This is a genomic window from Aeromonas sp. Marseille-Q5825, assembly GCF_946892685.1.
GTDB classification, from domain to species: domain Bacteria; phylum Pseudomonadota; class Gammaproteobacteria; order Enterobacterales; family Aeromonadaceae; genus Aeromonas; species Aeromonas rivipollensis.
Window position 1 is genome coordinate 1 of record NZ_CAMPOU010000001.1, and the last position, 230,686, is coordinate 230,686.

Annotated in this window: 195 protein-coding genes, 14 tRNA genes, 4 pseudogenes and 1 riboswitch (1 of these 214 cut by a window edge); of the genes and pseudogenes, 119 read left to right on the forward strand and 94 right to left on the reverse strand. The window is 60.7% G+C overall.

Translation table 11 applies throughout. The features are described 5' to 3' along the window. Positions 1–5,017, forward strand: a 5,017-nt coding sequence (locus tag OC537_RS00005; protein ID WP_262108225.1) for a type I secretion C-terminal target domain-containing protein, incomplete at its 5' end; no start/stop codon positions are given. A 207-nt stretch (positions 5,018–5,224) separates the two neighbouring features. On the opposite strand, the gene mdtH is transcribed toward OC537_RS00005, so the two are convergent. After that, a complete protein-coding gene (gene mdtH / locus OC537_RS00010; protein WP_139746124.1) occupies positions 5,225–6,418 on the reverse strand; it encodes a multidrug efflux MFS transporter MdtH in 1,194 nt (397 codons plus the stop codon). A gap of 208 nt (positions 6,419–6,626) precedes the next feature. On the opposite strand from mdtH, the gene OC537_RS00015 reads away from it, so the two are divergent. After that, on the forward strand, positions 6,627–7,526 hold the full coding sequence (locus OC537_RS00015; protein ID WP_025325890.1) for a LysR family transcriptional regulator: 900 nt from the start codon (positions 6,627–6,629) through the stop codon (positions 7,524–7,526). A 49-nt stretch (positions 7,527–7,575) separates the two neighbouring features. Here OC537_RS00015 and OC537_RS00020 read toward each other — a convergent pair whose 3' ends face one another. Beyond that, positions 7,576–9,345 (reverse strand): M4 family metallopeptidase, encoded by a 1,770-nt coding sequence (locus OC537_RS00020; protein ID WP_262108234.1) that lies wholly within the window; start codon positions 9,343–9,345, stop codon positions 7,576–7,578. Between the two features lie 348 nt (positions 9,346–9,693). Here OC537_RS00020 and OC537_RS00025 point away from each other — a divergent pair, with 348 nt between their 5' ends. The 7 genes from OC537_RS00025 to OC537_RS00055 all read left to right on the forward strand — a co-directional run bounded on the left by OC537_RS00025 (position 9,694) and on the right by OC537_RS00055 (position 17,018). After that, positions 9,694–10,254 carry a GNAT family N-acetyltransferase gene (locus OC537_RS00025; RefSeq protein WP_025325892.1) on the forward strand — a complete coding sequence of 187 codons (561 nt, stop codon included), beginning with the start codon at positions 9,694–9,696 and terminating at the stop codon, positions 10,252–10,254. Positions 10,255–10,315: 61 nt separating this feature from the next. After that, on the forward strand, positions 10,316–10,867 hold the full coding sequence (rimJ, locus tag OC537_RS00030; protein WP_262110531.1) for a ribosomal protein S5-alanine N-acetyltransferase: 552 nt from the start codon (positions 10,316–10,318) through the stop codon (positions 10,865–10,867). 221 nt (positions 10,868–11,088) lie between these two features. Beyond that, entirely contained in the window at positions 11,089–12,195 is a 1,107-nt protein-coding gene (locus OC537_RS00035) for a 1-acyl-sn-glycerol-3-phosphate acyltransferase (protein ID WP_025325894.1), read from the forward strand. A gap of 300 nt (positions 12,196–12,495) precedes the next feature. Beyond that, entirely contained in the window at positions 12,496–12,966 is a 471-nt protein-coding gene (locus OC537_RS00040; RefSeq protein ID WP_262108239.1) for a YhcH/YjgK/YiaL family protein, read from the forward strand. A 372-nt stretch (positions 12,967–13,338) separates the two neighbouring features. Continuing rightward, the gene (locus tag OC537_RS00045; protein WP_262108241.1) at positions 13,339–14,538 is read left to right on the forward strand and encodes an acetate kinase; all 1,200 of its coding nucleotides are present in this window, start codon (positions 13,339–13,341) and stop codon (positions 14,536–14,538) included. A gap of 133 nt (positions 14,539–14,671) precedes the next feature. Next, positions 14,672–15,913, forward strand: a complete 1,242-nt coding sequence (locus tag OC537_RS00050; protein ID WP_025325897.1) for a mechanosensitive ion channel family protein — start codon at positions 14,672–14,674, stop codon at positions 15,911–15,913. Between the two features lie 178 nt (positions 15,914–16,091). Then, positions 16,092–17,018 carry a L,D-transpeptidase family protein gene (locus OC537_RS00055; RefSeq protein ID WP_005328224.1) on the forward strand — a complete coding sequence of 309 codons (927 nt, stop codon included), beginning with the start codon at positions 16,092–16,094 and terminating at the stop codon, positions 17,016–17,018. A gap of 51 nt (positions 17,019–17,069) precedes the next feature. Here OC537_RS00055 and OC537_RS00060 read toward each other — a convergent pair whose 3' ends face one another. Then, positions 17,070–18,032 carry an IS1595 family transposase gene (locus tag OC537_RS00060; protein WP_262108247.1) on the reverse strand — a complete coding sequence of 321 codons (963 nt, stop codon included), beginning with the start codon at positions 18,030–18,032 and terminating at the stop codon, positions 17,070–17,072. Between the two features lie 301 nt (positions 18,033–18,333). On the opposite strand from OC537_RS00060, the gene putP reads away from it, so the two are divergent. Beyond that, on the forward strand, positions 18,334–19,848 hold the full coding sequence (gene putP / locus OC537_RS00065) for a sodium/proline symporter PutP (RefSeq protein ID WP_139746129.1): 1,515 nt from the start codon (positions 18,334–18,336) through the stop codon (positions 19,846–19,848). Between the two features lie 60 nt (positions 19,849–19,908). Here the strand turns inward: putP and OC537_RS00070 are convergent, their stop codons facing one another. From OC537_RS00070 to OC537_RS00105, 8 genes are all read right to left on the reverse strand, one after another. Beyond that, entirely contained in the window at positions 19,909–20,499 is a 591-nt protein-coding gene (locus tag OC537_RS00070) for an MliC family protein (protein WP_262108250.1), read from the reverse strand. Between the two features lie 147 nt (positions 20,500–20,646). After that, positions 20,647–21,252 carry an NAD(P)H-dependent oxidoreductase gene (locus tag OC537_RS00075; RefSeq protein WP_262108252.1) on the reverse strand — a complete coding sequence of 202 codons (606 nt, stop codon included), beginning with the start codon at positions 21,250–21,252 and terminating at the stop codon, positions 20,647–20,649. A 54-nt stretch (positions 21,253–21,306) separates the two neighbouring features. Then, positions 21,307–21,738 carry a MerR family transcriptional regulator gene (locus OC537_RS00080; protein ID WP_262108254.1) on the reverse strand — a complete coding sequence of 144 codons (432 nt, stop codon included), beginning with the start codon at positions 21,736–21,738 and terminating at the stop codon, positions 21,307–21,309. A gap of 219 nt (positions 21,739–21,957) precedes the next feature. Then, the gene (locus OC537_RS00085; RefSeq protein WP_262108257.1) at positions 21,958–22,605 is read right to left on the reverse strand and encodes a glutathione S-transferase family protein; all 648 of its coding nucleotides are present in this window, start codon (positions 22,603–22,605) and stop codon (positions 21,958–21,960) included. Positions 22,606–22,970: 365 nt separating this feature from the next. Continuing rightward, positions 22,971–23,702 carry a hypothetical protein gene (locus OC537_RS00090; RefSeq protein ID WP_081966193.1) on the reverse strand — a complete coding sequence of 244 codons (732 nt, stop codon included), beginning with the start codon at positions 23,700–23,702 and terminating at the stop codon, positions 22,971–22,973. Between the two features lie 509 nt (positions 23,703–24,211). Next, on the reverse strand, positions 24,212–25,012 hold the full coding sequence (locus OC537_RS00095) for a hypothetical protein (protein ID WP_262108264.1): 801 nt from the start codon (positions 25,010–25,012) through the stop codon (positions 24,212–24,214). 306 nt (positions 25,013–25,318) lie between these two features. Further along, on the reverse strand, positions 25,319–25,747 hold the full coding sequence (locus tag OC537_RS00100) for a VOC family protein (protein WP_262108266.1): 429 nt from the start codon (positions 25,745–25,747) through the stop codon (positions 25,319–25,321). Between the two features lie 397 nt (positions 25,748–26,144). Further along, on the reverse strand, positions 26,145–26,507 hold the full coding sequence (locus OC537_RS00105) for a DUF2061 domain-containing protein (protein ID WP_262108268.1): 363 nt from the start codon (positions 26,505–26,507) through the stop codon (positions 26,145–26,147). Between the two features lie 180 nt (positions 26,508–26,687). On the opposite strand from OC537_RS00105, the gene OC537_RS00110 reads away from it, so the two are divergent. Further along, positions 26,688–26,894 (forward strand): hypothetical protein, encoded by a 207-nt coding sequence (locus OC537_RS00110; protein WP_262108270.1) that lies wholly within the window; start codon positions 26,688–26,690, stop codon positions 26,892–26,894. Positions 26,895–26,967: 73 nt separating this feature from the next. Here OC537_RS00110 and OC537_RS00115 read toward each other — a convergent pair whose 3' ends face one another. From OC537_RS00115 to OC537_RS00125, 3 genes are read right to left on the reverse strand one after another with little or no spacing between them, the layout of a single operon-like run. Beyond that, positions 26,968–27,822 carry a 23S rRNA (adenine(2030)-N(6))-methyltransferase RlmJ gene (locus OC537_RS00115; RefSeq protein WP_262108272.1) on the reverse strand — a complete coding sequence of 285 codons (855 nt, stop codon included), beginning with the start codon at positions 27,820–27,822 and terminating at the stop codon, positions 26,968–26,970. After that, complete coding sequence (locus tag OC537_RS00120) at positions 27,816–28,277, reverse strand: DUF2390 domain-containing protein (protein ID WP_262108274.1); 462 nt, start codon at positions 28,275–28,277, stop codon at positions 27,816–27,818. Before OC537_RS00120 ends, OC537_RS00115 begins: the two co-directional genes overlap by 7 nt. Continuing rightward, positions 28,270–30,180, reverse strand: a complete 1,911-nt coding sequence (locus OC537_RS00125) for an ABC transporter ATP-binding protein (protein ID WP_262108276.1) — start codon at positions 30,178–30,180, stop codon at positions 28,270–28,272. Before OC537_RS00125 ends, OC537_RS00120 begins: the two co-directional genes overlap by 8 nt. 152 nt (positions 30,181–30,332) lie before the next feature. On the opposite strand from OC537_RS00125, the gene OC537_RS00130 reads away from it, so the two are divergent. The 3 genes from OC537_RS00130 (at position 30,333) to OC537_RS00140 (ending at position 33,424) form a co-directional block, all read left to right on the forward strand. Continuing rightward, positions 30,333–30,743 carry a CBS domain-containing protein gene (locus OC537_RS00130; RefSeq protein ID WP_106887734.1) on the forward strand — a complete coding sequence of 137 codons (411 nt, stop codon included), beginning with the start codon at positions 30,333–30,335 and terminating at the stop codon, positions 30,741–30,743. 318 nt (positions 30,744–31,061) lie between these two features. After that, entirely contained in the window at positions 31,062–32,132 is a 1,071-nt protein-coding gene (locus tag OC537_RS00135) for a porin (RefSeq protein WP_139745456.1), read from the forward strand. A gap of 347 nt (positions 32,133–32,479) precedes the next feature. Beyond that, positions 32,480–33,424 carry a chemotaxis protein CheV gene (locus OC537_RS00140; RefSeq protein ID WP_163137216.1) on the forward strand — a complete coding sequence of 315 codons (945 nt, stop codon included), beginning with the start codon at positions 32,480–32,482 and terminating at the stop codon, positions 33,422–33,424. Between the two features lie 71 nt (positions 33,425–33,495). Here the strand turns inward: OC537_RS00140 and OC537_RS00145 are convergent, their stop codons facing one another. Next, positions 33,496–34,104 (reverse strand): arylesterase, encoded by a 609-nt coding sequence (locus tag OC537_RS00145; protein ID WP_262108287.1) that lies wholly within the window; start codon positions 34,102–34,104, stop codon positions 33,496–33,498. A 57-nt stretch (positions 34,105–34,161) separates the two neighbouring features. Here OC537_RS00145 and OC537_RS00150 point away from each other — a divergent pair, with 57 nt between their 5' ends. Both OC537_RS00150 and OC537_RS00155 read left to right on the forward strand, forming a co-directional pair. Continuing rightward, positions 34,162–34,887, forward strand: coding sequence for an ABC transporter ATP-binding protein (locus OC537_RS00150; RefSeq protein ID WP_262108290.1), 726 nt, complete (start codon positions 34,162–34,164; stop codon positions 34,885–34,887). A 171-nt stretch (positions 34,888–35,058) separates the two neighbouring features. Then, on the forward strand, positions 35,059–37,500 hold the full coding sequence (locus tag OC537_RS00155) for an ABC transporter permease (protein ID WP_262108292.1): 2,442 nt from the start codon (positions 35,059–35,061) through the stop codon (positions 37,498–37,500). 145 nt (positions 37,501–37,645) lie between these two features. Here OC537_RS00155 and OC537_RS00160 read toward each other — a convergent pair whose 3' ends face one another. Then, positions 37,646–38,551, reverse strand: a complete 906-nt coding sequence (locus OC537_RS00160; RefSeq protein ID WP_111911974.1) for a TIGR01777 family oxidoreductase — start codon at positions 38,549–38,551, stop codon at positions 37,646–37,648. Positions 38,552–38,832: 281 nt separating this feature from the next. Between OC537_RS00160 and OC537_RS00165 the strand changes: the two genes are divergently transcribed. Further along, the gene (locus tag OC537_RS00165) at positions 38,833–40,383 is read left to right on the forward strand and encodes an EAL domain-containing protein (protein ID WP_262108297.1); all 1,551 of its coding nucleotides are present in this window, start codon (positions 38,833–38,835) and stop codon (positions 40,381–40,383) included. 117 nt (positions 40,384–40,500) lie between these two features. On the opposite strand, the gene OC537_RS00170 is transcribed toward OC537_RS00165, so the two are convergent. Both OC537_RS00170 and OC537_RS00175 read right to left on the reverse strand, forming a co-directional pair. After that, positions 40,501–41,682, reverse strand: coding sequence for a PLP-dependent aminotransferase family protein (locus OC537_RS00170; protein WP_262108299.1), 1,182 nt, complete (start codon positions 41,680–41,682; stop codon positions 40,501–40,503). 245 nt (positions 41,683–41,927) lie between these two features. Next, positions 41,928–42,995 (reverse strand): M28 family metallopeptidase, encoded by a 1,068-nt coding sequence (locus OC537_RS00175; protein ID WP_111911980.1) that lies wholly within the window; start codon positions 42,993–42,995, stop codon positions 41,928–41,930. A gap of 277 nt (positions 42,996–43,272) precedes the next feature. Between OC537_RS00175 and trmB the strand changes: the two genes are divergently transcribed. The 7 genes from trmB (at position 43,273) to OC537_RS00210 (ending at position 48,430) form a co-directional block, all read left to right on the forward strand. After that, a complete protein-coding gene (gene trmB, locus OC537_RS00180) occupies positions 43,273–43,986 on the forward strand; it encodes a tRNA (guanosine(46)-N7)-methyltransferase TrmB (protein ID WP_163137212.1) in 714 nt (237 codons plus the stop codon). Positions 43,987–44,029: 43 nt separating this feature from the next. Further along, entirely contained in the window at positions 44,030–44,362 is a 333-nt protein-coding gene (locus OC537_RS00185; RefSeq protein ID WP_106887723.1) for a YggL family protein, read from the forward strand. Positions 44,363–44,459: 97 nt separating this feature from the next. Beyond that, entirely contained in the window at positions 44,460–45,380 is a 921-nt protein-coding gene (gene glsB, locus OC537_RS00190; protein ID WP_162627312.1) for a glutaminase B, read from the forward strand. Positions 45,381–45,418: 38 nt separating this feature from the next. Then, a complete protein-coding gene (locus OC537_RS00195) occupies positions 45,419–46,702 on the forward strand; it encodes a rhodanese-like domain-containing protein (protein ID WP_410050460.1) in 1,284 nt (427 codons plus the stop codon). 203 nt (positions 46,703–46,905) lie between these two features. Then, positions 46,906–47,115, forward strand: a complete 210-nt coding sequence (locus OC537_RS00200) for a YgdI/YgdR family lipoprotein (RefSeq protein ID WP_234676507.1) — start codon at positions 46,906–46,908, stop codon at positions 47,113–47,115. A gap of 297 nt (positions 47,116–47,412) precedes the next feature. Then, the gene (locus tag OC537_RS00205; RefSeq protein ID WP_262108311.1) at positions 47,413–47,793 is read left to right on the forward strand and encodes a hypothetical protein; all 381 of its coding nucleotides are present in this window, start codon (positions 47,413–47,415) and stop codon (positions 47,791–47,793) included. Between the two features lie 25 nt (positions 47,794–47,818). Then, on the forward strand, positions 47,819–48,430 hold the full coding sequence (locus tag OC537_RS00210; RefSeq protein ID WP_205597179.1) for a LysE family translocator: 612 nt from the start codon (positions 47,819–47,821) through the stop codon (positions 48,428–48,430). Here OC537_RS00210 and OC537_RS00215 read toward each other — a convergent pair. From OC537_RS00215 to OC537_RS00225, 3 genes are all read right to left on the reverse strand, one after another. Continuing rightward, positions 48,400–49,188, reverse strand: a complete 789-nt coding sequence (locus OC537_RS00215; RefSeq protein WP_262108314.1) for a helix-turn-helix domain-containing protein — start codon at positions 49,186–49,188, stop codon at positions 48,400–48,402. The two genes, OC537_RS00210 and OC537_RS00215, sit on opposite strands and share 31 nt — an antisense overlap. 155 nt (positions 49,189–49,343) lie before the next feature. After that, positions 49,344–52,907, reverse strand: coding sequence for an ATP-binding cassette domain-containing protein (locus OC537_RS00220; protein WP_262108316.1), 3,564 nt, complete (start codon positions 52,905–52,907; stop codon positions 49,344–49,346). Positions 52,908–53,007: 100 nt separating this feature from the next. Continuing rightward, positions 53,008–54,285 (reverse strand): alpha/beta hydrolase, encoded by a 1,278-nt coding sequence (locus tag OC537_RS00225; RefSeq protein WP_262108318.1) that lies wholly within the window; start codon positions 54,283–54,285, stop codon positions 53,008–53,010. Between the two features lie 522 nt (positions 54,286–54,807). On the opposite strand from OC537_RS00225, the gene OC537_RS00230 reads away from it, so the two are divergent. Then, on the forward strand, positions 54,808–55,029 hold the full coding sequence (locus OC537_RS00230) for a hypothetical protein (RefSeq protein WP_106887714.1): 222 nt from the start codon (positions 54,808–54,810) through the stop codon (positions 55,027–55,029). Positions 55,030–55,093: 64 nt separating this feature from the next. Here the strand turns inward: OC537_RS00230 and OC537_RS00235 are convergent. Continuing rightward, positions 55,094–55,169, reverse strand: a tRNA-Asn gene (locus tag OC537_RS00235). Positions 55,170–55,174: 5 nt separating this feature from the next. Further along, a tRNA-Phe gene (locus OC537_RS00240) sits at positions 55,175–55,250 on the reverse strand. Between the two features lie 721 nt (positions 55,251–55,971). Between OC537_RS00240 and OC537_RS00245 the strand changes: the two genes are divergently transcribed. Then, complete coding sequence (locus tag OC537_RS00245; protein ID WP_128273992.1) at positions 55,972–57,144, forward strand: tyrosine-type recombinase/integrase; 1,173 nt, start codon at positions 55,972–55,974, stop codon at positions 57,142–57,144. Between the two features lie 467 nt (positions 57,145–57,611). Then, on the forward strand, positions 57,612–59,507 hold the full coding sequence (locus tag OC537_RS00250) for a DUF927 domain-containing protein (protein WP_262108324.1): 1,896 nt from the start codon (positions 57,612–57,614) through the stop codon (positions 59,505–59,507). 500 nt (positions 59,508–60,007) lie between these two features. Here the strand turns inward: OC537_RS00250 and OC537_RS00255 are convergent. Then, positions 60,008–60,894: pseudogene (locus tag OC537_RS00255) on the reverse strand (IS4 family transposase); the annotation flags it as partial. Positions 60,895–61,012: 118 nt separating this feature from the next. Beyond that, entirely contained in the window at positions 61,013–61,942 is a 930-nt protein-coding gene (locus OC537_RS00260) for an alpha/beta hydrolase (protein WP_262108325.1), read from the reverse strand. Between the two features lie 120 nt (positions 61,943–62,062). On the opposite strand from OC537_RS00260, the gene OC537_RS00265 reads away from it, so the two are divergent. Further along, a complete protein-coding gene (locus OC537_RS00265) occupies positions 62,063–62,971 on the forward strand; it encodes a LysR family transcriptional regulator (protein WP_262108327.1) in 909 nt (302 codons plus the stop codon). A 142-nt stretch (positions 62,972–63,113) separates the two neighbouring features. Then, positions 63,114–63,730 (forward strand): annotated as a pseudogene (locus tag OC537_RS00270) (helix-turn-helix domain-containing protein); the annotation flags it as partial. A 614-nt stretch (positions 63,731–64,344) separates the two neighbouring features. Here the strand turns inward: OC537_RS00270 and OC537_RS00275 are convergent. From OC537_RS00275 to OC537_RS00325, 11 genes are all read right to left on the reverse strand, one after another. Then, a complete protein-coding gene (locus OC537_RS00275; protein WP_262108329.1) occupies positions 64,345–65,787 on the reverse strand; it encodes a hypothetical protein in 1,443 nt (480 codons plus the stop codon). 160 nt (positions 65,788–65,947) lie between these two features. Continuing rightward, complete coding sequence (locus OC537_RS00280; RefSeq protein WP_262108331.1) at positions 65,948–66,637, reverse strand: hypothetical protein; 690 nt, start codon at positions 66,635–66,637, stop codon at positions 65,948–65,950. Between the two features lie 12 nt (positions 66,638–66,649). Next, positions 66,650–67,318, reverse strand: a complete 669-nt coding sequence (locus tag OC537_RS00285; protein WP_262108333.1) for a TM2 domain-containing protein — start codon at positions 67,316–67,318, stop codon at positions 66,650–66,652. Positions 67,319–67,444: 126 nt separating this feature from the next. Next, positions 67,445–68,338, reverse strand: coding sequence for a helix-turn-helix transcriptional regulator (locus OC537_RS00290; protein WP_262108336.1), 894 nt, complete (start codon positions 68,336–68,338; stop codon positions 67,445–67,447). Positions 68,339–68,702: 364 nt separating this feature from the next. Continuing rightward, complete coding sequence (locus OC537_RS00295) at positions 68,703–69,131, reverse strand: hypothetical protein (RefSeq protein WP_203762939.1); 429 nt, start codon at positions 69,129–69,131, stop codon at positions 68,703–68,705. Position 69,132: 1 nt separating this feature from the next. Next, complete coding sequence (locus OC537_RS00300) at positions 69,133–69,516, reverse strand: hypothetical protein (RefSeq protein WP_203762937.1); 384 nt, start codon at positions 69,514–69,516, stop codon at positions 69,133–69,135. A gap of 584 nt (positions 69,517–70,100) precedes the next feature. Continuing rightward, positions 70,101–71,342 (reverse strand): tyrosine-type recombinase/integrase, encoded by a 1,242-nt coding sequence (locus OC537_RS00305; RefSeq protein WP_262108343.1) that lies wholly within the window; start codon positions 71,340–71,342, stop codon positions 70,101–70,103. 492 nt (positions 71,343–71,834) lie between these two features. Further along, positions 71,835–72,269 carry a DUF2787 domain-containing protein gene (locus OC537_RS00310; protein WP_262108345.1) on the reverse strand — a complete coding sequence of 145 codons (435 nt, stop codon included), beginning with the start codon at positions 72,267–72,269 and terminating at the stop codon, positions 71,835–71,837. Continuing rightward, entirely contained in the window at positions 72,266–72,892 is a 627-nt protein-coding gene (locus OC537_RS00315; RefSeq protein ID WP_262108347.1) for a hypothetical protein, read from the reverse strand. Before OC537_RS00315 ends, OC537_RS00310 begins: the two co-directional genes overlap by 4 nt. A 22-nt stretch (positions 72,893–72,914) precedes the next feature. After that, positions 72,915–73,217, reverse strand: a complete 303-nt coding sequence (locus OC537_RS00320) for a YkvA family protein (RefSeq protein WP_262108349.1) — start codon at positions 73,215–73,217, stop codon at positions 72,915–72,917. After that, the gene (locus OC537_RS00325; protein WP_262108351.1) at positions 73,214–73,762 is read right to left on the reverse strand and encodes a hypothetical protein; all 549 of its coding nucleotides are present in this window, start codon (positions 73,760–73,762) and stop codon (positions 73,214–73,216) included. The genes OC537_RS00320 and OC537_RS00325 overlap by 4 nt, the downstream gene beginning before the upstream one ends. Before the next feature lie 588 nt (positions 73,763–74,350). Between OC537_RS00325 and OC537_RS00330 the strand changes: the two genes are divergently transcribed. After that, the gene (locus OC537_RS00330) at positions 74,351–75,250 is read left to right on the forward strand and encodes an SMEK domain-containing protein (protein WP_262108353.1); all 900 of its coding nucleotides are present in this window, start codon (positions 74,351–74,353) and stop codon (positions 75,248–75,250) included. 74 nt (positions 75,251–75,324) lie between these two features. Beyond that, positions 75,325–75,759: a hypothetical protein gene (locus tag OC537_RS00335; protein WP_234691606.1), complete on the forward strand. Its 435-nt coding sequence runs from the start codon at positions 75,325–75,327 to the stop codon at positions 75,757–75,759. 48 nt (positions 75,760–75,807) lie between these two features. Here OC537_RS00335 and OC537_RS00340 read toward each other — a convergent pair whose 3' ends face one another. Beyond that, positions 75,808–76,998, reverse strand: a complete 1,191-nt coding sequence (locus OC537_RS00340; RefSeq protein WP_234691605.1) for a Fic family protein — start codon at positions 76,996–76,998, stop codon at positions 75,808–75,810. A 662-nt stretch (positions 76,999–77,660) separates the two neighbouring features. Here OC537_RS00340 and OC537_RS00345 point away from each other — a divergent pair. Genes OC537_RS00345 through OC537_RS00355 form a run of 3 tightly spaced genes read left to right on the forward strand, consistent with a single transcriptional unit; the run spans position 77,661 to position 81,888 of the window. Continuing rightward, positions 77,661–79,208 carry an OmpA family protein gene (locus OC537_RS00345; protein ID WP_234691604.1) on the forward strand — a complete coding sequence of 516 codons (1,548 nt, stop codon included), beginning with the start codon at positions 77,661–77,663 and terminating at the stop codon, positions 79,206–79,208. Between the two features lie 11 nt (positions 79,209–79,219). Continuing rightward, positions 79,220–81,055 (forward strand): hypothetical protein, encoded by a 1,836-nt coding sequence (locus tag OC537_RS00350; protein ID WP_234691603.1) that lies wholly within the window; start codon positions 79,220–79,222, stop codon positions 81,053–81,055. Next, the gene (locus tag OC537_RS00355) at positions 81,055–81,888 is read left to right on the forward strand and encodes a hypothetical protein (RefSeq protein WP_106553281.1); all 834 of its coding nucleotides are present in this window, start codon (positions 81,055–81,057) and stop codon (positions 81,886–81,888) included. Before OC537_RS00350 ends, OC537_RS00355 begins: the two co-directional genes overlap by 1 nt. A gap of 146 nt (positions 81,889–82,034) precedes the next feature. Here the strand turns inward: OC537_RS00355 and OC537_RS00360 are convergent. Further along, positions 82,035–83,185, reverse strand: a protein-coding gene (locus OC537_RS00360; RefSeq protein WP_262108363.1) for an IS3 family transposase whose coding sequence is annotated in 2 segments (ribosomal slippage) — positions 82,035–82,957 and positions 82,957–83,185 — 1,152 coding nt in all. Because the reading frame shifts where the segments join, the coding sequence is not laid out codon by codon here. Between the two features lie 310 nt (positions 83,186–83,495). Between OC537_RS00360 and OC537_RS00365 the strand changes: the two genes are divergently transcribed. Next, the gene (locus tag OC537_RS00365) at positions 83,496–83,969 is read left to right on the forward strand and encodes a hypothetical protein (RefSeq protein WP_042658469.1); all 474 of its coding nucleotides are present in this window, start codon (positions 83,496–83,498) and stop codon (positions 83,967–83,969) included. A 573-nt stretch (positions 83,970–84,542) separates the two neighbouring features. Continuing rightward, on the forward strand, positions 84,543–84,896 hold the full coding sequence (locus OC537_RS00375) for a hypothetical protein (protein WP_042658468.1): 354 nt from the start codon (positions 84,543–84,545) through the stop codon (positions 84,894–84,896). Positions 84,897–85,051: 155 nt separating this feature from the next. Here OC537_RS00375 and OC537_RS00380 read toward each other — a convergent pair whose 3' ends face one another. Both OC537_RS00380 and OC537_RS00385 read right to left on the reverse strand, forming a co-directional pair. Beyond that, positions 85,052–86,248: a DUF4852 domain-containing protein gene (locus tag OC537_RS00380; RefSeq protein ID WP_058393661.1), complete on the reverse strand. Its 1,197-nt coding sequence runs from the start codon at positions 86,246–86,248 to the stop codon at positions 85,052–85,054. Between the two features lie 330 nt (positions 86,249–86,578). Further along, positions 86,579–86,752, reverse strand: a complete 174-nt coding sequence (locus OC537_RS00385) for a hypothetical protein (protein ID WP_238156036.1) — start codon at positions 86,750–86,752, stop codon at positions 86,579–86,581. Between the two features lie 1,003 nt (positions 86,753–87,755). On the opposite strand from OC537_RS00385, the gene rraB reads away from it, so the two are divergent. Next, positions 87,756–88,091: a ribonuclease E inhibitor RraB gene (gene rraB, locus OC537_RS00390; RefSeq protein ID WP_262110532.1), complete on the forward strand. Its 336-nt coding sequence runs from the start codon at positions 87,756–87,758 to the stop codon at positions 88,089–88,091. Between the two features lie 190 nt (positions 88,092–88,281). Here rraB and OC537_RS00395 read toward each other — a convergent pair whose 3' ends face one another. Beyond that, positions 88,282–90,258, reverse strand: a complete 1,977-nt coding sequence (locus OC537_RS00395; protein WP_262108376.1) for a putative bifunctional diguanylate cyclase/phosphodiesterase — start codon at positions 90,256–90,258, stop codon at positions 88,282–88,284. Between the two features lie 166 nt (positions 90,259–90,424). On the opposite strand from OC537_RS00395, the gene OC537_RS00400 reads away from it, so the two are divergent. Continuing rightward, positions 90,425–90,919 carry a hypothetical protein gene (locus tag OC537_RS00400; RefSeq protein WP_106887711.1) on the forward strand — a complete coding sequence of 165 codons (495 nt, stop codon included), beginning with the start codon at positions 90,425–90,427 and terminating at the stop codon, positions 90,917–90,919. A 148-nt stretch (positions 90,920–91,067) separates the two neighbouring features. On the opposite strand, the gene OC537_RS00405 is transcribed toward OC537_RS00400, so the two are convergent. Genes OC537_RS00405 through rsgA form a run of 5 tightly spaced genes read right to left on the reverse strand, consistent with a single transcriptional unit; the run spans position 91,068 to position 93,940 of the window. After that, a complete protein-coding gene (locus OC537_RS00405) occupies positions 91,068–91,466 on the reverse strand; it encodes a hypothetical protein (protein ID WP_168234467.1) in 399 nt (132 codons plus the stop codon). Between the two features lie 2 nt (positions 91,467–91,468). Then, positions 91,469–91,732: a DUF2960 domain-containing protein gene (locus OC537_RS00410; RefSeq protein WP_025325938.1), complete on the reverse strand. Its 264-nt coding sequence runs from the start codon at positions 91,730–91,732 to the stop codon at positions 91,469–91,471. Beyond that, a complete protein-coding gene (locus OC537_RS00415) occupies positions 91,722–91,994 on the reverse strand; it encodes a VF530 family protein (RefSeq protein WP_262108387.1) in 273 nt (90 codons plus the stop codon). The genes OC537_RS00410 and OC537_RS00415 overlap by 11 nt, the downstream gene beginning before the upstream one ends. Continuing rightward, positions 91,991–92,863, reverse strand: coding sequence for an archaetidylserine decarboxylase (gene asd, locus OC537_RS00420; protein WP_262110533.1), 873 nt, complete (start codon positions 92,861–92,863; stop codon positions 91,991–91,993). The genes OC537_RS00415 and asd overlap by 4 nt, the downstream gene beginning before the upstream one ends. 42 nt (positions 92,864–92,905) lie before the next feature. Further along, the gene (rsgA, locus tag OC537_RS00425; RefSeq protein ID WP_262108389.1) at positions 92,906–93,940 is read right to left on the reverse strand and encodes a small ribosomal subunit biogenesis GTPase RsgA; all 1,035 of its coding nucleotides are present in this window, start codon (positions 93,938–93,940) and stop codon (positions 92,906–92,908) included. A 91-nt stretch (positions 93,941–94,031) separates the two neighbouring features. On the opposite strand from rsgA, the gene orn reads away from it, so the two are divergent. The 8 genes from orn (at position 94,032) to OC537_RS00465 (ending at position 95,478) form a co-directional block, all read left to right on the forward strand. Beyond that, on the forward strand, positions 94,032–94,577 hold the full coding sequence (gene orn, locus OC537_RS00430; RefSeq protein WP_111912002.1) for an oligoribonuclease: 546 nt from the start codon (positions 94,032–94,034) through the stop codon (positions 94,575–94,577). A gap of 177 nt (positions 94,578–94,754) precedes the next feature. Further along, positions 94,755–94,830 (forward strand) — tRNA-Gly (locus OC537_RS00435). Positions 94,831–94,866: 36 nt separating this feature from the next. Then, positions 94,867–94,942, forward strand: a tRNA-Gly gene (locus tag OC537_RS00440). A gap of 31 nt (positions 94,943–94,973) precedes the next feature. Next, positions 94,974–95,049, forward strand: a tRNA-Gly gene (locus OC537_RS00445). Between the two features lie 38 nt (positions 95,050–95,087). Beyond that, positions 95,088–95,163 (forward strand) — tRNA-Gly (locus OC537_RS00450). 25 nt (positions 95,164–95,188) lie between these two features. Continuing rightward, positions 95,189–95,264 (forward strand) — tRNA-Gly (locus tag OC537_RS00455). Positions 95,265–95,302: 38 nt separating this feature from the next. After that, a tRNA-Gly gene (locus OC537_RS00460) sits at positions 95,303–95,378 on the forward strand. 24 nt (positions 95,379–95,402) lie between these two features. Then, a tRNA-Gly gene (locus OC537_RS00465) sits at positions 95,403–95,478 on the forward strand. Positions 95,479–95,885: 407 nt separating this feature from the next. Here OC537_RS00465 and OC537_RS00470 read toward each other — a convergent pair. The 3 genes from OC537_RS00470 to OC537_RS00480 form a co-directional block, all read right to left on the reverse strand. Then, positions 95,886–96,095 carry a cold-shock protein gene (locus tag OC537_RS00470; RefSeq protein WP_005327092.1) on the reverse strand — a complete coding sequence of 70 codons (210 nt, stop codon included), beginning with the start codon at positions 96,093–96,095 and terminating at the stop codon, positions 95,886–95,888. Positions 96,096–96,366: 271 nt separating this feature from the next. Continuing rightward, positions 96,367–97,035, reverse strand: coding sequence for a LysM-like peptidoglycan-binding domain-containing protein (locus OC537_RS00475; RefSeq protein WP_262108393.1), 669 nt, complete (start codon positions 97,033–97,035; stop codon positions 96,367–96,369). 99 nt (positions 97,036–97,134) lie between these two features. Beyond that, positions 97,135–99,237, reverse strand: a complete 2,103-nt coding sequence (locus OC537_RS00480) for a methyl-accepting chemotaxis protein (RefSeq protein ID WP_262108395.1) — start codon at positions 99,235–99,237, stop codon at positions 97,135–97,137. Between the two features lie 251 nt (positions 99,238–99,488). On the opposite strand from OC537_RS00480, the gene gltX reads away from it, so the two are divergent. From gltX to OC537_RS00510, 6 genes are all read left to right on the forward strand, one after another. Next, positions 99,489–100,904: a glutamate--tRNA ligase gene (gene gltX, locus OC537_RS00485; protein WP_262108397.1), complete on the forward strand. Its 1,416-nt coding sequence runs from the start codon at positions 99,489–99,491 to the stop codon at positions 100,902–100,904. Between the two features lie 362 nt (positions 100,905–101,266). Next, positions 101,267–101,342: transfer RNA gene (locus OC537_RS00490), tRNA-Ala, on the forward strand. 28 nt (positions 101,343–101,370) lie between these two features. Next, positions 101,371–101,446: transfer RNA gene (locus tag OC537_RS00495), tRNA-Ala, on the forward strand. A 66-nt stretch (positions 101,447–101,512) separates the two neighbouring features. After that, a tRNA-Ala gene (locus OC537_RS00500) sits at positions 101,513–101,588 on the forward strand. A gap of 72 nt (positions 101,589–101,660) precedes the next feature. Next, a tRNA-Ala gene (locus tag OC537_RS00505) sits at positions 101,661–101,736 on the forward strand. Positions 101,737–101,792: 56 nt separating this feature from the next. Beyond that, positions 101,793–101,868 (forward strand) — tRNA-Ala (locus OC537_RS00510). A gap of 162 nt (positions 101,869–102,030) precedes the next feature. On the opposite strand, the gene OC537_RS00515 is transcribed toward OC537_RS00510, so the two are convergent. Next, on the reverse strand, positions 102,031–104,178 hold the full coding sequence (locus tag OC537_RS00515; protein ID WP_262108399.1) for an ExeM/NucH family extracellular endonuclease: 2,148 nt from the start codon (positions 104,176–104,178) through the stop codon (positions 102,031–102,033). Between the two features lie 296 nt (positions 104,179–104,474). Beyond that, a riboswitch (cyclic di-GMP riboswitch) is annotated at positions 104,475–104,558 on the forward strand. 114 nt (positions 104,559–104,672) lie between these two features. Here OC537_RS00515 and OC537_RS00520 point away from each other — a divergent pair. Next, positions 104,673–107,711, forward strand: a complete 3,039-nt coding sequence (locus tag OC537_RS00520) for a glycosyl hydrolase family 18 protein (RefSeq protein ID WP_410050450.1) — start codon at positions 104,673–104,675, stop codon at positions 107,709–107,711. Positions 107,712–107,940: 229 nt separating this feature from the next. Here OC537_RS00520 and OC537_RS00525 read toward each other — a convergent pair whose 3' ends face one another. The 7 genes from OC537_RS00525 to OC537_RS00555 form a co-directional block, all read right to left on the reverse strand. Continuing rightward, positions 107,941–109,176: a tetratricopeptide repeat protein gene (locus OC537_RS00525; RefSeq protein ID WP_234677162.1), complete on the reverse strand. Its 1,236-nt coding sequence runs from the start codon at positions 109,174–109,176 to the stop codon at positions 107,941–107,943. 11 nt (positions 109,177–109,187) lie between these two features. Next, positions 109,188–109,823, reverse strand: a complete 636-nt coding sequence (locus OC537_RS00530; RefSeq protein ID WP_106887700.1) for an energy transducer TonB — start codon at positions 109,821–109,823, stop codon at positions 109,188–109,190. Between the two features lie 16 nt (positions 109,824–109,839). After that, positions 109,840–110,247, reverse strand: a complete 408-nt coding sequence (locus tag OC537_RS00535; RefSeq protein ID WP_005327075.1) for an ExbD/TolR family protein — start codon at positions 110,245–110,247, stop codon at positions 109,840–109,842. A gap of 66 nt (positions 110,248–110,313) precedes the next feature. Continuing rightward, a complete protein-coding gene (locus OC537_RS00540) occupies positions 110,314–110,841 on the reverse strand; it encodes a MotA/TolQ/ExbB proton channel family protein (protein ID WP_106887699.1) in 528 nt (175 codons plus the stop codon). 10 nt (positions 110,842–110,851) lie between these two features. Then, on the reverse strand, positions 110,852–112,225 hold the full coding sequence (locus OC537_RS00545) for a MotA/TolQ/ExbB proton channel family protein (RefSeq protein ID WP_262108411.1): 1,374 nt from the start codon (positions 112,223–112,225) through the stop codon (positions 110,852–110,854). After that, on the reverse strand, positions 112,222–112,986 hold the full coding sequence (locus OC537_RS00550) for a DUF3450 domain-containing protein (protein WP_106887697.1): 765 nt from the start codon (positions 112,984–112,986) through the stop codon (positions 112,222–112,224). The genes OC537_RS00545 and OC537_RS00550 overlap by 4 nt, the downstream gene beginning before the upstream one ends. Positions 112,987–113,089: 103 nt before the next feature. Then, complete coding sequence (locus OC537_RS00555) at positions 113,090–115,696, reverse strand: TonB-dependent receptor plug domain-containing protein (protein ID WP_262108413.1); 2,607 nt, start codon at positions 115,694–115,696, stop codon at positions 113,090–113,092. A gap of 739 nt (positions 115,697–116,435) precedes the next feature. Between OC537_RS00555 and OC537_RS00560 the strand changes: the two genes are divergently transcribed. The 5 genes from OC537_RS00560 to OC537_RS00580 all read left to right on the forward strand — a co-directional run bounded on the left by OC537_RS00560 (position 116,436) and on the right by OC537_RS00580 (position 122,575). Beyond that, entirely contained in the window at positions 116,436–117,461 is a 1,026-nt protein-coding gene (locus OC537_RS00560) for an ABC transporter permease subunit (RefSeq protein WP_262108415.1), read from the forward strand. A 2-nt stretch (positions 117,462–117,463) separates the two neighbouring features. Then, on the forward strand, positions 117,464–118,507 hold the full coding sequence (locus OC537_RS00565; protein ID WP_162520032.1) for an ABC transporter permease: 1,044 nt from the start codon (positions 117,464–117,466) through the stop codon (positions 118,505–118,507). A gap of 82 nt (positions 118,508–118,589) precedes the next feature. After that, positions 118,590–120,407 carry an extracellular solute-binding protein gene (locus OC537_RS00570; RefSeq protein WP_262108419.1) on the forward strand — a complete coding sequence of 606 codons (1,818 nt, stop codon included), beginning with the start codon at positions 118,590–118,592 and terminating at the stop codon, positions 120,405–120,407. 13 nt (positions 120,408–120,420) lie between these two features. Then, positions 120,421–121,479, forward strand: coding sequence for an ABC transporter ATP-binding protein (locus OC537_RS00575; protein ID WP_262108421.1), 1,059 nt, complete (start codon positions 120,421–120,423; stop codon positions 121,477–121,479). A gap of 94 nt (positions 121,480–121,573) precedes the next feature. After that, positions 121,574–122,575, forward strand: coding sequence for an ABC transporter ATP-binding protein (locus OC537_RS00580; protein ID WP_262108423.1), 1,002 nt, complete (start codon positions 121,574–121,576; stop codon positions 122,573–122,575). Positions 122,576–123,190: 615 nt separating this feature from the next. On the opposite strand, the gene OC537_RS00585 is transcribed toward OC537_RS00580, so the two are convergent. Continuing rightward, the gene (locus OC537_RS00585; protein WP_171275569.1) at positions 123,191–124,642 is read right to left on the reverse strand and encodes an aminoacyl-histidine dipeptidase; all 1,452 of its coding nucleotides are present in this window, start codon (positions 124,640–124,642) and stop codon (positions 123,191–123,193) included. A gap of 937 nt (positions 124,643–125,579) precedes the next feature. Between OC537_RS00585 and gpt the strand changes: the two genes are divergently transcribed. The 6 genes from gpt to OC537_RS00615 all read left to right on the forward strand — a co-directional run bounded on the left by gpt (position 125,580) and on the right by OC537_RS00615 (position 131,338). Next, positions 125,580–126,047: a xanthine phosphoribosyltransferase gene (gene gpt / locus OC537_RS00590; RefSeq protein ID WP_025325960.1), complete on the forward strand. Its 468-nt coding sequence runs from the start codon at positions 125,580–125,582 to the stop codon at positions 126,045–126,047. 173 nt (positions 126,048–126,220) lie between these two features. Next, complete coding sequence (gene frsA, locus OC537_RS00595) at positions 126,221–127,489, forward strand: esterase FrsA (RefSeq protein WP_163137402.1); 1,269 nt, start codon at positions 126,221–126,223, stop codon at positions 127,487–127,489. A 62-nt stretch (positions 127,490–127,551) separates the two neighbouring features. Further along, complete coding sequence (crl, locus tag OC537_RS00600) at positions 127,552–127,944, forward strand: sigma factor-binding protein Crl (RefSeq protein WP_106887691.1); 393 nt, start codon at positions 127,552–127,554, stop codon at positions 127,942–127,944. A 132-nt stretch (positions 127,945–128,076) separates the two neighbouring features. Next, positions 128,077–129,180 carry a glutamate 5-kinase gene (gene proB, locus OC537_RS00605; protein WP_106887690.1) on the forward strand — a complete coding sequence of 368 codons (1,104 nt, stop codon included), beginning with the start codon at positions 128,077–128,079 and terminating at the stop codon, positions 129,178–129,180. Between the two features lie 118 nt (positions 129,181–129,298). After that, the gene (locus OC537_RS00610) at positions 129,299–130,552 is read left to right on the forward strand and encodes a glutamate-5-semialdehyde dehydrogenase (RefSeq protein ID WP_163147057.1); all 1,254 of its coding nucleotides are present in this window, start codon (positions 129,299–129,301) and stop codon (positions 130,550–130,552) included. 150 nt (positions 130,553–130,702) lie between these two features. Continuing rightward, positions 130,703–131,338: a murein L,D-transpeptidase catalytic domain family protein gene (locus OC537_RS00615; protein ID WP_025325965.1), complete on the forward strand. Its 636-nt coding sequence runs from the start codon at positions 130,703–130,705 to the stop codon at positions 131,336–131,338. 56 nt (positions 131,339–131,394) lie between these two features. Here the strand turns inward: OC537_RS00615 and OC537_RS00620 are convergent, their stop codons facing one another. Beyond that, positions 131,395–131,826, reverse strand: a complete 432-nt coding sequence (locus tag OC537_RS00620) for a universal stress protein (RefSeq protein WP_139744017.1) — start codon at positions 131,824–131,826, stop codon at positions 131,395–131,397. Positions 131,827–132,021: 195 nt separating this feature from the next. Here OC537_RS00620 and OC537_RS00625 point away from each other — a divergent pair, with 195 nt between their 5' ends. After that, positions 132,022–132,774, forward strand: a complete 753-nt coding sequence (locus OC537_RS00625; RefSeq protein WP_262108442.1) for a hypothetical protein — start codon at positions 132,022–132,024, stop codon at positions 132,772–132,774. A 32-nt stretch (positions 132,775–132,806) separates the two neighbouring features. Here OC537_RS00625 and OC537_RS00630 read toward each other — a convergent pair whose 3' ends face one another. Next, the gene (locus OC537_RS00630) at positions 132,807–133,310 is read right to left on the reverse strand and encodes an RNA methyltransferase (RefSeq protein WP_025325969.1); all 504 of its coding nucleotides are present in this window, start codon (positions 133,308–133,310) and stop codon (positions 132,807–132,809) included. 313 nt (positions 133,311–133,623) lie between these two features. Between OC537_RS00630 and OC537_RS00635 the strand changes: the two genes are divergently transcribed. The 10 genes from OC537_RS00635 to OC537_RS00680 all read left to right on the forward strand — a co-directional run bounded on the left by OC537_RS00635 (position 133,624) and on the right by OC537_RS00680 (position 146,655). Then, positions 133,624–136,248 (forward strand): nitrate reductase, encoded by a 2,625-nt coding sequence (locus OC537_RS00635; RefSeq protein ID WP_262108445.1) that lies wholly within the window; start codon positions 133,624–133,626, stop codon positions 136,246–136,248. Positions 136,249–136,277: 29 nt separating this feature from the next. Next, on the forward strand, positions 136,278–137,036 hold the full coding sequence (cobA, locus tag OC537_RS00640) for a uroporphyrinogen-III C-methyltransferase (RefSeq protein WP_262108447.1): 759 nt from the start codon (positions 136,278–136,280) through the stop codon (positions 137,034–137,036). Between the two features lie 125 nt (positions 137,037–137,161). Beyond that, on the forward strand, positions 137,162–137,743 hold the full coding sequence (locus tag OC537_RS00645) for an ANTAR domain-containing response regulator (RefSeq protein ID WP_262108449.1): 582 nt from the start codon (positions 137,162–137,164) through the stop codon (positions 137,741–137,743). 289 nt (positions 137,744–138,032) lie between these two features. Continuing rightward, a complete protein-coding gene (locus tag OC537_RS00650) occupies positions 138,033–139,388 on the forward strand; it encodes a CmpA/NrtA family ABC transporter substrate-binding protein (protein WP_262108451.1) in 1,356 nt (451 codons plus the stop codon). 14 nt (positions 139,389–139,402) lie between these two features. Beyond that, positions 139,403–140,362 carry an ABC transporter permease gene (locus OC537_RS00655; protein ID WP_262108452.1) on the forward strand — a complete coding sequence of 320 codons (960 nt, stop codon included), beginning with the start codon at positions 139,403–139,405 and terminating at the stop codon, positions 140,360–140,362. Between the two features lie 81 nt (positions 140,363–140,443). Further along, complete coding sequence (locus tag OC537_RS00660) at positions 140,444–141,265, forward strand: ABC transporter ATP-binding protein (protein ID WP_234568694.1); 822 nt, start codon at positions 140,444–140,446, stop codon at positions 141,263–141,265. A gap of 27 nt (positions 141,266–141,292) precedes the next feature. Further along, entirely contained in the window at positions 141,293–143,875 is a 2,583-nt protein-coding gene (nirB, locus tag OC537_RS00665; protein WP_262108455.1) for a nitrite reductase large subunit NirB, read from the forward strand. Then, a complete protein-coding gene (gene nirD, locus OC537_RS00670; protein ID WP_262108457.1) occupies positions 143,872–144,231 on the forward strand; it encodes a nitrite reductase small subunit NirD in 360 nt (119 codons plus the stop codon). Before nirB ends, nirD begins: the two co-directional genes overlap by 4 nt. 430 nt (positions 144,232–144,661) lie before the next feature. Then, positions 144,662–145,753: a PfkB family carbohydrate kinase gene (locus OC537_RS00675; protein WP_163147046.1), complete on the forward strand. Its 1,092-nt coding sequence runs from the start codon at positions 144,662–144,664 to the stop codon at positions 145,751–145,753. Beyond that, positions 145,747–146,655 carry a pseudouridine-5'-phosphate glycosidase gene (locus tag OC537_RS00680; RefSeq protein WP_106887678.1) on the forward strand — a complete coding sequence of 303 codons (909 nt, stop codon included), beginning with the start codon at positions 145,747–145,749 and terminating at the stop codon, positions 146,653–146,655. The genes OC537_RS00675 and OC537_RS00680 overlap by 7 nt, the downstream gene beginning before the upstream one ends. 70 nt (positions 146,656–146,725) lie before the next feature. On the opposite strand, the gene OC537_RS00685 is transcribed toward OC537_RS00680, so the two are convergent. Next, the gene (locus tag OC537_RS00685; protein WP_262108461.1) at positions 146,726–147,451 is read right to left on the reverse strand and encodes a carbonic anhydrase; all 726 of its coding nucleotides are present in this window, start codon (positions 147,449–147,451) and stop codon (positions 146,726–146,728) included. A 448-nt stretch (positions 147,452–147,899) separates the two neighbouring features. Between OC537_RS00685 and OC537_RS00690 the strand changes: the two genes are divergently transcribed. The 3 genes from OC537_RS00690 (at position 147,900) to OC537_RS00700 (ending at position 150,464) form a co-directional block, all read left to right on the forward strand. After that, a complete protein-coding gene (locus tag OC537_RS00690; protein ID WP_163137387.1) occupies positions 147,900–148,877 on the forward strand; it encodes a cytochrome-c peroxidase in 978 nt (325 codons plus the stop codon). Positions 148,878–149,120: 243 nt separating this feature from the next. Next, entirely contained in the window at positions 149,121–149,876 is a 756-nt protein-coding gene (locus OC537_RS00695; protein WP_262108464.1) for a DNA/RNA non-specific endonuclease, read from the forward strand. A gap of 240 nt (positions 149,877–150,116) precedes the next feature. Continuing rightward, positions 150,117–150,464: a DUF2541 family protein gene (locus OC537_RS00700; protein WP_262110535.1), complete on the forward strand. Its 348-nt coding sequence runs from the start codon at positions 150,117–150,119 to the stop codon at positions 150,462–150,464. A 37-nt stretch (positions 150,465–150,501) separates the two neighbouring features. On the opposite strand, the gene mog is transcribed toward OC537_RS00700, so the two are convergent. Beyond that, positions 150,502–151,032, reverse strand: a complete 531-nt coding sequence (gene mog / locus OC537_RS00705) for a molybdopterin adenylyltransferase (protein WP_025325984.1) — start codon at positions 151,030–151,032, stop codon at positions 150,502–150,504. Positions 151,033–151,435: 403 nt separating this feature from the next. On the opposite strand from mog, the gene OC537_RS00710 reads away from it, so the two are divergent. The 7 genes from OC537_RS00710 to proX all read left to right on the forward strand — a co-directional run bounded on the left by OC537_RS00710 (position 151,436) and on the right by proX (position 157,582). After that, the gene (locus OC537_RS00710) at positions 151,436–151,774 is read left to right on the forward strand and encodes a DUF3135 domain-containing protein (RefSeq protein ID WP_163147040.1); all 339 of its coding nucleotides are present in this window, start codon (positions 151,436–151,438) and stop codon (positions 151,772–151,774) included. Between the two features lie 221 nt (positions 151,775–151,995). Further along, positions 151,996–152,793 carry a threonine/serine exporter family protein gene (locus tag OC537_RS00715; protein WP_262108469.1) on the forward strand — a complete coding sequence of 266 codons (798 nt, stop codon included), beginning with the start codon at positions 151,996–151,998 and terminating at the stop codon, positions 152,791–152,793. Further along, positions 152,790–153,257: a threonine/serine exporter family protein gene (locus tag OC537_RS00720; protein ID WP_041205157.1), complete on the forward strand. Its 468-nt coding sequence runs from the start codon at positions 152,790–152,792 to the stop codon at positions 153,255–153,257. Before OC537_RS00715 ends, OC537_RS00720 begins: the two co-directional genes overlap by 4 nt. A 24-nt stretch (positions 153,258–153,281) precedes the next feature. After that, on the forward strand, positions 153,282–153,776 hold the full coding sequence (folA, locus tag OC537_RS00725) for a type 3 dihydrofolate reductase (protein WP_234690598.1): 495 nt from the start codon (positions 153,282–153,284) through the stop codon (positions 153,774–153,776). Positions 153,777–154,239: 463 nt separating this feature from the next. Further along, complete coding sequence (gene proV / locus OC537_RS00730; RefSeq protein WP_139746091.1) at positions 154,240–155,436, forward strand: glycine betaine/L-proline ABC transporter ATP-binding protein ProV; 1,197 nt, start codon at positions 154,240–154,242, stop codon at positions 155,434–155,436. Beyond that, positions 155,433–156,584, forward strand: coding sequence for a glycine betaine/L-proline ABC transporter permease ProW (gene proW / locus OC537_RS00735; RefSeq protein WP_262108479.1), 1,152 nt, complete (start codon positions 155,433–155,435; stop codon positions 156,582–156,584). The genes proV and proW overlap by 4 nt, the downstream gene beginning before the upstream one ends. Beyond that, complete coding sequence (gene proX, locus OC537_RS00740; RefSeq protein ID WP_262108481.1) at positions 156,581–157,582, forward strand: glycine betaine/L-proline ABC transporter substrate-binding protein ProX; 1,002 nt, start codon at positions 156,581–156,583, stop codon at positions 157,580–157,582. The genes proW and proX overlap by 4 nt, the downstream gene beginning before the upstream one ends. Before the next feature lie 106 nt (positions 157,583–157,688). Here the strand turns inward: proX and OC537_RS00745 are convergent, their stop codons facing one another. Genes OC537_RS00745 through OC537_RS00755 form a run of 3 tightly spaced genes read right to left on the reverse strand, consistent with a single transcriptional unit; the run spans position 157,689 to position 161,999 of the window. Then, positions 157,689–158,495, reverse strand: a complete 807-nt coding sequence (locus tag OC537_RS00745) for a phosphoadenylyl-sulfate reductase (RefSeq protein ID WP_262108483.1) — start codon at positions 158,493–158,495, stop codon at positions 157,689–157,691. Then, entirely contained in the window at positions 158,485–160,209 is a 1,725-nt protein-coding gene (gene cysI / locus OC537_RS00750) for an assimilatory sulfite reductase (NADPH) hemoprotein subunit (RefSeq protein WP_262108485.1), read from the reverse strand. The genes OC537_RS00745 and cysI overlap by 11 nt, the downstream gene beginning before the upstream one ends. Then, complete coding sequence (locus OC537_RS00755) at positions 160,209–161,999, reverse strand: assimilatory sulfite reductase (NADPH) flavoprotein subunit (protein ID WP_262110536.1); 1,791 nt, start codon at positions 161,997–161,999, stop codon at positions 160,209–160,211. Before OC537_RS00755 ends, cysI begins: the two co-directional genes overlap by 1 nt. A 185-nt stretch (positions 162,000–162,184) precedes the next feature. Here OC537_RS00755 and OC537_RS00760 point away from each other — a divergent pair, with 185 nt between their 5' ends. Beyond that, the gene (locus OC537_RS00760; RefSeq protein WP_410050451.1) at positions 162,185–162,985 is read left to right on the forward strand and encodes a PhzF family phenazine biosynthesis protein; all 801 of its coding nucleotides are present in this window, start codon (positions 162,185–162,187) and stop codon (positions 162,983–162,985) included. Positions 162,986–163,099: 114 nt separating this feature from the next. Here the strand turns inward: OC537_RS00760 and lysS are convergent, their stop codons facing one another. Together lysS and prfB are read right to left on the reverse strand one after the other, a co-directional pair. Next, positions 163,100–164,638 (reverse strand): lysine--tRNA ligase, encoded by a 1,539-nt coding sequence (gene lysS, locus OC537_RS00765; protein ID WP_262108487.1) that lies wholly within the window; start codon positions 164,636–164,638, stop codon positions 163,100–163,102. A gap of 20 nt (positions 164,639–164,658) precedes the next feature. After that, a protein-coding gene (gene prfB / locus OC537_RS00770; protein ID WP_106887661.1) for a peptide chain release factor 2 occupies positions 164,659–165,757 on the reverse strand; the annotation gives its coding sequence in 2 pieces (ribosomal slippage) (positions 164,659–165,681 and positions 165,683–165,757; 1,098 coding nt in all). Positions 165,758–166,012: 255 nt separating this feature from the next. Between prfB and OC537_RS00775 the strand changes: the two genes are divergently transcribed. Further along, on the forward strand, positions 166,013–167,884 hold the full coding sequence (locus tag OC537_RS00775) for a methyl-accepting chemotaxis protein (RefSeq protein WP_262108491.1): 1,872 nt from the start codon (positions 166,013–166,015) through the stop codon (positions 167,882–167,884). 232 nt (positions 167,885–168,116) lie between these two features. Here the strand turns inward: OC537_RS00775 and gltS are convergent, their stop codons facing one another. Further along, on the reverse strand, positions 168,117–169,316 hold the full coding sequence (gltS, locus tag OC537_RS00780; protein ID WP_025325999.1) for a sodium/glutamate symporter: 1,200 nt from the start codon (positions 169,314–169,316) through the stop codon (positions 168,117–168,119). Between the two features lie 432 nt (positions 169,317–169,748). On the opposite strand from gltS, the gene ansA reads away from it, so the two are divergent. Continuing rightward, positions 169,749–170,756: an asparaginase gene (gene ansA / locus OC537_RS00785; protein WP_234568677.1), complete on the forward strand. Its 1,008-nt coding sequence runs from the start codon at positions 169,749–169,751 to the stop codon at positions 170,754–170,756. Positions 170,757–170,846: 90 nt separating this feature from the next. Here ansA and OC537_RS00790 read toward each other — a convergent pair whose 3' ends face one another. Next, positions 170,847–171,125: a YeaC family protein gene (locus OC537_RS00790; protein ID WP_025326001.1), complete on the reverse strand. Its 279-nt coding sequence runs from the start codon at positions 171,123–171,125 to the stop codon at positions 170,847–170,849. 79 nt (positions 171,126–171,204) lie between these two features. Next, positions 171,205–172,638 carry a glyceraldehyde-3-phosphate dehydrogenase gene (locus tag OC537_RS00795; protein ID WP_262108499.1) on the reverse strand — a complete coding sequence of 478 codons (1,434 nt, stop codon included), beginning with the start codon at positions 172,636–172,638 and terminating at the stop codon, positions 171,205–171,207. Positions 172,639–172,848: 210 nt separating this feature from the next. Here OC537_RS00795 and OC537_RS00800 point away from each other — a divergent pair, with 210 nt between their 5' ends. Continuing rightward, complete coding sequence (locus OC537_RS00800) at positions 172,849–173,652, forward strand: DUF2989 domain-containing protein (RefSeq protein ID WP_262108501.1); 804 nt, start codon at positions 172,849–172,851, stop codon at positions 173,650–173,652. Next, a complete protein-coding gene (locus OC537_RS00805) occupies positions 173,649–174,206 on the forward strand; it encodes an NUDIX domain-containing protein (RefSeq protein ID WP_262108503.1) in 558 nt (185 codons plus the stop codon). The genes OC537_RS00800 and OC537_RS00805 overlap by 4 nt, the downstream gene beginning before the upstream one ends. A 69-nt stretch (positions 174,207–174,275) precedes the next feature. Here the strand turns inward: OC537_RS00805 and sppA are convergent, their stop codons facing one another. Beyond that, the gene (gene sppA / locus OC537_RS00810) at positions 174,276–176,120 is read right to left on the reverse strand and encodes a signal peptide peptidase SppA (protein ID WP_262108505.1); all 1,845 of its coding nucleotides are present in this window, start codon (positions 176,118–176,120) and stop codon (positions 174,276–174,278) included. 306 nt (positions 176,121–176,426) lie between these two features. Here sppA and OC537_RS00815 point away from each other — a divergent pair, with 306 nt between their 5' ends. Both OC537_RS00815 and OC537_RS00820 read left to right on the forward strand, forming a co-directional pair. Beyond that, positions 176,427–178,454: an NADPH-dependent 2,4-dienoyl-CoA reductase gene (locus OC537_RS00815; RefSeq protein WP_262108507.1), complete on the forward strand. Its 2,028-nt coding sequence runs from the start codon at positions 176,427–176,429 to the stop codon at positions 178,452–178,454. 143 nt (positions 178,455–178,597) lie between these two features. After that, a complete protein-coding gene (locus OC537_RS00820; protein WP_262108509.1) occupies positions 178,598–179,146 on the forward strand; it encodes an NAD(P)H nitroreductase in 549 nt (182 codons plus the stop codon). 390 nt (positions 179,147–179,536) lie between these two features. Here OC537_RS00820 and OC537_RS00825 read toward each other — a convergent pair whose 3' ends face one another. The 3 genes from OC537_RS00825 to OC537_RS00835 form a co-directional block, all read right to left on the reverse strand. Further along, on the reverse strand, positions 179,537–180,127 hold the full coding sequence (locus OC537_RS00825) for a sugar O-acetyltransferase (RefSeq protein ID WP_262108510.1): 591 nt from the start codon (positions 180,125–180,127) through the stop codon (positions 179,537–179,539). Positions 180,128–180,349: 222 nt separating this feature from the next. Then, on the reverse strand, positions 180,350–181,228 hold the full coding sequence (gene prmA / locus OC537_RS00830; RefSeq protein WP_234568670.1) for a 50S ribosomal protein L11 methyltransferase: 879 nt from the start codon (positions 181,226–181,228) through the stop codon (positions 180,350–180,352). Positions 181,229–181,747: 519 nt separating this feature from the next. Next, positions 181,748–182,764 (reverse strand): zinc-binding alcohol dehydrogenase family protein, encoded by a 1,017-nt coding sequence (locus OC537_RS00835; RefSeq protein WP_262108513.1) that lies wholly within the window; start codon positions 182,762–182,764, stop codon positions 181,748–181,750. Between the two features lie 100 nt (positions 182,765–182,864). On the opposite strand from OC537_RS00835, the gene OC537_RS00840 reads away from it, so the two are divergent. Beyond that, complete coding sequence (locus tag OC537_RS00840; RefSeq protein WP_262108515.1) at positions 182,865–183,737, forward strand: LysR family transcriptional regulator; 873 nt, start codon at positions 182,865–182,867, stop codon at positions 183,735–183,737. Here the strand turns inward: OC537_RS00840 and OC537_RS00845 are convergent, their stop codons facing one another. The 14 genes and pseudogenes from OC537_RS00845 to torC form a co-directional block, all read right to left on the reverse strand. Then, on the reverse strand, positions 183,738–185,162 hold the full coding sequence (locus OC537_RS00845) for a PTS transporter subunit EIIC (RefSeq protein WP_262108517.1): 1,425 nt from the start codon (positions 185,160–185,162) through the stop codon (positions 183,738–183,740). Positions 185,163–185,250: 88 nt separating this feature from the next. Further along, positions 185,251–186,708 carry a sodium/pantothenate symporter gene (gene panF, locus OC537_RS00850; RefSeq protein ID WP_139745186.1) on the reverse strand — a complete coding sequence of 486 codons (1,458 nt, stop codon included), beginning with the start codon at positions 186,706–186,708 and terminating at the stop codon, positions 185,251–185,253. 178 nt (positions 186,709–186,886) lie between these two features. Beyond that, on the reverse strand, positions 186,887–187,135 hold the full coding sequence (locus OC537_RS00855) for a YhdT family protein (protein ID WP_041204435.1): 249 nt from the start codon (positions 187,133–187,135) through the stop codon (positions 186,887–186,889). A 113-nt stretch (positions 187,136–187,248) separates the two neighbouring features. Beyond that, positions 187,249–188,589 carry an acetyl-CoA carboxylase biotin carboxylase subunit gene (gene accC / locus OC537_RS00860; protein WP_005326556.1) on the reverse strand — a complete coding sequence of 447 codons (1,341 nt, stop codon included), beginning with the start codon at positions 188,587–188,589 and terminating at the stop codon, positions 187,249–187,251. A 15-nt stretch (positions 188,590–188,604) separates the two neighbouring features. Then, positions 188,605–189,066: an acetyl-CoA carboxylase biotin carboxyl carrier protein gene (accB, locus tag OC537_RS00865; RefSeq protein ID WP_025326015.1), complete on the reverse strand. Its 462-nt coding sequence runs from the start codon at positions 189,064–189,066 to the stop codon at positions 188,605–188,607. Positions 189,067–189,102: 36 nt separating this feature from the next. Further along, the gene (gene aroQ / locus OC537_RS00870) at positions 189,103–189,552 is read right to left on the reverse strand and encodes a type II 3-dehydroquinate dehydratase (RefSeq protein ID WP_262108527.1); all 450 of its coding nucleotides are present in this window, start codon (positions 189,550–189,552) and stop codon (positions 189,103–189,105) included. A 286-nt stretch (positions 189,553–189,838) separates the two neighbouring features. After that, a complete protein-coding gene (locus OC537_RS00875) occupies positions 189,839–189,961 on the reverse strand; it encodes a hypothetical protein (RefSeq protein WP_262108529.1) in 123 nt (40 codons plus the stop codon). A 2-nt stretch (positions 189,962–189,963) separates the two neighbouring features. Then, positions 189,964–191,910: an acetate--CoA ligase gene (gene acs / locus OC537_RS00880; protein WP_262108531.1), complete on the reverse strand. Its 1,947-nt coding sequence runs from the start codon at positions 191,908–191,910 to the stop codon at positions 189,964–189,966. A 200-nt stretch (positions 191,911–192,110) separates the two neighbouring features. Further along, a pseudogene (locus OC537_RS00885) lies at positions 192,111–193,418 on the reverse strand (putative bifunctional diguanylate cyclase/phosphodiesterase); the annotation flags it as partial. 93 nt (positions 193,419–193,511) lie between these two features. Continuing rightward, a pseudogene (locus tag OC537_RS20645) lies at positions 193,512–193,904 on the reverse strand (PAS domain-containing protein); the annotation flags it as partial. A gap of 106 nt (positions 193,905–194,010) precedes the next feature. Continuing rightward, a complete protein-coding gene (locus tag OC537_RS00890; protein ID WP_106887645.1) occupies positions 194,011–194,379 on the reverse strand; it encodes a hypothetical protein in 369 nt (122 codons plus the stop codon). A gap of 7 nt (positions 194,380–194,386) precedes the next feature. Then, complete coding sequence (torD, locus tag OC537_RS00895; protein WP_106887644.1) at positions 194,387–195,055, reverse strand: molecular chaperone TorD; 669 nt, start codon at positions 195,053–195,055, stop codon at positions 194,387–194,389. A gap of 99 nt (positions 195,056–195,154) precedes the next feature. Then, positions 195,155–197,647 carry a trimethylamine-N-oxide reductase TorA gene (gene torA / locus OC537_RS00900; RefSeq protein WP_262108536.1) on the reverse strand — a complete coding sequence of 831 codons (2,493 nt, stop codon included), beginning with the start codon at positions 197,645–197,647 and terminating at the stop codon, positions 195,155–195,157. A gap of 27 nt (positions 197,648–197,674) precedes the next feature. Further along, a complete protein-coding gene (gene torC / locus OC537_RS00905) occupies positions 197,675–198,838 on the reverse strand; it encodes a pentaheme c-type cytochrome TorC (protein WP_262108538.1) in 1,164 nt (387 codons plus the stop codon). A 151-nt stretch (positions 198,839–198,989) separates the two neighbouring features. On the opposite strand from torC, the gene torR reads away from it, so the two are divergent. Continuing rightward, positions 198,990–199,703, forward strand: coding sequence for a two-component system response regulator TorR (gene torR / locus OC537_RS00910; RefSeq protein ID WP_139745181.1), 714 nt, complete (start codon positions 198,990–198,992; stop codon positions 199,701–199,703). A 14-nt stretch (positions 199,704–199,717) separates the two neighbouring features. Here torR and torT read toward each other — a convergent pair whose 3' ends face one another. Further along, on the reverse strand, positions 199,718–200,770 hold the full coding sequence (gene torT / locus OC537_RS00915) for a TMAO reductase system periplasmic protein TorT (protein WP_262108540.1): 1,053 nt from the start codon (positions 200,768–200,770) through the stop codon (positions 199,718–199,720). Between the two features lie 70 nt (positions 200,771–200,840). On the opposite strand from torT, the gene torS reads away from it, so the two are divergent. Next, positions 200,841–203,669 carry a TMAO reductase system sensor histidine kinase/response regulator TorS gene (gene torS, locus OC537_RS00920; RefSeq protein WP_262108542.1) on the forward strand — a complete coding sequence of 943 codons (2,829 nt, stop codon included), beginning with the start codon at positions 200,841–200,843 and terminating at the stop codon, positions 203,667–203,669. Positions 203,670–203,672: 3 nt separating this feature from the next. On the opposite strand, the gene OC537_RS00925 is transcribed toward torS, so the two are convergent. Beyond that, on the reverse strand, positions 203,673–203,999 hold the full coding sequence (locus tag OC537_RS00925; protein WP_262108544.1) for a hypothetical protein: 327 nt from the start codon (positions 203,997–203,999) through the stop codon (positions 203,673–203,675). 433 nt (positions 204,000–204,432) lie between these two features. On the opposite strand from OC537_RS00925, the gene glyA reads away from it, so the two are divergent. The 14 genes from glyA (at position 204,433) to OC537_RS00995 (ending at position 218,957) form a co-directional block, all read left to right on the forward strand. Continuing rightward, positions 204,433–205,686: a serine hydroxymethyltransferase gene (glyA, locus tag OC537_RS00930; protein ID WP_106887638.1), complete on the forward strand. Its 1,254-nt coding sequence runs from the start codon at positions 204,433–204,435 to the stop codon at positions 205,684–205,686. 122 nt (positions 205,687–205,808) lie between these two features. Further along, entirely contained in the window at positions 205,809–206,237 is a 429-nt protein-coding gene (locus OC537_RS00935) for a hypothetical protein (protein WP_262108547.1), read from the forward strand. A gap of 146 nt (positions 206,238–206,383) precedes the next feature. Next, complete coding sequence (nrdR, locus tag OC537_RS00940; RefSeq protein ID WP_025326027.1) at positions 206,384–206,833, forward strand: transcriptional regulator NrdR; 450 nt, start codon at positions 206,384–206,386, stop codon at positions 206,831–206,833. 188 nt (positions 206,834–207,021) lie between these two features. Further along, complete coding sequence (gene ribD / locus OC537_RS00945; protein WP_234689812.1) at positions 207,022–208,131, forward strand: bifunctional diaminohydroxyphosphoribosylaminopyrimidine deaminase/5-amino-6-(5-phosphoribosylamino)uracil reductase RibD; 1,110 nt, start codon at positions 207,022–207,024, stop codon at positions 208,129–208,131. Between the two features lie 54 nt (positions 208,132–208,185). Next, complete coding sequence (locus OC537_RS00950; protein ID WP_106887635.1) at positions 208,186–208,839, forward strand: riboflavin synthase; 654 nt, start codon at positions 208,186–208,188, stop codon at positions 208,837–208,839. Positions 208,840–208,981: 142 nt separating this feature from the next. Next, positions 208,982–210,091: a bifunctional 3,4-dihydroxy-2-butanone-4-phosphate synthase/GTP cyclohydrolase II gene (gene ribBA, locus OC537_RS00955; protein WP_139745526.1), complete on the forward strand. Its 1,110-nt coding sequence runs from the start codon at positions 208,982–208,984 to the stop codon at positions 210,089–210,091. Between the two features lie 213 nt (positions 210,092–210,304). Beyond that, positions 210,305–210,775 carry a 6,7-dimethyl-8-ribityllumazine synthase gene (gene ribE, locus OC537_RS00960; RefSeq protein ID WP_106887633.1) on the forward strand — a complete coding sequence of 157 codons (471 nt, stop codon included), beginning with the start codon at positions 210,305–210,307 and terminating at the stop codon, positions 210,773–210,775. 14 nt (positions 210,776–210,789) lie between these two features. Next, positions 210,790–211,203: a transcription antitermination factor NusB gene (gene nusB, locus OC537_RS00965; protein ID WP_025326032.1), complete on the forward strand. Its 414-nt coding sequence runs from the start codon at positions 210,790–210,792 to the stop codon at positions 211,201–211,203. A 201-nt stretch (positions 211,204–211,404) separates the two neighbouring features. Beyond that, positions 211,405–212,364: a thiamine-phosphate kinase gene (thiL, locus tag OC537_RS00970; RefSeq protein ID WP_163154268.1), complete on the forward strand. Its 960-nt coding sequence runs from the start codon at positions 211,405–211,407 to the stop codon at positions 212,362–212,364. Further along, on the forward strand, positions 212,361–212,849 hold the full coding sequence (locus OC537_RS00975; RefSeq protein ID WP_262108566.1) for a phosphatidylglycerophosphatase A: 489 nt from the start codon (positions 212,361–212,363) through the stop codon (positions 212,847–212,849). The genes thiL and OC537_RS00975 overlap by 4 nt, the downstream gene beginning before the upstream one ends. A gap of 753 nt (positions 212,850–213,602) precedes the next feature. Further along, the gene (locus tag OC537_RS00980; protein WP_106887630.1) at positions 213,603–215,327 is read left to right on the forward strand and encodes a dipeptide ABC transporter ATP-binding protein; all 1,725 of its coding nucleotides are present in this window, start codon (positions 213,603–213,605) and stop codon (positions 215,325–215,327) included. 58 nt (positions 215,328–215,385) lie between these two features. After that, on the forward strand, positions 215,386–216,942 hold the full coding sequence (locus OC537_RS00985) for an ABC transporter substrate-binding protein (protein ID WP_106887629.1): 1,557 nt from the start codon (positions 215,386–215,388) through the stop codon (positions 216,940–216,942). Between the two features lie 95 nt (positions 216,943–217,037). Continuing rightward, positions 217,038–218,012 (forward strand): ABC transporter permease, encoded by a 975-nt coding sequence (locus OC537_RS00990; RefSeq protein WP_106887628.1) that lies wholly within the window; start codon positions 217,038–217,040, stop codon positions 218,010–218,012. 3 nt (positions 218,013–218,015) lie between these two features. Further along, positions 218,016–218,957, forward strand: coding sequence for an ABC transporter permease (locus OC537_RS00995; RefSeq protein ID WP_025326038.1), 942 nt, complete (start codon positions 218,016–218,018; stop codon positions 218,955–218,957). 76 nt (positions 218,958–219,033) lie between these two features. Here the strand turns inward: OC537_RS00995 and dxs are convergent, their stop codons facing one another. The 3 genes from dxs to xseB are packed head-to-tail and all read right to left on the reverse strand — an operon-like array spanning position 219,034 to position 222,063. After that, a complete protein-coding gene (gene dxs, locus OC537_RS01000; RefSeq protein ID WP_262108571.1) occupies positions 219,034–220,899 on the reverse strand; it encodes a 1-deoxy-D-xylulose-5-phosphate synthase in 1,866 nt (621 codons plus the stop codon). Positions 220,900–220,920: 21 nt separating this feature from the next. After that, entirely contained in the window at positions 220,921–221,811 is an 891-nt protein-coding gene (gene ispA, locus OC537_RS01005) for a (2E,6E)-farnesyl diphosphate synthase (RefSeq protein WP_106887626.1), read from the reverse strand. Next, entirely contained in the window at positions 221,812–222,063 is a 252-nt protein-coding gene (gene xseB / locus OC537_RS01010) for an exodeoxyribonuclease VII small subunit (RefSeq protein ID WP_025326041.1), read from the reverse strand. Between the two features lie 234 nt (positions 222,064–222,297). Between xseB and pomA the strand changes: the two genes are divergently transcribed. The 10 genes from pomA (at position 222,298) to greA (ending at position 230,225) form a co-directional block, all read left to right on the forward strand. Continuing rightward, positions 222,298–223,056, forward strand: a complete 759-nt coding sequence (gene pomA, locus OC537_RS01015; protein WP_106887625.1) for a flagellar motor protein PomA — start codon at positions 222,298–222,300, stop codon at positions 223,054–223,056. Positions 223,057–223,064: 8 nt separating this feature from the next. Then, positions 223,065–223,958, forward strand: a complete 894-nt coding sequence (locus tag OC537_RS01020; RefSeq protein ID WP_025326043.1) for a flagellar motor protein MotB — start codon at positions 223,065–223,067, stop codon at positions 223,956–223,958. A gap of 387 nt (positions 223,959–224,345) precedes the next feature. Continuing rightward, a complete protein-coding gene (locus tag OC537_RS01025; protein ID WP_262108581.1) occupies positions 224,346–224,717 on the forward strand; it encodes a BON domain-containing protein in 372 nt (123 codons plus the stop codon). Between the two features lie 165 nt (positions 224,718–224,882). Next, positions 224,883–226,007 (forward strand): ABC transporter permease, encoded by a 1,125-nt coding sequence (locus OC537_RS01030; RefSeq protein ID WP_262108583.1) that lies wholly within the window; start codon positions 224,883–224,885, stop codon positions 226,005–226,007. A gap of 1 nt (position 226,008) precedes the next feature. Next, entirely contained in the window at positions 226,009–226,800 is a 792-nt protein-coding gene (locus OC537_RS01035; RefSeq protein WP_262108585.1) for an ABC transporter ATP-binding protein, read from the forward strand. Then, positions 226,797–227,750 carry an MlaD family protein gene (locus OC537_RS01040; protein ID WP_262108587.1) on the forward strand — a complete coding sequence of 318 codons (954 nt, stop codon included), beginning with the start codon at positions 226,797–226,799 and terminating at the stop codon, positions 227,748–227,750. Before OC537_RS01035 ends, OC537_RS01040 begins: the two co-directional genes overlap by 4 nt. Beyond that, entirely contained in the window at positions 227,747–228,415 is a 669-nt protein-coding gene (locus OC537_RS01045) for an ABC-type transport auxiliary lipoprotein family protein (RefSeq protein ID WP_262108589.1), read from the forward strand. The genes OC537_RS01040 and OC537_RS01045 overlap by 4 nt, the downstream gene beginning before the upstream one ends. A gap of 349 nt (positions 228,416–228,764) precedes the next feature. Next, entirely contained in the window at positions 228,765–228,917 is a 153-nt protein-coding gene (locus tag OC537_RS01050; RefSeq protein WP_163154255.1) for a hypothetical protein, read from the forward strand. A 78-nt stretch (positions 228,918–228,995) separates the two neighbouring features. Next, positions 228,996–229,364 carry a PRC-barrel domain-containing protein gene (locus tag OC537_RS01055; protein ID WP_106887621.1) on the forward strand — a complete coding sequence of 123 codons (369 nt, stop codon included), beginning with the start codon at positions 228,996–228,998 and terminating at the stop codon, positions 229,362–229,364. A 384-nt stretch (positions 229,365–229,748) separates the two neighbouring features. Continuing rightward, positions 229,749–230,225, forward strand: a complete 477-nt coding sequence (gene greA, locus OC537_RS01060) for a transcription elongation factor GreA (protein ID WP_041205192.1) — start codon at positions 229,749–229,751, stop codon at positions 230,223–230,225. Positions 230,226–230,273: 48 nt separating this feature from the next. On the opposite strand, the gene OC537_RS01065 is transcribed toward greA, so the two are convergent. Then, positions 230,274–230,686 carry the 3' portion of a PilZ domain-containing protein gene (locus OC537_RS01065; protein ID WP_163136389.1) on the reverse strand. The gene runs 181 nt beyond the window's last position, so only the last 413 of its 594 coding nucleotides appear in the window; the start codon falls outside the window, past its right edge; the stop codon is at positions 230,274–230,276.

The following is a 230,686-nucleotide window of genomic DNA, read 5'->3' on the forward strand; positions in this document are numbered from 1 at the left end:
CGGCACGTACGGCAGCTTCACGGTGGACGCCAGCAGCGGCGCCTGGCTCTACACCATGACCAACAGCCAGAGCCTGTCGGCCAATGACCGCTTTACCGAGACCTTCACGGTCACCGTGACGGACGATCAGGGGGCGACCACCACCCAGGACGTCACCATCACGGTCACCGGCACCAATGATGCACCGACACTGAGCATCGACAAGGGGGCCGTAGTATCTGAAGAGGGCCTTGCTGGCGGTATCGCCGATACGGCAGGCAACAGCGACACCACGGATAGCGTGGCTGCCAGCGGCAAGATCACGGTCGGCGACCTGGATAGCCAGGATAGCCTGACCATCAGCCTGAGTGGGCCGTCCGGTCTGACTTCCGGCGGTACTGCGGTGCAGTGGAGCTGGAATGCAACGACCAAGGTGTTGACCGGTTATACCGGCACGGCGGGCGCTGCAGACTACAAGGCGGTGGTCGAGGTCAAGCTGACCGCCCCCAATGTCAGTGGCAAGGGGGACTGGACCTATGAGGTGACCCTCAAGGGGCCGCTCGATCATGCTGATACCACCCAGGAAGACAAGTTGTCGTTCCAGCTGGATGTGGAGGTCTCCGATGGCAGCGGCAGCACCAAGGGCAAGCTGGATGTCAGCATCGAGGATGACTCCCCCATCGCTGGCAATGCCGACGCCGTGTCCGTCGTCAAGACCAATATCCCGAACACCTTGACCGGGTTCTTCGATCTGACCCAGTTCAGCGGCAACCATTCGACCCTGAACATGACGGGCTTCACCATCAGTGCCCTGGGCTTTACCTCGGACAAGAACTCGACGCTCAAGACCGCAGATGTGAACGGTTCCAGCGCCGGGCTCGGTGTGGCCAGCGACAAGGGGCCCTATCACAACATCGCCAACGAGATCGACTTCCGTCACTTTGCGGATGGCACCTCTGCCTCCGAGCAACTGGTCATCAAGCTGGATGCGGGCAAGGTCGCCTATGGCGCCAACATCAAGTTCAGCCAGATGTTCGGTGGCGAGCTGGAAAGCGGGGTGGTGGAGTTTTATCGCGGTGGTGAGCTGATCAATACCCTGGTATTCAACTCGACGGCAGCAGGCGGGGAGTTCAACCAGAACTTCCAGGTGCAACAAGGCGGCTTCGATACCATGGTGATCAAGGCGACCAACAACGGCAACACCAATACCCAGGACAACAGCGACCTGACGGTGAAGAGCATCGAGTTCCTCGGTGCAGATACGGCGCAGGCCATCGCCTATGGCTCCGGCACTGTGACGCCACAATGGGGGGCTGATGGCAAGGGCTCGATGGGACTGGTCCTGGATCCAAGCTCCTTCGAGAGCGGCCTGCGGACGGCCGCCGGTTCTCTGGTCACCATTAGCTCAAGTGGGGCCAACACCCTGCTCGGCAAGGATGCGGGCGACAACCTGGTCTTCAGGCTGGAGTTCACCCCGGCCACCGGCAAGTGGGAGTTCTTCCAGTATCAGAACATGTCCAAACCCCAGGAGGACAGCAACATCGACTTCCAGATCAAGGTGACGGATGGCGATGGGGATGTGAGTATCGGGTCGTTTGCCACCAAGCCGCTCTTTACGCCCATCGTTCAGGGGATCTCTGTCGACAGCGTGACCGAAGGCGGTAGCCTGGAACATACGGTGACCCTGTCCGACGCGACCCAGGAGGCGACGCAATATGACTTCGCCATCAGGGGCAGCGGCAGCAACCCCGCATCCAACTTGGATTGGGGGACTGCCCAGTTCAGCAACGGGGTGACCTACAACAGCACCACCGGCAAGATCACTGTGCCGGCCGGGGTATCCGGTTTCACCGTGACGATACCTACGGTGAACGATCGTCTGGTCGAGGCAAACGAGACCCTCTCTGTGACCATAGGTGGCCAGAGCGGCACAGGTACTATCGTCGACAACGATCGGGCGCCGACGGCGGCCGGTGGCCACAGTGCCGGGCAGGAAGACAAGCCCCAGGTGCTGACCTGGGCCCAGTTCGGTGCCAGCGACGATCAGGCAGCGAGCGATCTCGGGGTGCAGATCAACACCCTGCCCCTGAACGGTACCCTCGAATACCTCAATGCGGCGGGGCAGTGGGTTGCGGTGCAAACTGGATCTCTCATCTCCTACGTCGAGGTGAATGCGGGCCATCTGCGCTTCGTGCCCGGTCTGAATGAATCGAGCACCAGTACCGCCAACGGAAATGGCGCCCTGGCCGGCAATATGAAGGGCGACTATGCCAGCATCGGCTATCAGATAAGCGACGGTGCCAACCTCAGCAGCGGCGGCAAGCTGGTGATCGACGTGGCGGCGGTGGCCGACAAGCCGATCGTGGATGTGGTGCTGAGTGGTAATGGTACCCCCCTCTACCAGGGGTTCCCTAGCTCTGGCATCAGCACCGACAGTTTCCAGTCAGGCACTATCGACCGCACTGCACTGGGAGTCGGTGCTCCGCAGCGGGATGCCAGCAGCAGTAATGATCAGCTGAATGGATCCGATACCAAGAATGACTACCTGTTGAGCAGCAAGGGCGGCGGCGACATGCTCTACGGTAAAGGGGGAGATGACCTGCTGGTTGGCAGTGACTCGACACAGGGGGACTCTCTCTATGGTGAGGCTGGCAACGATATCCTGGTAGCCGGTCTTGGCAGTGATGGTCTCTATGGTGGTACGGGCGATGACATTGCCGTGCTGCGTGGCAACCGGGCCGATTATGTGGTTCAGAAAGGGAGCGGCCACTCAATCCATGATGCCTGGTTTGATTTCAGCGTGAGTGAAAGGGGCGTCGGAGTCATCAAGGCGCTCCATGACATAGAGCATGTGCAGTTCGATGACGGCATTTATGCCATCAATCAGACCACGGGCGAGCTGACCCTGGTACAGCCGACTCAGGTTGATTATCCGATCGATATTAAGGTTTCCCTCACGGACCGCGATGGCAGTGAAGTTCTCGACAGCCTGTTGCTGAGCGGTTTGCCGGCAGGGAGCAAGCTCTATCAGGGGAATGATCTGCTTGGCACGGTCGGGGCGGAGGGCAAACTCAGCCTGCCTGCGAGCAGCGGTCTGTGGAGCAGCAATGCTCTGGATGTCTCCTTGAGCGGCCTCACCCTGCGGGTACCAGGTGCCATGGCGGGTCAGGTGGATCTCAAGGTTGAGGCGACCACGCGGGAGCTGCATGTTGATCAGATCAACACGGCCAGCGACGAAGACAGCATCCGCCTGAGCTACTTCAACGCCACCGAAGGGGAGCCGGGCAATCAGAACCGGACCTACGGCAGCGAGCACAATATCGTGGTGGGGGATCTGGATGGCAGCGTGGTGTTGCCCGGCCAGAACTACAACATCGCCTTTATGGTGGACAGCTCCGGCAGTATCGGCAGCGACGCCATGGCGACCATCAAGCTCCAGCTATCCCAAGTGTTTACCAGCCTGAAGAGCTCAACTGGGATGGATAGTGCGGGGACAGTCAATGTCTTCCTCATCGATTTCGATACCACGACCCATGGTAGTGTCAGTGTCAATCTGACCGATAGCGGTGCATTGACCGCACTGTTCAATGTTCTTGAGAAAATGACCGCTGGCGGTGGGACCAACTATGAGGCGGTATTTGGCAAGACGGCTGATTGGTTTGCCAGTAGTACGGCGACGGCGAATCTTGGTGCCAAGAACCTGGCCTATTTCATTACCGACGGCAAACCGACCTTCTATGATCTCGGCACTACTAGCGTGCTGAGTAATATCAAGGTGATCGACTCGCGTAATGGAGATGATGACTATCTCAGCGACACCTCTTTGAACCTGAATAACTATGTGCTCGGCAATGCCGTGAGCTATCGCGGTGTCGAAGTAGTCAACAGCAAGGGGGAAGTGATTAAGTGGACTCAAGAGCGTGGGGGATCCTGGTCGGACACAATCCTCGGGGTCATTGTCAAAGGCAGCAACGGTAAGAATATGATCCAGTTGCTGGGGGGGGATGGTCAAAATAGCACCCAGGACGTTCGCACCGACTCCTTGCTGGGTTATCAGCTATTAACCTCAAAAGGGGTGACAGTAGAGGCCATCGGGTTGGGGGCGAACATATCCAAAGACGACCTCACGTCCTATGACTCGGATGGGCTCACCCATGCCAACGTTGATGCCTCCGATCTGGCCAATACCATCCTCGGAACTTCCGTCAACAACCTGCCGGGGGCCGATCGCTTCGATGGCGGGGCGGGCGACGACATACTGTTTGGCGACGCGGTGCGCTTTACCGGCATCAGCGGGGAAGGGTATGCGGCCATCAAGCAGTATGTGGCCGGCAAGCTGGGCGCCGGGTCGGTGACCGATGTCCAGGTGCACGCCTACATCAGGGATCATGCCAGCGAGTTCGATCAGTCGTCGGCCAATGACAAGGGTGACACCCTCTACGGTGGGGATGGCAATGACATCCTGTTCGGCCAAGGGGGCGATGACTTCCTGTATGGCGGTGCCGGCAACGACACCCTGTTCGGCGGCAGCGGCAACGATATCCTCTATGGTGAAAGCGGCAACGACAGTCTCTCTGGCGGCAGCGGCAACGACACCCTCTATGGCGGTACCGGCAATGACATACTGAGTGGCGGGCTGGGCAACGACATCCTCATCGGGGGGCTTGGCAACGACGTTCTCAAGGGGGATGAGGGGTCCGATACCTTCACCTGGCTGAAGGGGGACACGGTCGCAGGCTCCGTTGCCAAGGACTATGTGGTCGACTTCTCCAAGTCGGAAGGGGACAAGCTGGATCTGAGCGACCTGCTCGACAGCGATGGCAGCAAGAACCAAGGCTCCCTGAAGAGCCTGCTCTCTGTGTTCCAGGACAGTGAAGGGGTGCACCTGCAGGTGAAAGAGAGCAGCGCGGCACCTGTGACCCAGGAGATAGTGCTGGTGAACCACACCTTCGACACCCTGACCGGAGGCTCGGGGTCCACGGCCAACCAGGTCATCGACTATATGTTGAACAACAATCTGCTGGATATCGATAAGTAACCCAGCCAGATGGACACAAAGCGGCAGAGCAATCTGCCGCTTTTTTTATGTGCGTCATTCGGCTTGTGGGGTGATGGAAAGTGGGGTGAGGAAAGAGGGGGATACAGGTCAGGGGAGGGGGCCGTTGACCCTGTGTTGCCGCATAAAAGAAGGGCGCCACCTCGCACGAGGGGCGCCCCGGGGTCATCAGCATTGGGTGCTCAAGGATCAGGCATTGACCTGGGCCAGACGGGAATCGCGCTGAAAGCAGTTCACCAGCAGCAGCAGGGTGGTGACGCCGACGGTGCCGAGCACCAACCAGGGCAGCCAGGGTTGTCCCTGGGCCATGGCGTAGTCGTGCAGGGCGCCGCCCCCCACGTAACCCGTCATGCCACCCAGCGCCAGACCCAGGCGACTGAACCCCATGTAGCTGCCGCGCGCACCCGGCTGGGCCAGCTTGGTCATGAGCGTCTCCCGCGCTGGCTCGGCGATGACGATGCCGAGATAGAAGCAGGCAAGCAGCATGAAGACGGCGGGCAGGGTGGTGGCAAAGGCCACCAGCCCTATCCCCGCCGTCATCAGCAGCACCCCCGCCATCAGGCGGTTTTCCAGCTTGAAGTGGCGCTCGCCGTAACGGGCAAGGGGGTAGAGCAGGGCCAGGGAGATGGCGGTCTCCAGGGTATACATCCAGCCCACCGCCGTGGTGCTGCCCGCCATCTGCTTGACCAGGATGGGGAAGATCAGCATCACCTGCACCCAGAGTGCGTAGTAGCCGCTCAGGATGAGCACCAGCCGGCAGAAGGCCTTGTCCGCCAGCACCTGACCGAGGCCTGTCCGGATCGGCGTCGGGCGCAGGGAGAGCTTGTAGGGGGGCAGGATCAGCAGGTTGCACAGGGCCGCGCAGACGAACAGGCCAGCCCCCAGCAGGCAGACATATTCAAAATCGAAGTTGAGCAGCCAACTGCCGAGCAGGGCCCCCACCACGGCGCCGGCGCTCTCCAGCATCATCAGCAGGGAGATGTAGCGGCCGCGCTCCCGCGGGCGGGTGAACTTGATCACCAGGGCGGCGCGGGGGGGATCGAACAGGCAGCCGCCTAGCCCCGAGATGATGCAGGAGACGATGAGTTCAAGCCCGCTCTGGGCGTAGGCCAGACTGGCAAAGCCCAGCGCCCGCAGCAACATGCCGCAGACGATGAGGGGGCGAGCGCCGAACTTGTCGGCGAGGGAGCCGCCGAAGACCCCCAGCCCCTGCTGGGTCAGCTGACGCAGGCCCAGCGCCAGCCCGACCACACCGGCGGCCCAGCCAAGCTGATCCACGAATCGCAGGCTTATCATGGGCATCACCACGAAGAACCCCAGGATCACCAAGAGGGAATCCAATGCCAAGAACCACCGCCCCAACCGCCTCGCCCGCTCCACCATGACCCTTATACCCCTGCTTGCTTCGATGACATTATTTGTTGTGTACTCATTATCCGAATGGCGCCGTCACCAAACAGAGCCAAGGGCGACGATAAGTCCCTGACTCGCTGGCGTTCTGCCATTTCACGACGATTGATGCTGCTATTCTGGTGGGGCTCCAGATATAGTGGTAGCCGACAACTGGCTATATTTCATATTGGATTTGGTTATGGCTGTGACACTCGACGATTTGCAATTGCTGCTGGATGTGGCCAACCGTGGCAGCTTCAGCAAGGTGGCGGCCATTCGCGGCTGGTCACAACCCATGGTCAGCCAGCGGATCGCCGTGCTGGAGCAGGAGCTGGGCCAGTCCCTGTTCCGCCGTCACCGCCGTGGCGCCACCCCCACACCGGCCTGCGAGCAGTTCCTGCCGGCGGCCACCAGCGCTTTGAGTGCGCTGGAGGGGGGGCGGCTGGCGATGCAGGGGGCACCCGCCTTGCCGCGGATCCGGCTCTCCTGCCTTCCCTCCCTGACTACTGTGGTGTTTGGTCCCCTGCTGCTGGCCCTGGTGGACGAGGCGTTCGAGATCCGCTGCAGCACGGATCACTCCGGCGTCATCATGCAGGAGCTGCTGACCGGCGAGACCGACGTCGGCTTCATCCTCAAGTGTCCCGCCATCGCGGGCATCCAGCTCGAGCTGCTCTATCGCTCCCCCATCATAGCCGTGGCCTGCGCCACCCACCCGCTGGCCGGACGGCAGGGGCTGACCCTGCAAGACATCGCCAACGAGCGGTTGGCCCCCCAGCAGTGGGGCACAGGCTGTGACGAGCTGATCCTGCAACTGCGGCTGCTGCGCCAGGTAGCGAGCCCGCTGCACGCCATCCAGCCCGCCAGTGCGGCGCGGGAGCTGGCGCTGGAGCACGGTTTCATCACCCTGATGCCGGCGCTCGCCATCACCCGGGATCTGGAGTTTGGTCGCCTGGTGAAACTGGATGTGACGGATCTGCCGCCGGATCACTGGGATGTGATGATGGCCTGGCGCAGCGGCAAGCGGCCCAATCCCGCCAAGGAGCGGGTGCTGGAGGCGGCGCGCACCCTGGCCCGGCGCTGGTCGGGCAAGCCCGCATGAAAAAAAGCGCCGGACAAGTCCGGCGCTCTCCCTTCACTGACATTCGGGATCAGTAGCTGGCCTTGAGGCTCACCCCCGAGAAGGCACTGAAGCCGCTCAACTGCACGTGCCAGGTGCCCGCCTTGGGCGCGTTCAGGGTGCAGGTTTCGGCGTTGCCGCTCTTGTAGGGGCGGCAGTCATAGCTGTTGCTGGTCGGCTCGCTGCCAAATTTCACGTAGAGATCCGCATCCCCGCTGCCACCGCTGCTGGCGATCACCAACTGGCTCTTGCCGGTTGGCACCTCTATGGTGTAGTTCAGCTTGCCCCCCTTGGTAGCGGTGAGATTGGTCACGGCGACCCCGTTTTGCAGCACCTTGCCGGGTTGGGGCGTGGCGCCGCAACTGGCGTTGACCCCGACCGCGCTGAAGGCAGCCGCCACGTCGCTCAGGCTGTAGCCGAGATCGGTGGCCGCCCTGGTCACGCCGCAGGCGCCTTGGTCGAAGGTGGTGTTGGGGCCCCAGTAGAGGCGGTTGGCCAGCACGAACACTTCAAAGGCTTTGCGGGTGTGCCAGCCGTTGGTGCTGGCCAGCAGGTAGAAGGCGCGGTTGTAGACACCGGAGCTGTGGTGCACGTCGATGCCATCATAGTAATCGCTGGCATGGCCGATGGAGCTGCCGTCCCGGCTCGGGTCCTCGAAGTAGCGCAGGGAGCCGTTGCCCTTGAAGATCTGGGCCCCCACCAGCCAGTCGTTGCTGCCCTTCATGTAGTTCTCGGCCGCTTCCCCCGCCATGTCGGAGAAGGCCTCGTTGATGCCGCCCGACTGACCGGAGTAGACCAGTCCCGAGTTCTGCTCGGTGAAGCCGTGGCTTACCTCGTGGGCCGCCACGTCCAGGCTCACCAGGGGGTAGAAGGTGGTGGCGCCGTCGCCGAAGGTCATCTGGCTGCCGTCCCAGAAGGCATTCTCGTAGTTGCGGCTGTAGTGCACCCGCATCTTGAGCTTGAAACTCAGCGGCGCCGTGTTGTACCAGTTGCGGTACATGTCGAACACCACATTGCCGAAGAAGTGGGCGTCGTTGAGCGGCGAGTAGGCGCCGTTGATCTCCTTGACCCTGTTCTCCGGGCAGCTGAACTGGTGCACTGCGCCCCCACTGGTGGCGTGATTGAGGTTGATGGTGTCCACGTTGCTGCTGCTCATGCGGCAGCTGTCGTCCACCTTGAGGGGAGCAAAATCGGCGCCATAGAAGTACTTGCCGGTCTTGAGGTTGCCCCCCGGGCCTGTGGCGTCCTGGTGGTTGATCCCCTCCCAGCGCTTGAGCTCGCTGCCGCTCTGGGCATCGATCATCACGAAGGGACGGCTCGGCTGTTCGCTTGCAGCGAGCCAGGAGACCAGGTAGACCAGTCGAGCCTGGCCAGCCTCATCCTGCATCACGAACAGCTTGACCCTCTCGTTGCTGCCCTTGGCTCCGGCGCGGGCCTTGAGGGCGGCATCGGCAGGGGAGAGGGTGGCAGTCGGGCCCGTCAGGTCGGCATCTATCTTGCGCAGCATGGTGCCGGACACTTGGTTGACCTGGCCCCCCAGGGCCTGATCGGCCACCAGCACCTGACCCCAGACCGGGATGCCTTGCCAGGTCTGCTCATAACGCACCCGCTGCTGGCCATTGGGCAGCGTCACCGTCCGCACCTGGCGAAACTCGCCATCCCCTGTGGCGATGGCGCCTATCCTGGCGGCGCCGCTCACAGCGCCGGTCAGGTCGGAGACCTGGTTCACTTCCACCTGTTCTGCCGCCATGGCGGCGCTTCCCCAGCAGGCCAGTACCACGGCCAAATAGACTTTGTTCATCTCGTCTTTCCTTAGTCGATGAAGATTGCACGCCGGGTCCGTTGCCCGGCGCTCTTACACTAGTGCGCCGGTCTGAAATAACTGCCTGTCATATGTGACAGAGCAGCATAAAGGCGTAGCAGATCTGACTGTTGCCATTTGTGACTGCTGAAATTCGTCATGAATGTGGTGACTTGTGCCACGGGAAGGGCTGATTGCTGCAAGGTACAAAACAGTGCCCAAATGGGCACATCCATATGGGGATTGCCTGCCGGTTGAAGGCGCCGAAAGTCCTTGGCAAACAAGGGATTGATTGACTACATTGGCTCCCATAACGGCGGATGTCGGACCAAAGGCGGGGGAGGAGCAATGTTTTCATGGCAACTGGATGACGAGCTGGCGCTCCTGTTTCTGCAGCCCGACATGGCCAGCGAACTCTTTCGCCTCTGTCAGCGCAATCGCGACTATCTCTCCCAGTGGCTGCCCTGGGTGCCCCATATCCAGCAGCCCTCCGACAGCGCCACCTTCATTCGCCACGCCATCGAGAAATTTGCCCGAGGCGAGGGGCTGACCACCGCCATCGAGTATCAGGGGGAGGTGGTCGGTGTCATCGGTTACAACCAGATCGATCAGGGGCTGGCCAAGGTCAGCATCGGCTACTGGCTGGCGGAGCGCTGGCAGGGCAATGGCATCATCACCCGGGCCTGTCAGGCCCTGATCCATCACGCCTTCGAGGAGATGGGGATGGAGAAGGTGGAGATCAGCGCCGCGCTGGAGAACGAACCCAGCCGGGCTGTGTGCGAGCGGCTCGGCATGCAGCAGGAGGGGATCACCCGGCGGGCGGAGCGGCTGGCTGACAGGGTGGTGGATCATGTCCACTACGGTCTGCTGCGGGATGACTGGCTCAGGCTGCGGGAAAGGGATCACTGATGGGGTCCCGGCCCAGTCCGGTTACTGGCGCCCTGCATGGCCAGCATGGGGAGGCACAGTGCTGACCCTGCCCCATATCACCACGGCCCGCACCCGGCTGACCGTCCTGCCCCCGGAGCGGGCCGAGCTGATGCTGGATTTCTACCGGCGCAACCGCACCCACCTGCAGCCCTGGGAGCCGAGACGGGACGAGACCTTCTACACCCTGGGTCACTGGCAGGGGCGGCTGCGCGACGGTTACGGCCAGTTTTTCGACGGCAGCGCCGTACAACTGGTTGCGCTCGATCCCAAAGGGGAGCGGGTGCTCGCCACCTGCAATTTCACCCACATCATGATGGGCATGTTCAAGGCATGCCATCTGGGTTATGCCATCGATCAGGATCATCAGGGGCAGGGGCTGATGCAGGAGGTGGTGGCCGCCGGCATCGACTACCTGTTTCGGGAGCGCGACCTGCACCGCATCATGGCAAGCTACATGCCGGTGAACCGGCGCAGTGGCGCCCTGCTGGCGCGTCTCGGGTTCGAGCAGGAAGGCTATGCCCGGGACTACCTGATGATCAACGGCCGCTGGGAGGACCACGTCCTCACCGCGCTGCTCAATCCGGCCGGTTGAGGAGCATGTGGCTTTCTTAGTGCGGGACCAGTCCCTCGCCAAGCCATGGGCGCAGGCCGTCCTGGATCCTGGCTCCCCATGATTTGGCGGCTTTTTCACGGCAAGATCGCACTATCTGTATGCCTCTCATACCCCTGACCCCAAAAGCGTGTAAAATTGCGCCCTGAATTTTCCCGGCCAGCAGCAGCTGGTCGCGACTCCATACATGCAAGGCTGACATTGTGACAGAAGTAGATAGATTCGCGGACATTCGCCCCTATCGCGATGACGAAGTGCCGGCTGCCATCGAGCGGCTGATCCAGGATGACGAGTTTATCGGCGCCATCGCCAAATACCGTTTCGGTTCCCTGATGAGCTGGCTGGGCTGGGCCATTCGCCCGCTGATCCGCCAGTTCCTGCGCCACAAGTGGGCCAAGGTCAGCACCATCCACCAGGTGCAGATGGGGGTGACCCGCTACATGAGTCGCATGATAGCCACCTCCACCCAGGGGGTGAGCTTCTCCGGCCTTGAGCATCTGAAGAAGGAGCAGGGCTACCTGTTCGTCTCCAACCACAGGGACATCGCCATGGATCCGGCGTTCGTCAACTGGGGGCTGCACACCCATGGCTTCGATACGGTGCGCATCGCCATCGGTGACAACCTGCTGCGCAAGCCCTGTGCCACCGAGCTGATGAAGCTCAACAAGAGCTTCATCGTCAAGCGCTCCGCCAAGGGGCCGCGGGAGATGATGAAGGCCCTCGGCGAGCTGTCGGCCTACATAGGCCAGTCGGTCCACGAGGGGCACTCCATCTGGATCGCCCAGAAGGAAGGGCGCGCCAAGAACGGGGACGACAAGACGGATCCGGCCATCCTCAAGATGTTCTATGTGGATGGCAAGAAGCAGAAGATCGACTTCGTCGACTACATGCGCAGCCTCAACATAGTGCCGGTCAGCATCAGCTACGAGGTGGATCCCACCGACAAGGCCAAGGCGCGCGAGCTGTACGAGAAGTCGGTCAACGGCAGCTACGAGAAGGGCGAGTTCGAGGACATCGAGAGCATAGTCGCCGGCATCGTCGGTCAGAAGGGGCGGGTACATGTCTCCTTCGGCGCCCCCATCACAGAGGGCTTCAGCGATCCGGACGAACTGGCCGCGCTCATCGACAAGGCGATCTGGAGCAGCTACCGCCTCTTCCCCGGCAACTATCTGGCGGCGGATGTGCCCGGCAAGGCCAGCACCATAGAGCAGACCGCCTTCCTGACCCGTCAGTCGGAGGTGCCGGAAGAGCACAAGGCCATCTGGCGTGCCATGTATGCCAAGCCGGTGGAGAACGCCAGCAAGGTTTGAATGACGCCGATTCGGTGAAAAAAACGGGAGCAGATGCTCCCGTTTTTGCGTCTGGTCAAAGTCGGTGGCAATGGACTAGTGAATAATATTGTTTCAACTGGTACGATCATCGGGTGAATGAGCGGGTATCTCTTGGCAAGGAGCGGGCGACTGTGCAACAGTGACCCGGCGCCAACAAGATGAACCAGGCTCCTTTCGAGTCTGCACGGATGGCAGACGACGCTGAATAAGGACCTTTAGGGGTCCTTTTTCATTGATGGACAAAGATAGACGGCAGATATACCTAAGGATGCGAACCCCATGATCACCGGCAGTCTGGATACCTTGCAACGCACCCCCTTGCCCGCGCCGCTGGCCCGCATCATGGCCGAGGTGGTGAAGAGCCTTGCCCACTGGCGTGAGGCGCCCCTTGGCAAGCAGGACATAAACGGCCTCAAGCTGTTTTGCCTGGTGAGCGAGGATCTGACCGAGCCGGTCGCGGATCGCCGCGGCGAGTTTCATGAGCAGTATCTGGATATCCAGCTGCTGCTGCGGGGGGAGGAGTGGATAGGCGTAGGGCCCCATGCCTATGTGAGCGACGGCGCCGATCATCCCCACCCCGATCTCTGGTTCGTCGATGACGACCAGACCAGTTATCTGGCGTTGCAGCCCGGCGACTTTGCCATCTTCTGGCCGGGAGAACTGCATCGCCCTCTCTGTACCCTGACTACCCCAGGCTTGGTGAAGAAGCTGGTCGTCAAGGTCCACCAGTCGCTGCTGACCTCGGTCTGAGCCGCAGCGCCGGGTGCCCGGGCACCCGCCACGACAGGGCCGCGTCGAATGGGCGCTGGCCTGTCCCGCATTGACGAATCGATGTGCGCGCCAGCCTCCGGGTCTGCACCAGAGAGTTTGAGAAAGATGAGTGCGTCAGACCATGTGCTGGCGCCAGAGAGTTTGAAAGTATAAGCGCGCCAGACTATGGGTCGGCGCCAGACAGTTTGAAAGGATAAGCGCGCCTGGCCCAGAGTTGGCGGTCGGCGCCAGACAGTTTGAAAAATTGGGCGCACTTTCCTGCGACCATAACGCCCCCGGCAGGGGAATCCCATCCATGTTGGATGACACGACACTGTCGGCATAAAGCCGAAGCACAGGAAGATGTAGAACATGAGCAAGTTGGTATTGATCCTTAACTGCGGTAGCTCTTCCCTGAAATTTGCCGTAATGGACGCCGAAACAGGTGAGGACATGCTGTCCGGCCTGGCCGAATGCTTCAATCTGGATGACGCACGTATCAAATGGAAACTCCACGGAGTCAAGGGCGAAGCCATGCTGGGCGCCGGTGCCGCGCACCAGGAAGCCCTTGACCACATAGTGGGCCACATCCTGCCCCAGGATCCGACTCTCGCCGAGCAGCTGGTCGCCATCGGCCATCGCATCGTGCACGGTGGCGAGCAGTTCTCCCGCTCCGTTCGCATCGATGATGGCGTCATCGCCGGCATCGAGGCCGCCATTCCGTTCGCCCCCCTGCACAACCCGGCGCACCTCATCGGTATCCGTGCCGCCCTCAAGGTCTTCCCGGCCCTGGCCGAGAAAAACGTGGCCGTGTTCGACACCGCCTTCCACCAGACCTTGCCGCAGGAAGCCTACCTCTACGCGCTGCCCTACAAGCTCTATCAGGAGAACGGCATCCGTCGTTATGGCGCCCACGGCACCTCCCACCGCTTCATCGCCGAAGAGACCGCCAAGGCGCTGGGCAAGCCGCTGTCCGAGCTCAACATCATCAACTGCCACCTGGGCAACGGTGCATCCGTCTGTGCCATCAAGAACGGCGAGTCCGTCGACACCTCCATGGGGCTGACCCCGCTGGAAGGGCTGGCGATGGGCACCCGCTCTGGCGACATCGACCCCGCCGTGGTCTTCTTCATGCACGACCAGCTCGGCTACAGCGTGGACGAGATCAACCATGTGCTGACCCGCGAGTCCGGCCTGCTGGGCATGACGGAGGCGAGCAGCGACTGCCGCTATGTCACCACCAACTACGCCACCGACGCCGGTGCCAAGCGGGCGCTGGATGTGTTCACCTACAGAGTTGCCAAGTATGTCGGTGCCTATGCCGCCGCCATGGACGGTCGCCTGGACGCCCTGGTGTTCACCGGCGGGATCGGCGAGAACGCCGCCATGGTGCGCGAGATGGTGCTGGCGCGTCTGGCCCTGTTCGGCTTCAAGGTCGACAAGGAAGCCAACAACGCCGCCGTGCTGGGCGGTGAAGGCCCCATCACGGCCGAAGGCAGCCGCCTGGCCCTGGTGATGCCCACCAACGAAGAGCTGGTCATCGCTCGCGATGCCCTGAGCCTGGTCGGCTAAGGCCCCCTCGCACCGAAACAACGCCCGGCCTGTGCCGGGCGTTGTCGTTTCAGCGGCACATTGAGCAAGCTGTCATTTGACATGAGGGGCCAGATACGTACCCTGACGGCAGTTTCACGTCCCGGAGGTAGAGATGAAGGAGATATTTTTCAACTGGTTGTCAGGCCTGGGTGTCGATGTGACCCCTATGATGGCGCTGGTGATCGCCCTGGGCTTCATCGTGCTGACCGCGCTGGCACTGCACCTGGTGCTGCACCGCATCCTGCTGGTGCGCCTGGTGGGGCTGCTCGGCAAGACCAAGCAGGTGTGGCTGCCGCCCCAGCTGCAGCAGCGGCTCTTCTACCGGCTCGCCTTCGTACTGCAAGGGGCCGTGCTGCTCGGTCAGGCGGAGATCTGGCTGCCCAGGGAGTCCGACAGCCTGCAGCTTATCGAGATGCTGGCCCAGCTCTGGATCCTGCTGTTCCTGCTGCTTGCCCTGTTCGCCCTGCTCGACTGCCTGCTGTCGGTGAGCCGTTATACCCGGCTCGGACGGGACCTGCCCCTGCGCGGCATCTTCCAGGGGGTGAAACTGGTGGCCAGCATACTGGTCGGCATCCTGATGATAGCCCTGCTGCTCGGCAAGTCGCCGCTCTTCCTGTTCAGCGGCCTGGGGGCCATGACCGCGGTGCTGATGCTGGTGTTCAAGGACCCCATCCTCGGCCTGGTGGCCGGGATCCAGCTCTCCGCCAACCGCATGCTGAGCGTCGGTGACTGGCTGCAGATGGACAAGTACGGCGCCGATGGCGAGGTGACCGACATCGGCCTCACCACGGTCAAGGTGTCGAACTGGGACAAGACCATCACCACCATTCCCACCTATGCCCTCATCTCCGACTCCTTCAAGAACTGGCAGGGGATGACCGAATCCGGTGGCCGGCGCATCAAGCGCAGCGTCAACATCGACATGACCAGCGTACGCTTCCTGACGGCAGACGAGCAGCTGACACTCAAGCAGGCCAAATTGCTGGCCCCCTACCTCAGCCGCAAGGAGCAGGAGCTGAGCAGCTACAACCAGCAGCTCAGCGACGCCATCAGCTGCCCCATCAATGGCCGCCACCTCACCAACCTCGGCACCCTGCGCGCCTACCTGGATGCCTACCTGCGCGCCCACTCCGGCATTCGCAAGGACATGACCCTGATGGTGCGCCAGCTGGCACCGACTTCCGACGGCCTGCCGCTGGAGATCTACTGCTTCACGGCGACCACCGCCTGGGCCGATTACGAAGGGATCCAAGCCGATATATTCGACCATATATTCGCCATTATCGGGCAATTTCATCTGCGGTTGCATCAATCTCCAACCGGTTATGACATGCATGCCTGGAAGAACGGGTGATTTGATTATTGTTACAGGATGAGGCCAGGGGAAAACGCCATATTAATCATCGACCCGTCACCACGTGTCGGTTGAAATTTGCGGTGCAGAGGAGAAAAATGGCGGCCTTCTCTTCGCCCCGGGCGCGCACGCCCCGGCCTGGCCAGAGTCCTGAATCACCCAATATCACAGGAAAGTTATGAAGCTCCTCCACAACACGGCGGCTGCACTGTGCTGCAGCCTGCTCCTGACCGCCATGCCCGTGCTTGCCGTCGAATATGCCCTGCCTGCGGCCAACAGCCGCCTGGTGGGCGAGAACCTGGAATACGTGGTGCCGGCCGAAGAGGCGGGCCAGCCCCTGGAAGCGGTCGCGGCCAAGTTCCAGCTCGGTTTGACCAACATGCTGGAAGCCAACCCCAAGGCGGATCCCCTGCTGCTGCAGGCGGGCGAGAAGCTGGTCGTGCCGCACCAGCTGATCCTGCCGGATGCCCCCCGGGAGGGCATAGTGCTGAACGTCGCCGAGATGCGACTCTACTACTACCCGAAAGGCAAGAAGGTGGTGGAGGTGCTGCCCATCGGCATAGGCCAGCTCGGCACCGACACCCCGGAAGACTGGGTGACCAGTGTGCAGCGCAAGAAGGCGGGCCCGACCTGGACCCCTACCGCCAAGATGCATGCCGAGTATGCCGCCCGTGGCGAGACCCTGCCTGCGGTCTGGCCGGCCGGCCCGGACAACCCCATGGGGCTGTTTGCGCTCTACATCGGCAAGATGTACGCCATCCACGGCACCAATGCCCAGTTCGGCATAGGTCTGCGGGTGAGCCACGGCTGCGTGCGCTTGCGTAACGACGACATCGAGTATCTGTTCAAGCAGGTACCGGTCGGCACCCGCGTCCAGTTCGTGAACCAACCGATCAAGGCCTCGGTCGAGCCGGATGGCAGCCGCTATCTGGAAGTGCACCAGCCCCTCTCCCGCAGCCAGGAGGAGTTCAACTCCAGCCTGCCGGCGCCCTTGTCCATGTCGACCGAGGTGACCCGTTTCATCGCCCACGCCGACAGCGATTCCCAGCTGGTCAAGCAGGCCCTGGAGCAGCGCAGCGGCATGCCCATCGCCATCAACCGCTGATCCGCTTGCCCTCGATGTCGAGCCCCGGCCAAGGTCGGGGCTTTTTTATGGCTATGTCCCAATTACGTGTTGCATGGGGCGCCCCAGCGCCTCATACAAGCAACGTGGGATAGTCACTTCCCGTCCATAGCGTTCCAGCATCCTTCGCCAACCCAGATAATTCCTCAGATAGTGGGTCGCTACCCCATGGAACCGATCCATCCACTCTTTCAACCGACGGTGATATCCGTTTACATGCTGGATGTGGTACGCGCCAACCACGCGCTCACCTTGACGATTGCGCACGACCTGATGGGTCACTCCCTGCGCTTTGCTGAAACTGGCATACACCCCGGCGCCATCGCTACACAACACCGCATCTGACGAGACAAGGGGTGTCAAAAACGCTATCACCGTCTCGGCATTCATTTTCTCCAACTGAAAATCCGCATGGTGACCAGCCCGGTCCTGAACCACCATCACCGGGATGTAATCCGACCCTGTGCCTCGGGTACGGCCTTTGCCCCCACGATGACGGGCCGGGCGGGGCAAACCACGTTGCCCTTTAAACGACTCCAGGAAGAAGGTCTCATCGACTTCGACGATACCCCCTTCCCGTGCCGCCTGGTGGCTCGCCATGGCTTTCAGGAAGCGGTGACGCCACAAAAAGGCGGTGTTTTTACAGACCCCGCAGCGGGCGGCAGCCTGTCGCACGGTCAGCCCGTCGATGAGGGCCTGGGCATAGTCTTCCCAGCACTGTGCCTTGCGAAGTCGGGCCAGTGGCGTCTTGGTGAGAACGGAGCTGGTACGCAGACACTGCTTGCAGCGATAGCGACGCAGCCCTCGACTCCAGCCCCAGGGAGCCAACTGCGCGGCCTCGGCCTGGCAGTGAGGGCAACATTGGCAAGGGGGGAGTTGGGTGGCTAACGAGGTGATGGGGTGAGGAGCGGTGAGTTCATGTTGCGCGAGGCGACGCTGGCGCAAAGTGAGCTGTGGGAAAAGAGAGAGTAGATGTTGAAAGGCTTGGGTATCCATGATGGAGGCCCTCAAGGTGATGACCTACTTCAAGGTTAGCCTTTCAACACATAACTGGGACAGCGCCTTTTTTATGATGGGTAAAGGAGGGGACTGCTCGGGTAACTCCTTGCACCGTCGGGATAAAATCCGGCCTAACCCCTCTTGATTGGTTACTTGATTAGGTGTGAAACGTTTTCTCTGTGTTTTTTATTTGTTAAAAGTGGTTGTGATCAGGCGATCTGCTGATTAATCTAGGCCGGTTTTTTAAGGAAGAGCCCGTCGCGAGAACGGGTACAAGAGTCACATAACGGAGTTTTGAATGACAGCTAGCACCCCAATGCTCATCACCTTCCTGGTGTACATCCTGGGTATGGTCCTGATCGGCTTCATCGCCTATCGCGCCACCCGTAACTTTGACGACTACATTCTCGGCGGCCGCCGCATGGGGAGCTGGGTGACCGCCCTCTCCGCCGGTGCCTCCGACATGAGCGGCTGGCTCCTGATGGGCCTGCCTGGCGCCGTCTTCATCGGCGGCATCTCCGAGAGCTGGATCGCCATCGGCCTCACCATAGGTGCCTACTTCAACTGGCGCTGGGTGGCCGGTCGGCTGCGGGTTCACACCGAGAAGAACCGCAACGCCCTGACCCTGCCGGACTACTTCACCTACCGCTTCGAGGACAAGAGCCGGGTGCTGCGCATCCTCTCCGCCCTGGTGATCCTGCTGTTCTTCACCATCTACTGCGCCTCCGGCGTGGTGGCCGGTGCCCGCCTGTTCGAGAGCACCTTCGGCATGAGCTATGACACCGCCCTCTGGGTCGGTGCCGCAGCCACCATCACCTACACCTTCTTCGGCGGCTTCCTCGCGGTGAGCTGGACAGATACGGTGCAGGCCACCCTGATGATCTTCGCCCTGATCCTGACCCCGGTGTTTGTCATCATCGCCGTCGGCGGCATCGACACCGCCATGGTGCAGGTCGCGGCGCAGAATGCCAGCAACCTCGACATGTTCAAGAACCTGGACTTCATCGCCATCATCTCCCTGATGGCCTGGGGCCTGGGCTACTTCGGCCAGCCCCATATCCTGGCGCGCTTCATGGCGGCGGACTCCCACCACTCCATGGCTAGCGCCCGTCGCATCAGCATGACCTGGATGGTGTTCTGCCTGGGCGGCGCCGTGGCCATCGGCTTCTTCGGCCTCTCCTACTTCTCCACCTTCACCGAGCAGGCTGCCGGCGTCACCGCCAACCCGGAGCGCGTCTTCATCGAGCTCTCCAAGATACTGTTCAACCCCTGGATTGCCGGCGTGCTGCTCTCCGCCATACTGGCGGCCGTGATGAGTACGCTGAGCTGTCAGTTGCTGGTCTGCTCCAGCGCCATCACCGAAGATCTCTACAAGCCCTTCCTGCGCAAGAATGCGTCCCAGAAAGAGCTGGTGTGGGTCGGCCGCGCCATGGTGCTGGTGATTTCGCTTATCGCCATCGCCGTGGCCGTGAACCCGGAGAACCGGGTGCTGGGGCTGGTGAGCTACGCCTGGGCCGGCTTCGGTGCCGCCTTTGGTCCCGTGGTGCTGCTCTCCGTGCTCTGGTCGCGTATGACCCGCAATGGCGCCCTGGCCGGCATGCTGGCCGGTGCCCTGACCGTCATCGTCTGGAAGCAGTTCGGTTGGCTGGGTCTGTATGAAATCATCCCGGGCTTCGTCTTCGCCACCCTGGCCATAGTGGTGTTCAGCCTGCTGGACAAGGCCCCCTCCAAGGCCATGCTGGATCGCTTCGACGAGGCAGAGCGTGAGTTCCAGACTCCCCCTGTCTCGGCTGAGCCGGTCATGGTGAGATAAATCACGCACGCTGAATAAACAAAGCCCCGCATTGCGGGGCTTTTTCATGGTGGCGCGGGTTTATTGGCCGCTGACCCGGCACTGCCGGGTGGGTTGGTCATAGCGCTCCAGCCTGGCTTCGTTCCCCTTGGTCAGCAGCGTGAGATTCTGCCCCTCGTAACGGGCACCGCTGGCGCTGGGGGCTTCAAAGGCGAGCACCTGCGACTGCTGCGCCCCCTCGCTCAGGTTGATCACGGCGGCGGGCCGCTTGGCCTCGTTATAGAAGTAGGTCGAGAGCCGGATCTCGCCATCGCACTGGTAGTCGACCGGGCTTGGCACCATCAGCTGGCCCCCTTTTATCTGTAACTCTGTGATGCGCAGCTGGTAGCTCTCCTCCACGCATCGGCGCGAGTCGCTCTCTTTCCAGCACTCGTTACGCCCCTTGATCCAGCCGCGCTGCATCGCCTTCTCCGTCTTCTGCTGCTCGGCCGACAGCTTGGCCAGCGCCTTGGGGTAGAGGGCGGCGAGTTCGTTATCCAGCGCCGCCAGCCCGGCGTCCTGGCAGACAAGCTGCTCGGCCGCGCTGTGGGCCTTGGCGCAGTCAAAGGAAGGGGTAGCGGCACTGGTCAGCAGCGGCATCAAGGCGAGGGTACCAAGCAACATCTTGTTCATCGAAAAGGCTCCAGCAAGGGGGATTCCCACTTACTACAGCACAAGGGTGCCGGGCCGCCGAGGACTTTTTCACCCCAGGCTCCCTTGCCCGTCTCTTTGGGCCCCTCTGCCGACAACCCTGGTCACCAGGGTCGCCGCCGACCTGGCTCAGGTACGCCGCCGCGCCAGCCGCTGCACATCACTGCGAGCCGCAGCCTCGGCACGGCCCAGCCAGCGCTGTCGCTCCCGCTCGCTGGCGGTATGGACAGGCCCCAGATGCTGGCGGTGAGTCAGCCTGATGCCACAGAGCCCCAGCACGGGCTTGTCGAGGGTGCGCTCGACGGGGGAGCCCAGCCACCAGCGGTAGTACCAGAGCGGGCTGTCCATGGTGAGCAGCAGGCGCGCCGTCTTGCCGGCGAGCAGGCGCTCGGGAAGGGCCTTGCCCTTCTGATAGCGAAAGGCAAACCCCGAGAGCAGCGTTCTGTCCAGCAAGCCCTTGAGCCGGGCCGGCAGGTGGCCCCACCAGAGGGGGGCGACGATGACCAGATGGTGGGCCTGCTTCAGACTCTGCTGCAATGCCAGCAGATCGGGCTCGAGGGGCTGCGCCTCGTCATAGCCATGGTGCAGATCCGGCTCGAAGGCGAGCTCCCCCACGTGATGCAGGGTGACTTCTGCGCCGCCCTCCTCGGCGCTGCGGGCATACTCCCTGGCCAGGGCATGGCAGAGGCTGTCGGGTTTGGGGTTGCCGTTGATGATAAGCAGCTTGGGTGTCATGGCGTGGCTCCTTGAAGTGAGCCTCCATTACACCCCTTGTCCCATGGGACAGAGTCAAGCCACCTTGTGCGCCCGTCCTACAAGCCCTTGCTCAGCCTGCGGGAGCGGCTCGCTCTGGCCAGGGGCGCCATAGCGGCAGGGGTGCTGCGCTAGCAGCGCGGCGCACTGGGTCAGGGACTGGTGCTGGCGTTGCAACCTGGTCACCTCCGCCTCTATCTGTGCCAGCTTGCCCGCGATAAGCTGCTCCACCTTCTGCCAGGGAAACTGGTCGAGACTGGTGAGGCCCGCCAGTAAGGGAACCAGCTCCCCAAGCTTGCAGCCGAGCTGCTGGGCCTGGCGAATAAAGCCGACCCACTCCAGATCCTCAGTCCGGTAGACGCGGTACTTGCCGCGACGCCTGGGCTCGGGAAGCAGCCCTAGCTGTTCGTAGAGGCGGATCGCCTTGGGAGTGGTGCCCGCCAGCCGGGCAAATTCGCCGATATACATCTTGCTGCTCGCAAAGGTTGTTCGAGTAGGGGCTCACTATAGGACAGTGGCAGGGGGGAATGAATCCCCATGGGGGAGGGAAGAGTTGGATTGGCAGGGGACTCCCACCTTGCCAGGCAAGTGGGCTATCGAGATGGTGGGTGCCTCAGATTTTATGTGCATATCGCGAACGTCCGATTACGCTTCGCTCATCGAATTTATGACCTCTTGAGGCTTGTGTCATGAGTATGACTTGAATGGCGCAAGGTCTATACCTTCAATGTTACAAACCGCCTCAATAGTTGGATTTGAGCAAAGCCGCTTCAAGTACGCCGCAAGATGCTTGAAAGTAAGTGGTGATTTTTCTATTGGTAACGACCATCCTGCAAGCATGAACAGAAAGTAGTCACATGCTGTTAGCGTGTCACCAAGTAAGTATTCATTGTGTTCAAGCTGGTCGTTGATAATAGATAGTGCATCAGAAATTCTGTCATCTTGCGCCGCTACAATATTTGGGATGGTCGCTTCATCATTCGTATGACGGTGTGGGTAATAACGAACCATAAGCTCTACTTGCAGCGTGTTATTAAGAAATGCCAGCCATTGATAAAACAAGGGGCGATGAGGGTTACCTATGGGGGGCATTAAATTTGATTCAGGGTGCAATTCGCAGATATGCATACAGATAGCTGAGCTTTCGAAAATTGGCTGTTCATCTATAACTAACGTGGGTATGCGGCCGGCTGGGTTAATTTTAAGATAATCCAATGATTTCTGTGAATTTGATTTTTTATCAACCAATAAGAGCTCATAGTCTGCATCTAAATGGTGAAGCAAGAAATGAGGGGCTAGACTCGCATTATTGGGGTAGTAATAAAGTTTGAACAAAACTGACTCCTTCTTCTTGAAGCTAGCGCATATTTATAATGCCTACCTAAGCGGCTTGCTCACGGTCGGACAGCACATGCCAAATACCTGATTGATATTTTTACTGTTCCGAAAGTTGACTAAGAATTAATTAAAGGGCAAGCCACAATTCCAAGCATCAAAACCCATAGAATAGACAATATCTAATTTAAAGTTCTCGGCTTTTCTTAGATACATCCTTGTGGACTCACAAATTTTATAAAAGCATATAACGCCGAGCTAAAGGGTGATGCCGCATAAACCATGCTTTCCGCAGACCACGTTCAACACAAAATTCACCGCACACCAAAAATGCCACGCGGTATGAGTCCCTATTGAATGCTTTGTCAGTCGACTTTGCTACATAAATCAGCCACATCAGGGCACTTAAGCAAAAATGGCTTAATTACAAAGTTTTCTTTAGGGAGCCAAAGCATTCTAAACTCTTTTTGCGGTGAATACTGATCGTTTGGTTTTACAAAACCTATCGGCCCCGGTGGTTTTTCTAAACCTGTGTAAATACGATCTTTATATTTTACTAATCCCATTCCCCCTTCTCGAACCTCAAGATGTTTATTAAGTTCAATAGAAGTACGCTTGAAAAACTCTACTGGATTTGAAATTTTGACGCAGTAGTTTCCGAATGTCTCAGACAGCTTTTCGGGCTTAAATTCTTTCGTTGTACATAGAACAAAAGCATCTGGCAATTTTTGAATGTTTGTTGCATTACTGATAGTAATATTGGAGCATCCCTCACCAATGTGTATACCACTTCGAGCTGCCATTTCGACAAAGGCTGCATCTGAACTACTGCCAACAATATGACCAGACTTATAGGTGTGCGTTGCTTCTTCTGAATCACCTTGCAATGGATCTTCGTACGCTCGACACGCTTCTAATGTACTAATCCAAACGTTACCCTGACAAAGCGCGTCTGCTTGCCATTGCTCGGGGAAAAACCTATATATTGGCTCATTGTAACCATCTATCGATACCAATTTTGAAAAGAGATCATACTCCGCAGCCTGAACTGCCTTAAGCTCTCTCCGTTCCTTTTTTAATCTACTGCTCTTGCCCATATCCATCCACTCTGTATATTGTCATAACACTTTAGTTGTGGTGCGTGTCCTAGTGAGCGAGGCGAACGACTTAAAATGTTTGTTAGGTTTACTTATGTTTTATATATGTTTTATTGCCATTTTTATTATAGTAAAACTTACCGCCTCTAGGGCCTGTGTAAATTGTTGAATCCGCTTTTGAATCATATGATGGGTGATCGTGAATACTGTCATCGCTTCCGTTTCGTTCGAAGTGTCCAGAGTATTCTTCTTGTTTTTTCTTTGTGGTTGAGTTTATGATCTTTGCATTCGAGGCACATTTAATGTCACTAAAGATTGTTACTCCATTTACCTCGCATCTATATATCTCCATCGATATGGATTTGACTGGGATAAGAAGTAAAAATACATAAATGATCGATGTGGTGATGTTCTGCATGTGCATTCTTCCAACCTAACGCCCGCAGCACGCGTGGCTTTGTAGAGGAGGCGAAGCCGCAACGAAAAAGCCGTCGCTGTGCTTGCGCTTGTTAGGCAATTTCTCCCTCTAAGTGCATGGAGGTACTACTTAAAATAGCGCTGCCTATATCCGGTCTTTCTTTCATCAATATTTTCGAAAATGCATTTTGAAAGAATGGAGAAACCCAATATTGCGAATCCTCTGGTGGTGTCATACCGCACTCAAGGTGATCTAGGTAGTCGCTAGACATCATATAATGCTGGCAGATAGTACAAATGTATGACAAGTGAAGAATGAAAATAGATCTCACATCTTCCAATAGCTCATCTAAAATGCAAGACCTTTCTTTTAAATAGACTTCGCTGTCATTAAGTAGAACATTTTTAAAATAGTTGTAATGCGTATGATCATTGCAGCGTTCTCTGACATTTTTGTACAACTCGTTGACATATAGCAGGTTGTTTATTGCTTCAAGTACCCGACTTTTCTTGATGTACTGTGACATTATTCGATATTCTGGAAGTTTCTCCTTTCCGTGGAGCCAGTTATTGACTTTTTCAACTATATAGTTATCGATGCTTCGATGGTCTTGGAGATATAAGTTCGAGTAGACATTTATAACGGCTGAATCAAAATACTTCCTCACTAAGCTATAACAATCATTGATTCTCCCTTTTTCAAGAAGAGTCTTGATCGAGTCAACCGTACCCTGAATTGACGAGTAGACGTAGGTATCCATACTAACGAAAGCCGTAGTACCCATGGTGGCAAAACTCATGACGGATATAGATAGGCTGCGATAAAAATCAATGTACTCATCCAGCTCAGAAAATACTTGATGCCCCCGGTATCTTTCGTCACTCACCATCATTTTGAAAATACTCTTTCTTGAGTCTAACAGTGACTAGATGGAAGGCTGTACTAATCCGATGTTGGGTCCTTCCGTATAACTCCGTACCGACTTTATCACCGTGACGAAATTTTATTTAAAATCATCACATTATCGTCTTGGTTCAGTGCCTGTCCGTCTTCACTTGACGTCCTCTTTTGGCCCTATCATTACAGCTGTATAAAAACACAGTCAATAAGAAAATCAGGACATTCACTCTTTGAGCAAGGTGTGGTCACCAGGTTGCTCCATGGCGAGGCCCGCATCACTGGTGTTCCGTATTTTTTCCTAAAACCGGATCACCACAGATTCCGCACTGCGCTTTGCCTCGCCGTGATACACAGCTTCGATATTATTGCCGTCCGGGTCGAGGACAAAGGCGGCGTAGTAGCCGGGGTGATAGACCCGCTCGCCGGGGGCACCGTTGTCCTGGCCGCCGTGGGCCAGCGCCGCCTGGTAGAAGCGCTCCACCATGGCTCTGTCTTGCGCCTGAAAGGCGAGATGATGACGACCGGTCAGCACCCCAAGCGCAGCCGGGCTGTCGATTGAAGTGACAAACAGCTCGTCTGCCCAGAAGTAACCCTCACCCGTGCCCCCCAGCGGAATATCGAGGGCGGCCAGGGTGGCCGTATAAAAGCGCTCGCTGGCGGCCAGGTCCTTCACCACCAGCTGGAGATGGTCGATCAGTCGACCGCGATGCAGTGTTTGCGTTTCCATGCACATCCTCCACTCAGAAACTTTTGGATAAGAAACCGCTCTGCTTGCTGGCTATCGCTTTTAGGCAAGCTACCGCCCCTGAATGTCAGCTTCCAGTGTGCTGCTATTTAGCTGCGCTTGGGGGATGGCGTGGCTCATGGGTGACTCCGATGAGGCATATATTGCCATTCGGGTATGTTAGCGCGGGGGGCACGGAGGGGAAGGGCAGGGTGATGGATTTTCGGGCGGGATCAAATAATGAGTCGCCATGGCAAGGGGTGTGTCGGCGCCCCGGGTCTGTAAGAGGGGGCTATGCCCCCTCATTGGGCTCATGGGGCCGGTTGCCTCCTTTAGGCCAGCACCAGGGTTTGGCGACTGCTATAGCCGCTCGTGAAGGGGAAGGGCTGGTCACCCTTCCTTATGCCAGCGCCAGGGATTGGCGGGCGCGCCACAGCCGTTCATGGAAGAAGAAGACGACGGTATTGATGGCAGGCTCGATCAACGCCATGACGCCACCGGTCAGCAGCTCGCCGCTTAGCAGGTAGGCGACGGCGAAGGCCACCGAGAAGTGCACCAGAGCGAAGCTGCTGGTCTTTGCCTGCAGGCTGTGATCGGGTTTGGCTCTGTGCCAGGCGCGATCGTGGAAGTAGAAGGCGACGGTATTGACGGCGGGCTCGATCAGGGCGATCAGGCTGGCGGTGAGCAGTTCGCCGGTCAGCAGATAAGCCACGGTGAAGGCGACACTGAAGTGCAGAACGGCGAAGCTGATGGTCTTTTTCATGATGGTGTCTCCTCTGGCGATGAGTGCAGTATCACCCGGAATTACATCAAATGAAAACTATTCTCATCTATCAACTAGATAGGAAAAGCCTATCGACCGAGGTCGAGGCCATCAGATTGGGGACTTGTCTGGGGGCTCGGTGGCGATAGAGTGTGCCTTTGCCATGAAAAAGGAGCTTTCATGCCCCTCAATGCCAACCTGTTTATGCTGTTCGCCCTGCTGCTGATGATCCTTGTCGGTGTCGTGGCCTGGCGGCTGGCGCGCCGCAAGAGCCAGCATCCCGTGCTGATCACCTTCCTGTGCGTGCTGCTTTGTCTGTTCCCGCCCTTGGCCCTGCTGGCGCTGCTCATTTTGGCGCTCTGGCGGGATATGCCCGTCCGGGCCTGAGTCGTCATTCCGGCAACGGCAGACAGAGAAAAGCCCCTTTCGGGGCTTTGTCATGCTTGCGGTCGTTGGGGGCTCAGTCGGCTGCCTTGTTGAGCCACTCCACCCTGTACTGGGCGCCAGCGCCCTGGGCCAGCTTGGCGCAGAGGGGCTTGAGGAAGGCCTCTATCTGCTCGGCCAGCATCCAGGGGGGGCTGACGATCAGCATGCCGGAGCCGTTCATGCCCCAGTCGCTGGTTTGACCGGCCACTTCCAGCTCGGCCACCAGCACGTTGCCGAAGTTCTCCCGCTTGATCGCCTTGAGCATGTCGCGGGACTTGTCCGCCTCCTGGCCGAGGATGGGATACCAGAGCGCATAGATGCCGGTGGCCCAGCGCTTCTGCGCCTTCTTGAGGGTATCGACCACGGCGAAGTAGTCTTCCTTGAGCTCGTAGGGTGGGTCGATCAGCACCAGGCCACGGCGCGGGGTCGGCGGCAGCAGGGCGATCAACCCTTCGAAGCCGTCGCGATGGTGCACGGCGACGCGGGGGTCGTAGCCCATGTTGGCGCGCAAGTCTTCCACCTCGTTGTTGTGCAGCTCCATCAGCGCCAGCTTGTCCTGCTCGCGGGCGAGGCGGCGCGACAGTTCGGGAGAGCCCGGGTAGTAGTGCAGCTCGCCGTTCTGGTTCATCTCCTCGATGACGCCAAGATAGGGCGCCATGGCGGACCACTGGGCGCGCTCGTCCCACAGCCGACCTATGCCATCGGCGTACTCCGCCTTCTTCTGGGACCAGTCGCCGCGCAGGTCGTAGAGACCGCCGCCGGCATGGGTGTCCAGCACGATGAAGGGTTTCTCCTTCTTCTTGAGGGACTCGATGATCAGGGCCTGAACGGCATGTTTCAGGACGTCGGCGTGGTTGCCGGCGTGAAAGGCGTGGCGGTAGCTCAGCATATTAGGTCTCTGAGGGGGCCCTGCTGGGCCCCCAGTAACGATAGATAGTTCAACAGATTGTGGCTCTCGCCCCGCGTCAGACTGAGGCTGCGCAGGGTCTGCAGCAGGACGCCCTGTTGCAGCCGCTCCAGCTCCAGCTCGTGGGCCAGCATGGACTGGTACTCGGCCTCATCCAGCCGCGCCTTGGCGTTCTGGCGCAGGGCCCGCCAGGGGGTCAGCACCACCTCGGTCTGCACCAGCACCGGCTGCAGTGTGCCGAGCTCGACCGGGATGCCATCCTGATCCAGCCGGTGCAGCAGCAGGGCCAGGTTGATGTTGCCCCCCTGCGCCTGCAGGCTGAGCCAGTCCTGGCTGCGTGCGCCATAGACCTTGCCGCTCCAGTGCCAGAACGCGAGCGGGGTGGGCAGTTCATGAATGGCGACCCGCTCGGCCGCCACCCCTGGTTCGTCACGCAAAGAAGGCCTGCTCCTGGCTTTCCAGCTCCTCGGAGAGGCTCATCCACTCCAGCTCGACCCCTTCCAGCTCCTCCTTGAGGGGGCCCTGGGACTTGAGCAGCTCGGAGAGCCGGCTCTTGGCGCCCTCCTCGTAGATGGCGGGGTCGGCCAGCTGCTCCTCCACCGCGGCGAGCCGGGTCTGCAGCTTCTCCATGCTGGCCTCGAGCTTCTCCAGCTTCTGGCGCAGGGGGCGGGTCTGCTGGCGGAACTGGGCCTCGAGCCGCTTCTGATCCTTGCGCGCCAGCGCGGAGTTGGCGGAGACGAGGCCATCGCTCGGCTTGGCGTTCGCTTCTTTGTCCTGCTCACCGAGCCACTTGTGGTAGTCGTCCAGATCGCCGTCGAACGGCTCGACCCGACCGCCGTGCACCAGATAGAAGTCATCCGTGGTGGTGCGCAGCAGGTGCCTGTCGTGGGAGACCACCACCATGGCGCCCTCGAAGCCTTGCAGCGCCATGGTCAGGGCGTGGCGCATCTCCAGGTCCAGGTGGTTGGTCGGTTCATCCAGCAGCAGCAGGTTAGGCTTCTGCCAGGTGACCAGCGCCAGTACCAGCCGCGCCTTCTCGCCGCCGGAGAAGGGGGCCACCTTGTCCAGCGCCTTGTCGCCGTGGAAGCCGAAGCTGCCGAGATAGTTGCGCAGCTCCTGCTCGGTCTTGTCCGGCGCGAGGCGGGCCAGGTGATCGAGCGGAGTGTCGTCCAGGCGCAGGGTCTCCAGCTGATGCTGGGCGAAGTAGCCGATGCTGACCCCGGCGCTCACCTCCAGCTTGCCCGACAGCGGCGGGTTGGTGCCTGACAGCATCTTGATGAAGGTGGACTTGCCGGCGCCGTTGCGCCCCAGCAGGCCGATGCGCGAGCCCGGCACCAGATTGAGCTTGATCTTCTCCAGGATCACCTTGTCGCCATAACCGGCGCTGAGGTTCTCCATGGCGATGAGCGGGGTCGGCAGGGCCGACGGCTCGCGAAACTCGAAGCTGAACTCGGAGTCGGCGTGGGCGGGCAGTATCTTTTCCATCCGCTCCATGGCCTTGAGGCGGCTCTGGGCCTGGCGCGCCTTGGACGCCTTGTAGCGGAAGCGGTCCACATAGGCTTGCATGTGGGTCATCTCCCGCTGCTGCTTCTCGTACATGGATTGCTGCTGGGCTAGTTGCTCGGCGCGCTGCAGCTCGAAGTCGGAGTAGCCGCCGGTGTATTCGTTGAGCTTGCCGTTCTCGATATGGATGATGCGATTGATGACCGAATCGAGGAAGTCGCGGTCGTGAGAGATCAGCACCAGCGTGCCCTGATAGCCCTTGAGCCACTTCTCCAGCCAGATGACGGCATCGAGATCCAGGTGGTTGGTCGGTTCATCCAGCAGCAGCAGGTCGGAGCGGCACAGCAGCGCCTGGGCCAGGTTCAGGCGCATGCGCCAGCCACCGGAGAAGCTCTTCACCGGCGAGTCGAGCTGATCGCCGCCGAAGCCGAGGCCATGCAGCAGCTCGGCGGCGCGGGCGCGGATGCTGTAGGCGCCTATGGTGTCGAGCCGGCCGTGCAGCTCGGCGACCAGCAGGCCGTTGTCATCCTGCTCGGCCTGGGCGAGCTGGGCCTCCAGGGCGCGGAACTCCTTGTCGCCATCGACCACGTATTCGAGCGCGGAGCAGTCCAGCGCCGGGGTCTCCTGGGCCACGCCGGCAATCTGCCAGCCGGCGGGCAGGCTGAAGCTGCCGTTGTCGATGGCCAGCTCGCCCCGCACCAGCGCAAAGAAGGTGGACTTGCCACAGCCGTTCTTGCCCACCAGGCCCACCTTGTGGCCGGGGTGTATGGTGGCGGACGCGTTGTCCAGCAGCGTGCGGCCGCCGCGGATCAGTTCGATTTGACTGGCAACTATCATGGATGGATCTGCTTGGCTCAATGAAGGGGAGAAACTGGCGCGGATCTTACGTGAAATGACTCGGATTTGCACTTGAGGCTGGGGGGCATGGCTGGCTGCGGCAAGAAAAACGTGCCATAACAGAGACATCTGTCAGGGGGCAGGAGGCTTCCATGTTGATTAAAGAGATCATGACGACCCGGGTCGCGACCGTTTCCATGGATGACAGGCTGGGTGTCATCAAGGAGATCTTCGAGCAGGCCCACTTTCGCCACCTGCTAGTGCTGGAAGAGGAAGTGCTGGTGGGGGTCATCTCGGACAGGGATCTGCTACGCGCCCTCAGCCCCTATCTCGATACGGATGCCGAGATGAACCGCGACACCGAGACCCTCAACCGGCGGGCCCATCAGATCATGAGTCGCCAGCCTATCACCATCTCTCCCGAATCGTCTTTGCCGGAAGCCGCCGCCATCATGCTGGAGCAACATGTCTCCTGCCTGCCGGTACTGGAAAACGGCGCCCTGGTCGGCATCGTCAGCTGGAAAGACCTGCTGCGCGTCATGCGGGACTGGCAACCTGCCTGAGGCCTCTTTGGGAGCGAGTGGAACCCGCTCCCTCTGGCTTTCATTGCCCCCTCCTCGATATAACCCTCTGTCATTTCTAGTTTCGACCTTCCTGTTGTTCTGAGTTATTCATTTAATTGGCTTAAAGTTCCGTAACTATCTTGATTTGCGACATTTGATGTCGCAACAGGCAGGATGAATCGAGTATTTCTAATTAATCGACCCCTTCTTCAGTTCCCATCAAGGTTCGCAGATCTACCCTAGGTCATCGGAAATGAACCCGATTCAAAATGACAACGACCGAGCACAGGTCTGGTTTACACCTCAGAGGAACGAACAATGAAAAAGACAGCATTGACGATGGCCATCTCCAGCCTGCTGCTGGCCGGTGGTGCACAAGCTTCTACCGTTTACAACCAGGATGGTACCAAGCTTGACATCGGTGGCCGTGTTCAAGGCATGTACTACGGTAGCGACAACGACGACGAGAGTGGCGATCAGAGCTACCTGCGTCTGCGCATCGGTGGTGAGACCCGCATCAACGAAGAAACCGTCGCCAACGGCTTCGTCGAGTACAACGTACCGACCAACAGCTCCGACAACGAGCTGCGTTATGCCTACGTTGGCATCAAGAACGATCGTTTCGGCGCCTTCAGCTACGGTCGTCAGGATGGTCTGATTGCCAAGGCCGTTAACGATTACACCGACGTTCTGCCGGAGTGGGGCGGAGATGGCCTGGGCAAGGGTACCGAAGTGTTCGGTACCGGTCGTACCAATGGCCTGGCTCAGTACCTCTACACCTTCGACGGCCTGGTGCTGGGTGCCCAGTTCACCGGCGAGAACGAAGCGCAGAACGAGAGCGCGTCCAGCTGGACCAAGGGCTCCGAAGAGGGCTACGCCCTGTCTGCCAACTACAACTTCGACATGGGCATCAGCCTGGGTCTGGCCTATAACCAGGCTGGCAAGACTGCCGATCAGGCTGCCAACTCCAACTTCGGTGGCAGCGAAGACGCCAAGCTGACCGCAGTCGGTATCAAGTACAACGCCAACAACCTGTATGCTGCCGCGACCTACGCCTACGGCGAAAATCACGTCTATGTGAACCAGGCTGGCAACGACGGTTATGCCTCCGAGAGCAACGGTTACGAAGCCGTGGTTCAGTACACCTGGGGCCAATGGAAGCCGTCCCTGGCGTATAACCGCCTGGACGTGAAAGATTCCGACCAGAACCTGGATGACACCCTGACCGAGTACGTGTCCATCGGTGCCTGGTACAACATCAACGATAACTTCGACGTCTACGTTGATTACAAGGCCAACCTGCTGAACAGCGACGGCACTGACGGGTACAACAAGTTTGGCCAGAACACCGACGACGTCGTTGGCGTGGCCATGCAGTACCACTTCTAAGTCGTTCCCTGACTGCCTACTGTATTTTTTGACCGGCCGCCTCGCGGCCGGTTTTTTTATGGGCGCAAAACCAGCTGTGCCCTTTCTCGGCCGTCAGGCAATCACGGGTTCAGCATTGTCCCCGCCTGGTCGATAACTCTTATTGTCGGGTCGATGGGGATGAGGGGTTGCTGACATGGGGCTATGGGGTGAGGATCACGCCCCGCGGTCAAGATCCTATCTTTTCTCGGCCCTTTTCATTATTTCTATAGAGACTTGCGTTGCTCCTGTCGGGGAATGCGGGTCTGGTTGGCATGCTGGCGCCCCATCGCGGGGCGGCACTCGGGAAACGGACGTAAGGGCTTTATATGGCGAGCATATTGGATTCAGTGGATCAACGTACCCAGCTGGTGGGGGAGAATCGCCTGGAGTTGTTGATGTTCCGGCTGGGTACCCAGCAGCTGTTTGCGATCAACGTCTTCAAGGTGCGGGAGGTGGTGAAGTTGCCCCATCTCAACAAGATGCCGGGCTCCCATCACAACATCAGCGGGGTGGCGAACATCCGCGGCGTCTCCATTCCCGTCATCAACCTGCGCGGCGCCATCGGCATGCGCCCCATGGCGGTCGACAACGAATCCAACCTCATCATCACCGAATACAACCGCACCATTCAGGGGTTCCTGGTGGGGCAGGTGGCCCACATCGTCAACATGACCTGGAAGGACATACTGCCGCCCCCCCGTTCGGCGGGTCGTGCCAACTACCTCACCGCCATCACTCGCATCCCTGAGGGCGGGGTCGACCAGATAGTCGAAATCATTGACGTGGAGAAGGTGCTGGCGGAGATCATCACCTATGACATCCGCATCTCGGCTGAGGTGCTGGACAAGGAGATCCTGCCCCAGATGCAGGGGCGCCGGGTGCTCATCGTCGATGACTCCAGCACGGCGCGCAACCAGGTGCGGGAGACGCTCGCCCAGCTCGGCCTCGAGGTGATCGAGTGCCAGGATGGGCTGCAGGCGCTCAAGCTGCTCAAGGGGTGGTGCGATGCGGGCAAGAAGGTGACCGACGAGATCATGCTGATGATCACGGACGCCGAGATGCCGGAGATGGATGGCTATCGCCTGACCCACGAGGTGCGCAGCGATCCGCGCATGGCCGATCTCTTCATCACCCTCAACACCTCCCTGAGCGGCAACTTCAACGAGGCCATGGTCAAGAAGGTGGGGTGTGACCGCTTCATCTCCAAGTTCCAGCCTGATCTGCTGGTCGGGGTCACCCAGGAGCGCATGCGCCAGATACTGGGGGTGTGAATAAATACGATGACAAAGCACCCGCCTCGGCGGGTGCTTTGTTTTAGGGACTAGCGGCCTATCACAAGGGGCTATTGGGTCAGCAGGGGCTCGATAAAGCTCGCGACCCGGTCGCGGATCTGGGGCTGCGCCGCCGCCGTGGGGTGGAGCCCATCGTTCATCATGAGTTCAGGGCGCAGCACAATATCATCGATAAAGAAGGGCATCAGCGGCAGGTCATTGGCCTGCGCCAGCTCCGGAAAAATCTGCTCGAACTGCTGCAAATAGCGGGCGCCATAGTTGCGGGGCAGCTGGATCTGGGTCAACACCGTCTTCGCCTGGCTGGCCTTGGCCAGCTCCACCATCTTGGTGAGGTTGGCCCGGGTGATGGCGGGGGCAAAGCCGCGCAGGCCATCGTTGGCCCCCAGCTCGATCAGCACCCAGTCAGGCTTGTGCTCCTCGAGCAGGGTGGGCAGGCGTGCCAGCCCCCCCTGGGTGGTTTCACCACTGATGCTGGCGTTGATGAGCCTGTGCTTGCCACCCTGCTGCTGCCACTTCTCATTGAGCAGGGCAGGCCAGCTCTGTTCGGCCTGCATCTGGTAGCCGGCACTCAGGCTGTCCCCCAGTACCAGCAGGGTTTGCGCCTGGGCCGATGAGATCCAGCAACACAGGCAACTCAAGACGAACAAGACACGCGTCATGCATTCAACTCCCACGATCTATTGTCATTACAGGTTAAGGCAAACAGGAAACGCATCATGAGTTCAACGCCCATTATCACCGTCAGGGGGCTCGGCAAAACCGTTCGCCTCGGCCAGGAAAGTCTCACCATCCTTGAAGGGATCGATCTGCAAGTCAATACCGGCGAGACGCTGGCCCTGGTCGGCGCCTCCGGATCCGGCAAGTCCACCCTGCTCGGCCTGCTGGCCGGACTCGACCTGCCGAGCAGCGGCGAGATAGAGATCCTGGGCCAGTCCCTGACCCGGCTGGACGAGGAGGGGAGGGCCAGATTGCGCGCCGAGCAGGTGGGGTTCGTGTTCCAGTCCTTCCTGCTCTTGCCCACCCTGAGCGCCCTGGAGAACGTCATGCTGCCGGCCGAGCTGCGCGGCGAGACCGACTGTGAGCCCAGGGCCCGCGAGCTGCTCACCCAGGTCGGGCTGGCCGATCGACTGCACCACCTGCCGCCGCGCCTGTCCGGGGGGGAACAGCAGCGGGTCGCCATAGCCCGGGCCTTTATGACCCGCCCCAGCCTGCTGCTGGCGGACGAGCCGACCGGCAACCTCGACAGCAAGACGGGGGAGACGGTGATCGAGCTGCTGTTTCGTCTCAACCGTGAGCACAACACCACGCTAGTGGTGGTGACCCACGATCATGAGCTGGCCCAGCGCTGCCAGCGGCAGCTGGTGATGGCGGCGGGACGGCTGGAGGCAGATGCGCCAGCATCCGAAGCCACCTTGGCTCCCCGTGTCAGGGAGCTGTCATGAGCCAGTGGAGAAAGAACCGCCCGGGACGGTCAGGGCTTGTGCAGGCGCCGGGCATGGGGAGCAAGTCATGAGTCAATGGAAGAAACGGGAATTCAAGCTGCTGCGCCGGGAAGGGTTCAGCGGTGAGCTGCTGTTCTGGCTTGTGCAGGCGCCGGGCATGGGGAGCAAGTCATGAGTCAATGGAGACTGGGTTTCAAGCTGCTGCGCCGGGAAGGGTTCAGCGGCGAGCTGCGCTGGTTCGTGCTGGCGCTGGCCCTGAGCGTGGCCTGCGTGCTGAGCGTGGCCCTGGTGGCGGACAGGCTGGATGCGGGGCTCAAGGCCTCGGGCCGGGACTTTATCGGGGCGGATCGGGTGCTGCGCTCCGCGACCCCGGCGCCCGAGGCCTGGCTCGCCCAGGCGAAGCAGGAGGGGATCCTCGTCCAGACAACGGTCAGCTTCAACAGCATGCTGTTTCACGGCGACGGCCTGCAACTGGCGTCCATTCGCGCCGTGCCGAGCGATTTCCCCTTCTATGGCAAGCTGGAGCTGATGCCCCAGCGCGCCCCTGCACCCGGCGAGATCTGGCTCTCCGCCCGGGTGATGCAGTTGCTCGGCGCCAAACTCGGGGACGAGCTGGAGGTCGGCAACACCAGATTGAAGGTGGCGGGGGAGCTGGGCCAGGAGCCGGATCAGGGCTTCAGCCCCTTCCAGATGGCGCCAAGGGCGCTGATCCACAGCGCCGATATCGAGGCGACCGGCGCCCTCTTGCCGGGCAGCCGCCAGCAGTGGCGTTATCTCATCAAGGGTCCCCGGGAGGGGATCGCCCGCTATGAGCGCTGGCTGACGTCCAGACTCACGGCCGGGCAGAAGCTGATCAAGCCCGACGATCAGGGCTCTCAGGTCGGCAAATCCCTGGCCAATGCCGAGCGCTTCTTCCGCCTGGCGTCCCTGGCCGGCGTGCTGCTGGGGGCCCTGGCCATGGGCATAGCGGTGCGTCACTTCGCCGAGCGCCAGACCAACATGGTGGCCCTGCTCAAGACGCTGGGGGCGTCGCGGCGTACCCTCTGGCAACTGATGGGGACCCTCCTCGCCTCCCTGACCCTGATAGGTGCCCTGATCGGCCTGGTGGCGGGGAGCGCCATGCAGTGGCTGACGCTGCAACTGCTGGGGGATCTGCTGCCAGCTGATCTGCCACCGCCCTCCTGGCGTCCCTTTGCCCTGGGTCTGGCGGTCGCCTTCTTCATCACCCTGCTGCTGGCCTTCATCCCCTTCCTGCGCCTGCTCAAGGTGCCGCCGCTGCGGGTGCTGCGCCGGGAGCTGGAGGCGGGCATTCCCCCCTGGCTGACGGTGCCCGTGGGCCTGCTCGGTCTGTTCGCTCTGGTCTGGGGCTTTACCGCCGATGCCAGGCTGGCGCTCGGTCTCATCGGGGGCATGGGATTGCTGATGGTGCTGCTGGCGCTGCTGGCCTCCGGGCTGCTGCGACTCGGTGGTCGGCTCAAGGGGCCCCATGCCCTGCGCCTCGCCATCAGCCACCTCTCCCGCGAGCGCGGCAGCGGCCTGTTCCAGCTGGCGGGCTTTGCCCTGGCGCTCATGCTGTTCGGGCTCCTGTGGGCGGCGCGGGTCGATCTGCTGGATGATTTTTCCGCCCGTCTGCCCGAGGATGCCCCCAACCGCTTCCTGGTCAATGTGGCCGACGGGGAGCGCGACGGCATACTGGCGGACTTGCACAAGGCCGGTGCCATCACCTCGGACTTCTATCCCATGGTGCGTGGGCGTCTGACCCGGATCGCCGGTCAGGCGGTGGGTGAGGATGCGGCCCGGGAGGGGGTGAACCGCGAGCTCAACTTCACCACCACGGCGACCCTGCCCCCCGACAACCAGGTCACCTCGGGCCAATGGCTCGGCGGCAAGGGGGAGGTCTCCGTCGACGAGGTGCTGGCGGGCCAGCTCGGCATCGCCCTGGGGGATGCTCTCAGCTTCACCATAGAGGGGCGCAGCTTCGAGGCCAGGGTGACCAGCCTGAGGTCCATCAAGTGGGACAACATGAGACCCAACTTCTACATGATCTTCTCGCCGGACGTGCTGGCCCCCTTCTCCCAGACTTGGCTTGGCAGCTATCGCCTGCCGCCTGAGGGACGCAGTGCCGAGGTGGAGCTTATCCGTCGTCACCCCACGGTGAGTCTCATCGATGTGGAGGATCTGATTGGGCGGCTGACTGTGGTTTCGGATCAGGTGAGCCGGGCGTTGGGGCTGATGCTGGGGCTGGTGACTGTGGCCGCCCTGCTGGTGCTGCTGACCCAGACCCAGGCCAGCATGGCCGCCCGGCGCCGCGAGCTGCTCTTGATGCGCACCCTGGGGGCGGGCAGCGAACTGCTGGAGAAGATGCTGCGCTGGGAGCTGGTGGCCAGTGGCGCCCTGGCGGGGCTCTGCGCCGCCATGGTGGTGGAGCTCTGCTCCTTTGGCCTGCAGTGGTGGTGGTTCGATGGCCAGTGGCAGTTCCACTGGGCCATCTGGGCCGGCCTGCCCTTGCTGGGGGCCCTGCTGGTGACCCTGGCTGGTCAGGGCATGCGCCGCCAGCTGCTGGCAGGCACCCTGAGCGACCGGCTAAGAGGACTGGGGCAGGGGTTGCTGTAGGTTCGATTAGCCACGAAGTGGCGTAATCGGACTAACGGGGATGCTGATGCTTGGTTGCCAGCTACGCGAGCGTTCGATGACTAATCGACCCAGCACCCTTCTCTCAAAAAGCGCCCGGCCTTGGCCGGGCGCTTTTTTATGGATCTCAGCGCGGGGGCTGCAGCAGGTTGCCTAGGGCCTCGGGGAGGGCCGGATAGGTGAAGTGGAACCCCGCCTCCTGCAAGCGTGCGGGCAGTATGTGCTGTCCGGTGAGCAGCAGATCGGCCGCCTCACCCATCAGCAGTCGAAGCAGCTGGGCCGGCACCATGCAGAAATGGGGGCGATGCAGTGTCCTGGCCAGGGTCTGGCTGAACAGGCGATTGCTGACCGGCTGCGGGGCCGTGCCATTGAAGATCCCCTCGCACTCGTCGTGCTCGAGGAGAAACAGCATGGCCCGCACCAGATCCTGCACGTGGATCCAGCTCATCATCTGGGTGCCCGGGCCCATGGGGCCGCCGAGCCCCAGCCGATAGGGGGGCAGCATCCTGGGCAGGGCGCCCCCATCGGTGCCGAGTACCAGGCCGATGCGCACTACGCAGACCCGGGTCTGGGGGCTGCGGGCCTGCAGGGCAAGCTGCTCCCACCGTTGGCAGAGGCGGTGGGTGAACTCGTCGTGGGGATGGTGGCAGCGCTCATCCAGGGGCTCATCCCCCTGGCGGCCATACCAGCCGATGGCGGAGGCGTTCAGCAGCAATCTGGGGGGCGTGCTGGAGAGCTTGACCAGATCCACCAGTTGTTCGGTCAGCAGCCAGCGGCTGTTGCACAGCAACTGCTTGCGGGATTCGCTCCAGCGGCCACTGGCGATGGGCTCCCCGGCCAGGTTGATGACGATGTCAACATCGTTGAGGTGGTCCAGCCGGTCCAGGTTGTCCAGCAGAGTGACATCATGGCCAAGCAGCTCATAGGCCCGGCTGCCCTGGCGGGTCAGCACCACCACCTCGTGTTGCACCTTGAGGTGTGCCACCAGGCGGCGGCCGATAAAGCCCGTTCCCCCCGTGATCAGTATCTTCATGTCCTGCCTCCCTGACGGCTGTTGGCTCTACTCTAGAGGCTGGGCACTGGATGGACAAGATCCTGTTTTTATGAGCATTATAAATTCATGATGGCGCCGCCTCGCGCGCCTTGCGCCAGGGGACTTGCGCTGGCGCAAGGCATGGGATCTGGATGGGGAGTGGGGCTTGCCTCCCAGAATGGGCGCCACCCGGGTTTCACCTGTGCGCATTATCATTGCTTGCCAAGCGGGCTGTGGCGGGTAAACTTGTCCGCTTTTTCGCCGTTACCATGAGGACGGTTATGCCATTTCGTCGTTTAAGGGTGCGTCAATTCTATGTCCGGCTGGTCTGTGCCCTGCTGGCGGGTCTGCTGCCCATGGTGCTGGGGCTCGCCGTCATCACCTGGCAGACCGCCACCGGGGTGCGGCAGGATGCGGTGGAGCGGCTGCAACACGCCAGGCTGATGTTTGACCGCACCCTGGACAACGCCCAGCAGGCGGCATCGGCCCTTGCCGGCAGTTTGAACAAGCCCTGCCTCGAGGTGGTTCAGGGGCTGCGGGATCAGGTGGCGACAGTGCCGGATGTGCGCAGCGTCAACCTGGCCGAGGGCACGACCATCTACTGCACCTCCCTCTATGGCCCGGTCAGCGGGGAGATCCACCTGAACGACTACGTGGGTGGCAAGCTGGATCTGATGAAGGGCAACCCCGTCACCCCGAATCGCCCCCTCATCGTCTACCGGGAGGAGATCGGCGCCTTCAGCGTGCTGGTGGGGGTCGATGGTTACTACCTGCTCAACATTCTGGACATGCTGAGCCGCAACTCCCCCCTCGGGCTGGTGGTGGGTCAGAAGATGCTGCAGCGGGACAGCCAGCTCACCGATCGCCTCATCCCGCCGGACAGCCAGGGCTATCTGGAGGAGGCCTCCGGCAAGTATCCGTTCAAGGTGGTGACCCGGGTATCGGTCGATGAGTACAGGGCCCACATCTGGGACTACTCCAAGGTCGGCATCATAGTCTATCCCCTGCTGAGCGTGCTGTTCGGGGTGGGGATCTTCTGGCTGACGGGGCGCTCGACCTCCCCGACCCAGGAGCTGAAGCGGGCGCTGGATCAGCAGGAGTTCATCCCCTATCTGCAACCCGTGGTGACGGGGGAGGATGCACACTGGAGCGGCTGCGAGGTGCTGATGCGCTGGCAGCATCCCCGTCAGGGCATGATCTCGCCGGATCGCTTCATTCCGCTGGCGGAAGACAGCGGCCTCATAGTCCCCATGACCCGGCTGCTGATGGCCCAGGTGCGGGAGGCCTTTGCCCCCCTGGCGGACCAGCTGCCGAAGGGGTTCCACTTCGGTTTCAACATCAGCGCCAGCCACTGCAAGGATTTGAGCCTGCTGGACGATTGTCGGGACTTTATCGGCGCCTTCCGGGGGAACCCCATCAAGCTGGTGCTGGAGTTGACCGAAAGGGAGCTGATAGTGGCGGACGAGACGACGGATCGGCTGTTTGCCGAACTGCATCAGCTCGGGGTCTTCATCGCCATCGACGACTTCGGCACAGGCCACTCCAGCCTGACCTATCTGCAGGCCTTCCAGGTGGACTTCCTCAAGATAGACAAGAGCTTCGTCGGCATGATTGGCTCGGATGCGCTCTCCAGCCACATAGTCGAGAACGTCATCGATCTGGCGACCCGGCTCGGTTTGCTGCTGGTGGCGGAAGGGGTGGAGAACCAGGTGCAGGCCGATTACCTGAAGGAGCGCCAGGTGAGCTTCCTGCAGGGCTACTTCTATGGCAGGCCCATGCCGATGACGGCCTTTGCCAGCCTGCTGCCCACCCAGACGTCGCCGTCAGCCTGAGGGGGCCGCGCCAAGGCGCTCGGCTCCAATGGCTTGCCGCCCGCTCACTGGGGCTGACGGCGAGGCATAAAAAAACCAGCGACCCAGGTCGCTGGTTTTTTTTCATCCCCGGAGGGCTCAGAGCATGCGGGACAGGGCGCGGCAGAGGCGCTTGATGCCCTCTTCCGTGGTGGCCTCATCCACACAGGAGAAGCTCAGGCGCAGGGTGTTCTGGATCTCGGGGCGCACATAGAAGGGGGCGCCGGGCACGAAGGCGACCTTCTCCTTGATCGCCTCGTCGAACAGGGCCATGGCACTGATGCTGGGCGGCAGGGTCAGCCAGAGGAACATGCCCCCCTCGGGGCGGGTGTAGCTGACGCCGGGCGGGCAGTGACGGCTCAGGGCGGCCTCCATGGCGGCCCGCTGGCGGCCATAGACCTCCTTGATCTTCTCCAGATGAGCGTCGAGCGAGTGATCGGTCAGGAAGCGGTGCAGCACCTGCTGGCTGAAGGCGTTGCTGTGCAGATCCGTGGCCTGCTTGGCGATGGTGACCTTCTTGCGCAGCCAGTCCGGCACCAGCATCCAGCCCAGACGGAAGGCGGGCACTACCGTCTTGGAGAAGGAGCCGAGCAGCACTGTATTGTCCGGCGCCAGCTTGGCGATGGGGGGCAGGTGTTCCCCTTCGAAGCGCAGCTCGCCATAGGGGTCGTCTTCCACCATCAGCAGATCGTGGCGTACCAGGCGCTCGGCCAGCGCTTCGCGGTTGGCACGGCTGTAGGAGACCCCGCTCGGGTTCTGGAAGTTCGGCACGCCGTACAGCAGCCTGGCGCTGGAACCCTGCTCCAGCAGCGCATCCAGCGCGGCCAGATCCAGTCCCTCTTCCCCCAGGGTGATGGGCTTGAAATTCGGTTGATAGACGGAGAACGCCTGGATGGCACCCAGGTAGCCCGGCTCTTCGATGATGAGATCCTGCCCTTCGTTCACCAGCACCTTGCCCAGCAGATCCAGCGCCTGCTGGGAGCCGCTGGTGATCAGGATGTTGTCCGGGTTGACCTCCATGCCGTGGCGACTCTGGTAGCGATCGGCGATGTACTGGCGCAGCGGGGCGAACCCTTCGGTGGTGGCGTATTGCAGCGCCGCGGTGCCCTGCTCGCGCAGCACGTCTTGGCAGGCTTGCTCTATGGCCTTGACCGGGAACAGGTGGGGATTGGGCAGACCGCCAGCGAAGGAGATGATCTCCGGATTGGCGGCGACTTTGAGGATTTCACGGATAAAGGAAGGCTCGACCTTCTCGAAGCGCTGGGCAAAAAACGGCTGCATAGGGTTCTCTCTGACTAGGTGGCGGTCGCTCCATTCAACCGCCAGGTTATCCGTTTGTATCAGATTTCAGAAATGAGGCAATGGCTGTCACAAAAATCCATAAAAAAGGGCAGGTTTGGCACCTGCCCGAATTTTATCGTCTCTACCCTGGCCGGGGGCGCAAAAACCCCTGTCAGGTGTTCATCTGCCCTGAGCCTGGAGCCCGGGTTCTGTCAGCCTGAAGACGCAGATCATCAGCTTGGTGCTCAGAGCCCGGGTTCTTTCAGGAAACTGATCATCAGATCCGTGTTGGCACCGAGTTGCTGCTGGACCCGGCCCGGGAACAGTTCGGCCATCTTGTCGAGGCGGTCGTGCTCTGTGTGCCAGATCTTGCCCCACTGGGTCTCGCTGTCCCGATCGCAGGCGCTCTTGCTGGCCTCGTCGTAGCAGTCCCACAGCGCCGGGTTGGTGCTCTGGGAGTAGCCGTCATAGCCATCTTCCCCGTTGATGGTGAAGTTGGTGGCTTCCACGTAGGCGATGGGCACCCCCAGGCAGGCAAAAGGCGCATGATCCGACCAACTGCCGGTCTCCCCTTCCGGGTAGCCGCCGTAGCTGGGGTGAATGGCGAACGGGGTGGCGCTCTGCTTGGAGATGGCCAGCAGGCGGTCGCGCACCTTGGGATCGAAGCTGTAGCGGCTCGGCTCTGCGCAGTTGTACTCGGCCACGTCCGAATGGGCGGAGTGGACATAGACGATATCGCCCCCGGCTATGGTGTCGTAGTTCACCATGGCCAGCAGCTTGGCGACGGCGTCGGCATCCAGGCTGGCGGCATAGGCCTTGGAGCCGTTGAGTCCGTTCTCCTCAGCCCCGAAGAAGGCGAAGCGCACCGTGTAGGGCAGGGTTTGATCCTTGAGCGCCTCGGCGACCGCCAGCAGGGCCGCGACACCGGCGCCGTTGTCGGTGGCACCTTCGGAGCCCTTCTTCTCGCCTGTGCTGTCGTAGTGGGCACCGATGAGGATCACCTTGTCACTCTGGCCCTTGAGCTCGGCGACCAGGTTCTGGGAGTGCTTCTCGGTGCCGCTTCGGGTGTAGGTGAAGGGCTGGTTCTGCACCTCGTAGCCCCAGCCGGTCAGATGGTCCTGGATCCAGGCGGCGGCGCGGGTCTCGGCCTCGGTGCCCGTGGGTCTGGCACCTATTCCCTCGGCACTCGAGCTCAGCTGCACCAGATATTCATAGGCCTGGGTGGCAGGGGCGGGGGGCTGGGAGTCATTGTCCGAGGGGTTGCACCCGGCCAGCAGGGCCGAGATGGCGAGGGTCAAAAGGGCTTTTTTCATACTGCAATCCTTTGTTGTGTATGGTTTTATTTTTCCGCGTCAGGATGCACCTGACGCCCCGCAGATTCTGTGAAGGGGGTGGCATTTGTCAACCGCAGTGGCGGAATTGGTCAGTCAGGGGGGATTTGTTTTGCGAAACACTTGCGCCTTGGGCCTATCTTGGGATAATTCGCTCCCCTGTTTTTGCCGATTGATGAAATAACGAACCACCCAGGTCGGCCTAAACCCGGATTGACCCCGGTTCTGTTACCCGGATTGATGAAATAACGAGACAATTATGCCTGTGACCCAAGATGTATTTAACGAAGACGGCAAGTTCATGCGCAAGATCCGCAGCTTCGTCCGTCGCGAAGGCCGCCTGACCAAAGGGCAGGAGAAGGCCCTGGAAGAGCTCTGGCCGGTCATGGGCATAGATTTCGCACCACAGCCCCTCGACATGGTGGCGCTGTTTGGCCGCGAGGCTCCAGTGGTGCTGGAAATCGGCTTCGGCATGGGCGCCTCCCTGGTGGAGATGGCCAGGAATGCCCCCGAGAAGAACTTCATCGGCATAGAGGTGCACTCCCCTGGCGTGGGTGCCTGCCTCGGCACCGCCCAGGAGGCGGGCGTCACCAACCTGCGCGTCATCTGCCACGATGCGGTGGAAGTGTTGGAGCACATGATCCCGAACGGTTCGCTCGCCTGCCTGCAGCTCTTCTTCCCGGATCCCTGGCACAAGAGCCGTCACCACAAGCGCCGCATAGTGCAGCCGGCCTTCGCCCAGGACATCCGCCAGAAGCTCGCCATAGGTGGCGTCTTCCACATGGCCACCGACTGGGAAAACTATGCCGAGCACATGCTGGAAGTGATGAGCGCCGCCGAGGGGTACGAGAACACCTCCGCCACCGGCAACTGGGTGCCCCGTCCCGACTGGCGTCCGCTGACCAAATTCGAACAACGTGGCCATCGTCTGGGCCACGGCGTCTGGGATCTGATTTTCAAGCGTGTCAGCTGAGCTGGCACGTCAACTCGCGTATCAACTAACTTGAGGAGCTATCATGGCCAATCGTAGCCGCCGTCTGCGTAAGAAACTGCGCGTCGATGAATTCCAGGAAATGGGTTTCGACATCAGTTTCAACTTCCCGGTCGGCACTGCCGAAGAGACCATCGATGCGGTAGTCGATGCGATGATCGATGAGGTTGTTGAACCCCGTAAGCTGGCCTTCGCCGGTTCAGGCCACCTGGCCTGGGAAGGGATGATCTGCACCCAGCAACTGGGCAAGTGCACCGAAGAGGACCGCGCCGTCGTCAAAGCCTGGCTGGAAGGCAAGGGGATGGAGGCCGTGGTGGTCACCGAGCTGTTCGATCTCTGGTACGGCGAGCCGGCCTGATATCTGACTGCCTCTCGGGCAGATAGAAAATCCCGCCGCCGGCGGGATTTTTGTCGGTGAGCCTCGCCTCACCTCGTCTCACGTCATGGAATCGTCGATGGTGTTGTCATCCGAATTACTGGCCAGCATCCTGGAAGAGGTGCGCCCGCTGCTCGGGCAGGGCAAGGTGGCCGATTACATTCCCGCGCTGGCGCAGGTGCCGGCGGACAGACTCGGGATCGCTGTCTGCACCGTGGAGGGGGAGCTGTTCACCGCCGGTGACGCCTTCGAGCCCTTCTCCATCCAGAGCATCTCCAAGGCCTTGAGCCTGACCCTGGCGCTCACCCTCTATCAGGAGGAGGAGATCTGGGCCCGGGTGGGCAAGGAGCCCTCCGGCCAGCCATTCAACTCCCTGGTGCAGCTCGAGTTCGAGCACGGCATTCCCCGCAACCCCTTCATCAATGCCGGCGCCCTGGTGGTGAGCGATCTGCTGGAGACCCGGCTCACCGCCCCGCGCCAACGCACTCTGGAGCTGGTGCGACGCCTCTCCGGTAATCCGGCCATCATGGCGGACCAGGTAGTGGCCCGCTCCGAATATCAGCACGCCGCCCGCAACGCCGCCATCGCCTACCTGATGAAGGCCTACGGCAACTTCGAGAACGAGGTGGACAAGGTGCTGCAGAGCTACTTCAATGCCTGCGCCATCCGCATGAGCTGCGTCGATCTGGCCCGGGCATTCATCTACCTGGCCAACCGCGGCGCGCCGCTCGGCGAAAATACACAGCTGCTGCCTGCCCGTACCACCAAGCAGGTCAACGCCCTGCTCGCCACCTGCGGCCTCTATGACGAGGCTGGCGACTTCGCCTACCGGGTCGGCATGCCGGGCAAGTCCGGGGTGGGGGGTGGCATCATGGCGCTGATCCCCGGTGAATTGACGGTCTGCGTCTGGTCCCCCGAACTCAACAAGGCGGGCAACTCCCTGGCGGGCACGGCGGCGCTGGAGCTGCTGGCCGAGCGCCTCGGCCGCTCCATTTTTTAACTTTGTTCACTATGCATCGAGACAACATCATGAAACGAATGACTGGACTGTGGCGAAGCGGCCTGGCTGCCTTGCTGCTCTGGTGTGCCTGGCCCGCCCTGGCCGCCGAACTGCCTCCTCTCTCCCTGGCCGATGCCAAGGCGAAGCAGGCCGTGATCCTGGATACCCGCCCCAGCTACTTCTACCAGGGCTGGCCCATGGCGGGCGAGAAGCAGGGGGGCCACGTGGCTGGCGCCGAGAACCTCTCCGCCGAGTGGAAATACAGTGATGAAGAGTGGCCAAAGGCGCTCGCGAGCAAAGGGCTGAAGGCCGATCTGCCGGTGGCCCTCTACGGCGCCCCGCGGGAAGTGGCCGAGGTGGCCCGCCTGCTGCGTCAACAGGGCATCAAGCAACTGTTCGAGCTGCAGGGCTGGCAGAGCGCGCCGCGCGAGCACCTGGCCCGCTGGCAGCAGCTGGTCTACCCGCTCTGGCTCGCCGATCTGCAGGCAGGCAAGCCGGTGGTCGCCGCCCCCAAGGGGGACTGGAAGATCTTCGAAGTCGACTGGGGTGCCCCCAAGGCTTATCTGCTGAGCCACATCCCGGGGGCCGGTTACATCGACACCAACCGCCTGGAAGAGGAGCCGCTGTGGAACAAGGTGTCTGACGAAGCCCTTAAGCAGCTGCTGCTGGAGAACGGCATCCGCCACGACACCACCGTCATCCTCTACGGTCGCAACACCATGGCGGCGGCCCGTGCCGCTCACCTGATGATGTATGCCGGGGTGGAAGACGTACGCCTGCTGGACGGCGGCCTGGATGCCTGGTTCGTGCAGCACCTGCGCACCGAGACCGGCCTGGCCAACAAGTTTGAGCCGGTGAAGGAGTTTGGCGTGGCCATTCCGGCCCACCCCGAGTATTACACCACGCTAAGTCAGGCTAAAGAGCTGCTCAAGCAGCCCGATAGCGCCCTGGTCAGCGTGCGCACCTGGGACGAGTTTGTCGGCAATACCTCCGGCTACAGCTACATCAAGCCCAAGGGCGACATCCCAGGGGCCAAGTGGGGTCACGGCGGCGTGGATGCCAACAGCATGAGCGACTTCCACAACCCGGACGGCACCATGAAACCGGCCCGCGAGATCCTCGCCATGTGGGACCAGTGGGACATAGCGCCCACCCAGCAGGCCGCCTTCTACTGCGGTACCGGCTGGCGCGCCTCCGAGGCCTTCTTCTACGCCTGGCTGATGGACTGGAAGCGGATCAGCGTCTACGACGGCGGCTGGTACGAGTGGAGCTCAGACCCCAAGAACCCCACAGTCACAGGTGAGCGCAAGCCACAGGGCTGATAACGCCAATGCGTTGCCCACTCGAAGGCCGGACCCATGTCCGGCCTTTTTTCATCTGGGTATCCTGGCGCATCCCGCTGTTAACTCGCTGATTCAGCTCGCTGTTCTCATATTTTGGTGACGCTCATTCGGGTGAGGGCGCTTGAGCTAGGCTTCAAGAAACATCCTCGTCCTGAGGATGCAGGAGGGAGAAGAGGCGGGCGATGAAACAACTGATGATGGTCCTGGTGTGCATGCTGGGGCTGATGGCGTGCAGCTCTCAATACATCATGAGCACCCGGGACGGGAAGATGATTACCACCGACAGCAAGCCCACGCTGGATGAAGACACGGGCATGTACCGCTACTACGACGAAGAGGGGCGGGAGATGTTGATCAACAAAGATGACATCACCCAGATCATGGAGCGCTGACCCCGACTGGCTGCTGGATGTGTTCTCAGGGGCGTCTCGAAGGAGGCGCCCTTGCCATTTTCTGGCAGGCATTTATTCATCGTTACAAGAGGTGCCCCATCCTTGGTCGACATGTCCAGCCAGGGTGACAGCCCTTAAATAATGAGGCTATACCTGCCTTCTTTATCCTCCATTCTATGACTTGAATCCCATGGTGGTGCTGGCACTCCCGTTGTCTGGCTGGGATAAAAAGGCAATATTATCCAATACAAATTCATCGCGAATGGTGTCATATGACCTCATGTTACATGGAGGTAAATGATGAAGATGGAATTTTGGCCCCCCAGGGCGACGCACTCTGTCCATATGCTGACGCTGATGCCGCCCCCTGCGCTCCCAGCCATGCTGCGGGAGTATATCTGCCGCGTGCTGAGTCTGGTTGCCAGTCTGCGTGAGCTGGAGGGAGACCTTGAGGGAACGCGCCCCCAGCAAAACCGTCTGTGCGAATCCCTGATGATATTGCTCGCGGAGATGGCCCAGCGGGCAGAGGATCCCGAGCTTGGACAGCTGTTCGGTGCCTTGTCGGAGAGCCTGGCTGGTGAGAGTCAAAAGAGCTCGATGTTGGCCGCGTCTTGGGCAGCAGGGCCCAGGTCGGGAGAGGGTGACCGTTACCATCAAACCATCTGGGAGAAAGTGTGACATGGCATTTTACAATGGGTTTCTGTTGAGTCTTTCCCTGTGTCTGGACATAGGCCTGGCCAACATGGCGATGATCACCCTGGCCATGTCTCGCGGTTTTTCCCACGGCTTCTGGCTCGGGGTGGGAACCTGTGTGGGGGATCTGATCTATGCCATGCTCGCCATGGCGGGCATGGCCGTGCTGTTGCAGTTTGAAATGGTGCGCTGGAGCCTCTGGATCTTTGGTTCGGTCACCCTGATCTGGTTGACCATCAAGATGGGCTACGCGGCGCTGCAGGCACAGGATGGCGAGTTGAATGGCGTTGCGCAGTCCGGGGGACGCTGGCGCCTGTTCGGCCGCGGCATGGTACTGGCGCTCTCCTCACCGACCGCCATCCTCTGGTTCGCGGCCGTGGGGGGCGCCATCATTGCGAGACAGGGGGCGGATCCCCTGAATGCCGGGCTCTTCCTCTCCGGCTTCTTCAGTGCGGGGATCTTCTGGGCCCTGGTGCTCTGCACCCTTGCCTATCAGGGCGGGCGGTTGCTGGGGGAGAAGATGGTGCGCTTCTCCTACCTAGCGTCAGCGCTGATCTTCGCCTATTTCGCCTGTTATGTGATCTATCAGGGTTATGTCGAGTTTGTGCCGGGGGCTCCGTAGCGGCTCGGACTGATCCCCATGACGCGGCGAAAGGCATTGCTCATGTGGCTCTGGTCATAGAAGCCCAGCGCCAGCGCTATCTGGGAGGGCTTCTCTCCTTGCAGCAGGCGGCGACGGGCCTCCATCAGTCTCAACTGGTTGAAATAGTGGATGGGCGGAACGTGCAGCGCCTGCTGAAAGCTGCGAACCAGGTGGAATTTGGAGCAGCAGGCCACCTGGCAAAGGTCATCCAGGCTGATCTCCTGGCTGAGGTGGTCGCGCATGTAGTCAAGCAGTTGGGGCAGCCGCCCCTGCAGCAATCGCGGCGTGGGGTCGCTACTGCGTTGCAGGGCGGCGAGCAGGCGCACCAGCGCTTCTTCCCGCTGATTGGCCGAGGGGTGTCGATGCAGATCCAGAATGGCGTCGAACAACGCCGGGATCTGGTGTACTCCCTCCATGAATGCGGGGGGCGACTGGCCGGGCAGGAGTCCCGCCTCATCCAGCAGACTCTTCACCCGCTCCTGTGACAGGTGCAGGCTGATGAAGCGGGTATCTTCCCCAAAGGTGGAGGCCTGCATGGTCAGCGGGTTGTAGAGCGTCACCTGGCCCGGCGCCACCTCCTGCTCCTTGCCGTCAAACCAGATACGTTCCTGGCCGCTCAAGTTTGCCGAGAGCACATATTCCTCGTGAGTATGGCGAGGATAACCCCCTCCCTGGCTGCTGATCAGGGCGACTTCCAGCTGTGGTTGGCGCGCAACCACCTCCATCCTTGGAGACATGACACATCCTTGTGATCCTGACTGTTTCGGGCTCTTTTTATAGCAGCTTTGCTGCTCGGTTGGTATCCACATGAGAATTGCTTTTTGCGATGCTTCCGATAAAGCAAGGGCTGCTCGCGGGCAGCCCTTCTGACGTCGGCGAGGCAACGCCGATCTCAGCCCGTCAGCTCCCCCACCTGGCGGTTCACCTGACCGGCAAACAGTTGGTGGAAGCGGGAGTCCGGATTGGCCAGCAGGCTGACCGGGGATCCCTGCTCCACTACTGTGCCAGCCTCCATCACCACGACTTTGTCCACCGACAGCAGCGGCTCCAGATGGTGGGCTATCACCAGATAGCTGGCCTCGGGCCGGTAGCGATAGAGCAGCTCGGCCATCTTGCGCATGCCGCCGTGGCTGAGATCCGAGGTCGCCTCGTCCAGCACTATGAGGGGGCGGCGCGACAGCAGGATGCGGGCGATCACCAGCAGCTGGGTCTCACCGGCGGAGAGCTGCAGCCTGTCGAGGTCCTCGTCCAGCCGACCGGCGCAGCGCTCGGCCAGACCCACCCGTGCCAGCGCCTGCTCCAGCGCGGCGTCGCTCTGCTCGCTCAGGGGGGCGAGATTCGCGCGCAGGGTGCCGAAGAAGGTGAGGGGGATCTGGGAGACGGTGTCGTAGAGATCCCGCACCGCCTCCGGCGCCAGCGCTGACAGCGGCTGATCGTTGTAGTAGATCTCCCCCTGGGAGCTTGGATACATGGCCTGCAGCACCCCGAGCAGGGAGCTCTTGCCTGCCCCTGTGCGGCCACAGACCCCCACCTTCTCGCCGGGAGCCAGCTCGAAGTTGACCCTGTGCAGGGCCCACTGGCTGGCGCCCGGGTAGCGCAGCCCCAGGTTGTCGAAGCGCACCGCCGGATGGGGAGTGGCGAGGGCCTCTCCCTCCTGGCGCTCGCTCTCGATCTCGCTGTATTCGCGTACCCGCTCCACCGCATTCATCACCTGCTCCACTTCGGCGAAGGTTCGGATCAGGGAGTTGAGCATGGCCGAGGCGGTGAAGGCGTAGGTGATGGCCACGGCCCCCAGCAGCGGGCTGTTGCCAAAGGCCACCATCAGCGCCACTGCTCCCACCAGGGCGGCGGAAAGCAGGGTCTGGTGCATGCCAAGCCAGCGGTTGATGGAGGTGGTGGTGTACCAGCTGCGCAGGTTGTTGTCATAGTGATGCAGCACCTGATCTAGGGCGAAGCGCTCGGCCCCGGCCAGACGCAGGGCGGGGGCGCCGCGAATGGTCTCGCTGATGCTGATATAAAGCGGGGAGCGCAGCACCGAGGACTGGCGCCGCAGCTTGAGCTGCACCGCCCGGTAGCGCCGTTGCAGCACGTAGAGCGCCCAGCCCACCAGGGGGGCGATGAGCAGCAGCAGGGGAATGTTGATGCCGATGACCACCACCTGCAGCAGCACAGAGACCAGCATGCCGAACAGTCCCATCAGCATGGAGAGCAGCACCTCTTGAGCCTCCCCGAGATCCCGGTCGAAGCGGTTGAGGATGCGCCCCTGGGGCACCTTGTCGAAGAAGGCCATGGGGGCGCGGCTGATGCGGCCCAGCATGCCGTCGAACAGAGTCCAGGCCAGCTTGAGGCCGAGTTTGTAGTTGATGACCCGCACCACCATGATGCAGACGAGGGAGCCCGCCCCCAGCAGCACATAGATGCCGAGCAGGGTGCTCACATCGCTCACCTCGGCCTTGCCGCCGAGCCAGAGATCCGAGGCGATGCGCAGCCCCTCCTGACCTAGCGTGAGCAGCAGGGCGATCAGGATGGCGCCGGGGGCGGCCAGGCGCTGCCACATGAAGCCAAACAGTCCCCAGTCCACCTTGCCCTCCACCACCTTCTCCTCGCTGAACAGCTCCGCCTCCTGGGGCGCCACCAGGGGAGTGGGTTGCGGGTGCTGGATGAGATCCGCCAGCTGGTGGGCGCCGAGCTCCACCAGGCGGCCCTGCTCGATGCGGATCACCCGATCGCAGTGGGCCAGCACGTCCGGATCGTGGCTCACCAGCAGCCGGGTCGGCCCCGGCTTGAAGGCGAGCCCCTGCTCCAGCACCTGGGCCGAGACCATGGGGTCCAGCGCCGACAAAGGGTTGTCCAGCAGCAGGATGTCGGCCTCTGCATAGAGGGCGCGGGCCAGGGCGACCCGCTGCTGCTGGCCGCCGGAGAGGCGGGTGCCAAGCTCCCCCACTAGCGTCTGATCCCCGTGGCTCAGCAGCCCAAGATCCGTGGTGAGGGCGCAGGCACCGAGCACCCACTGGTAGCGATCCTCGTGCCAGGGCTGGCCGAACAGAATGTTGTTGCGGATGCTGTCGTTCATCAGCCAGGGCTTGTGGCCGAGGTGCGCGACCCGGCCATTGCGACGGATAGCCCCCTCAAAGCCATTGTCAAAACCGGCGACCAGGTGCAGCAGGCAGCTCTTGCCCGCCCCGGTCGCCCCTGTGATCCCCACCAGCTCCCCCGGTTGTATGCTGAGGCTGACCTCTTGCAGTACAGGTTTTTGCTGGTGAAGGGCTGTGACCTCTTCCAGCACCAGGCTGCCGACGGGCAGGCTGGTGTCGGTGAGATCCCTGTGCTGCTCCGGGCTGCTCAGAAACTCGCACAGCCGGTTGAAACCGGTATTGAAGTTGATCAGGGTACGGATGAGGTAAGGCAGCCGCATCATGGGGATCCGCAGCACGGCGAACAGGGCTATGGTAGTGAACACCTGGGGCAGGGTCAGGCTCTGGCCCGAGGCCAGATAGGTAGTGAAGGTGGCCAGGGTCACCAGCAGCGGGGTGCTCATCATCAGGAAGCTGTTGATGGCATCGAGCTTGAGCACCCGCCCTAGCACCCCCAGCTCCTGCTGGCGCTTGGCGTTGGCCGCCTTGGTGAAGAAGGCGCCAAGGCCGTTCTGGCGCACCAGCCGCAGCTTCTTGATGTATTCGGCCAGTATGCCGTTACGCTCGTCCTGCTGGCGCTTGAGCTGCTGCTCCTGCTGGTTCATGCGGCGCACCACCCGGGTGGAGAGCAGCAGCAGCAGGGTGAGCACCGCAAAGCCCACCAGGCCGGCGCTGCCCACCTGCCATACCAGCAGGGCTATGGTGCCCGCCAGTTGCAGCGCCATGGTGAGCGGCATGGCGGGGTCCGCAAGAATCCAAGTAATGTCCCACACGTCCCGGTTGATGAGGTTCTGCACCCGGCCGCCGGCCCTGTCATCGAAGCTCTTGCCGCCGAGCTTCATCACCTTGGCGAGCAGGGACTCGGCCAGCAGGCGGCGAATGGGGACGTGCATCTTGAGTGCCAGCTGCAGGGAGTGCTCCGCCAGCATGCCGGCGGCGAGCACAGAGGCAAACAGGGCGAAGGCGAGCAGCAGCTTGTGGCCTGTGCTGGCCCCGGTGCCGAGCTGGGTCATGCTGTGGTTGAGCAGCCAGGGACTGGCCAGGGTGGCCAGCATGCCGATCAGCTGTAACAGGGTGAGCAGGCCGATGCGGCGGCGGTAGTGACGCCAGATAAAGGCCATTATGGGCCAGGGGCGCACCGGCGCAGCGGCGGTGAGCGCGAGGAAGACGTCGGCCCGCTCGTCGCGCCTGTCTTCCGGCAGCAGGGGGTAGAGATCGTCGAGACCGACCTGGGGCTCGGTCAGCCCCTTGCGTTGCAGCGGGCCCGTCCAGTGATAGAAGAGGCGGCTCAGCCAGCCGGCCGAGATTTCCGGATGATCCAAAGGGTGTCCTTGTTGTTTTGTGTTGCTTCCGACAGGGCGGGGCGGCTCATGGGCCGCCCTCGATATTCTTTTTATGGCTGGGCGCGTCGCCCGCGGGGGATCAGCAGCCCCGGTTCAAGCGGATGAGTCTGTCCAGGATCTGCTCGCCGTCGACTCTCAGGCCGTTGTGCTCGTACTCGTTGGTGATCCAGGCGCGGCTGCTGCCAAGGCCCCTGAGGGTATCGCGGCTGTAGTCGAACTCCACGTACATGTCCTCGGCATAGACGGCGCAGGCCACAGGCACCCGGTTTCGGGCCAGTTGCGCCTGGTCGTAGAGGGGGCCCCAATCGGCCTTCTTGGCCAGCAGGTGGGCGGCCTCCTTGAGCGGCATCAGCTCGCGGAACTGCTCGAACATCCAGGGGAAGATCATCTCGCCGGTGAAGGCGAAATCCTTGCCAGGCGCCCAGGCCAGGGCCGGGAACTCCCCTCTGACCCGCTCGGCCGCCCAGTTGCTGGCGGCCCCTTCGGCGTAGATGGCCTCATGCAATATGGCGAACACCGGATTGGTGTTGAACGGCTGCATGGTCTGCACCTTGTAGAGGAAGGCGGGGTTGATCCGCTCGCCGACGAAGGCGTCCTCCAGCAGGTAGTAGAGCTCCTCGAAGGCGCCGCTGGCGCCGAGATCCAGCCCCTGCTGCTGCAACTGCTCCACCGTCAGGCGCTGGCCGTTGGGCAGGCGCACATCGTGGCGGTGCAGGTGAGTTGCCAGCCGGTTGGCGATGGCCTGGGCATGGGGGAAGCGGGCGAAGAAGGCGCGGTTCTTGTCCGCCACCCGCTGATAGGTGGCGCGGTAGACCTCGTCTGCGCTGCGACCTATGGGGGCCACGCCGCCGGTGAGGTAGACCTCGTGCAGGCTGTCCGGGAACAGGGAGAGATAGGTGAGGCTGCAAAAGCCGCCGAAGCTCTGGCCCAGCAGGCTCCAGGGCCGATCCGGGCTCAGGGTCTCGCGAACATATTCGGCGTCCCGCACTATGCTGTCGGCGCGAAAATGACTGAGGTAATCGGCCTGCTCCCTTGGGGTGAGCCCTGCCAGCGCCTCGGCGCTGATGGGGGTGGAGTGGCCTGTGCCGCGCTGATCGAGCAGCAGTACCCGAAACTCCTGCAAGGCCCGCTTTATCCAGCCGCCGCTCGCGGTCGGGCGCGGCGCGCCAAAGCCCGGCCCCCCCTGCAGATAGAGCAGCCAGGGCAGCTCATCGTCCAGCCTGTCCTGGCGACAGAGAGTGCGGCCAAACAGGGTGATGCTCTCCTCGTCATCCGGTTTCTGGTGGTCGAGGGGCACGGTGAAGAAGTGTGGCTCGCAATGGATGCCATCCAGCACATAGTGCAAGGGGCTGCTCATCTGGGGTCTCCCTGGGATCGGAAATCGTCGGCCTCATCATAGCCCCGGCTCGCAGACGGGTCACGCCGGTTTTCCCGATAATGAGCGGACCTATGACGAGGCCCTCTCCCAAGTGCCCGGCCGCTTTATTGTTGCGGACCGATTGACCTTGAACTGAACTGGGATCAAGATGAGCGGCCTGCCGAGGAGGGCAGGGGAGCTGGACACAACAGGATGAGGTGGGCTCGATGAAGCCGCGATGGATAAGGTTCAGAAAGAGAAGAAAAGAGACGGATCCTGAGGGTGTGCTGCAGGCGGGGTTGCTGGTATTCAGCGCCACCTGCGGGGCGACCCTGTTGCTGGCGGCTTGTAACGGCGGCTGACAGCCATGAAAGGCCCATCCGACAGGGTGGGCCTTTTCATTTGTCCCCCTTTCCCGGCAGCGATGGACCGGCCTGGAGCCCTTTGCTGGCGCGGGTTTGCGGTAGTCAGATACCTGCTGCTATGGTCAATTTACGACGGGATCCACAGAGGGAGGCGATCATGAATAGTCGTGAAAGAGTTCTGGCTCATTTGGCCACAGATCACCGGGTTGCAGGATTGACCGCTGGCGAGGCTCTGGCCGGTATCAGCCACTCGATGAGTTCGCTTCTGCTGCAACAAGATCAGCATTTCTTCCGCTGTCATGCCGATGATCCTTGTCACGAGGTCGCCCGGGCATGTTCCGCCGGACATGTCTGGCACGGCGACGAGAATCGCTATTAGGGGATGACATTTCGGGAAGGGGAGATGCAGAAAGGCCCGCTCAGATGAGCGGGCCTTTCGAATTTGGCTCCTCCTGCTGGACTTGAACCAGCGACATACGGATTAACAGTCCGCCGTTCTACCGACTGAACTAAGGAGGAATTATTGGTGCCCAGAGACGGAATCGAACCGCCGACACGGGGATTTTCAATCCCCTGCTCTACCGACTGAGCTATCTGGGCAACGGCGCGCATTAAACCCTTTCTGGATTAGGGTGTCAACCTTGCAACCCCAGTTTTTGGCCCGTTTTTGCATAGAGTGAACCAAGTGGCGAGATACTGTGCAAGGAGCCCCTGACTCCACACCGGGATCCGGTTGTCGGCAGGTGCTTCTATCGAGGTTTTTTCCCTTTATAGAATTACCTTTTCGCTCTCTCACCCATCCCGAGCCTCCAACAAGTGAGCCCATTTTTTGTCAAAAAACGGGTGAACTAACCTGCATGTTTTTTGTGCGCTGAAAAGTTACCAGAAATTGACCAGACAGGGTTTGCTGTGTCGCTGCCTCTGTACCTCCGGTCGTCGGCTCCTCAGCGTCCCTGTGAAGAAGAGAAGTGATGGTGTTTCGGCGGGGGAACTAAAATTTATTGTGACCAAAATCACAAAATAGAATCTTGGTTACACCTTACAAAAGGGCTCAATCGACAAGCTTTTTCGGGGTGGCAAATCACGATCCCCCAGCAAATCAGGAGAGTTTGTCACGAGATTCAGAAAGTCGGTCTCCAGAGCGGGATCTGAAATTTGCCTCTGAATCGGCAGTCTATGACGGCGTTTTGAGTTTTCACACATGATAAAAATCATTAAATATCAATGCTTTTGGTGTTTTTGGTCGAGTTGTCATCTTTCGTTTTACAAGTAAGCTTCCCACGACCCGGTAATCCCGGCTGTTCGTATCAAAGGGGGAGTTGTGAAAGAGCAACTAACGACTTCGACTGCCAAGGTGCAGAAAACAACATCTCGTGGAGTGGACGGCACTCTAAGAAATCGTAAACAAACACAGGTAACTGATAAGAAGATCCCACAGCTCAAAGTGATTACATATGAATCCGGTCGTTCATATGCACGTCTTTGTTTTTCGCATCTGTGCGAGCGTTACTCAATCGGACTCGGTTGTGTGGCTGCGGTTGGATTAACAGCCATTCGTGATAATGCGCGACGACTACTGGCTGATTGTTATTCCAATCCGGAAGGATTCAGGCTGCGATACCGTGCGCTATTGCCGCTGGCGACGTATGTACATGAACGGTATTTACCGGATGTGCATATCACTCATCGCTATCCCAGAACGATTGAATCGAGAGTCAAGCCAATAGTAGCGGTTCTCGGGCATAAGCCGTTGAATCAGATCACTCGCGCCGATTTTGAGGACTTTCTGACTCAACTATCCGACACATGCTCTGTTGCTACTTGGAACCGTTATCTGGCGCAGTGCAAGGCCATAATGACGCATGCTGTTGAGCATGGAGTTCTCCCTTCGTCTCCCGCAGCAGGAATCCCCACCAAATACGAGCCTGTCCTGCCTCCCAAAGGCTTACCCGATGAGGCAGTCAATAAGCTGGTCGCTCGCTTGATGGAAGACATAGACGAGGAAAAGGCTCGTATGTTGCTCTTCCTGTTTGCAACTGGCTCCCGGATGGGAGAGGCAAGAGCTCTAAAGCTGCAAGATTGCGATCTCAATCGACAAATAGCGTACCTACCTACCAGTAAGTCTGGTCGGGAAAGGCTAATACCGCTTAATCAATTCGCGCTGGAGTTAATTCGACTTCAACTCCAGCGCCATGGCACGACTGGTCTGCTGTTTCGAGGCCAGGACGGTGTCTCTCCAATTTCAGAACCACGTCGGTATTGGTACCGAGTCTGCAATGATTGCGGACTATCGGGGGTACGCATCCACGACGCGAGACATTCAGTCGCTACCTCACTGCTGAACAAGGGCTGTTCGCTTGATGTACTGCAAAAAGTCCTAGGCCATAGCTCGCCGAGGATGACCGAGCGATACGCCCGCTACCACGATAAGACGCTGGTCAAGGCCGTCGACGCACTTCACTCCGTATGGAGCCTCCCCAACCTCACCTGCTAACCAACTTTAGGAGATGGGGGAGGGAGACTCCCCCATAGAGAATTATGCATGAACCATTAAAAAATAGTGATGGCACTCTAAAACGTTTTCTCCGTCATCCACCCAATCAGGTACGTAGACCGACGCGTCCTAGCCAGGAGGCATCTGCGCCAGAATCGATCCCTACGGTCGCTCTTGAATCGCAGCCGCTACTGTTGGAAAACACGAGCCTTGACGTGTCCCATGATGAAACTCATCGAGCGAATATTGCCCCCGATGCTGTGAGCCCATTGTCCGAACAGCACGAATGTTGTCAGCCATACCCTGATGGAGAGACTCAATATGAGCTTTTCGTTCGGCGTGAACTTCTTATGCTGGATCGATGTTTAGCAGAATGCACGCTGTACAGGGAGGGGCGTTGCTCGGTTGCCTCTGATGGGACTGTGTGTGACCCAGATGGTGTGGTGCTTTCCAGGTCTGAGCCGGAGATGAAAAAACCGGTTCATTCGATAGCTATTCCTGATGGCTTTGCGATGTCCCCGTGGGGGAAATTGGCTAGCGATCATGGCAAGCCAAAGACAATTCTAGGTAAGCCATTGCTGCCGGTATCAATACTCCGAGCTGACAGTGCAGCCGTTAGTGGCGTTCGTTTCATGTATCTGGATGAGCGGAAGCAATGCCAGCGCATCGACTTATTATTCGATAGAGTGATTCAGGACTACAAAACAGTGAGGGCTGCGCTATACCGAGCGGGGATTGAATGCCCAGGTGCACGGGAAGAGGGGCTGCTGTCATATATGTCCGCCAGCATCAGTATCCAAGATATCAGCGTGGCCCATCAGCATCTGCAAGCGGGGTTTGTTAGCGAACATCCCTGCTATGTCTGGGTAGGGCGGTCAATTTACAAAGCGGGCTATAGTGGTCCTCAGCACGAGCTGCTGTCCGCTCCTGGTGAGCATGACGCTATCCACTCGAAAGGAACGCTGCAGGAGTGGCAAGAGAACATTGCGTTGCCTGTCAAAGAGTCACGAACCATGCTCTTTGCAATCATGGCAAATCTATCCAATGTATTCATGAAGTTATCAAATACAGGGACCATGATTTTTCACTTCTATGGTGCAAGTTCTTGTGGCAAAACGACCCTTCTACAAGTGGGGCAAAGCGTGTCGGGCGTTGCATCGGATCCGAGTGGTGGACCGGCAACGGCCATCGTGAAATGGGATGCAACGTTGGTTGGGCTTATCGCCAAGTTTCAGCAACGGACTGGCATTGGCATCTGTCTGGATGAGGTTGGTTCGTTGTCTAGCCGCGATCTACTTCAGTACGTCTATGCGGCGACCGGAGGGCAGTCCAGACTGCGTGGTAACATTCATGGAACATGCGATAGGAGCCCATTAAGTTCTGTGGTTTGCGGTCTTTCTTCGGGGGAAGAGTCCATGAGGGAGAAGCTTGAGCGGAGCAAGGAGGGCACCAAGGGAGGGATTTTTGTCAGAGTGATTGATATTGAGATGACGGCGGAGGATGTCGCGCTGGCGGGTGAGAGCCTTGAGCTGACTCGTCGCCGGGTGAATGGCCTAAAAACCGCAGCTTCTCAGTACTACGGTACGGCGATGCCTGCATATATTCAGGCGCTGGTGAATATGCCCCACATCGACACCCCTGCTGATTTAGCAGCCATCTTTGCTGCTAAGCGTGAAGAGTGCCAAGATTGGCTGATGAGTCGCTCGGGATTAGAAACCCCTCCGTCTCTTTCTGATCGTGGTGCTGGCTGCTTCGCAAACGGCATGGCAGCGGGGCGATTGGCCGTTGAGTTAGGTATTCTGCCGTTTGATGTGGCGTATGTGGATAATGCAGCTTTGGTATGCTTTCGACGGTGGCTCATGTCGATGGACGGCATCATGGATGATGTCACCAGAGAGGCATTGCAGTTTATGGGTAAGGTGGCCAAGAACCAACATAAACTGCATCAAGGACGGATTGCTCTCGTGACAAGAGATGTCTGGGGGTTCACCGAAAAAGGTAGATGTTACATTCGTAAGGCCATCTTTGATGACCAAGTGGTAAGCCACCGAAAAGTTGTTAAGTGGTTGTATGAAAACAACTATATTGAACGATATGCAAAAGATCGCTATGCCAAAAACTTCACCATAGGCGATGCAGATGTACCGTGCTATTCGTTCGACTTGAACAAGTTGTTTAGTGGTGGTGATTGGCTTCCCTCGCAGCCCTCAAACGATGGTGAGGTGTGCGAGACGGAGTCATCAGCGGTATCCGAACCTCCCGCTCCGAGTTTCACCCGCAGCGCGACGAGCGAGACGGGGTGCGTGATGGTTGAGTCCTCACCAGACATGTCAGAGATACCGGTAGATGTCGAAAATTTCTAAAAGATGAAAGGGGGCCAGTGCGAACTGGCCCCCTTGCTTTGTGGGATCCGGTGGCAAATTGCCGTGGTCGCTGCACGGATACTCAGGGCTGCGAATACTGTCAGTCATGGGGTGGTTGACCGATGCTACAGCCAGAAGGAGGGAGGATCGTTTCAGAAGGCCGAGAAGGCCAGGATGATCTTGTTGTGTAGGTTTGGAGGGCGGTGAGGCCAAAACGGCTCATTGAGCCGCTAAACGGCGATACGGGTGTCTCGCCGTGAGGGAAGGTACCGATGCTGCGCATTGGCGTGCTCCCAGCCGGTCTCTTTGCAGATCAGCTGGTGTTGTCGAACGGTCCAAAAAAGGAGGCCAGTGCCGACCGGCCCTGACCTCTGTGTTTTCCGCGCAATGGAGTTGGACTAATGACAGACCCCCAGTTTATGCCATCAGTATCGCATTCCAGACTGCGATTCATACCATCCATTTTCAGCAACATAGTGTCTAGAAAACCCAGAGGGATTCACCTGCTCTGCTGACCATGCCGCTCGCGGCAGGTTCGTCATCCACAGACAGAACCGCTTTTCCTCGGCAAACCAGCGCCGGATCAACCGGTACTCCACCTTGCCGGACTTCACCACCATATCCAGCACCTCGGCCCGACAGCGTCGCCGCCCGGCCTCTTTCAGTGACAGCCCTGCCAACTTTGGCACTTCCCGTCCATCACCGCGCCAGGCTTGGATAATCTTGGGGTTCAGGCTTTTCGTGCCCCGGACCAGATAAAATCCGCCGGCGTCGTTCACCTGTTCGAACCAAGCCCTGTCAATGTAACCTGCGTCAGCCAGCAGCAGGCAGTTGCCCAGCGTGTGGGCCTCAGGCAGAAATTGCCGTTCTCCTGAGGTATCGGCAGACAGACTCATGCACAGCGGGCTCTGCTCCGACAAAGACATGGTCATATGACACTCGATAGCCGCCGGGCTAATGGTCTTTAACCGGCCGGGAAAGTCAGCAGCCAGGCGTCGGTGCACCGCAAAGGAGGTGCCATCGTACAATAACACCTGCTTGAACGCGCCGAGGGAGACCGATTTCAGTTGAGGCTGGATCCGCAAGGCGATGGCCCGTTCGACCAGCGCTTTCATAAACAGGGCAAAGCTCTCTTTGCGCTGCTGATTGTGAAATGGTTTGTAGGAAACCTGATGGGCTTTCGTCAGTTGCAAGACATTGAAATGATGGTGCAAGCCGGCAATGTCATTGACCTGGTCGCTCCCCATGGCGCGCAGCAGTGCAGGGACGAGCATGGCGGGGTAATGGCGCGCTGACGCAGGCAAAACTTGCAGAGCCGAGCAATGCGCTCGAGTACGGCGGGAGCCAGGAGTTGCTCCAGATAGTGATTGGCGGTGATAATGGTTATAGGCTTCGCGCGTGTTGATTTTGTTTGGCGATAAAATCAGATCACAAACGAAGCCTTTTTTATATCTATTTCAATTGGTTGCCGCTAAAGATCCTGTACATGAGTTCATCATTAATGATTACTTCGCTGCATCCCGCAGAGCGTGCTTCATAAAGACGACAGAACTCTCCAGAGCTTGCACCGCTTCTGGCTGCAGCGTGGAGAAGAAATGCCAAGCGTGGCACATGCCCGGCCAGACTTCCAGATTTACGCGAACCCGGTTATCACCCAGATGAGTCGCGAGCCGCATCGCGTCGCTCAACATTAGTTCATTCTCGCCAATCTGAACCAGAACCGGCGGCAGGCCCGTCACATCGGCAAACACTGGTGATGCCATTGGATGATTAGGCAATGCATCGCCGAGGAAGGTGCGTGCCAGAAAATCCAGACCGGCTTTGGTGTTCAGAGGGTCAAGGCCTTTCCTGTTGGTCATGGAGACGCCAGTGTGCTCAAGGTTGGCCCATGGGGAAATAGAAACACCGCCGGCTGGGAGCGGAAGGCCCTTGTTGCGTGCAGCAACCATAACGGTAACAACCATCGCGCCGCCCGCAGACTCGCCTGCCAGCATTATTTTGCTGGCGTCAAAGCCCTGTTCAATCAACCACTCATACGCACGAACAGTATCGGTAACCGGTGTAGGGAAAGGGTACTCCGGCGCCAGACGGTAATCCGGCATGTAAACCCGTGCGCCCAGCATGCTGGCGTAGTTGCCACCAATACCGTGATAGCCGGCCGGTTCGCCGACAATATAGGCCCCTCCGTGGATGTACATAACGATTGCATCGGTTTCAAGGTTGTCGGGAGTCACTAGTGTTCCCGGCACCCCCCCCATGTCGACCTCAGTAAAACTCACACCGGCAGGTGCAGGATTTTTAGCCAGCATACGGGTATAGGCCTCACGCACCTCACTCATAGGTGTTACGGTATCCTCACCCGTAAGGATTGGCCCCAGACCGGCCAGACTTTCTGACCATTCTTTTACGGCTTGTTTGGTTTGTTGATTCAACATTAGTCTTCCTTTTACATTTGCTTCAAAATAGAACGGAAGCCTATTTTATATAAACATTTGGGGAATGTGATTCCCATATCAGGGTACGTTAACGCCCGTATTAGATGAGAAAAATAAAGTATGGAGCTCAACAGCATTGGTGACATCGCAGCATTTGTCGCTGCTGCAAAAGCCGGGAGTTACACCCACGCCGCGAGTTCCCTTGGGCTCTCACGTTCTGCCATTGGTAAAAGTATTGTCAGGCTCGAAACACGTATGGGGGTTCGTCTACTTAACCGTACCACCCGGAGTCTGAGTCTCACCGATGAGGGCAGAGTCATGTTTGAACGTTGCCGCCAGATACTCGATGACCTCGAGGAGGTCGATGCAACCATGGCCATGCGCAGGGTTAAACCAACGGGGACTCTCCGGCTGAGTGCGCCGCTTTCTTTTGGGCAGCGACATATCCTTCCCATACTGGATATTTATCTGAAAAAGTGGCCGGAACTTCGTGCCGAGGTGTCCTTTAGCGACAGGTTTGTTGACCTGATAGAAGAAGGCTTTGATGTTGCCATTCGCATAGGTGAACCTCGCGATGACTCACGCATTCTTACACGAACCATTGCTTCGCAACATATTGTCACTTGTGCATCACCCGAGTATTTAGCTTCCCGAGGCATTCCAGAAACACCCGCAGACTTAACAGAACATGACACGATCTTTCTTCTGAGTGCAGAAAAGAGACGCAGTTGGCGGTTTGCGACCCCGGAAGGCACTTTTGTTTATGAAGGACCTGGTCGGCTTAACCTCGACAGTTCGGAAGCCATGCGGGAATCGGCTATTTCTGGATTTGGTATCGTTCACTTACCGACCTATTTGCTTGGTGAAGATTTGCGTAGCGGTAAATTGATACCTGTGCTTGAGAAATACCCTTTCCCTCCTGAACCTATTCGGGTCATTTATCCCAGCAAAAGGCACTTATCCCCGCGAATTCGCGCCTTTATTGATCTGCTTGTTGAAAGCTGGGAACAAGGATTACCCTGGGAGTAATTCTCTGAAAATGATACTCGTATTACTGGCTACTTGATCCAGGAGATGCCTTCAGGTGTTACCGCTGAGGTAAAAATGACCCACTAACGCCGAAGCAATGTTGACCCACCTGGGCCAATCTCGCAGTTTTTGAGCCGCCCCTATATTGACCCTGGTGTTATCACTGGAAATCGGAGTGTTGACCCGTCAAGGCATGAGCATCCGGGCTATCGCCTAGCGGTTGAGGGTGTCCCATAACACCGTGCGCAAATATCTGCACAACCCGGGTCTGCCAACCTATCCCTACCGGGCTTCTCGCCCGACCAAGCTGGGCCCTTTCAAACCCTATCTGCAAGCGCGCATCCAAGCTGCCAAGCCTTATTGGATACCCGCGATAGTGCTTATAAGAAACTGCGTGAGCGTGGCTACTGCGGTGGGCTCTCCCAGCTCAAGGCCTTGCTATCACCCCTGCGCCATGACTCGCCGAGTCCGGTCGTCCGTTTTTAAACGGTACCCGGTCAGCAGATGCAGGTCGACTTCACCATTATTCGCCGAGGCAACCGGCCCCTGAAGGCCTTTGTCGCCACCCTGGGATTTAGTCGGTCCAGCTATGTCTGCTTCTTTGAACATGAGCGCAACGATGCCTGGTTAACCGGGTTGCGCGAGGTTTGTCATTTCTTCGAGGAGGTGTTATTCGATAACGCCAGCACCATTATCCGGGAGCGGGATGCCTATTGTGAGGGAGAGCATCTCTGGCATCCGGCCTTGCTGGCGCTGGCCTAAGAATTCGGCTTTTGCCCCCGGGTCTGCCTCCCCTACCGGGTCCAGATTCGCCGATCTCGAACGAAGGTGAAGTGTGCGAGACTGATGCATCAGCGGCATCTGAATCTCCTACTCCGAGCTTTACCCGCAGCGTTACGAGCGAGACGGGAAGCGTAATGGTTGAGTTCTCACAAGACATTTCAGAAATATCAATGGAAGTCGAAAAGTTCTAAAAGATGAAAGGGGGGCTGTGCAAACTGGCCCTCTTTGCTTCATGGGATTCGTGGCTGATTGCCGTGGTGGTAGTGTGGCTGATCGAAACTGCGAAGATTGTCAATCGTGGGGTGATTGACCGATGCTGCAGCCAGAAGGAGGGAGGATCGTTTCAGAAGGCCGAGAAGGCCAGGATGATCTTGTTGTGAAGGTTTGGAGGGAGGTGAGGCCAAAGCGGCTCATTGGGTCGCTAAACCGCGATACGGGTGTCTCGCCGTGGGGGAAGGTACCGATGCTGCGCACTGGCATGATCCCAGCCGGTCTCTTCGCAGATCCGCAGGTGTTATCGAACGGTCTAAAAAAAGAGGCCTGTGCCGACTGGCCCTGACCTCTGCGTTTTTCCGCTCTATGGTGCCGGATTACTGACAGGCTCCCCAGTTTACCCCGTCCGTGCCACATTCCAGGCTATGAGTACCGTCCGCATAGGTTGTCTGCTTCTGATAGAGGCCGCTGCTGTTGTAGCTGGTTTTGATGGTATTGCCATTTTCACTGGCCGTCATGTTCTTGACCCAGCTGGCCGCATCAGGATCTTGGGATGGTTCGTCATACTGATAGGGGAGGGCTTCAAGAGCCGAAGTGAACTCACCCATATTCAGGGTAGATAGCTGGCCTTCCAGACCGACCCAGTCGTTCAGGAAGCTGAATGCGCCCGCCTGTCGGTTATAGGTGAACTGGGTGACGTAGCTCAGATCGTTGGCGTTGTAGCTGATGACGGCGTAACGGTGGGTGATCGCTGCTGCCATATCGTCAGGAGCACAGTCGTTGAAGTTCTCTGCCGATGCATCGGCCAGATTTACCAGTGAGTACGTCTTATCGTTTGAGCGGGTCGAGAGGGTTTCCTTGATATCGCAGCTATAGGGGGTGTTATCCCCATTGCGCGACTCAAAATCGTAGCGGGTTGTGTAGGTGTAGTTATTGCCTACCACTTGGCGCTCTTCGCCATAGATGATGGTCTTGATGACTTGTGTGAAATCATCGCTCACCTTCACCAGCTCGGCGCTACTTTGAGTCCCCCGGTGCAACAGGGTTTCACGATACCAAGCATCCGGGTAAGCATTGTCCTTATCGCGGTTATCCCCCTTGTGGTAATCGACATAGACAAACTTGGCGTCCGGGTGTTCCCGTTTCAAGGTTTCTGTCTCGGTGAAGGACTGCTGCAAGCCGCGTACGATCTCCTGGGCCAGCGTGCCTGTCTCGCTATCACCGTTGGCGATGAAGTCCGTATACAACTTCTGCTCGGAGATGTTGTAGTGACTGACAACAAGGCTGACGGCCTGCTTCATCGAGGCGATCAACTGTTCCTGCTTTTGCCGGTTCGCCATGACGCTCTGGCAAGTCGTCTGTGATTGGGCTGCCAGCTCACTTTCTACACTGCTCCATAGCACCGTGGTCAGCGGCGTCACATGGTAGACCTCATCCTTGGTGATGGGGGCAAAGGTGGGAGGAAGGACCATTTGATAGGCTTCTGTCACCGGGCCAAGATCCAGGTCCACGGCATCCACCGGTACATCGACCACCAAGGGGGCGTATTGAGCGCAGGTTTGCAGGTCTTCCGGCAGCTCCAACCGATAATCACCGGCATCATTGGTGGTTGTCTTGGGTTCACCATCATCCCACTGACGGTTGAAATTGAGATCGAGATAGACGGTCGCGCCTTGAATGTATCCATCAATCGCCTTTCCTGACATCGCCAAGGAGGCACTCGGTGGGGTTGGACTATCCGTGTTTCCACCGTCGCTACCACCACCGCCACAGCCTGACAACGTAGCCATCAACATCATGGCCAAGGGGGTTTTCTTCATTGTTAGTTTCCCGTTTATTATTGGTATGCGATAACGCCCAGAGCATGGTCCGTTATCATCGTGATAATTTTATCTCGGTGTACGGCTATAAAATGTTGATTAGCCTCTGATTTATGAGTTTCTATTCACCGAACTTTTCGTTTGTTTCGGCTTCAGTGCATCAAGGTGCAGACAGTTCTGTCTCGCACACGATGACTTCGCACTCTGATGGATCGGGGAAGTCTCCGCCTTCGTCGGTGACATATATCTTGTCGGCATGGACGCGGTAGTTACCCGCCGGGGTCAGCAGTGGGTTTTCATACATGCCCTGATAATCGACGGAGACAGCGGTCGCACCATGGGATCTCAATGTGACGCGTCCATTGGGGGCGATAGTGATGGATTGTTGAATCCCATTTTCACCTCCGAAGTTGAAGTACCGAGTTCCCGTGAACGGCAGCTCGACTGCTTGTTGCTGTGGATCTCCTGTATGGTCGGTACCTCTGGCGCTCTGGCACATTTTCTCTAGCAGAAGATCCAGCATCCCCTCTGGCTGTGGTCGTCCGTTAATCTCCAGCGCCTCCACAGAAAAACCATCGTCTTGCATCCAGACCTGCACCATGGCCCGTGCGGGCTGACTGGCATAGGTGATGGTGCCGCTGACATTCACCAATTTCCGACCATCCGCCGCTTTCCCGCCGGTCCACTCGGGGTCTTCGAAAAAGCTGTTGACCATCTTCTCGACGGAGATGTTCGGGCACATCTCCAGCTCGCTTTCCTTGAGGGTTGCCACATCCAGCAGGCTGAGCAAACCGGCCTGAGCGCCTGTCGAGCAGAGCATCAGTAAACCAGCGGCCATTTTCATCTTCATGGAAGGCACTCCTCACCACACCCATGAAAACGCGGATATGGGGCGGTAGTTATAGCGACGGTCAAACTCCTCCTGCGTCAGGCACAAAACACGGATGAACTCGATCACGGACAAGATCAGGGGAAGGCCGGTGGTGCAGAGTGCGAGATAGATAAGCCCCCAGCCCCAGTTTCCGGTGTAGAACTTATGCAGACCAATGCCGCCGCCCAAGAATGCGAACACAGCGGTGAGCCCCTTGCGCTTGCCACGGTGCGCAACGGTGTTTGCGCCGTTTAGCTGTGCCTGCGGGGGAGTGGTCGCGGTAGAGGGGGGCTGGGAGGATGTTGCCACCTCTTTAATCGGCCATGCTGCGATATCGATAGGCTTCAGCAGCTCATCCGTTATGGCTCGGGCTTTCTTCTTGGCGGCGCCGAAGGTATCGATGGCATCGACAAACGAGCCATTGAGGGTGAGCTGGATGGTCTCATTGCCTTGAGAGGCGAAATTCACGGTGATACGCATACCGAAAGGGTTAAAGCCATATTTCCATGCGGCTTCGATCCTGCCTTGGGTGCGCTCGATGGTTTTTAACGTGCCGCCCTGGGCTTGCAAATGAGCAGCGACATGCTCGAAGAGTTGCTCATAGGGACTGGTGGAGCAAAGAGTGTTGTCGGACACTTTTTGCAGGCTGATGGTGTTCATGCATGACTCCTTGGATATCGACTGCGGGATGGTTGACGACAATGTGAAACAGCGGCGACAGGTGGTGTCGCGGCATGTCAGGCGCTGTCGCCAGATGTATAAACTGGGATCTTTGTCACAAATGGGTCAGGGCGGATCCTGACTCATCAGGGTCAATAAATGGCGCAAATCGCGGACGATCTGCTCATGGATAAATCCGGGCGAGATCACGGTGAGCCCCGGCATCCAGGATTTGATGACAGGCAGAATCTGATTGGCATCGAGTACGCGACTGCTCAATAACAGCGCACCGTCATCCAGGGTTTTGACAATCTCCTGCTCGGGCAACAACGGGCGATGCTGAAAGTTGATGGCGATGGCGGCACTGGCCTTGAGGAGCACCTCGATCATGCCGGAGCGCCAGAGTGTCGGATCGGTTTCTATTTGCCGCTGAATCAGCGCATCACGGGTAAAGGTCTGTTGCGATAGCTCAACCAGTGCGATGTTGCTCAGCGGATAGGCTTGCAAGCGCCCCTCGCTGACGCCGACCAAGTGCCAGGTGCCCTTGTAGTTGACGAGCTGATAGGGGCTAAACAGTTGCTTGCGCTGGTCTTTGGTGATGAGCCAGCATTGCAGATGCTGGGTCAGGGCCTGCTCTAATACCGGTATCTGGTGGCTCAGTGAGTCGGTGGACTGGGCGTCGAATCCCTTGATAGCGAAGAGGCTTGGGGTGCCTCTTTCCAGCAACTGTCCCAGACGATGTTCACTGGCGCGGGGGAACAGGTCGGTGATACCCAACTGCTCGGCCAGCTTTCGCAGCTTTCCGTCGTTCTTGTGATTGAGGAACCCAGGATCCAGCCAGTATTGCTGGTTGCGATGCTCTATCGGTAGATAACTGAGACGTTGATTGAAATCCCGCTGCAGGGTGCGCACGGTGACGTTGTACTCGGTGGCCAAATCACTCAGGTGCAGCTTCTCACCGCTGTACAGGCGGGTGAGGAGCATACCGAGGCGCTGAGCAATCTTGTCGTGTTCGTGCATACCATCACAGAAGGGGGATAACCGTGTCGCGGATTATCCAAACAGGCCGCGACACGGCGTGACGAATTGGATTGCAGGCAGTTTTTCGCAAAACCCATCATCGGCGATGGGTTTTTGTCATCAATAGAGGGGTTTTGTTATCAACCGGCGAGAAGCGATTGAGCGGGCCAGAAAGACCCGGTAGGAGAGGTTGATAGGACCAAGAAAGTGCTGCTGGGTTGCTTAGAATCAATACCGGGCGTGAAGACCTGCTGATCATGACTGCTATATTGTCAACATCAGATTATATAGATCCACCCCGGCACTGGGTGTGCTTTTGATAATTGTTTAATGAATGTCTTGGAGTGCCGGGAGGAATCCAACATCAATTATTGCTTTTTTCATTTTTAGCACTGTCGGATATTTGTGTCATTATTTTCATGGCTCCTTGCTCTGGGGTGATTATTCTATTTGAAATCAGAGTTATAATTACCAGGAAAAAGGCCAAACCTAAACTTACTGTATTGCTCTCAAATCTCAAATGTACACAAACACCAACCCATGCAGCGCAAAGAAAACAAGCACCAAAAACAGCTAGAAACAAACTTTGGTTTTTTGTGTTAAGATAGATTGACACTGCGCAAAATAAAATAAATGTAATTACAGAGCCTATTAACCAACCCAAGTGAAGTTGTTTTTTCTCTGGAAATAGGAGTGACCAATCGAAATTGCTATCCTTTACTTGACCTTCTATTTTTTGTATGGCTTCACTGGCTTGGCCAAGGGCCTTTAAATTCTTCGCAAAGTCTGTCATATCACTTTACCTTTGCGTGAAATACTGAATTTATATCTTTTTTAGCATCTGATTCAGACCAGTGTTCATCATCACCCTTAATTACAAGGATGCGGTTGTCTTCCAAAGATATATTAGTGCCTGAGAACTTAATGTTTCCTAAATCACCGGATATAAATTTCTGAGGGATTTTATTAAGGATGTTATTTACATTAGAGTAAGATTGGTCGAATTTAATCTTCTTGATTTCTTTTTTATTCGTTCGGTCAAGTTTGACCTCTACAACCCCCCCATTGGATTTGGGGGTGTAAATAACAATGTTTACCTGAATGTCGGAGCCTAATCTAGGATTAAGCTCACTAATTAGTTGTGTCGCGTATTTGTTGATTTTTTCTTTCTTGTTCATATGAAGCCCAGTAGTCGGTAAAATTTTGATAATTTACTATACAGTAACTAGCCATCTATCCGTAAGTTCGTTGACCACCCCCTCTATAGGTCCTGATTACTTTTCGGTGAAGACTATGTACGGTATCTACCATTGAATGTGTTTTGTTAACGTTAGACATAGCTATCATGACTAAACTTCAACTTCAACTTCAACTTCAACTTCAACTTCAACTTCAACTTCAACTTCAAGTCTGCTTTTTTGTAGCTCTACATTTCACTAGAAATATCATATCGTTAAGGCATCCGATCCGTGTTCACATAGGCTCTTTGTCTTCTGACTCTCAGTGGATATATTTTGCAACATGAATCCAATATAGAGAAGTAATGCCCTAAGTATTTTACTTAGTCGTCTGTGTGATCCTGCGATAAGTGGTGTGATCAGATATTGGATTTTGTTATCTGTGAAGGAGACGTTATTGAGCGGGCCGGGAAGGCCGGTCAGGGTAGGTTGTCGCTGTTGGTGAGGAGGACGGGCTAACACCGCGCCTCGGGCGGCTAAACGGTGATATCGGTATCTCACCGCTGGATGAGATACCGACATATCTAGCTGGCCTGAACCCACTCGCCCTCTTCGGGAAGCGGCTGCGGCTTGGATGGCACTGAGCTGGTCAGGGCATCATGGATGCAGTTGGCTATTTTCTGGCTGGTCTGCTGCATCCGAGTGTTATGCAGGTGAGCATAACGCAGTGATGTCTGACTGCTCCGGTGTCCGAGCTGGGATTGCACATCAAACAAGGTGCCACCGTTGGAGACAATCAGCGCCGCAACCGAATGGCGACAGGTGTGCAGGCAGACTCCCTCCTTATCTATACCAGCCCGCGCCAGCATCCGCTGAAAACCCTTGGTGGGATTTTGCAATGGCTGCCCTTGCCGCTTGCCTGGAAACAGGTAGGGATTTCCCTCTGTCACCGGTAAGTAGTTCAACAGCTCCACCGCCATATGGTTCAGGTGCAACACACGGCTATGGCCGTTCTTGGTGTGGGGAATGTATAGGGTCTTGTCCTCCTTGTTGTAGTGCTGCCATTTGGCCCTTGCCAGCTCGGCCCGTCGCAAGCCGGTGAGCAGCAACATCTTGACGTACTGACCGGTATAGAAACTCTCATGCTGATCGGCAGCCCGGAACAGGCGGCGGATTTCATCTGGGGTGAAGTAGCGTTCGCGTCGATTGTTCTCTCGCAGTAACGACACCAGGGCTGCGGGATTGTCCTTGATCAGTCCGGCACGGGCCGCCCAGGTCATGATGGCCTTGAGCAATGCTAATACTCGATTGCAGGTGGCCGGGGTGAGGCGCTTGAGCAACATCTGTTGCATGTTCTGGATGCGGGTGACGGTGATCTCTTCCGGGATCAGATTGCCGAAGATTGGCCGTAGGTGATTACGGAAGCGATGTTCATCCGTTTTCCAACTGCGATTTCGTGATTGCAGATAGGGGAGATAGTCCTCCTGAAACAAATTGCTCAGGGTCTTCTGGTTGCGCTTGTCCTCCTTGGCCTGTTGCGGGTCAATGCCTTCGGCGATCTTGCGTTTGTAGTCGAGCGCGAGCTTGCGAGCCGCGCTGACATCCAACGCGGGATAGTGCCCCAGGGCAATGGCCCGCTTGCGCCCATGTATCTGATAACGCAGCAGGAATTTGCGACGCCCCTCCCCTTTGCCAACCAGACAGCGCAGACCGGTCACGTCGGTATCTGAATACTCCGCTTCGGTACTGCGAGCGTCATCGGGGTTAGGGGGCAGATCGGCAATCCGCCGATTGGTGAATTTAAATCGGGTAGGTGTTTCGTTCATGGTTCGCTCCTCAACATATGAGCTGGTTAGACACGGCAAAGACCTCCTTCACAGTGGGAAGGATGTCTAATCCCCGTCTCTGGCTTGGCGATTGAAGTGGTCGTTGCTCATCGCGCCTTGGCCTGGCTGGCCCGGCACGATGACAACGCGGGAAAGGTGAGTGAGCAGATGGCCGCCCCGGTCGCTACCCGGTCCGATCCCGTAAAAATCCCACCGCGCCCCGTGTCCGCCCCGCACGAACGGGGGAAAACGGGGCTGGTTTTTCCCTTTGAGTGATTGGGCTTTTCCATCTCAACCCCGTAACCCCGCGAAATGTGCGGGAGTAATGGGTGAGTTAATGAATTGGTCGGGTTGCCCCGCGCATTCACGGCGAGCCCCGTGCCCGCCCCGTGTGAGCGGGGGGAAACGGGGCTGGTATTTCCCTTTTAGTGATTGGGCTTTTCCATCTCAACCCCGTGAACCCGCGAAATTTGCGGGAGTAACAGGGGGGGATTATTCAGTGGCTACCCTGATCGCGTAGACACCCAGCGACAGGTAGGTGAGGAAATTGCCCTCCCATAATTCATAGAACTCACCCAGCTCAGACAACGGCACCACATGTGCATAGGCAACCAGCCCTTCCTGGCTTGAGAAGTCAAAATCGACCTCCTTAGCCAATTCGGCATAGTCACCCATGCCGACATAGGAGAAGTCCGTCATATAGACCAAGGACCATAGATTTCCTCGGCGTTGCAGACGGATTTCCACCGGATGAAAGCCACCGGTTTCCGGGCCATAACCCGGATCACGAAAGTTCATCGTGACAGCACGGGCTTGTGACCATGTGGGATAGTGCTTGTTCAGCAGGTCGGTCAGACATACCGCGAGCCGGAGTGAAACCGGCAAGGGGAGCCCCTGCCAGTTCAGTGCTATGCCACGGTTGCTCATGGCTTGGTCTCCTGCCCGGCTACCGTGTCGCCGGTCTCAGATCCCGTCTCTGCCCCGGCCTCATCCATCTTGTCTGACAAACCGGCCTGGTCGTTGGCTGTTTCCAAAAATGGGGACTCATTGCCTCTCTCGATGGTTATCTCATCGAGCGTGTCATCTTGGTCCTTCTGCCCCTTGGCTTTTCCCTTGCGAGCCTGTTTATCCATATTGGCCGGTTCATCCAACTGTGCTGACCAGTCGCTGAGAGAGAGACCGACCCGGTGAAACGGCGAGTTGGGCTCGGCGGCGACCAGTAACTTTTCAGCCCGCAGGATGGCGGCGAGGAAACCGTGGTTATTGGCACTGCCTCGAACAAACAGCGCCTTGAGTGCCACCGATTTGAATGGCGCATCCTTGAGGATATCCAGCAGTGCCAGGATGTCATCAAGCGATAACCAGTGCTTGCTGAACAGGCCGCCCGTGTCGTTTGCGGTAATGCGAAGGGCATAGCGACCTTCATCGTTCTTGCCCACGTCGTAGTGCAGCAAACCACTGGCCCGTGCGCTGATCTTCGGGGCCTTGGCGGATTTAATAACAGTCCAGACCGGAGCAGCAGAGGCTGCCGGTTGTGTGGCTTTAGCCATGTTGAAATTCCTTCTGAAGGGATTACTTGAAGAAGTCAGCCGCTTTGCTGCGATGACCTTGATGGATGTGACTGCCTAACGAGGCAATGGCACCGCTAATGACCCCAAGGTCATCGGTGAGACCGACGCCGGGGATAAAGTCCGGTACTGCATCGACCGGACAGAGCAAATAGGCGAGTGCGCTGACCACGATGGTCTTGACCCACACTGGTGTCTGCTCGTCGGCCATCAACAGGTAGAGCAAGACGGCCTGCTCAATTAGCAGCTTCATGCCCTTGATATGCTTGAGCTTGGCGAGTAACGAGGAGCGGTTGATCTCGGTCATGCGGCCCACTCCCCATCCCACTCTGACGCCAGCGCCAGACTGACCTCGCCATCGCAGATATCCAGGACCGGACCCGCGTTCCGGGCGGTGACGTTGAGCAACTTGAACACCGGATGGTCTTTATCGTGCAGCGCCACTTGTGTGCCCTCCAGAGCAATCCAGCGCTCCGGTAACGGCAACCAGTAGACGGCCTGCTCGGCGCTGTCCGTGGTGAAGCTGCTGTCACCCATTTCCCAGACCTCTTCAAAGATGCCGTTGTCCAGATCATTCGTGGCCTGACCGGAGAAGCGAGCAATCGACAGCACCAACTGTCCTATCTGAGTAGAGGGCAGTTGGTGCAAGGTGTAGGTATTGGTGTGACTGAAGATGGCAACCAATACCGGCAGACCGGGCATTGGCAACGATTCCGGTACATAACGACCGTGGATGCGGATGGCTTTGACCAGTTGATGATGGCGTAGCAGTGCCCGCGACAGGGTATCCAGATAATCCTGGGTCGCGTTTTTGCCTTCGCCAATGGCATCGAATAATGAAAGTTCAGACATGGATGTTCTCCTTGGATGTTCCCGGACCGGAATGGTCATGGGTTATCCAGGGATTCATATATGTTTGAGGATTGGGCTTTTACGGGGAGGGGGGGAGCAGGCAATCAGGATGACCAGCAATTGATAGCGGGTGAGCGGTGGTTTTGAAAAAGGCCAGCAGCGAAAGTGAGGGCTTCCCCTCTAATGCGGATTAGTTTGTTGATCTTGCTCAGAAAACTACAATTTCCCTCTTTTGTGTCATCTATCTGAAGCGCTAGGATAATCGTTTGGAACTGCCTCTCCTGAATCACTTATGAGCCAGGCTGGAGAGCGCCCGAGGTAAAAAGCAGCAGACTGAAGGCTGTAATTCAGGGGCGGTAGCTTAGGCACAACTCGGGGGCCATGCGACCACGTTGGGAGGCCGCGATTATCCCAGTGGACTGATTACTCCAGCAAACGAACGCCCGGCATCTCGTCAGGACAGCAGTTGACGGTTTTCCAATCAAGCCAGAGGAGGCCTAACAACTGCTTCAAATCGCTCGCTTCGCTCATTGGGATGGGCTAAAGCCCGCCCCTTAACCAAACGTTAGAAACCAGGCAGAATTTACCGTGATTGATGCACTCATCAGAAACCTACAAGCAGATATCGCGCTGCTTCAAACCTACATTGTCCAACGCCAAAAGGCTGGCTTCCATGACATGGAGCGGATGCTTGAGGCATTATCCATTCATATGTTTCGTGCACTCAGTATTGGGGAGTTAGTGAACAAGAATCAGCTAGTGGTTAATTTTCCCGCAATTGACTTGGCGGACGACAAAAAAATGATTGCCGTTCAAGTTACGTCGAATGCGAGTCCGGCAAAGATCGACAAAACAATCAAAGCCTTCGAGAAAAAAAACGACGCTGGCGTTAGCCTGAAAGATAGCTACTCAGCTCTTTATATATTCGGGTTCTGTAAGTCATCAAAACACCCCGTCCCAACCTACTGCAAAGTCATTGACCCGAGCTATTTTATTGGGGAACTTTGCGACAAGGCGGATGAAGATCAAATACAAAACATGCTAAACGCTGTGCGGCGGCATCAAGATTATTCGTCATTGCATCCTTGGAATGATAAGGACTCTCTTGAACTCATTCTTAATACCATTAATCGCAACGCAATCAAGCACATGATGTCATGTGAAGGAAATATAACCGACATGACCCAAGGACTCCGAGAAATATCCGAGTTGATTTCTAAGGGGGCCATCCGAGGAAAAGAACGGGCAAAATCAATATCTGACTTCGATGATCAATCTATGATTAAATTCCTCCGGGATGTAATGGACGCCATCTCTGACATTCAAGCGATAGTGAACAAGTCAAAAGTTGGTCAGGGCGATTTTGTGGCGATTGATTACGACGGAATGATGAAGATTGATGAATTAAAAGTACAGATTTCTAAAAAATCTTCTGATATAGCCAAATTGAACCAGATCGACATCGAGATCAACCCAAAATGTTTCTAACATGGCGCTCAACCACGCTCCCTTTGGTCGCTTGCCCTTGCCGGTTAGCTCTACGTATGCACAAGGAGGGCTAGATGCAGTCGAGAATACCACTGCCTACTGACAATATTTTTAAGTTTTACGCACTCTTTGGACTGCTAATATTGTTTACAACGGGAGTTATGTTTTTCGTCAGGCATGAGCAATACAATGCTATGGCTTTTGAAAGATACATACCAATAGAGACTTTGAAGGCGAAAAAATCGCTAACAGAAGATGAAAAGCTTGAACTGTTTTTACTCGAAGAAAAGTCAAAAATCGCAAAATCGAATAAGGATATTGAGCTTGGTCTATATCTAACGGGATTTTTCTTTTTTGGTTGTGGTTTTACTGCGTATGGGTTCTATCATTGGCATACCAAAATTCAACCAAAGCAAGACAGACTTTTAGAATTACAAGTACAAAAAGCGGAGAATGAAGCAAAAGCATTCAACAAACAATTGCATCTGACTCGTTTCACTCGCCGCTGAATTGGGCGTTAGGCCCAATGGTAATCCCCCCGAAAAACAATGTGGGGATTACCATGTAATCTTGATCTGATAACGGGTATTTCTACCTCCTCCAGGCATTTTTTCAAGGCAGCCTTTCTCTAACAAGTCGGCCAGATGGCGTGTCGCGGTGGCTTTACTGACCTTGGCAACCTTCTGATACTGGCTGGCGCTGATGCCTTGCAGAAAACCGCTCTCGCCTCCGTCCAGCATCCTGTTCAACACCTTGATCTGCTCGGCACTCAGCGGCTCGCTGCCGTGTTGCTGCCAGAAACGGCTCTTGGCCAAGGTACGGGTGATCGCTTGTTGGGCCTGCTCCAACGTGGCGTTGAGCGTATCTAAAAACCAGATCAGCCAGGCCGTGATATCCAGTCCGCCTTTCTGGGTTTGTTCTAGCACACGATAGTAACCGGCTCGCTGTTCGAGGATCGCCACCGACATGGCATACAGGCGGATGCTCTGGCTATCGGCCTGAGAGAGCGCCAGATCGGTGAGGGCACGGGTGATGCGACCATTACCATCATCAAACGGGTGCAGGGTGACAAACCACAGGTGGCAGATGGCGGCGCGCAGCAGTGGATCCTGGCCGGGGTCGTCCAGGCTGGCATTGAACCAGTCGATAAAGCAGGCGAGTGCCTGCTCCAGACCCTGGCGTGGCGGGGCCTCGAAATGCACTGTGGGCCGATCCAGTCGCCCGGATACCACCTGCATCGGCTCTTCACCGCGTAGCTGACCCACCCGCACACGCTGTAATGTCCAGTCGTCGGCAGGAAACAGCCAGTGATGCCATTGCAACAGGCGCTCCAGCGTGAGCGGCTGATGCCGATTGTCGATGGCATCGAGCATCATGGCTGCCAGGCCTTCGGAGCGATCCGAGATGGGGTAGGGCTGTTCTTCGGATACGCCGAGGCGACGGGCCAGCGATGAGCGCACCGATTGGGCATTAAGCAGTTCATCTTCAATGGCCGACGAGGCGAGGATATTCGCCAGCAGGGTATCGAGCGCCTGGGCTTGCTGCGTTTGCGTAGAGCCGTGAACGGAATGGGTGCCGAGCAGGATCCCCAGATTGCGTTGCGCCGTGCGTAGCCGTGGCTGTAGCGGTTCATCTTGCCAGCAAAAGTGTGGCCAGCCCTCATGTTGCCAGATCCAATCTTCAGCCATCTGCTTGCCCATCCCCTTATTGTTACAGGTCACGTCACCGATGAGCCGAATCGAATGCATATTTGGCTCAGTATGCGAGCCAAATCGGATGCGTATTTGGCTCACATGGTGAGCCGATAATAACGGGGATTCGGCTCACGACACAACGGGTATCACGCAAGAGTTGGCTGGGAGGGAACGCGTTGTTCGTAGGAAGTGGGGGTCATTGCAGGGGAGGGGGCATGCGTATCTTGCCATCTGAGACTGGATTCTTATGGGGCCTAATTTTTGGGGGTATATAGAATTACTTCAAGTACTTAAGCAAAAGGCTGCATTGAATTCTCGTATGAGGCACAATAAGCTGCGACATTAATTGTCGGACATCATTTAATGTATCTGCTTGATCGCGTGGATTTTTCTCAATGGTAAGGCGATTAGGTATTTGGATAAGCAGGCCCCTGCTTCTGCAGAAACACACTCGCAATATTCGCAACAAAAGAAACGATTTTTCGATTGCTTTTCTTGGGTCTATTGCAGTTGATATGACCTGCAGTAAGTGTCTGTGCAATACAAAAATAAGACTAGCTCCGATGAGATTGCCGATGCACCGGAATCCATTATGGAATCGTCTCTCCGCGTCATACACCGAGCGCTGCTCGCTGGCTTTCGGTGATTTGGTGGGCTGACAAGAAAGCTAGCTATTCAGGTAACCATAACATTTAAAGGGATAGTGAATGATTAGGATGCATAAAGCGAAGCCAACGGCAGTGGCAATCGCTATCACCATGTTGGTGACTGGGTGTGCAACCATCGACAAGCAAGTGGCCGAAAATGATAGCTGGGTCAGCTGTATTGGTGGTGGCTTACTGGGGGCTGTTGCTGGCGCTGCGATCGGTGCCACCCAGGGCGGCAGCGACAAAGTGCTCATCGGGACTATCGCTGGTGCTGCCGTCGGCTGTGGTGGTGGCCTCTGGTATAAGAGTCGGGTTGACCGGCTGGAGAAAATAGCCAAGGAAGAAGGTCTGAAAATGCAGGTGCGCGAATTGCAATTGGCAGCAACGCAAGCAGACCAGAAAAAAGAAAGCGAATCCACCGCTGTTGGCCTGGAGGCATCCCTTGAATATGCCGAGATGTTCCCTGTGGGCTCTGCGACCCTCACCACGGAAGGTTCTAGGAAAATGACTCGCGTGGCGAAAGAATTCGCTAGCAAGCGCGAGCAAGAAACCAGCAAGCCTGCCAATGAGCGCAAGAAGGTGTTGGTTGTCGGCCACACCGATTCGGCTGGCTCTGCACAATTCAACCAACAACTATCCGAGCAACGTGCTCGCGCCATGGGCCAGATCTTGGCCGCAGCCGGGGTGTCTCGCAGTGACATCTACTACCAGGGGGCAGGCTCTTCCCGCCCTATCGCCAGCAACGAGACTGAACAAGGCCGAGCACAGAACCGCCGAGTCGAGTTTGTTGAGGTGCAAAATGAGGCACTGCTAGTTAAGCGAGTGCAGGAAGACCGTGCTAGTCCCAGATATCTTGCTCATGGCACTGGGACTGTCGCTAAGCAGGCATCGCCTGCCACCAAAGCGTCAGTGACCCAAACGACGGCAAAGAGTCCTGCAGCGAAAACCCCGTCCGGTCCGGTCGCCGGCACCACGCCGGCCATTCCGAATGCCCCGTCTGAACAGCCTTTGGCAAATGACCTTTCCCCGGTAAAACTGGCTGGCAAAGGGATCATCGACTTTGGCGGCCAACCAGTGACCAATATTAGCTCTCCCCTGACAGGCAGCATTCAGCCAAAGAGCTCTTCCTTCTCCATTATCAGTAATGCCTATGCCAGTGCGCCGATTAGCTCATGTGTGGGTGATTTGCCTCGTGTCGAAGGTCAAGTGAAAAACCTTGGGAGCGACCAGCCACTTGCGGAATATTCGACTGAGGAGTATTTGCCCGGCTTGAATGGCAAACCTTGGGTTGCTGCCGTTAATGGTCATGTGGCTTCGGTGGGGCCGGTTGCGATTTTGCGTGATGAGGCGAAGGTGTCCCAGCAACCTTTCATGCAATTCATCCCCAACTACAAGAAATCCAAAAAGCAGACCGAGAAGATCCAGGCTGTGGCCAATACCTACGAGGGAGAGACTCAAATTCTCTATCGTGTGTTCGCTGCCAATCAAACGTCCTCGCCAGTGTCTTGTATGGACATTGTATTTGACAAACGTGCTGGTACTGCCGTTGCGGGTGAAATCTACTATCCAAAGCAGGGTGAAGCCTACGTGGCCCAATACTTGCCCAAGCGTCGTTAAGGGAACTAGACATGTTTGAAAACATTATTCACGCCCTGTCGGGGGCCTGGCACATCATCAGTTTGGTGATCGCCTTGATGGTTGCGGTGGTGACCGCCATCGTTTATTGGTATGAAGTAAAGTACTGGCACATGGAAATGCGGCTGCGGTTACCATGGATTGGCCGTATTGCTGCCTGGACCAGAGACCCGGGCAAAAACGAAGAGAAGTCCGCAGACAACCCCAATGCAGTCGGCTTCAATGCCGGTGAGAAAGGGGTATGCGGGGCGTATGAAACCTACTACGGGGAACACCAGCCCTCGGAAGAGAATTTCAAGCGAAACCTGGATTATCTAGGAAAAGCGGACGAGGCGGACCGGTCGGAGAAAGGACTGGGTATCTGGCTGCTCATGATCGTCCTGATGGTAATTGAAGCATCAGCGTTTGGTTATGCCTTGGCTCCGTTTGCCCTGACCCTGGCGACCCCAAACACGGCCATCGTGGGGGCCTTCTTCATTGGTTTGGTTATCTCCATCATCGCTTTGGTTCTGTCCGAGTTTGCTGGCCGTCAGCTATACCGCAACGGTGTAGTGAATAAGATCCTCTCCTATGAGTCGATCCGTGATGGGGGCGACATGACAAAGACGCTCAACGCGACTATCGACAATACTTATACCGACGATGGCGCTAAACCCTTCCAGCAATTGTTGAACCGCATCAATGTGCCGCTCGATAAATACGGTCAGCCACAGCGCCGGTTCTCGATCATTATTGGGTATGGGATCTTTATCGCGGGGCTGGCCATTGCCGCATTTTGGGTTCGTACCGAAACCCTGAACCAGCAGGAAGCCATGTTGGTTGAGAATCCGACTGCCGTCGTCCAAAGCGCCGATGATTTCCCAGTTGCGTCTGGCGATGAAGAGATCCCTCTGCCTACGGACATGGCCGAGCTGTCAACTAACAGCAGCCAGAAGTCCGCGCAAGACCAGATTGATGCGATGCACCGAGCCTCGCTGGTGACCTTTGCTGTGCTGTCTGGTTTGTTCTGTTTTATTCAGTTCGCCTCTACCTACCTGGCCTTCCGTCACAGCTTTGCTGGCACCTACTCACGTCGAGCCTGGGAGCTGACCCACAAGTACAACAGTGCTGATGAGTTTGTCCGCTACCACAAGGCCAAATCTGCCGCAATTGCTCAAGATGCTCAGTCTTCCTTGGCGAAGTTGCAGTCATTGCAGGACAAGGTGTTCAGGGTAAACGGCAAGACGAAGGATGACCTGAGTCAAAACAAGGATCACCGCACCTTCCTGCGTTATATGGAAGAGCAACAAATCATTGCCCATAACAAGAATAACCGTGCGATTGGCCTTGAGAGCACCAAACTGCTTGCCGATTACGTTAAGCAGACCATAGCGGATTTGAGGAACGCGATAAGTGCTAAGGACAACAAGACAATCTGGGCGATCACCGATGTCGCAGGCCCCCGGTTCGCAGCTATCAACAATCCAGCGTTGATGGCACAAAAGGCGGAGTTCAATGAACTGGTGTCTGTCTTTGGCGCAAGACCCAATGAGGCACAGCCACAAGCCGTTGCTCAAGCCTATCAACCGACCCCTGTCGCAGCCACGCCTGCACTATCCGTCGAAGCGGTTGCACCAGTGGTGGAAGCGGCGCAAGTAACCCAGACCATCGAAGCGCCAACGGCGCGTTCTGTGGGTGAAAAGGTAGCAGCCTTCAATCCTCATGCTTGGGGCGATCTGACCCAGTTTGATGCGGATGACATGGACTATGTCGCGAATAAGAAAGGCGTGTCGGTAGACGATCTGAAACGAGCACGCCGCTTGCAAATGCTCGACAAGGCGGAGGCGTGATGAAAGCAAGGATCAGTCTTGCATTCTTGCTGATGCTGCCAGCGACAGTGATGGCAGCAGAACGCAACGACTTAGCCAGTTGTTATCAGCAAGCCAAAATTGCTCAGTTCACCCCCGAACCCTCGGGGCGCATGTTGTCAGTTGTGGTGGATCAAACGACCCCACTCACTTCTGATTTACAGCGTACTGCGTGGGGGAATATCAAGCGGTTCTTGCTGCCAGGGGACCAGCTTCGTCTGTATTCCTTCTCTGCCTATTTGGATGGCCACTACATGCAGCTCCAATATGCAGGCCAGTTGGAGCGTGGGCTCGACGCGGCCCAAGTGGGGGATGTACCGATGATGAATGCCAAGAAGCTCGACCAATGCCTAGCTGCCCAGCCGAAAATGATGTTGCAACAATTTGGTAAGCGGTTCGTGCAGACCATGGGCAAGTCCTCGATGGACATCCCGCGTAGCGAGATCCTGTTTAGCCTCAAAGCAGTGGGTCAGGACATCCAGTCAGTCAAAGGGGTGAATGAAAACGTCATCTTATTGATGTCAGACATGCTGGAATACAGCGACTTTGGCAGCTTCTATCAGTCCAAAGGTATCCGTGATATCTCTCCTTCCGTTGAGCTGGCCAAGGTAGAGAGGGAGAATCTTCTCGCTGATTTCAAAGGAGCGCGAATCTATGTGCATGGTGCGGCATTCGTGCCAACCGACGCAAAGAACGGCTACCGCAGTGGCAAGATGATCCAGAATTTAGAATCCTTCTGGAGCCAATATTTCAGCCGGTCTAACGGGCAGCTCGTCGCATTTGGGCATCCAGAGCTCACTGTCGCTGTTCAGTAATGACCTCACCACGGCTTTAAAACACTAAGCTTGTAGAGAAATAAAGCACCACCATAGCGGTGGTGCTTTTTTTTCGTTCTCCTGATATGCACTGACATATGTCGTACACGAGTCTTCTATTTGGTGACTGAATCGCCCCGGGCTTTCTAGACACTCTGTTGTTGCACATTAAACTGCTTTTCAAACTCTACCGGCGACAGCCCATCATTAGAGCCATGACGCCTGATTGGGTTGTAAAACATCTCGATATAATCAAATACGTCGCTGCGGGCCTCGTCTCTTGTCGAGTAAATCCTGCGCTTTATCCGCTCCCGTTTGAGTAACTGAAAGAAGCTCTCGGCAACAGCGTTGTCGTGACAGTTGCCGCGACGGCTCATACTGCAACTCAAGTTGTGGGCCTTCAGGAAGTCCTGCCATTCACCACCGGTAAACTGGCTGCCCTGATCCGAATGCACCAGCACCGTCTGCTTTGGCTTGCGCCGCCAGACAGCCATCAATAACGCATCAACCGCCAAGTCTGCCGTCATGCGTGGCTTCATCGCCCAGCCGACGATCTGGCGAGAAAACAGATCGAGCACCACCGCCAGGTACAGCCACCCTTCTTGAGTGCGGATGTAGGTTATGTCGGTCACCCAGGAGATATTGGGGGCTGGCACCTTAAACTGACGTGCTAGCGTGTTTGGGGCAGCCTGTGGGCTCTTGTTTCCATAATACCCCTTACGGCGTTGATAGCCCGTTTGCGAACGCAACCCTTCTCGCCGCATTAATTTGGCTACACGGTGCTTGCCGCAGACTTCCTCCAAGTCACGAAGATCGCGATGGATCTTGCGATAGCCGTAGACAGCCCCACTTTCCAGCCAAGATTGCTTGACCAATCCGGTCAGTCGTTCGTCCTCCTGCTGTCGTGGTGATGTGGGCTGTTTCAGCCACGCGTAGAAGCCACTTCGGTGAACCCCCAGGATCTGGCACAGGGTAACGACACTGTAACGGTCGAGTCGGGAGGTTATGAACGCGTACCTTTCCTTGGCTCGCTGGCAAAGTACGCGGCGGCCTCCTTTAAAATGTTGCGTTCCTCAGTGACTTGGCGCAGTTCGGCTTTCAGGCGGCGAATCTCGGCTTGCAAGGCAGACTCTTCGTGCTGCTGGTCAGCGGGCTTACCGTACTGCTTGAGCCAGGCATAAAGACTGTGGCTGGATACCCCGAGGGCTCGTGCAACGTCAGCTACAGGGCGCCCGCGCTCGGTGATTTGTTTAACCGCTTCGATTTTGAATGTTTCTGGGTAACGCTGACGGGTCATAACACCTCCAATAATTGCCTCATTTTAAGGCTGTGAGGTGTCTAGGGAACTGGGGGCGATTCAGTTTCGCGTGGACCAGATGATACGGGCATGGGATAGTTGTGCCCAAAAATCGAGATAAGCCTCTGAAATGAGGCTAAATGACGCTTAATAGCCCAATACTTGCGGTAAAAAGTCAGTTTTTTGGAGTTATGGGCATTTCAAATGCGGACAAGGAGTTCGTGATAAAGGTGCGACCCACTTGCTCGCACCTTCCTTAAAATAAACAATAAGTCTCTATTCTGTATCTATTTTCAAAGGGGGGTTGTGTATGAGTTATTATGGTGGTCAGAGGGTTGTGGTAGTGGATCCCAATTCTCCATTTGCGCAAGGGGCGTTGTTTGTTTTTAGTTGCGGCATCCTCTATCTTCTGGGGTATTTCTTCTGGATGTTCTTGTCGCAGTGGGGGACGTATCAGTTCCCGCTGAATTACAGCGTTGGATTTTACTACTTCATGGTGTCCGGTTTCGTTGGGTTGTTCACAACTCCTTATGACTGGGGTCGGGAGATCTACAGGACACTCGAATACTTTCAAATTACCCCGTATGAGAACCTGAACACTGTTCTCATCTTGTCGGTGGAAGCTGTCTACACTGTCATCGCGGCTTTTGTAGTCTATAAGATACTGAGTTTGATCGCTTATCTGATTTACACCTTCAGGTTTGTCAGGTGGATGATTTATCTCCCGGCCATCATCGGTTCGGTATCATTTTTCATCTTGTGGCTCTTTGAAAAGCCGTTGTGAATTAGCTTTCTGCCAGCGATAAAAATGAAGGCCGCCCGATGGGCGGCCTTCTTCGTTCGCGGGGAACTGATGGATTTGAGACTAAGACCCGCACCATTTCCAGCAAGGGATAGATCCTGACAGGGGAAAGATGCCCAAGCAAGGTCAGCATGACCAGGTAAAGCGGTTGTAACAATCTTGTTGATGTCTTCAACAATGAGGTGATCATCACCCGGTATTCTCCCCATTTTTAGGGGCGCTCAAAAGTAGAGGCCATGCGGCCTGCGCTGGGAGCTGCTTTGGCATGTAGCCACCCGGCGCTATATTGGGCCGTTCATGGTTATATGTCCACAGCCAGTTCGTGGCAAATGTCTGTAATTCATTCACCTTAAATGGTGTCCGGGATGATGAGACTACTACAGTTTCGTGGGACTAGGAGGAAAATATAGGGGCACCCGAACAGTTATTTATAGTAGAAATAAACCAATATGTCTGTATATAATAACCAGGCTCTCTGCAGAGAGCCCTAACGAAACCACAACATTATAATTTATTAACTTTTGCATGAGAATTTCAATAAATTAAGGGGGAATAATGAAGTTGACTAAATTGACAGCAATAGTGATGTTTTCTACCATGCTGACAGCATGTGGAGGCAATGGCTTTGAGGGAACCTACGAGATTAGTATGGATGCGGGAAATGATGCGATTAACAAGATGGCAATTCAGATGATGGGGGGCAGCAATGGTCAACTCATCATCGGGTCAGACTATACTGAATCAAATGGCCAACGCACAGAATTCGATGAAATATCTGTTCGTAAAAGTGGTGAAGTGAGTTACTTGGTTTTCAAAAGCAAAGCAGGTGAGGAAGCACTGAAAATCATTGATGACGAAACCCTAGAAAAGCAAACCCCAGTAATGGCCATACGGTTCAAAAAAATATAAATATAACACCCCATTGCAGGCCTAATAAAATTAGGACACCCACCTTTCTGAGCGGGTCGCTACCTAGCAGCACACCAAAAGGTGGGTGTCCCAGTTTTCCCGGTGTAGGTTCAGGTTACTCCCATCCCACACCTTGCAGCTCTGATGACTCTGGATTAATCCACCTGGGTCACCGTGATCGTGTATTTCAGGTTGTTATAAACTTTGGAGTCCTTGACGGCCACGCCAGACCCTTCCCACTTACCATCAATCAATGGCCCGCCAGCGGCAATTTCGTAGAAGTCGTTGTTAATATCCGGAGCATTTGTATCATTAGCTGCAGCCAAGCCCGTAGCCCCAGCCAATGGACCAACCTGATACCGAGTCCGGTCAACAACTTTCATTTTAAATATTGAAAGAAATTCGGCTTTGCCATATTCATTCTTCACCACGGTCATCAATGGCTGGACGTATTCAGTTGTGGATACAGCTGCAGCATCAGGGTTCACTTTTGATTTGGCAGAAACTTTGTAAACATCAGGCCGAGGATACGCGAAGACATCACCGCTATTCCCTAGTCCAACCAGCTGTTCCTCTTCTGCCAGCGTCTGATCGGCGAAAGTAATCTTGAAGTTGACTTTATATTCCCCGCTTGGTTTTGCCTCTACCAACTTCATTGGGACTGGATCAAAAACCTGCTCAGCAATCTTTTTGGAATTGCTTCGGTTGTCGCCGAAATACTCGACTTTTGTTATTTGGGCATACACCGTATCTACAGCATTCGTGCCAACCAACTTGTAACTTACCTTTGTGAAAAAGCTATTTATATTACGGCTCTTGAGCGCCTTCGCCTTATCCTTGGTCATTTTAAGTGGGAGGATATCGCTACCGTTAATAAACTTAATCTTGGTGATGTTCGGGATGGCCGGGTTATTCATGTTCCTAGAAAACCCGTCGAGGCTATAAGATGCATCGAGCATCATTGGGGATACGCCAATAAATGTTCCCTGCCGTTGAGGGTGATCATACAGTCTGTATACGCCGTCCTTAAAGTCGTACTTGCTCAAATTGAATTCTGTATACATATCGTATATTTTGTCAGTGTCGAACTTTTCTATAGTTGTTCTCGCTAGTTCTCTAAACTTCTCCAAATTCTCTTCAAAAACAAATTCGTCGCTATAGGCCTTGTTGTAGCTGTCTTCATCCGTAAAGTAGGTTACGTCACGAATAAATGAATCATCGTCCAGCTTGGGTTGAGTTACATTTGTTTTGTATGCATAGAACAAAGCATCCTTAACATTTGCACTCTCCGCCAAAGCTGCAGTTGAACACATTCCAAAAATCACCATAACTGCCAAAACATTCTTCTTCATAACCACTCCATTATGTTATTTTTTTGTTGTTTTCTTACTTGAGACCAGCAAAGGGAGTTACCTATCACAGCAATAGGCACCGGATGGCTATCTTAAACCAAACGAATAAGAACTCACCAGTCAAAAAGTGCATCGCCGAAGGTACTTGCAGACGGCGTTACGAGACCCCCGCAGTTCTTGCTATTGGTTGCCGATTTGCAAGTAAAACAGATTCTTCATCTAGTTTACTCTGAGTTTGAAGGGGTTCGAAGGGGTCCTTTTCGTGAGGGCATGATTTCTAAATCAGCTCCTCCATAAGGGACATTGACCAAAATTACAATTCTGATGGCGTCATTTGATCTGATAACGGGTATTTCTACCGCCCCCCGGCATTTTTTCAAGGCCGCCTTTCTCTAGCAAGTCGGCCAGATGGTGGGTCGCGGTGGCTTTACTGACCTTGGCCATTTTCTGATACTGGCTGGCGTTGATGCCCTGCAAAAAACCGTTCTCGCCGCCGTCCAGCATCCTATTCAGCACCTTGATTTTCTCAATGCAACGTCGCATACGAGCCGAAGTGGATACATATTCGGCTCACGATACAACCGGTATCACGCAAGTGTTGGCTGGGAGAGCACGCGTTGTTCGAAGGAGGCGGGGGTCATTGCAGGGGAGGGGGCGTGCGTATTTTGCTATCTGTTATCAGATGAAGCAGCAGAGCAGGAAGCGGGGATTATTAATCCCGTGCTCGGTGAGCAACCTTGCCAGAGATTTACCAGAGACGCATAACAAAAAGGCCTCGCATTGAGAGCGAAGCCTTGTAGGGTGTGCAGTCCAGCGCTGTGGTATGACAACTGTCATGGGGATTTTCAATCCCCTGCTCTACCGACTGAGCTATCTGGGCAACGGCGCGCATTAAACCCTTTCTACGTCTAGGTGTCAACCGCTGGGGGAATAATGCGGTGCCGTTCGCTCGATAACCGAGCAATCGATCCTGCTTTCCCCCATTTTTCCGCCCTATCGCACTGTGTTCATGGGCAACGCGAGTAAAAAGAGGCCAGATCCCTTGAACGAACGTCATGGCTCAATGACGGCCATGACCTGATGCCCAATCACAAGGGGCGAGCCGATGAGCGGGGGCCTTGCTTCTGACGGTGTGTCATTCAAACGAGTTCTTTTATGCTCCCGGGCTGACCCTTTGTCATCAGTAGCTCCATGGTGGAAAACACTGTTCCCCAAAGAGCCTGCAATGTGTTTTGTTTACCTTGAGCTGGAGGGCGACGGTATCTGTGGTATCGCCTGTCAAAGGCGGGTTATTGCACTTTTTGACCTTTTTGCGGACACCGCCATTTGGGCGGGGGGCGGGCAAGGCAGTTATCTTGGTCCGCCGCATTGAGCCCGTTGCGCTCTGCGGGTATGCTTTGCCGCAACCATCCCCCTGGCGGCGACCCGGGCCAACGCGGCCACAGCGTGCCTGCCAGCAGGGACTGACATCCATCCAATACCGCCTGGGGTTTATATGAGTATCAACATGCAAGAGTGGCGCGACGAGACCACCGCCATCGTCAACGAGCTGCTGGCCGATGGCAGCAACCCGAGTCTGGACTACGAGATTGAGCACCACTTTTCCTGTCAGAACTTCGATCTGCTGGAGAAGGCGGCGGTGGACCTGTTCAAGGCCGGCTTCGAGGTGACAGATGCCGAGGAGATGGAGCTGGATGACGGTGCCACCATCTTCTGCTTCGATGCCACTGTGGAGTGCAAACTGGATATCGAGACCATAGTGGCCGATATCGAGAAGATGCTGCCGATCCTCGACAAATACGGCGTGGACTACGACGGCTGGGGCACCTACTTCCAGGAGTAAGAGTGTCTTCCTGGCTGCCGACGAGAAGATGCTGACCGTTTTTCCCTGGAAAAATACGGCGTGGACTACGACGGTTGGGGCACCTACTTCCAGGAGTAAGGTGTACTCGTCAGCGCATCGAGAAGATGTTGCCCATGCCCTCGACAGATAATAAAAAGGCCACCTCGGTGGCCTTTTTGCTGTGCGCGAGTCAGTCGGGCAACTGGTAGTTGCGGGCAAACTCGGCGGGGGGCAGGGGGCGGCTGAACAGGTAACCCTGCAGGCGATCGCAGCCCGCCTGTGCCAGCCAGGCCTGCTGCTCCACGGTTTCCACCCCTTCGGCGGTGATCCTGATGCCGAGTTCATGGCCGAGCCCGATGACGGAGCGCACTATGGCGGTGGTGGCCTGGTTGCTGGCCAGCCCCTGGGTGAAGCTTCTGTCGAGCTTGAGGGTGGCCACCTGCAGCCTGGGCAGGTAGGCGAGGGAGCAGTAACCTGTGCCGAAGTCGTCGATGGCGAGCTGGAAGCCCGCCTCGATGAGGCAGGCGAGGTTGCTCTCTATCTCGTCGGCATTCTCCATCAGCACCCCTTCGGTGATCTCCAGTTCCAGCTGCCAGGGGGCCAGCCCGTGGCGCTCGATGCAGTCGAAGATCTGCGGGCAGAGTTCGGGATCGCGGAACTGCAGCGGTGACAGGTTGATGGAGAGCACCAGGTCCGGGGCCGCCACCTGCCAGCGGGCCAGCTGGGCACAACCCAGCTCCAGCATCAGCTGGCCGAGCTGGCCGATGAGGCCCAGCTCTTCCGCCAGCGGAATGAACTCGTCGGGGGAGATCATGCCGAACTCTGGATGAGGCCAGCGGCAGAGCAGCTCGGCCCCGTGCAGCCGGTTGCTGTGGGTGCAGATGATGGGCTGGTAGACGGCGGTCAGCTCGGCCGACTTGATGGCCAGCGGCAGCTGGGCGGCGATGAGCTGACGGCGCTTGAGCTTGGCGTCGAGCTCGGGGTCGAACAGGGTGCAGTGCTGCTGCTGGCGCTTGCCCTGGGCCAGCGCGGCTTCAGCGTGGCTCAGCAGGCGCTCGGCCTCCTTGGCCTTGCCGTGGGCTATGCCGAGGAACACCGGGATCTGGATCCTGTGCTCCTCGACCTGGTAGGGGGCCATCAGCTCCTGTTGCAGGTTGCGGCTCCACTCATCCAGGGAGAGGGGGAGCTCGGGCAGCAGCAGGGCGAAGTCATCGGCGGCGACCCGGCAGAGCAGGGACTGGGGTGGCGCCAGCCGTTGCAGGCGGCGCGCCACCTGGCTGAGCAGGCGATCGGCGACCCGGATGCCGAAGCGATCGTTGATCTCGCGAAAATGTTGCAGATCCACCAGCAGCAGGCTGGCCTTGCGGGCGCCGAGGTGGCGGCTGGTCTGCAGGAAGTGGGAGAGCTTGAGCAGGCCGGTGAGGCTGTCGTAGTGCTGTTCCTGTTGCAACTGGGCCTGGGTGGTGCGCAGCCCAGTGATGTCACGGCTCAGGGTGAGAATGCCGAGGGAGTTGCCCTCGTCGTCCGGCACCTCGACCCGGGTGACCTCCAGGTGACGGCCCTTGCCCTGGGCATCCACCACGCAATACTCCCCCTGTCCCAGGGTCTGTTCGACGGGCAGGCGGGGCGGTACTCGCCGACCCAGGGCGTCGCTTGCCGACAGTCCCATGAAGTCGAGGAAGGCCTGATTGCAGTCGATGAGCACGCCCTGGTGATCTTCGAGGCGAATGAGATCCGGGATGGCATCCAGCAGGCGGCGTTGCAGCAGCTGCTGCTGGCGGAAGGTCTGCTCCAGCTCCTTGCGCTGGTCGATGGCGCTGACCATGGCGAAGAGGGCGAGGGGGTCACCCTGCTCGTCATAGAGTGGCACCTTGTGGATCTCCATCCAGTTGGCGCCGGCGCCGGCGCCGCCGTGGCAGTGCAATTGCTGGTGCAGCAGGGGTTTGCCTTCGGCCAGCAGGCGCCCGTCTTCCTCGCGGAACAGATCGCCCCAGGGCATTTCGGCGTCCGTCTTGCCGATGAGATCGCCCGGCTGTGACAGCCCGGCCTCCCGGGCGAAAGCCTTGTTGGCAAACAGGTACCGTCCGGCCGTATCCCGGCAGAAGATATTCATGGGTAACTGGTCGATGATCTGCTGCAGCAGCGCCAGGGAGAGCGAAGAATTCACGTGAGCACTCACGGAGGAGACTTCGAGCAAATCTATGATAACAGGCCAGTTTTGTAAAGCGTGGGTTAAGAATCCGCCATTTATGTGGATCCCTGCTGACAGTCTGTGTCGTGATCGCCATAATAGCCGCCGGTTGGCCTATGGCCTTATGGACGAGAGAAGCAGCATGAAGAAGATAATGGGGGGCGCCCTGGCCCTGTTGATGGTGGGTTGTGCCAGTGACAACAATGGTGGCGAGCAGTACCGCTATACCCCGCCGGTTGCCAAGGCGACCAATAACACCCAGGAGATGGCAATTCCGGTGGATCTGGTGTGGGCCCGCGCCGAGAAGTGGTTTGGCGATCACGGCCTGAACATCGAAAACAGCCAGCGTGGCTCAGGTCTGATGACCGCCAACGTCGAAAACGCGGCCGAGGGGCTGGAGTGGCTGGATTGCGGCACCATGGGTTCCAAGGTCGCACTGGGCAACCCCAATCTGCAGATCAACCTGATCATCACCCAGAGCGGCAACAACAGCGTGGCGACCGTCAACGTCAAGGGCAACACCCAGCTCTACTTCGTCGAGTCCTCCGGCGAGCGCGTGCTGGCTCCCTCCATCACGCCGGTCTGCGTCTCCCGCGGCAGCCTGGAGCAGAGTCTGTTCGCCACCCTGGGCAACTGATCCTGCCCTGCCGGAAGCATGAAAACCCCGTTGCCTGCAACGGGGTTTTTGTTTTGGGTCGCGAGCGCCTAGAGCCCGAACCGGCTCTGGGCCAAAAATAAAACCCCCGGCTGAGCCGAGGGTTTTGTCGTACTGGCGGCGGTTGCCGTTAGAGTGCGCTGTCACCGTGAAACAGCGCCCGCTCGCCGGACTTGAGCACATAACCCTTCCAGGGGAAGAGCTGGTAGGCTCCTCCCTGCCAGGACCAGTTCCCTTCCTCGCCCTGGCGGTCGAGAGGGATCAGCTCGCCGCTTGGCAGGGTCAGCTCGGCCTTGCTCTGATCTGCGTTGAACAGCACGAAGGCGCTGCCGGTCTCGGTGGCTTCCAGGGATTGCAGACGCACCGCCTGCTCGAACAGGCGTACGCACTGGCCGAGCAGGGGGGACCACTGGTAACCGGCGCTGGCCCGGCAGCCGTGGGCATCCTGATCGTTGCCGACCAGCTGGGGAGGCTGGGTGCTGCAGGCCGCCAGCAGCAGGGAGGCGGCCATCAGAGTCAGGGTTCGCATGCTTACTCCTGCTTGTCTTCGAGAGTGTCCCGTTCGATGACGACGTTGGAGAAGCCCAGCTCCTTGAAGTAGTTCTCCCTGTAGTCCTTCACGCTCTTCTTGTCGCGGCGGCACACCTGGGCCAGCTGGGCCTCCATGGCGTGGAAGCTGGAGAGATCCAGCCCCTCGGCCGCGGCAATGGCGTCATAGATGCTGTTGAACTTGTCGTTGGCGTAGCCTATCTCTTTGGCCTGCTTCTTGTAGGTGTAGGTAATCTTAAACGCCACTGGGGTCTTCCTTCTGTTTGGCCTGTTTGCGCTGAACATAGAGATAGAGACTCTCTACCTTCTCTCGCGCCCAGGGGGTCTTGCGCAGGAACTTCAGGCTCGACTTGACGCTGGGATCATCGGTGAAGCAGCGGATGTTGATCTGCTGCCCCAGGGCTTCCCAGCCGTAGTGCTCGACCAGGGCGGTGACAATCGCCTCCAAGGTCAGTCCGTGCAGCGGGTTGTTTTTCTGCGAGGCGCCTGGCTTGGACTGGTCACTCATGCCTGATCCGCCAGCTTGGCAAAGGGCTGACCCATGCGGGTGGTGACGCCGTTGGCCAGATGGGGTTCGAAACCTGCCAGCATGCCGGGGCCAAACAGGCAGACGACTGTGCTGCCGAGCTTGAACAGACCCATCTCGGCGCCTTTTTGCAAGGTGATGGCCTGGTCGCCGGTGTAATCCCAGCGCACCACTTCCTTCTGCTTGGTCGGCGCTATGTTGCCCGCCCAGATGGTTTCGATGCTGGCGACTATGGTAGCGCCAACCAGCACCAGCGCCATGGGGCCGTGGGGGGTGCGGAAGGTGGCGACCACCCGCTCGTTGCGGGCGAACAGGTTGGGTACGTTTTCGGCGGTGAGCGGGTTGACGGAGAAGAGATCCCCCGGCACGAACACCATGCTCTCCAGCACGCCGTCCAGGGGCATGTGGATGCGATGGTAATCCTTGGGCGCCAGATAGATGGTGGCAAAGTCCCCATCCTTGAACGGCGCAACCAGGTCCTCGAAGCCGCCCAGCAGCTCGCGGGCGCTGTAGTCGTGGCCCTTGGCCTGGATGATGCGGCCCTGATGGATGGGGCCGAGCTGGCTGACGGTGCCGTCCACCGGCAGGGCCAGGGTCATGGCATCCTCGACCAGCGGGCGGATCCCCGGCTTGAGCTCGCGGGTGAAGAAGGCGTTGAAGCTCGCGTAGTGGGCCGGATCTTCGTGCAGTGCTTCGCTCATGTCGACGCCGTACTGCTTGATAAAGGCCTCGATCACCCGGGTGGTGAGGGTGCCAGCCTCGGCGGCGGCAAGCTTGCCGACCAGGCGGGAGAGGGCGTGTTTGGGCAGGCAGTATTGACCGGCAATTTTCAGGTTGTCAGTGATGCTCATGATCTTCATCTGCTCTTTCTAAAAAGAGGGAGGTTGATTGGGTCACAGCCGGGCTTGTTGCCGACCGTGGCGGGCTTCCTGCATGGTTTCCAGGATGCGGTGATAATTGTGGAAGCGGTCAGGGCTGATGGCGCCACTGCTGACCGCCGCCCGCAGGGCGCAGCCGGGATCGTCCTTGTGGGTGCAGTCGCGGAACTTGCAACTGCCGAGGTAGTCGCGAAACTCCACGAAACACCAGGTGATGCGATCGGCTTCCAGGTGCCAGAGGGCGAACTCGCGGATCCCGGGGGAGTCGATGAGATCGCCGCCGCTCGGGAAGTGATAGAGCCGCGCCGTGGTGGTGGTATGGGTGCCCAGCCCCGAGTTTTCGGAGATCTCGCCGGTGAGCACGCCTAGCCCCGGCATCAGGGCGTTGGTCAGGGACGACTTGCCCACCCCGGATTGGCCGACGAAGATGCTGATCTTGTCGGTCAGGGCGGCCTTGAGCTGGTCGAGCCCCTCGCCGCTCTCGCAGCTCACCAGGATCACCGGGTAGCCGAGCTTGCGGTAGGCGGCGAGCTGGCCCTCGACCCGGATGCGGGCCGCCTCGTCCAGCATGTCGACCTTGTTCAGCACTATGAGGGGGGCTATTTCCACATCCTCGGCGGCCACCAGATAGCGGTCGACTATGTTGGTGGAGAACTCGGGCATCACTGCCGAGACGATGACTATCTGGTCGATATTGGCGGCGATGGGTTTGACCCCGTCGTAGAAGTCGGGCCTAGTCAGCACGGAGTGACGGGGATGCACCGCCTCGATGACCCCGGCGATCGCGGCATTGAGGCCGGGACGCCAGACCACCTTGTCACCGCACACCAGGCTGTTGATGCTGCTGCGACGCAGGTTGCTGCGGTGTATGGTGCCGTCGACGGCTTCCACGTCCGCGTGCTGGCCGAAGCGGCTGATCACCACCCCTTCGATGGCCGGGCCGAACAGGGTGTCATCCACCACAGTGGTGTGATCTTTTTGCAGCCGCCGCTCGCGGTTGGCCTGAACGCGCCTCTGTTGACCCAGATTGAGTTTTGCTTTCTTTGCCACTCGATTCGCCAGTTTATGAACAGATCCAAAGCCAGTATGATACATGCAAATTGGCAAAATTCCGCCATTCCTCCCAATAGAGAGAGCAATCATGACAGTCAGCGCGCAGAACCTGGTATGGATCGACATGGAGATGACGGGTCTCGACCCCGAAGAGAACGTGGTTCTGGAGATTGCCACCATCATCACCGACAAGGATCTGAACGTGCTGGCACAAGGGCCCGTCATCGCCATTCACCAGAGCGATGAAGAGCTGGCCAAGATGGACGACTGGAACGTCAACACCCACACCAAGAGCGGCCTGGTGGCCCGGGTCAAGGCGAGCGAGCACGACGAAGCCCGCGCCGTGGCCGAGACCCTCGACTTCATTCGCCAGTGGGTGCCAGAGCGCACCAGCCCCCTGTGCGGCAACAGCATAGGCCAGGATCGCCGTTTCATGGTCAAACACATGGGTGAGCTGGAAGCCTTCTTCCACTACCGCAACGTCGACGTCAGCACCATCAAGGAGCTGGTACGTCGCTGGCAGCCGGAGCTGCTGGATCAGTTCACCAAGAGCGGTTCCCATCAGGCGCTGGACGACATCCGCGAGTCCATCGCCGAACTGCAGTTCTACCGCAGCCACGTCTTCAAAATCTGAGTCCCCGGCAAGGGGTTGCCGTCGCTCGGTTGCTAAAATCGGCAGTTCGGCCAGCTTTTGAGCGAACGGCTGCACAGTGACAAAAAAGCCCTTGCAATTGGAATGACTGCTCTTATAATTCGGCTCCCGTACAGTAGCGCAAGCAACCAAATGCTGTACGGCCGTTTTAAGGCAGTTGCGGGAATAGCTCAGTTGGTAGAGCACGACCTTGCCAAGGTCGGGGTCGCGAGTTCGAGTCTCGTTTCCCGCTCCAAAATCTGATGATGACACTGGTTCAATCCAGCCCGATGCGGGAATAGCTCAGTTGGTAGAGCACGACCTTGCCAAGGTCGGGGTCGCGAGTTCGAGTCTCGTTTCCCGCTCCAATCATCAGTCAGCCTCAAGACAATCTATGTTGCGGGAATAGCTCAGTTGGTAGAGCACGACCTTGCCAAGGTCGGGGTCGCGAGTTCGAGTCTCGTTTCCCGCTCCAATACGTATTAGTAAGCTACTGCAGATGATTATTCCGATGCGGGAATAGCTCAGTTGGTAGAGCACGACCTTGCCAAGGTCGGGGTCGCGAGTTCGAGTCTCGTTTCCCGCTCCAAATCACTTGCAGAAGACATCCTGTTGCGGGAATAGCTCAGTTGGTAGAGCACGACCTTGCCAAGGTCGGGGTCGCGAGTTCGAGTCTCGTTTCCCGCTCCAATACGTATTAGAAAGCTACTGCAGATGATTATTCCGATGCGGGAATAGCTCAGTTGGTAGAGCACGACCTTGCCAAGGTCGGGGTCGCGAGTTCGAGTCTCGTTTCCCGCTCCAATCACTTGCAGAAGACATCCTGTTGCGGGAATAGCTCAGTTGGTAGAGCACGACCTTGCCAAGGTCGGGGTCGCGAGTTCGAGTCTCGTTTCCCGCTCCAATCTCTCCTCGAAGTTCACGAATCCAATATTTCAATACACTCATCGCCACATCCAGTTGGCAGAGCATGATCCGCGCCTTGCCAAGGCTGGGGTCGCGAGTTCGAGTCTCGTTTCCCGCTCCAATCTCTCTTCGTAGTCCTAGTCGTTCATTCTTTTTCTTATCCCCATTCGAATAGATTCCGTATCGCGCCGCGATGCTTTGCCATATCCGCTTGTCAGCACCTGTGCCGGTTTCCCGTCATTGCCCTCGGTCCATGGACTATGGCGGCGGCAGCTGAGCGTAGGCGGCTTGGGAGAGGGGAGAGGCAGGTCAGGGCGGCGAAGAGCTCGCCTGATACGGGGCGGGGAATGGCAGACAAAAAAATAGGAGGGGCCTTGGCTCCTCCTGCGAGTTCACGGATGCGGCTTAGAGCAGAGTCACGTTCTCAGCCTGCGGGCCTTTCTTGCCCTGGGTCACGGTGAACTGGACTTTTTGACCTTCAGCCAGGGTCTTGAAACCTGTGCTCTGGATGGAGGAGAAGTGAACGAAAACGTCCGGTCCCTGGGATTGCTCGATGAAGCCAAAACCCTTGGTTTCGTTGAACCATTTTACTTGGCCGGTGCGAATGTCAGACATGTGGTAAGTCCTATCTATAACAAAATGAAACTAACGCCTTGTTGGGCAGCATTTGCCTAGAATGCAGGGGCCTACCCATGACTGACTACGTCGATGTGTTCCAGTGGCATGCAGTACAATCCCTGTCTAAAGCACAACCGATTGTACTGGAGCCCGATCCCTTGTCAATTTGGCACTTTTCATTTTTTGAGCGAGCTAAAAGTATTGGGAAGTCAGCGGCTTGTTTCATGCTTCTGGTCAAAAAAACGGGAAGCCATGGCCTCCCGTTTCATCACTCCTTGAGGGCGAACCCTTCGCCCTGTCGGTCGTAGCGGTAGTTTGCCTGACCGAAGGAGCGGATCTCGACCCGCTGGATGCGGCGGCTTGTGTCCACCAGGATGAACACCGACTTGCCCGATTGCAGTCGGGTCAGCGGCCTGTCCGGCCCCTCTATGGCGATCAGGCGGCTCAGCTCGGCCCCGGGCAGTTCAAACTTGCGCCAGATGGAGTAGAGGGTCTCGCCAGCCTGCACCTCGTGCTGCAGCCAGGTGCCATCGACTTTCTCCTCGACCGGTTTGGCCGCGGCCGGCGCACTGCTTGCGGCCCCGTTGCCCACGGTCAGCGCCTGGGTCGGAACGGCCAGCGGCACGGCGAGCGAACCGGAAGGCGCCGCCTTGGGGGCGGCGGGGGCGGGTTCCCAGGCCAGCAGCAACAGCCAGAGAGGCACCAGCACCAGCAGGCCTATGGTGTGCTTGCGCGGCAGCGGGCTCGCCAGCTTGAATGAAGCCGCCTTCGGCTCCTTGTTACGCTGACCAAGGCCGCCCAATCCCTGGCCAAGACGTTGGCGCAGGGGCAGGGTTGCGGCATTGATACGATGGAGCAGGGTTCCTTGTGATTCGTCTTGGCGACGCTGCTGGGCTCGTCTGTTATGGCCACGTGGGCGACGGTCCGGGGTGGGCACGGCATTTACCTCTCACTACATTGCCTGCCATCAGGCAAATATAGTGCCTATGGTAAACGGACTCGCCCCCGAGGGGGAGAGCCCTGAGCATGAAAATTATCAGCTGAGACGAAATTGCCCCAGCAACTGCTGCAAACGCTCGGCCGCCTGGCGCAAGGCCTGGCTGGCTTTCGCCGTATTGGTGGCATCCTGGGCGATGTCGTTGGCCAGTGCGTTGGTTTTTGACAGGTTGCCTGAGACAGTCTCGGAAACCGAGCTCTGCTCCTCGGCGGCGGAGGCTATCTGATAGGTCATGTCGTTGATGGTGGCGATGGCCTGGAAGATGCTGTCCAGCGCCGCCTCCGCCAGATCGGCCTCGCCCACCGCCTGATGGGTCAGCTGCTGGCTCTGCTGGATGGCGTTGACCGCATTGGCCGAGCTGTGGCGGATCTTCTCGATCAGCTCCTGGGTATTCTGCACCGCCTGCTGAGTGTTGCCCGCCAGCTTGCGCACCTCGTCGGCCACCACCGCAAAGCCGCGCCCCTGTTCGCCGGCCCGGGCCGCCTCGATGGCGGCATTCAGCGCCAGCAGGTTGGTCTGATCGGCGATGCCCTGAATGACGGTGAGTATGCTGGTGATCTGCTCGCTGTCGTGGGCCAGCCCCTCGACCACCTCGGCCCCCTTGCCCGCCTCGGCCGCCACCTTGTGCATGGACTGGATCACCTGCTGGAAGCGCACCTTGCCCTGATCCGCCGCGCCCTGGGCCTGCTTGGCCGAGTCGGCGGTGTTGTTGGCGTGGGTCGCCACCTCCTGGCTGACATAGGACATCTCCTGCACCGCAGTCAGCATCTGCTCCATCTCCGCCTGGTGATGCTGCAAGTTGGTGTCGGTCTGGCCGGCGATGCGGTCGGTATCCCCTGCGTGGCGATGGACCTCGCTCGCGGTTTTCTGCACGTCCCCGAGCAGCACCTGCAACTTATCGATGAAGCGATTGATGCCGCGGGCCAGTGCCCCCAGCTCGTCCTGGGCACGAGTGTTCAGGCGCTTGGTGAGATCCCCCTCGCCATCGGCGATGTCATCCACCAGGCTGACCATCTGGCGGATGGGGCCCGTGATGCTGCGTGCTATCGCCAGCATGGTGGCCAGCGCCAGCACCAGTACGATGAGGGCACCTATGAGCTGCTGGGTCATGGCGGCCCGGTTCATCTCGGTGAGCTGGCTCTCCAGCTCGTCGGCGCCCGCCAGCACCACCTGGTAGGGCAGGGTGACTATGATGGCCCAGTTGCGGGCCATGCCCGGCACCATGATGGGCACAGAGATGCGAAACGCCTCGTCGAGCTCCTGGCGTTGCAGCTCGGGTTTGAGGTATTGCTGCCAGCCGTCTCCCAGCAGCTTGTCGGCACGGCTGCCGAGCAGGCTGGCGTCGCCACTGGTGCCGGTGATGACGCCGGCGGCGCTGACGATAAGTGTCTCTCCCTTGCCGTCATAGATGTTGCTGTTGAGGGACTGGGCCTGGCGGCTGATGGAGTCCACCGCCAGATCCAGGGCCGCGACGCCCTTGAACTGGCCACCCACCAGTATGGGGGTGGTGATGGTGCTCACCAGCACCTGCTGGCCGTTGATGTCCACCTTGAAGGGATCGATGAGGCAGGAACGTCCTTCCCGTTTCGGGCAGGCGTAGTAGTCGTTGGCCGGATTGCCGAATTCGTCCGCGTCGCTCTTCTCGATGGAGAGCAGCAGATCCGAGCCAATGTTCTCCTTGTCGCGATAGAAGTAGGGGACGAAGCGCCCCTTGTCATCGCTGCCAAGGGCGCTCTGGCCTGCGGAGGCGCTGTCCTGGCCATCGAAGCCGTTCGGCTCGAAGCCCGCGAAGGCGCCATAGAGTTGCGGCTCCAGGCCGAGCTGCGCCTTGAGCAGGTCGGTGGCCTGCTGGCGATCCAGCGGCAGCTTGCCCTCCTGCTGCAGGGCGAAGACGCTGGCCATCTGCTGGGTATAGGAGAGCCCCTTTTGCAGCAACTGGGTGATGGTGGCGGCCTCGGCGCGGGCGTTGGCACTCACCTTCTGCCATGCCTCCTGCTGCAGGGCCGCGCGACTGGAACTGATGGTCAGTTGCTGGGTCTGCTTGCTCGAGTATTGGTTGAGCAGGATCAGGATGACCAGGGCCGTGGTCATGGCGACCCCCGCCAGTACCAGGATGCGATTCTGGATAGAGCGAAACTGCATCTCGTGTTCCTTGTGAGTAGAAAGTTGTATGAATTATCGGCATGGCGGGAGATTCCTCCAGCAATGTTGATCAGCAAAGCTGAAAATGAGGGGAGGTTTTGCGATCCCTCTCAAAGAACGGCGCCCCGGCCGAATCAAGACCTGTTTAGGCCCCGGCTATTGCATGGTTTTCCCATCCGTGATTCTGAGTGCTAAAATGCGACGGTTTTTTCTAACGCATTGGCCCAAGGCCCTCTACACAAGGCTTAAAGATGAAAGTCAAAACCCGTTTTGCTCCCAGCCCGACCGGCTTTTTGCATGTCGGCGGTGCCCGTACCGCACTCTATTCCTGGTTGTTCGCAAAGAGCCAGGGCGGCGAGTTCGTGCTGCGTATCGAGGATACCGATCTGGAACGTTCCACTCAGGAGGCGATCGACGCCATCATTGAGGGCATGGAATGGCTGGAGCTGAACTGGGATGAGGGCCCCTACTACCAGACCAAGCGCTTCGATCGCTACAACGGCATCATCGACGAGATGCTGGCCGATGGCCGCGCCTACAAGTGCTTCTGCTCCAAGGAGCGCCTGGAGGCGCTGCGCGAAGGTCAGATGGCGAGCGGCGAGAAGCCCCGCTATGACGGCAAGTGCCGGGATGCCGCCCACGATCACCCGGCCGATGCGCCCCACGTGATCCGCTTCCGCAACCCCACCGAAGGCTCTGTGGTGTTCGATGACCACGTCCGCGGCCGCATCGAGTTCGCCAACACTGAGCTCGACGATCTCATCATTCGCCGCACCGACGGCGCGCCCACCTACAACTTCTGCGTGGTGGTCGATGACTGGGACATGGAGATCACCCACGTGGTGCGTGGTGAAGACCACATCAACAACACCCCGCGCCAGATCAACATCTACAAGGCACTGAACGCGCCTGTGCCGGAGTTTGCCCACGTCTCCATGATCCTGGGCGACGACGGCGCCAAGCTCTCCAAGCGCCACGGCGCTGTCTCCGTGATGCAGTACCGCGACGACGGCTACCTGCCGGAAGCCCTGCTGAACTATCTGGTGCGTCTGGGCTGGTCCCACGGCGATCAGGAGATCTTCACCCTGGACGAGATGATCAAGCTGTTCAGCCTGGATGCCATCTCCAAGTCTGCCTCCGCCTTCAACACCGACAAGCTGTTGTGGCTGAACAACCACTACATGCGCAGCCTGGATCCGACCTATGTCGCCAAGCACCTGGAATGGCACATGGCCGCCCAGAACATCGACACCAGCAAGGGCCCGGCGTTGCCTGCGGTTGTCACCCTGCTGGCCGAGCGCTGCAACACCCTGGTCGAGATGGCTGCTCAGAGCCGCTATCTGTTCGAAGAGTACGAGGCCATCGACGAAGCCGCTGCCAAGAAGCACCTGCGCGGCGTCGCTGCCGAGCCTCTGACTCTGGCCAAGGCCAAGCTGGCGGCGCTGGAGACCTGGACCACCGAAGCGCTGCACGAGCTGATTGAAGCCACTGCCGCCGAGCTGGGTCAGGGCATGGGCAAGGTCGGCATGCCGCTGCGCGTCGCGGTTACCGGTCTGGGTCAGTCCCCGGCCATAGACGCCGTGATGGCGCTGGTGGGCAAGGAGCGGGTGCTCGCTCGCATCGATCGCGCCTTGGCGTATATCGAAGCGCGCATGGCAGCCGAGTAATACCGGTCTGGGCCAATCTCCCCTGGCATCGCCGACGCCGTAATGGCGCTGGTGGGCAAGGAGCGTGTGCTCGCTCGCATCGACCGCGCGCTGGACTATATCGAAGCGCGCATGGCCGCCGAATAAGCGCCAGTCGCTGACAACAAAGGGCTCCCTGACGGGGGCCCTTTGCATTTTGGCCTCAAGCGGATTTGCGACGTAAAACAGCGACATAGCGACGCTGTTGGCGGTAAAAACAGCTAACTGCCTGAATTTTGACTAAACGCTCCAACCGGCGAAAATTTTGGGTTGACAGCAAAGCGGGTGATGCCTATCATGCGCCTCCGTTGCCAGAGATAACTTTGGTAGCGCCGAGGTGAGTTGGGGTTATAGCTCAGCTGGGAGAGCGCTTGCATGGCATGCAAGAGGTCCGCGGTTCGATCCCGCGTAGCTCCACCAAATTCTCCTCGAACAATCTGGAATCCAAGGGGTTATAGCTCAGCTGGGAGAGCGCTTGCATGGCATGCAAGAGGTCCGCGGTTCGATCCCGCGTAGCTCCACCAGGTTCCCGATTGTAGAAGTGCATTACCCAGGGCAGTGCGGTGTGTATCACCCAGGCCGACCTTTGTGGGGTTATAGCTCAGCTGGGAGAGCGCTTGCATGGCATGCAAGAGGTCCGCGGTTCGATCCCGCGTAGCTCCACCACTATTTGATATTTGAATACCAGAGTTAGGGCAACCGGCCGCCAGAACCCGTTGTCTAATGAAGAAAGAATTTGGGGTTATAGCTCAGCTGGGAGAGCGCTTGCATGGCATGCAAGAGGTCCGCGGTTCGATCCCGCGTAGCTCCACCACTATTTAGCAGTAAGGCAGCCGGCCGCCAGAACCGGTTGTTCAAAGAGTAAAATTTGGGGTTATAGCTCAGCTGGGAGAGCGCTTGCATGGCATGCAAGAGGTCCGCGGTTCGATCCCGCGTAGCTCCACCAAATTCTTGTTACAAGAAGCAAAAGGCCACCGTTACGCGGTGGCCTTTTTGTTTGTTCAGGCATTTGTTTTTTTCATGATCACCGCCCCAGTATTTACAAATCAAATGGCCAGAATGAGAAAGCCCGCGACTGTCGCGGGCTTTTTGCGTTACTCAGCGCGGATTATGAGATGTGTCGACGACGCCAGGCCAGGGGTAACAGCGCCAGCAACAGGGCCCCCATGGCGCCGCCACCGCCCTTGCTCTGCTCGTTGAGCTTGAGGTCGACGATGATGGGGTCGTGGTCGGAGGCGCTGAAGGGGTTGTCCGACTTGATGAGATCGCCGGTGAAGGCGCTGCCATATTCGAACAGGTTGCTCTCGAAGGAGTTGATGTGCCAGTCGGCTACCGCCACCACCTTGCTCGCCAGCGCCGGGTTGGCGAGGGCGTAATCCAGGGTGCCGAGCTCGGCCTCGTAGCTGTAGGAGATAGCCTTCTCCTGATTGAACTTGAGGTTCACGTCGATCAGCCCGTAGTTCTTCTCCACCGCGCGGCCCATCTGCTCATAGGGCTGCTCGCCGATAAAGGTGTGGGAGGCGGAGCGGATCTGGCGTTCCGCCGTGGCCGGATCGTAGTCGGTGAGCACCCGGATCGGGTCCTCCTTGGCGTAGGAGTTGAAGTCCCCCACCAGCAGCACCTGACCCGGCATCTTGCTCACCGCCTCACCCAGCACCTTGGCGGCACTGACCCTGAACTCGGTGCACTTGCCCTGCAGATCCGCAGGCTCGCTCTTGCCATCCCCGTTCTCATAGCAGCCGGATCCCTTGGATTTCAGGTGGTTGACCACCAGAGTCAGGGGCTCGTCGCTGCCCGCCACCCCGAAGCGCTGCACCAGGGAGTCCCGCTGGCCTGCGCTCCTGGCGACGCCGCCCGTGGTGTAGCGCTGCTGGGGCAGACGAATGACCTCGGCATCCCCGCTTGGGGTGAGCAGGGCGGGGCGATAGATCATGGCCACCATGATGGCGTCGCCGCCAAAGAAGCGCTCCTCGCTGAGCAGGGCCTTGGGCAGGCTGACGAAGGCGTACTGCTTGCTCGCCTCTTTCTGCTGGGCGTTGAGGCTTTGCACCAGATCGTGCAGGGCGGCGTGCTCGTCGAAGCCGTTGTTCTCCATCTCCATCAGGCCAAGGAGGTCTGCGTCCATCTCTGTGATGGCGTTGACTATCTTGGTGCGCTGCAGCTGGAACTCCTCCAGGCTCTTGGCGCCGCGGTTGCAGCCCTTGGCGCCGTCCGCATCCGCCTGATCCGCACAGAGCACGTTGAGGGCGCCCCCCACGCTGGAGTGGCTGGTGAAGTAGTTGAGCACGTTGAAACTGCCGATGCGCAGGTCGGTGCCATTGGCGCGGGCCGGGGCGCCCTGGCGGTCGTTCTCGTCGGTGCGCAGCAGATCCCCCGCCGTGATGCGCTGATCCTTGGGCACTATCAGCCGGTACTCGTCATAGCTGTAGCCCACCATGGCCTCCAGGTTGACCGGGGCATCGCCGATGCGCAGGTAACCCTGCTCCGGCTCCCAGGCCGGCAGCCAGGGCAGCTTGCCGTTGGCGGCCTTGAAGTCCGACTCGAGGAAGACGCGGTTGCCCGCATTGGCCTCGGCCAGGGTGTTTGCCTCCTGACTGCCAGCCACATGGAGCTGGGTCGGCTTCATCAGCGGGGCACCGTGGGCGAGCACCAGGTTGTTGCGCTTGGCGGCGTAGTCGTAGCTGAAGTTGCGGCTTACCTTGAGGGCGCTCTCCCCATCGAGCCGCACCCGCATCCCCTCGTGACGCTCCAGTGCCCGGGCCAGGGTTTCCCCCTCCAGCACCCGCAGCGCCGTGGCGGCCGGGGCGTCGCCCTGGGCCAGCACCGCCAGACGCGGGGCGCTGCCGTCAAACAGGGGCTTGAGCTGGGTGTGGCCATGATACTCCTCGACCTTGGCCTCCAGGCAGATCAGGGCACCCGGCTGGATGTCCGGGTACTTGGTCGCAAATTGCTTGTCGCTCAGGTAGACGAAGATGCCGTCCGAGCTCTGGGGATTGCCGTCCCCTTGCAGATCCTGCAGGTAGAAGCCCTTGCTCAGGCTCTCGCCGAGGGCGCTGACTACCGCCTTGACCGAGATGCTTCGGGGGCTTTCGAACTGATGGTCCGGGACGAGCGGGCTCTTGTCGCCGCTGCCCTGGATGGCGGGGATGGGGGTGAGGGCGCTGTCGGCCGGGCAACTGAAGCCGGCGGCATGGAGAGACGGGGACGCGAGGGCGAGCCCCACGGCCAGGGACAGCAGGGTAGGTCTTCCTTTCATGGGTATTCCTTTTTTATTTTTTTGCCAGTGTTTCCATAGCCTTGGCGCTCTGGCCAAGGGCGCGCATTGTCACATTTCTGGCAGCTCTGACCAGTGAGGCAGCGCACATTATGGGGAGACAAAAGAGGCTGAGCCCGTTTTTTTGACGTGGCTAACAGATTGATATTAATGACTTAATGGTTAGTTGGCCGATGGAGGGGGAATGTGAGCTGGCCGGCATTCACATATTTTCCTTAGAGAATAAAGATTGAGCGGCCGCCACTTGCTTCCTATACTCGATCCGTTCCTCACGGAACCCAGGTTAAGGGCAAACCGGCAGTGATGCCGGGACGCAAAGCCTCCGATCTGTCCCAAGCGGGCCAGACAGCGGGGTTACCCCGGGGTGACATGAGGGTATGTGGCCCCGTCCAAGGCCTGTTGTCGTTCCCTGATCCCCTGTTGCGATTGCGCTTTTCCCGGTGTTGAAGCCAAGACAAAACAAGGATGATAACAAGATGCAACAGACCCTCAGGCCCAGCAGGCTCGCCATGCTGGTTGCCCTTGCGGCCATGCCCGCCTGGGCGCACGCCGCCTATCCCGCCTATCAGGCTGGCACCGCCTACAAGGCCGGCGATGTCGTCAGCAACGCAGGCGCCCTCTACGAATGCAAAGAATTCCCTTATTCCGGCTGGTGCGGGGCTTCCCCCTACCACTATGCCCCCGGGGTCGGCACCGTCTGGGCCGATGCCTGGAAGCTCTATGGCGGTGAGGTGCCGCCACCGGCCCTGATCGTTGCCATCGGCTCCCCCGCCGTGGGCAGCAGCGTCAGCGAAGGGGCCAGCCTGGTCCTGGCGGTGACCCTGAGCGGCCCGGTCACGGCGCTGGCCAAAGTGGAGTACCTGATCGACGGCACCCTGGTCGCCACGGCCACGGCCTCTCCCTGGAGTGCCAGCTGGTCTGCCGCCGGCGTGGGTAATCACGCCCTCAAGGCCCGGGCGCTGGATAAAGACGGCAAGGTGCTGAGTGAGGCGGATTCCAGCTTCAAGGTCGCCGCCGTGGTGGCGCCAGAAGCGCCCAGGGCGAGCATCGCCAGCCCCGCCGCCGGGGCCAAGGTGGCCCTGGGTCGCGCCCTCACAGTGACCGGCAATGTAACCGACGCCAATGACGACGTCGCCAGGGTCGAGCTGTTCGTCGATGGCAAGAAGGTGGGCGAGGACAACAGCGCCCCCTGGCAGCTGAGCTGGACACCCCAGAGCAAGGGGCTGGCCGGTCTCAAGCTGGTGGCGACCGACAAGGAGAACCTCTCCGGCGAGTCGGCCCAGGTCGATGTCCAGGTGGAAGAGGCGGCGCTGCCCCCCACAGGTGGCAATCTCTCCTGCGACGTGCGCCAGATCTATCGCGCCGACGGCAGCGAGTGTATGGGGGATGACCATGGCCGCCGCGTCATCGGTTACTTCACCTCCTGGCGGACCGGCAAGAACGGGCTGCCCTCCTACCTGGTGGGCGACATCCCCTGGGACAAGATCACCCACATCAACTACGCCTTCGCGGCGGTGGACGAGCAGAGCCACCTCATCAAGGTGGATGACGCCGCCACCAAGCTGACCTGGGACGGGGTGCCGGGCGCCGAAATGGATCCCGAATTCGCCTATCAGGGTCACTTCAACCTGCTGTCGAAATACAAGAAGCAGTATCCGGACGTGAAGACCCTGATCTCCGTGGGTGGCTGGGCCGATACCCGCGGCTTCTACACCGCCACCACCAAGGGCGACTGCTCGGTCAACACCGCCGGCATCAACGCCTTTGCCAACTCGGCGGTGAGCTTCATCCGCCAGTACGGCTTCGACGGCGTGGATGTGGATTACGAGTACCCCACCTCCATGAAGGATGCGGGCAACCCCAACGACTTCCCGCTCTCCAACCAGTGCCGGGCCAAGCTGTTTGCGAACTACGAAGTGCTGATGAAGACACTGCGCGAGCGGCTCGACAGCGCCGGCACCGAGGACGGTCGCAAGTACATGCTGACCATAGCCTCGCCGGCCTCGGCCTACCTGCTGCGCGGCATGGAGAACTTCCAGGTCACCCAGTATCTGGATTACGTCAACCTGATGACCTACGACTTCCACGGCGCCTGGAACCACTTCGTCGGCCACAATGCCGCCCTGTTCGACAACAAGGCGGATCCCGAGCTGGCCCAGTGGGGTGTCTACAACCAGGCCCAGTTCGGTGCCATCGGCTACCTGAACTCCGCCTGGGCGGCCCACTACTTCCGTGGTGCCCTGGCGGCGGGCAAGATCAACATAGGGGTGCCTTACTACACCCGTGGTTGGCAAGGGGTGACAGGTGGTACCCACGGCCTGGGGGGCAAGGCGGCGCTGCCGAGCCAGAGCGCCTGTCAGCCGGGCACGGGGGGCAGCACAGTTCCCTGCGGCAATGGGGCGGTCGGCATCGACAACATCTGGCATGATCTCGACAAGAACGGCAAGGAGATAGGCGGTGGCGCCGTGCCCATGTGGCACGCCAAGAACCTGGAGCACGCGGCCAGCCTCGGCATCACCACACTGCCGAGCTACGGCCAGGCCTGGGGTCTGGATCCCAACAACCCGGCCCACGTGATGCAAGGCCAGTACGTGCGTTACTACGATGACAAGGCCCATGCGCCCTGGCTCTGGAACGAAGAGAAGAAGGTGTTCCTCTCCACCGAAGATGAAGAGTCCATGGGTCACAAGCTCGACTACATAGTCAATCGGGGCCTGGGTGGCGTCATGTTCTGGGAGATGGCGGGGGACTACGACTTCGACGCTGCCAAGAATGAGTATGTCATGGGCAGCACCCTCACCAGCCTGGCTTACGACAAGTTCAGCAAGGCGAGCAAGGCCAGCCTGAAGCAGAACGATCTGCCGGCCCCGGCCGCTCAGCTCGACATAGGCGTGAGCCTCTCGGGCTTCAAGGAGGGGGATTCCAACTACCCGATCAACCCGACCCTCAAGCTCACCAACAAGTCGACCCAGACCATACCGGGCGGCACCCGCATCGAGTTCCTGATGCCCACTTCCACCTCTGACACCATCACGGATCAGAGCGGCATGGGGCTGAAAGTAGTGGAGAGCGGCGGCAACCAGAACTCCGACGGCATCGCGGGCGAGAAGGACTTCCACAAGGTGGCCCTGACGTTGCCTGGCTGGAAGGCCTGGGCGCCGGGCACCGAGGTGGAAGTGGCCATGACCTACTACCTGCCGGCCGCCGGCGTGCCGAGCGGCATGCGGCTGATTGCCGGCAGCCAGACCATAGGCCTGAAGTCCGACTTCCCGGCCCTGGCCGAGGCGGTGCTGGGGGGCAGCAGTGGGGGTGATGGCGGCAGCGGTGGCACCAGCTGCACCAGCCAGAGCGTGGATCCGGCGGCCTATCCGGCCTACCCGAGCTGGCCGCGCGGGGATCACGCCAATGGCAACGATCGCATGACCAACGGCAAGGTAGTCTGGCAGGCCAACTGGTGGACCAGCAGCGAACCCAAGGCGGGCGATGGCAGCTGGAAGCTGGTATGCAACTACTGATAATTGGTTGGGGGGTTAACCCCGCGTCAACGCAATGACCCAATCCGGAGCCCAGGCTCCGGATTTTTTTGCGCCTTATATAAGGAAGGAATGTCGTGACCACGCGGGGAGCTGCCCATAAAAAAGACCGCTCCGAAGAGCGGCCAATTGCCACCAGGCAAGCTGCGGGGCTGACCCCCTTGTGGATGGGCAGTCGCCATGGGCGGATGCTTGCCCATGACGTGCCGGTTTATTGAGTGACGGCGCCGCCCTGTTGCTCCTTCAGAAAGCTGATCCAGGGGGAGGCGCGGCCACTGACGTTGCCATTCTGGGCGGCCTGGGTGAAGGCGCTGAGTGCCTCCTTGGGTTTCTGCTGCTCGAAGTAGGCGACCCCGGTCAGGAACTTCAGATCGGCGCGCTGCTCGCCGCTGGCATTGGCGGCGGGCTTGGCGGCCAGGGCCACCAGATCCTTGTATCGCTTGCTCTGGATCATCATGCGCGCCATCTTCAGCTGCAGCTCGGCACTGGGGGCCAGCTGATAGGACTTGGCCAGGGTGTCGATGGCCGGGTCCAGCTCCTTGGCCTGATGCCAGTAGTTGGCGAGGGTCTTGTAGTTGGCGGCGCTCTGCTCAATCACTCCCTCCTTCATCGCCTTCTCCATCACGCGGGCGGCGCGATGGGGAATGCCGGCGAAGGCGAGGTAGTTGGCGAGCCGCTGCAACTCGGCCGCCTCGGTCAGCATGCCGAGGTTGTAGGCCGACTCGAGCGCCGCCAGCGCCTTGGCATCGTTGCCCGCCTGCATGTGCATGGCGGAGAGCTGGGTCCAGTACTTCTTCTTCTCCGGGTATCTGTCCACCAGGGCGGTCAGCACCTCGGTGGCCGGCTTGTACTGTTTCAGCTCGTAGTGGGCCGCCATCTTCAGCAGGTACCAGGACTCCGGCGCCTTGCCTGCGGAGAGCCTGATCGCCTGATCCACCGCCGGTATGGCCTCCCGGTACTGCTTGAGCTGCACATGGGCGTTGGCCAGGGTGATGTAGGCGTGGGGGGTCGGCTTCTCATCTTTTCCAAGGTTCGCGAACCACTCATTCATGGTGCTGATGGAGGCCTTGAAGTTGCCTTCCGCCATATAGAGCTGGGCCAGGTTGTAGCGCACCTGCTGGGCCACCGGCTGCGGCAGGCCGCCGGTGGCGATGGCGTCGGCGAAGTATTTGGTCGCCTGACCGTACTTCTCCTGCTGGGCGGCCACGAAGCCCAGGGTCTGCAAGATGACCCCCTTGTCGTAGACCCGATCGCCTGCGCCCGAGAGCGCATCCTGCAGCTTGGCATTGGCCTCGCCGTATTTTTTCTCGGTGATCAACGCCTGGGCCTTGTTGACCGCGCGGTAGGCGCGGTCAGACAGGGCGGGCTGCTCGGCGGCCCAGCTGGCGGTGCTGAGCAGCACCGCCATGGCCACCGGGGCGAGGATCAGGGTATGTAACTTTTTCATCGCCACCTTCCTTAGTTGACCGCGAACTCGATCTCTTGCTGCATGCGACTGGCCTGGGGCTTGCCGTCCACCATGGCCGGCTTGAAGGTCCACTTGGCTATGGTCTTGCGTGCCTCCTTGCCGAGGTCGTAGCTGCGGGGCTCTTCCTTGACGATCCGGATGTTGCTGACGGTGCCGCGCTCGGTCACGGTGAACTCCACCAGCACCTTGCCGGAGGCGAGGCCGGCCAGCGCCGCCTTGCGGGGCATCATGGGCTCGAAGGTCGCCATGGGCATGGCGCCGTTGTTGCCGCCCATGCCGCCGCCACCGCCCCCCGTGCTGTAGGCACCCAGGGCGTTGCCGCCGCCGATGTTGACCGGGATGTCGAGCTTGGGCATGTCCATGGGGGCACTGTCCATCTTTGGCCTGTCGGTGCTCGCCACCTCCATCTCGGGTGGGGGAGGCGGGCGGTTCGGGGGCGGCGGCTTGGGCAGTTCCCGTTGTTTCTCTTGCAGTGTCTCCTGGGGCTTGAGGCGAATGAAGTCGGTCATGGTGACGTCTTCTCTCTCCGTCAGCTCCCGGTGATCCGGTGTGATCAGCTTGTTCATTCCCAGAAACAGGAAGAACACCACCACACAGGAGACAGCTATCGCTATCAGGTATCTCATGGTGCTCGCTCCGGCATCAGCTGCTCTTGCTCGCCGCGATGGAGATGTTCTGGACACCGGCCATGCGGATCTGATCCATGACCTGGACCACCAGCCCGGAACGGGACTCGGTATCGGCCTGGATCACCACGGCGCTCTCCGGGTTCTCCGCCCGCAGCCGCTCGATGTTGGCACGCACGGCGCCCACCTCGACGACCCGTTTGTCGACCCAGACCTGGCCGTTCTCGCGGACCGCGACCATGATGTTCCCCTTCTTCACCGTCTCGGCCGTGCTGGCGCTCGGGCGGTTGATCTCCACGCCGGACTCCTTGACGAACGAGGTGGTGACGATGAAGAAGATCAGCATGATGAACACTATGTCCAGCATGGGGGTCAGATCGATGGCCGCCTCATCGGCACCGCTGTCGCTGTGACGTTTTCTCATGGCAAAAACTCCTTGCTTGTTCTGTGCCCCGGCGGGCAGTGCCCGGCCGGGGGAGTGCATCCTGCATCAGCCGTGTTTCAGGTTGTCTTCTAGCTTCTGCACCGCCAACTTGGCCTTGTGATCGAGCTGGTTGACAAAAAACAGGCCGGAAAGGGCGGCAATCATGCCCGCCATGGTCGGTACCGTCGCCTTGGAGATCCCCGAGGCCATGGCCCGCGGCGAACCCGTGCCCGTGATGGCCAGGGTGTCAAACACCTGCACCATGCCCACTACGGTGCCGAGCAGCCCCATTAGCGGACAGAGGGCGATCAGCACCTTGATGACCGGCATCCCCTTGTCCACCGCCATGGCGACCCGGGAGACCAGCTCGCGCCGGATCTGTTTGGCAGACCAGGAGAGGTGATCGCTGCGTGCCATCCAGGTCGCCTTGGTCTGCTTCACCTGCTGGGGGTAGACCGCCATGAAGTAGAACCAGCGCTCCAGCAGCAGGGCCCACATCATCAGGGTCAGGAAGAACAGGGCGACCAGCACGTCGCCCCCCAATCCCAGAAACCGGCGGACCGACTCGACTTCTTCAATCAACCAGAACCACATGGGTGACTCCTTAGGCTGCGGCTTTGGCGGCGTGCAGACGTTCCTGATAACGGGCGACGAAACCGGCGCTCTGCTCTTCCAGGACCTGGATGAGACGACGGCTCTGGGTCTGCACTATGGTGTAGAGGAACAGCATGGGCACCGCGACCACCAGACCCTGCATGGTGGTGACCAGGGCCTCGGAGATGCCGCCCGCCATCAGCTTGGGATCCCCGGTGCCGAACAATGTGATGGCCTGGAAGGTGGCTATCATCCCCACTACGGTGCCCAGCAGGCCCAGCAGCGGCGCCACCGAGGCGATCAGCTTGATGATGCTGATGCCCTTCTCGAACTTGGGCACGTTGCGCAGGATGATCTCGTCGAGCTTGGATTCCAGATCCTCTATGTTGTCACCGCGGTGGGACTGATAGGCCCCCAGCATCTCGCCGATGGGATTGCCCTTGACGATCTGATCGGATTTCAGCTGCTTGCGCATGGCGCTGCCGATCATCGACAGGCGCAGGCCGCAGAAGATGGCCAGCAAGGTACCGAGCACGCCGAGCACCATGATGACGTAGCCCACCTCACCCCCCTGATCGACGCGTTCCTTGAAGGTCGGCGACTGCACCAGCAGGGAGAGGATCACGCCGCGGGAGGGGTCGATGAAGATGGGTTCGACGGCGCCGTTGCCCTGCTCAAACTGGGCGATGGGTTCCAGCACGGCGTTGTCCGGCTGACGGGAGAGCTGCTCGAACTTGCCGGTCTCCGGCACGAAGGTGAGGTACTTGCCCTCGGAGACGGTGTTGAACTCGCCTATCTGGGTCACCGTCTTCTCGGCCTGGTTGCCCTCGCCGTAGACCACGGTCGCCGGGATCTGGCTCACCTTGCCACCGTCCACCATGCGGCCGAGGGTGGTGGTCCAGAAGGCGGTCAGGTCATCGCTGGAGGGGAGCTCCTTGCTCTCCGCCAGGAGGGTCAGCAGCGCCGTCTGCTCCGGGTGTTCGACCCGGCGGGCGGAGGCGTTGAAGATCCCCTTGAACTCGCCGGCGAACTGGCGCAGCACGCCGAACATCTCGCCCATGTTGCCGGAGCGCTGGCGCAGGGTCTCGGTCAGCTCGGTGAGCTGCTTGTCGTTGGCATCGAAGGTGGCCTTGAGCTGCTCGCCCTTGGCGGTCTCGGCGGCGAGCTCGGCCTTGGCCTTGGCCAGCAGGGCCCCTTGCTCGTTCTTGTCGGCCAGGAAGCGGGCCTCCCGCTCCTTGTTGAGCTGGGATTCGCTGGTGCTGGCGGCCTTGACCTGATTGAGCAGGGCATTGAGATCCACCGGCTTCTCGGCGGCGGTCACCGGCAGGGTGATCAGGGTGGCTCCCGCTATCAGGGAGGCAATGGCGAGTCTGATTCCTTTCATGATGCTTTCTCCGCAGTTTGAACCGGCAGCTTGATGAGGGCGGGAGGCGCCTGCTTCTTGGCGATGCGAAGCCCCTGTTCAACCGCGCTGCGATACTCCTGGGGCAGCTCTTCCCACTGGCGGGTCTGCTTGTTCCACATGCCGGTCTCGTTGCCGTCCGGGGACTGGTAGAGCAGGGCGATGCGACCGACCCGCAGGAACTCGTAGGTCTTCTCGCCGCCGTCCTTGTCCAGGCTGGCCTTGTAGGACTCTATGGTGCGGCTGAAGCCCTCCTCGATCTGGTAGGCCTCGAGGATCTTGCGGTACTTCTCGGAGATGGTGACGTCGGCGCGATTCATCAGATCGGTCAGGGCCGCCACGCGGTCCTCCCGCTCGACCTTCTGGAACGGCAAGTCCAGGGCGACGAACTGATCGAGGGAGTCGATCATCTTGAGCATCAGGGGCACCACCTCGGTGCTGGTCTGATCGATCTGGGCTATCTGGCGCTGCATCGAGGCCAGCTCGGCACTCTGGGAGTCGACCATCTTGCCCACTTGCTCGTTGTAGGTGCGCAGGCTGTCGACCTGACGCAGGGCGGCCTTGTACTGGGCCAGGGCGGACTCGGCAGACTCGGCGTAGCTGTCGATCTTCTGCTGGGACACTTTGGAGGCATTGTCGGTGGCGGCTTGAGCGTCCACTGCCTGACCGGCAGAGGCGGCACTCAGATTGAAGCTGGTCAGCAGGGCAGCCGAAACCAGGCTGCCGAGGAGCGCTTTCTTCATTGTAATAGTCCTTGTTTTCATAGGATTACCCTATCTCCGTGACTTCCTTGGAACCTTGGGCAGAGCAGGCCCGAGGGGGCCGGCTCGTCACTTTCCTGGTGGATCAGAACTTCTGGGCGTAGTCGAGGTAGTAGATGCGACCGTCGATGCTGTAGAGCTCCTCGTCATAGGTGAAGCCATCGCTCTCGAGGGACGGGCCCGCGTTGAACATGTTCTTCACCCCGACCTGGATCTTGCCGTTCCAGGGGGCATCCACGCCGACGTTCAGGTTCCAGGTGGTCTGGGACGCGATGTGGCCCACTTCCTCACCTGTGTCGGCGATGTAGTCCTGGCTCTGGGAGTCGATGTAGTTCGCGCTCAGGTAGGTATCCATGTTCCACCACTGGGGCACGTTGACACCCACGCCGGAACTGAAGCGCATCTGCGGCAGACCGTTCTGGCCGATCTTGTCGATGACGGGGCCACCGGCGTACAGGCCTTCCTTGTACTCAAGGATGTAGGTGCCGCCGAGGTCATAGCGGATGGTGGCGGAGGTCAGGTCGTAGCGGTAATCCAGCTTGAGATCCAGACCGCTGGTGTTCAGGGTCCCCAGGTTGACCATGGGGGCGATGGCACCGCTGATCTTGCCCTGGCTGTTGCGGGTGATGTTGCTGGAGCCCCCGTTGTTCAGCTCGTCATAGATGACGGACTGCAGGGAGTTCAGCTGGATCACGTCCTCGATCTTGATGGTGTAGTAGTCCAGGGAGAGGTTAAGGTCATCCAGCGGGCTGTAGGCCACCCCGAAGTTCCAGGTGTCCGCCGTCTCTTCCTTCAGCTCCTCGTTGGAGGTACGGGTGGTGTCGTACTGGCGGTTCGGGCAGTCCGCCGCCGAGATGCCGTTGGCCTCGCAGTAGACATAGTCCTTGGCCCAGTCGGCCGAGTAGGAATCAGCCGCGTAGAGATCGCTCAGGCTGGGGGCTCGGAAGGAGCGGGACCAGGAGGTGCGCAGCATCAGGTTGTCCAGCGGCTGGTAACGCAGGCTCGCCTTGGGGGAGAAGGCGCTGCCGAAGTCGCTGTAGTCATCGAAGCGACCGGCCAGGTTCAGCTCAATCTGATCCGTGATGGGCACCAGGGACTCGATGTAGGCGGCGGTGACGTCGCGCACTCCGCCGGAGGAGTTGCCGGAGGAGCCTATGATGTTGCCGGCCTCGGACTGGGCATCGTACTTGTCGGCATAGACCCAGTCGTTGTACTCGGCGCCCGCATACCAGCTGACCGGACCGGCCGGCAGCTCACCCATGTCCCACTGGACACCGGCGTACCACTGGTAGAAGTCCATGGTGGAGCGGCGGCTGGTGTCGGCGGCCATGGCGGCAGTGCTCTTGGGATCGAACTCGCCCCCGACAAACTTGCCGTCGGCGATGGCCTGCTGGGCGGCGGATTGCAGCACATAACCGGTGCCGTTCTCCTTGTTGTCGGTCTTGGAGTACATGTAACCGGCGTTCCACTGCATGTCGCCCACGGATTCTGTGGTGACAGTGCCCTCGAAGCCGAGGTTCAGGCTGCCGGTCATGTCGGTGACATAGTTGTCACGGGGACCGACGTTGCTGAAGCGGTAGTAGGCGTAGGCGGCCTCACCCAGACCCTGGGTGGCGGCGGCGTCCAGGCCGTTATCGGCGAAGAACTGGGCGTTGTTCGGGTTGGACGGGTCTATGGCGAAGGCGCCGGCGGCGGGGGCGAAGCGGCCGAAGCTCTCGACCCGGGAGCCGATGATCTGCGGCACGAAGTCGACATTGTCGTTGATGTGGTAGCGACCGTTCACATAGAGGGTGTCACGGCTGCGGGAGGCCGTGGTGGCCGCGACCTGACCGTAGTTGAAGTTGCAGCCGCCCTCGAAGCCGATGAATGGCTCCTTGCAGCTGCCGTCGGCATTGGTGGCACCGGCCAGGGGGCCGTATTTCCAGATGGGATCCCCGTTGGCGTCGAGGCCGGTGATCCCCTCCACGTTGCGGCCGTAGGCGCTGGGGGCGTCATTGCCCTGCTTGGCGAGATAGTCACGATCCCGGGCATAGACGACGTCCTTCTTGTCGTGCTCGTAGACCGCCATCAGCGAGCCCTTCTCGCCGTTGACGCCCGCCACGACGGAGCCGCTGGCTTCATCGCCGCCCGGCTCGGTCGGGGAACCGAGGCGTCCCTGGAAGGTCAGGCCCTCATAGCCCTCTTTGAGCACCACGTTGATGACACCGCCGATGGCGTCGGAACCATAGATGGCCGAACCGCCGTCCAGGTTGACTTCGACCCGCTCAACGGCGGCCATGGGGATGGTGTTGAGGTTGATGGAGGTGCCGCCCATGGTGGGGGAGCCCGCCACCCGCTTGCCGTTCAGCAAGACCAGGGTGCGCTCCGAGCCCAGGCCGCGCAGGCCGACGGTGGATTGGGACTGGAAGGAGCTGCCGGAGGCCGGGGAGACGCCACCGAAGGAGTTGTAGGAGGCCTGTTTGAGGTAATCGGCGACGGTCTGTTGACCTGATTGCTCGATTTTTGCCTTGGTGACGGAGACGACAGGGGTGGACCCTTCCACATCGACCCGGGAGATCCGCGAGCCGGTGACCTTGATTTTTTGCAGTTTTTCGACGTTCTGGCCCTCTTCGGCCAGGACAGGGGTGGCCACAACTGCCGCGCTCGCCAAGGCAAACGCTACGGCAGCAGAGAGTCTGCTTTTCCTAAGCATCGTTAGTATCCTTCCTGATTGTTTTTTTGTTTGCTTCCCTTACCGCCCTCGTTGGAGCGGTGCGTAAGGCTTATCAAGCTTTGATGATTGACGTCAAATGGAGCGGCCAGGATGGTGACTGGAAGGGGAATTAGAAGACTGTGCAGGATTTAGGCGATTTTTTTGGCGTTTTATTCCGTAAAGAATGCGGATGCTCATGTAAATATGTTGTTAACTTTGTATTTCCCCATTTTATTGATTAGTTTTGAACTTATCGATAAACCACCTGTCGCCATCACCTCGGTATCGTGGAATGACATTTTTGCAGTATTTAAATCTATCTTCGGTGCTAGGGGGATTTCAGTTCAGGTTCAGGCCGGAGGATATATCCCTCTTCTTTAATAGGTAAAATGAGATGAGAGGGTGTTTGATTTTATCTGTATGTTTTTATTTGTATTTTTTGAATTTCAAACGGCTGTGTAATTAATTTTTTAATAATTAAAAACAAGTTAAATGAGAAGGCGTAGCAGTTTTTTATATTGAAGTTGGATTTTTTGGAAAAAAACATCGGTGAGTTATGCTGCGGACCTCACTGACGATCGATGGGCTTAGTTCTACTTGATTTTTGTTGCAGAGCTTTTACAGTGGCCGAGCGGGATTGTCTGCCAATACCAGTCAATTCAGTGAGTAATGCCAGGAAGCATAGGCCGGTCACCGGATGTGACTGACCATAAAAGAACAACAAGGACGAGGTTCCACCATGCTGTCGTATTTCTTACGTCGGATGCTTCTGATCATCCCGACGTTTCTCGGTATCACCCTGCTCGTCTTCACCATCACCCGCTTCGTGCCGGGCGGCCCGGTCGAGCGCATGTTGCTGCAGGCACAGGTCTCGCAGAACGAGACAGGTCGCTCCAGCGGCAGCAAGGGGGCGCAGGCACTCTCCGATGAGCAGATCGAGGAGCTCAAGGTCTTTTACGGTCTCGACAAGCCCATGCTGATCGCCTACTGGGAGTGGCTGCAGAAGCTGGCGGTGCTGGATCTCGGGGAGTCGACCCGCTACTACGAGCCGGTGTGGGATCTCATCAAGGAGCGACTGCCGGTGACGGCCTTCTTCGGGCTGGCGACCTTCCTGCTGAGTTACGCCGTCTCCATCCCGCTCGGGGTGGCCAAGGCCCTCAGGCACAACAGCCGCTTCGATTCCCTGAGCTCCATGCTCATCTACATGGCCTATGCGCTACCCGCCTATGTGGTGGGGATCTTCCTCATCACGGTATTTGCCTTCCATCTGGAGTGGCTGCCCATGGGGGGCTTCCCGGGGGACGATTTCGATTCCATGGAGAGCAGCTGGGATCAGATCCGCACCCTCTTCGCCCACGCCCTGCTGCCCCTCATCGCCTACGCCATCGGGGATTTTGCCATCCTCACCATGACCATGAAGAACAGCCTGATGGAGAACCTGTCGGCGGATTACGTGCGCACCGCGGTGGCCAAGGGGCTGCCGTTTCGCAAGGCGGTCACCGACCACGCCATGCGCAACAGCCTGATCCCCATCGCCAGTCACCTGGGATCCGTGCTCACCGTCTTCTTCGGCGGCTCCTTCCTCATCGAGACCATCTTCAACATCGACGGCATAGGTCTGCTCGGCTACGAGGCCATAGTCGAGCGGGACTACCCCACCGTCATGGGCATACTGGCCATCACCTCCATGTTGATGCTCATCGGCAATATCGTTTCCGACATCTGCGTGGCTCTCGTTGACCCCCGCGTGCGGTTTGGAGACTGAGCATGAACCTAAACCCGGTCACCCTGAAAAAACTCAAGCGCTTCAAGTCGATCAAGCGCGGTTACTACTCCTTTGTCATCTTCTCGGCCCTGGTGGTCATCTCCCTGCTGGCGGAGCTCCTGGTCAACAGCCGGGCGCTGGCGGTGAGCTATCAGGGAGAGCTCTACTTTCCCACCTATGGCGACGTGATCCCGGGCCAGCAGTTCGGGCTCGATTACGAGTACGAGACCAACTACCGCCAGCTCAAGGGCAAATTTGCACAGGAAGAGAAGGGGGACTGGGTGCTGCTGCCCCTGGTGCCCTGGAACCCCTACGAGCAGGACTTCAAGGAGGAGGCCTACCCACCCTATGCTCCCAGCCTCACGGAGCGCCACTTCCTCGGCACCGACACCAGCGGTCGCGACGTGCTGGCGCGCCTGGTCTACGGCTTTCGCATCGCCATCGGCTTTGCCTTCATCACCCTGGTGGCGAGCTATGTCATCGGGGTCAGCATCGGCTGCATGATGGGCTTCCTCGGCGGGCGCTTTGACCTTGTGTTGCAGCGCTTTATCGAGATCTGGTCCCAGGTGCCCTTCCTCTACGTCATCATGATACTGGTGTCACTGGCCAAGCCGAACTTCGGCCTCTTCGTGGGGATCAACGTGCTGTTCGGCTGGATGGGGATCACCTGGTACATGCGCACCCTCACCTACAAGGAGCGGGCGCGGGACTATGTGATGGCGGCGCGGGCGCAGGGGGCGAGCACCAAACGGATCATCTTCAACCACATACTGCCCAACACCCTGATGATGATAGTCACCCTGGCCCCCTTCGCCGTGGTGGGGAACATCTCCACCCTGACGGCGCTGGACTACCTGGGTTTCGGCCTGGCCCCGCCGACCCCGAGCTGGGGGGAGCTGCTCTCGCAAGGGATCAACAACCTGGATGCGATCTGGATCGTCAGCTCTGTGGTGGCGGCGGTGAGCCTGGTGCTGATCATGGTCTCCTTCATCGGCGAAGCGATCCGCGAGGCGTTCGATCCGCGCAAATTTACCCGTTATCAGTGACCCGGGGCGCGCCTCAGGGCCCTGGGTATCCAACCCTTAATTGAGACGCCCCCGGTGCAGGGGCATGACATGGAAGTCAAACATGAACAATAAAATCAAATGGATAGGTGCTCTCTTCGTGCTGGTGAACGGATCCTGGGTGTGGGCCGCCAGCCTGCCCGCGGATCTCAAGTGGGAGACCAACGACACAGACCCCGTGTTTGCCTCTCCCAAGGCACTGCCCGGTGGCACCCTCAACCTCTTCATCGACAGCTTTCCGCTGACGTTTCGCACCGTGGGGCCTGACTCCAACGGTTCGTTCCGCTCCTTCATCCTGGACAACCAGCTGAGGCTTATCAGTTTCCACCCCAATACCGGCAATCCCATCCCCTCGCTGGCGAGCGCCTGGGCCATAGCACCGGACAGCCAGACCGTCTACTTCAAGCTGGATCCCCGCGCCAAATGGTCTGACGGCAAGCCCGTCACCGCCGACGACTACACCTTCGGCTACGAGATGATGCGCTCCAAGGACATCAAGGGCCCCTGGTTCAACAACTACTACACCACGGAGGTGGTGGCGGTGGAGAAGATTGACGATCACACCATCCTGGTGAAGGCGGGCAGCCGCAAGGCCAGGCTGGATCTCCTCAACACCACGGAGCTGTGGCCCCAGCCGAAGCACTACTACAAGATGGGCCCGAACTGGGTGAAGCAGTACAACTGGGCTGTGGTGCCGACCACGGGCCCCTATGTGATGAGCGAGGTGAAGAAGGGCAAGTCCATCACCTTCAGCAAGCAGAAGGATTGGTGGGCCCAGCAGGATCGCTACAACCAGCACAGATTCAACCTTGATCGCATCAAGGTGCAGGTGATCCGGGATCACAACATAGCGTTTCGCCACTTCCTCAAGGGAGAGATAGACACCTTCGAGATGATACTGCCCAACTGGTGGCATGAAAAAGCCGTGACGCCGGAATACAAGAAGGGCTATGTGCAGAAGGTGATGGCCATGACCGACACCAAGCAGGGGGGGCAGGGGGTGCACCTCAATGTGGCCAACCCCAAGCTGGCGGACGTGAATGTGCGCCTCGGCATTCAGCACGCCATGAACCTGGACAAGATGATAGCGACAGTGCTGCACGGCGACTATGACAGGGCCACCACCTTCGGTTCGGGCTTTGGCGAATTCACCGACATCAAACTGCCGGAGCGGGCCTATGACATCACCAAGGCTCGGGAGTACTTCGCCAAGGGCGGCTACAACAAGCCGGGGCCGGACGGCATCCTGCAAAATGACAAGGGGGAGCGGCTGACCCTGGCCCTCACCTACACCAGCCAGGAGCACTCCAAGCGGCTGACCGTACTCAAGGAAGAGGCCAAGAAGGCGGGCCTGGATCTGGAGCTCAACCTGGTGGATGGGGCCACCGGCTTCAAGGTGATGCTGGAGAAGAAACACGAGGCGGCCTGGCTCGGCTGGGGTGGCGGCGGTCTCTATCCGCAATATTGGGAGTCGTTCCACTCGGCCAACGCCAACAAGCCCCAGACCAACAACCTGTTCAACGTGGCCGACAAGGCGCTGGACGCCCTGATCGACGCCTACAACGTCGAGTTCGATATGACCAAGCGGGCCGAGATCTCCCGCCAGATCCAGCAGCGCATCTATGACCTCGCCATCTTCGTGCCCGGGGTGCAGCTCAACTATGTGCGGGCCAGCAGCTGGCGCCACGTGATGCTGCCGGAGGTGCCCGCCACCCGCAACACCCCGGATCTGCTCTACTGGCCCATGGATGGCTACCCCCACAGCAGTGGCGGCCTGCTCTGGCTCGATCCCAAGGTGCAGGAAGAGACCCGGAAGGCCAAGGAAGCGGGTGAGTCGCTCTCTCCCATCACCCTGATCGACAAGACCTATGCGCATCATTGAGAAGGGGGAGGCGATGGCAGAGACACAGGCCCCCATCCTCGACGTCCGAGACAATGGGGGGACGTTTACCGCTGATAACGGTCAGGGCAGGGTCCCCATCCTGGAGGTGCGGGATCTCGAGGTGGAGTTCAGCGTCGACGACGGCAAGATCAAGGTGCTCGACGGGGTCAGCTTCCAGGTCGCCCCGGGTCAGACCATAGGTATCGTCGGCGAATCCGGCTGCGGCAAGAGCGTCACCTCGCTGGCCATCATGGGGCTGCTGCCCAGGCCCCACGGTCAGGTGGTGGCGGGCTCCATCCGCTTTCAGGGGGAGGAGCTGCTGTCGCTGCCGCCGGATCAGATGTACAAGGTGCGCGGCAACCGCATTTCCATGATCTTCCAGGAGCCGATGACGGCGCTCAATCCGGTGCAAACGGTCGGGACTCAGCTGATGGAGGTGTTCAGCCTGCACAGGCCCGATTTCAGCAAGGCGCAGCGCCGGGAGGCCGCCATTGCCATGCTGCAGAAGGTGGGGATCCCGGAGCCGGCCCAGCGCTTCGCCGTCTATCCCCACAACCTCTCCGGCGGCATGCGCCAGAGGGTGATGATCGCCATGGCGCTCGCCTGCGAGCCGGATTTGCTCATCTGCGACGAGCCGACCACTGCGCTGGATGTGACCATCCAGGCCCAGATACTGGATCTGATGAAGGCGCTGCAGGCCCAGACCGGCATGGCCATCATCTTCATCACCCACGATCTCGGGGTGGTGGCGGAGCTGTGCGACGAGGTGGTGGTGATGTATGCGGGTCGCGCTGTGGAGCGGGCCGACATCTTCGAGCTGTTTGACCACCCGCGCCATCCCTATACTCATGGTCTGATGGCCTCGATCCCGCGCCTCGAAGACGTGCCCAAGAGCCTGCTCAAGACCATCAAGGGCCAGGTGCCCGCCCTGCACGAGATGCCGGCGGGCTGCCGCTTCTCCAACCGTTGTCCCCACGCCACCGAGATCTGCGTGGGCACCATACCGGTGACCGAGCAGCTGAGCGAGCGCCACGCTGTGGCCTGCCACCACTGGAAGGAGTTGAGCATATGAGCATCTTGTTGTCGGTACGGGAGTTGAAGCAGCACCTCAGCAATCGGGAAGGGGCTATGTCGGCTCTTTACCTGGATGGACAGGAGCGGCGGCGATGAGCACCTTGTTGTCGGTCAGAGACTTGAAGCAGCACTTCAAGATGGGTGGCGGCTTTTTGCGCAAGCCCTACACCGTCTATGCGGTGGATGGCATCAGCTTCGATCTCAAGCAGGGGGAGACGCTGGGGCTGGTGGGGGAGTCCGGCTGCGGCAAGTCCACCCTGGGGCGCTCCCTGCTCAAGCTGTTTGAACCCACGGCGGGGCAGATAAGCTTCGAGGGGCGCGACATCACCCGGTTGTCACCCGGGGAGATGCGATCCCTGCGCCAGGAGATGCAGATAGTCTTTCAGGATCCTGCAGAATCCCTCAACGGTCGCCACACCGTGGGCCAGATCCTGGAAGAGCCCTTCATCATCCACGGTAAAGGCAACACGGCGCTGCGACGCAGCTGGGTACTGGAGCTGCTGGACAAGGTGGGACTGCCCAAGAGTGCGGTGGATCGCTATCCTCACGAGTTTTCCGGCGGCCAGCGCCAGCGCATCGGCATAGCCCGCGCCATCGCCCTCAAGCCCAAACTGCTGGTGTGCGACGAGGCGGTGTCGGCGCTGGACGTCTCGGTGCAGTCCCAGATAGTGAACCTGCTGCTCACCCTGCAGCGGGAGATGAATCTGGCCATCATCTTCATCGCCCACGATCTCTCTGTGGTCAAACACATCTCGGACAGGATTGCGGTCATGTACTTGGGAAGGATCGTCGAGCTGGCCGAGGCCCAGCAACTCTACCTGAGCCCGCGCCACCCCTATACCCAGGCGCTCATCTCGGCGATCCCGGTGCCGGATCCCCGCAGGCGCAACCAGCGGATCCTGCTGACCGGGGACGTTCCCTCGCCCATCTCGCCCCCGAGCGGCTGCCATTTCCATCAGCGCTGCCCCTATGCCACAGAGCTGTGCCGCAGCACCTCGCCGAGTCTGGAGCCCTGTGGCACAGAGGCCCATCAGGTGGCCTGCCACTTCCCCTTGTCCGTGGTGGAGGCGGCGCCGCTGGGAAAGGCGGTCTGATGCCGGCGTCCGCTTCGCCAGGGCCGGTATCGCAGCAGGGTGGCGTCGGGGACGAGCAATAAAAAAATGGGGCCTGTGGGCCCCATCTTCATGGTTGGAGTTCAGGTTTGGCCGTGGAACATCTGGCCCGGGCAGGACAGCGCCCCGAGGGGGTGGCTGTGGTGTGAATTGTTGAATTGTTTTGTAGTTTTATTACGTCGTAATTTTCAACTTCCGGACGGGCGACATCAGGCACCATAGCGGAAGTAGTAGTTGCGAGTCGAAGGCGCATAAGTGTCTTTCTCTTGTGTGCCTTTCTTGCTGGATGCACCTTTCAGGTGGAACAGCACTGCCAGGTTCTCAAACATGGTCTTACCTCTTCGCTCTGTTGATTATTGTTTCCTGTGACCTTGGTCACAATTTGATGCTAGAGGCTTTTGTGATCTCGATCAACTTATTGTGTTGTAAATTTACATAAATCATGGAAAAGGTTTTCAAATCCAGGGTTGCTTATGGATACGATTTCAAGGGGGATCGGCAGGGGCAGTGAAGGGGTCAACGCAGAGAAAGGAGGGGCACAGTCCCAATGACATGCCCCGCACTGGGCGGGGCATGGAGTGGCTCGGGAGGCCGTGCTTACTTGGCCGGGATCTGTTCCAGCACGTGGACCAGCAGTTGCCAGAAGCGCTCGACCGCCGGGATATGAACCCGCTCGTCCGGTGAGTGGGCACCGCGAATGGTCGGGCCGAAGGAGACCATGTCCCAATCCGGGTAGGCGCTCTTGAACAGACCGCACTCGAGACCGGCGTGGATCACCATGACGTTCGGCATCTCGCCGAACAGGGTCTGGTAGCTGTTGCGTACCAGGGCCATGACGGGGGAGTCCACGTTCGGTGCCCAGCCAGGGTAGGCGCCGGTGAATTCGCAGCTGGCGCCCGCCAGGCTGAACAGGGAGCGAGTCATCTGCTCGACGCTCTCGCGACCCGAGTCGATGAGGGAGCGGATCAGGCACTGCACATAGACCTCACCCTCGAGGGTCTTGATGACGCCGAGGTTGGTGGAGGTCTCGGTGACGCCAGGGATGGCATCGCTCATGCGGATGACACCGTTGGGGCAGGCCATCAGGGCATCCAGCAGGCGGGTCTGGAGGGATTCGCTCATCAGCTTGGCGGGCATGTCCCGGCCGCTCAGCAGCACGGTCAGGTTCGCCTCGGTGGCGGCCAGCTCGCTCTGATAGATGCCGGCGTAGCGGTCAACCAGGGCTTTGAACTCGCTGACGCTGGCAGTGGGCACCAGCAGGGTGGCGCGGGCTTCGCGGGGGATGGCGTTGCGCAGGGTACCGCCGCTTATCTCGGCCAGACGCACCCCCAGCGGCTCGGCGGCCTTGAGCAGGCGCACCAGCAGCTTGTTGGCGTTGCCACGACCGCGGTGAATGTCGACCCCGGAGTGACCGCCACGCAGCCCCTTCACCTGCAGCTCGAAACCTTCACCCTGGGTGGCGGCAACCTGCTCCAGCGGGAAGCGGATATTGGCATCCACCCCGCCGGCGCAGCCCATGTAGACTTCGCCATCCTCTTCGGAGTCGGTGTTGAGCAGGATCTCGCCCTCCAGCCAACCCGCTTCCAGGCCGAAGGCGCCTGTCATGCCGGTCTCTTCGTCCGTGGTCAGCAGCACTTCCAGCGGACCGTGCTTGATGGTTTTGTCGGCCAGCACGGCCAGACAGCCTGCCATGCCCATGCCGTTGTCGGCCCCCAGGGTGGTGCCACGGGCGGTGACCCATTCACCGTCGATGTAGGCATCGATGGGATCCTGGGTGAAGTCGTGCCGGGTGTCGGCATTGGCCTGGGGCACCATGTCGATGTGGGCCTGCAGCACCACGGCCTTGCGGTTTTCCATGCCCGGGGTGGCCGGCTTCTTGATGATGATGTTGCCCACGGCGTCTTGCTTGACCGCCAGGCCTTCCCCCTGGGCCCACTGCACTATCCAGGCGCTCAACTTGGCCTCGTGCTTGGAGGGGTGGGGAATGGAGCAGATCTGCTCGAAGAATTGCCAAATCAATTTGGGAGACAGAGAACTAAGCTGTGCCACGTCGGGACTCCTTACCAGCACGGAAATGGACAGGGCCCAGTGGGCCGCAGAAGAGGGTAACGATAATACAGTCAATCACACAAAAATGTGAGCGATCTGCGCAAATTGCGGTCTGCTTGTGCTGATAAAGGGAGCCTGAATGGCGAACATGACTGCCTCGCCCATGGTTATCAGCAGAAGATGAAATTCGTGACGCGCATCACAAAAATATTGTCTTTTCGCCGCCGGGTGGTAAATTAGCCGCCGTGGGTCAACCACTTGTCAGGATGACAATGAATGCCTCCAGGGAACCGAAGCAAAGCAAGTGCGCCTCCACGGAACCGAGTGTCTGTTCAAGGATCTGAACCCGCATTAAAGGTACGTAACTTGTTAAGCAATCAGGAGTTCATTATGTCAGGCAGCAATTCAACCTATTGGTTTGCCCAGTCTCTCTATACCCAGGGTTTCAACTATCCGAACCCCTACGCCGGTCGTCGTTAAGACGGGCAGTCAGCCGGGCTGACAGAGAAAGCAGAAAAGCAGCAGGTGTGTGAGGGTTCCATCCTCCCCCTGCTATTTTTTTACCCGAAATTCGAGGTTTGCTCTTCGAATGAGCACCCTATTGATGAGGACTGAGCCCAGAGGGGAGGCCAAACGGGCAGGAGATGGCCGACTTTTCCTGTTTTTCGCATACGTTTGCCAGTCATTTTATCTGCAAAGGGTGCTATCATACCGGCCCAACAGCTGGCCTGAGGTCTGGGTCTAGATCGAGATGGCCGCCAGCCATGCCCGTCCTGCTTTCAATGCATCTGCTTTTTGCTGCCGAGGGTTCATCCCTGAGGCCGCAAAAGTGCAAGCAAAATTCAGGAAACGGGGGCCAGAATTTACCGGATCCCGTGTGTCTGCCGGGACCCTTACGTCTTAGTGATTGCCTTTATAACTCGTTGAGATCGATAGCATGCCAAAAAAGTTCTATGTATCGTGGGATAACCTGCAACGTGAAGCGCGCCGTCTGGCCCGTCGTCAACTGCCCGTCAGCCAGTGGAAAGGGATCATCGCGGTCAGCCGTGGTGGCCTGGTGCCTGCTGCCCTGATGGCCCGTGAACTTGGCATTCGCAACGTCGAAACCCTCTGCATCTCCAGCTATGACCACAACAGCCAGCGTGAGCTGGTGGTCGTCAAGGCCGCCACCACAGCCGGTGACGGTGAAGGCTGGCTGGTAGTGGAAGATCTGGTGGACACAGGAACTACCGCCAAGGCGATCCGCGAGCTCTATCCCAAGGCCAAGTTCATCGCCATCTTCGCCAAGCCCATGGGCGAGCAATTGCTGGATGACTTCGAGGTCGCCATCCCGCAGGACACCTGGATTGAGCAGCCCTGGGACATGGCGCTGGAGTTTGCCAACCCGATCTGCGACGAAGAGTAATCGCCCCCTGCCTTGGCGCCCCGCCCCTGACTTTAGTGGGGGAGGTTTGCTCGCGCTGATGGCAAGACGGTTTCATAGGGCCCCTGTTTGGGGCCTTATGCGTTTATGATGTGGCTGCCCGCGGTGAAAAGTGGTTAAGATGGACCATTGTTTGAGACAGAAGAGTCACCATCTTGGAACCAAACGACGATACCAACCTGACGGAAAAGCTGTTCACCCGGGTCAAACAGGTATTGGAAACCTCCGAAATATCCAACTCCAGCCCGGTCGATGAGCAGGACAGCTCCTTGGCCGAGAGCTTCATCGACGGCGCCCTGTCGCCCCATTGGTACCGCCTGCTGCGCCGGCCGACCTGGGCCTGGCAGGGGGCGGATCCGGTGGAAGTGGAGCAGACTCTTGCCCGCATCGCCATGGGTCAGGGGGAGCGCAGCCACGAGCGCTATCTGGATACCATCAAAGGCTATGTGCCCGGCAACTGGGTCTATGAGTGGAGCCAGCTGGCTGGCCGCTATTTCAATGCCGGGCGCGAGCTGGTCAGCCAGGGCGACAGCGCCGGGGCGTTGAAGAATCTGCTCAAGGCGGTGCGCTACTACTCCATCGCGAGCTATCCCCATCTCAAGAATGACGAGCTGGCGGATCAGGCCCAGCTGCTCTGCAACATGGCCTACCGCGAGGCAGGCAGATTGTTCAAGGTGCCCCTCAAGGAGCTGCAGGTCCCGTTCCGGGGCAAGACCATTCAAGGCTATCTGCACCTGCCCACCACCGACAGGCCTGTGCCTCTGGTCATCGTCAGCGGTGGCATAGACGCCCTCCAGGTCGACTTCCTCAACTTCTACTTCAAGTGCCTCGAGCCCCACGGCATCGGCATGCTGTCGCTGGACATGCCGGGAACCGGCTATGCGGAGCACTGGCCGCTGGTGCAGGACACCAGTCGCCTGCACCAGGCGGTGCTCAACCACCTCTCCGAGGTGGCCTGGGTCGATCATCAGCGCATCGCCATGGTGGGGTTCCGCCTCGCCGGCAATGTGGCGGCGCGCCTCGCCTTCATCGAGCCCTTCAAGCTCAGGACTGTGGTCTGCATCGGGGCCGGCATCAATCAGGTGTTTACCAATCAGGAGATGTTTGCCCGCTGTCCGCGCATGATGCGGGACGGGCTGGCGAACCGCCTGGGGGCCGATGCCGCCCAGTGGGATCTGCTGCGCACCAAGTGCCAGGTCTTTTCCCTCAAGACCCAGGGGTTGCTGGGGAGCCGCACCTCTGTGCCCATCCTGAGCATTGGCCACAAGCGTGACTTCATTTGTCCCGAGCAGGATGTCCGGGCCCTGGCCTCCGCCAGCCGCAATGGCAAGGCGGTGGTGTTCGACAAACAGCCTCTGCTGGAGGTGTATGACGAGGCGCTCAAAGAGACGGTAGATTGGCTAAAGAAACACTTATGTACATGATATAGAACTAAAAATGTAACATCATCATGTGATGGTATGGCTTGTTCAACAGGGAGGTTAGCATGTCAGAAAGAGTGACCTACAAGCGATTGCTGAGGCAATTCGCGGCCATTGGCCCCTATCTGCGCGAGGATCTGTGCGAAGAGGGACGCTACCGCTTCGACTGCCTTTCCGTATGCGTCAGCGCCAAACCGGCGCCGGACAAGCGGGAGTTCTGGGGCTGGTGGCTGGTGCTGGAGCAGGAGGACCACAGCTTCAGCTATCACTATCAGGTCGGCTTCTACAATGCGGACGGGGAGTGGATCAACAAGCCGCTGCCCAAGAAGCATCAGGCAGAGGTCGAGCGTACCCTCAACCACTTCTACAAACTCATCAGCGCCAAGCTGACCCTGCTGGAGTGCACCTTGTCTCCCGCCAAGCAGGTCACCGCCGAGCTGAACGTGACGGCGGCCTGATCCCCCCGGGCCCTGCGGTCATATCCGCGGGGCCTCCTTCTTTGCCATGACAGCTGTGAGGCTTAATTGCCTTGCAGGGTAACAGGGCCGTGGGTATAAAGGGATTCCTTACTTTTCTAACCCTTTGTTCCCATGGAAAACAGAACCATAGTCGTCAAATTGGGCACCAGCGTGCTCACCGGGGGATCTGCCCGTCTCAACCGTGCCCACATGGTGGAGCTGGTCAGGCAATGTGCCGCCCTGCATCGACACGGACATCGTGTCGTTCTGGTGACCTCCGGCGCCATCGCCGCCGGACGTGAGCACCTGGGGCACCCTCCGCTGGCGCCGACCCTGCCCAACAAGCAGATGCTGGCGGCGGTGGGCCAGACCCAGCTCATCCGGGTATGGCAGGACCTGTTCAACCTCTACGGGCTGCACATCGGCCAGATGTTGCTGACCCGCGCCGATCTGGAGGACAGGGAGCGTTACCTCAATGCCCGCGACACCCTGCGCACCCTGCTCGATCATCGCATCATCCCCGTCATCAACGAGAACGACGCCGTGGCCACCGCCGAGATCAAGGTGGGGGACAACGACAACCTCTCCGCCCGCGCCGCCATCCTGGCGGATGCGGATCTGCTGATCCTGCTCACCGACCAGAAGGGGCTCTTTACCGCGGATCCCCGCACCAACCCGGATGCCCAACTCATCGAAGAGGTGCAGACCATAGACGACACCCTGCGCTCCCTCGCCGGTGACAGCGTCAGCGGCCTCGGGACCGGCGGCATGGCCACCAAGCTGCAGGCCGCCGACGTGGCACGCCGCGCCGGGGTCAACGTGGTGATCGCCACCGGCCAGATCCCGGAAGTGATAGGTCGCCTCGCCGCTGGCGAGCGGGTGGGTACCCTGTTCCCGGCGCTGGCATCGCCGCTGGAAGGGCGCAAGAGCTGGATCCTGGCAGGGCCGCCCCCCCATGGGGAAGTCCAGGTGGATCAGGGGGCCGTGGCCGCCATGCAGGAGAAGGGCTCCAGCCTGCTGCCCAAGGGCATAGTCGCGGTCAAGGGAGACTTCGTCCGTGGCGACGTGGTGCGGATCCTGGGCCCTCAGGGGAGCGAGCTGGCCCGCGGCATCTGCCGTTACGATCATCTGGAGCTTGAGAAGCTGCGGGGCCTACACTCGGATCAGATAGAGGCCGTGCTGGGTTACGGCTATGGCGCCGTTGCCATCCACAGAGACGATATGGTGCTGCTGTGAGCAGTCGGCCCCGATAAACCCTGCCGCTACGGCTACGGCTATGGGATCATGGGCCATCCACAGAGACGATATGGTGCTGCTATGAGCGACACCTATGAAAGAGAAAAAGGATGATGTTATGAGTCTGGAGAAAATGGGGCAGGCGGCCCGCGAGGCCGCCTATCAGCTGGCGACCATCAGCACGGCGCAGAAAAACCGGGCGCTGGCCGCCATCGCCGATGAACTGGAGGCGCACAGTGCGCAGATCCTGGCTGCCAACGAGAAGGATATAGCGGCTGGCCGCGACGCCGGCTTGTCGGAAGCCATGCTGGATCGCCTGCTGCTCAACCCCGCCCGCCTCGCCGGTATAGTGGCGGACGTGCGCAAGGTGATCTCCCTGGATGATCCGGTCGGCGCCGAAATCGACAGCCGGGTGCTGGAGAATGGCCTGCGCCTCTCCCGCCGCCGGGTGCCCATCGGCGTCATAGGCGTCATCTACGAGGCGCGCCCCAACGTCACCATCGATATCGCCAGCCTCTGCCTCAAGACCGGCAACGCCAGCATCTTGCGCGGTGGCCGCGAGACCTTCCACTCCAATCTGGAGCTGGTGCGGGTGATCCAGCGTGCGCTGGCCGCCTCCGGTCTGCCGGCCGAGGCTGTCCAGTACATCGACAATCCGGACCGGGCCCTGGTGGGCGAGCTGTTGCGCCTCGACCGCTATGTGGACATGATCATCCCCCGTGGCGGTGCCGGGCTGCACAAGATGTGCAAGGAGAACAGCTCCATCCCCGTCATCATCGGCGGCTTTGGCATCAGCCACATCTTCGTGGACGAGAGTGCCGATCTGGAGCGTTCCCTGGCGGTCATCGACAACGCCAAGGTGCAGCGCCCCTCCGCCTGCAACGCCCTCGATACCTTGCTGGTCCACGAGCAGATCGCCGCCCGCTTCCTGCCGCAGTTGGTCTCCCTGATGAACGAGCGCAAGGTGACCCTGGTAGGCGCCGCCAACGCCATGCCACTGCTGGCCGGGGCCGACAACCTGTGCGAAGCGGGAGCGGAAGATTTCGACACCGAATGGCTGGGGCTGACCCTGGGGGTCAAGCTGGTGGCTGACGTCAACGAGGCGCTGGCCCACATGCGCGAGCACAACGCCGGCCACTCAGATGCCATCCTGACCAACGATCTGGCCAATGCGGAGCGCTTCGTCAACGGCGCCGGCTCGGCGGCTGTCTACGTCAACGCCTCCACCCGCTTCACCGACGGCGGCCAGTTTGGCCTGGGGGCGGAAGTCGCTGTCTCGACCCAGATGCTGCACGCCCGGGGCCCCATGGGGCTGACCGAGCTGACCAGCTATAAGTGGGTCGGTCAGGCGGACTATCTGATCCGTGCCTGAGCAAGGTCGTCAGCATATTGACGTCAATGCCGACTCAGGTCGGCATTTTTGTGGTTTTTTATTGCGCACTATCAGTGGCTTGCATATAACTATCCAGCGAGACATGGCGTCATTCAGAGCGCCAGTTCAGGAAGGGGAGCGACTTCAAGGATGAAGCGACAGTATTGGATGTCGCGGCTGGCCAGCCTCTGGCTGGGGTTGCCGCTGCTGCTGGGGGCGCTCTGCTTCAGCAGCCAGGGCCACGCCAGCTGGGATCAGGATCTCTATCGCCAGCTGGGTCTGGCGGGCAAGCTGGACAAGCAGGTATTCCGCAAGGCCCTGCAGGGCTATCAAGATGTGCGCCACAAGCGCAAACCCATACTCACCATCATCGACTACAGCAAACCCTCGACCATGCGCCGCCTCTTCGTCATCGACGTGAAGCGTCACAAGCTGCTCTACCACACCTGGGTCAGCCACGGTCGCAATTCGGGGGAGCTGGCCGCGCGCCAGTTCTCCAACCAGCTCAACTCCCGCCAGAGCTCCCTCGGGGTCTATCGCACCGCCGAGACCTATCAGGGCAAGCACGGCTACTCACTGCGCCTGGACGGCCTGAGCCCCGGCAAGAACAGCAATGCCCGCAAGCGCGCCATAGTGGTGCACGGGGCTGACTATGCGAGCCCTAGACACCTGCAAAAATATGACAAGCTGGGCCGCAGCTGGGGTTGCCCGGCCCTGCCGCGAGAGCAGTCCAGGGCCATCATAGACACCATCAAGGGGGGCAGCGTCATCTATGCCCACGGTTGAGGGGGCATAGAGAGCAAAAAGGCCAGCATATGCTGGCCTTAGGTCGGGGGTTGGGGTTACTTGCGCACCACCAGCACGGGGCAGGGGGCGTGGCGTACCACGGATTCCGCCACGCTGCCCACCAGCAGGTGGCTGATGCCGGAGCGACCGTGGCTGCCCATGACCAGCAGATCCACCTTGTCTTCCTTCGCCTGGATCACTATCTCGTCGGCGGCGCGGCCAAAGCGCACCTCGAACTTGGCCGGGATGGGCAGGGTGGCGACCAGCTCCTTGAGCTGGCTCTTGGCCTGACGCTCCATCTCATGGGTGATCTCGATGGCGGTCATGTGCAGGATCTTGTAGCTGTCGAAACCGTGCAGCTGATCCACCACGTGGACCAGCTTGAGCTCGGCCTGATGGCTCTGGGCCATGAAGACGGCGTAGTCGAGCACGGCCTTGGACATCTCGGAAAAATCGACGGGACAGAGCAGGGATTTGATGGTTGGCATGAGAAGGCTCCCCTTGGTTAGGTCACTAATGAATCTTATGATCCATGATACCGATCGAGGGGGCAATAACCCTCGACTCGCTCGCAAAATCGGGAAAAATGTAACCAGGCAGGCTGGCTTTCTATGCTATCAGTATGCCTGAACGGGCCGTCTGGCGGTGAGTGCCTGCCGACTGTCATACCACCGAGGAAACCCATGGTTCGTCTTTTTCTGTTCTGCTGCCTGCTGCTCATCTGGCCCGTGCGGGCCGATACCCTGGATGTCTATTGCGATGACTGGCCCGGCTTCTGCCAGAAGGATGGCGAAGGTGTCTATCTGGACATAGTGCGTGCCATCTACGAGCCCGAGGGTTATGTGGTGCGCCCGCACCTGGTCCCTTACAAGCGGGCGCTGGCGGTGGTGTCGCAGAAGGGGGGGGACATGGCGATGGGGGTCTATCGGGGAGAGGTGAAGGGTGCCCATCAGCCCGATTACCCCGACTCGGCCGATCACGTGAGCGTGGTGATGCAGCGTCGCTGGTTGCCGCACTGGGACGGCGAACACAGCCTGAAGGCGCAGGAAGTGCTCTGGCTGCGGGGCTGGGCCTTCGACAAGTTCATCCCAGTGCCGATGCGCTGGCACGAGATAGACAGCCATGAGATGGCGCTGCAATTGCTGCTCAAGGGGCGCTACCGATACTACCTGACCGACGGCGCCCTCTACCCCAAGGAGGCCCTTCCGCCCGAGCTGGCGCAGGTGTTCCTGCGCTGGATCCCGACCTACCCCATCTTTGCCGACAACGAGAAGGGCAGGCAGTTGCATGGGCTCTGGGATCCCGGCATGCGTACCCTGATAAGGGAGGGGACACTGGCACGGATCTATCGGGAAAACCGGCTCTACGACGACTATCTGGACTTTATCAGGGAGCAGGAGGCGAGGGTGCGCAGGGAGGCGTCATCACAGGATTGAGGCGGCCTGCTGTCCGGCCACCAGGCTCACCTTCAGCCCTCAGCCCTTAACTTCTTGGCCAGCCGATCATAGAGGATCACATTGACCGAGGCGGCCAGGTTCATGCAACCCTGAGTCGGCACGTAGACAACCTCCTTCACCGCCGCGAAACGGGCGGGCTCCAGGGTGCCATCCTCAGGGCCGAAGATGTAGAAGGCCCGCTCGGGGTGCTCGTAGTCAGGCAGCGAGGTGGCACCCTCGATGAGATCCACCAGCACAGGGGTGCAGCCCTCGGGGACGAAGGCCAGCAGATCCTCGACCCCGAGCAGGGGGATCTTCTCCACCATTTGCTTGGTGTCGGTGGCAAAACGCCGCGCCAGCTCGAAGCGTTGACCCGTGTAGTAGACCTCTTCTGCTCCGTAGCAGCCGGCGGCCCGCATCACGGCCCCCACGTTCTCCGGTGACTTGGGGTTGACCAGCCCGATGGCGCAATACTCGGGGGCCGCATCCGGCCGCGCATCGACCCGCTCTGCGGCGCCGTAACCTGACTCTTTCATCTCGTTCTCCTCTGTGGCGGCGCATTATACCCCCGGTGGGCCCCTTGCCCAGCCTGTGGTGCCGACTCCCGCCCGGCGGGCCCAACAAGGGAGCAGTTGCACCGCTCTGGCGCAGCCCTTCACCCGGATACCCAGTGGCGACGCACCTTGCATCCTGGCGCGGGCTTTGCAGTCACTTCCCCATACAAGATGATCGAGGCATCCGGACAACGGCGTCCGTCCCCGCAGGGGGGCGGACGCTTTTTTATGGGTCCGTCATCAAACAGGACAAGGAGGCGGCCCCCGGGGGCCGCCGGCGACAAGGAGCGAGGGAATGAAGACCACCTGTGCCTATTGTGGAGTGGGGTGTGGCATCCGGCTCAGCCGGGAGGGGGAGAGCTGGCAGTTGCAGGGAGATGAAGAGCATCCGGCCAACGGCGGCGCTCTGTGCGTCAAGGGGGCCAGCCTGCTGGAGAGCCTGGCCTTCCCCGACCGCCTACTCTATCCGCGCTGGATGGGGCAGCGCATCGGCTGGGAAGAGGCTTTGGATACCCTGGCGGATCGCCTTGCCGCCATCCTGACGGAGTCTGGGCCGCAAGCCATCGGCATCTACCTGTCGGGCCAGCTCACCACAGAGGATTACTACGTCGCCAACAAGCTGATGAAGGGGTATCTGGGTAGCGCCAACGTGGACACCAACTCCCGGCTCTGCATGTCGTCGGCTGTGGTGGCCCATCAGCGGGCCTTCGGGGAGGATCTGGTGCCCGCCTGCTACGAGGATCTGGAGCTGGCGGATCTGGTGGTGCTGACCGGTGCCAATACCGCCTGGACCCACCCCGTGCTGTTTCGCCGCCTGCAGCAGGCGCGGGCGCGGCGCCCCGAGCTCAGGCTGGTGGTACTGGATCCCCGCCGCACCATGACGGCGGAGCAGGGGGATCTGCATCTGGCCCTCAAGCCCGGCAGCGATGTGGCGCTGTGGAACGGCCTGTGCCGTTATCTGCTCGACAGCGACGGCTGGGACAAGGCCTATGTGGCGCAGCATGTGAGCGGCTTCGAGGCGCTGGCGGCGGCGCTGGACGATCCGGCCTGGCAACTGGACGAGGTGGCCCGCAGCTGTGGTCTATCCCGCAGCGATCTGCTCGGTTTCTACCAGCTGTTTGCCCGCACCCCCAGGACTGTCACCCTGTTCTGCCAGGGAATAAACCAGTCCAACCAGGGGGTGGACAAGGCCAACGCCATCATCAACGCCCACTTGCTGTGCGGCCGCATCGGCAAGCCGGGGGCGGCCCCCTTCTCCATGACGGGGCAACCCAACGCCATGGGGGGGCGCGAGGTAGGGGGACTTGCGACCCAGCTCGCCGCCCACATGGGCTTTGGCGAGGAGGAGTGCGATAGGGTGCAGCGCTTCTGGGGAAGCCCGACCATGGTGCGCGGGCCGGGGCACAAGGCGGTGGCCTTGTTCGAGGCGGTGCACAGGGGGGAGATCCGCGCCCTCTGGGTGCTCGGCACCAACCCGGCTGTCTCCCTGCCGGACGGCAACCGGGTGCGCGAAGCCCTGAGCCGCTGCGAGCTGCTGGTGGTCTCCGAGGTGACGGCCAATACCGACACGGCGCGCCTCGCCCACCTGCTGCTGCCCGCCGCCGCCTGGGGGGAGAAGAGCGGAACCGTCACCAACTCCGAGCGCACCATCAGCCGCCAGCGCGCCTTCCTGCCCCTGCCGGGGGAGGCAAGGCCCGACTGGTGGGCCCTGACCCAGCTCGCCCGCCGGCTCGGCTTTGGCGAGGGGTTCGCCTATGGGCACGAGCACGAGATCTTCTGTGAACACGCCGCCCTCTCCGGCTTCGAGAACGAAGGGGCCCGCCAGTTCGACATCTCGGGGCTGGCGGATCTTAGCCGCGCCGAGTTCGAGGCGCTCGCCCCCCTGAGCTGGCCCGTCAACGGCGACTGGCCAAAGGGGCGAGCCCGATTGTTCGAGGACGGGCGCTTCGCCACCCCGGATGGCCGGGCCCGCCTGCTGCCCCTGGCCCAGCACTTCCCCCCCCAGCCGAAGGCCGCCCCCCAAGGGGAGGATCTCTCCCTGCTCCTCAACAGCGGGCGGCTGCGGGATCAGTGGCACACCATGACCCGCACAGGTCACGTGCCCAGGTTGCAGGAGGCCGAGCCCTGGCCCAGGGTGCGGGTGGGGGCCGCCAGCCTGCTGGCGCTCGGCGCCAGGGAGGGGGATCTGGTGCGCCTCTACAACGAGCTCGGGGAGGCCCTGCTGCTGGTCGGGCTGGACGAGGGGCTCAGGGAGGGGGAGGCCTTCCTGCCCATGCACTGGACCGACAGTCAGTGCAGCCAGGGGGCGGTCAACCGCCTCATCGCCGCCGTGGTGGATCCCCTCTCGGGCCAGCCCATGTTCAAGCAGGGGCGGGTGCAGGCCAGGGCGCAGGCCACCCGCTGGCAGGGGCTCTGGTGCGGTCGCCATGACTGGCGCGAGCCGGTGGACTGGTGGGCCAGGCGCCCCCTGCCCGAGGGCAACTGCACCCTGCTGGCCTCATGGTCCGACAGCACCCAGGGGCTGTGGCAGCGGCTGGGGGCAGAGGGGCACTGGCTGCGGCTCCCCCTGAAAGAGGGCTGGCTCGCCCTGACCCTGGCCGGAGATCGCATCGAGGGCATCTTGCTGGTGGGGGAGCGGCGCCCTGACATCAAGGTTGACCTGCTGGCCAGCCTGCTCGGCACGCCGCTGCAGGCGGGGGCCCTGAGCCAGACCCTGAGCCTGGCCCTGGCCGGGGAGAGCCGGCTGGTCTGCTCCTGTCTGCGGGTGTCGGAGCAGCGCATCGTCGATGCCATCACCCGGCAGGGGGTGAGCGAGCTGGCGGGGTTGCAGGCCCTGCTCGGCTGCGGCAGCAACTGCGGTACCTGCCTGCCCGAGATCGACAAGCTGTTGATCAAGCATGTTTTTATCGCCCAGGCCTGAGGCCTGGGCAGCAACACAAGGAGTGTGTGATGAGCCAAATCAGTCTGGTAGGAGCGGGCCCCGGCCCCCTCGAATTGTTGACCCTACGCGCCCTGCACCGCATAGAGGCGGCTGAGGTGGTGGTCTATGACCGTCTGGTGGGGAGCGAGATCCTGGCCCGCATTCCCCAGGGGGCGGCCCGCTTCGACGTGGGCAAGCGCTGCGGCGAGCCGAGCCCCACTCAGGAGGAGATCAACGCCCTGCTGCTGGCCCTGGCTCGTACCGGCAAGCGGGTGGTGCGCCTCAAGGGGGGGGATCCCCTGGTGTTCGGCCGGGGTGGGGAAGAGGCGCTGCACCTGGCCCGCCACGGCATAGAGGCCGAGCTGGTGCCCGGTATCACGGCGGCCCTGGGCTGCGCCGCCAGCACCCTGATCCCCCTGACCCACAGGGGGCTGGCGCGCTCCCTGACCCTGGTGACTGGCCACCTGATGGACGAAGGGGACTATAGGGGCTGGCAGGGGCTGACCCGGGCCGGCCACACCCTGGTGTTCTACATGGGGCTGGAGCGGGCGGCCCAGATCCGGCAGGGACTGCTGGCGGCGGGGGCATCCGGGGATCTGCCGGTGGCGCTGGTGGTAGCCGGGTGCAGTGCGCGCCAGCAGGTCCATCAGGCCCGGCTGGAGGGACTGGAGCAGGCCGCCCTGGCCCTGCTCGGCCAGAGCCCTGTGCTGATGATCATGGGGGAGGTGGTGAATCTGGGCGCCGAGCTGCAGGCCCTGCTGAATCAGACCATGGAGCGGGTGGCCTGAGCCGGGGTTTCCCCTCTACCCCCACTACCTCTGGATAGATAAAAAGGAGGTAGATTCAAATAGTTGGCCTTCATGTTGCGGCATGTTCAGCAGACACGTTGCGATAGCCGTTGGCAAGGAGCGCCATGACTACTCTTCCCCGGGGCCAGGATGGCCCCCCCTCCCGCCTGCTGATCCACGCCGATGATCCGGGTCAGGCCAATCGCCTGGCCCTGCTGGTGAGCCACTACGGCCATCAGCCCAGGATACTCGACACTCGTCAGTTGCTGACCCCGATGGATCAGGGGGACGCCCTGCTGGTCAGTTGCCGCCAGTTCGGTGCCGAGGTGCGCCTCGGCCTCTCCCTCTGGCCCGGCTTGCCGCGCCTGCTGTTCTGCGAGCGGCTGGGGGGCGACACTCAGCTCGCCCTGTTGCAGCAGGGGGTGCTGCTGGTGCCCCACCCTTGTGGCGAGCGGGAGCCGGTGGAGCAGTGGTTGCGCCTCGCCCGCAGCCAGCTGGCCATGGTGCAGACCCTGATGCAGACCGAGAGCGAGCTGCGCCAGAAGCTGGAGGAGCGGCGGCTCATCGAGCAGGCCAAGGGGCGCCTGATGCGCCATCAGGGGCTGGACGAGGAGCAGGCCTACCGCCTGATGCGCAGCACCGCCATGAGCCGGCACCTGAGCCTGGGGGAGCTGGCGCGGCAACTGCTGCAGGCATTGCCCGCCTGAGCGCCCCGCTGGCAAACCGTTTTGGTGCAATTGCGCCTAATTGAGGCAAACGAGGGGAGAAACAGGGAGGAAAGAGGCGGGATAGGGCCAGTTTCTATGGATTAGCCAATTTGGCACGGAAAGTGAATTAGTCAACATACAAGGAGTGATGGTGCCCATGGGCCCGTCACTCGCAACAGGGCAAAGAGGCCTCACCGATCCCGGATCGGTGAGGTTTTTTTTTGGTCGCAACTCTGCAACGGCGCAGGGGAACGGCTGCCCATGACTGTGATGTGAGCGAGGAAGGCGAATGAACAAGAGACAAGGATGTACGGGCTTGCTGCTGGCGACGCTGTCGCTGCCGGTACTGGCGCTGGGGGCTCCGGAGCAGGAGGAGCTGAGGCTCGGCTTCATCAAGCTGACCGACATGGCGCCGCTGGCGGTGGCCTACGAGCGGGGCTACTTCGAGGACGAGGGGCTCTATGTGACCCTGGAGGCTCAGGCGAACTGGAAGATCTTGCTGGATCGGGTGATAGACGGCGAGCTGGACGGCGCCCAGATGCTGGCGGGCCAGCCCCTGGCGGCCCACATCGGCATCGGCACCCAGGCCGAGCTGGTGACGGCTTTTGCCATGGATCTCAACGGCAACGCCATCACGGTGGCGAACAGCGTCTGGGCCGCCATGGCGCCCCAGCTGCCCAAGGCGAAGGCGGGCCAGGTGCCGCCCCCTGTGAGCGCCGCGGCCCTCAAGCCCGTGGTGGCCGAGTACCGTCAGGGGGGCAAGCCCTTCAACATGGGGATGGTGTTCCCCGTCTCCCCCCACAACTACGAGCTCAGGTACTGGCTGGCGGCGGGCGGCCTGCATCCCGGCTTCTATGCGCCCAAGCTGGGCGACAATTCCGGCCAGCGTCAGGCTGACGTGCTGCTGTCGGTGACGCCGCCACCCCAGATGCCCGCCACCCTGGAGGCGGGCACCATAGCCGGCTACAGCGTGGGGGAGCCCTGGAACCAGCAGGCGGTCGCCAGGGGCATAGGGGTGCCCGTCATCACCGACCTTGAGATCTGGCGCAACAACCCGGAGAAGGTGTTCGGCGTCACCCGGCAGTGGGCAGAGCGCCACCCCAACACCCATGTCCGGCTGGTGAAGGCGCTGCTGCGGGCGGCCTGGTGGCTGGATGCGGAGCAAAACGGCAACAGGCGCGAGGCGGCCAAGCTGCTGGCCAAACCCGAGTACGTGGGGGCCGACGAGCAGGTGATTGCGAACTCAATGACCGGCACCTTCGAGTACGCCAAGGGGGACAAGCGTCAGCTGCCGGACTTCAACGTCTTCTTCCGCCACCACGCTACCTACCCCTACTACTCAGACGCCATCTGGTATCTGACCCAGATGCGGCGCTGGGGTCAGATCCCCGAGGCCAAGCCGGACGCCTGGTTCGAGCAGGTGGCCAAGGCCGTCTACCAGCCGGGCGTCTATCGCCAGGCCGCCGAGGCACTGATCGCCGAGGGCAAGCTCAAGGCGCAGGACTTCCCGGACTTTGCCAGCGAGCAGGGCTATCGCGGCCCCCAGGATGGCTTTATCGACGGCTTGCTCTACGACGGCCGCCACCCCAACGCCTATCTGCAGCAGTTTGCCATCGGCCTCAAGGGCGATGAGCGAGTGCAATGAGCAAGGAGAACCCAATGAACCGACACAAGTGGCCACTCATCCATTGGAAAGCCGTCAACTGGAAAGTCATGGTGCAGCCCCTGCTGGGCGTGCTGCTCTTCCTCGGCCTCTGGCAGTGGGGGGCGAGCCAGGTGCAGACCAGTCTGGGCACCCTGCCCGGGCCGGTGGCCACCGCAAGCCAGTTCTGGTCCCTGGGTCAGGATCACCTGGCCGAGCGAGAGAGGGCGGCGGCCTTCCTCGAGCGCCAGCAGGCGCGCAACGCTGCAAGGCTGGCGGCGGATCCGGCGGCCGAGGTGAAGCTGCGCCCCTACACAGGGCGCCCCACCTTCTTCGATCAGATAGCGACCAGCCTGCTCACTGTGCTGTGCGGCTTTGGGTTGGCGACTCTGATCGCCATCCCGTGCGGGGTGTTGCTCGGCATGAACCAGGGGCTCTATCGCGCCGCCAACCCGGTGATCCAGCTGCTCAAGCCGGTGTCACCCCTGGCCTGGCTGCCCCTCATCACGCTGGTGGTGAGTGCCCTCTACGCCAACCCCAGCCCCTGGCTCGCCAAGTCCTTCCTCACCTCGGCCCTGACGGTGACCCTCTGCTCCCTCTGGCCGACCCTGATCAACACGGCGGTGGGGGTGGCGGGGCTGGACAGGGATCTGCACAACGTCAGCCGGGTGCTGCGGCTCTCCTTTGTGACCCATGTGCGGCGCATAGTGCTGCCCGGTGCCCTCCCCATGATCTTCACCGGGTTGCGGCTCTCCTTGGGGGTGGCCTGGATGGTGCTGATCGCGGCCGAGATGCTGGCCCAGAACCCTGGGCTCGGCAAGTTCGTGTGGGACGAGTTCCAGAGCGGCGGATCGGCCTCCCTGGCCCGCATCATGGTGGCGGTGATCACCATAGGCCTCATCGGCTGCGCCCTGGACAGGGGCATGCTGGCTCTGCAGCAGTGGCTCTCCTGGGACAAGCGCCAGGTGTTGCGCTAGGGCAACCAAGGCAGCACAGGCCCTGCAGCAGTGGCCAGGTGCTGCGTTAATCACATTCCTATTCAGGCAGGAGAAGAGCCAATGAAGAGTTATCTGGAGATAAGCGACGTCGGCATCTCGTTCGAGACGGAGCAGGGCAGCTTCGAGGCCCTCAGCCGGGTCAACCTGCGCATCGAGAAGGGAGAGTTCGTCTCCCTCATAGGTCACTCGGGCTGCGGCAAGAGCACGGTGCTCAACCTGGTGGCCGGGCTGCTGGAGCCGACCCTCGGCGGCATCATACTCGATGGCCGCGAGGTGGCGGGGCCGGGGCCCGAGCGGGCCATGGTGTTCCAGAACCACGCCCTGCTGCCCTGGCTCAGCGTCCAGCAGAACGTGGCGCTGGCGGTGGGGCAGGTTGAGCCGAACCGGCGGGCGGTGGCGGAGCGGGTGGATTACTACCTCTCCCTGGTGCAGATGGACCACGCCAGCCGGAAGATGCCCCATGAGCTGTCGGGGGGCATGAAGCAGCGGGTCGGCATAGCCCGGGCGCTGTCCCTTTCCCCCAAGGTGCTGCTGATGGACGAGCCGTTCGGCGCCCTCGACGCCCTGACCCGGGCCCATCTGCAGGATGCCCTGATGGCTATTCAGGCGGAGCTTGGCAACACCGTTATCATGATCACCCACGACGTGGACGAGGCGGTGTTGCTCTCCGATCGCATCTGCATGATGACCAATGGCCCCAGTGCCACAGTCGGGGAGATACTGACAGTGGACCTGCCAAGGCCCAGAGACAGGGTCGCCCTGGCGGACGATCCCCACTACCACAAGCTGCGCCAGCAGGTGCTGCGCTTCCTCTACGAGAAGCAGCGCAAGGTGACCCCCCTCAAGGCGGCCGAGAAAGTGCGCAGCAAGCTGCGCGCCTGAGCCCCAACGGATTCAAGGAAGAGAGATATGGCTGACAAAGAGCAACTGTGGGTGGTAGGCGACGGCATGGATCTTAACGATCGCCAGAGCGCCGGATCCCCCGAAAAGGCCGGTAAGCAGCGCCTGCTGGTGGTGGGCAACGGCATGGTGGGTCACCATTTTATCGAACAGCTGGTGGCGGCCGGCGGGCTGGCATGCTTCGAGGTGACGGTGTTCGGGGCCGAGCCGGACTCCGCCTACGACAGGGTGCACCTCTCCGAGGTATTCGGCGGCAAGGCCCCGGAGGCGCTGCGCATGGCGGATCCCGCCTGGTATGAAGAGAGCGGCATTGCGCTGCGGCTGGGGGCTGAGGTGGAGGTGCTCGACCGGGCCGCTCGCACCCTGACGCTCGCCAACGGCGAGCAGTTCCCTTACGACCGTCTGGTGCTTGCGACCGGCTCTGTGCCCTTCGTGCCCCCCATCCCCGGCCATCAGCGGGAGGGCTGCTTCGTCTACCGCACCCTGGGGGATCTTGCCGCCATCCGCGATGCCTGCGCCCAGGCCCGCAGCGGCGTGGTCATAGGTGGCGGCCTGCTGGGGCTGGAGGCGGCCAACGCCCTGCGCCTGCTCGGGCTCAAGACCCAGGTGGTGGAGTTCGCCCCCAGGCTGATGCCGGTGCAGCTCGACGAGAGCGGCGGCGCCGTGCTGCGGGACAAGATCCAGGCCCTCGGGGTCGAGGTGCTGGTGGAGAAGGCCACCGAGTGCATAGAGCAGGGGGAGCAGGCTCGCCATCGCCTGCGCTTCAAGGACGGCTCCCACCTTGAGACCGACGTCCTGCTGTTCTCGGCGGGCATCCGTCCCGCCGACGCCCTGGCCCGGCAATCAGGGCTGGAGGTCGGGGAGCGCGGGGGCATCTGCATCGACGACGGCTGCCACAGCTCGGATCCCGCCATCCTCGCCATAGGCGAGTGCGCGCTTTGGCAGGGACGCATCTTCGGGCTGGTGGCCCCCGGCTACCAGATGGCCCGGGCCGCCGTGGCCAGCCTGTGCGGCGGCGAGAGCCGCTTCGTGGGGGCGGACATGTCCACCAAGCTCAAGCTGATGGGGGTGGACGTGGGCTCCATCGGTGACGCCCACGCCAGCACCGCCGGGGCCCAGGAGCTGCTGCTGCTGGACAGGGTCAAGGGCATCTACAAGAAGCTGGTGACCGACGGCGAGGGCAATCGGCTGCTCGGCGCCATCCTGGTGGGGGACGGCAGTGATTATGAGCGGCTGCTGCAGTATTACCAGAACGGGGTGGCGCTGCCCCAGCCGCCGCTCTCCCTGCTGGTGGGGGAAGCGGGCGTCGCGGCGGCGCCTCTGGTGCTGCCTGACAGCGCCATCCTCTGCTCCTGCCACAACGTCAGCAAGGGGGAGGTGGTGGCCGCCGTTCGGGCGGGCAATCACGAGCTGGGGGCAGTGAAGAGCTGCACCAAGGCGGGCACCGGTTGCGGCGGCTGCGGCAACCTGCTCAAGCAGGTGGTGGATCAGACCCTGGCGGACCTTGGCGTCGAGGCGGACAAGGGGCTGTGCGAGCACTTCGCCTACAGCCGCCAGGAGCTCTATCACCTGGCCCGGGTCGGCGAGCTGAAGAGCTTCGAGGCGCTGCGGGACAAGCACGGTCAGGGGCTGGGGTGCGACATCTGCAAGCCGACGGTCGCCTCCATACTGGCGTCCCTCTGGAACGAGCACGTGCTGGAGAAGCCCCACCGCGCTTTGCAAGACACCAACGACGCCTTCCTCGCCAACCTGCAAAAGGACGGCACCTACTCAGTAGTGCCGCGCATCCCGGGTGGGGAGATCACCCCGGACGGGCTCATTACCATAGGGGAGGTGGCGCGCAAGTACGGCCTCTACACCAAGATCACCGGCGGCCAGCGCATAGATCTCTTCGGTGCCCGGGTTGACCAGCTGCCCGCCATCTGGGGCGAGCTGGTGGCGGCGGGCTTCGAGACTGGCCAGGCCTACGGTAAGTCGGTGCGCACCGTGAAGTCTTGTGTGGGCTCTACCTGGTGTCGTTACGGGGTGCAGGACTCCATGACTCTGACCCAGACCCTGGAGCACCGCTACAAGGGGTTGCGTGCCCCCCACAAGCTGAAGTTTGCGGTCTCAGGCTGCACCCGGGAATGCGCCGAGGCCCAGAGCAAGGACATAGGCGTCATCGCCACCGAGCGCGGCTGGAACCTCTATGTGTGCGGCAACGGCGGCATGCGGCCGCGTCACGCCGATCTCTTTGCCACCGATCTCGACGAGCAGACCCTGATCCGCTACATAGACAGGCTACTGATGTTCTACGTGCGCACCGGGGATCGGCTGCAGCGCACCTCGGTCTGGATGGAGGGCATGGAGGGGGGGCTCGACTACCTCAAGTCGGTTGTCATCGAGGACAGGCTCGGCATAGGGGCCGAGCTGGAGGCCATGATGGGGGAGATAGTCGGCACCTGGCAGTGCGAGTGGAAGAGCACACTGGCGGATCCGGACAAGCTGAAGCTGTTCGAGGCCTTCGTCAACCGGCCCGAGGACGAGACGCCGCCGCGCCGTGAGGAGCGGGGCCAGTGGGTACCGGATATCAGTATCAAGGAGGTGGTATGAAGGATTTCAAGGAATGCACAGCGCACCCCGAGCATGGGCAGTGGCATAGGGTGTGCGAGCTGGCTGCCCTGCCGGAGCAGGCCGGGCGCAGCGCCTGGCTGGAGGGGCGGGTGCTGGCGCTGTTTCGCCTCGGGGAGCATGTCTATGCCCTGGACGGGGTGGACCCTCTGGCCGGCGTGCCGGTGCTGGGGCGCGGCCTGGTGGGAGACGCCGGGGGCGAGCCCGTGGTCGCCTCCCCCCTCTACAAGCAGCGCTACGCCCTGATGGATGGCCGCTGTCTGGACGATCCGGCCCTGAGTGTCGCCTGCTGGCCGGTGCGGCTGGATGAGGGTGCTGTCTGGGTGCAATTGGGCTGAGCGGGTCGTGTATATCGTATTGAGGATCACCGGGCTTGCCCGGTGATGTTCTTGTTGCTGACCCGACATTACAAGCCGCGCCATGCCCTGATGGACGGTCGCTGTCTGGACTATCCGGCCCTGAGTGTCGCGCGGCTGGGCTGAGTGCGCCGCACATATCCCATGAAGGATCATCGGGCTTGCCCGGTGATGTTCTTGTTGCTGACCCGACATTACAAGCAGCGCTATGCCCTGATGGACGGTCGCTGTCTGGACTATCCAGCCCTGAGTGTCGCGCGGCTGGGCTGAGTGCGCCGCACATATCCCATGAAGGATCATCGGGCTTGCCCGGTGATTTTTTGTGGCTGACCCGACATTTCTTGCACGAGAGGATGGCGGGAAAACGTTTTTCGGAAATAATAGACAAACGTTTGTAACTGGATGTTTGTCTATGACGGAACGTGAACAAGAGATCCTCGCCCTGCTGCGCCAGGATCCCATGATTGCCCAGCAGGAGCTGGCAGACAGGCTGGGTATCAGCCGCTCGGCGCTGGCGAGTCACATCTCCAGCCTGATGCGCCAGGGCTATGTGCAGGGGCGCGGCTATGTGCTGCGCGAGGGGCCCTACGCAGTGGTGATCGGCGGTGCCAACATGGACATCTGCGGCTGCAGCCACGACAACCTGCGCATCGGCGACTCGAACCCGGGCCGGGTCCGCACCTCCGCCGGCGGGGTGGGGCGCAACATAGCCGAGAACCTGGCGCGGCTCGGCACCGACACCCGGCTGCTGACGGCTGTGGGCAACGATCAATACGGTCACCACCTGCTTGAGGTGAGCCAGCGCGCCGGCGTCGACGTGCGCCAGGCGCTGGTGCTGGAGGGGCAGGCGACTTCCTGTTACCTCAGCCTGCACGATGGCAGCGGCGAGATGAGCTGCGCCGTCAACGACATGGGCATCATCGACGAACTCACCCCGGCCCGGCTGACCCCGCTCAGCGGTTTCCTTGGCGCGGCCCGGCTCTGGGTGCTGGACACCAACCTCGCCACCCACACTCTGGACTGGCTGTTCGAGCGCCAAGGTGAGCACATCATCTTCGTCGACACCGTCTCTGTGGCCAAGGTGGAGAAGATCCGCCCCTGGCTGCACCGCATCCACACCCTCAAACCGAATCGCAGCGAGGCCGAGCAGCTGTGCGGCTTCACCATAGCCGGGCCAGATACCTGGCCCATGGCGGCGGCCTGGTTCCACCGCGCCGGGGTGCAGCGGCTGTTCCTGAGTCTCGGGGATCAGGGGATTTTCTACAGCGACGGGGAGTGCCAGGGCCATCTGCCCGTGCTCGGCAGCCCTGTCGTCAACGTGACCGGCGGCGGCGATGCCTTCATGGCAGGGCTGGCCCACGCCTGGTTGCAGGAGCAGGGCATCATGGAGACGACCCGTTTCGCTCTCGGCTGCGCCGCCCTCACCGTCAATTGTTCCGATACCGTCTTTTCCGGCCTATCCAAGGCCGCCGTTGAACGCATGCTGGAGGAGTACCCATGTTGAACGCTTACCTCGATATCCAACCTGAAGTCGCTGCTGCCCTGGCCGCCGGCAAACCCGTCGTAGCCCTGGAGTCCACCATCATCTCCCACGGCATGCCCTATCCGCAGAACGTGGAGACGGCGCGCCAGGTGGAGCAGGTGGTGCGCGACAACGGCGCCGTGCCGGCTACCATCGCCATTCTGGATGGCCGCCTCAAGGTGGGTCTGGATGCGGGGGCGCTGGAGGCGCTGGGCAAGGCCGGTCACGCCGCCACCAAGTGCAGCCGCCGTGACATCCCCTTCGTGCTGGCCAACAAGGGGCTGGGGGCCACCACGGTCGCCTCCACCATGATCATCGCCGCCATGGCGGGGATCCGGGTGTTCGCCACCGGCGGCATCGGCGGCGTGCACCGCGGCGCCCAGGAGACCTTCGACATCTCGGCGGATCTGCAGGAGTTCGCCCAGACCCCGGTGGCCGTGGTCTGCGCCGGTGCCAAGTCGATACTCGACATCGGCCTGACCCTGGAATATCTGGAGACCCAGGGGGTGCCCGTCATCGGCTACCAGACCGAGGAGCTGCCCGCCTTCTACACCCGCGAGAGTGGCTTCAAGGTGGATTACCGCCTCGACACCCCGGCGGCCATTGCCGAGGCGCTGCGCCTGAAATGGGAGCTGGGGCTGGCCGGTGGTGCCGTGGTCACCAACCCGATCCCGACCGAGTTTGCCATGCCCAAGGCCGACATAGATGCGGCTATTGCCCAGGCACTGCGTGAGGCGGACGAGCAGGGCGTCAAGGGCAAGGCATCCACCCCCTTCCTGCTGGCCCGGGTGTGCGAGCTGACCGGCGGCAACTCCCTGGCGGCCAACATCCAGCTGGTGCTGAACAACGCCGCCCTGGGGGCGCGCATCGCCGCTAGCCTCTAACGACTCGCGGTGAATGCAAAAGAGGGCCTGTTGGCCCTCTTTCTATTGCGAAAATCGCTTACATAAAACCCTATTGCAGCACCTGGCGCCCGTTGAGGGGCTGGACGGGTCTGTTGTTGGGGTGGTGCATCACCGCCTTGAAGGCGTCGATCTGGGCCTGACTCACCTGCACCGGCTGCTTCATCACCAGCCAGCGTACCCCTTCCGAGCAGGGCGGTGTGGTCAGCGAGCCGCTGAAGCGGTAGTAGTCGCGCTGGGTGGGCAGCAGTTGCTCTGCCGAGAGCGGCACCTTGAGGGCACGAGTTTCCCCCGCCTTGGTCGGCAGCGCCTGCCAGGCCTGGCTCAGGGCCGGGTTGGCGCGGCCCGCCTCGAACATCACCGCCACCACCGCCAGCTCCCCCTTGCCATTGGCATGGACTAGGTGCCCCTCCAGGGGGTAGGACTTGCCCTCGATGAGGTTCTCGCTGGGAGCGTGGAAGTGGAACTGCTTGAGCTCGAAGGCCATGCCGTCGAGTTGCAGCGTGCTGCCGGGGGCATAGTTGACCTGTACCGTGTGGCCGTTGTTGACCAGCGTCTTGCCACCTGGCAGGTAGTGGAACTGCAGCGGCGCCAGCTCGGCCTCCACCAGAGCCGTGAGGTTGACCGGCGACTGGTTGCTGCCGGCGCACTGGCCAAACTCCGGGGTCAGCCTTGCCCATTTCGCCGGGCCGGCCTCACCACTGTATTCCCAGTGCACAGTAGCGGCGAAGGCAGTGGGGCAGAGCAGCAGGGCGCCGGCCAGCAGGGACTTTCTCATCATATATCCTTATCTTGATTGAAAAGCACAACCATTCGCCTCCTTGATTTAGTGAAGGAATAACAAATGGCATCGTCTGAAATAATGGGAACAGCGGCTCAGACCGGCTTCTTTATTATTGATGGCGACAGCTGACCATATTTATAATGCATATTAAATGGATCTAATTAACGGGCGGTCGCCACTGCATATTGAATAATCGCTTTATTCAATGACAGCAATCTAATTAATAGGCTGTCGTTGCTGATGAATTAGCTCATAATTCACTCATCGAAATTCAGCTTGTTTTTACCTCGCAAGTCCCCGCCATTATTCCGTCTGAAATAAATCAATGCATTGTTTTTATTGTGGTTTTTGTGGCCTATATTGATCTTGGGCAAATAAAAGACAACCTTTCCCGGGCAGGCTGAGGCTGCGATTGTTCGCAGACTCAAGGGAGAGAAAAAAGATGAATAAATATTGTCTGCTGCTGGCACTGGCCTTGCCCGGGATGGGGTGGGCGAGTGAGCCGATACAAGCGGTCGAGGCCGCCAAGGTGAAAGACCCGGCGAAAGTCGAGCTGGGCAAGATGCTGTTCTTCGAGCCCAGACTGTCAAAATCCAATGCCATCTCCTGCAACTCCTGCCACAACCTGGCAACCGGCGGGGTGGATAATCAGGTCAGCTCCCTCGGCCACAAGTGGAAGGAGGGGCCGATCAACTCCCCGACCGTGCTCAACTCCAGCCTCAACTTCGTGCAGTTCTGGGATGGTCGCGCCAAGGATCTCAAGGAGCAGGCGGCCGGGCCCATCGAAAACCCGCTGGAGATGGCCTTCACCCACAAGCTGGCGGTGGGCACCCTGCACACCCTGCCCGAGTACCGCGCCCGCTTCGATGCTGTCTATGGCAAGGCGGACTTCGGCATAGATGAAGTCACCGATGCCATCGCCGCCTTCGAGGAGACCCTGATCACCCCCAATGCCCCCTTCGATCGCTGGCTGAAGGGGGACGGCAAGGCGCTGACGGCGCAGCAACTGAAGGGCTATCAGCTGTTCAAGGAGAAGGGCTGCACCGCCTGCCACAACGGGGTCGCCATAGGTGGCAACACCTTCCAGAAGATGGGGCTGGTCAAGCACTACCAGACCGACAACCCGGCCCAGGGGCGCGGCGCCGTGACCGGCGAGCCGCAGCTCATCGGCTGGTTCAAGGTGCCCACCCTGCGCAACATAGAACTGACCTACCCCTACTTCCACGACGGCGCCGTCTGGGATCTCAAGGAGGCGGTGCAGATCATGGCGGACATCCAGCTCGGCCAGCGCCTGAGCGAGCAGGAGGCCGACGACATGACCGCCTACCTCGAGAGCCTGACCGGGGAGCAGCCGCAGATAGTGCTGCCCATACTGCCGCCGTCCCGGCCCGATACCCCCAGGCCTGAGGTGAAGAGCTGAGCGGAATGAGGAGAGTGGCGGAGCCGGTGGCTCCGCTTGTTGTCTACCTATCTATCTGATAACCAAGTCAAAGTGCCGTTCCTGTCACAGCGAGAACGGGATGGCAATCCCCCAGCTGGCGACAGGGATTTCACCGATCTGCCGCCCCCCTCACATTTCCGGATTGCTCGCTATTTGTGCGATTGCCTTGCTCATCCGACCTGGTGTCAAATCACTCCGCCTAACACAAGGAGTGGCATAATAATGAATAATATCAATAAATTGGTTCTGGCTATCGGATTTGCTCTCACCACTTTCCCGACCCTGGCGGCGGGCTTTCAGTGCAAGGATCACGTCACCCTAGGGGTGCCAGGTCAATCCAGTCGGCTGCTCTGCCGGGAGGGCTATGCCGCCGGTTACAACTACGACACCAAGGTCTCTGACTGGGTCTCTTACCGGATGACGGCGGCCAGCGCCCAGGGGCAGGTGCCGCGCAAAGATGCCTTCGCCGAAGACAAGGAAGTGCCGGTGCAGTACCGCGCCACCCTAGCGGACTACAAGGGCTCGGGCTTTGATCGCGGCCATCAGGCGCCCGCGGCGGACATGCGCACCAGCGCCACCACCATGAAGCAGAGCTTCCTGCTGACCAACATGACGCCGCAGTTGCCGGCCCTCAATCAGGGGGCCTGGCGCATCCTGGAAGAGAAGACCCGGCAGTGGGCCATCGCCTATGAGAATGTTCAGGTGATCACCGGCCCCATCTTCACCAACTCCGATGGCGCCATCGGCAACGGCGTGACTGTGCCCCACGCCTATTACAGGGTGGTGATGGATGTAGCGAATCAGGAAGCCATCGCCTTCATCCTGCCCCAGGAGAATGTGTCGGCCAGCCGGCTTGCGGACTACATAGTGACTGTGGATGCGGTGGAGGAGCAGACCGGGCTCGATTTCTTCACCGCGCTGCCGGATGAGCCGGAAGAGGCCATGGAATCCCAGCTGATGACCATGTGGGGCAACTAGTCTCCCCAGAGGTGATGACGGGGGCCTGAGTCCCCGTCATCACAGGTCCCGGGTGTGAGGTGCCATCATCGGCATGAGCCTCGCCTGGCTATTGCTTTGCCCACTGGTACAGCTCCAGTACAGCTTGGGTTTGGCTATGGGCCCTTATCATGCCCCTTTTTTTCAGGAGGCATAATGTCAGCTCTGTTTTCTCTTCATCCCTCATCCCCCTTCACCCGTGTCTTGCGTATCCTGGTGCCGATGGCGCTGCTCGGCGGGGTTGTGTCCCCGGCCATGGCCGATGATGAATTTCGGCTGGGCAAGACCATGCTGCTCGGGGTGGGCGACCATGCTGCCATCATTCCCATGCTCGCCTGCCGGCCAGCCAAGTCCATCATGGTCAAGGCGGGGCGGGAGCTGACCCTCGACAGGGTCAAGGTGATCTACGGCAATGACCGCAGCAAGACACTGCATTTTGACAAGAGCCTGAAAGAGGATCAGGAGTCCGGCTGGAAGTCCCTCGGCAGCCGGGTCTGCATCAAGCGGATCGAGGTTTATGGCAATTCGGAAGGGAGCAAGGCGGGGGTCAAGGTGTACGGCCGCAAATAAGAGAGGGACGGGGGCTTAACATCCCCCGTCCATTTAGCTATTTCTTGGGGCGGAATGGCTTGATGACGGCTTCATCGCACTCGAGATAGGGCCCGTCCATCAGGTCGATGCAGTAGGGAATGGCAGGGAAGACCGCATCCAGGCACTCACGGATGGACTTGGGTTTGCCCGGCAGGTTGACGATGAGGGAGCTGCCGCGCAGGCCGGCGGTCTGGCGTGACAAAATGGCGGTGGGCACGAACTTGAGTGACTCGGCCCGCATCAGTTCGCCAAAGCCCGGCATCATGCGATCGCACACGGCTTCGGTGGCTTCCGGCGTCACATCCCGCTTGGCCGGCCCTGTGCCGCCCGTGGTGACGATGAGGCAGCATGACTCCTCATCCGCCAGCCGAACCAGGGTCGCCTCAATCTGATCCTGCTCATCCGGGATCACCTGATAGACGGGTTCCCACTCCGAGGTCAGATAGGCGTCAAGGGTGTCGATGATGGCCTTGCCGGAGAGATCTTCATAGATGCCCGCGCTGGCGCGATCGCTGACGGTGACTATACCGATTCTTGCCTTGCTCATGCTCAACCCTTGGTCATTGGAAAAAGTGGTAAATAAAATAACATAATCAGTGAGATATGTTAAACCATCGGCTTGGGTGCGACATGGCAAGGTCTAAATTGAGAGTCGAACGAAAAGCAGATCTATTCGCTATCGATGAATAGGGAATAAGAAGAGCCATAAAAGCCTTTAAAATTTATAAAAAAAGTGACGCATGGGGCATCACTATAATTTCATGAATCCTAAAGAATTAATCTTTCCTCTCGCCCAATATCCGCCCACTGGATGAAAAAGCGGACTCCTGTGACTCGGAGCCGACAGACCCAAAATCCCCACCATCTTATATAACCTTCCTATGGACAGCGAAATGATGTGCCGGGCGTGGTCGCACTTGGATGTGGGAGGCGTCTGGCCAGGAGGGGATATGGAGCTGCCAGATTTTGATACGCTAAAACACTGGGCCCTGGCCGAGCCGGAGCGGCTCGATGCCTTGCTGCACCAGCAGATAGAGGCCCTGATAGCGCAGGTGGGGCCGGATCGGCAGCGGCGACTGCGGGGCCTGCAGTTTCGCATCGATTGCCAGCGCCGTCTGGCCAGGAACAATCTCGACAGCTGCATCCGGATTGCCAACATGATGCACGACTCCGTGTATGCCATGCGCCGCCACATCATTCAGCTGCAGGAGGAGTCTCTGGCGCAAGCCGAAGAGAGGCTGCCGCCAGACAATGTGATAGTGCTGGCGGATCATCCGAGGAATAAATAATTTATTGGCCGCCACCCTGCTCCGCTATTTTCAATATTTTCTTCAGCGCAAACCACCCAATGTTAATAAACAGGGTGGTTTGTTTTTTATTTGCTGCAAATTCACATTGCACACTCATTTAATAACATGGCGGCCTGCTAAATTCGCAGATATGGATGAAGGAATATAACGCTTGGGGTAATATCTCGGCACATTTCATCTTGCTACGACTCTAAGGGATTATGAGAAGTATCACACCAAGAAGGGTGCTGTCGCGGGAGCAACAGACAGAGATCACCCGGATCATCGTCAAGGTGGGTCAGTTGCTGGCCCAGCATGGTGCCGAGGGGCGCATCATAGAGCAGACCACGGTCCGGCTCGGGTTGGCGCTGGGGCTGGAGAGCGTCGAGATGGCCATCTCCGCCAGTGCCATAGTGCTCACCAGCCTCTATCAGGGGAGTTGCGTCACCACCACCCGCCGGGTGCGGGATCAGGGGATCAACATGCAGGTGGTGTGCGAGGTCCAGCGCATCTGCATCCTGGCGGAGAAGGAGCTGATCGGTGTGCGGGAGGTGCGCCAGCGGCTCGACGGCATAGTGCCATTCCATTATCACCCCTGGCTGGTGGTGCCCATGGTGGGGCTCTCCTGCGGCGCCTTCAGTCTGCTGTTCGGCGGCGACTGGCCCATCTTCCTGGTGACCTTCATCGCCGCTGCGGTGGCGATGCGAGTGCGCCAGCTGATGGCTCGCCATCACCACAGTCCGCTCATCAACTTCGCCGCGACCGGCTTCGTCGCCACCCTGATCGCCTCCTGCGCCACCTACTTCCAGTGGGGAGACCAACCCTATCTCGCCATGGCGGCCAGCGTCTTGCTGCTGGTGCCGGGTTTTCCGCTCATCAATGCGGTTTCCGACATGGTGAAGGGCTACTTCAACCTGGGGTTGGCCCGTTGGGGCATGGCGACCCTGCTCACCATCAGCGCGGCGATAGGCATTATTCTCGCCATGTCGGTCACCGGGATCTGGGGGTGGAGGGTATGATGGATTTGATCTGGCTGCTGGCCAAGGATGCCTTCTGGTCGGCCATTCCGGCAGTGGGCTTTGCCATGCTGTTCAACGTGCCGCCGAGGATGTTGAAGTATTGTGCCATGGGCGGCGCCCTGGCCCACAGCCTGCGCACCCTGCTCATCCACTATGGCATGCCTATCGAGTGGGCCACCCTGGCGGCGGCGACCACTGTCGGTTTTGTCTGCGTCTACTGGTCGCGCCGGTTGCTGGCGCCGCGTCCGGTGTTCAGCGTCGCCTCCATCATCCCCATGATCCCCGGCAGCTATGCCTTCAAGGCGATGATAGCCATAGTGGAGCTCAACATCTCGGGGGTGACCATGGAGCTTATCCAGAGCGCGGTGGAGAACGGTTTGAAGGCTATCTTTATAGTAGGCGCATTGAGCTTCGGGCTGGCGATACCCTCCCTGGTCGTGTACCGTAACCGGCCCATAATATGAATGGTTGTGTGAGAGGCTGACACCATGAAAATCTCCATGATTGCCGCCATGGCCCACGATCGGGTGATCGGCCTGGACAACCAGATGCCTTGGCACCTGCCGGCGGATCTGGCCCACTTCAAACGGGTGACCCTGGGCAAGCCGGTGTTGATGGGGCGCAAGACCTTCGAGTCCATAGGTCGCCCGCTGCCCGGGCGTCGAAACCTGGTCATTAGCCGTAATCCAGGGTTCAAAGCGCCAGGCGTAGAGGTTTTTTCATCCGTCGACGAAGTGTTGGCCACCTTATCTGAGGCCGAGGCGCCAGAGGAGCTGATGGTGATCGGCGGTGGTCACCTCTATGGTCAGTTGCTGCCGCGAGCCGACAGTCTCTATCTGACACGCATCGATCTGGCGGTGGCAGGGGACACCCGCTTCCCCGCCTTCGATGAGGGGGACTGGGTGCGCACCGAGAGCGATCCCCATCAGCCCGACGAGAAGAACCCTCATCCTTACTGCTTCGAAACCTGGCAGCGACGCTAATCCCTCCCATCAGCAAGGCCCCTCCACTGCGAGGGGCTTTTTTTTGCGACTTTGCCGCCGCGCCCCGCACAGGCCCCTTTCCTGCTCAAGCCTCCCCTTAATGCCCCCTTCACAGGGATTAAATATGATTAATGTTGTAATTGTTTTATGGGCCTTGATGAAAGGGGGCCTCTGTCCGGGGGTTACCCTCATTTATGCCCCTCACCCCCTTGATTCCACTCATGATATGGATAATAAACGGACTATTTATGCAGCTATCTCATATTTTTCCGATCTATTTCGTTCATCTGTTGAATTTTTGTTGCCTTAAATAAGTTATAAAAATCAGTTATTTATGTCTAAACTTGTTTTTGTGGACTCTTATGGTTCTTTTGTTATTTGGCTTAATTGTTTAGTGTTGAAAATAATTGGTGCGCGTTCGGCAGCAGGATCAGCAATATGCCGGCCATAAAAAAAGGACAGTATGACAGTCAAACTCGAAGTGAAATCGCTCTATAAAATCTTCGGAGAACATCCGGAAAAAGCGTTCAAATTGCTGGCGAAAGGGCACGACCGCGCCAGCATACTGCAAAAGACCGGGCAGACCCTGGGGGTCCAGGATGTCAATCTGGCCATCCACGAGGGTGAGATCTTCGTGGTGATGGGCCTCTCCGGCTCGGGCAAGTCCACCCTGGTGCGTCTCTTCAACCGGCTGATCGAGCCGACCCGTGGCCAGGTGCTGATCGATGGCGAGGACATAGCCGCCATCTCGGAGCGCGAACTGCGCCAGGTGCGCCGCAAGAAGATCAGCATGGTGTTCCAGTCCTTCGCCCTGATGCCCCACCTGAGCGTGCTGGAAAACACCGCCTTCGGCCTGGAGCTGGCCGGGGTGCCGCTGGCGGAGCGCCAGCAGAGTGCCCGTCAGGCACTTCATCAGGTGGGTCTGGGACAGTGGATCGACGCCTTCCCCGACGCCCTCTCCGGCGGCATGAAGCAGCGGGTCGGCCTGGCCCGGGCGCTGGCCAATGACCCGGACATACTGCTGATGGACGAGGCCTTCTCGGCGCTGGATCCCCTGATCCGCACCGAGATGCAGGACGAGCTGCTCAAGCTGCAGGCGAGCCAGCAGCGCACCATAGTCTTCATCTCCCACGATCTGGACGAGGCGATGCGCATCGGCGATCGCATCGCCATCATGCAGGATGGCCAGCTGGTTCAGGTGGGTACCCCGGACGAGATCCTGAACCAGCCCGCCAACGACTATGTGCGCGCCTTCTTTCGCGGGGTGGATCTCGCCAACGTCTTCAGCGCCCGGGATGTGGCCAGCCGCAAGCAGATGCCGCTTATCAAGAAACACACCACCGACGGGCCGGGCAATGCCCTGCGCCAGCTCAAGGAGCTGGAGCGGGAGTACGGCTATGTGGTGGATCGCAGCCGCCGCTTCCTCGGGGTCGTCTCGGTCGAGTCGCTCGGTCAGGCGGTCCGTGACAAGGGGAGCCTGGAGCAGGCGCTGCTGGCGGACATCCAGCCCATCCTAGCCGACACCGCCCTCAACGAACTCATCAGCCAGGTGGCCGCCGCACCCTGCCAGGTGCCCGTGGTCGAGGAGGATGGCACCTATCTGGGACTCATCTCCAAGGCCAATCTGCTCAACACCCTGGACAGGAGTACCCCGGTATGAATCTCAACCTCTTGAACCGTCTGTTGACCGGCTTGCTGGCGCTGTTGCTATTGACGAGCGCTCCCGCCTGGGCCGACGAGGCGCAGGCCGATCCCTGGGGCGCTGCGACCACCACCACCACTGTCGAGGATCCCTGGGGCAGTACGGCCACAGAGGCGGCAGACTGGCAGAGCCAGATCGCAGTCGTCGATAACAGTGCCGCCGTCGACTGGCTGGATCCCTTCCAGCAGGCCCTGGTGCCGCTGGATACCTGGGTCGAGGGGGGCATCGGCTGGCTGGTGGAGAACCTGCGACCCCTGTTCCAGCTGATCCGCGCCCCTGTGGAGCTGGCCCTGGGGGCCATGACCCAGCTGCTGCAGACTGTGCCCTCCACCCTGATGATGGGGCTCTTGACCCTGATCGCCTGGCAGCTGGTGGGCGGCCGCATGGCGCTCGGCACGCTCGCGTCTCTTGTTGGGATCGGCCTTATCGGCGCCTGGTCCGATGCCATGGTGACCCTGTCCCTGGTGCTGACCTCCCTCTTCTTCTGCGTGTTGATAGGCTTGCCGGTCGGCATTTTGCTGGCCCGTAGCGAGCGGCTCTCCACCTGGACCCGGCCGCTGCTGGATGCCATGCAGACCACCCCGGCCTTCGTCTACCTCATCCCCATCGTCATGCTGTTTGGCATCGGCAATGTGCCCGGGGTGGTGGTGACCGTCATCTTCGCCCTGCCCCCGATGATCCGTCTCACCATGCTGGGCATCCGCCAGGTGCCCGCCGATCTGGTGGAGGCGGCCCACTCGTTCGGTGCCAGCCCCTCCCAGCTGCTGTTCAAGGTACAGCTGCCGCTCGCCATGCCCACCATCATGGCCGGGGTCAACCAGACCCTGATGCTGGCGCTCTCCATGGTGGTGATCGCCTCCATGATTGCGGTCGGCGGTCTGGGGCAGATGGTGCTGCGCGGCATAGGCCGCCTCGACATGGGGCTCGCCTCCATCGGCGGCCTCGGCATAGTGCTGCTGGCCATAGTCCTCGACCGCCTGACCCAGGCGATGGGGCAGCCGGATCGCAGCCGGGTCGGCCGCTGGTATCAGCGCGGTCCCGTCGCCCTGCTGCTGCGCCTGTGCGGCCGCGGCAAATCCCTCGATTACAAAGGAGTAAATGCATGAAACAGATCACCAAAGGATTGACCCTGAGCGCCCTGCTGCTGAGTTCCCTCGCCATGGCCAGCACAGCGCAGCCGGGGGAGGGGGTCAAGGTGCAGCCTCTGCAGAGCTCCTTGCCGGAGGAGGCCTTCCAGAGCCTGCTGGTCAGCAAGCTGATGGGTCGTCTCGGCTACGAGGTGCAGCCCGCCCAGGAGGTGGACTACAACGTGGCCTACGCCTCGGTGGCGCAGGGGGACGGCACCTTCCTCGCCTTCAACTGGATACCGCTGCAGGACAACAAGTACGAGCAGGCGGGGGGCGACAAGGTGTTCTTCCGTCAGGGCACCTATGTGGCCGGCGCCGCCCAGGGTTACCTCATCGACAAGAAGACAGCGGCCCGGTACGGCATCACCAACCTGGGCCAGCTCAAGGATCCCAAGCTGGCGGCGCTGTTTGACGGCGATGGCGACGGCAAGGCCGATCTGGTGGGCTGCAACCCGGGCTGGGGCTGTGAAGGGGCCATCAACCATCATCTGGACGAGTTCGGCCTGACCCCGACCGTCACCCACAAGCAGGGCAACTACGCGGCCCTGATCGCCGATACCCTGGCCCGATACCAGGCTGGCAAGCCGGTGCTCTACTACACCTGGACCCCCTACTGGCTCAGCAGCGAGCTGGTGCCGGGCAAGGATGTAGTGTGGCTGGAGGTGCCCTCCGATGCCAAGGAGGCGGCCAAGACCCGGCTGCCCAACGGCAAGAACTACGGTTTTGCCGTCAACACCATGCACATAGTCGCCAACAAGGCCTTCACCGATGCCAACCCGGCGGCGGCCAAGCTGTTCAGCATCGTCAAGCTGCCGTTGAACGACATCAACATCCAGAATGGCCTGATGAACAAGGGACAGAACAAGCCGGCGGATGTGGAACGCCACGCCGATGCCTGGCTCAAGGGACACCAGGCCCTGGTCAATGACTGGCTGACCCAGGCACGCGCCGCAGCGCAAGACAAATCAGCGGGCTAAGGCCCCCTCGGCGCGGCCCAGCCCATGGATGTCAGCAAGCAAAACGCCCGGCTATTGCCGGGCGTTTTTTTATGGACGGAGCGCAGCAACAGGCTGCGTACCAGGCTCAGATGCCGGAGCCGTCGTGCTCGCCACTCTCCTCGTGCAGGCCGCACTCGCGCTTGAGGCCGAAGAAGCGGGTCTGCTCCTCGCTCATGCCCGGCTCCCACTTGGTGGTGGTGTGCACATCGCCCACCGAGAGGTAGCCCTGCTCCCACAGGGGGTGGTAGGGCAGATCGTGCTCCTTGAAGTAGTAGAAGACGTCCTTGTTGCTCCAGTCGATCACCGGCAGGAACTTGAATCGGCCGCGCTGTATGGCCAGCACCGGCAGCTTGCCGCGGCTGCCCGCCTGCTCCCGGCGCAGGCCGGAGAACCAGGTGCGGGCGCCGAGCTCGCTCAGGGCGCGGTCCATGGGCTCCACCTTGTTGAGCTGGTTGTAGCGGGTGATCCCCTCCACCCCCTGCTCCCACAAGAGGCCGAAGCGGGCCTCCTGCCAGGCCGGGCTGAGCTCGGCCCGGTAGATCTTCAGGTTGAGGCTGAGGCGCTCGGCCAGCTGGTCGATGAAGTGGTAGGTCTCGGGGAAGAGATAACCGGTATCGGTCAGCACCACGGGCACATCGCTCCGCTCGCGGCTCACCAGGTGCAGCATCAGTGCCGCCTGGATGCCGAAGCTCGACGACAGCACGTGTTCCCCCGGCAGATTCACCAGCGCCCAGCGCACCCGCTCGGAGGCGCTCATGGCGTCCAGCTCCCGGTTGAGGGGGGCCAGCGCCTCGCTCTGCTCCTCCCGGCCGAGGGCCAGCAGGGCGTCGAGGTCGAGCCGCCCGTTGGTGGTGCGCGCCAGCCGCTCGCTATCAGTCAGTTCAGGCTGCATAGAAGTCCCTCGCGGAGTCGATGACGGGGGCCACTACCCCTGCGCGGATCACGAAGTCGCCGAAGCATTCGTTCGGGCTGCGCTCCTTGGCCCAGCGGCCGATCAGGGCGTCTAGCTCGGCCAGGATCTGCGGCTCCGTGATGTTCTCCTGATAGAGGCGCGGGATCCGGGTCCCCTCCAGGTTGCCCCCCAGGTGCAGGTTGTAGCGGCCGGGGGCCTTGCCCACCAGACCCACTTCCGCCAGCATGGCGCGGCCGCAGCCGTTGGGGCAGCCGGTGACCCGGAAGATGATGGCGTCATTCGCCAGCTCGTGCTTGGCCAGCAGACCTTCGATGTCGGTGACAAAGGCGGGCAGCATACGCTCGGCCTCGGCCATCGCCAGCGGGCAGGTGGGCAGGGCCACACAGGCCATGGACTGCTTGCGTTGCTCGCTCACGCCGTCATCCAGCAGACCGTATTGGCGCGCCAGGGCTTCGATGCGGGCCTTCTCGCCGGCGGGCACCCCTGCGATGATGAGGTTCTGGTTGGCGGTGAGGCGAAAATCCCCCTGATGCACTTTGGCGATCTCCAGCATGCCGGTTTTGAGCGGCTTGCCCGGAAAGTCCAGCAGGCGGCCATTCTCGATAAACAGGGTGAGGTGATGCTTGCCGTCGATCCCCTCGACCCAACCAAAGCGATCCCCACGGCTGGTGAACTCGTAGGGGCGACTCTCGGCGAAGGGGATGCCCGCGCGGCTCTCCACCTCGGCCTTAAAGGCCTCCACCCCCACGCGTTCAAGAGTGTACTTGGTCTTGGCGTTCTTGCGGTTGACCCTGTTGCCCCAGTCGCGCTGGGTGCTGACCACTGCGGCGGCCACCTCCAGCACGTGGGAGAGCGGGATGAAGCCGAAATCGCTCGCCTTGCGCGGATAGGTGCTGGTGTCGCCGTGGGTCATGGCCAGACCCCCGCCCACCAGTACGTTGAAGCCCACCAGCTTGCCGCCATCTGCGATGGCCACGAAGTTGAGATCGTTGGCGTGGATGTCCACGTCGTTGTGGGGCGGGATCACCACTGTGGTCTTGAATTTGCGCGGCAGGTAGTTAGAACCCAGGATCGGCTCCTCGTCACCCCCCAGCTTCTCGCCATCCAGCCAGATCTCCACGTAGGCGCGGGTCTTGGGCAGCAGGTGCTCGGAGATCTTCTTGGCCCACTCGTAGGCCTCCTGGTGCAGCTCGGACTCCACCGGGTTGCTGGTGCAGAGCACGTTGCGGTTCACGTCGCCCGCGGTGGCGATGGAGTCGATGCCGGTGCTGTTGAGGGTCTGGTGCATCAGCTTGATGTCGCGCTTCAATACACCGTGGAACTGGAAGGTCTGGCGGGTGGTCAGGCGGATGCTGCCGTAGAGGCTGTGCTCCTCGGCGAACTTGTCGATCACCTGCCACTGGGCCGGGGTGATGATGCCGCCCGGCAGGCGGGCGCGCAGCATGACGTTGTGCAGGGGCTCCAGCTTCTGGGCGGTGCGCTCGGGGCGGATGTCTCTGTCATCCTGCTGATACATGCCGTGGAAGCGGATCAGCTGGAAGTTGTCGCCGTTGAAGCCACCGGTGAGGGGATCCTGCAGATCCTGCTCTATGGTGCCGCGCAGGAAGTTGCTCTCGCGTTTGAGGCGTTCGTTGTCGGACAGTGGCCCTTCAACCGGTCCTGCTGCTTGTTTCGAGATTGGTTGCTTGCTCATCAGTAGACATCCCTTTGATAACGTTTGGCACGACGCAATTCGCTCAAATACTCTTCTGCTTCTTCACGGCTCTTGTGGCCATGATCGCTGATCACATCCAGCAGGGCCTCCTGCACATCCTTCGCCATGTGGTTGGCGTCGCCGCACACATAGAAGTGAGCACCTGCTTCCAGCCACTGGTAGAGCTCAAGCCCCGCTTCGCGCAGGCGGTCCTGCACATAGATCTTGTTGGCCTGATCCCGGCTGAAAGCCAGGGAGATCTTCGACAGCAGGCCGGATTTCACATAACGCTGCCACTCCACCTGATAGAGGAAGTCCTGGGTGAAGTGAGGGTTGCCGAAGATGAGCCAGTTCTTGCCCTCGGCCCCTTGTGCCTCACGCTCCTGCATAAAGGCGCGGAAGGGGGCTATGCCGGTGCCCGGACCCACCATGATGACGGGGGTATCGGGATTGGCCGGCAGGCGGAAGTTGTCGTTGTGCTCCACGAACACCCTGACCTCGGCGTCCTCGGCCAGACGGTCCGCCAGATAGGAGGAGGCGCCGCCAGATCGCACTGTGCCATCTTCCTGGGGATAGCGCACCACGCCGACTGTCAGGTGTACCTCTTCCTCCACTTCGCTCTGGGCGGAGGCGATGGAGTAGAGGCGCGGGGTCAGCGGGCGCAGCAGTTTGACAAGCTGATCCGCGCTCAGGGAGGAGGGGAAGCGCTTGAGCACATCCACCACCTGGGCGCTGGCCACCAGGGCGTTGACCTGGGCCTTGTCGCCGGCCAGATCCTTGAGCGCCGCATTGTCCGAGATCTCGGCCAACCCGGTGATAAAGCCGCCGTGCAAGCGGGTCAGCTCGAAGTGGCGGGTCAGGGCCGCGCGCAGGGGGCCCTGTGCGGTGGTTTCATCGCCGGAGAGGCCGCTCAGGGCGAGCACTTCGCCCACCAGATCGGCGTCATTGTCGAACCAGATGCCCAAGGCATCCCCCGGCTGATAAGTGATGCCGGACTCTTCCAGGTTGATCTCGATGTGGCGGATGTCCTTGGTGGAGTCGCGGCCGGTGATCTTCTGATTGACCGAGAGCTTGGCCGGGAAGGGGTTCTCCTTGTGATACTGGCTGTGGCCGACGGCTTGCTGCACCGAACCCGCTACGCTGGCGGTCGCGGCCCCTGCGGACAGGGTAGCGGCGACGGCATTGACTGCCTGCTCGCCCCAGGCCTTGGCCGCGTCCTGATAATCCACGTCGAGGCTCGCGAGTTCATGAATGCGCTCGGCACCCGCTTTTGACAGGAAGTCGTCGAAGTCCTTGCCGGTCTGGCAGAAGAATTCGTAGGAGCTGTCACCCAGCCCCAGTACGGCGAACTTGAGACCTTCGAGTTTGCCTATCTTGCCTTTTTTAAGCTGCTCGAACAGATCCACCGCGCTCTCCGGCGGCTCCCCCTCCCCGTAAGTGCTAACGATCACCAGCAGATGGCTCTCTTTCTTGAGCTGCTTGGGTTTGTAGTCCGCCATCGAGGTCAGGGTCACCGGCAGGCCGTGGGCCTTCGCCTGAGCCTGGATGGCGCTGGCGACACCCTTGGCGTTGCCGGTCTGGGAGCCGTAGAGAATGGTCAGGCTGCCACCGGGGGCGGCCACGGCGGCGCTGGTGGCGACGCTCTGGACGCCTGACTGGGAGAGGCCGTAGAGATAACCGCTCACCCAGGCGAGTTGCTGGGTATTGAGGGTCGACAAGACCTGATTCAGCTGGCGCTGCTGCTCGTCAGAGAGCGGGCTTATGGTGGGTATTGGGGCTGTCAATTGCATCACACATGTCTTCCATGGTCTGATTTTTGGTCAGGTTAAGGGGTGCAATGAATAACAACAAAGAATAAAAATATCTTCTTTATGCGATTTATGAATTTATAAAGCCGAAATCCGCCTCAGCGGCTCCCCGGCTGTGGTATAAAAATCGCAATATTGAGTCCCCTTCCGCCTCTCAGGATCTGCCGATGTCCAGACTGTTCCATGTCAATGCCTTCAGCCAGCACCCCTTCGGGGGCAACCCCGCCATAGTCGTATTGGGCCCCGAACGCAGCGATGCCGAGCTGCAGGCCATGGCGGCGGAGTTCAACCTGTCGGAGACCGCCTTCCTCAGTCCCCTGGGGGAGGCGCACTATCGGTTGCGCTGGTTTACCCCGACGGTCGAAGTGGATCTCTGCGGTCACGGCACTCTGGCCGCCGCCCATGTGCTGTGGCAGACCGGGGCTGTGGCCCGCTCCCAGGTGCTGCGCTTCGAGACCCGCAGCGGCCTGCTGGAGGCCAGCGCCGAGGGGGAGTGGATCCGGCTCGACTTTCCGCGCATCCCCCTTGCTCCGCTGATATTGGATCCCGCCTATTCCGAGGCCCTCGGCTGCACGCCGCTGCAGACCCTGGCCGCCGGCGCCAAGTTCCTGCTGGTGCTGGGCAGCGAGCAGGAGGTGCAGAGGCTCAAGCCGGACTTCCACGCCCTGGGGGCCCTGCCCGGTCGTGGCCTGATGGTGACTGCGCCCTCCAGCCGGGGAGGCGATGACTTCGTCTCCCGCTACTTCGCCCCCTGGGTCGGGGTGGAGGAGGATCCTGTCACCGGCTCCAACCACTGCGCCCTGGTGCCCTACTGGGCCGAGCGACTCGGCAAGACGCAGTTGCGGGCGCGCCAGATCTCGGCACGGGGCGGGGAGCTGGTGCTCGAGTTGCAGGGGGATAGGGTGTGGATGTCGGGTCAGGCGCTGACCCTGTGGCAGGGGGAGTGGCTGCTGCCGCCCGCCCCATAAGCCGCCAGCCGGGTGTGCCGGTTCGCCAGCTTTGGTTTTCGCCATAAAAAACGCCCCGCAGTTGCGGGGCGTTTTCAGTGCCATCGGGCATCAGGCCAGGCCTGAGGCGATCGCTTATTTCTGTTGCGGACGCAGGGCCGGGAACAGGATGACGTCGCGGATGGTGTGGCTGTTGGTGAACAGCATCACCAGACGGTCGATGCCAATGCCCTGACCGGCAGTGGGCGGCAGGCCGTGTTCCAGCGCGGTGACGAAGTCGGCGTCGTAGAACATGGCTTCGTCGTCGCCCGCTTCTTTCTGGTTCACCTGATCCTGGAAGCGCTTGGCCTGATCTTCCGCATCGTTCAGCTCGGAGAAGCCGTTGGCCAGCTCGCGGCCGCCGATGAAGAACTCGAAGCGATCGGTCACGTCCGGGTTCTTGTCGTTGCGGCGAGCCAGCGGGGAGACGGCAGCCGGGTACTCGGTGATGAAGGTGGGTTGCAGCAGCATGTGCTCAACTGTCTCTTCGAAGATGGCGGTGATCACGTGGCCCAGCTCCCAGCCCTTCATCAGCTCGATGTGCAGACGCTTGGCGACGGCCTTGGCGCTCTCCAGGGTGGCCAGATCGTCCTGGGTCACATCCGGGTTGAACTTGAGGATGGACTCGACCATGGTGAGGCGCTGGAACGGTTGACCGAAATCGATGGTCAGGCCCTCTTCGCCCTCTTTGGCGTAACGGATCTGGGTGTCACCCAGGATGTCCTGGGCCAGGGTGCGCAGCAGCTCCTCGGTCAGGTCCATCAGATCGATGTAGTCGGCATAGGCCATGTAGAACTCGATCATGGTGAACTCGGGGTTGTGACGCACCGAGATCCCTTCGTTACGGAAGTTGCGGTTGATCTCGTAGACGCGCTCGAAACCACCGACCACCAGACGCTTCAGATAGAGCTCGGGGGCGATACGCAGATACATGTCGATGTCCAGCGCATTGTGGTGGGTGACGAAGGGACGCGCGGAGGCACCACCCGGGATGACCTGCATCATGGGGGTTTCCACTTCCATGAAGCGCTTCTCGTTGAAGAACTTGCGGATGCCGGCAACCACCTGGGTGCGGATCATGAAGGTCTTGCGGGACTCTTCGTTGGCGATCAGATCCAGGTAGCGCTGACGGCAGCGGGCTTCCTGATCGGTCAGGCCTTTGTGCTTCTCGGGCAGCGGACGCAGTGCCTTGGTCAGCAGGCGGATTTCGCCCACATGGACGGAGAGCTCGCCGGTGTTGGTGCGGAACAGGGTCCCTTCCACGCCGACTATGTCCCCCAGATCCCACTTCTTGAACTGCTCGTTGTAGAAGCCTTCCGGCAGGTCGTCACGGGTCACGTAGATCTGGATCTTGCCAGCCATGTCCTGCAGGGTCGCGAAGGAAGCCTTGCCCATGATCCGGCGGGTCATGATACGACCGGCAATCTTCACCCGTTTATTCAAGGCCACCAGCTCGTCGGCGCTCTTGTCGCCAAACTCGGCGTGCAGATCGCCGGACAGGCTGTCACGACGGAAGTCGTTGGGGAAAGGGTTGCCCTGGGCGCGCAAGGCGGCCAGCTTGGAGCGACGCTCAGTCATCTCGTTGTTCAGTTCGAGAGTCTGGTCGACTTCCGGAGTAGTGGTTTGTTCAGACATGGTGATTCCTGCTGCTCTGTTTACAGGCCTGATTTCAGGCTGGCTTCGATAAACTTGTCCAAGTCGCCGTCGAGTACCGATTGGGTATTGCGGGTCTCGACGCCGGTGCGCAGATCCTTGATACGGGAGTCATCCAGTACGTAGGAGCGGATCTGGCTGCCCCAGCCGATGTCGGACTTGGTCTCTTCGAGGGCTTGCTTCTCAGCGTTCTGCTTCTGAATTTCCAGCTCGTAGAGCTTGGCCTTCAGCTGCTTCATACACTGATCTTTGTTCTTGTGCTGGGAACGGTCGTTCTGGCACTGCACCACCACCCCGGTGGGGACGTGGGTGATACGCACCGCGGACTCGGTCCGGTTGACGTGCTGACCACCGGCACCGGAGGCGCGGTAGACGTCGATGCGCAGATCCGCCGGGTTGATGTCGATCTCGATGTCGTCATCGATCTCGGGGTAGACGAACACCGAGCAGAACGAGGTATGACGACGGCCACCCGAGTCGAACGGTGACTTGCGGACCAGGCGGTGCACGCCGGTCTCGGTGCGCAGCCAGCCGAAGGCATACTCGCCGGTGAACTTGACGGTGGCGGACTTGATGCCGGCCACGTCGCCGTCAGACAGCTCGATCAGCTCCGGCTTGTAGCCGTGGGCATCGCCCCAGCGCAGGTACATGCGCAGCACCATGTTGGCCCAGTCCTGAGCCTCGGTGCCGCCGGAACCGGACTGGATGTCGATGTAGCAGTCGGAGCCATCGTGCTGACCGGAGAACATGCGACGGAATTCGAGATCCACCAGCTTGGCTTCCAGCTGATCGGCTTCGGCCACGGCCTCGTTGAAGGTCTCCTCGTCTTCGCCTTCGACCGCCAGGCTGACCAGCATCTCGACGTCCTCAGCACCTTGTGTCAAGACGTCTATGGTGTTGACCACGTTGTCCAGCGACACGCGCTCTTTACCCAGCGCCTGTGCGCGCTCCGGCTCATTCCAGACATCCGGCTGTTCCAGCTCGGCATTGACCTCTTCTAGACGCTCTTTCTTGGCGTCATAGTCAAAGGTACCCCCTAAGCAGCTCGGTCCTCTCAGACAGCTCCTTAAGCTTGTTTAATACAGGATTGACTTCAAACATCGTGAAAACTCTCGGGGTCGATGTGATTTAAAAACGGGATATTCTAGCCAATTGCGGAAGGAATAAACAGGGTTGGCTCGCCCTGGCCGCCTTCTGTCACCGATTTCGGAGGCTATTTTGTGCTTTCTTGCAGAAAATATCGCCAGCCTCACCATTCTCCGCTTCAGTTCTGTACGCTTTGGCCGCTAACAACAACATGGAGTGCCGCGCACTTTTCGAGTAATCCTGTTCCTGACCCCACAAGAAGAAAGCACGATGAAAAACCTATCACTCAAGCAGAAGATACTGTTGTCTGTGGTGATCGCCCTCTCCCTGGTGATCCTGCTGCTCTCCTGGCAGAGCTACAGCAGCCAGAAGTCCCTGTTGCTGCAAGGCAGTCAGGAACAGGTGCAGCGCCTCGGCAGCCAGCAGGCCGCCAGCGTCAGTGACTGGCTCGCCGCCCGTCGCGATGTCATCCAGGCGCTGGGCAACAAGGCCGGCCCCGACCCCCTCAACGCCCTGCAACAGGCGCAAGTGTCCGGCCGTTTCCAGCTCACCTATTTCGGTGAGGGCAGTGGCAAGATGAACGACTCTGACCCTTCCATCAACCGTGACGGCTATGATCCCCGCTCCCGTGGCTGGTATCAGGAAGCCATGGCCAAGGGCGGCATGATAGTGACCAAACCCTACCTCGACGTGGCCTACAACGTCATGGTGGTGACCCTGGCCCAACCGGCCCAGGGCGGCGTGGTCGGCGGCGATCTCTCCATCGCCTCCCTGGTGGAGGATGTCACCAAGATGGCCCTGCCGGCGGACGGTGTCGCCATCCTGATGCACAAGGACGGCACCGTCATTGCCTATAAAGATGCGGCCAAGGCGATGAAGCCTGGCAGCGAGATCGACAACGATCTCTCCAACGCCCTGATCGAGCAGAGCAAGAGCAGCAACAGCCTGCTCCCCGTCTATTTTGACAACGAAGGCCGCGACAAGCTGCTGTGGGCGACGGATATCCCGAACACCGACTGGGAACTGGTGCTGGTGCTGGACAAGGCGACCCTGGAGGCGCCGCTCTCCTCCTTGCTGATGACCCAGCTTGGCCTGGCCCTGCTGGTGCTGGTGGGCAGCATCATCGCCATCTCCTGGCTGGTCAGCCTGCTGCTGGGCCCGCTTGGCAAGGTTTCCCAGGCCCTGGCCCGCATCGCCGACGGTAACGGCGATCTGACCCAGCGCATCAAGATCGATGCCAATGACGAGGTGGGCCAGCTGGCCAACAGCTTCAACCGTTTTGTCGGCAGCCAGCACCAGCTGATCGGCAATATCCGCCAGCTCGCCAACGAGCTGAATGCCGATGCGGAGCGCAGCCTGGTGACCAACCAGGCCGCGGTGGAAGAGCTGCAGCGTCAACAGCAGGAGGTGACCATGGTCGCCACCGCGGTCACCGAGATGGCGAGCGCCACCATGGAGATCGCCGGCAACGCCGAGAACACAGCCGCCGCCGCCCAGCAATCTGCCCAGAGCAGCGAGCAGGGCAAGATGCTGGTGAACCAGACTCGTCAGTCCATCAACAACCTGGCCGAGGAAGTGGGTCAGGCCACCGGCGTCATCGGCGAGCTGAGCCGCCACGCCCAGGCCATCTCCGGCATCCTCTCCACCATTCAGGGCATCGCCGAGCAGACCAACCTGCTGGCGCTGAACGCGGCCATCGAAGCGGCCCGTGCCGGTGAGCAGGGTCGCGGTTTCGCCGTGGTGGCGGATGAGGTGCGGGTGCTGTCGCGCCGTACCCAGGACTCCACTCAGGAGATCCAGTCCACCATAGAGACCCTGCAGCAGACCACAGCCCGTGCGGTCAGCCTGATGCAGACCAGCCAGGGGCTGGCGGACAACAGCGTCAAGGACGCCGATGCCGCGGCCGCCGCGCTGGAAGAGATCACCCAGGCCGTCTCCCTCATCTCCGACATGGCGGGTCAGATCGCCACCGCCGCCGAGGAGCAGACCCAGGTGACTGGCGAGATCACCCAGAACACCACCGCCATCAAGGATGTGAGCGACGAGATCACCGCCGCCGCCATGCGCGACCTTGATCAGGCGCACCACCTCAAGGGACGTGCCACCAATCTGAACCAGCAGGTATCGACATTTATCCTGTAAGAAAGGGCCTGGAAGCGGCGCCACTGCGGCGCCCGATGTAAAAAGCCCCGCACTGGAGTGCGGGGCTTTTTGTTGTCCGTCATCCGGTCAAGGCAGTGATACGCCCTGGCTGGCTGTCGCAAGGCTGAATCCCGGGATGCTCTGGCCTTCCTGGGAACCAAGGGGGCGGGAGAACGCCAGCAAAGAGCCCACCAAAAGGTGGGCTCTTTCATATGGGGTCTGGCGTCCGGGCTTACAGGAAGGGCAGGGCCAGGAACAGCTTGATCACCACGGCGTTGATGATGTCGATGAAGAAGGCGCCCACCATGGGTACCACCAGGAACGCCAGATGGGACGGGCCGAAGCGCTGGGTGATGGCCTGCATGTTGGCGATGGCGGTGGGGGTGGCCCCCAGACCGAAGCCGCAGTGGCCCGCCGCCAGCACGGCCGCGTCATAGTTGCTGCCCATGACCCTGAAGGTGACGAAGATGGCGTAGAGCGCCATCGCCACCGTCTGGGCGGCCAGCAGGATGAAGATGGGCAGGGCCAGGCTGGCGAGATCCCACAGCTTCAGGCTCATCAGCGCCATGGCGAGGAAGAGCGACAGGCTGACGTTGCCGAGCAGGGAGACCTCCCGATCGCTCACTTCATGCCAGTTGAGCAGGGTCAGCAGGTTGCGCAGCAGCACGCCGACGAAGAGCACGCAGACGAAGACGGGGAGCTCCAGGGCGCTGCCCTTGAGGTAGAGGGAGAACATCTCGCCCCCCTTGAGGCTGATGGCGATCAGCGCCAGGGTCTCGATCAGGCTGAAGGTGGTGAGCGGCCGCTCCATGTCCGGCATCTCGAAGCCCTGGGGGGCGCCGTCACGGTTGTGCTCCTCGCCGGGCACCTGCACCTTCTTCACCAGGTAGCGGGCGACAGGCCCGCCGATCAGTCCCCCCAGCACCAGGCCGAAGGTGGCGCAGGCGATGGCGAGCTCGGCGGCAGATTGCACGCCGTACTTCTCGGTGAAGATGGAGCCCCAGGCCGCGCCTGTGCCGTGGCCGCCGGAGAGGGTGATGGAGCCGGCCAGCAGTCCCATGTGCGGGTCCAGACCCAGCAGGGTGGCCAGACCGACCCCCAGGCTGTTTTGCACCAGCAGCAGGCCGGTGACCACCAGCAGGAAGGTGATCACCGCCTTGCCGCCGCGCTTGAGGCTGCCCAGATCGGCGGAGAGACCGATGGAGGCGAAGAAGGCCAGCATCAGCGGGGTTTGCAGTGTGGTGTCAAATTGCAGTTCAAGCTGCATGGTGGAGCGCAGCAGCAGCAGCACCAGGGCGACCACCAGGCCGCCTGCCACCGGTTTGGGAATGTTGAAGGTACGCAGGGGGCCAATCCGGTTGACTAGCAGACGGCCGAGCAGCAGCACCAGGGTGGCGGCGACCAGGGTGGCGTAGGAATCAAGTTGTATCATGCGGTACTCCCATGTTGATCGGCTGTGTCTTTGGCGAGAAAGACTCACAGATTCAGCCGGGATAAAAACAGAGTGGCGCAGGCGCCAGTTCAAGAGGGGGCCACAGCCCCAGTCCCAGGCAAAAATGGGATCGATGCGAGCCCGATTGCATCAGGCATCCAGATGACATTTATGAAAAATCCGCCGGATACTAGCAAAAAACACCGTTTATATCCATGTTCATCATATTAATGCTCAAAACCGTGCATTAACCTGGCATTTAACACTATGCCCTGAGGGGGCTCCGGCCCGCAACAATGCTGCTGTCATTTGCAGCGGCAGTCTCTATAATTCGCCAGTTTCCCGCCCATGAGCGGAACCGGAATAGGAAGTGAAGGAACCGGTTGAACCTTGAATTGTCCGCCGGTTGTCAGTCCAGAGAGAGGAGAGGGTGTGAAGAAGTCTATCTATATCGCCTACACGGGCGGCACCATAGGGATGCAGCGTTCCGACCACGGTTATGTGCCGATGGCGGGTTTCATGGAAGATTGTCTGGCCCGGATGCCCGAGTTTCACCGGCCCGAGATGCCGGATTATCATATCCACGAATATGCCCCCCTCATCGACTCCTCCGACATGACCCCGGCGGACTGGCAGCGCATCGCCGAGGACATTCGTGACAACTACGAGCAGTACGACGGCTTCGTGATCCTGCACGGTACCGACACCATGTCGTTCACCGCCTCGGCTCTCTCCTTCATGCTCGAAGATCTGCACAAGCCGGTCATCATCACCGGCTCCCAGATCCCGCTCGCCGAGCTGCGCTCCGACGGCCAGCAAAACCTGCTCAATGCCCTCTATATCGCGGCCAACTACCCGATCCACGAGGTGACGCTGTTTTTCAACAATCAGCTCTATCGCGGCAACCGCAGCAAGAAGGTGCACGCGGACGGCTTCCACGCCTTCGATTCGCCGAACTACCCGCCGCTGCTCAATGCCGGCATCGCCATCTCCCTGGAAGCGGGGGAGCTGGGGGAGCCCTCCGAGCATCCGCTGGTGCTGCACGACATCACCCCCCAGCCCATCGGCGTGGTGACCCTTTATCCCGGCATCTCGGCCGAGGTGATCGCCAACATCTTGCAGCAACCGGTGCGGGCGCTGATCCTGCTCTCCTTCGGGGTGGGCAATGCGCCCCAGAACCCGGCCATGCTGGCGCTGCTCTCCGAGGCATCCGCCCGGGGCGTCATCATAGTCAACCTGAGCCAGTGCCTGCACGGCAAGGTCAACATGGGGGGCTATGCCACCGGCAACGCCCTCTCCCGGGCCGGGGTCATCTCGGGCTTTGACATGACGGCCGAGGCGGCGCTCACCAAGCTGCACTTCCTGCTGAGCCAGGATCTGCCCGCCCCACGCATCCGCGAGCTGATGCAGCAGTCCCTGCGCGGCGAGCTGACGCCCTGACGGGTCGCTATCGCCGAACAAAAAAGAGGGGAGCCATATTGGCTCCCCTCTTTGCTGTGCGCCGCAGTGCAGCTGTATCCCGGCTCTGTATCAGTGACTGAGGTCGATCCTGACAATCTCTTCCTCATCCCGATACTGGCGCTTGAGCTCGCTCTTGCTCTTCATCACTATCTCGCCGTCGCGGCCTATGTTCATGTGCTCGGGATCGGCAAGGTGCATCGCCTGCCAGGCCATCACGGCCTGCAGCGAGGTGGCCTTCTGCTCCTCGGTGAGGGGCTGGCCGTCCGGCCACTTGCCCAGCTCGACCGCGGTCTTGAGCCGCTCGTACACTTCTTTGGGCATCTGCCCTATCACCTGTTGAAACGACATCGGCCTCTCCTTGCAAATTGAGCCATGAAGGGATCTGGCGGGCAGATCCTGGCGGACTATGCCGGTAGATCCTGGCGGACTATGCCGGTAGATCCTGGCGGACTACGCCGGCCATCTGCTCCATCACCCGCACTACCTGACAACTGTACCCGAACTCGTTGTCATACCACACGTAAAGCACGCAGTGATCCCCCTCGGCTATGGTGGCCTGGGAGTCCACTATGCCCGCGAAGCGCGAACCCACCATGTCGGAGGAGACCAGCTCTGTGCTGGCGCTGTAATCGATCTGGCGATGGAGGGCAGAGCTCAGGGCCATCTGCTGCAGATAGGCGTTGAGGCTCTCCCGATCCGTGCCCTGCTCCAGCGACAGGTTGATGATGGCGAGCGACACATTGGGGGTCGGCACCCGGATGGCGTTGCCGGTCAGCTTGCCCTTGAGCTCGGGCAGCGCCTTGGCCACCGCCTTGGCGGCGCCTGTGCTGGTCATCACCATGTTGAGGGCTGCGCTGCGACCGCGGCGCTCGCCCTTGTGATAGTTGTCGATGAGGTTCTGATCGTTGGTGTAGGAGTGCACCGTCTCTACGTGGCCGTGGCGGATGCCGTACTTGTCCTGCATCACCTTGAGCACGGGGGTGATGGCGTTGGTGGTGCAGGAGGCGGCAGAGATGATCTTGTCATCCGGGCCTATTACCTCGTGGTTGACCCCGAACACCACGTTCTTCATCTCCCCCTTGCCGGGGGCGGTCAGCAGCACCCGGGCCGCACCGCGTGCCTTGAGGTGCTCGGACAGACCCGCCTCGTCGCGCCAGACACCGGTGTTGTCGACGATCAGCGCATTGTCGATGCCATGGGCGGTGTAGTCGATGTCCGCCGGGCTGTTTGCATAGATCACCTGGATGAAGGTGCCGTTGGCGATGATGGCGCTGCGCTCATTATCCACCTCGATGGAGCCGTTGAAGGGACCGTGCACAGAGTCGCGGCGCAGCAGGCTGGCGCGTTTCTCCAGATCTCCTTCGCGACCGCCACGCACGACTATGGCGCGCAGGCGCAGGGAGTTGGCGGCGCCGGTGCGCTCGATCAGCAGCCTGGCCAGCAGGCGGCCGATGCGGCCAAAGCCGTAGAGCACCACGTCGGTCGGGGCGGGCACTGAATTGCGGTTCAGGGCCGGGGCCAGCTTGGCGCGCAGATAGTCGTCTATGCCGGCTTCATCCTGGTGATCCTGCCAGTAACCCACCGCCAGCTTGCCGAGATCCACTTCGGCGGCGGTCGGATTCAGGGCGACCATGGCCTGGAGCAGGGGGAAGCTTTGCTGGATGGGGAGGGGTGTGCCCTGGTGGCGGCGAACGACCCTGTGGGCCTTGAGGATGTCGATGGTGGAGGCGTTCTGCAGGGGGCGCCCGTAGAGGGTGATTTCTATCCCTTGCTGTCGGTAGAGGCGACCAATCAAGGGCTGCATGGCTTCGGCGAGCTCCTGGCTCTCCTGCCACGCCTGCAAGTAGTGCTCGTGGGTCATTAACCAGATCCTTTATTTCACGTTGTTGAAGCAAGTTGCCTGGGCAAATTGAAATTCGTCGAATGCAGATCAGTGTAGGGCTGACGGTTTCGTTATATTATTCTGCAGTCGCGGCCTTATACGGCGCGCGCATTGTAATGGATATGTAGCCTGTTTGCTAGTTGGCGGTGGCCAGGGCGGGTTGCGATTGTTACCAACCAGATGTGAACCATGACCCTATTCTCACAGCGTCCGTTACTGCTCCCCCTCGCCTGTTGTCTGACGCTGATGGCCTGCGATGACGACAGGATCCACAACATCTGCACCCAGTCTCCGGCGCTCTGTGCGGATCTGGTGGACGACGGCTGGTGTCGCCATGAGCGCAGCGATGTCATCCGCGCCCGCTACTACCTCCAGGAGGAGGGCACGGACAGGCACAGATACGCGCTGATGCGTGACCTGGAGCGCTACCTCCAGTGCGCCGAACACTCCACCAACATCGAATACAAGCGGGCCCGCGAGCAGAAGAGCCCCAGGGTGGAGGGCATGCTGGCCGCCGGCGCTCAGCTGGAGCAGCTGGATGCCCAGACCCGTGGCTCCCAGGATCCCTATCTGCTGCTCTGGCACTGGACCAACAACACCAATCCAGCGGCCCGTGCCAGCTTCCTGGCGCTGGAAGGCACCCCCGCCCTCGAGGAGCCGGAGTTGCAGTTGGCCCTGGGGGGCATCTATGCCAAGAGCGAGCCCCAGAAGGCCATCGGCCTGATGCATCACGCCCTCTCCCTCTATGGGGAAGGGGACAAGGTCAACAGCCGGATCCTCACCGCCCTCAGCACCCTCTACATGGGGCAGAAGGCGTTTGATCTGGCCTATCAGTGGGGCAAGGTGAGCGAGTCGTTTCAGGAGACCCCCGAGGTCTCGTCCACCCGTCTCGGGATCTACCACGCCATCGGCAAGGAGCAGCAGGAGAGGCTGGATCAGGCGGCCGCCACCATAGTCGAGGCGCTCAGACAAGGGAGCTACCAGGCCCCATGATACCGCTGCCATCCGGCGCCCTTGAGTGGGCCCATGCCTTCGACATCCGCCTCGTCCATGGTCAGGTCCCCTGCGAGGGGAGGGTGCTCGAGCGGACCACGGTCAGGGCCGTGGTGATGCGCGGGGATGAACTGCTGCTGGTGCACTCTCGCGTCAACGGGGATCTCATGTTCCCCGGGGGCGGCATAGAGGTGGGGGAGTGCCACCATACGGCCCTGGCCCGGGAGCTGCGGGAAGAGTGCGGCGCCGAGCTGGTGGCCGTAGGTCTGCTGCTCGGGCAGACCCGGGAGTTTCGCGCCGCCCGCGAGGCCGACTACGACGCCTACTGCATCCGCTCCTTCTATTACCTCTGCCAGGTGGGGGAGGACTGGTGCGAGCCGCACCCCCAGCCCTACGAGATACGTCTTGGCTTCACCCCGGGCTGGTTCGCCCTGGAAGAGGCCCTGCAGACCAACAAGACCCAGCTGGCCGGCCCTTGCCCCCAGTGGACTGTGCGCGAGACCCGGGTACTGGCCGAGTTGCAGCACTGGGCAGAGGCCGGGTTGCTGAGCTGACAGCAAGGCGTTACCAAGACAAATAAACCGCCATTCGGCGGTTTATTTGTTTTCGGCACACTGTCAGTCTCAGGGCACGCAGACCGGGCAGAAGGCGTAGGTGCCTTGCGGGTCATTGAAGCGGGTCAGCGGGTCCAGGCTGCGGTTCATCTCCACCAGCGCCTTGCCCAATCCTGCGGGCAGCCAGCTTTGCAGGTGCGGGGCCAGCGCCTGGGCGCTGCTGTCAAACAGCTCGCGCAGGAACTTGTCCCTTGCCGACTCTTCCGGCGCTATAGGGGTGACCTGCCAGCTCTTGAGGTTGGCGAGCTCAGCGGCGGCCTTGAGGGCGTCGTCCAGGTTGCCGAACTCGTCAACCAGTCCCAGCTCCTTGGCATCCTGACCGGTCCAGACCCGGCCTTCGGCGGCTTTCTCCGCCTCTTCCGGGCTCAGGCCACGGCCCTTGCCGACCAGACCGACGAAGCGCTGATAGGTGTCTTCCACGCTCAGCTGGATGGCCTGACCGACGTGCTCCGGCAGGGCCCGGGTCAGCCCGACCCCCACGAAGTCGGTGGTGCCGACGCCGTCGGTGTGCACCCCGTACTGGGAGAGCGCCTTGTCGATGGTGGCGAACATGCCGAACACCCCGATGGAGCCGGTGAGTGTGGTGGGGGAGGCGAAGATCTTGTCCGCATCGGCGGAGATCCAGTAACCCCCCGAGGCGGCGTAGCTGCCCATGGAGATGACCACCGGCTTGCCCGCCTGTTTCAGGGCCAGCAGCTCGGCACGGATCTGCTCGGCGGCGAAGGCGCTGCCCCCCGGGCTGTCGACCCGCAGCACCACGGCTTTGATCTGGTCGTCGCGACGGGCCTCGGCCAGCAGCTCGGAGAGGCTGTCACCGCCTATGGTGCCGGCCGGCTGGATCCCGTCCATGATGGCGCCGCTGGCGGTGATGAGGCCCACCTCATCCTTGCCGCTCTGGGGATATTGCTCGGGGATGGCGGCCAGATACTCTTTCAGCCCGACCCCTTTCCAGCCGTGATCCTCGCTCTCGCCCACCTCCTTGATGACCGCCTGGGTCATCTCGTCGCGGGTGGCGAGCTGATCCACCAGACCGTTGTCGAGGGCGTAGCTGGCAGCATTGCCACCGGCCTTGCGCAGCAGCTCGAGGAAGTGATCCTTGTCTGGCGCGACCGAATCCGGTTCTATCTCCCGCTGCTCGGCCACGTCGGTGACATAGGATTGCCACAGCTGATCCAGCCAGCGCTGGTTCGCCTCCTTGCTCTCGGGGGACATCTCGTCACGGGTATAGGGCTCGACGAAGGATTTGTAGGTGCCGACCTTGAACACATGGGGGGTGACGTTGAGCTTCTCCAGCGCCGACTTGAAGTAGGTCTGGTAGACCCCAAAGCCTTCGATCAGCACGGCGCCGCTCTGGTTGAGCAGCACGTGATCGGCATGGGCGGCGAGCAGGTAGGCGCCCTGGCTGTAGTAGTCGGCCATGGCGATGACCGGCTTGCCGCTCTCCTTGAATGCGTCTATGGCGCTCGCCACCTCCTGTAGCTTGGAGAGGCTGGCCCCCTGCAGTCCTTGGGGCTTGATCACCAGCGCCTTGATGCGATCGTCATCTCCGGCGCTCTTGATGGCCCACAGCAGGTCGGAGAGGACGATTTCACTGGGCTGATCGTCGCTCTTCTCCATCTGTCTCAGCAGCTGCACCGTCGGATCGGTTTGGGTGCGCTGTTCCACCAGCACGCCTGCGAGATTGAGGGTGAGGGCGCCCTCTATGGGGGTGCTTGGGGTCTCGCTCTGGTTGAGGCTGAAGGCGATGACCAGCACGACGATGAGAAACAGCAGATTGACCAGCATCAAGCGGGTAAAGTTGAGCAGACGCCAGAGGCTGCGAAACAGCCACCCCAGACCTTTGAAAATAGACATAGCCGTGCTAACGCCCTGTTAATGGGTAGAGAAGGGCATTATTAACCAGTTGACCCGCCAATTGCCATTTTCGCTTGGCCGCGATCGCTCCCCCTGGCTTCGGGATACGGCTGTTCGCCGAAAAAATGTCCAAACATTTGTTTGAAAAAGGATTTTCGATTCTTTACTCTAGCCTCAATTTGATAACAAAAAATTAACTGGAGGCCCTGTGAGCCGCTACCCCACCCTGCTGACCCCCCGCTGTCCCCTCTTGCGTCACCATGTGCTGGCGGCATCCTGTGTGTCTGCCTCGAAAAGGAGTGCGTCATGAGCCTTTATCCAACGCTGCTGACCCCCCTGGATCTCGGTTTTACCCAGCTAAAAAACCGCGTGCTGATGGGCTCCATGCATACCGGCCTCGAGGAGGAGAAGGGGGGCTTTGACAAGCTGGCCGCCTTCTACGCCGAGCGCGCCCGCGGCGGTGTCGCCCTCATAGTCACCGGCGGCATAGCGCCGAATCTGCGGGGGCGCCTGGTTCCCCATGGCTCCCAGCTCAGCTTCCCCTGGCAGGTCGCCAAGCACAAGAAGGTGACCGGCGCCGTGCATCAGGAGGGGGGCAAGATAGCCCTGCAGATCCTCCATGCCGGTCGCTATGCCTACCATCCGTTCAGCCTGGCACCGAGCGCCATCAGGGCTCCCATCTCTCCGTTCAAGCCGCGGGCCATGAGCGAGCGGCAGATCCGTGGCACCATACGGGACTTCGCCTCGACCGCGGCCCTCGCCAAGGCGGCGGGCTATGACGGGGTCGAGGTGATGGGGTCGGAAGGTTATCTCATCAACCAGTTCATCTGCGAGCGCACCAACCAGCGCAGCGACGGCTGGGGCGGCAGCAGCGAAAACCGCATGCGCTTCCCGCTGGAAATAGTGCGGGCCATTCGCGAGCGGGTCGGCACCGACTTCATCATCATCTTCCGTCTCTCCATGCTGGATCTGGTGGAGAAGGGCTCCTCCCTGGAGGAGGTGATAGCGCTCGGGAAAGCGCTGGAGCAAGCCGGGGTGAGCCTCATCAACACCGGCATCGGCTGGCACGAGGCGCGCATCCCCACCATAGCCACCAGCGTGCCGCGGGGCGCCTTCAGCTGGGTGACCGCCGAGCTGAAAAAGCACCTCAAGGTGCCACTTATCACCACCAACCGCATCAACACCCCCGAGGTGGCCGAGCGCATCCTGGCGCAGGGGGAGGCGGACATGGTCTCCATGGCGCGCCCCTTCCTGGCGGATCCCGAGTTTGTCATCAAGGCCGCCGAGAACCGGGCGGACGAGATCAACACCTGCATCGCCTGCAACCAGGCCTGCCTCGATCACGTGTTCAAGCAAAAACGCGCCTCCTGCCTGGTCAATCCCCGCGCCTGTTTCGAGACCGAGCTGACGTTTGGCCGGGTGCCCCAGCCCAAGAAGCTGGCGGTGGTGGGGGCCGGGCCGGCCGGGCTGGCGTTCGCCTGCTACGCCGCCGAGCGTGGCCATCAGGTGAGCCTGTTCGATCAGGCGCCGACCATAGGCGGCCAGTTCAACTTCGCCAAGCAGATCCCGGGCAAGGAGGAGTTTCACGAGACCCTGCGCTACTTCGCCAGGCGGCTGGAGAAGTGCGGCGTCGAGCTCTATCTCGGCCAGCGCCAGAGCGCCGAGAGCCTGCTTGGCGGCGGTTTTGACGAGGTGATCCTCGCCACCGGCATTCGCCCGCGCACCCCCAACATTCCCGGCATCGATCATCCCAAGGTGCTGAGTTACCTCGACGTGCTGCGGGATCACAAGCCGGTGGGTGACAAGGTGGCGGTGATCGGGGCTGGTGGCATCGGCTTCGACGTGGCCGAGTTCCTGGTGGAGAAGAAGGCGGAGGGGAGCGCGGATCATCATCGTGATCACTGGCTCAGGGAGTGGGGCATCGACAAGAGCCTGGGTGAGCGCGGCGGTCTGATGACGCCGGTGATCGACGCCCCCGAGCGCCAGATCTGGCTGCTCCAGCGCAAGGAGAGCAAGGTGGGCGATGGCCTTGGCAAGACCACAGGCTGGATCCACAGAACCGTGCTCAAGAACCGCAAGGTGCAGATGCTCTCCGGGGTGCAATATCTGCGCATCGACGACGAGGGGCTGCACATCCAGGTGGGCGAGGCCAAGCAGTGCCTGCCGGTGGATCAGGTGATCATCTGCGCCGGACAGGAGCCCCTGCGGGAGCTGCAGGCCGGTCTGCAGGCGGCGGGCAAGCCGGTGCACATCATAGGCGGTGCCGATGTGGCGGCGGAGCTGGATGCCAAGCGCGCCATCCGCCAGGGGGCCGAGCTGGCGTCCGTTATCTAGCGCCCTGGCCTTGGCGTACAGCATGATGATAACCCCCTGACTATCAGGGGGTTTCTATTGGTGGCGCGGGCCGGCCCTGGCTGTGCTCCCCTTCGGGCTGTGCTAAGGTAGCGCCATCATTGCCCCCTGATAAGGAACTGACCATGGATGCCCTCTCCCTGTTACTCAACCGCCACTCCTGTGGCCGTCTGACCACACCGGCCCCGAGTGGCGAGGTGCTCGACAATATTCTGAAGGCCGGCCTGCGGGCACCGGATCACGGCACCCTGACCCCCTGGCAGTTCATCCTGTTTGAAGGGGAGGGGCGCGAGCGACTGGGTGCCCTGCTGGCGGACGCGGCTCGCGCCCGGGGCGAGGATGACGAGAGCATCAAGAAGTGCAGTGAGGCGCCCCTGCGAGCGCCCCTGGTGGTGGCCGTCGCGACCCGTTATCAGGCGCACCCCAAGGTGCCCAGGCTGGAGCAGGAGCTTTCTGCCGGCTGCGCCCTGATGGCGATGCAGATGGCGGCCCAGGCACAGGGGTTCAACGGCATCTGGCGCTCCGGCTGGTTCATCTTCGACGAGGTGATCAATCAGGGGCTGGGGCTGGCACCGGAGGATCAACTGGTGGGCTTCCTCTACCTGGGCACCCCCATGTTGGAGGCGCGCAAGCTGCGCGAGTTGCCTATCGCTGACTTCGTTCGTCGCTTCTAAGCCAGGGACAGTGCAGAAAGGCCCTGATTATTCAGGGCTTTTTTATTTACCCCAAAATGATGGCAGGCTGTACTGATAAATGGAAACTTGCCAAGAGGGAGTTCGGGCTTGCCTGGGAATTTTTTGAATAGTGAGAGGCTGTTCTCAATCCTGGTTGATTACCCTACGTAAAACGTTTGCGCCCCGTTATTATCCCATTGCCAGTTTAGAAGGTGACCCCTTCTAATTTTCTGCGATGAGAGTCGCAATTCCGTAGCACCTTTTTACAGCCCAACGTCGTTATGACATTGGGCTTTATTTTTTATGGGCGGTGTTGTGCTTCAGCCCAGCCCCTCTGCGCCTCTGGGCGGCCTCTTTTTACCGTCTCACGGGCCTTGATGATATCGGGCTTTATGTTGATGGGCATTTTTGCCCCTGGCTCTTGGTCACTGGCATCTTGTCCCTGGCGGGCAGGATACGGGCCGGGTTGCCCACCACCCGGGCTCCGGCCGGGACATCTCTGGTCACCACGGCGCCCGCGCCGACTATGGCCTCCCGCCCTATGGTGATCCCAGGCAGCAGTACGGCGCCACCGCCGATCCAGACCCTGTCTTCTATGGTGACCGGCAGCGCCGTCTCTACCCCCAGGATGCGCTCATCGGCGTCCAGGGCGTGGGCGGCGGTATAGATCTGCACGTTCGGCCCTATCATGACGTCCGTGCCGATGCGGATAGGCGCGTTGTCCAGCAGGGTGGCCCCCATGTTGATGTAGCTGCGCTCGCCAAGATGGATGTGGCGGCCATAGGTGCAGTAGAGGGGCGGGCAGATAAAGGCGCTTTCTGCCAGCTCGCCGACGATCTCTTTGAGCAGCGCCAGCTGCTCCTCCTCGTCCGCGCGATTGAAGCTGCGATAGCGGCGCGCCGTCTCCCGGCGCAGGAGATCCAGCTCGGGGGCCATGCAGTTGTAGGGCTGGCTGGCTAGCATCTTTTCGTATTCGGTCATGGCTGGGCCTCAATGGAATGGAGGAAGAGAGGATAAGTCATCGAGAGGCAGAGAAGCGTGAAGCTCTCCCCAGAGTGGGCGAAAGGGCGCGCAGCTGGCGCCGGAAACAACAAGGGCACCCTGGGGTGCCCTTGTTGGTATGCTGCTGCAGATATAGAGGATGACTGTTGTTATCAGCCGTGTTTGCGGCCGCAGTGTTGCCACAGTGATGGCCTCTTGCAATCAGTCGTGCTTGCGGCCTGAGAGGCGGCACCACTCTTCCTTCACCGCGGTCGGGTCCATGTCGAACCACTGACCGTAGATGGTCTCCAGCTCCGGGGCCTGGCTCTCCAGTACGCCGGAGAGTGCCATCAGGCTGCCGGGCTTGCCGTGGCCGGCGATAAGCGGTGCCAGCTCGCGCAGCGGGCCGGCCAGTATGTTGGCCACCACCACGTCCGCTTCCACCCCTTGCGGCTGATCCGCCGGCAGATAGAGCTCGATCTGGCCGGCGACGCCGTTGCGCTCGGCGTTGTCATGGCTGGCCTGGATAGCCTGCGGATCTATGTCGATGCCGATGACACGGGCGGCGCCCAGCTTCAGGGCGGCGATACCAAGGATGCCGGAGCCGCAACCGAAGTCGACCACAGTCTTGCCGGCCAGATCCAGCCCGTCCAGCCACTGCAGGCAGAGCGCCGTGGTGGGGTGGGTGCCGGTACCGAAGGCCAGGCCCGGATCCAGCATGACGTTGACCGCATCCGGGTTGGGGACGTCGCGCCAGCTCGGGCAGATCCAGAGCCGCTCGCCGAACTGCATGGGGTGGAAGTGATCCATCCACTCGCGCACCCAGTCCTTGTCTTCCAGCTGCTCGACCTTGTAGCCGACGTCTTCCCCGAAGATCTGCTGGAAGAAGGCGATGGTGGGCGCCGGATCGGTTTCGGCATCGAACAGCCCCATCACCTCGGTCTCGCCCCAGAGCGGCGTTTCACCAGGCAGCGGCTCGTAAACGGGCACATCCTGGGCATCCATAAAGGTCACCGCCTGGGCTCCACGCCCCAGCAGCATGTTGCTCACCTTGTCCGCGGTCTTGGCGGTGGCGTTGATTCGAATTTGTATCCAGGGCATGGGGTCGACTCTTCATAAATGTGAAACCGCGGGATTCTATCATCATGGGCCTGTGCTGTCGTGGTTTGCCCATGATGGGATGGGGAAGGAAGGCAACTCTGCCAAGTTGGCACGGTTAATGTATTCCTTACTGGGTGACGGGAAGCAACTTGTTCCCGCTGAATGCTTTGCTCTATGAAGTTCCGTCATCTTTTTCAGCCACCTTAGGGTGGCTTTTTTTATGCCGGCGCGCCGAAAAATGGTCATTTTGCGGGTAAAAGCAGACATTGGCACGCAATCTGCAAAGTTACACATGTCCTGCATAAGGATATGTGTGTGATTGTTACCCCAACGTTCAGGTTTTGAGGGCCATCCCGGCGGGATGGCCTCTTTTTTATGGTTTTTTCGGGGGGAAGGCCCCGCCAGGGGCGCAGATTGGCGGCGGGGCTGTGCACTCTTGGGGCTTGTCACTGGTGATCTCACCCCATGATGGTGCATTTTTTACCTATAAGGGAATAGGTTGCATGGCTGCAGGGAGGCTTAGCTGGCGAAGCCGCTCATGTCGATCACCAGCTTGCCCACCATGCGGCCTGCTTCCAGCTCGCGATGGGCCTGTGCCAGGCTGGCCGGGGCAAGTTCGGGCAGGGTACGAGTGAGCGTGCTCTTGAGCACCCCTTGGTCCAGCAGGGCGGCGACCCGGCCGAGCAGCTTGTGCTGCTCTATCATGTCCGGGGTCTGGAACAGGGAGCGGGTAAACATGAACTCCTGGCTGAAGGTGACGCTCTTGGCCTTGAGCAGGCCCAGATCCCAGGGCTCGCTGGACTCGGCGATGGTGCAGATGTGGCCGAAGGGGCGAATGAGGCTCGCCATGGCGTTCCAATGCTGCTCGGTGGCATTGGTGCAGAAGATGGCATCGAGCTGGCTGATGCCAAGGCCGGCCAGCTCTTCTTGCAGCTTGTGATGACTCACTACCTGGTGGGCGCCCATGGCCAGGCACCAGTCACGGGTTTCAGGCCGGGAGGCGGTGGCGATCACTTCCATCCTGGTGAGCTGGCGGGCCAGCTGGATGGCAATGGAGCCGACGCCGCCGGCGCCACCTATGATAAGCAGTCGCCCGGTACTTTCGCTGGTGAGGCCGATGCGCTCGAACAGGGTTTCCCAGGCGGTGATGGCGGTCAGCGGCAAGGCGGCGGCTTCCAGATCGTTCAGGGTCTTGGGGGCGAGGGCGGCGATGCGCTCATCCACCAGTTGCAGGGCGCTGTTGCTGCCGGGGCGGCTGATGTCGCCGGCATACCAGACTCTGTCCCCCGCCTTGAACAGGGTCACCTCGCTGCCCGCGGCCACCACTTCCCCCACGGCATCCCAGCCCAGCACGCGGGGGGTGGCTTCAACCTTGGCCTTGGGGGCGCGCACCTTGGTGTCGACCGGGTTGATGGAGGTGGCCTTGACCCGTACCAGCAGGTCGCGCGGGCCCGGGGTCGGATCCGGCAGCTCGGTCTCGATGAAGCAGTGGGGGTGATCGCTTGGCAGATAATGGGTGAGGGCGATGGCTTTCATGGCAGTTCCTTTCAAATCGGTATGAGTGGGGTTGCCAGAGAGTCTAGTCTGGTTGATTATTCAGATTAAGATGGGTAATTAGGACAGACTGTTTGTATATATGAACAATGTCGAACTGGAGTTGATGGGGCTATTCGCTACCGTGGTGGAGCAGGGCAGTTTTACCGGGGCGGCCGAGGTGCTCGGCATGCCCAAGTCCTCGGTGAGCCAGAAGATCTCGCGCCTCGAGTCCCAGCTCGGGGTGCGCTTGTTGCAGCGCACCACCCGCAGACTGAGCCTCACCCCCCTGGGAGAGGTCTATGTGGAGCATTGCCAGTCCCTGCTGGCCCTGGCGAGAAGCGCCAATCTGGCCATGGCCAGGCTGCGCTCGGCCCCGGCAGGCCGGGTGCGGATCACAGCCCCCGAGGCCACGGGCACCCTGCTGCTTGGCCGGATCCTGGCCCAGTTTCGCGCCCTCTACCCCGAAGTGGTACTGGAGCTGACCCTGAGTGACGAGCAGCTGGATCTGGTGGGGGAGGGTTACGATCTGGCGCTGCGAGCGGCGCCGCTGAAAGACTCCAGCCTCATCTGCCGGCGCATCGGCCAGGTGGCGCGCCATCTGGTGGCGGCCCCGGGTTATCTGGCGAGCCACGGCACGCCGCAGCAACTGACGGAGCTGGGAGGCCATGCCTGCCTGGTGCATGGGGCGCTGCCGGTGTGGCCACTGCAGGAGGGGGGCTGGCGACCTCAGGGTGCCTGCCTCAGCAACAGCCTGCTGGCGCTGAGGGAGCTGGCGCTCCACGAGGGGGGAATAGCCCTGTTGCCGGATCACGTCTGCCGGGAGGATCTGGCGGCGGGGCGCCTGCTGAAGGTGCTGCCGGCTCACCCCATACCGCCCAATCCCTTCTACCTCATCTATCCGAGCCGCGAGCATCTGGCGCCCGCCCTGCGCAGCCTGATGGACTTCGTCGCCGAAAGGCTGCCCTTCGCCTGATCAGCGGTGCTGGCTGAGGGGGGCCTGACCGGGCTCGAGACCGAGGGGGACCGACTGGCGCTCTGCCAGCATGCGGATCTGCCCCTCGATGAGGCCGGCGTTGGGGCCCAGCACCAGCACCAGCTGATGGTCATTCAGGATTATCCAGGAGAGGCAGCCGAGCCTGGCCAGACGGGACTGATCCACCAGGGCCATCTCCCGCACCCGCAGGCTGAGCCTGGTCAGGCAGACGCTCATGGCCTGCAGGTTGTCCATGCCCCCCAGCATCTTGAGGTACTGGATGGCCAGCATCTGCGGATCCGTGGGGGCCACGGCCGCGAGCTGGGGCAGATCCTCGGCGATGGGCTTGCTCGGCAGGCTGAGGGGGGCGTATTCAAGCAGCCGGGAGAAGACCAGGGCATAGATGACGAAGAACAGTATGCCGAGGGGAATGAGCCAGAAACTGTGCTCACCTGAGCCGTAGCTGAGCACCAGATCCAGCAGCCCGGCGGAGAAGTAACTGCCCACCTGGATGCCGAGCCCGCTGCAGATGGCCAGCGACAGCCCGGTCAGCAGGGCATGGGCCAGGAACAGCCAGGGGGCGGTGAAGGCGAACAGGAATTCGATGGGTTCGGTGATCCCCACCAGAGCCGAGGTGAGCGCCAGGGTGAGCAGCAAGCCTCCCTGCGGCAGGCGCCGCATCCGCTGGCGATGGAGCCAGATGGCAAAACAGGCGCCGGGCAGACCGAACATGATGACGGGATAGAGACCCGCCACATAGCCCTCGTGCAGCGGCTGGGCGGCGGAGAGCGCCTGCAGGTTGCTCTCCCCCAGCCCCATCAGGCTGCCCAGCACCTGGTGCAGGCCGAGGGGGATCAGCAGCCGGTTCAGCACGCCATAGCAGAAGGCGCCAAACGGCGTGGTGAGGAGATCGGAGGCGAGCAGTGTGATGCCTTGCTCCAGCAGGGGCCAGAGCAGGGCCAGGGGCACGACCAGCAACAGGCTGGCCAGGGCCGAGAGCAGCAGGCCGGGCAGCTCCTCCTGCAGCGGCCGCAGCCAGCCGGGGAGGGAGAGGCTGCGGGTCCAGGAACAGACCATGGCCGTGGTCAGGCCCGCCAGCAGGCCGCAGATCATGTCCGCATGCAGGCCGGGCTGCAGGGTGGCGAGCGCCGAGCTCAGCAGCAGGAAGTTGACAGCGCCGGCCAGGGCCTGCGCCCCTTGCCCCTGCCGGCTCAGCCCGAAGGCGATGGCCACCGCATAGATGAGCGGCATCTGACTGAAGAGGGCGCGTCCGGCCAGGGAGAGCACCGCCAGATCCAGCACGTCCGGCTGGCCGAGCCGATAGAGCAGGGCCGCCAGCGGCAAAATGGAAACGGGCAGCAACAGGGCATAACCGAGCCGTTGCAGGGACTGGGTCAGGATCTTTCTGGCGTTCTGAACTGGCATAAGGGCGCGGCATTTTGTGACGTGGCGCACATTTTACCCACTCGCACCCATTTGGGAATAGGTGCGAGTCCCTTTATTGGCCCCTTTCTTATTTCTGATCAAACAATCGGCGAACCGACTGATCCGGGGGCGGGGTCAGCAGGCTGACCAGGATGAAGGCCACCAGCCCGAGCCCCAGGCTGGGCACTATGGCGTGCAGGCCGGCCAGCTTGATCCCCCACTGACTCAAGGCCCCGTAGCAGACAATGCCTGACACCATGCTGGCCAGCGCCCCGGGGCCATTGGCCCGCGACCAGTAGAGGCCGAGCACCAGGGGCCAGAGGAAGACCGCCTGCAGACCGCCGAAGGCGAGCAGGTTGAGCCAGATGATCATCTCGGGAGGCTGCAGCGCCGCCAGCAGCACTAGCGTGCCGAGGATCAGGGTGCAGAGCAGGGAGAGCCGTGGAATGCGCACCTCCAGCTTTTCTTGGCGAGGATTGAGGTAGTTGAGGTAGAGATCCTTGACCAGGGTCGCCGAGGCCTGGATCAGCTGGGAGTCTATGGTGGACATGATGGCCGCCATCGGCGCTGCCAGGAAGACCCCCGCCAGCCAGGGGGGCAGCACTTCCATCATCAGGGAGGGCATGATCTTGTCCGGGCTGTCCATGCCGGGCAGGATGGCGCGGCCCAGGGCGCCGGCCAGGTGCATGCCCAGCATCAGCAGGGCGCTGACTACGGTGCCGATGAGGATGCCTCTGTGCAGCGCCTTGCTGTCGCGGTAGCCGAAGCAGCGCAGGGCCGAGTGGGGCAGCCCCACCACACCGACGCAGACCAGGATCCAGAAGCTCAGCATGAAGGGCTGGGTCAGCATGTCACCGGCGCCGGTCGGGCTCACCAGCTTGGGATCTATCACCTTGAGCTGGTGGATGAGGTTCGGCAGGCCGTCACCGGCAATCAGTATCCCCGCCAGCAGGGCACCCGTGCCTATCAGCATGATGATCCCCTGCAGGGCATCCGTCATCACCACGGCGCGAAAGCCGCCGATCACCGTGTAGAGCAGCACGCAGCTGGCAAACAGGAAGAGCCCCTGCTGGTAGCTGAGGCCGGTGGCGGTTTCCAGCAGGCGGGCCCCGCCGATGAACTGCACCACCATGGTGGCGATGAAGGCGAGGATGATGGTCACCGAGCCCAGTACCACCACCCACTTGCTGCGGTAACGGGCCCACAGCATGTCGTTGATGGTCACCGCATTGACCCGACGGGCTATGATGGCGAACTTCTTGCCAAGCACCCCCAGGGTGAGCCAGACGGTGGGCAGCTGGATCATCGCCAGCAGCACCCAGCCCAACCCTATCTTGTAGGCGGCACCGGGCCCGCCGATAAAGGAGGAGGCCGAGGTGTAGGTGGCCACCAGGGTCATGGCCAGCACCAGGCCGCCCATGCTGCGGTTGCCGATGAAGTACTCCTGCACGAAGTCACCACCGGCGCGGTGGCGACCGGCCCAGAAGCCGACCCCCAGCACCAGCACCAGGTAGATGACGAGGGGAAGCATCAACTCAAGATTCATGGAGAGATCCCTCGGTGTCGAGCGTTGTGTCGATAGACAGGTTGATTTCGCTCAACCGGGGCGTCATGGGTTCGCAGCGCGGCTCAGGATTCATGGGAGAGATTCCTCGGTGTCGAGCGTTGTGTCGATAGACAGGTTGATCTCGCTCAACCGGGGCGTCATGGATTCGCAGCGCGGCTCAGGATTCATGGGGAGGCTCCTCGGTGTCGAGAGGAATGTCGATGAACAGGCGGTCCACCATGAGCGCGCACAGGCCGATAAACAGCAGTGGCATCAGCATGCAGCTGAGCAGGAACCAGAGCGGCATATCCCAGAGTTCCAGCTCTTCCGGGATGAAATAAGCGGTGCCATACCAGGCAACGAAATAGAGCAGGGTCAGCAACAGACAGAGGGCTGCTTCCCGACGGGCGAGCGCGAAACGATTCACCTTGGCCTCCGACAATTTTGAGGGGCGCAAGGATAACAAAAAAGGGCCATGTCGCCATGGCCCTTTTTTCGTTGCCGATCCGGAGGGACCGGACAATCTCTGTTGAAGAGTCCTTACAGACCCAACTTCTTGTGCAGGTAGTGGATGTTGGTACCACCGTGCTGGAAGTTCTCGTCCTTCATGATCTCTTTTTGCAGGGCGATGTTGGTCTTGATCCCTTCCACCACCAGCTCGTCGAGAGAGTGACGCATGCGGGCGATGGCGATGTCACGGTTCTCGCCGTAACAGATCAGCTTGCCGATCATGGAATCGTAGTAGGGCGGCACCTTGTAACCCGCATAGATGTGGGATTCCCAACGCACACCCAGACCACCCGGCGCGTGGAAGCGCTGGATGAGACCTGGAGACGGCATGAAGGTGGCCGGATCTTCGGCGTTGATCCGGCATTCGATGGCATGGCCACGGATGCGGATGTCCTGCTGGGTGATCGACAGGGGCTGGCCGGCGGCGATGCGCAGCTGCTCCTTGATGAGATCCACGCCGGTGACCATCTCGGTGACCGGGTGCTCGACCTGGATCCGGGTGTTCATCTCGATGAAGTAGAACTCGCCGTTCTCGTACAGGAACTCGAAAGTACCGGCACCGCGGTAGCCGATTTCGAGACAGGCGCGCACGCAGCGCTCACCGATGAACTTGCGCATCTCTTCGGTGATACCGGGTGCCGGTGCCTCTTCCACCACCTTCTGGTGACGGCGCTGCATGGAGCAGTCCCGCTCACCCAGATAGAGGGCGGTACCCTGGCCGTCTGCCAGCACCTGGATCTCGATGTGGCGCGGGTTCTCCAGGTATTTCTCCATGTAGACCATGTCGTTCTTGAAGAACTGGCCCGCTTCGGATTTGGTCAGGGCGATGGCGGCGGCCAGCTCTGACTCGTTGCGCACCACGCGCATGCCACGACCACCACCGCCACCGGCGGCCTTGATGATCACGGGGTAGCCGATCCGCTTGGCGATGGTGGCGTTGCGCTTGGCATCGTTGTCCACCGGACCGTCGGAGCCGGGTACGCAGGGTACGCCCGCCTTCTTCATCGCCTCGATGGCGGAAACCTTGTCACCCATCAGGCGAATGGTTTCGGCGCGCGGGCCTATGAAGATGAAGCCGGATTTCTCGACCACTTCGGCAAAGTCGGCGTTCTCGGAGAGGAAGCCGTAGCCCGGGTGGATGGCGACGGCACCGGTCACCTCGGCGGCGGCTATGATGGCCGGCACGTTGAGGTAGGACTCACCGCTGGCGGGTTTGCCGATACAGATGGTTTCGTCGGCCAGGAGCACATGCTTGAGCTCCCGATCGGCAGTGGAGTGAACGGCCACTGTCTTGATCCCGAGCTCTTTGCAGGCGCGCAGGATCCGCAGGGCAATTTCACCGCGGTTGGCGATGACTACTTTGTCCAACATGGGTGGCGTCTTCCCTTATTCGATGATGAACAGCGGCTCGTCAAATTCGACGGCCTGACCATTTTCAACCAGGATCGCTTTGATCACACCGGCCTTGTCAGACTCGATTTGGTTCATCATTTTCATGGCTTCGACGATGCACAGGGTGTCGCCGACATTGACGTGCTGACCGACTTCCACGAACGGCTTGGCTTCCGGGCTGGAGGAGCGGTAGAAGGAGCCCACCATGGGGGAGCGCATCAGATGGCCACTCGGGGCGGCGTCGGCAGCAGGGGCGGCGGCCTGGGCGGCAGCGGCGACCGGAGCGGCGGCTTGTTGAACCTGTGCCGGCTGCATCATCATCTGCGGGGCAACGCTAACCTGGCCGGAGAAATTACGGCTGATGCGAACGGACTCTTCCCCTTCGGAGATTTCCAGCTCGGCGATGCCGGACTCTTCAACCAGTTCAATCAGCTTCTTGATTTTGCGGATATCCATTAGCATTCTCTTTCTTCTTTATCTGATCAGTGATTATCAAGCCGCGCGCAATTGATGCACGGCCGCGGTTAAAGCGAATTGGTAGCCATCGGCACCCAGCCCACAAATGACCCCCTTGGCGACATCAGACAGATAGGAGTGATGACGGAAGGGTTCCCTGGCATGAACGTTTGACAGGTGAACCTCGATAAAGGGGATGGCCACGCCCAGCAGGGCATCGCGCAGGGCGACGCTGGTGTGGGTGAAGGCGGCCGGGTTGATGATGATAAAATCCACCTGGCCCATGGCCTGATGGATGCGGCCGACCAACTCATGTTCGGCATTGGATTGCAGGTGTTCCAGGGTGACACCGAGCTCGTTGGCGTACTGGCTCAGATCGGCGAGGATCTCATCGAGCGTCTTGCTGCCGTAGATTCCCGGCTCCCGCTTGCCCAGCAGATTCAGGTTGGGGCCGTTGAGCAGGAGAATTCGGTGATGTTGCGACATATTGAGTACATCCTCGATGATTATGCTGCTATCTATCAGCTATCTGTGGACCACCAAAAATCTAGCCACTTTCTGCACAATTCGGTGTGCCCTGGCACACAGATTTCGCAATTATATTGATTTCGTGAAAATTAGCAGCATTTTACTGGTCTAATCTCTACATCTGGCCATTTATTAAGCATGTTGGTGCGCGGAGCCGCTCTGCCGCAGCGCCCGCCTCTTCAGGCTTTCCAGACACGACAAAGCCGGCACAAGGCCGGCTTTGTCGAGAGAGGTGGGAGAGGACTCAGGCCGCTTCCGACTTCTCGCGGATAAGTTTGTCCACGACGCCCGGATCCGCCAGGGTGGAGATATCCCCCAGGCTGTCGGTCTCGCCGGTGGCGATCTTGCGCTGCATTATGGAGCGCATGATCATGCCGCCTCTGACTTCTCGCGGATAAGTTTGTCCACCACACCTGGATCCGCCAGGGTGGAGATATCCCCCAGGCTGTCGGTCTCGCCGGTGGCAATCTTGCGCAAGATCCGGCGCATGATCTTGCCGGAACGGGTCTTGGGCAACCCTTCGGCCCAGTGGATCACATCCGGGGTGGCGATGGCGCCTATCTCCTTGCGAACCCACTCCTTCACTTCCTTATGCAGCTCGCGACTCGGCTCCTCCCCGGCGATCAGGGTGACATAGGCGTAGATGCCCTGACCCTTGATCTCGTGGGGGACGCCCACCACGGCCGCCTCGGCTATCTTGGGGTGGGCCACCAGGGCCGATTCAATTTCGGCGGTACCCATGCGGTGGCCGGAGACGTTCAGTACATCATCCACCCGCCCCGTGATCCAGTAGTAGCCATCCTGGTCGCGACGGGCACCGTCGCCGGTGAAGTAGCGACCGGGGAAGGTGGAGAAGTAGGTCTGCTCGAAGCGCTCGTGATCGCCGAACACGGTGCGCATCTGGCCCGGCCAGGAGTCGGTGATCACCAGGTTGCCCTCGGTGGCACCCTCCAGCGGCTCACCCAGGTTGTCCACCAGGGCCGGCTGCACCCCGAAGAAGGGACGGGTGGCGGAGCCGGGCTTGAGGGCGGTGACGCCGGGCAGGGGGCTGATCAGGATGCCGCCGGTCTCGGTCTGCCACCAGGTGTCGACTATGGGGCAGCGCTCGTCGCCTATGGTGCGGTAGTACCACTCCCAGGCTTCCGGGTTGATGGGTTCCCCCACAGATCCCATGATGCGCAGGCTGGCGCGGGAGGTGCCTTCGATGGCCTCCTTGCCCTTGGCCATCAGGGCGCGGATGGCGGTGGGTGCGGTATAGAGGATGCTGACCTGGTGCTTGTCCACCACCTGGCTCATGCGGTTGGTGGCCGGGTAGTTGGGCACCCCTTCGAACATGAGGGTGGTGGCGCCGTTGGCGAGCGGCCCGTAGACCAGGTAGGAGTGACCGGTGACCCAGCCCACGTCGGCGGTACACCAGTAGATGTCCTCTTCGTGATAGTCGAACACGTACTTGAAGGTGAGAGCGGCATAGACCAGGTAGCCGCCCGTGGTGTGCAGCACTCCCTTGGGCTTGCCGGTGGAGCCCGAGGTGTAGAGCACGAACAGGGGATCCTCGGCGCCCATGGCTTCGGGCGGGCAATCCGGGCTGGCAGCGGCGACGGCGTCGTGCCACCAGATGTCCCTGTGGTCATGCCAGGCGACCTTGCCGCCGGTGCGCTTGAGGACGATGACCTTGTTGACCCGGCTATCCGGGTGGGTGAGCGCCTCATCCACGTTCTTCTTGAGGGGGATGGGGCGGCCGCCGCGCAGGCCCTCGTCGGCTGTGATGACGATGGAGGAGCCCGAGTCTATGATGCGACCCGAGAGGGCCTCCGGCGAGAAGCCGCCGAAGACGATGCTGTGCACGGCGCCGATGCGGGTACAGGCCAGCATGGCGATGGCCGCCTCCGGCACCATGGGCATGTAGAGGCAAACCATGTCACCGCGCTTGACCCCTTGGGCTTTGAGCACGTTGGCAAATTTGCACACCTCGCCGTGGAGCTCGCGATAGGTCAGCTTGCGATCCTCGGCCGGGTTGTCCCCTTCCCAGATGATGGCGACCTTGTCACCCCGTTCGGCCAGATGGCGATCCAGGCAGTTGGCCGACACGTTGAGCAGGCCATCCTCGTACCATTTGATGGAGACGTGGCCCGGATCGTAGGAGGTGTTCTTGACACGGGTGTAGGGGGTCATCCAGTCGAGGATCTTGCCCTGCTCCCCCCAGAAGGCGTCCGGGTTCTGCACCGACGCTAGGTACATGGCTTCATAACCTTCCTTGTCCAGCAGGGCGTCGCTACCTATGTGGGCCTTGACCGGATAGACCTTGCTCTCGCTCATCTCTCACTCCTGTGAATACATTTTTGTAATGATTGAGTAACAACTTATACCTTTGGCACGGGAGGGCAATTAGACTTTTGGATAGCGACGAGAGGAGGAGGGGCGCCTGTGAACAGGCCCTGACGGGAGCAAGCTGAAGGGAATAAAGAGAAGGGAGCCTGGCGCTCCCTTCTTCATTGGATCCCTTGAGGCGACCGCCGTCAGCGCTGGGGGGCGAGCATGGAGGTCATGTGGGGTTCTGACAGGGGGTGGCTGAACAGGTAGCCCTGGCCCTCCTCGCAGCGCAGAGACTGCAGGAACTGGCGCTGGGGTTGGGTCTCTATGCCTTCCGCCGTGACCGCCATGCCGAGGCTGTCGGCCAGGCTGACTATGGTGCGGCACAGCTCCCGGCTGTGTTTGTCGTCGGGCAGCGCCTGGACGAAGGCCCTGTCTATCTTGATGCGGTCTATGGGCAGGCTTTTGAGCAGGCTCAGGGAGGAGAAGCCGGTGCCAAAGTCGTCGATGGCGATCTGTACTCCCAGCGCCTTGAGGCGGGTAAAGAGACTCAGGCTCTGATCCACGCTCTGGATGATGCTCTCGGTGACCTCTATCTCCAGCCGCTCTGCCGGGAAGCCGGTCTGCGCCAGGATGGCGGTGACCCTGTCCACGTAGTCGGGGGATCGCATCTCCCTGACCGACACATTGACGGACAACCTGGGCACGGCGAACCCCTCCGCCAGCCACCGCTGTCCCTGCTGGCAGGCGGTGCGCATCACCCATTCCCCCAACTGCTCAATCAGACCGCACTCCTCGGCCACCGGAATGAAGCGGGCGGGAGAAATCATACCCTCGCTCGGGTGCTGCCAGCGCACCAGGGCCTCGAGGCCGCTGAGGCTGTCATTGGCCAGATCCGTCATGGGCTGGTACAGCAGGCGGAACTGCTGCTGCTCCATGGCCTTGATCAGCCCCTGCTCCAGGGCCATCCGCTCCCTCATCTGGGTCATCATGTCGGGAGAGTAGAACAGATAGCCGTTGCGGCCCCGGCGCTTGGCCTCATGCATGGCATTGTCCGCCGCACTGATGAGGCTGTCCGGGGTCAGGCCATGTTCCGGGTAGAGGGCGACGCCTATGCTGGCCGAGAGCCTCACCCGCTCCTGCCCTATGTCGGCCGGATCGTGGAGCCTGTGTTGCAGCCGCTCGATCAGCTCCACCAGGTCCTGGGGCTGCCGGACGTCGGGAAGCAGCACCAGAAACTCGTCTGCGCCTAGCCGGGTGGCGAGATCCCCCGGGCGCAGGCTGTGGCGGATGCGCTGTGCCAGCAGCTTGAGCAGCAGATCCCCGGCGCTGTGTCCCAGGTTGTCGTTGATCAGCTTGAAGCCGTCGAGATCGATGAACAGCAGGGCGAGGGCCTGCTTGTTCAGGCGGGCCGTCTCTATCTCCAGTTCGAGCCGCTCCTGCAACAGGTTGCGGTTGCCAAGATCGGTGAGGGGGTCGTGATAGGAGAGGTGGTGGAGCCTGGCTTCCGCCTGGTAGAGCCGCTGTGCGTGCTGGTTGCTGGTCTCCTGGATCTCCCCGGTGAAGCGGGTCACGCCCAGGTAGGCGCGGGGATCCTGGGTGAGATCGCGGGCGATGAGGAAGATGCCATTGAAGATCCCAGCGGCATCCACCAGGGGGCTGCAGCTCATCTGCCAGCGCCTCGGCCCGCCGGGGCGGGAGACATGGATGCAGCCCAGATCCAGCTCGGCCCGGGGGACGCCATGGAGCAATTGCTTGAGCCGGGGGAGCAGCATGGGGGCCTGGGCCGGCGTGATGTCGAACAGCGTCTTGCCGAGGTGATCCCCCTGGGCCAGACCGCTCAGCTCGGTGAAGATACCGTTGACGCCACGGCACCTGAAGTCACGATCGAAGACCCCTATCCCAAAGGGTGCCAGCTCGAACAGTTGTTGCCATTCATGAAGGGATAACGGGCCTGACAAATGCAGTGTCTGAACCGATTCGGGTAGCACTTTTTCCATGGAGGCTCCTGAATTGATTTCTTTGTCATTTAGACGACTGTGTCAGTATGGCAGGAAGTTTCAAGAGGGAGAAAAAGTCTGGGAGTGATGTTAAATCAACGGGATGTCAGCCTTTCTGGCGGCCGAATGCCTGAATGCCGCGCACCAGTACCAGCCAGCCGAGCAGGTGGAACGGCAGGGCCAGCAGGTAGAGCAGCAGGAAGTGCGACTCGCTGCCGCTGCTGTTGATGAAGTCTATCCAGGCCACCAGCAGGGTCAGCATGCCCGCTATCTGGAAGCGGCGGCGCAGCACCACCTCGACGCCCAGATTGGCGAGGTAGAGGGTGAGCAGGATACCGGCAAAGCCGGTGAGCTGGGCGGCGCCGTACAGTTCCCTGTCCGGGTGAAACAGCAGGACCGCGAGGGGGGTCAGGCCCTGATCCAGCGGGATCAGGGCCAGCAGCCAGCATGCAATAAGAAGCAGAGCTGTCTTCATTCGAGGCTTAGTCGGCAGACTGCGCCGGCTTGACCAGGCTGAGGTAGTTGGCATCCATGGTGAGGAAGACCCCCAGCAGCCGGGCGCTGGCGCCGTAGAAGCCAAACTGGTCGGCGGCGCGGCAGGCGGCCTCGAAGCGCGGGAACCAGGCCAGCAGATGTTCGTGCAGCAAGGCTTCCTGCTCCCCGAGCCAGCTCTCCCGCTGGGCGGCCGTGGTCGCTTCCGCCGCGTGTATGATGAGGTTGCCCATCAGATCCAGCTCTATGGCCAGGTGATCGGCGGGCTCCTTGTACTTGTCGCTGACATTGATGCCGAGGCGATCCAGGCGGGCCTGCATCTCGGCCATGGGGGCCTGCATCAGCAGCTTGGCCTCGCCCCGGTAGAGGGACTCGTAGGGCAGGGCCCCCTGCTTGGGATCGACCAGGAAGAGGCCGGCAAAATCGGCCGCCAGTTCGAGCTGGCGATCGGTGCGCACCAGCAGGCGGGCGATGGCGTCATTGAGCTCGGCCACGGCCTCGCGCATGGGATCCAGAGTGGAGAGGCTTTTCAGGAAGCTTCGCACGTCATAGGTGTCATATTCGGCGATCTGCTCATCACTGAGTTCGGCGGCAAACAGGGTGGAGAACCACCAGTAGAGTTGGGCCCGGCGTTCGCTGGTAGCCATAAATTCCTGCATTTTTCCTCCGTGGATGGCAATCGGGAGCCTTGATGGCTCCCGATTCTAACGACTTTAAAAATAAAGGAAACTCAAGGGGGCGCTTTCGTCCCCCCGGGGTCAGAGCGCCGGGAACATGGGGTCTATGCCCTTGGCCGACTCAGGCGCGCCGAAGGCGGTGACGGCGGGCGCCTGTCCACTGAACTTCTCGATCTCCACCAGTGCTGTGTGGGCCGTGGTGGCCTGCGCCAGGCTGGAGGAGCCGATGTCGGCGGTCAGTACGTTGGGGTCACCATAGGTACAGAGGGTGCCCACCTTGCCGCCCTCCTGCGGGCCATACCAGGCCCCCTCCTGGATCCTGACCACCCCGGGGGCGTAGTCCTCGCTCACCACCAGACCGGCCAGCACCTGACCGCGACCGTTGAACACCCGCACCAGATCCCCGTCCTTGAGGCCACGGGAGTGGGCATCCTGCGGGTTCATATAGACGGGCTCGCGGCCCTGCACAGTGTAAGTGGCGCGGTAGTTGTCAGAGGAGCAGAGCTGGCTGTGCAGCCGCTTGTCCGGGTGGCAGGATTGCAGGTGCAGAGGATACTGCTTGCTGCCCGGCCCGCCGTGGGAGCGCTCGTAGGGTTCGATCCAGACCGGGTGGCCCGGGCAATCCCCATAGCCGTAGTCGGCTATGGTCTTGGAGTAGATCTCGATGAGGCCTGACGGGGTGCCCAGCGGTTCCAGATCCGGCTCCTGACGGAACGAGGCGTGACGCACCCAGGGCTGGCCCGCCGGGAAGGTGACGAAGCCTTCCCCGTGCCAGAACTGGCTGAAACGGGGCAGACGGATGCCGATGCCGCGACCCTGCAGGCGGGCGTCGTCATAGATGCTCTGGATCCACTCCAGCTTGCTCTTGCCGCCGGTAAACTCGGCCTCGCGACCGAAGCGACGGCAGAGATCGGCGAAGATGTCGTAGTCATCGCGCGCCTCGAACAGCGGCTCCACCACCTTGTACATGGCCAGAATGCCGGCGTTGGAGTGGGAGCCCCACTGCTCGATGTCATCCCGCTCATAGGTGGTGGTGGCGGGCAGCACTATGTCGGCGAAGCGGCAGCTGGCGGTCCACTGGTGATCGATGCTGACCACGGTTTCCAGCTTGCGCCAGGCCGCGACCATCTTGTTGCGATCCTGCTGGTGGTGGAAGGGGTTGTTGCCGCAGAACACCGCCATCTTCATGTGGGGGTAGGTGATGGTCTGGCCGTTGAAGGCGATCTGTTTGCCCGGATTGAGGATGCAGTCGACGAAACGGGCCACCGGAATGTATTTGGAGTAACCCTTCCAGTCGCCGTCATGGATCGGCTTGACCCCGGGAATGACAGAGCTGAAACCGGACATGATGGGGCCGCTGGAGGTGATGGTGCCCGCCCCGTTGTAGTGCCAGCCAAAGCCGTAACCGCCCCCCGGCAGGCCGATCTGGCCAATCATCGAGGCCAGTACCACCAGCATCCAGGCGTACTGTTCCCCGTGGTGCATGCGCTGCACGCACCAGCCGCCGATGAGCTGGGTACGGCCACTGGTCATGGCGCGAGCCAGCTCGCGGATGGTCTCGGCAGGGACGCCACAGATGGCGGCGGCCCACTCGGCATCCTTCACCTGACCGTCGCTGGTGCCCAGCAGGTAGGGCAGGAACTTGTCAAAGCCGGTGGTGTAGTTCTTGAGGAACGCCTCGTCGTGACGCTTCTCGCTGTAGAGGCTGTGGGCGATGCCCAGCATCAGCGGCACGTCGGTCTGCGGGTTCAGGGTTATCTGATCGCAATTGAGGTACTTCTGGGTCTTGGATTTGACCGGATCGACGCTGATCACCCGGATCTCGCCCTTGGCCACCTTCTCTTTGAGCTGTGCCCAGTAGTCGTAGACGCTGTGATCCGGCACCAGCCAGCCCACCTGCAGGTTCTTGATGGGGTCAGAACCCCAGATGACGATAGTCTTGCTGTGCTCCAGCACCAGCGGCCAGGAGGTCTGCTGCTCGTACACCTCCATGGCGCCCGCCACGTGGGGCAGGATCACCTGGGCGGCGCCGGTGGAGTAGTCACCGGCCTTGGCCAGATAGGTGCCGTGCAGGTTCATGGCGCGCCCCAGCATGGCGCCGGCGGAGTGCAGCTTGCCCACCGACTGCCAGCCGGAGTGACCGGCATAGAGGGCGCTCGGGCCATGGGTTTTCTGCACCCGCTCCAGCTCGTGATAGAAGAAGTCCAGCGCCTGGGACCAGGTCACCCGCACGAAGCGGTTCTGGCCGCGCTCGCTGGTATCGGACTGGTGGCCCTTGCGCAGCCAGTCCAGCCGCACCATGGGGTAGCGGATGCGGGAGGGGTTGTAGACCACTTCACTCAAGGCCTTGAGCATCTCGGTGGGGTGTTTGTCATGCTCGAACGGCAGGGTCTCGACCCAGCGGCCATCCACCACCCGGGCACGGAAGGCGCCCCAGTGGGAGCCGGACTGCACCAGCTTGTCGCCGGACTCGGCGGCCATCACGGCGCGACCGAGCAGGGAGGGGCCGATCAGGGCAGAGGCACCGCTGGCCAGCAAGCCACCCAGAAAACCACGACGGGAAATGTTGATCATCTTGTTATTCCTCTTTCGAATCCGGACTTAGTGGCTGCCCTGACCACCGGTATCGGCGGCATGGTTTTGCAGGTACTTGAGCAGGGTGCGCTCTTCTTCCTTGCTGAGGCGGTAGTAGGCAGACATCGCCTTGAGCCCCGAGATCCAGCCGTTGGCGGTGAAGTGAGCCGGGTCCGGCGCGCCGTGGCAGGAGTTGCAGGTGGACTTGTACATCTCGCCGGCATAATCCCAGATGGGCTTGAGGGAGGGCTCGAGCCCCTTGCCATCGACCCAGGCCTGCACCTGCACCTGCTCCCACTGGATATGGGTGGCGCTGTCGGTCTCCTGCTTGAGCACTTTCTCGTTCGCTTTCAGCTCGTCACGGACTGTGGCCACGAAGACCCGCTTGCCCATGTATTCGCTCAGCACCCGGCCCTTGCCTTCGCGCTCGCGCCAGCCCTCTATGGTCACCTTGAGGCGATCGCCGCTGCGGGCAATAACGTCGATGCGGGAGGCGGGCAGCAGCTTGCCGACGGGATCAGTGCTCTGCTCGCTGGCGTAGAGATCTTTTTCACCCAGGGTGTAGAGGGTGTCGCCGGCTGGCGCCTGCTGGGCTTCGCTGGCCAGGGTGGCGTAGGTGGCCCGGAAGCCCCCCGCCATATTGGGCAGCTCGTGGGCTATGCCCTTGTGGCACTCGATGCAGTTCATGTTCTTCGCTGCGGCATCCTTCATGGCCAGGGCGGCGGCGGGGGATTGCTTGGCGTGATCCATGTTGTCGTAGCTGTGGCAGGACTTGCAGGTCTTGGAGTTCTGGCTGCTCATCCGGGCCCACACCTTCTCGGCCAGGTGCAGGCGCCTGTCCTCGAACTTCTCCTGGGTGTCGATGCTGTGGCCTATGAACTCCTGATAGAGGTCGTTGGCCGCCTCCATCTTGCGGGCCACCTTGCCGACAAAGTCCTTCGGCTGGTGACAGTCGGTACAGACCGCCTGGACGCCGGAGGCATTCTTGAAGTGGATGGACTCCTTGTACTCCGGATAGACGGTGTCCTTCATGGAGTGGCAGGAGATGCAGAACTCGAGGCTGCTGGTCTTCTCGAAGCCGTAATGCAGGCCGACGGTACCGGCCAGGGTGACCCCGACGCCGGCCAGAAGCAGCGCCAGCACCGACCAGCGGCGGCTGGGTGTGCGCAGGAAGTGCCACAGTTTTTTCATAGCTGTCTCTCATCATCATGACTTTTTGATGAGGGCCATGATAGGGAGAGGCTGTGAACAGGGTTGCCGCCACAAATTAACGAAATAGGGGTATTTATGACAAAATGTGAATAGAATAATCCTCCCTTGTCGACCTTCGTGAACCCTGCCCATGAGCTACCACATTCTGGTTGTTGAAGATGATGCGGTTACCCGCGAGAAGCTGACCGGCTATTTCGAGCGGGAGGGCTATCGGGTGACGGCGGTGGAAAATGGCCAGGAGATGCGGGCCGTGCTGGCACAGCAGGAGGTGGATCTGGTGATGCTGGACATCAACCTGCCGGGGGAGGATGGCCTGCTGCTGACCCGCGAGCTGAGGGCGCGCAGCACTGTCGGGATCATTCTGGTCACCGGCCGCAGCGATGCGGTGGACCGGATAGTCGGCCTGGAGATGGGGGCCGATGACTATGTCACCAAGCCGTTCGAGCTGCGGGAGCTGTTGGTGCGGGTCAAGAACCTGCTGTGGCGGATCTCGTTGGCGGCCCCCGCTACCCGGGTCGCCGAGCCCCTCGACGACGCTGTCTATTTTGGCCCCTGGCGCTTCGATATTCCCCGTCGCCAGCTCAGCAAGGACGGGGTGCCGGTGCGCCTGACCAAGGCCGAATACGAGGTGCTGGTGGCCTTCGTCGCCCACCCCGGGCGGGTGCTGAGCCGGGAGCGGATCCTGACCCTCATCAGCCACCGTGGCGATGGCCCGAGCGATCGCACCATAGACGTGCTGATCCGGCGGTTGCGGGGCAAGATGGAGCTGGATCCCCGGGATCCCCAGCTCTTTGTCACCGTCCACGGGGAAGGCTATCTGTTTGCCGGCGAGCTGGCCCCCTGAGTCAGCTGGCGGGGCTAATGGTCTGTGGGGGCGGCACCGACCCGGTAGACGGGGCGAAAAGCCCCATCGGAGAGGGAGTCGCCGGTGTCGGCCAGGGGCCCATCCAGGGTCAGAATGGGTGGCCCCATCACCCGCGGGCACTGCTGCTCGCCCGCCTCGGGATGCTGTAGCAGGCAGACGGCCTGGGCCACGGCGAGGCGGCCCTGCAGCCGCATCTGATCGCTGTTGGCCGCCAGCATCTTGCCCCGCAGCAGGCCGCGCTGCACCCCGTGACTGAAGTAGGTACTCAGCACTTTGGGGTGGTCGAGATGGCGCTGCGCCAGTTCGTTGACCGCCACTTCGGCGGCAATAGCCCCCCCCACCAGATAGTCGAGGTCCGGGTGGCGGGCCAGGGTCTGCTGCACCAGGGTGCGCTGGATCTCGCGGCTGTTGTCGCCGCGCTCGGTGGTCACCAGCTTGATGGCGCTCCCCCGGATGGCATCGGCAAAGCCGGGCTCGACCACGTTGTTGCCACCGCTGCTCTTGGGGCCCGGGAACAGGGCCACCGAGACGGGTTGGCTGCCCGCCGGGTGACGCAGTGCCAGCCAGTGCCCCATTTGCCAGCCCATCTGATACCAGGAGACCCCCACCTTGGCCTGCACCAGGCCAGCGGGCAGATCGTTGACCAGGCCGAAGACCGGCAGCGGGCTGGCGGTGATTGCCTCCCTCAGCCCCTCATGACTCACGGCGCCGAGCAGGATGGCGTCGCTCCCCTCCCTCAGGCACTGCTGCAACTGCTGGCGCTGCTCGGCCAGGGCACCGTAGCCTCCCGCCTCGTGGATCCGCAAGCTGACCCCCAGCCGTGTCGCCTCTTCCACCATGCCCTGATTGACCGACAGCCAGTAGGCGTCCCGCAGATGGGGATAGAGGGCGCACAGGGTGAGGGGACGCAGCAGAGGGGCGGGCTCTGGCCAGTGGAGCCGCACGGGCTGGCCGCCAAACTCGCCACCTAGCCAGTGATCCACCTCGAAGGCGAGCAGGGGGCCAGGGAGCAGCATGAGCAACAGGGAGAGATAGACGCTTCGCATGACCCGGGGTTTTGTTAAAGTGTGGGCCCACATTATCCGGTCAAAGCCGACCACAACCAAGGTGCTGAGCGTGAGAATCTTTTCCGGCCTGGGGGGCAGGCTGCTGCTGGCCTTCTCCCTGATGGCGCTGCTGACCCTGAGCGCCTCCCTGCTCGGGTGGATTGGGCTCACCCACCTGCGCCAGCTGGAGCAGGGGGTGCAGCAGACCCTGGCCGATCAGGAGCGGGCCCGTACCCTGGCGCGCCTGAGCGGCGAGATCCAGAGTGCGTCCCATCTGCTGGCAACGGCGACCAGCGAGGCGGAACGGGAGCATCAGGGGCGCTTGCTCACCCTGCAGGGGCAGCAGATGCAGCGCCTGCTGGCCCAGCTCGGCGGTGAGGGGGAGAAGCAGGTGCAGGAGCAGCTCCATCCCCTGAGCCAGGCCATCATAGGCAACCTGGGGCAGCAGGGCTGGCTGGTGGGGGAGCGCCTGACCCTGATGGCGCAAGGTGACGCCCTGCGCGCTCGCCTGGTGACCGCGGCCGGCGAGGTGGCCGAGCTGGCCCGCAGCCAGATGGAGAATGCCGAAACCGTGATGGTGGCGGGACTCGGCTCCCTCTACCCCTTGCAGGGGCGCGCCGCCGCCGCGGCGATAGACAGGTTGCTGGAGCAGGATCTCGACTGGCTGGAGCAGATGACGGAGCTGCGTCACAGAACCCTGATGCAGCAGCAGCGCATCGAGGAGATCTGGCGCGGCGAGCGGCAGGATCGCTTGCAGGCGCTGTTGCGGGATGGACAGCGGGAGCTGGCGATCTTGCAGCTGCGCGCGGGGGCTGTGACGGATCCGGCGCGCCGCCAGGGGGTGGAGCAGGCCCTCGCCGTGCTGGCGCAGAGCGACCAGCTGGTGCAGCTACGCAGCGACTGGCTCGGCAAGGGGGAGGCCCTGCGGGTGCTGGCCAGCGCCAATGAGGCCTTGATGAGCAGCCTCAACCAGCAGGTGGATGACCTGGTCAACCGTGCCCGCGACTCCCTGGGGGAGAGCCAGCAGGCCCTGAGCCAGCGTCTCAAGCTGCTGGAGCAGGCCCTGATGGGGATAGGCCTGCTCACCCTGGTACTGCTGATGCTGCTGATGTGGCGCATGGTCTACGGCCGCATCGTCTGGCCGCTGCAACACGCGGTGGCGGGGATGAGCCGGTTGGCGCGCGGGGATCTGGCCCCCCTGGACCCGATCGTCGGGGCGGGTAGTGACGAGCTGGCGGAGCTGGGGCGTGCCCTGCAGGTGTTTCGTGACAATGCGGTCGAGCTGGGTCGCTACCAGCGGGAGCTGGAGTCGCGGGTGGTGGAGCGCACCCGCCAGCTCAGCCATGCCAACCTGCGCCTCAACGAAGAGGTGGAGAACCAGCGCCTGGCCCGCGCCGAGGCGGAGCAGGCCAATAGGGCCAAGTCGGTCTTCCTCGCCACCATGAGTCACGAAATTCGCACCCCCATGAACGGCATTCTGGGGGGCCTGACCCTGCTGGAGGATACCCGCCTGAGCGAGACCCAGCGGCGCTATCTAGCCGCCATAGAGCACAGCGGCGAATCCCTGCTGGAGATCCTCAACGACATCCTCGACTACTCCAAGATTGAGGCGGGCCACCTGGAGGCGCGCCGGGAACCCTTCCCGCTGCATCAACTGGTCGATGAGCTGAGCGCCCTGTTCAGGCCCAAGGCAGAGGCCAGAGGAGTGGCCCTGGTGCTGGAATGTGCCCCCGCCCTGCCCCCCGTGGTGGAAGGGGATCTGGGCAAGCTGCGCCAGGTGCTCGGTAACCTCTTGGGCAACGCGGTCAAGTTTACCGCCCTGGGGCGGATCTGCCTCGAGGTAAGCCCCCTCCCATGCGGTGGCCCCTGCGCCGAGCCCTGCATCCTGTTCGTGGTGAGCGATACCGGCCCCGGCATTCCGGAGCATGAGCAGGAGGCGGTGTTCGAGGCGTTCCGCCAGCGCAAGCGGGACATGGGGCACCAGGGGGGCACAGGGCTCGGGCTTGCCATCAGCCGCAAGCTGGTGGCCGCCATGGGGGGCGAGCTGTGCCTCGCCAGCCGGCCCGGGGAGGGTTGCCGCTTCAGCTTCAGCCTGCCCCTGCAACGCTCAGCCGCCCAGTTGCCGGCCGCGGCCCAGCCGCTGCATCTCGGCCAGCCTCGCGACATCCTGCTGGTGGAGGACAACGAGATCAACCGGCTGGTGGCGCAGGGCATGCTGGTGCGCCTAGGCCACAGTGTCACCCTGGCGGAAGACGGGCGCTCGGCCCTGGCGCGGGTGACAGAGCGGGGTTTCGATCTGGCGCTGCTCGACATCAATCTGCCGGACATGGATGGTCTGACCCTGCGCGAGGATCTGGCTGCCATCAGCGAGGAGGTGCACGAGCGCCCCCTGCCCGCCATCGCCATCTCGGCCCAGATGTACCCCGAGGATATCCGTCTCTGTCTGGAGGCGGGCTTTGCGGACTTTGTCGGCAAACCGGTGCGTCTGGCGGCGCTGGCCAGCGCCATCGACCGGCAGTTCCAGGGAGAGACGACGCAGGCCCCGTCGGGCGCGAGGGAGGGCACCGTCAACCCGCCCGCCCCCCAGGCCGCCAACCCAGTGCTGGACGCGGATCTGGCCTTGCTCGGCAGCCAGCGCATCCGTCAGCTCATCGGATTGTTTGAATCCCAGGGGGCGGTCCTGGTGGCCGCGCTGGTGCGGTGCGAGGGGGAGGAGCGCAAGGGGATGGCCCACAAGCTCAAGGGCAGTGCCCTGGCGCTCGGGCTGGATGACTTTGCCGCGCAGTGTGCCGCCCTGGAGGCGGGGGAGGGTGATCCTGCGGGGCTGGCCGGGGAGTTCGATGCGGCGGTGGCGACGCTCAAGGCGTGGCAGGAGAGGCAGCTGCCAACCCCGGCATGATCCTCAGCCTGGTCTGCTGCCGACGGTTTCTCCGCCGCTTTCTTCCTGCTCCTCGTCTCTATAGAGCGCCTGCTTGCAGCGGGGGCAGATGTGCTGGCGCCGGTAGTCGGCCTGGTGCACCACCCCCACCTCGAGCTGCTGATGGTGGCCGCAATGGATGCAGAAGATGATATCGCCATCGACGGCCTCGGGGTGGGCCGCCAGGTACTGCGCCCGGGTGGGCAGCGCCTCCCAGCTGGTGGGGCAGGCGCCCTTGCGACTGCCGGTGTAGTAGACCCAATAGAAGATGGCAAAGACAGCGACAATCACAAACAGCATCAGATGATCCATGGTGGAGTTCCCCCTTGTGGTGAGAGAGGCAAATGCAGGGCTCTGGTGTGACCCTGTGCGCCAAAGGGCCCTGCCGCTGCCAGCCCATGGCCGCTCGCCAGGCTTCGCAACCGCTGTGCTGTCTAAAGATGTTATCTGTTAGTAAATGCTATATCCATGATCTGGCTCTGGTTTTTGCCCTCAACTGGGGAAGACTCTGAGGGCGAGTCAGGCAGGAGCGTCGGGCGCCTGAGGAGGGGTTGATCCGGCGCAGGGCGTACGGGGCCCGCGAGAGACAAGGGGGAAGAGGGGCGTCCGGCTTCGAAAATTGCGACGTATTTTACATTTTATAAACAAGTTTTTGGGTGGTTGGACTGTCTCTTTGATCCAGCTCACGTTACAATGCGCGGGCCAACTTCACCTATCGCGCAAACGATTTTCAGGAGATAAACGGATGTTGAAACGTGACATGACCATCGCCGGCTATGATCCAGAGCTGTGGCAGGCCATCACAGACGAAACCCGTCGTCAGGAAGAACATATCGAGCTGATCGCGTCTGAGAACTACACCAGCCCCCGCGTCATGGAAGCCCAGGGCTCCCAATTGACCAACAAGTACGCTGAAGGCTACCCGGCCAAGCGTTACTACGGCGGTTGCGAGTATGTCGACGTGGTCGAAACCCTGGCCATCGAGCGCGCCAAGGAACTGTTTGGTGCCACCTATGCCAACGTGCAGCCGCACTCCGGATCCCAGGCCAACAGCGCCGTCTACATGGCCCTGCTGCAGCCGGGCGACACAGTGCTGGGCATGAATCTGGCCCACGGTGGTCACCTGACCCACGGCTCCCCCGTCAACTTCTCCGGCAAGCTGTACAACATCATCCCCTACGGCATCGATGAGTCCGGCAAGATCGACTATGACGAGATGGAGCGCCTTGCCGTTGAGCACAAGCCGAAGATGATGATCGGTGGCTTCTCCGCCTACTCCGGCATTGTCGACTGGGCCCGCATGCGCGAAATCGCCGACAAGATCGGTGCTTACCTGTTCGTCGACATGGCTCACGTGGCCGGTCTGATTGCCGCAGGCGTCTACCCGAACCCGGTGCCCCACGCCCACGTGGTCACCTCCACCACCCACAAGACCCTGGCTGGTCCCCGTGGTGGTCTGATCCTCTCCGCCGCTGACGACGAAGATCTCTACAAGAAGCTGAACTCCGCCGTCTTCCCGGGTGGTCAGGGTGGCCCGCTGATGCACGTCATCGCCGGCAAGGCCGTGGCCTTCAAGGAAGCACTGGAGCCGGGGTTCAAAACCTATCAGGCCCAGGTCGTCAAGAACGCCAAGGCCATGGCTGCGACCTTCATGGAGCGCGGCTACAAGATCGTCTCCGGCGGTACCGACAACCACCTGATGCTGGTGGATCTGATCGGCCGCGAGCTGACCGGTAAAGAAGCCGATGCCGCCCTTGGCAAGGCCAACATCACCGTCAACAAGAACTCGGTGCCGAACGACCCGCGTTCTCCCTTCGTCACCTCGGGTGTGCGGATCGGTACCCCGGCCATCACCCGCCGTGGTTTCAAGGAAGCCGAGTCCATCGAGCTGACCAACTGGATCTGCGACGTGCTGGACAACCACGACAACGACGCCGTGCTGGCCACAGTTCGCGAGAAGGTGCTGGACATCTGCCGCCGTTTCCCTGTCTATGCCTGATCGGCCAGACAGTCTGGTTTGAGACCAATGCCACCTCCGGGTGGCATTGTTTTTTCTATCGCACCCCATGGGCTGTGCACTGATGCAACAGTCCGTGTTTAACAACTGCAAGAGGAGGCATGATGACCAGTCAGATCCGGATCGCCGACGAGGAGGCTATCTCGTCCATCCGCCCCCAGTATCACTTTCGCCCGGCGCCCGAGGGGCTGCTGGCGTGGGATGTGCGCAGGCTGGTGAGGCTGAGCCGTGAGCTGCCGGTGCAAGCCGTGCCGCTCTCGCAGATTGCCGAACTGGACAGCGTGCACTGGTACGGGCATGGCAGCGTGAAACCCACTGTGCGCAGCATCATAGAACACTGCCAGCTAATGCTGGCCGCCGATCTCGCCTATCCCATCATACTGGACAGTGCCGGACGGGTGATGGATGGCATGCACAGGGTGAGCAAGGCCCTGATGCAAGGGGCTACCCAGATAGCGGCGGTACAGTTTGAGCAAGATCCGGCTCCCGACTATGTGGATTGCGATCCGGATCTGTTGCCCTACGACGACTGAGCCTGCGCCATTTCAGCCCCAATGCCACCTGCGGGCGGCATTGTTTTTTCTGGGCTTTTACCGGCTTTGGATGGCCGTGCTACACTGGCCGGCCAAGATCCTGACCCTGCGGGGCAGGTGCCTTTTCCGTTAACGCCGGAGGTCAGATGCATTGCCCTTTCTGTAGTGCCGTTGATACCAAGGTGATCGACTCCCGTCTGGTGGCAGAAGGCCATCAGGTGCGCCGCCGTCGTGAATGCCTGCTCTGCCACGAGCGCTTCACCACCTTCGAGATGGCCGAGCTGGTGATGCCCCGTGTCATCAAGTCCAACGGCTCCCGCGAGCCCTTCAATGAAGACAAGCTGCGTGCCGGCATACTGCGGGCCCTGGAGAAGCGGCCGGTGAGCATGGAGGCCATCGAAAAGGGGGTCAACCACATCAAATCCCGGCTGCGTGCCACCGGCGAGCGCGAAGTCGCCTCCCAGCTGGTGGGCAACCTGGTGATGGATGAGCTCAAGAGCCTGGACAAGGTCGCCTATATCCGCTTCGCCTCCGTCTATCGCAGCTTCGAGGACATCCGCGAATTCGGTGAAGAGATCGCCAAGCTGGAGAAGTAATGCTATCGGGTGGGCAAGGTGATATCCGCTTCGTTTCCACCTATCGCAGCTTCGAGGACATCCGCCTTGTTTATGACAAGAAGCGGTGAAGAGATCGCCAAGCTGGAGAAGTAAGCTTCCCAATGTCCGATTACGCTGCGCTAATCGAACCTACAACGCCAATTTTCTCGCTTTGAACGGGAGCCCAGATGTTTAGTCAAGATGATTACCAATGGATGAGTCGGGCCCTCGAACTGGCCCGCCGCGGCCGTTACACCACGGCCCCCAATCCCTGTGTAGGCGCCGTGCTGGTGAAGGCCGGGGTTGTGGTGGGGGAGGGCTGGCACCAGCGTGCCGGTGAACCCCATGCCGAGGTCTATGCCCTCCATGCCGCCGGGGAAGAGGCCCGCGGCGCCACCGCCTATGTGACCCTGGAGCCCTGCTCCCATCACGGTCGCACCCCTCCCTGCGCCGAGGCGCTGATCAAGGCCGGCGTGACCCGGGTGGTGGCGGCCATGGTGGATCCCAATCCCCAGGTGGGGGGGCGCGGCCTGCGCATGCTCTCCGAGGCGGGCATCAAGACCGACTTCGGCCTGCTCAGCGCCGAGGCCGAGGCCCTCAACCCGGGCTTCTTCAAGCGGATGCGCACCGCCTTCCCGCAGGTGACGGTCAAGCTCGGTGCCAGCCTGGACGGTCGCACCGCCATGGCGAGCGGCGAGAGCCAGTGGATCACCTCCCCGGAGGCGCGCCGCGACGTGCAGCGGCTGCGTGCCCGCCACGATGCCGTGCTCTCCAGCGCCGAGACTGTGCTGGCCGACGGTGCCTCCCTCAACGTGCGCTGGGACGAGCTGCCGGCCTCGGTCAAGGCAAGCTATCCCAGGGAGACCCTGCGCCAGCCGCTGCGGGTCATCGTCGATTCCCAGAACCGGCTCACCCCTGATCTGCCCCTGTTCCAGAGCGAGAGCCCCGTGCTGCTGGCCCGTCACAAGGTCGACGGGGACTGGCCTGCCTGGGTGCAGCAGCTGACCCTGCCGCTGCTGGATGGCAAGCTGGATCTGGTGAGCCTCTTCATGCTGCTGGCCAAGCAGAACATCAACTCTGTGCTGGTGGAGGCGGGCCCAAGGCTGTGCGGCGCCCTGCTGGCCAAGGGGCTGGTGGACGAGCTGGTGCTCTATCAGGCCCCCAAGCTGCTGGGGGATGAGGGGCGTGGCCTGTTCCACCTGCCGGAGTTGACCAAGCTGTTCCAGGCCCCCAAGCTCCAGCTCAAGGATGTGCGTCTGGTGGGGCAGGACATTCGCATCACAGCGAAAATTGCCTGATTTTTCACTGTCTATCGGGGCCGGTTCGGCCCCGTCATCATCAAGGTGATCTGCATGTTTACCGGAATTATCGAAGCCATGGGCACCCTGGCCGCCCTGCGCCGCCAGGGGGATGACATGGCCCTCACCGTCCATGCGCCGACCCTGGACTTTGGCGACGTCAAGCTGGGCGACTCCATCGCCACCAACGGCGTCTGCCTGACGGTGGTGGCCCTGGGGGACAAGAGCTACACAGCCGACGTTTCCCTTGAGACCCTCTCTCGCACCGGCTTTGCCGAGGCCAAGGTGGGGGATCCGGTGAATCTCGAGAAGGCGCTGATGCCGAGCTCCCGCCTCGGTGGCCACCTGGTCTCGGGCCACGTCGATGGCATAGGCGAGGTGAAGAGCAAGTCCAGCAGCGGCCGCGCCATCGAGTACTGGATCCAGGCGCCACAGGAACTTTCTCGCTACATAGCCGAGAAGGGGTCTATTGCGGTGGATGGCATCAGCCTGACGGTCAACGCCGTGCAGGGAGATCTCTTTCGCCTGACCATAGTGCCCCACACCGCCCAGGAGACCACCATAGCCCGCTGGAAACCGGGCCACAGGGTGAACCTGGAGGTGGATCAAATCGCCCGCTATCTGGAGCGGCTGATGCAGGGCAGGGCGCAGGAGCAGGGCGGATCCAGCCTGACCCTGGAGACCCTGGCCCGATCCGGGTTTATCTGACAGGCAGGCGAGCGGGCAAAATACGGTTCTGTGATCCCGCTCCGATTGAAATGGGGCCCCGCGCCCCCATCTAGCACACAATGATGCAGTATCAAGCCGAGCCGGCAGGCTCAATTCCCCAAGCATGTTGATGGAGTAGCCCATGGCGCTGAGCACAACCCAGGAAATCATTGCCGATATCAAGGCGGGCAAGATGGTGATCCTGATGGATGACGAAGACAGGGAAAACGAAGGGGACCTCATCATGGCCGCCTCCTGTGTCCGTCCGGAGGATATCAACTTCATGGCCCGTTACGGCAGGGGCCTCATCTGCCTGACCCTGACCCGGGATCGCTGCAAGCAGCTGGCGCTGCCGCTGATGGTGGACAGGAACAACGCCCAGTTCTCCACCGCCTTCACCGTGACCATAGAAGCGGCCGAGGGGGTGACCACGGGTATCTCAGCCGCCGATCGCGCCGTCACAGTACAGGCCGCCGTCGCACCGAACGCCAAGGCCGCCGATCTGGTGCAGCCCGGCCACATCTTCCCGCTGATGGCGCAGGATGGCGGCGTGCTGACCCGTGCCGGCCATACAGAGGCGGGCTGCGATCTGGCCCGTCTGGCCGGATACGAGGCGGCCTCCGTCATCGTCGAGATCCTCAACGAGGATGGCACCATGGCGCGCCGTCCCGACCTTGAGATCTTCGCCGAGCAGCACGGCATCAAGCTCGGCACCATCGCCGACCTCATCGAGTATCGCAACCAGCACGAGACCACGGTCGAGAAGGTGGCCGAGTGCAAGCTGCCCACCGAGTTCGGTGAATTTGATCTGGTCACCTTCCGCGACACCATAGACAACCAGGTGCACTTCGCCCTCAAGAAAGGGGAGGTGAAAGCCGACCAGCCGACCCTGGTGCGGGTCCATCTGCACGACGTGCTGAGCGATCTGCTGCTGACGGATCGCCACAGCGCCCGCAGCTGGCCGCTGCCCAAATCCATGGCCCGCATCGCCGAAGAGGGCGGTGTGCTGGTGATCCTGGGGGCCGAAGCCCAGGGCGCCGAGCTGCTGGCCCGGGTCAAGGGCTTTGAAGCCGCCGACAAGGGACTGGCACCGGAAGGGGCCAAGTGGCAGGGCACCTCGCGCCGGGTCGGCGTGGGTTCCCAGATCCTCAAGGCGCTCGGGGTCGGCAAGATGCGCCTGCTGAGCTCGCCGAAGAAATATCATGCCCTAGGCGGTTTCGGCCTTGAAGTGGTGGAGTACGTCGGCGAGTAAGCGCCCTGGTACTCGCTAGATGAAGTACACCACCCTCTTACAGCGGCTTCGGCCTTGAGGTGGTGGAGTACGTCGGCGAACAAGTCCCTGATGGCTTGAATGACTATCATGGCCGCTCGTTGCGGCCATGGTTTTTTGTCGCGGCTCTGTTGTGCTAGAATGCGTGCACTTTTGGCCCCGGCCCCTATTGATTGCACAGAGACAGGATTTCCAATGAAGATTATCGAAGGGAATATCGCCGCTCCCGAGGCGCGTGTTGCTATTGTCGTTGCCCGTTTCAACAGCTTCATCAATGACAGCCTGGTGAACGGCGCGCTGGACGTGCTGAAGCGTCAAGGCCAGGTCCAGGACAGCAATCTCACCCTGGTGCGTGTGCCGGGTGCCGTCGAAATTCCCCTGGCAGCCAAGAAGCTGGCCAAGAGCGGTCAATACGACGCCATAGTCGCGCTCGGTACCGTCATCCGTGGCGGCACCTATCACTTCGAACTGGTGGCGAGCGAGAACGGCAAGGGGCTGGCCCAGGTGATGATGGAGTATGAAATTCCCGTCGCCTTCGGCGTACTGACCACTGAAAACATTGAACAAGCCATCGAGCGCGCCGGTACCAAGGCGGGTAACAAGGGTGCAGAGGCTGCACTGAGCGCGCTCGAAATGATCAACGTCCTGAAACAGCTGGACGTGTAACGAGGAGAAGTACATTGAAACCGTCCGAGCGCCGTAAGGCCCGCCATTGCGCCACCCAAGCCATCTACCAGTGGCAGATGACCCAGGCCAACGTGGGCGACATCGAAGAGCAGTTCAAGATCGATCAGGACACCAAGGGTGTGGACCTGAGCTATTTCCGCGATCTGCTGTTCGGGGTAGCGGTCCACTGCAACGAGCTGGACAAGGTGTTCTCACCTTTCCTCTCCCGTCCGCTGGAAGAAGTGGACATGGTGGACAAGGCGATCCTGCGTCTGGCGACCTACGAGCTGACCCGTCGTGATGATGTGCCGCCGCGCGTGGTGATCAACGAAGCGATCGAGCTGGCCAAAGCCTTCGCCGCCGATGACAGCCACAAGTTTGTCAACGGTGTACTGGACAAGGTGATCAAGACGCTGCCCAAGCGTTGATCCCGCTGTCCATCAGCATTCAGTGCTGATAGATGCTCTGTCGCGAGAAGTCGTCAGCAAGGTGAAGGGCTGCGCAGGGGCCGGAGTGTATAGACATACATGAGGAGCCCGAGCAGCAGATGAGCCTTGATCACGATGTCGCCGCCAGCGCATCAACAGCATCTAAGAGAGGAGCCAGCTTAACCGCTGGCTTTTTACTGTATGGGTGAATTTGAGCTGATTGAGAAGTACTTCAAGGTCCCCCACGCCCGCAAGGACGTGGTGATGGGCCCAGGGGATGACTGCGCCCTGCTGACCCTGCCCGCCGATACCATGCTGGCGGTGAGCACGGATACCCTGGTGAGCGGCGTGCACTTCTTCCCGGACATGGATCCGGTGGATCTGGGCTACAAGGCGCTGGCGGTCAACCTCTCCGATCTCGCCGCCATGGGGGCCGAGCCGCGCTGGGTCTCCCTGGCGCTGACCCTGCCCGCCGTCAACGAGGCCTGGGTCGCCGGCTTTGCGGAAGGGTTCCTCGAGCTCGCCGAATATTACAATGTGGCCCTGGTGGGGGGAGACATGACCCGCGGGCCACTCTCCATCACCGTCTCGGTGAAGGGATCCGTGCCGGCCGGCCGTGCCCTGATGCGCAGCGGCGCCAGGGTAGGGGACGGCATCTATGTCACCGGCACCCTGGGGGATGCGGCCCTGGCCCTCTCCCATCTGCTGGGCAAACGCACCCTCAACGAGAACCAGCTGGCGGCCGTGCTGCCCAGGCTCGATCATCCCCATCCCCGCATCCTGGCCGGTCAGGCCTTGCGTGGGCTGGCGAGCAGCGCGCTGGATCTCTCCGACGGCCTGGCTTCCGATCTCGGTCACATCCTCAAGGCGTCCGGTGTGCGGGCCCAGATAGATCTGGACCTGCTGCCCCTCTCGCCCGTGTTGCAGGACGCCGTGCCCGCACGGGATGCCTGGCAGCTGGCGCTGGCTGGTGGCGATGACTACGAGCTCTGCTTCACTGTGCCACAAGAGCATCACGGTGCCCTGGACACGGCGCTGGCCAACTGCGGCGTCAGGTTCACCCGCATCGGCCGCATCCAGGCCGGCGACCCCGGCATCGACTATGTGCAGGATGAGCAGCCGGTCGAGCTTCATCTCAAGGGCTGGGATCACTTCGCATGAGCTTTTTCAAGATAAGGCCCGAGCTGAACAGCCTGAGCCTGAAGAACCCGCTCCACTGCCTGGCGCTGGGCTTTGGTGCCGGTCTCTCTCCCAGGGCGCCGGGCACCATGGGGACCCTGGTGGCCATTCCGCTCTACCTGCTGGTGAGCGGTCTGCCGATCCCCTGGTTCATCGCCCTGCTGGCGGTGGGCTTCGTGGCGGGTATTCGCATCTGTCAGGCGGCCACCGATGCCATCGGCATGCCGGATCACGGTGCCATCGTCTGGGACGAGGTGATAGGCTTCGGCGTCACCATGATTGCCGCTCCGGCTGGCTGGGAGTGGGTGCTGGCCGGCTTCGTGCTGTTCCGGCTGTTCGACGTGCTCAAGCCCTGGCCCATCTCCTGGTTCGATCGCCGTATCCACGGCGGGCTCGGCATCATGCTGGATGACCTCATCGCCGGTCTGTTCGCCCTGCTCTGCATGCAGTTGCTGGCCCGCTGGTAAGGCGGGGTCGGCGGTCGCGGCGGGCTATCTCATCGCCGGTCTGTTCGCCCTGTTCTGTATGCAGTTGCTGGCCTGCTGGTAAGGCGGGGTGGCGGTTGCGGCCGCCATGGCGGGCTTGGCCCTCGATGCCGCGCAGTGTCATCCTCTGCCTGCCCGCTCTTTCCATACAATTAAGCTTCAGGCGCAGTTCCTTGGTGGGACTGCGCCTTTTTGTATGCAATCCCCCCGGCTTGTCCGGTGACGGCGCGCCGGGCTCTGGCAGATCATTCTGAGTTGACCCTATTTATCTCTGCTTAGTTTTCCTTCATCCAGATATGCTGCCGTTAAAAAATCATTTCACATAAATATTCACTACTCATTCGAAGCCGCGCAGTCTGTATTGAATAGTGGATTCGATTGCTTGTTACATCTTTGTTGAAATTTAAATAAGCTAATCTCTCGCATTGCCATCACAATCTCTGTTAATGTGATGTTTATCGACATTTTGCGCCAATGGCGAGTGCGTTATCTGCGCAAAGTATTGCGAAATTGTATAACTGGATCATTTACACCCGCGGGCAAACCGACTAACTTACTCGCGGGTTATTCCAAAAAAATGCAAAAAACCCGCCCGGATCGCTGGTTTGGCTGCCTCATGGATTGAGCGTTTATTACACAAGACAAGCTCTCAACATAAGTACCAAGGCACAACCAGCATCTGCGGCTGATTTACGGACGAATTATTTGGGACGGATGTCCCCCGCAGAGGTAACCATGTCCTTGCTCGAAGTGAAAAACTTGCGGATCGAGTACCCCTCCCGCTATGGGGTGCTGGCCGCGGTCAAGGATCTCTCTTTTTCCGTGGAAAAAGGCGAGATCGTCGGTGTGGTCGGTGAATCAGGTGCCGGCAAGTCCACCATAGGCAATGCCGTCATCGATCTGTTGAGCCCGCCCGGTCGAATCGCCCGTGGCGATATCTACCTCAACGGCGAGCTCATCTCCGGCAAGAGCCAGAACGAGATGCGGGCCATCCGTGGCTCCCGTATCGGCTTCATCTTCCAGGATCCCATGACCTCCCTCAATCCGCTGTTCACCGTTGAACAGCAGCTGGTGGAGACCATACTGGCCAACACCGATCTCAATCGCGAGGCCGCCTTTGCCAAGGCCCTCGAGCTGATGGGGGCGGTCGGGATACCGCAGCCGGAAATCCGCATCAAGCAGTACCCGCACCAGTTTTCCGGTGGCATGCGCCAGCGTGTGGTCATCGCCATAGCGCTGTCGGGGGATCCCGAGCTCATCATCGCCGATGAGCCGACCACGGCGCTGGATGTCTCCATTCAGGACCAGATCCTCCAGCTCATCCGCAACCTCTGCAAGGAGCGTCAGGTGGGCTGCATGCTGGTGACCCACGACATGGGCGTGGTCTCCAACGTCACCGACAAGGTGGCTGTCATGTATCGCGGGGACCTGGTGGAGTTCGGCACCACAGAACAGGTGCTGGGTCGCCCCAGTCACCCCTATACCCGCAGCCTCATCTCGGCGGTGCCCCGCTCGGATGTGAAGCTGGTGCGCTTCCCCCTGGTCTCCTACATAGAGGATGCCGGTGCGCCGGATCTCAGCATAGATCTCAAGACTCACTGGCTCGGCCAGAGTCAGGACGAGCGCAGCTATGAAGGTGCCCTGCTGCGGGTGGAGAACGTGGATCTGAAGTTCGTCACCAAGGATTCCATCTTCCCGAGTCGCCGCCAGTACGTGCGCGCCTGCAACAACATCAGCTTCGAGATCTTCGAAGGGGAGACCTTTGGTCTGGTGGGGGAGTCGGGCTCCGGCAAATCCACCATAGCCCGTGCCATCACGGGTCTCTATCCGCCCGATACCGGCAAGATCTTCTTCGAGGGGATCGACCTCACCGCCCTGAAAGGGGAGCATGAGCGCCGCCCGCTGCGCCGCCAGATGCAGATGGTGTTCCAGAACCCTTACTCCTCGATGAACCCGCGCATGAAAGTGCGTGACATCATCGCCGAGCCGATCCGCTTCCACAAACTGGCGAGCAGCGAGAGCCAGATCCAGGGCATAGTGAGCGATCTGCTGGATCATGTCGGCCTCGGCCGCGGGGCAGGGGTCAAGTATCCCCACGAGTTCTCCGGTGGTCAGCGCCAGCGCATCTCCATCGCCCGCGCCCTGGCGACCCGACCGCGCTTCCTCATCTGCGACGAGCCCACCTCGGCGCTGGATGTCTCGGTGCAGGCCCAGATCCTCAACCTGCTCAAGGATTTGCAGCAGGAGCTTGGGCTGACCATGCTGTTCATCAGCCACGATCTGCCGGTCATCCGCCAGATGTGCGATCGCATCGGCGTGATGCAGCACGGCCACCTGGTGGAGGTCGCGGAGACCGAAAAACTGTTTACCAATGCCGAGCATGAGTACAGCCGCAAGCTGATCTCCCTCATGCCGGAATTTAAGGGAATGTCCCGCGAGGGGCTGGAAATCGCAAGCTAGGAAAGCACCGGTTCGCCGGTTTGTCTGTCAATAAAAAGCCAAAAGCATGGAGAAAGACATGAAGAAAGGATTATCCAAGATCGCCATGGCGCTGTTCGCCGCTGGTCTCGCGTTCAACGTTTCTGCCGCCGACATCAAGGTTGCCGTCGCCTCTGACGCCACCTCGCTGGACCCGCAGGAGCAGCTCTCCGGTCAGACCCTGGAGATGTCTCACCTGGTGTTCGATCCCCTGATGCGTTACACCCAGGATCTGCAATTCGAGCCGCGTCTGGCCGAGAAGTATGAGCGCATCGACGACAAGACCGTCCGTTTCCACCTGCGCAAGGGTGTCAAGTTCCACTCCGGCAACGACTTCACCGCCGATGACGTGGTATGGACCGTCAACCGTCTGAAGGCCTCCCCGGACTTCAAGGCGATCTTCGACCCCATCGCCGAAGCCAAGAAGGTGGATGACTTCACCGTGGATCTCGTCACCGCCAAGCCGTTCCCGCTGGTGCTGCAGACCGTCACCTACATCTTCCCGATGGACTCCAAGTTCTACAGCGGCAAGGATGAAGCCGGCAAGGACAAGGCCGCCATCGTCAAGAACGGCGACTCCTATGCCTCTACCCATGTTTCCGGTACTGGTCCGTTCAGCGTCAAGTTCCGCGAGCAGGGCGTGAAGCTGGAGTATGCCCGCAACGCCAACTACTGGGACAAGGCCTCCAAGGGCAACGTCCAGAACCTGACAGTGGTACCGATCAAGGAAGATGCGACCCGCGTAGCCGCCCTGCTGGGTGGTGACGTGGACATGATCTACCCGGTTGCCCCGAACGATCTGGAGCGCGTGAAGAACGGCAAGGATTCCCAGCTGGTGACCCTGTCCGGTACCCGCGCCATCATCATCGAGCTGAACCAGAACACCAACCCGGCGCTCAAAGACAAGCGCGTGCGTCAGGCGATCAACTACGCCATCAACCAGGTGGGCATAGTCGACAAGATCAACAAGGGCTTCGGTACCCCCGCTGGCCAGCTGAGCCCGAAAGGCTATGCCGGTTACAACGAGGCGCTCAAGCCCCAGTATGATCTGGCCAAGGCCAAGGAGCTGATGAAGGAAGCCGGTTACGAGAAGGGCTTCAAGATGACCTTCATCTCCCCGGCTGCCCGCTACGTCAACGACGTGAAGATCGCCCAGGCCGTCTCCGCCATGCTGTCCAAGATCAACATCAAGGTGGATCTGAAGACCATGCCGGTTGCCCAGTACTGGCCCGAGTTTGACAAGTGCGCCTCCGACATGCAGTTGATCGGCTGGCACTCCGACACCGAAGACAGTGCGAACTTCTTCGAGTTCCTGACCTTCACCAAGGATGCCAAGACCGGCATGGGTCAGTACAACTGCGGCGGTTATGCCAACGCAGAAGCTGACAAGATGGTGATGGAAGCGAACACCGAAACCGATCCGGCCAAGCGTGCCGCCATCCTGCAGAAGGTGGAAGCCATGCTGATCGACGACGCTGCCTACGTGCCCTTGCACTGGGAAGACCTGGCCTACGGTGCCAAGAAGAACGTCGACATCAAGCCTGTGGTCAACGTGATGAACTTCCCTTACCTGGGTGACCTGGTGGTCAACAAGTAAGTGAAGCGCTAAGGAAGGACCTGGCGGGGCGCCCATGGGTGCCCCGTCATTAACAGAAGCCTGTGCCAAGACACAGGCCACGTAGAAGGACAAGCATGTTTACATTCCTGCTGAAACGGTTCTATCAGGCCGTGATAGTGATGTTCGTCATCAGCCTGGTCGCCTTCTCCATCCAGGACAACCTGGGGGATCCGCTGCGCGAGCTGGTGGGACAATCCGTCTCCGAGTCCGTGCGCCAGGAGCTGCGCGACAAAATGGGCCTCAATGATCCCTTTTTGGTGAAATACAGCCGCTTCTTGCAGAACGCGGTGCAAGGGGATCTGGGCACCTCCTATTTCTTCAAGCGACCGGCCCTCGAGGTGATCCTCGACAAGCTGGTGGCTACCCTTGAGCTGGTGTTTGCTGCCGCGCTCATCATCGTCGTGGTCTCCATTCCGCTGGGGGTTTATTCGGCGATAAGACCGCGCAGTTTCCTGACCAAGCTCATCATGGCGGTGAGCAGCATCGGCATCTCGATCCCGGTCTTCCTGACCGCCATCATGCTGATGTACCTCTTCTCCATCCAGCTGGGCTGGCTGCCGGCCTATGGCCGTGGCGAGACCTACAACCTGCTGGGCTGGGAGTCGGGCTTCTTCACCTGGGACGGTATCAAGCACCTGATCCTGCCTGCGGTGTCGCTCTCCTCCATCATGCTGCCGCTGTTCATCCGACTGGTACGCTCCGAGATGCTGGAGCAGCTCTCCTCCGAGTACGTGAAGTTCGCCCGTGCCAAGGGGCTGGATAACAACAAGGTCTACTACAGCCACGCCCTCAAAAACACCATGCTGCCGGTCATCACAGTCGGCGGCGTGCAGATCGGCACCATGGTGGCCTACACCATACTGACCGAGAGCGTGTTCCAGTGGCCGGGGACGGGTTTCCTGTTCCTCGAGGCGATCCACAGGGTCGATACCCCGCTGATCACCGCTTACGTCATCTTTGTGGGCCTTATCTTCGTGGTGACCAATACCCTGGTAGACCTGCTCTACGGGTTCATCAACCCGACCGTCAACCTGACCGCCAAGGGGTAACAGATGACTAACGCTGTAACTGCAAGCCCAAGCCGTTGGGCGCGATTCAAGAACTCTGACATCGTCTACTACTTCCTGCGGGACAAGGTAGCCATGTTCAGCTTTGCGGTGTTTGTGGTGTTCGTACTGGCGGCGCTGCTGGCGCCCTGGCTGGCACCGCACAACGTCTATGACCAGACTAGCTTCGATCTGATGGATGCGGAGCTGCCTCCCTCCTGGCTGGAAGGGGGCGAGGCGCGCTTCTGGCTCGGCACCGACAACCAGGGTCGTGACATCTGGAGCACCATCCTCTATGGCGCCCGCATCTCGTTGACCATAGGCCTGTTCGCCGTCGGTCTGCAGCTGGTGCTCGGCATCGTCATCGGCCTTATCGCTGGTTACTTCGGTGGTCGCATCGACAACCTGCTGATGCGCTTTGCCGACGTGCAGCTGTCGTTCTCCACCATGATGGTTGCTATCATCATCTCAGCCATCTTCCAGGCGACCTTTGGCTCCGAGTTCTACTCGAAGTTCGCCATCCTGATGCTGGTGGTGATCATCGGCATCGCCGAGTGGCCCCAGTACGCCCGGACGGTACGCGCCTCCGTGCTGGCGGAGAAGAAGAAGGAGTACGTGGAAGCGGCCCAGGTGATGGGGTTCCGTGCCCCGCGCATCATGTTCCGCCACATACTGCCGAACTGCCTGTCGCCCATCCTGGTCATCTCCACTGTGCAGGTGGCGAACGCCATCATGAGCGAGGCGGCTCTCTCCTTCCTCGGATTGGGCATGCCGGTGGATCAACCGTCCCTGGGGTCGCTCATCAGCGTGGGCTTCAACTACATCTTCTCCGGCTCCTGGTGGATCACCGCCTTCCCGGGTATCTGCCTGGTGGTGCTGGTGCTGGTCATCAACCTGCTGGGTGACTGGCTGCGGGATGTGTTCAACCCGAAGATCTATAAAGGGTAAGAAGGGTCAGACACGCAGAAAACAAGAAGGGCGCCATCAGGCGCCCTTCTTTTGTTTGATCGCGTTAACCGCTTGATCAGGCTTGCAGCCAGGCCTCTATGCTGGCCTGGATACCAGCGGCATCCAGCCCCAGCTGGGCATAGATCTCCTCCTGGGTGCCTTGCTCCACGAAGCGATCCGGCAAACCGAGATTCAGCACAGGTTTGCACTGCTTGGCACGCATCAGCAGCTCGTTCACCGCAGAGCCGGCCCCGCCCATGATGGCGTTGTCCTCGAGAGTGACAAACTGATCGTGGGAGGCGGCAAGGGAGAGCACCAGCGCCTCGTCCATGGGCTTGACGAAGCGCATGTCCACCAGGGTGGCGTCCAGCGCCTCTGCGGCGGCCTTGGCCTGATGCAGCAGGGTGCCAAACGCCAGTATGGCGGTGCCCTTGCCTTCACGAATGACGCGACCCTTGCCGAGTGCCAGCGCTGTCATCTCGCTCTGGATCTCGGTGCCGCAGCCGCTGCCACGGGGATAGCGCACCGCCGCGGGCTGGTTGCACTGATAGCCGGTGTAGAGCATCTGGCGGCACTCGTTCTCGTCGGACGGCGTCATCACCACCATGTTCGGCACTGTGCGCAGGAAGCTGATGTCGAACGCCCCCTGATGGGTAGGGCCGTCGGCACCCACCAGACCGGCGCGGTCTATGGCGAACAGCACCGGCAGGTTCTGCAGCGCCACGTCGTGGATCAGCTGGTCATAGGCCCGTTGCAGGAAGCTTGAATAGATAGCGACCACGGGTTTCTTGTCGGCGATGGCAAGGCCGGCGGCGAAGGTGACCGCATGCTGCTCGGCGATGGCTACGTCGAAGTAGCGATCCGGATACTGCTGGCTGAACTTGACCAGGCCCGAGCCCTCGCGCATGGCGGGGGTGATGCCGACCAGACGCTCGTCCCTGGCGGCCATGTCGCACAGCCACTGGCCGAAGATGGCGGAGAAGGTCGGCTTGCCGCCGGCACTCTTGGGCAGGGCGCACTCGTCCGGGTTGAACTTGGGCACGGCGTGGTAACCGATGGGGTCTTTCTCGGCGGGCTCGTAGCCCTTGCCCTTCTTGGTCTTGACGTGCAGCAGCTGGGGACCCTTGAGGTTGCGCATGTTGCGCAGGGTCTCGACCAGGGCATGGATGTCGTGGCCGTCGATGGGGCCTATGTAGTTGAAGCCGAACTCCTCGAACAGGGTGCCTGGCACCACCATGCCCTTTAGGTGCTCCTCGGCCCGCTTGGCCAGCTCCTTGACCGGCGGCAGCCCCGCCAGCACCTTCTTGCCGCCTTCGCGGATGGTGGTGTAGAGCTTGCCGGACATCAGCCTGGCCAGGTGGTTGTTGAGCGCCCCGACATTTTCGGAGATGGACATCTCGTTGTCATTGAGCACCACCAGCATGTCCTTGTGGACGTCGCCGGCGTGGTTGAGGGCCTCGAAGGCCATGCCCGCGGTGATGGCGCCGTCACCTATGACGGCCACCACCTTGCGGCCCAGCCCCTCGCTCTCGGCGGCAACCGCCATGCCGAGGGCAGCACCTATGGAGGTGCTGGAGTGGCCCACGCTGAGCACGTCGTACTCGCTCTCTTCCCGCCAGGGGAAGGGGTGCAGGCCATCTTTCTGGCGAATGGTGTGAATGCGCTCGCGACGACCGGTCAGGATCTTGTGGGGATAGGCCTGATGGCCCACGTCCCACACCAAGCGATCGAAGGGGGTGTTGTAGACGTAATGCAGCGCCACCGTCAGCTCGACTGTGCCGAGGCCGGAGGCGAAGTGGCCGCTGGAGCGGCTCACCGAGCGCAGCAGATACTCGCGCAGCTCTTCGCACAGAATGGGCAGCCGCTCTTTGGGCAGGGATCGCAACTCGACCGGCGTATCCGCGAGGGCCAGGTTGGGGAAATCGCTAATATCAACGCTCATATTGTTACTGTTATCCAGCGTTTAGTGGGTTCGCTCGATGATGTAATCGGCAAACGCTTCCAGAATGTCGGTATTGTAGGGCAAGGATTGCAGGGCTGTTAAGGCCTTGTCATGCAGTTCGCGAGCCAGCTCACGGGCAGGGTCGAGACCGAGCAGGGCCGGATAGGTGCTCTTCTCCTGCGCCAGATCCGAACCTTGCGGCTTGCCGAGGGTGGCGGTGTCGCCCGTGATGTCGAGGATGTCATCCTGCACCTGGAAGGCGAGCCCGATGGCGGCGGCATAGGTTTGCAGCGCGGCCAGGGTGGCAGGCGCCACGTCGGCCTTGCACAGGGCCCCCAGGGTGACGGCGCACTCGATGAGGGCTCCCGTCTTGTGGCGATGCACCTGCTCAAGCTCGGCGAGGCTGATCCGGCGGCCTTCGGCCTCCAGATCCAGCGCCTGACCGCCGCACATGCCGAGATAACCGGAGGCGCGGGCCAGGGCGCTCAGCATCCGTACCCGGTTGGCAAGCAGTTCGTCGGGGAGGGGATGGTCCGCCAGTATGGAGAATGCCAGGGTCTGGAGGGCATCACCGGCCAGGATGGCGGTGCCTTCATCGAATGCCTTGTGCACTGTCGGTTGGCCGCGGCGCAGATCGTCGTTATCCATGGCGGGCAGATCGTCGTGCAGCAGGGAGTAGGCGTGAATGCACTCCACCGCAGCGGCGGGGCCGTCGAGCCGCTCGCTTGGCACCCCCAGCATCTCGCCCACGGCGTAGACCAGGAAGGGGCGTACCCGCTTGCCGCCGAGCAGCAGGCCGTATTTCATCGCATCCCGCAGGCGTGGTGCCATGGCGGGCAGAGCCTCAAGCTGTGCCGAGAGGCAGTCGTCGATGCGGCGCCGGTGCAGGCGGGAGAAATCGTCCAGGGTCACTCACTCCTCTCCTTGCTCTGATCGAAAGGGGACCGCCTGTTCGCTGCCGTCGGCCTGGGTCAGGAGGATCTGGATCTTCTGCTCGGCTTGCTCCAGCTTCTGCTGGCCGGCCCGCACCAGATGGATGCCCTGTTCGAATTGTTTGAGTGCTTCCTCGAGGGGGAGCGACCCCTGTTCGAGTTGATGCACTATGGTTTCCAGCTCTTCCAGGGTGGCATCAAAACTCAGACGGTCGATTTTTTTACTGGCCATGTCCATCCTCGGGGATTGAAAAAAACGGCTCATCTTAACATCGACCGGGCACAGGGGGGAGGCAGAAAAGTGTGCCGCCCTCAAACTATCCTGACCGCGGCCGATAACAGGGGGCTGGCATCCATCTATTGCCGACGTGTTATGAAGGCGTGCCGGGCTTGCTGCCAGGGGCGCAATAGCAGAAAATTCAACGCAATATAAATAAATGGCAAGTTCGGCAACAGGAGTAGGGATGTGGATTTAGGCAGTCTGATAGGCATAGTGCTGGGATTCGGGGTCGTGGTGTACGGCATGCTGCTGGGTGGCCCCATGAACATGTATGTTGATATGCCCTCGGTCTATATCACCATACTGGGCTCCCTCTTCATCTGCATGATGAAGTTCAACCTCAGCCAGTTCCTGATGGCATTCAAGGTCGCGGGCAAGGCCTTCATGTACAAGGGCGACAAGCTCGATGACCTGATTGCCAAGGCGGTAGAGCTGGCGGACGCGGCCCGCAAGGGGGGCTTTCTGGCGCTGGAAGCGGCGGAGATCCCCAATGCCTTCATGAAGAAGGGCATCGACATGCTGGTGGACGGCCATGATGCCGATGTGGTGCGCGCCGTGATGGAAAAAGACATTGAGCTGACCTCGGAGCGCCACGTCATCGCCATCAAGGTGTTTCGCTCCCTGGGGGATCTCGGCCCCGCCATGGGGATGATAGGTACGCTAGTGGGGCTGGTGGCCATGCTGGCGAACATGAGTGATCCCAAGTCCATAGGCCCGGCCATGGCGGTAGCCTTGCTGACGACTCTGTATGGCGCCATTGAAGCCAACATGGTGGCCATTCCCATCGCCGACAAGCTGGAGCTGCGCAGCGGCGAGGAGCAGTTGAGCCGCACCCTGATCCTCGACGCCATCATGGGCATCCAGGACGGCCAGAACCCTCGCGTGATCCAGGCCATGCTGCAGAACTACCTCAACCAGTCCAAACGCAACAACGGGCTTGACTAGGAGGCCCCATGGCAAAGTGCAAGTGTCCGCCTCCCGGCCTGCCGGGCTACATGGGTACCTTCGCCGATCTCATGTCCCTGTTGATGTGCTTCTTCGTGCTGCTGCTCTCCTTTGCGGAGATGGATGTGCAGAAGTTCAAGCAGATCGCCGGCTCCATGGAGAAGGCGTTCGGGGTGCAGAACATCCTGGAGGTGAAGGATATTCCCAAGGGGACCTCGGTCATCGCTCAGGAGTTTCGCCCTGGCCGGCCCGAACCGACCCCCATCGACACCATCATGCAGCAGACCATCGACATGACCCAGACCGAGCTGGATTTTCAGCCCGGGGATGCGGATCAGGCGGGGGGGCATGACAAGACCGAGGGTCAACAGAGCGGTGGCGACACCGCCCAGCAGGCCCAGAAGGCGCAGGCGCAGTCCAACGAACTGGCCAAGGCGCTGGCCGAGCAGATGCAGGCCCAGATCCAGGACGGGGCCATAGAGATAGAGGCGCTGGGTCAGCAGATCATCATTCGCATCCGCGAGAAGGCGGCGTTCCCGGCGGGTTCCGCCTTCCTGCAGCCCCAGTTCTGGCCGGTGATCCGTAAAGTGGCGACCCTGCTCAAGGATGTGCCCGGGGAGATCACCGTCTCCGGTCACACCGATGACGTCGCCACCGAAGACGAGCTGTTCCAGTCCAACTGGGAGCTTTCGTCCCAGCGGGCGGTGGCGGTGGCCCACCAGATGATCAAGGTGCCCGGCTTTGACGGCAACCGCCTGGTGGTGCAGGGAATGGCGGATTCCCAGCCGTTGGTGCCGAACAACAGCCCGGAGAACAGGCGCATGAACCGGCGGGTGGAGATCGCCATCATGCAGGGCAAACCGACGGTATCTGCCCCTATCGGTGTGGCTGATCCCAAGTAGCGTTCGCAAGAAAGCGCGATCCCGCTGGCAGCGGTTGTCTCCGATAACCGCTGCTTCTCTTTTTCTGTTGAGTCGGAGTTGCCTAGCATAGGGCCTCCGCTCGCCGCATGTTCAGGCAAATCGGGTGAGAACAGTGGCCGATTGAACCGCGCCTCTGCGGTTCGCCCGCCCATCAGTCACTCCCAATGCGGCGCCTGTCGCGCGGCAATGCGCTCTCATCTCCCCCCCTGATCTCATGCCGCTCCCCCGTGGCCTTGTCGACCTCCCGCGTTATGTACGATGCCGTACAGAACTGCGCGCTGCCCCGTGTTACATCTTCGTCACGGCGAATGGATAGCACCCGGGCTGCCGGATGTGCGTTTTTCAGCCCTCCAGGAAGGAACCACCATGAACCATATCTTCAGTGCCAACCTGCTCCTCACCGGACTGCTGTTGCTCCCGTTAGCCAGCCACGGCGCCGAGCTCACCGACGACACCGATGCCGCGCAGTCGATGCCATCTGAATCGTCGACCATGGAGTCCTCGACGCTGGAATATGTCGAGGACTCGGTCATCACCACCAAGATCAAGGCGGGGCTTGCGGCCGAGCAGATGTCCAGCCTGGTCAATATCCATGTCGAGACCGATGATGCCGGGGAGGTCACCCTGAGTGGCGGCGCGGTGGATCAGGCGGCGCTGGACAAGGCCGTGGCGATTGCCATGGGCGTCGAGGGGGTGACCTCTGTCAAGAATGACATCAAGGTCGGGACCGAGCGCTAGGCAAACGCCCGACGACCTCTCATGGCAAGGCGTCATGGTGTGCAGGGGAGCCTTTGAGCTGGGTGATCCGGCACGCTGCCTGTGTGGCTACCGCCATCGGTCGATGGGGGCCCTTAGGCACGTCGCCCGTTCGGGGTTGCCACTCTGTCGTCAGGGTGGCCAGCCTTGAAACCGACCACCACACCGGCGGCTATGAGCCGGGCGACGCCACAGGCGCTGGTGCTGTCGGGATCCTGGACTGCGCTGGGTATGGGCAGGCTGACAAGCGAGCTCGACTCCCTTGCGGCCCTGGCCGGAGAGCATTGGGTCATCGACGCCTCTGGCATCGAGGCCCTCGATACGGCAGGGGCCTGGATCCTGCAAACACTGCTGCGCCGGCTGCGTGACGAGGCGGCTGGCGTCGAATTACGCCAACTGCGCCCGGAGTTCGCCAGGCTGTTCGATGCCCTGGCTCAGGAGGCCACACCGGGACCCGCGCCTATACCCTCTCACCCTTTATCCCGCCTGGAAAGCCTGGGTCAGGGCACGGCGACCCTGTTGGCACAAGGCTGCGCCCTGCTCGCCTTCATCGGCGAGTGCACCTTCGCCTTGGGTGGCTGGCTGGCCCATCCGACACGGATTCGCTGGCGCCCAATTCTTTACAACATCCGCAGCGCAGGTGTCGATGCCCTGCCCATCGTCGGTTTGCTCTCCTTTCTGCTCGGCATCGTCGTCGCCTATCAGGGGGCCGCGCAGTTGCGCCTCTATGGCGCCAACATCTTTGTCGTCGATCTGGTCGCGCTTTCGATGCTGCGAGAGTTCGCACCGTTGATCACCGCCATCATAGTCGCCGGCCGCTCCGGTTCCGCCTACGCGGCGCAGATCGGCACCATGGCGGTGACCGAGGAGATCGACGCCATGCGCACCATAGGCATTGCGCCGCTCGACACGCTGGTGCTGCCCAAGGCGCTCGCTCTCCTGATCACTCTCCCCCTGCTCACCCTCTTCGCCGATCTCTTCGGCGTCCTGGGGGGCATGCTGATGGCGCACATCCAGCTGGACGTCGGCACGACCGAATTCCTCGATCGCTTCGTCAAGACGGTGAGCGTCACGGATCTGCTGATCGGCATCGGCAAGGCGCCGGTATTTGCCGCCATCATAGTGACCGTTGGCTGCTTCCAGGGGTTTCAAACCAAGGGAGGTGCCGACAGTGTCGGACGACAGACGACCCGTAGCGTCGTCCACTCCATCTTTATGGTGATAGTGGCCGATGCGCTCTTCTCGGTTGCATTCAGCGCCCTGGATCTTTGAGATGAAGGCGCCAGATGGCAGTGTCACCCCGGCCATCATCATCAGCCAGTTGATGACGCGCTTTGGCGAGCATGTGGTCCATGACGGGATCGATCTGGTGGTCAACCACGGCGAGATCTTCGCGCTGATCGGTGGCTCGGGATCGGGCAAGTCGACCTTGCTGCGGGAGATCATCCTGCTTCAGCAACCCGAGTCGGGCTCGATCCGGGTGCTCGGGGTCGATCTCGCCAACATCGAAGACGCCGACGCCCTTGCCCTGCGCCAGCGCTGGGGCGTCATGTTTCAGAGTGGCGGCTTGTTCGGCTCCCTGACCGCCAGGGAAAACGTAGGTCTGCCGCTGCGTGAGCACACCGAGCTCGCACAGGGGCTGATCGACGACATCGCCGACAGCAAGCTGGCGATGAGCGGCCTGGAGCCGGTCGTGGGGGATCAGTACCCGGCCGAGCTGAGCGGCGGCATGCTAAAGCGCGTCTCGCTGGCACGTGCCCTGGCCCTCGATCCCGAACTGCTCTTTCTCGATGAGCCGACCGCAGGTCTGGACCCCGAAAGCGCTGGCGAGATAGACAGTCTGATCCGCAAGTTACGCGATCTGTTCGGCCTGACCATAGTCCTTATCACCCACGATCTCGATCTGCTGTGGCAGGTGGCCGACCGCGTCGCCGTGCTCGGCGACGGCAAGGTGCAGGGGATAGGGTCGATGACAGCGCTGGCAAAGATGGATCTGCCGGCAATCCGGCCATTCTTCGAGGGCCCGCGAGGTCGGGCCGCCGAGCAACGCAGCGAGGGGACATGATGGAAACCAAGGTCAGTTACGCCCTGGTAGGGGGTTTTGTCGTCATCCTCGGCACCCTGCTGGTGGCCGTCATCCTCTGGCTCGCCTCGGGAGGGGCTTTCCAGAAGGCATACGATCTCTATCTGGCGATCTCGGAGGAGTCGGTCGCCGGCCTCAATCTCAATGCTCCGGTCAAATACAACGGTGTCGATGTCGGCAGGGTCAGGCAGATACGGCTCGATCCGGCCAATCCCGAGCAGGTCAATCTGCTGTTCGCCATCGAGCGAGGCACGCCGATCAGGCAGGACACTGTGGCCGTGCTCAAGACACAGGGCCTGACGGGGATCGCCTATGTCGAGCTGAGCGGTGGGGCCAGCGACATGCCCCTGTTGCAGGCCACCCCTGGCTATCAGTATCCGGTGATCCGCACCCATCCATCGCTTGCTGCTCGCCTCGAGAACGTCCTCACCAGCGTGCTGGCCAAGCTGGACAGTACCTCGAACAGCCTCAACGCCCTGCTCGGTCCGGAGAATCAGGCGGCCTTCCAGAGCACCCTGACCGACATTGCCCGGGTGGCGCATACCCTGGCCGAGCGCAACGAGAGCATAGATGCCGGCCTGAAGGATGCGGCCAGGGTGATGAAAAACAGCGCAAGCGCGAGCCACGAGCTCGCCCCCCTGATCGCGCGTATCGGGCGGGCGGCGGATGCCGTCGAGAAGATGGGCAATGAGATCGCCGGCACCAGTGCCAGCGCAGGCAAGACCCTCAACGCGGTCGGCAGCGACATCAACCGCTTCACGGCGGAGACCCTGCCCCAGCTGGAACGCCTGCTCGGCGAGCTCAGCGTGCTGACGACTTCGCTGCGTCGCCTCAGCGAGCAGACCGAACGCAACCCCTCCGGGCTCCTGTTTGGCCACAAGCCGGTGCCGGATGGCCCGGGAGAATCATCCGAAGGAGGGCAACAGCCATGATCCGCCAGCCAGCACCTCCCTTCACCCGGCTCGCCGTCGCCGCGCTGTTGCTGCTCCTGCCCGCTGCCTGCAGCATGTTCGACGCGGCCAAGGTGCCGCCACCGGCCTTCTATTCGCTCTCCGGGGTGGGTGCATCCCCCCCGACCAAGGCCGCCGCGGCCAGACTGGACGCCGCGCCTACGCTGATCGTCAACCCGCCGCGGGCTGCCCCCGGTTTCGACAGCCAGCGGATCATCTACGTTCGCGAGCCCTATCAGCTGGAGTATTTCGCGCACAGTGAATGGATCGATACGCCCGCCCGGATGATAGCTCCTGGCATAGTCGCCGCACTCGAGGACACGGGGGCCTTTCGCGCCGTCGTCCTGGCTCCCAGTGCGGCTGCGGGGGATCTGCGCCTCGATGTCGAAATCATCCGCCTGCAGCAGGAGTTCGACAGATCACCCAGCCGTACCCGCTTCACGCTGCGGGCCTACCTGGTGGACAGCGACAGCCGCCAGGTGCTGGCCTGGCGCGAATTCGACGAGACAGTGCCAGCACCGCAGGCCAATCCCTACGGCGGCGTGATGGCGGCCAATAGTGCCGTTCAGCAGGTCGTGCAGCGCCTGGCCAGCTTCTGTGCCGACGCCACGGGTAACTGGCGCCCCTCACCCGGGGCGCGCCGCTGAACCGCAGACATGGCAGAGAAAAGGGGGCTGGCACAGGCCGGGGAGCTGCAGGCTCCCTTGGTTCTGACATCTGGATGGGGCTTCATCTTGATGCCTGAGGCTCAGCCTCTCCTGTCGGCGGGTTGTGTCGCCTAGGGGTCTTGCCGGCGGTAGCCGGGGGAGGGTATCGAGCAAGTGGTGCTCTGGCTTAACGCCGTATCAGCGAGCCATTGGTCAGGTGCCGGGCCCGTGCTCTATGTGGGTCAACGTACAGACCCCCTGTTGTGTGCGGCTTATTCTCACGATGGCTGGTGCGGGATCCCATTCTCGGTGCTCGCACCCTCATCCAACTGACTATCAGGAGTTCATCATGAACAAGGACCAACTCAAGGGTCGTACTGAAGAGACCAAAGGCAAGGACGACAAGGAATCAAAGGGGGCGATTCCAGTGTCCGCCGGCAAACACCAGGCAGCCCCCGACGATAGAAAAGAAGAGCGCAGGGACGCCAGAAAGGGGAAATAAATTGTTACCGCGTTGGTTAGCGTTCTGCCAACGCGCTTTTCCCCTCACTCTTTCTTCCAACAATGTCAGGAGTATCAAATGAACAATATCATTCCATCCAGCCGTCTTGGGTCAAGAGTACTCAGCGCCAGCACGCTCAGTGGCGACGATGTGTACGACCCGAGAGGTGAAAAGCTGGGCAGCATCAAGGAGCTCATGCTGGATATCGAAAACGGCAAGGTGTGCTATGCGGTGCTCTCCTTCGGCGGTTTCCTCAGTCTCGGCGAGAAGCTGTTTGCCGTACCCTGGAGCGCCCTGAAGGTCGATACTGAAAACAAGCGCTTCATCATGGATACCACAGAGGAACGCATGAAGAACGCCCCGGGTTTTGATAGCGACCACTGGCCCAACATGGCAGATACCTCTTGGGAAAAGAGCATCTACAGCTATTACGACACCAGGTACTGAGGTGGTTTTGCACGCTGGCTTGATGTTGGTCTGCCTTTTGATCCCCTCCGGCCTATGATCGTCAGCAAGGCATGGAAACGTGTCTGCAAGCAGGATTTCACCTAGGCAAGGCGAGGCTCGATGCGGTGGTGAGCCTGATCAGACAACTAAAACGAAAATATTGCAGCCAGGGTCAAGGTCGCCGTGGCTGCCTCCGTTCGCCTCATCCTCTCGATTTTCTTCAGCCTCCCGGCAGGCCTCTGGTCATTCAAAGCGCGATCCCGCTCGCAGGGGCTGACATGGATTTTGTGGCGGCTTCATATTAAGATGCCTCATCCGAACCGATAGCTGCGGCTCTCTTTGATTGCCGCAGCTTCTCTTTTTCAAGCAACCCAGGTTTCGACTATGAATCATACTCCGATGACTGTTCGCGGCGCTGAAAAGCTGCGTCAAGAGCTCGACTATCTGAAGAGCGAGCTGCGTCCCCAGATTATCGAAGCGATTGCTGATGCCCGTGAACATGGTGATCTGAAAGAAAACGCCGAATACCATGCCGCTCGCGAGCAGCAAGGTTTCTGTGAAGGCCGCATTCAGGAAATTGAGAGCAAACTCTCCAATGCCCAGGTGATCGATATCACCAAGATTGCCAACAATGGCCGCGTCATCTTCGGTGCGACCGTGACTCTGCTGAAAAGCGAAACGGAAGAGGAAGTGGTCTACCGCATCGTGGGTGACGACGAGGCGGACATCAAACAGAACATGATCTCCGTGAACTCGCCCATTGCCCGTGCCCTGATCGGCAAGGAAGTGGACGACGTGGCCATCGTCAAGACACCGGCTGGCGATGTTGAGTACGAAATTCTGGAAGTCGCCTACCTCTGACGATGAGGTGCGGTGAAGAGACAGGGGAGCCCGGCTCCCCTGTTCCATTTAGTCCCCCTGATAGGTCTGGACGAAGGCGTCCTGATGACGCTGGAAGAGCCAGTCCCGCAGTTGCTCCTGATCTCCCTTGTCCAGCTGGAATTGCAAGGCCCAGTCATGGTGCTTCTGGTGGGACTGGACATGCCTTATCAGGGTGCCGCTCAGTGCCAGGGGGGGCAATCCCTCGATGCCGAGGGTGCCGTGCAGCCGATCGCCCTTGGTCAGAGTCGGTGGCAAACCTGCCACGATGAGACCGCCAAGGGAGAGGCTGTGCACCTCATACTCGGCATCGCTGGTGTGCAGGACGGCTTTCTCATCGAGTCGCCAGGCGCGCAGGTGAGGGGAGCCCAGCTCTGTGATGGTGGGGGCGGCGATGCGCAGCTCGGTGTGGCCTTCCGCCGCCAGGGTACAATGCAGCGGAA

Coding starts and splice junctions, on each gene's coding strand:
- mdtH (WP_139746124.1), bottom strand. CDS start 6,418: ATGGTGGAGCGGGCGAGGCGGTTGGGGCGGTGGTTCTTGGCATTGGAT.
- OC537_RS00015 (WP_025325890.1), top strand. CDS start 6,627: ATGGCTGTGACACTCGACGATTTGCAATTGCTGCTGGATGTGGCCAAC.
- OC537_RS00020 (WP_262108234.1), bottom strand. CDS start 9,345: ATGAACAAAGTCTATTTGGCCGTGGTACTGGCCTGCTGGGGAAGCGCC.
- OC537_RS00025 (WP_025325892.1), top strand. CDS start 9,694: ATGTTTTCATGGCAACTGGATGACGAGCTGGCGCTCCTGTTTCTGCAG.
- OC537_RS00040 (WP_262108239.1), top strand. CDS start 12,496: ATGATCACCGGCAGTCTGGATACCTTGCAACGCACCCCCTTGCCCGCG.
- OC537_RS00045 (WP_262108241.1), top strand. CDS start 13,339: ATGAGCAAGTTGGTATTGATCCTTAACTGCGGTAGCTCTTCCCTGAAA.
- OC537_RS00050 (WP_025325897.1), top strand. CDS start 14,672: ATGAAGGAGATATTTTTCAACTGGTTGTCAGGCCTGGGTGTCGATGTG.
- OC537_RS00055 (WP_005328224.1), top strand. CDS start 16,092: ATGAAGCTCCTCCACAACACGGCGGCTGCACTGTGCTGCAGCCTGCTC.
- OC537_RS00060 (WP_262108247.1), bottom strand. CDS start 18,032: ATGGATACCCAAGCCTTTCAACATCTACTCTCTCTTTTCCCACAGCTC.
- putP (WP_139746129.1), top strand. CDS start 18,334: ATGACAGCTAGCACCCCAATGCTCATCACCTTCCTGGTGTACATCCTG.
- OC537_RS00070 (WP_262108250.1), bottom strand. CDS start 20,499: ATGAACAAGATGTTGCTTGGTACCCTCGCCTTGATGCCGCTGCTGACC.
- OC537_RS00075 (WP_262108252.1), bottom strand. CDS start 21,252: ATGACACCCAAGCTGCTTATCATCAACGGCAACCCCAAACCCGACAGC.
- OC537_RS00080 (WP_262108254.1), bottom strand. CDS start 21,738: ATGTATATCGGCGAATTTGCCCGGCTGGCGGGCACCACTCCCAAGGCG.
- OC537_RS00090 (WP_081966193.1), bottom strand. CDS start 23,702: ATGGGCAAGAGCAGTAGATTAAAAAAGGAACGGAGAGAGCTTAAGGCA.
- OC537_RS00095 (WP_262108264.1), bottom strand. CDS start 25,012: ATGATGGTGAGTGACGAAAGATACCGGGGGCATCAAGTATTTTCTGAG.
- OC537_RS00100 (WP_262108266.1), bottom strand. CDS start 25,747: ATGGAAACGCAAACACTGCATCGCGGTCGACTGATCGACCATCTCCAG.
- OC537_RS00105 (WP_262108268.1), bottom strand. CDS start 26,507: ATGAAAAAGACCATCAGCTTCGCCGTTCTGCACTTCAGTGTCGCCTTC.
- OC537_RS00110 (WP_262108270.1), top strand. CDS start 26,688: ATGCCCCTCAATGCCAACCTGTTTATGCTGTTCGCCCTGCTGCTGATG.
- OC537_RS00115 (WP_262108272.1), bottom strand. CDS start 27,822: ATGCTGAGCTACCGCCACGCCTTTCACGCCGGCAACCACGCCGACGTC.
- OC537_RS00125 (WP_262108276.1), bottom strand. CDS start 30,180: ATGATAGTTGCCAGTCAAATCGAACTGATCCGCGGCGGCCGCACGCTG.
- OC537_RS00130 (WP_106887734.1), top strand. CDS start 30,333: ATGTTGATTAAAGAGATCATGACGACCCGGGTCGCGACCGTTTCCATG.
- OC537_RS00135 (WP_139745456.1), top strand. CDS start 31,062: ATGAAAAAGACAGCATTGACGATGGCCATCTCCAGCCTGCTGCTGGCC.
- OC537_RS00140 (WP_163137216.1), top strand. CDS start 32,480: ATGGCGAGCATATTGGATTCAGTGGATCAACGTACCCAGCTGGTGGGG.
- OC537_RS00145 (WP_262108287.1), bottom strand. CDS start 34,104: ATGACGCGTGTCTTGTTCGTCTTGAGTTGCCTGTGTTGCTGGATCTCA.
- OC537_RS00150 (WP_262108290.1), top strand. CDS start 34,162: ATGAGTTCAACGCCCATTATCACCGTCAGGGGGCTCGGCAAAACCGTT.
- OC537_RS00155 (WP_262108292.1), top strand. CDS start 35,059: ATGAGTCAATGGAGACTGGGTTTCAAGCTGCTGCGCCGGGAAGGGTTC.
- OC537_RS00160 (WP_111911974.1), bottom strand. CDS start 38,551: ATGAAGATACTGATCACGGGGGGAACGGGCTTTATCGGCCGCCGCCTG.
- OC537_RS00165 (WP_262108297.1), top strand. CDS start 38,833: ATGCCATTTCGTCGTTTAAGGGTGCGTCAATTCTATGTCCGGCTGGTC.
- OC537_RS00170 (WP_262108299.1), bottom strand. CDS start 41,682: ATGCAGCCGTTTTTTGCCCAGCGCTTCGAGAAGGTCGAGCCTTCCTTT.
- OC537_RS00175 (WP_111911980.1), bottom strand. CDS start 42,995: ATGAAAAAAGCCCTTTTGACCCTCGCCATCTCGGCCCTGCTGGCCGGG.
- trmB (WP_163137212.1), top strand. CDS start 43,273: ATGCCTGTGACCCAAGATGTATTTAACGAAGACGGCAAGTTCATGCGC.
- OC537_RS00185 (WP_106887723.1), top strand. CDS start 44,030: ATGGCCAATCGTAGCCGCCGTCTGCGTAAGAAACTGCGCGTCGATGAA.
- glsB (WP_162627312.1), top strand. CDS start 44,460: ATGGTGTTGTCATCCGAATTACTGGCCAGCATCCTGGAAGAGGTGCGC.
- OC537_RS00195 (WP_410050460.1), top strand. CDS start 45,419: ATGACTGGACTGTGGCGAAGCGGCCTGGCTGCCTTGCTGCTCTGGTGT.
- OC537_RS00200 (WP_234676507.1), top strand. CDS start 46,906: ATGAAACAACTGATGATGGTCCTGGTGTGCATGCTGGGGCTGATGGCG.
- OC537_RS00205 (WP_262108311.1), top strand. CDS start 47,413: ATGATGAAGATGGAATTTTGGCCCCCCAGGGCGACGCACTCTGTCCAT.
- OC537_RS00215 (WP_262108314.1), bottom strand. CDS start 49,188: ATGTCTCCAAGGATGGAGGTGGTTGCGCGCCAACCACAGCTGGAAGTC.
- OC537_RS00225 (WP_262108318.1), bottom strand. CDS start 54,285: ATGAGCAGCCCCTTGCACTATGTGCTGGATGGCATCCATTGCGAGCCA.
- OC537_RS00230 (WP_106887714.1), top strand. CDS start 54,808: ATGAATAGTCGTGAAAGAGTTCTGGCTCATTTGGCCACAGATCACCGG.
- OC537_RS00250 (WP_262108324.1), top strand. CDS start 57,612: ATGAAAAAACCGGTTCATTCGATAGCTATTCCTGATGGCTTTGCGATG.
- OC537_RS00260 (WP_262108325.1), bottom strand. CDS start 61,942: ATGTTGAATCAACAAACCAAACAAGCCGTAAAAGAATGGTCAGAAAGT.
- OC537_RS00265 (WP_262108327.1), top strand. CDS start 62,063: ATGGAGCTCAACAGCATTGGTGACATCGCAGCATTTGTCGCTGCTGCA.
- OC537_RS00275 (WP_262108329.1), bottom strand. CDS start 65,787: ATGAAGAAAACCCCCTTGGCCATGATGTTGATGGCTACGTTGTCAGGC.
- OC537_RS00280 (WP_262108331.1), bottom strand. CDS start 66,637: ATGAAGATGAAAATGGCCGCTGGTTTACTGATGCTCTGCTCGACAGGC.
- OC537_RS00285 (WP_262108333.1), bottom strand. CDS start 67,318: ATGAACACCATCAGCCTGCAAAAAGTGTCCGACAACACTCTTTGCTCC.
- OC537_RS00290 (WP_262108336.1), bottom strand. CDS start 68,338: ATGCACGAACACGACAAGATTGCTCAGCGCCTCGGTATGCTCCTCACC.
- OC537_RS00295 (WP_203762939.1), bottom strand. CDS start 69,131: ATGACAGACTTTGCGAAGAATTTAAAGGCCCTTGGCCAAGCCAGTGAA.
- OC537_RS00300 (WP_203762937.1), bottom strand. CDS start 69,516: ATGAACAAGAAAGAAAAAATCAACAAATACGCGACACAACTAATTAGT.
- OC537_RS00305 (WP_262108343.1), bottom strand. CDS start 71,342: ATGAACGAAACACCTACCCGATTTAAATTCACCAATCGGCGGATTGCC.
- OC537_RS00310 (WP_262108345.1), bottom strand. CDS start 72,269: ATGAGCAACCGTGGCATAGCACTGAACTGGCAGGGGCTCCCCTTGCCG.
- OC537_RS00315 (WP_262108347.1), bottom strand. CDS start 72,892: ATGGCTAAAGCCACACAACCGGCAGCCTCTGCTGCTCCGGTCTGGACT.
- OC537_RS00320 (WP_262108349.1), bottom strand. CDS start 73,217: ATGACCGAGATCAACCGCTCCTCGTTACTCGCCAAGCTCAAGCATATC.
- OC537_RS00325 (WP_262108351.1), bottom strand. CDS start 73,762: ATGTCTGAACTTTCATTATTCGATGCCATTGGCGAAGGCAAAAACGCG.
- OC537_RS00335 (WP_234691606.1), top strand. CDS start 75,325: ATGCAGTCGAGAATACCACTGCCTACTGACAATATTTTTAAGTTTTAC.
- OC537_RS00340 (WP_234691605.1), bottom strand. CDS start 76,998: ATGCATTCGATTCGGCTCATCGGTGACGTGACCTGTAACAATAAGGGG.
- OC537_RS00345 (WP_234691604.1), top strand. CDS start 77,661: ATGCATAAAGCGAAGCCAACGGCAGTGGCAATCGCTATCACCATGTTG.
- OC537_RS00350 (WP_234691603.1), top strand. CDS start 79,220: ATGTTTGAAAACATTATTCACGCCCTGTCGGGGGCCTGGCACATCATC.
- OC537_RS00355 (WP_106553281.1), top strand. CDS start 81,055: ATGAAAGCAAGGATCAGTCTTGCATTCTTGCTGATGCTGCCAGCGACA.
- OC537_RS00365 (WP_042658469.1), top strand. CDS start 83,496: ATGAGTTATTATGGTGGTCAGAGGGTTGTGGTAGTGGATCCCAATTCT.
- OC537_RS00375 (WP_042658468.1), top strand. CDS start 84,543: ATGAAGTTGACTAAATTGACAGCAATAGTGATGTTTTCTACCATGCTG.
- OC537_RS00380 (WP_058393661.1), bottom strand. CDS start 86,248: ATGAAGAAGAATGTTTTGGCAGTTATGGTGATTTTTGGAATGTGTTCA.
- OC537_RS00385 (WP_238156036.1), bottom strand. CDS start 86,752: ATGCTGGACGGCGGCGAGAACGGTTTTTTGCAGGGCATCAACGCCAGC.
- rraB (WP_262110532.1), top strand. CDS start 87,756: ATGCAAGAGTGGCGCGACGAGACCACCGCCATCGTCAACGAGCTGCTG.
- OC537_RS00400 (WP_106887711.1), top strand. CDS start 90,425: ATGAAGAAGATAATGGGGGGCGCCCTGGCCCTGTTGATGGTGGGTTGT.
- OC537_RS00405 (WP_168234467.1), bottom strand. CDS start 91,466: ATGCGAACCCTGACTCTGATGGCCGCCTCCCTGCTGCTGGCGGCCTGC.
- OC537_RS00415 (WP_262108387.1), bottom strand. CDS start 91,994: ATGAGTGACCAGTCCAAGCCAGGCGCCTCGCAGAAAAACAACCCGCTG.
- asd (WP_262110533.1), bottom strand. CDS start 92,863: ATGAGCATCACTGACAACCTGAAAATTGCCGGTCAATACTGCCTGCCC.
- orn (WP_111912002.1), top strand. CDS start 94,032: ATGACAGTCAGCGCGCAGAACCTGGTATGGATCGACATGGAGATGACG.
- OC537_RS00470 (WP_005327092.1), bottom strand. CDS start 96,095: ATGTCTGACATTCGCACCGGCCAAGTAAAATGGTTCAACGAAACCAAG.
- OC537_RS00480 (WP_262108395.1), bottom strand. CDS start 99,237: ATGCAGTTTCGCTCTATCCAGAATCGCATCCTGGTACTGGCGGGGGTC.
- gltX (WP_262108397.1), top strand. CDS start 99,489: ATGAAAGTCAAAACCCGTTTTGCTCCCAGCCCGACCGGCTTTTTGCAT.
- OC537_RS00515 (WP_262108399.1), bottom strand. CDS start 104,178: ATGAAAGGAAGACCTACCCTGCTGTCCCTGGCCGTGGGGCTCGCCCTC.
- OC537_RS00520 (WP_410050450.1), top strand. CDS start 104,673: ATGCAACAGACCCTCAGGCCCAGCAGGCTCGCCATGCTGGTTGCCCTT.
- OC537_RS00525 (WP_234677162.1), bottom strand. CDS start 109,176: ATGAAAAAGTTACATACCCTGATCCTCGCCCCGGTGGCCATGGCGGTG.
- OC537_RS00530 (WP_106887700.1), bottom strand. CDS start 109,823: ATGAGATACCTGATAGCGATAGCTGTCTCCTGTGTGGTGGTGTTCTTC.
- OC537_RS00535 (WP_005327075.1), bottom strand. CDS start 110,247: ATGAGAAAACGTCACAGCGACAGCGGTGCCGATGAGGCGGCCATCGAT.
- OC537_RS00540 (WP_106887699.1), bottom strand. CDS start 110,841: ATGTGGTTCTGGTTGATTGAAGAAGTCGAGTCGGTCCGCCGGTTTCTG.
- OC537_RS00545 (WP_262108411.1), bottom strand. CDS start 112,225: ATGAAAGGAATCAGACTCGCCATTGCCTCCCTGATAGCGGGAGCCACC.
- OC537_RS00550 (WP_106887697.1), bottom strand. CDS start 112,986: ATGAAGAAAGCGCTCCTCGGCAGCCTGGTTTCGGCTGCCCTGCTGACC.
- OC537_RS00555 (WP_262108413.1), bottom strand. CDS start 115,696: ATGCTTAGGAAAAGCAGACTCTCTGCTGCCGTAGCGTTTGCCTTGGCG.
- OC537_RS00560 (WP_262108415.1), top strand. CDS start 116,436: ATGCTGTCGTATTTCTTACGTCGGATGCTTCTGATCATCCCGACGTTT.
- OC537_RS00565 (WP_162520032.1), top strand. CDS start 117,464: ATGAACCTAAACCCGGTCACCCTGAAAAAACTCAAGCGCTTCAAGTCG.
- OC537_RS00570 (WP_262108419.1), top strand. CDS start 118,590: ATGAACAATAAAATCAAATGGATAGGTGCTCTCTTCGTGCTGGTGAAC.
- OC537_RS00575 (WP_262108421.1), top strand. CDS start 120,421: ATGGCAGAGACACAGGCCCCCATCCTCGACGTCCGAGACAATGGGGGG.
- OC537_RS00580 (WP_262108423.1), top strand. CDS start 121,574: ATGAGCACCTTGTTGTCGGTCAGAGACTTGAAGCAGCACTTCAAGATG.
- gpt (WP_025325960.1), top strand. CDS start 125,580: ATGCCAAAAAAGTTCTATGTATCGTGGGATAACCTGCAACGTGAAGCG.
- crl (WP_106887691.1), top strand. CDS start 127,552: ATGTCAGAAAGAGTGACCTACAAGCGATTGCTGAGGCAATTCGCGGCC.
- proB (WP_106887690.1), top strand. CDS start 128,077: ATGGAAAACAGAACCATAGTCGTCAAATTGGGCACCAGCGTGCTCACC.
- OC537_RS00610 (WP_163147057.1), top strand. CDS start 129,299: ATGAGTCTGGAGAAAATGGGGCAGGCGGCCCGCGAGGCCGCCTATCAG.
- OC537_RS00615 (WP_025325965.1), top strand. CDS start 130,703: ATGAAGCGACAGTATTGGATGTCGCGGCTGGCCAGCCTCTGGCTGGGG.
- OC537_RS00620 (WP_139744017.1), bottom strand. CDS start 131,826: ATGCCAACCATCAAATCCCTGCTCTGTCCCGTCGATTTTTCCGAGATG.
- OC537_RS00625 (WP_262108442.1), top strand. CDS start 132,022: ATGGTTCGTCTTTTTCTGTTCTGCTGCCTGCTGCTCATCTGGCCCGTG.
- OC537_RS00630 (WP_025325969.1), bottom strand. CDS start 133,310: ATGAAAGAGTCAGGTTACGGCGCCGCAGAGCGGGTCGATGCGCGGCCG.
- OC537_RS00635 (WP_262108445.1), top strand. CDS start 133,624: ATGAAGACCACCTGTGCCTATTGTGGAGTGGGGTGTGGCATCCGGCTC.
- cobA (WP_262108447.1), top strand. CDS start 136,278: ATGAGCCAAATCAGTCTGGTAGGAGCGGGCCCCGGCCCCCTCGAATTG.
- OC537_RS00645 (WP_262108449.1), top strand. CDS start 137,162: ATGACTACTCTTCCCCGGGGCCAGGATGGCCCCCCCTCCCGCCTGCTG.
- OC537_RS00650 (WP_262108451.1), top strand. CDS start 138,033: ATGAACAAGAGACAAGGATGTACGGGCTTGCTGCTGGCGACGCTGTCG.
- OC537_RS00655 (WP_262108452.1), top strand. CDS start 139,403: ATGAACCGACACAAGTGGCCACTCATCCATTGGAAAGCCGTCAACTGG.
- OC537_RS00660 (WP_234568694.1), top strand. CDS start 140,444: ATGAAGAGTTATCTGGAGATAAGCGACGTCGGCATCTCGTTCGAGACG.
- nirB (WP_262108455.1), top strand. CDS start 141,293: ATGGCTGACAAAGAGCAACTGTGGGTGGTAGGCGACGGCATGGATCTT.
- nirD (WP_262108457.1), top strand. CDS start 143,872: ATGAAGGATTTCAAGGAATGCACAGCGCACCCCGAGCATGGGCAGTGG.
- OC537_RS00675 (WP_163147046.1), top strand. CDS start 144,662: ATGACGGAACGTGAACAAGAGATCCTCGCCCTGCTGCGCCAGGATCCC.
- OC537_RS00680 (WP_106887678.1), top strand. CDS start 145,747: ATGTTGAACGCTTACCTCGATATCCAACCTGAAGTCGCTGCTGCCCTG.
- OC537_RS00685 (WP_262108461.1), bottom strand. CDS start 147,451: ATGAGAAAGTCCCTGCTGGCCGGCGCCCTGCTGCTCTGCCCCACTGCC.
- OC537_RS00690 (WP_163137387.1), top strand. CDS start 147,900: ATGAATAAATATTGTCTGCTGCTGGCACTGGCCTTGCCCGGGATGGGG.
- OC537_RS00695 (WP_262108464.1), top strand. CDS start 149,121: ATGAATAATATCAATAAATTGGTTCTGGCTATCGGATTTGCTCTCACC.
- OC537_RS00700 (WP_262110535.1), top strand. CDS start 150,117: ATGGCGCTGCTCGGCGGGGTTGTGTCCCCGGCCATGGCCGATGATGAA.
- mog (WP_025325984.1), bottom strand. CDS start 151,032: ATGAGCAAGGCAAGAATCGGTATAGTCACCGTCAGCGATCGCGCCAGC.
- OC537_RS00710 (WP_163147040.1), top strand. CDS start 151,436: ATGGAGCTGCCAGATTTTGATACGCTAAAACACTGGGCCCTGGCCGAG.
- OC537_RS00715 (WP_262108469.1), top strand. CDS start 151,996: ATGAGAAGTATCACACCAAGAAGGGTGCTGTCGCGGGAGCAACAGACA.
- OC537_RS00720 (WP_041205157.1), top strand. CDS start 152,790: ATGATGGATTTGATCTGGCTGCTGGCCAAGGATGCCTTCTGGTCGGCC.
- folA (WP_234690598.1), top strand. CDS start 153,282: ATGAAAATCTCCATGATTGCCGCCATGGCCCACGATCGGGTGATCGGC.
- proV (WP_139746091.1), top strand. CDS start 154,240: ATGACAGTCAAACTCGAAGTGAAATCGCTCTATAAAATCTTCGGAGAA.
- proW (WP_262108479.1), top strand. CDS start 155,433: ATGAATCTCAACCTCTTGAACCGTCTGTTGACCGGCTTGCTGGCGCTG.
- proX (WP_262108481.1), top strand. CDS start 156,581: ATGAAACAGATCACCAAAGGATTGACCCTGAGCGCCCTGCTGCTGAGT.
- OC537_RS00745 (WP_262108483.1), bottom strand. CDS start 158,495: ATGCAGCCTGAACTGACTGATAGCGAGCGGCTGGCGCGCACCACCAAC.
- cysI (WP_262108485.1), bottom strand. CDS start 160,209: ATGAGCAAGCAACCAATCTCGAAACAAGCAGCAGGACCGGTTGAAGGG.
- OC537_RS00755 (WP_262110536.1), bottom strand. CDS start 161,999: ATGCAATTGACAGCCCCAATACCCACCATAAGCCCGCTCTCTGACGAG.
- OC537_RS00760 (WP_410050451.1), top strand. CDS start 162,185: ATGTCCAGACTGTTCCATGTCAATGCCTTCAGCCAGCACCCCTTCGGG.
- lysS (WP_262108487.1), bottom strand. CDS start 164,638: ATGTCTGAACAAACCACTACTCCGGAAGTCGACCAGACTCTCGAACTG.
- OC537_RS00775 (WP_262108491.1), top strand. CDS start 166,013: ATGAAAAACCTATCACTCAAGCAGAAGATACTGTTGTCTGTGGTGATC.
- gltS (WP_025325999.1), bottom strand. CDS start 169,316: ATGATACAACTTGATTCCTACGCCACCCTGGTCGCCGCCACCCTGGTG.
- OC537_RS00790 (WP_025326001.1), bottom strand. CDS start 171,125: ATGTCGTTTCAACAGGTGATAGGGCAGATGCCCAAAGAAGTGTACGAG.
- OC537_RS00795 (WP_262108499.1), bottom strand. CDS start 172,638: ATGACCCACGAGCACTACTTGCAGGCGTGGCAGGAGAGCCAGGAGCTC.
- OC537_RS00800 (WP_262108501.1), top strand. CDS start 172,849: ATGACCCTATTCTCACAGCGTCCGTTACTGCTCCCCCTCGCCTGTTGT.
- OC537_RS00805 (WP_262108503.1), top strand. CDS start 173,649: ATGATACCGCTGCCATCCGGCGCCCTTGAGTGGGCCCATGCCTTCGAC.
- sppA (WP_262108505.1), bottom strand. CDS start 176,120: ATGTCTATTTTCAAAGGTCTGGGGTGGCTGTTTCGCAGCCTCTGGCGT.
- OC537_RS00815 (WP_262108507.1), top strand. CDS start 176,427: ATGAGCCTTTATCCAACGCTGCTGACCCCCCTGGATCTCGGTTTTACC.
- OC537_RS00820 (WP_262108509.1), top strand. CDS start 178,598: ATGGATGCCCTCTCCCTGTTACTCAACCGCCACTCCTGTGGCCGTCTG.
- OC537_RS00825 (WP_262108510.1), bottom strand. CDS start 180,127: ATGACCGAATACGAAAAGATGCTAGCCAGCCAGCCCTACAACTGCATG.
- prmA (WP_234568670.1), bottom strand. CDS start 181,228: ATGCCCTGGATACAAATTCGAATCAACGCCACCGCCAAGACCGCGGAC.
- OC537_RS00835 (WP_262108513.1), bottom strand. CDS start 182,764: ATGAAAGCCATCGCCCTCACCCATTATCTGCCAAGCGATCACCCCCAC.
- OC537_RS00840 (WP_262108515.1), top strand. CDS start 182,865: ATGAACAATGTCGAACTGGAGTTGATGGGGCTATTCGCTACCGTGGTG.
- OC537_RS00845 (WP_262108517.1), bottom strand. CDS start 185,162: ATGCCAGTTCAGAACGCCAGAAAGATCCTGACCCAGTCCCTGCAACGG.
- panF (WP_139745186.1), bottom strand. CDS start 186,708: ATGAATCTTGAGTTGATGCTTCCCCTCGTCATCTACCTGGTGCTGGTG.
- accC (WP_005326556.1), bottom strand. CDS start 188,589: ATGTTGGACAAAGTAGTCATCGCCAACCGCGGTGAAATTGCCCTGCGG.
- accB (WP_025326015.1), bottom strand. CDS start 189,066: ATGGATATCCGCAAAATCAAGAAGCTGATTGAACTGGTTGAAGAGTCC.
- aroQ (WP_262108527.1), bottom strand. CDS start 189,552: ATGTCGCAACATCACCGAATTCTCCTGCTCAACGGCCCCAACCTGAAT.
- OC537_RS00875 (WP_262108529.1), bottom strand. CDS start 189,961: ATGCGCTCCATAATGCAGCGCAAGATCGCCACCGGCGAGACCGACAGC.
- acs (WP_262108531.1), bottom strand. CDS start 191,910: ATGAGCGAGAGCAAGGTCTATCCGGTCAAGGCCCACATAGGTAGCGAC.
- OC537_RS00890 (WP_106887645.1), bottom strand. CDS start 194,379: ATGAAGACAGCTCTGCTTCTTATTGCATGCTGGCTGCTGGCCCTGATC.
- torD (WP_106887644.1), bottom strand. CDS start 195,055: ATGCAGGAATTTATGGCTACCAGCGAACGCCGGGCCCAACTCTACTGG.
- torA (WP_262108536.1), bottom strand. CDS start 197,647: ATGATCAACATTTCCCGTCGTGGTTTTCTGGGTGGCTTGCTGGCCAGC.
- torC (WP_262108538.1), bottom strand. CDS start 198,838: ATGAAAAAACTGTGGCACTTCCTGCGCACACCCAGCCGCCGCTGGTCG.
- torR (WP_139745181.1), top strand. CDS start 198,990: ATGAGCTACCACATTCTGGTTGTTGAAGATGATGCGGTTACCCGCGAG.
- torT (WP_262108540.1), bottom strand. CDS start 200,770: ATGCGAAGCGTCTATCTCTCCCTGTTGCTCATGCTGCTCCCTGGCCCC.
- OC537_RS00925 (WP_262108544.1), bottom strand. CDS start 203,999: ATGGATCATCTGATGCTGTTTGTGATTGTCGCTGTCTTTGCCATCTTC.
- glyA (WP_106887638.1), top strand. CDS start 204,433: ATGTTGAAACGTGACATGACCATCGCCGGCTATGATCCAGAGCTGTGG.
- OC537_RS00935 (WP_262108547.1), top strand. CDS start 205,809: ATGACCAGTCAGATCCGGATCGCCGACGAGGAGGCTATCTCGTCCATC.
- nrdR (WP_025326027.1), top strand. CDS start 206,384: ATGCATTGCCCTTTCTGTAGTGCCGTTGATACCAAGGTGATCGACTCC.
- ribD (WP_234689812.1), top strand. CDS start 207,022: ATGTTTAGTCAAGATGATTACCAATGGATGAGTCGGGCCCTCGAACTG.
- OC537_RS00950 (WP_106887635.1), top strand. CDS start 208,186: ATGTTTACCGGAATTATCGAAGCCATGGGCACCCTGGCCGCCCTGCGC.
- ribBA (WP_139745526.1), top strand. CDS start 208,982: ATGGCGCTGAGCACAACCCAGGAAATCATTGCCGATATCAAGGCGGGC.
- ribE (WP_106887633.1), top strand. CDS start 210,305: ATGAAGATTATCGAAGGGAATATCGCCGCTCCCGAGGCGCGTGTTGCT.
- thiL (WP_163154268.1), top strand. CDS start 211,405: ATGGGTGAATTTGAGCTGATTGAGAAGTACTTCAAGGTCCCCCACGCC.
- OC537_RS00975 (WP_262108566.1), top strand. CDS start 212,361: ATGAGCTTTTTCAAGATAAGGCCCGAGCTGAACAGCCTGAGCCTGAAG.
- OC537_RS00980 (WP_106887630.1), top strand. CDS start 213,603: ATGTCCTTGCTCGAAGTGAAAAACTTGCGGATCGAGTACCCCTCCCGC.
- OC537_RS00985 (WP_106887629.1), top strand. CDS start 215,386: ATGAAGAAAGGATTATCCAAGATCGCCATGGCGCTGTTCGCCGCTGGT.
- OC537_RS00990 (WP_106887628.1), top strand. CDS start 217,038: ATGTTTACATTCCTGCTGAAACGGTTCTATCAGGCCGTGATAGTGATG.
- OC537_RS00995 (WP_025326038.1), top strand. CDS start 218,016: ATGACTAACGCTGTAACTGCAAGCCCAAGCCGTTGGGCGCGATTCAAG.
- dxs (WP_262108571.1), bottom strand. CDS start 220,899: ATGAGCGTTGATATTAGCGATTTCCCCAACCTGGCCCTCGCGGATACG.
- xseB (WP_025326041.1), bottom strand. CDS start 222,063: ATGGCCAGTAAAAAAATCGACCGTCTGAGTTTTGATGCCACCCTGGAA.
- OC537_RS01020 (WP_025326043.1), top strand. CDS start 223,065: ATGGCAAAGTGCAAGTGTCCGCCTCCCGGCCTGCCGGGCTACATGGGT.
- OC537_RS01025 (WP_262108581.1), top strand. CDS start 224,346: ATGAACCATATCTTCAGTGCCAACCTGCTCCTCACCGGACTGCTGTTG.
- OC537_RS01035 (WP_262108585.1), top strand. CDS start 226,009: ATGAAGGCGCCAGATGGCAGTGTCACCCCGGCCATCATCATCAGCCAG.
- OC537_RS01040 (WP_262108587.1), top strand. CDS start 226,797: ATGATGGAAACCAAGGTCAGTTACGCCCTGGTAGGGGGTTTTGTCGTC.
- OC537_RS01045 (WP_262108589.1), top strand. CDS start 227,747: ATGATCCGCCAGCCAGCACCTCCCTTCACCCGGCTCGCCGTCGCCGCG.
- OC537_RS01050 (WP_163154255.1), top strand. CDS start 228,765: ATGAACAAGGACCAACTCAAGGGTCGTACTGAAGAGACCAAAGGCAAG.
- OC537_RS01055 (WP_106887621.1), top strand. CDS start 228,996: ATGAACAATATCATTCCATCCAGCCGTCTTGGGTCAAGAGTACTCAGC.
- greA (WP_041205192.1), top strand. CDS start 229,749: ATGAATCATACTCCGATGACTGTTCGCGGCGCTGAAAAGCTGCGTCAA.